Here is a 226,719-nt window from a genome sequence, read left to right as displayed (position 1 = left end):
GCGATGAGGCAATCGGCCTGGTGCAGCGTGATCCCGCGTGACGCGAACTCGCGACGCCACTGACCGGCCCGTTGGCCCTCAGCGGCGCCCAACAGTGCCAAGCGCAGCGCCCCGACCAGGCGGCGTGCCAGCGGCTCCTCCTCAGGCTGGAGACCACGCCAGATCTCCTCGACCGACACCGCAGATACCCACGGCTCCACACCGACTCGCCGAAGGCCTCGGAGGCGCTCAGCGGCGGGGCGACCTCGCAGGGCGTCGATCAGGACGGTCGAGTCCAACAGCAGGCGGGACACGCTCAGCCAGACCGTCGCGCATCGCCCTGCCGTTGGGCGCGCACCCACGCGGCGGGACCGTCGTCCCACTCGTGCCCCGAGTCCGCGATTGAGCCCAGCGATGCCTCGATCTCGTCCCAGCGGTGCTCATCGTCAAGCCCTCGCCGGATGAGCGAGGTAATGAATGCGCTGCGGCGTCTTGGTCCAGCTCGCCGGTCGATATCGGCCACGATTTCGTCCTCGAGCTGTATGTGCAAACGCATGTGTGTAACAATACACACACCACTGACTCGGCTCGAGCGATGACCTCGATGCAAATGAGCCTGCCGTTGAGCGAGGCGCCGACGCCGTCAGAGATGGACGCGCCGCATTCCTAATGGTGAATTTGCCCTAGATCTAATGTAGAACTTGCCAGGCATCCAGTGGTGCGTTTGCGCTTGAGGCAGGCTCAAGGTTGCCCAGAACATCAGCCTGTCACTCGTTCTGCCAATCGGCGGGACAACGCCGGACGCCTTGGCGAGGCGACCTTCCGCCAGTCCGCCAAGTCTGCGAAGCGCTCGCCGCGTTACACGGCCGGGACGACTCGGAAGGCCTCGGCCAGTCGGCCCTCAGCGAGACCGCCGGCGCGGGCAGTCTCCGTGCTCCACTCGCGCAATCGACCGTCGAGGTCGTCCATGTGCTCGGTCTGGCTGCAGTGCTCGCGCAGCGCTGCCACTTTGGCGTCGAACGCGTCGGTGATGTCGATGTAGCGGTTCGGCTCGGTGCCGATCAGCCACAGCTCGTCCACTGTGTGCGGCTGATGACCTTCATCGAGCAGTTCGAGGAACGCACGAGGATTGCGAGAATCGGGGTAGACCGCCGCCAGCGCGGCAGTGGCAGTGGCCAGATGATCAGGATGCGAGATGTAGATGCGGTCCCAGTCAGGGATCGTCGTCTGGCAGACCACGACATCGGGCCGGACCTTGCGAATCACCCGGGCTATGTCGCGTCTCAATTCAAGGCTGGCCACCACCATGCCGTCGGGATACCCCAGCCAGTGCAACTCGCTCACTCCGACCCGGGCAGCAGCAGCGGTTTGCTCGGCTTGTCGCACCGCTCCCAGTTCGTCGGGCGTATGTTCGAGATCGTCACCGCCGGCTTCCCCGCTCGTCGCCAGGCAGTAGGCCACATGGCAGCCGGCTGAGGTCAGCGCGGCAACGGTTCCCGCCATGCCGAAGTCGATGTCGTCGGGATGCGCCACGACGATCATCGCTCGTGCCGGTGCTTCCAACTCGCCTTGATCAGTGAGGATCACGCCCACTCGGACAATCCACGTGTGCAGCGGGCGAATCGCACCGGACTGGTGCCGAGACGGGCGATGTTCGAGACCACGTCGTTTCCTACTCGCCTCGGCGCCACTGATCGAGGCCGCGCAGCAGCGACTCTTCGAGCCAGCCATCGAAGCGGCGTCCCACCGAGGCCGCAGGCTCCTTGTAGTTGAACTGGAAGAGCTCGCCGCAGACCGGTTCCAACTCGATGATCTGGTGCTCGATGTCGTCGCCCTTCTGGCGGCGATACAAACACATCGACGCTCCGACGAGACCCCGATACTCCCGATTTATTCCATGTAGCGAGAAAAGGATCTCTGAACGACCGCTCTCGGTGACCAGCCCGAGTCGCACCCAAGAGTGCAGCTCGCGCGGGTTGGTCCAGTAGTCGAGGACGGCGTGTCGGGCCGTTTCGACGACTTGGTAGCGGTGCCACGAGCGTCGCTCAGCGTCCTCATCGAGGCCGTAGTCCACGAAGACTCGGCGGGCTTGGCCATCGGCGCCAATTGCGTCGGAAATGTCATTGAGGAGCCCAGAGAACTTCGATCTCGCCATCTGGGCCAACGTGGCCGAGGTTTCCTTGGCCTGCTCCATATCGACGCGCGTCTGCACCCGTTGTTCGCGGAACTGATCGCCGATGGCAGCAATGATCTGGTCTGTCCGTTCTGCCGCTTGCCGCACCTGCTCGCCGATGCCGATCGCTTTGCGGAACCAGGTGCGCTGGACTGCTGCGAACTGTGATGCGAGCGGCCGCAGATCGCCCGAGTCAGCAGCCTTCAGGTTGTCGAGATACCTCACCCGATCCGAACTGGCGACCACGAGCGGGAACCAACCCTCACGAATCAAGACCAGCGATGCGAGTGCGCGGGCGACGCGGCCGTTGCCGTCCTGGAATGGGTGGATCTGCGCGAACCGATGATGCAGCCAAGCGGCCTCTAGCTCAGCCGCGACTCCGTCGGTGGCATGTTCGAGGTGCATCTCGACGAGCCGGTCCATCTCGGATGCGACCTGTTCGGGTGGGCAGTACTCGAAGACTCTGCCGTCAGGTTGCGTCGGATTGTTCGGCTGCAGCTTGTACTCGCCGTGCGTCAGCGGCACTTCGACGGGCCGGCCGAACTGGTCGATGCCCGAAGCCGTGGCTTGCTTGCGCGTCATCAAGGCGTGGAGTTCTTTGATGTACGACGACGAAAGGCTCCGCTGCTGCGTGACAAAGTCGAACAGGAAATCAACCGCCTGGGCCTGGTCGGCGATGATGCCGGCCACGACCTGTGGCGCTTTGTCCGTGGCGTCGTGAGGGATCAGCGACGCGTCGATGCCTTGCTCAATCAGCAGCTGGGTGATTCCCGCGTCGAAGGTGTAGACGCGTTCGATGAGGCCCGTCTCAATCGCCCATTCCCGCTTGAGCCTCTCGTTGAAGTCGTCGACCTGATCGGTGGGCAACTCGCTCTTGACGTCGTCCCACACACCCGAGAGCGACAGCAGTTCGGCGCGGTCGAGGTCGAGGTCTGACTCGGCGAGGTCGGTGATCGGCGACCAACGGTGCGCTATCTCAGCTTCCGCCATCGCTGGAGCAGTTCCGCCGATCAGGTGAAGTAGGGGTTCTCGCCCGAAGCGTGGTCGGTGAGGTCGACCACCCGCTCGATCTCGGGAATCAGCTCACGCAACGTGCGCTCGATGCCGGCGGTGACGGTGGCGTTGGCCATGCCGCAGCCCTGGCAACCGCCTCCCAGCTTCACAACCACCGTGTCCCCCTCGACAGACACCAGTTCGGCGAAGCCGCCGTGGGCCGCAATGGAGGGGTTGATGCGCTTCGTCAACACCTCGCGGACATTGTCTTCGACGGTGCCGTCGAGGTCGAGCGCAGCGTTGGGTCCGAGGTCCGGACGGTTCGGGTTGCGCAGCACCAGGCCCGGCTGGTTGGAGTTGGACGGCAGGTCCAGCGAGGCGCCGTCGAGCTTGGCAACGTCGCGATCTGGAATCAGCACCGTCAGACCGTTCCCAACCGCGAATGGCACGTCGGCAGCGTCGGCCTCGGCCAGCAGCTCGAAGGCGAGGTCGTAGGTGTAGTCGACGCCTTGAGCGCCCGTCACCTCGATGCGAAGCGCCAGCTGGTCGCCGTCGACCTCGCTGTTGCGCAGCTCGATCACCTTGGAGAGCGCGTCCGGCGCGACCGCGAAGGTCTCGCGTCGCGTTTCCATCATCGATTCGCGCACGGTGTCGCTCAGGGCCATGCGGTCAGCCTACTGACGGCACCCCTCGAGTCCGAGGGCGGCTTCGAACGGTGGTGCCGAACCCCTGGGCGGTAATGTCCCGCAGGCTCGCTGGGCTTCTCACTCGGAGGATGCCACGTCGACGAGGGGACCTCCATGGCATTCCGCGCATTGATGCTGAAAGAGCAGGATCGCACCGTGTCGGCCGATGCGTCCGGCCAGCTAGAGCACCGAGGCGATTGCTGCGAACCCGGTCAGCAGCATCGCCGCGACGACGAGGACCGCTGTCCACCACACGCCGGGGCTGCGCTGGCGCAGAGGACGCAAGTTGCCTGCGGCGTCGTAGCGATTTCGTGGCATACCGCGGTGACTAGCCCTTCAGTCTCCACTCGATGGCGCCGATCTCATTCTGGACCTCGACCTCGATGTCTTGCGTGGCTCCCGTATCGGTCCGCTCGAGCGTGCACAAGAAGGTATGGCCGACCGAGACCACGAGGTACTGGTCATCGCCGCAGTCCGCTTGAACGCTGAAGCCCAGCGCAGTCGCCGCTTCGGCACCAAGGGCGGTTTCGGTGGCGTTCACCTGCATCACCGCCTGTCTGGGTCGGACTTCACGGCGGCCCTGCTCGTCGATGATGGTCACTTGCGCCTCGTAGAACGCTCCCTCAACCTTGCCGTCGCACAAGAACGTCGAACCAGGCCTGACGGGGGCGTCCGGGGGACAGGAGATGTCGGCAATCGCCGCCGGTGCCACCACGCTCTGCAGGTAGGCCTGAACCTCGCGTTCGACCTGCGTCTGCTCGGGTCCGCCGCCACAAGCCCCGAGAACCTCTGCCATCAGCAGCGCCGTGACGGCGCTCCACGCAAACCGACCGGTACGATGCGTCCTCGCCGTCCGCGCGCGCACGCAGGCTGTCTCCGGCGCGGACGGTCTGGTCAATGTGCCGGCCTCCGGGTAGGACTGACGGGACACTAGCCCACCGCTGCCGAACGGCTTGCACTTCGCACAAGCGGCGAAACCGCAGGTCACCCCCAACATCTGCGATGCCTCTCCCCGCACCCCAGGCAGAGTGCCGATCAGATGAACGGCCGCTCCTGATAGCGACCGAAGACATCGGCAAGGGCATTGGTCACTTCGCCCACCGTGGCCCGCGTCCGCACCGTGTCGATGAGGTGCGGCATGAGGTTTGAGTCAGTCTCAGCGGCCCGGCGCAGCGCCAGCAGGGCCTCGTCGACGGCTGCTTGGTTGCGATCAGCCCGAACTTGCTGCAGCCGTTTGATCTGTCGCTGCTCGTCATCGTTGGTGATCTTCAGCAGGTCGATGTCGTCGTCTTCGCTGCCCTCAGTGAAGGCACTCGCTCCAACGACAACTCGGCGACCCGCGTTCACCTTCTTCTCGAACTCATAGGCGGCGTCCGCAATCCCGGACTGATACCAGCCCTCGTCGATCAGGCGGAATGCTCCCTCAAGCATCGAGCCGTCGCCAACCAAGGAGATATGAGCAAACATCTCCTCTGCCTCGGCTTCGAGCTGGTCGGTGAGCTCCTCGATAAACCAACTCCCGCCAAGAGGGTCGATGACGTTTGCGGCCCCGGTCTCATGGGCAATGATCTGCTGGGTCCGCAAGGCGATACGGGCCGCCTTGTCGGTCGGCAGCGCCATCGCTTCATCCATCGAGTTGGTGTGCAGGCTCTGCGTGCCACCCAGAACCCCTGCAAGCGCCTCGATGGCTGTGCGGGCAATGTTGATCTCCGGCTGCTGGGCCGTGAGCGACACCCCAGCGGTCTGAGTGTGAAAGCGCAGCATCATCGACCGCTCGTGCTGGGCGCCGTAGCGGTCGCGCATCCACCGTGCCCAGATGCGTCGGGCCGCCCGGTACTTGGCGATCTCCTCGAAGAAGTCGATGTGAGCGTTGAAGAAGAAGCTGAGGCGCGGGGCGAACTCGTCGGTGGTCAGGCCCCGCTGGGCGGCCGCTTCCACGTACGCGAACCCGTTGGCCAGCGTGAACGCCAGCTCTTGTGCGGCTGTCGAGCCTGCTTCGCGAATGTGATAGCCGCTGATCGACACAGAGTTCCATCGAGGCATCTCTTCGGTGGCGAATTCGATGGTGTCGGCAACGAGTCGCATGGACGGGCGTGGCGGATACACCCATTCCTTCTGGGCTTGATACTCCTTGAGAATGTCGTTCTGCAGCGTCCCGCCGAGATTGCGGCGGTGCGCGCCGTGTTCTTCGGCGTTGGCCACGAACATCGCCCAGATGGCGGCGGCCGGTGCGTTGATGGTCATCGACGTGGTGGTCGCCTCGAGGTCGATGCCGTCGTAGAGGGTCGCCATGTCTTCGATGGTGTCGACGGCCACGCCGCAGCGGCCCACCTCGCCCAGCGACATCACGTCGTCGGAGTCGAGGCCCATGAGGGTGGGCATGTCGAATGCCGTGGACAGTCCGCCCCCGCCTGCGGCCAGGATTTCGTGGAATCGCTTGTTGGTGTCTTCGGGAGTGCCGAAGCCTGCGAACATGCGCATCGTCCAGAGCCGGCCGCGGTAGCCGCTGGCATGTACGCCGCGCGTGTAGGGGAACTGCCCAGGCCAGCCGACCTCTGAATCGGGTTCGTCGTCAGCAGGCCCGTAGAGCGGCTCGAGTTCGATGCCGCTCATCGTCTCGAAGTCGGCGTCGCGCGCCTGCGTGGCCTCGAACTCCGTTTGCCAGCGCTCGCGTGTCACCGGGTGCCTCCTGGGATGTGCGGCCTCGCCGCCCCTGAGACGAGCTCAAGAACGACGTCACGTACAGCGTTCGCAGTGTACGCAGACGGGTCCGAACCGGTCCGGCCTCACACAGCGAACGGATCGACAGGTCCTTGGCCACCGCCGAGCTGGCGAGTCGCTGAAGCTGCGATAGCGCGTGTTGTCAGGGTGTGCGCGCGATCGATTGCCGAGTCGAGGTCAGTGCCCTTCGCCAGCTCAGCGCAGATTACGGCCGAGAAGATGTCGCCCGACCCACGGACATTGCGGGTCTCGATGCGCGGGGCGGACAGCAGCCGGACGCTGCCGTTGAGGACCACAACGTCGGTGACGGTGGCCCCATCTCGGAGACGGCCGCCGGTGACGATGACGGCCTCGGGACCCGCAGCCGCGAGTTCGTGGGCCGCTTCGATCCACGCCTCGGGCTCGCCGGGAAGATCTCTTCCCACCAACCGCCCCGCCTCGAGATGGTTGGGTGTCACAACGCGCGCGCACGGCAGGAGCCGAGTTGCCACCGATCGTTCAGCATCGAGGGTGAGCATCGGCTCGCCGGCCCCATTGACGAGCACCGGATCCACCACCAATTGGGGTAGACGGCGGGCAGCGATTGATGCCACAAGCGCGATCGTCTCGGCAGTGAGCAAGAGGCCCGTCTTGGACGCCGCTATCGGCATGTCGTCGAGCACTGCGTGGATCTGCGCCGCCACCAACTCGGCGTCGACGGGCTGTGCCGCTCGAAACTCTGTGGTGTTCTGTGCCGAGACCAGCGTCAAGGCGAACGCTCCGTGCACGCCCGAGGCCGCGAACGCCCGCAGATCGGCCGCGAGGCCCGCACCGCCGGAGGAATCTGCACCCGCGATGGTCAGTGCTGCGGGCGACCACGTGCGCGGTCCGGGTGGACTGTGGCTCTCATTCTCGATTCCACCGGCCATGACCCAAGTACAACAGTTCGGAGCGCCGCGCGGCAGTCAGGAGGCGAGGGTGGTTAGCGTCGGCAGGCGATGGTGCCCGAACCCGACCTCGAACGCTTCACCCTGCCGATCCCCTTCGCCACCGGCGCCGACGGGGAGCGGCTCGCTCGCGCGTGGGAGGAAGTAGACCGGACCGGCGACATCACCCCGGTCCTAGAGCACTCTGCCCGCAGGGGCCGAGGCTCGGTTAACGGCACCGTCGGGATCATCGCAAACCCGGTTTCGGGGCGCGATGTTCGCCGCGTGGCGGCGCGCGGGGCCGTGTCGACGACCGAGGACAAGCGCAACCGGATCGCCCGGGCGGTGATCGGCGCAGTGACGGCCGGGGCCACGCGCATCGTGGCCATGGCCGAGCCGTTTGGGATCGCCACAGGAGCGCTCACTGACTTGCGCATCAACGCCGAGATCGAGATCGTCGACGTCGGGGCGACAGTGTCGCCGGCCGACACGGTGCGCGCCGTCGAGGCCATGCGAGCCCGCGATGTCGAGGTGCTGGTGACACTGGGCGGCGACGGGACGAACCGGACCGTCTCGGCGGTGTGGCCCGAGGCGACGCTCGTTCCGATGTCCACAGGTACCAACAATGTGTTCCCCAGCCTCACCGAGCCGACGGTCGCTGGGGCCGCCGCGGGGCTCGTCGCGAGCGGTGTCGTGGATGCCGCCGACTGTGCTCCCCGCTCAAAGCTCATTGCCATCGAACTCTCGGGAAGCTCGACGGACATCGCGCTCATTGACGCTGTGACGCTGGCCGACGACTTCGTCGGCAACCGGATGCCCGCCGACGGAGCGCTGATACGGCAGGTGCTGGTGTCGCGTGCCCACCCTGCGAGCATCGGCCTCAGTTCGCTGGCAGGGCTGTTGCGGCCGTGTTCATTCGAAGAAGACGCCGGGGTGCTGGTGGAGTGCGGTCCCGGAGGACAGCCGATGCGGGTGGCGCTGGCTCCAGGGCTGTACCGCACGGTTTCTGTGCTCGACCATCGTGAGGTCCCCCTGGGAGTTCCGGTGGAGCTTCGGGGTCCGACCGTCCTGTCGCTCGACGGCGATCGGGAGCACACGATCGACGCCGATGACGTTGCATCTGCGGAGGTGCGGCGCTGCGGACCCCGGGTCGTGGACGTGGAACGCGCACTGGAACTGGGTGCAGCCGCCGGGGTCTTCACAACGACGCAAGCGCCGACCGGCAACCGGGCGCTCAACGAACGACCCACAGTCCATTACCACCACGCCGACGGCACCCCGATACGGGACTGCTGCTGAGCGGAGGCACTCGGGTCGACGGCGGACGGCTGATCGCCCGATGAATTCCTGACTAATCAGGTCGGATTTGTCGCCTAAGACAGCTAACCTGTGCCCAACGGTTCGTGCCGTCGGAGGCACGCCTTTTTGCCGGAGGAAAACATGGCACTACGCCTCAATGACACTGCTCCTGATTTCACCGCCAGCACCACCGACGGGGAGATCAAATTCCACGACTGGATCGGCGATGGATGGGCACTGCTCTTTTCCCATCCGAAGGACTTCACCCCGGTGTGCACAACCGAGTTGGGCGCCGTCGCCGGCCTGAACGACGACTTCGCCGCACGCAACTGCAAGATCATCGGCATCAGCGTCGACGGTGTGAGCGATCACCAGGGTTGGAAGGCAGACATCGCATCGGCCACTGGCCACGAGGTCAACTACCCGCTGATCGGCGATCCCGAGCTCAATGTGGTGAAGCTCTATGACATGCTTCCCGCCGATTCCGGCGATACCTCACAGGGCCGCACGGCTGCCGACAACGCCACTGCTCGCACGGTGTTCATCATCGGCCCGGACCGCAAGATCAAGGCGTCGCTCACCTACCCGATGACGACCGGTCGCAACTTCGCTGAGATCCTGCGTCTGCTGGATTCGTGCCAGCTCACTGCTGCCGAGCAGGTCGCAACGCCTGCCAACTGGCAGCAGGGCGAGAACGTGATCATCGTTCCCGCTGTGTCCAACGAAGCCGCCGCCGAGAAGTACCCCGACGGCTGGGAGGCACCGCTTCCGTACCTGCGCCTGGTGCCGCAGCCAGGCACCTGACCTGGGGGACGCTCCTTCTTTGCGCAGATTTGCCGTCTGAGGCGGCATTTCTGCACAAAGAAGCGAGGCCGCCCCGCTCGGTCAGCAGACTCGCTGCCGGCTCGCTTGATCCGTGAGGTCTCGCCTCTAGTTCAGACCTGTCTCGGCGGCGACTTCGGCCTCGAAGGCTGGAGCGCCGTCCAAGCTCCGCATCGATGCGGGCAATTCGGCGCGGACTCGCTGGTGGAAGGGCCGGTCTTGGTTGAGCGAGTACGGGTAGACGGCACGTCCGTCGCGCACGAGCGGCACATGCAGCGGCCGGCTGTCGGGCGGTCCTGGGCGATCACGCTCGACGAGCACCTCAGCCGTCGCGATGCCGTCCTGCAATACCCGATACGGCCTCACCACCCCGCCGCGGGTGGCCTTGCCCTCTGATTCCTTGTGCACCGGCACGACCGGTTCGAACGTGCCCGAGTGCCGAGCAATGGCGACCGCCTTGTACACCATGCCGGCGGTGGCGTGTCCGGAACCCACTACGAGCTGGGTGCCTACGCCGTAGCCGTCAACCGGCAGATCCGCCAGGTCGGCGATGCGGTACTCGTCGAGGTCACCCGAGACCACGATGCGGGTCGCTTCGGCACCTGCGTCGTCAAGCCAGTGCCGGACTCGCGGCACCTCCACGGTCAGGTCGCCCGAGTCGATGCGCACCGCGCCGGGCACCCCGCCGAGTCGTTTTGCCGCAGCCAGACCGCGTTCGAGGCCTGTGCGCAGGTCATAGGTGTCGATGAGCAGCGTTGTCTCGAGTCCGTGAGCGCGCATCTGCGCATCGAATGCGGCTTCCTCGTCGTGGTGCGCAAGAGTGAAAGCGTGCGCCGCCGTGCCAGCGGTCGGGATCCCGTACTGCGCGCCGGCCAACAGGTTGGAGGTGGCGTCGAAGCCGACCAGCCACGAGGCGCGTGCAGCCGCCACCGCCGCCAGCTCGTGCGTGCGTCGGCCACCCATCTCGATGAGGTGACGTCCGACCGCGGCATCGTGCATCCGGGCCGCCGCCGAGGCCACAGCGCAGTCGTGATTCAGCACCGACAGCACCAGCGTCTCCACCAACAGCGCGGCACCGAACGAGGCGTCCACCCTCAGCACCGGGCTGCCGGGCACGTAGAAGTCGCCCTCGCGGTAGCTCCAGGCGTCGCCGTCGAAGCGAAACGTCGCCAGGTGGTCGAGCAGGCCGTCGCTGAAGCGTCCCAGGCCCGCCAGGTAGTCCAGATCGTCAGGCTCGAATCGGTAGTCGGCCAGCAGCTTGGCCAGGCGCCCCGGGCCTGCCACGACGCCGTAGCCACGGCCGGGGGGCAGTCGCCGGGCGAATACTTCGAAGCACGCGCGTCGTGACGCGACCCCCGACTGCAATGCCGCGTCGAGCATGGTCAGCTCGTACAGGTCGGTCATCATCGCGGTGCCCATTCGGTAAGTCTGCCTTCTCGAGCCCCGGCCGCACTCGCTGCCAGTGCGCGGCCGGCTGCGAGGTGCGAGAGCAGGCGGGGTAGCGTCGCGGTGATGGTCGCTGTCGGGCTGGCGCGCCTCGTGGCCTCGTCGCACTTGGCCTACATCGTGTTCTTGCTGGTCGGCGGGTTGGGGGCCAGGCGCTGGCCAAAGCTGATGAAGTGGCACCTGGGGGCAATCGGCGCAGCGAGCGTGGTCAATATCACCGGCTCGGAGTGCCCATTGACCGCGTGGGAGAAATGGTTCCTGCGCCGAGCCGGGAGGGAGCCGTACGAGACTGGCTTCATCTCGCACTATCTCGTGGAGCCGGTGTACCCGTCTGGCATCGACGGCCGTGTCAACTTCGTGATGCTGCTGGCTCTGACGGTCCCGAATGCGTTGAGCTACTGGCGTCTGTCACGCTCGCGAGCGCCGAAGGCACCGAGCCCCTCCCGCTAGTCCGACCCTCAGGTCAGTGCGTCGGCGGGCGCTAGGCTTTCGCCCGGTTGTCGTGAGCGAAGCCGGTGAGATCCCGGCACTGTCCCGCAACGGTGATGCCCCTCCGGGGGACGAGTCCGATCGCCTCTCGACCGCCATCTCGCGAACCGATTCCTCGAGGAAGGAGCGGCTCGTGCGGTGGGTGCTCCCGCTGCTCGGCGCCGAACTCGAGCAGAAGGGAGAACACCTTGAACCGCCCTGTGACCACACGAGCCTCGCTGCCGCGAAGGCTGTTGTGGGCAGTGCTCGCCCTCGCGACCGTTGCGGCCGCGTGCACCGGCAGCGACATGGACTCTGTCGAGGACGACGAATTCCAGCGAATCGTCTCGATCTCGCCCGCGGGCACCGAGATCTTGTTCGCCATCGGCGCCGGCGACCGCGTCGTGGCCGTCGACCAGTTCTCGTACTACCCGCCCGAAGCTCCCGTCACCGACCTGGATGGCTGGAACCCCAATATCGAGGCCATTGCCGCATACGAGCCTGATCTCGTGGTGCTGCAGACCGATGGCGATCTCATCTCCGGCCTCGAAGCGCTGGGCATCGCCGTGCTCGCGCATGACGCGCCGTTCGTATTCGACGACGTGTACGCCCAGATTGCCGAGTTCGGCGAAGTCACCGGTCAGGTCGACGAGGCGGCTCAGCTCACCGCCGACATGGGGGCTCAGATTGCGGACTTGATTGCAGCTGCGCCTGACGCATCGGGTCTGAGCTACTACCTCGAGCTCGACCACACCCTCTACACCGTCACGAGCGGCACGTTCATCGGCCAGGTCTATGGATTGTTCGGGCTTGAGAACGTCGCCGATCGGGCAGACGCCGACGGCACCTCCTACGGCTACCCACAGCTCAGCGACGAGTATCTGGTGGATGCCAACCCCGACGTGATCTTCCTGGCCGACACGCTCTGCTGCGACCAGAACGCTGCGACTGTCGCTGCACGCCCCGGCTGGGACGAACTCACGGCCGTGCAGGCGGGCAGGGTTGTGGAACTCAGCGACGACATCGTCTCGAGGTGGGGTCCCCGCCTGGTGGACTTCATCGCCACCATCTCCGACGTGCTCCGAGATATCGGCGCGGCGAGCTGATTGGCACTGGACATGGCCGGCTCACCCATGTCGCTCACCCCTGAGGTGACCGAGGCAACGCTTCGGCCGTCGGGTCTGCGACCTGCAGCGCTCATCGCGGGGCTTGCGGCGGTTGCGATTGCCGTGACCGCGGGACTGACGATTGGCCCCGCCGGTATCCCTGTTCACCGGGCGGTACTGGAGCTGTTCGACACGCTGCCCGGTCTCACGTTCGACTCTGGGCTGAGCTCGGCACACGCAGCGATCGTGCGGGAGATTCGCCTTCCCCGTGTTGTGCTCGGCCTGCTCGTAGGCGCCACGCTGTCGATGAGCGGCGCGACCTACCAGGCCGCTTTCCGCAATCCGCTCGCTGACCCGTACCTGCTGGGCATCGCTGCAGGCGCTGGCCTCGGCGCGACCATTGCCATCACCAACAGTCTCGGCGACGGCGCTGGCGCCCTGGACCCAGTGCCGCTTGCCGCCTTCGCCGGAGGGCTCATTGCGGTGGCGGTGTCCTACGTCGCAGGACATCTCGGCGGTCGCTCGACGGCGTCGCTGATCCTGGCCGGTATCGCCGTGGCCAGCTTCCTGACGGCATGCCAGACCTACGTCTTGCAGGCCAACAGCGATGCGTTTCGCAAGATCTTCGCTTGGATCCTGGGCCGTATCGCGACTTCAGGATGGTCGGAACCGGCACTGATGCTCCCGTACTTCGTGCTCACCACAGCGGTCGTGCTCCGTTACCGCCGGGCGCTCGACGTGCTCGCGGTCGGCGACGAGGAGGCCGCCGCACTCGGCATCGAGCCCCGAAAGGTGCGCTTGATCGTGGTGCTCGCGGCCTCACTGGGCGCAGCTGCGGCTGTGTCGGTCAGCGGCTTGATCGGATTCGTCGGCATCATCGTGCCCCACACGGTGCGGCTCGCGTTCGGGGCCAGCAACCGCGTCGTACTGCCGCTCTCGGTGCTGTTCGGAGGGGCGTTCATGGTGCTCGCCGACCTGGGGGCACGCACGGTGCTGTCGCCGTCGGAATTGCCGATCGGGGTCGTCACTGCCTTCCTGGGAGCGCCGTTCTTCGTGCTTGTCTTGCGCACGACGCGTCGGGAGGTTTGGTGATGGACGCCGCTGCTCCGCCGGCCACGGCCCCCGCCGCTGCGGCCCCCGTCCAGGGTGCCGTACCCACTGCTGCGTCTGGCCACGCCGTCAGGATCCAGGCGCTGGAAGTCAACCTCGGTGGTGCACAGGTGCTCGACGGTGTCGATCTGACCGTCACTGCAGGCGAATGGGTGAACATCATCGGGCCCAATGGCGCTGGCAAGACCACGATGCTTCGAGCGGTGTTGGGCCTGGTGCCGTTCCGGGGGACGATCCAGATCAACGGATTTCGAGAACGTCGCCGCGCCGCGCGTGCTCGCCATGTGGCTTACGTTCCCCAGACACCGGTGATCCCTCCGGGAATGCTTGTCGCCGACTACGTACAGCTCGGACGCACACCACACCGAGGCGTGTTCTCCGCAGAGACCGCCGGTGACCGCCGGATCGTTGCCGAGGTCCTGGAACGGCTCGATCTTGGCGGCTTCGGCGAGCGCACTGTCCAGTCGCTCTCGGGAGGCGAACGCCAGCGGGCCGTGCTTGCGAGGGCGCTCGCCCAGCAGACCGGCGTTCTGCTGCTGGACGAACCGACCACAGCGTTGGACCTCGGACATCAGCAGGATGTGCTCGAACTCGTCGAGGCGTTGCGGTGCGAGCACGGGCTGACCGTCATTGCAACGCTGCACGACCTCACGCTCGCAGCCCGATACGGCGACCGGGTCGCGATCCTCTCGGACGGCCGGATCGCGCAGTGCGGATCACCGGCCGAGGTGCTTACCGTTGCGAACATCTCCGAGCACTTCCATGCGAAGGTTCGCATCCTCGACGACCCTGACGGCCCCGTGATCGTCCCGAACGCGACCAACTCGAGCCCGAACTCGACGATCGAGGGGGCACCCACCAATGGAGACACCCGATGACCGATTCCCCGACATCCGCCGACACGCCGCCCACCGAGGACCCCCGCCCCGATGGCCTGCGCACCGCTCGCAGTCTCGTTGTGGTGAACACCGGCGACGGCAAGGGCAAGTCCTCAGCCGCATTCGGCACAGCGATGAGAGCTCGGGCCCGTGGCTGGCCAGTCGCGGTGGTGCAGTTCCTCAAGTCCGATGACTGGGTGACCGGAGAGCAGATGATGGCCGAACCGCTCGGCATCGACTTCTGGTCGCTGGGCGAGGGATTCACCTGGGACAGCGACGACCTCACCCGCGATGAGGCTGAGGCTCGCGAGGCGTGGCGGTACGGCAAGACGCTCGTGGCCGCAGGCGATCACCGGCTGGTCGTCTTCGACGAGATCACCTACCCGCTCAACTGGGGCTGGATCGACGCAGCCGACGTGGAGGCCACGTTCCGGAGCCGGCCCACCCACGTGTCCTTGGTGCTGACGGGGCGCGACGCGCCCGCCTGGATGATCGAGTTGGCCGACACGGTGACCGAGATGCGCAAGACCAAGCACGCCTACGACGCGGGGATCCGGGCCAAGAAGGGCATCGACTACTGAACTACGAGTGGTGCCCGCTGCGGCATCTGTACCCATCGTCTCCGGCTCTTGGAGGCTGCGCGGATAGGTGACATCTCGGAAAGCTGCGGCCACGCGTTCTTTGTGCAAATTTGCCGTCTGTGGCGGCATTTCTGCACAAAGTCCGATGCCAAGCAATTCTCTGCTCAAAATTGCCGCCTGCAGCGGCATTTCTGCGCAAAATCCAGGCCGTCGGGGCTGCCGGGCATCTGTGCCCAACCTCTCGGGCTCTTAGCATCTGACGCCATGCGGGGACAGACCCGAGCGTGAGCGGACTCAAGGTTTCCGGGCGCGCAGACATTGCGCCGTTCTTCGTCATGGAGATGATGCGCGCCGCCGCGCAGCGAGAAGCTGCGGGTGGCGAGGTCGTGCACATGGAGGTCGGACAGCCGTCCACGCCCGCGCCCGCGGGTGCGCGTGCGGCCGCAAAGGCCGCAATCGACAACGACGTGCTGGGTTACACCGCCGCGGTCGGGATCGAGCCCTTGCGTGCCCGGCTGGTCCAGCACTACGCCGATTGGTACGGCTACGACGCCGTCCCTGGCCGCATCGTCATCACCCAGGGCGCGAGCGGTGCGTTCACGCTCGCGTTCCTCTCGTGTTTCGAGGCGGGCGACTGCGTGGCAGTGACAGCTCCGGGTTATCCGTGCTACCGCAACACGCTCGAAGCGCTGGACATCGACGTCGTCGAGATCGCAGTCACACCCGAGACGGGATTCCGGCTCACCGCCGAGATGGTTGAAGGTGCCGGCCCGCTCGACGGGCTGGTGGTGGCCAGCCCCGCCAATCCGACCGGCACCATGCTCATCGCCGACGAGCTGGGACGGCTCGCTCGTTGGTGCCACAGCGCTGGCGTGCGACTCATCTCCGATGAGATCTACCACGGCATTTCTTACGGCAGCGAAGCAGCCACTGCGGCGGCGTACAGCCCCAGCGCTGTCGTGGTGAACAGCTTCTCCAAGTACTTCTCGATGACCGGCTGGCGCCTCGGCTGGCTGCTGCTGCCAGCCGAACTGGCTGCGCCCGTCGAGCGCCTCGCCCAGAACGCCACCATCGCCGCTGCCACGGTCTCTCAACACGCAGCGTTGGGGGCCTTCGACAGCATCGGTGAGCTCGAAGCCAACGTGGCCCGCTACGCCGCAAACCGACAGATCCTGCTCGACGGTCTGCCGGGCGCCGGGATTGATCGCATCGCTCCGCCCGACGGGGCGTTCTACATCTACGCCAATGTCGATCACCTCACCGATGACAGCGCCGAGCTTGCTGCGGTTTGGCTTGGGGAACTGGGTATCGCCACCACGCCCGGCATTGACTTCGATCCCGCCGAAGGCCACCGCTACATTCGCTTCTCGTTTGCCGGCAGCAATGACGACATGGAACAGACCGTCGAGCGGCTCACCGCCTGGGCCACACAACGAAGCTGAGCCATCGGGCGCAGCGCGAGACCCACCGCGGCCTCTCGGTGAACTTCGGAGGCACGTGGATGCTGCCTCGGCTCATCGGCCTGCACCGCGCCAAAGAGCTGGCCTTCTTCGCAGACGTCATCGACGCCAAGCAGGCGGAGGACTTCGGCATCGTCAACAAGGTGCTGCCCCACGGCGAGCTCGACGCCTTCGTCGACGACTGGGCCGACCGCCTTGCCGCCGGTCCCCCTATTGCGGTCGCGATGACCAAGCGTCTGCTCACCCTCAACGCCAACGCCGACTTCGCCACTGCGCTCGAGGGCGAGGGCATGGCGCAGTCGCTCAACTTCACCACCGAGGACACCAAAGAAGCCGTCAAGGCATTCCTCGAGAAACGGCCCCCGACGTTCACTAGTCGGTAGCAGCGGTTCCGCCGAGCGGTCGCCGCTGGTTCTCACCCGGAGGCTGCCATTCCCACTCGTGGGTGTCGAATCGGCTCGGCGGCCACGACCCGGCCGCGGTGGCGCCTCGCCTCTGTGCCATCTGGGCCGCCTGGGCCGCCTGGGCCCAACCAGACCGGGCGCGTCGTTCGCGCTCTTCGGTGTCGCTCATGCGAGCGACGCGCGGGACTCCGCCCAGGTCTTGCCGGACTCCACGTCAACGTCGTGAGGGAGGCCCAGTACTCGCTCGGCGATGATGTTTCGCTGCACCTCCGAGGTGCCGCCGCCGATCGTCAGCGCCGGGCTGAAGAGGTAGCCGCCGTGCCAGCCGTTCCAGCCTTCCACGACGGCTTGAGACTTCGGGAACTCCGGCGACGTGCCGAGCGGGCCCGTGTGTGTCAGCAGCCCATGGGCCCCGGCAAGATCCTTTGCCAGCGTCATCACGTGTTGACCGTGATCGTCGGCAAGCGCCTTGCGCACGCTGGCCTCGGGTCCCGGCTGGCGGCCGTGCAGGCGCGCGCTCAGTGTCCGCAGCCGGATGAGACGCAGCACCTCCCCCTCGATGTGCAACTGCGCTGCGCGGTCACGCAGGACCGGGTCGGTGAGGCCACCAGCGGAACGGACGATGTCGAGCAGGTCGGCAGCACTGGGACCGCTGCCCCACAACGCGCCCTCGCCCGAGAGCGACACCCGTTCATTGCCCAGCGTAATCTTCGCTAGGCGCCACCCGTCGTTCTCATCCCCGATGCGGTTCTCGACCGGCAACTCCATGTCGGTGAAGAACGTCTGGTTGAACGAGTACGCCGTCGTCATGTCGATGATCGGGCGCAGCTCGAGACCCAGCGCGTCCATCGGGCAGATGAAATACGACACGCCTCGGTGCTTGGGCACGTCCGGATCGGTGCGGGCAATGAGGATGCCGAACTTGCTGCGGTGCGCTCCTGACGACCAGATCTTCGAGCCGTTCACGATGTAGCGATCGCCGTCACGCACAGCCCGCGTGGCCAGGTTGGCGAGATCCGAGCCGCTGTCTGGCTCGGAGAACAGCTGGCACCACACCTCCTCGCCGGTCAAGATCGGCCACAGGTAGCGCTCCTTTTGCGCATCCGTTCCGCCGTACAGAATCGTCGGGCCGGCCCAGCCCAGACCGATGCCGCCAGCCAGCCGGCGGACACCAGCGCCGGCCAGTTCCTCGTCGATCAGCAGCTGGGTGATTGGGTCGGCTTCGAGGCCGTAGGGCTTGGGCCAGTGCGGTGCCACGTAGCCGGCGTGCGCCAGTGCCTCCTGGCTGGGCGCACCGTCGTGGTCGTCGAGCCAGTCGCGCACCGCAACACGGCGAGGATCAACATCATCCGGCCAGTCGAAATCCATGAGCGGACCCTAGTAGTGGCTCGTCAGACGCGAACAGGCCCCGGCATCGCTACCGGGGCCTGTGCTTACCCGAAGATCGTTGTCGCGCCTCCGCTGCTTGGCGGGGCTGCAGCCGCGCGAGGACCAGCACGCGGATCTTGTGGGGTTCGGTGGTCCGGGTTGGAGTCGCCACCTGATGGAGGCGTCCCCTTCTCGGAAGCGGGTCGCCTCAGCGCCCGGCCACCTCCAGAGTCCTGTTGCGTTTCGCCATTGTGTGGACCACCCCCTTTCTCTGGTGCGCCCAGATTGCCACAGTCGCGCACCCCCTAGGAGGCGATGGCGGCCCTGATGGCTGAAGCCACCGCCCGCGCGCCGAGCATTGCGATCAGGTCGGCTCTGGTCTCGACCTGGCCAGTCGCCAGCAGGAAGAGGGCATCGCCGTCGAAATTGGTGTGCGGCGGCTCGATGGCCCGGGCGATGCCAGTGTGCGCCAAGTCGACCGCTCGGCACGCCTCGGGCTTGGTGAGCCGGGCATTGGTGACCAGGCAGCCGATGGTGGTATTGGATTGCTCGAGCTGCTCGGGCTCTTCGGAGCCGCGACCGGTGAAGCCCGGAATCGCTTCGATGGCGGCATCCGGGTACCGCTCCGCTGACGACGGTGCCGTGCAACCAGCCAGCACGGAGCCATCGTGGTCGATGACATCTCCCAGGGCATTCACAGCCATCACCGCACCGACGATCACGTCGCCGGAGCGTTCGACTGCGGCACCCAGCCCTCCGGGCACGGAATGGTCCCGCCCTGCCGTCTTGCCGATCGTGCAGCCTCGCCCCACACCGATCCGGCCCGTGGCGGGCTCGTCGACGGAGGCAGCCTCGCAGGCAGCCCATCCCGCTTCCGCGGTGGGTCGTGTGCTCTGGGGTGAGGCGATGTCGTACACCACAGCAGCGCCCACGACCGGAACGATGTTGTCTCGGATGTTCAGGCCGCGGCCCTGCTCGGCGCACCACCTCACGACGCCGTCGGCAGCGGCAAGGCCGAACACGCTGTTGCCGCACAGCACGATGCCGTGGCATTCGGTGCCCGCGCCGGTTGGTCCCAGCGCCGCTGCCTCACGAGTGCCCGGCGCGCCGCCGCGCACTGCAATCGCGCCCAAGGTTCCCGCCGGCGGCAACACCACCGTCACGCCAGTGCCGGCGTCATCGTCCGTCCAGGAGCCCACCAGCACCGACGGCAGCCCCAACGCCATAGCCGCGCACCCTACGCGCTGCGTTGCCCACCCGCCGGGTCGCCGGCGGGGGCTTTGCAGCGGTGAGACTGGGTGCTACTCGTCGGCCTGGGCGCCGTTCGAGCCGCCTGCCGACGTGCTGCTCTCGCGGAACATCTCGCCCATGGCTGCCACGGCGCCGAGCACGCCGCTGGTATCGAGCGGCAGAAAGATCTTGGTGGCCTGACCGTTCGCAACGCCTTGCAGTGCTTCCAGGTACTTGATGGCGATCAGGTCATCGGTCGGATCGCCATTGTGAATAGCCAAGAACACGCGCTCGATGGCTTGCCCCTCACCCTCAGCCACGGTGAGCTTCTGGTACTTGTCAGCGTCCGCCACCCGCTTGATGGCCTCAGCCTCGCCCTCGGCACGCAGGATCTGGGATTGCTTGACGCCCTCGGCCTGCAGGATCGCAGAGCGCTTCTCGCCCTCAGCCTCAGTGACAACAGCACGGCGGTCACGTTCCGCCTTCATCTGGCGGTGCATCGCTTGGGTGACGTCAGGGGGCGGCTCAATCCGCTGGATCTCGACGCGCACCACCCGGGTGCCCCACTTGTCGGTGGCGTCGTCGAGGATCTGGCGCAGCTTGGAGTTGATGACCTCGCGCGACACCAGCGCATCGTCGAGTTGCAGGTCACCAATCACGTTGCGGAGATTGGTCTGCGCCAGCTTCGTCACGGCGACGATGAAGCTGCCCACCGCGTACTTCAGCTTCACCGGGTCGGTCGGCTCGTAGTAGATGACAGCGTCGACGGTCACCGCCACGTTGTCCTTGGTGATGACCTCCTGGGGCGGCACGTCCACCACTTGCTCGCGCATATCCACCTTGAGCATGCGCTGGATGAAGGGGATCACGAAGCGCAGACCGGGATCGACCGTTGTGCGGTACTTGCCAAGATTCTCGATGAGACCCTGTTCGAATGGCCGCACGATGCGCAGGCCCTTCGCAGCAATGACGAATATCGCCAGTGCGACAATTGCCAGGAGGATCACTCCTGCGTCGATGTTGTCCATCACTCGCTCCTTGGAGACGGGGTGTCGTCGTCTTGTGTACCTTCGGCGGCGTCTGCATCACTCACGTCGCCTTCCGAAGCTGGCTCGGCAACCGAAGCCGGCTCCGGGGCCGCACCGTGCGGCACATAGCCGGGCGGCGGTGACTCGGCGAATTCGACCAGGAGCTTGGTGCCTCGAACCGCGGCGACTCGCACCAGGGATCCCTCTTTCACCGGACCGGTATCGGTGACCGCTCGCCATTCGTCGGACTCGACTCGGACGCGGCCCGTGTTCTCGACGATGTCGATGTCTTCGATGACCCGAGCCTCCATGCCGACATAGCGGTACGCGCCGACCGGAAGATCGTCAGGGCTGTCCTGGTGGCCCATGAATCGTCGCAGCACCAGCATCGCCACACCGGTGCCACCGAAGAAGAGCACCCACTGAACAGCACCGGGAAGATCGAGCCACGCTGCGGCTGCAGCCAGCATGCCGCCGAACGCGAACGGCAGCAGAAAGAAGCCGGCAGTGAAAATCTCGCCGATGCCCATGACCATCGCCACCGCGACCCAGACCCATCGCCACAGTTCGTTGTCCATGCTGACCCCCGATCACACGATGGGCGTGTCGCCAGTATGCACCTGAAACGCAGCCCTACATGGCGCGTCAGCGGCGCTGGCAGCTGGGGCACCAGGTGCTGGAGCGCTGGTCCAGCACCCTGCGGCGCATTTCGGTGCCGCAGCGCACGCACGGTTCGCCTGCCCGGCCGTAGCAGACGAAGTACTTCTGATTGTCGCCAGCGCCTTCGAGGCTGTAGTAATCGCGCAGCGTGCTGCCGCCCCGTTCGATGCTGGCAACGAGCACGTCCCGCAGTGCCGCCAGCAGCCCTTCTGCTCGCAGCTTCGAAATCGTGCGCGCTGAGGGGTTGATACGGGCCAGAAACAGCGCTTCGTCGGCGTAGATGTTGCCGATGCCGGCGACCAGCCGCTGATTCAGCAGCTGCGTCTTGATGCGCTGGCTGGATCGCCGGCTGGCCCGCCAGAACGACACAGCATCGAAGCGGGGATCGAGCGGTTCGGGACCCATCGCCGCAAGCGTGGGCAGATCGCGGTAGTCACCACGATCGCAGACCGCTATCCGGCCGAATCGCCGGACGTCGTGCAGGCACAGCACCTCGCCGTTGTCGAGGCGCCACCACGCACGGACGTAGGGATCGCTTCGACCGATGGAGTATCGCTCCGCGAGCTCACTGGCTGGCGTGACGTCGCCGATGGCATCGCCCATCACGTCGGCTGCAGGCCCATCGCGGGGGCGTACCGCCAAGGTCTGAGGGGAACTGTCGTGTGGGGCACCCGCAGCGTCGGCGCCACTGGCGAAACAGAGCCGGCCCGTCATGCCGAGATGCACCACCAGGTCGCGCCCGCAGTCCAGCTCTGCGATCAGGTACTTGCCGCGCCGTCGCAGCGCCTCCACCTCGCTGCCGACCGCCTCGGGACCGGAGACGAACTTGGGCGATGGGTGTGCCCAGGCCTCGGCGATCTGACGCCCGAGCAGCGGCCGTTCCAGCTGTCGCCGGACGACCTCGACCTCCGGCAGCTCAGGCATAGGTCTGGAGGCTCAGCGTTCCGGTACTGCTGGGGGCCGGAGATCTGTCAATGTCGGCTCACCGGAACTTGGGCGGGCGCTTCTCGAGGAACGCGGCGACAGCCTCGCGGTGATCGTCAGACGCGCGGGCCACGTTGAGCGCCTCCAGCTCCCGCCGCTGTACCGCGCGCAGATCGGTGTCGGATCCGTTGTCGGAGAGCAGCTGCTTCGTCAGCTGCAGCATGGTGGGCGGATTCTCCGCGTAGCTGCGCGCACGCACAAGCGCTGCGTCGAGCACATCTCCGTCGGTGACTTCGTCGACAAGGCCCATCTCGGCAGCCTCAGCCCCGCTGATAATCCGGCCGGACAACGCGAGGTCTGACGCCGCGCCCCAGCCGCAGCACTGAATGAGGATGTGCGACGACGCCAGCTCAGGGGTGACGCCCATCTTCACGAACCGGCACGACAGCTTTGCCTCGCTGTGAGCAACCAGGAAATCCATCGACAGGACCATGGTGAGGCCGATGCCAATCGAGGCGCCGTTGATGGCCGCCACCATGGGCTTGGATGCGCGCACCAGCTCGACCCAGTCGTCCGCAGCGGCATCGCCATCGGCAGCTGCTTCGCCGACGCTGCTGCCGGCTGCGTCGGCAGTATCGATCCGGGCGGCAAAGACCTCGGCGATGTCGGCGCCTGCGCAGAATCCGCGACCTGCGCCCGTGATGACGAACGCCCCGATGGCGGGATCATCATTGCCCGCTCGGACGGCGTGAGTCATCTCCGCGTGCATGCGCGGCGTCCAGGCGTTCAGCTTCTCGGGCCGATTCAGCGTCAGCACCCGCACGTCGTCGCGGTCGGTGACGGTGATCTGCTCGTAGTTCATCGCGATACTCCCCGGTTCGCACGGTCGGCCTACAGCATGGCCCGAACGAACTGGGCGTTGCTCAAGCAGCCAGCCGTCACGCTGCGGCCTGGCTCAAGCAGCCAGCCGTCACACTGCGGCCTGGCTCAAGCAGCCAGCCGTCACACTGCGGCCTGGCTCAAGCAGCCAGCCGTCACACTGCGGCCTGGCTCAAGCAGCCAGCCCGTGCCTCCGTTGGTGCTCGAGTTGGCCTTCGGGGCAGTCGTCGCGGTAGGGGCACCAACTGCACAGCGGGCCCGGCGTGGGTTCGAAGCGGCTGGTGGCTGTAGCCTCGGCGATCCGATCCCAGGTGCTGCTGTGCTCGTTGACCGCCGCTGAGACTGCATCCGGATCGAATGGACGAGCGATCTCGGTGGGCTTCCGGTCATCGCGGCCCGAGCCTGTCTCACCCAGGTAGAGAAGCCGCACCTCACTGACGTCGTCGCCAACTGTCTCAAGCGCAGCTGCATACAGCCAGACCTGCGACAGCCGGCTGTCGACGAAGCGCTGCCCGGGCGGACGGCCCGTCTTGTAGTCGGTGACGCGCACCCCATCGGGCACCCGGTCAACGAGATCCACGATGCCCCGGAAGGGCACCCCTTCCAGCGACGTCTGGACGTCGCGCTCGCGATCCACCACGTCGACCTGTGTGGGGTCGACCAGCTGGAAGTAGCCCTCGACATCGCGCCACGCATTCCACCGAAAAGCGCGTTCGTTCTCCGCCGGCAGTTCCAGTGCCGCAAAATTGGGGTTGTCCGCCAACTGTGGCCACAGGTCCCGGCAGATGGCACGAGCGCGTTCGAGCGTGCGCTGCGCGGGTGCAATCGCGAGCAACTCCTCAAGCACGTGATGCACGAAGGTGCCGCGCAACGCTGGCTCGCCGGGCGGGTCCGGCAGCTTGTCGATGTAGCGGAGCTTCCAGCGCCTCGCGCACTGCCGAAACGTCGACGCGCCTGAAGGGCTCAAGCTGTGGGGAGCCTCTACGTCACGAGCAACGTCGGCAGTGACGCTGCCGGCGTGGGGTTCCACCTTCACAGCGTGGCCCATCTGATCATTGCGAGCGTGGATGGTTTCTCAGCGCCGACGCCAGCGTCGCCACAGCAACCATGCGACAACCGCTGTGATCAGCCATCCAACTGCCACCGCACCTCCGAATGCCGCAAGCAAGCGGCGGTCGACGGGTTCAGCGTGCCGCGGCAGGAGGTGCGATGCAGGGGCGGGAGCCGGATCAGCATCGGAATCGGTGTCAAGGGGGTGCGCAGACGCAGCCGGCGGCATCTCTTGAGCCTCATCGGGTAGTGCGTCGCCTGGAAGCGCGGCCGACCCGTCAATGCTCGGCCGTGGTCGCTTCGGGTCATAGTTGGCCATGGTGAACCCTCACGCCTGAGCGTACCGCTGGCCCCTCAGCCCAACCGGCGCTGCAGGTCTGCCCACAATTCGTCAAATGCCTGCACCGCCTCGGGCGCACCGGGCCGGCGTCCGAGCGCCCGCAACGGTTGCGATTGCCCGGAGGCCTCGGCAATGGCGGCTCGCTGCGGGATCGGTGGCATGAGCTCGGTGACGAAGCGTTCGGCGAGCTGCTGAGCCCAGTACGCATTGTCGCGTGTGCGCCCCACGCGGTTCAACACGACGCCGGCGACCGTCGGAGTGCCCTGGCGCTGTGCAACCCGATTGATCGTGGACCGCATCAGGTCGACGCCATCGGCCGCCCAGGCTGCCGGCTCGGTGACGACGAGGGCCCGATCGGCTGCGAACAGCCCGTTGATGCACAGCAATCCCAGCGACGGGGGGCAGTCGATGAGCACGAGATCATGGTTCACGCCAGCCAGGGCAATTCGCAGGCGATCCTGAGCACCCACAAGGTCGGCGGCCATCTGAGGCTCGCGGCTTGCGAGCGCATAGCTCCCAGGCACCAGGTGCGGGCACGGGCCATCGGGCGGCCAACCGCTGCTCACGACTGTCGCCAGAGCCGCACCGGGCGTTGCGTCCGCCAGCACGCCGTCAATGTTCGGGAAGGCATTCCACACACCGAGGCCGGCAGATGCGTTGGACTGGGGATCCAGATCGACGACGAGCACGCTGTGGCCCGCAGCGCAAGCGGCTTCAGCGATGCCGAGTGCGACCGTCGTCTTGCCCACGCCGCCTTTTTGGTTGACCACAGCCAGCGTCACCATCGCTACTGCCTTACACCAGATTCGGGGCGCACTGTGTCATGGCGCTGCGGTTGCACCGTGTCACTTCGCTGCAGTTGCAGGCGGCCTGTTGAGGTCGATGCCACACAGCGCCGCAGCAGCCACCAACTCGCCCCGCAGCGCTGCGCCCCCAGCCCCACGTTCGACCGCTGCAGCGGCACCGAGCAGCGCATCGCGGGCCGTCGGGGCATTGAGATCGTCATCGAGCACAGCCTGCACCTCAGCGAGCAGGCCCGATGACCCGCCGGCTGATCCGGTGGCTGTTGCCGCCCCACCCGCCGCACCAACCAATGTGTCGAGGTCGCGCTGAGCAGTGAGGCCTTCCGAATCGAACCACTCCCATTCGGTGCGGTAATGGTGCGCCATCAGCGCCAGCCTGATGGCCCTAGGGTCGATGCGGGCGCGCAGATCCGAGATGAACACGAGGTTGCCGAGCGATTTCGACATCTTGTGGCCCCGGTAGGAGACGAGGCCCGCGTGCACCCAGTAGCGGGAAAGCGGTGCGCTGTGAATCGCCTCGCTCTGGGCGATCTCGCACTCGTGGTGCGGGAAGATGAGGTCATCGCCTCCCCCATGAATGTCGATGGTCTCGCCGAGCGCTGCGTGGCCCATCGCGGAGCACTCGATGTGCCAGCCGGGCCGCCCCGGACCGAACGGAGACGGCCAGGAGGGCTCGCCATCTGCGCTGGCCTGCCACAGCACGAAATCAAGGGGGTTGCGCTGGCGGGGATCGTCGGGAGTGCCCCCACGCTCGGCCGCAAGCGCCTTCATGTGCTCGGCGCTGTAGCCCGATAGCTTCCCGAAACCGGGAAAGGTTGCCACGTCAAAGAGGACTCGATCGGCCGAGACGTAGGCGTGACCAGCGTCAAGCAGCTTGGCGATCATGGTGATCATGGCGTCGATAGATCGAGTGGCCCGAGGCTCGTACGTAGCAGGCCGCGTCCCCAGCGCCGCCATGTCTGCTGCAAAGCGGTCGATCTCGCGCTCGGCCAACGACAGGTAGTGCTCGCCCAGCTCGGCCGCCTTGGGCAGGATGCTGTCGTCCACATCGGTGTAGTTGCGCACCAGCGTGACGGTGTGGCCCATGTCTTCGAGCCGGCGGATGATCAGGTCGTATGCCAGGTAGGTGGCGGCGTGTCCGAGGTGCGTGGCGTCATAGGGCGTGATACCGCACACGTACATGCCGACGTGATCGCCGAGCTCCAGCTCGACGACCGTCTTGCGCGCGGTGTCGTACAGGCGCATTCCCACGGCCCGACACGGTACTGTCGGAGCGGGTGGACGAGCGTCGAGGTGACCGCGCACTACTCGAGCGAATTGCCCTGTACCGGCACCGCCGTGAGCTGCCGCCGATCCAGCCAGTGCTGGTCAACGAGCTTGCCGAGTGGCTGAGAGCCCACGGCACCGACCCGCTCACCTATGTGAGCGATCTCTTCGAACGTCACCAGATCGTGTTCGTGGGTCACCACACCCCGACGCGACGAGCCGGGCTGTTCCTGCAAGACCTCGTTGCCGCTGCGTACCGATCCGGCGTGGGCATCGTGGCAATCGAGTACGCATGCGTCGACGACCAAACGCGGCTTGATGCGGTGGTCACTGGCACGACCTTCGACGAGCCACTCGCACGCGAGGCCTTGCTGCGCTGGGGCATCCGGCACAACTTTGCCTACCGCGAGTATCTGGACGTGCTGAGCGCGGTCTGGGAAGTGAACCGCCGCTTCGTCGGCGGCGGTGCACCGATGCGCGTGCTGGGGCTCGACTACGACTTGGACCTCGATGCCGTCACCGACACGGCAGACCTGCGCACGTCGTACGCATGGCCGCACCTGCGCAGTCGCGGCCCGGTGTCTGCCCACATGTGCGAGGTGCTGCTCGCCGAGGTGATCGAGCCCGGACATCGTGCGCTCGTGCTGACACGCACAGCCCATGCGCTCACGCGAGCGCGACGGCTACCGCACCGGGTATGGGATGCCATCGATGCCGAGGTCGTCGGCGGTTACGTGGTCGGCGCGGCGAACCGCCTATACGAGGTGGTGGCTGACCGTGCGGTCACGGTGCTGATCCACGAGCCGCTCCCCGCCGATGGCGAGCAGTGCGACTACGCGCTGGTTGCCGACGGCGTACTCGACGCGACGTTCGCCATGAACGACGACCTCGCCGTGCCGCTTGCCTTCGACGTCGACCGGGGTCCGCCGGCACGGCTCGGGTGCACCACGAGTCTCGACCGCGAGCCGCTCGGCAGCCTCGCCACCGGCTGGATCTATCTCGAACGGGACTACGAACGTCGGGCGCCCACGCCGCTGCCCGAACCCGTGCCAGCGGTGCACATGGAGCACGCTCGGCGGTACGCCCTCGACCCGGTGTTGCGGGACCGCCAATCGACCGTAGGCGACTTCGCGGCAGCGGTTTCCGAGTCGGCCGCGGCGGCCGAGCTGGCTTGGACACAAGTGCTCTAAGGCGGCCGCACTGTCAGGTTCCGGTCGGGATTCCGGGCAGACTCATTGGCAGTGCCGCCCGATGCCCCCACCGACGACGAGCGGCCGTCGCCCGCGCTCGCATCGCCGGAGGACTACCTCGGCGACATTTGTGGCCGACACCAAGTCGTCCTGCTAGGGGACCAGATCGGTGTTCGCCAGCATCTGCGCTTCTTGGCGGGCACGCTCGGCGAGCTTGCCGACAACGGAGTCTCCAACCTCGCCTGGGAGTTCACCAATTCGCGCCGTCAAGTCGAACTCGATGCCCTGACCGAAGCGTCAGCTTGGGACGACCGCGCCTGCGCCGACCTCTTTGTTGACCTGCTCGGGGCCGGATTCGGCTACCAGGAGTACGCCGACGTACTGCACGCCGTCTGGAAGCACAATCAAGCAGAACGCCGCCGAGACTCGGACCGGCGGCCCATCCGTATGATCGCGCTCGGCCTGCCGACCTACGTGGAAGACCCAGATCTGCTCGACGGTCGCTCAGCCGCCGAGATCGGGCTTCGCAACTGGTCGCTCGGCGGGCACTACCGCGACATGTCGGCGTTCCATGCCGCCAGCGTGCTCACCACCGAGGTGCTCCGTCGGGGAGAGCGAGCGCTCGTGTATATGAACATCGCCGCCACCACTACCGGCCTCGTCGAGTGGGCTGACCGCACGCCCACCACCTCCGCGGGAAACCTCCTGTGGCGCTGGATGAGTGACGGCTGTCGGCGAGTCGTCTTGCACGGCGCGGTGGCCGACACCACTGCGACGGAGCGCGTTGAGGAACTGGTCTCTCGCTCTCCAGAGGGGCGTGGCAGCACCGACATCCGCTTCGGATTGGACCTCGTGGCCTCGTCGCTCGGCAGCGTCGCGATGACTGAGGTACGCGGCTCGGTCGACGGTGCTGAGACCTCGCTGCGGCTGCGCGACGTCGCTGACGGCTACGTATATCTCGGCCCCCGCGCCGACTGGGAGCCGTGCTCGCTGATCGACGACCTGCTCACCGACGCGAACTTTGGGAGCGCTGAGGCTCGCTACCGGGCACTCGATCCCCGGCCGGAGTCCTACAGCCGCGACGAGCTCGAAGAGGTGCGCCGCAACGGCCAGCAGGAGCTGTCGGATGCGTGGCCGCCGTTGCCAGAGCCGCCCGAAGAGCCGAAGCCCCGCTTTGCTCGGTTCCGCAAGAATGACGCGTAACGGGCGCCGTGCTGCACCGCATTGACGAGATCCCGCTCGGAACGCCCGATGGAACCGGCCGGCTCTACGTCACGAACTTCTCCGCCGTCGGGCCGGACCCTCAGGCGGCGCTCGATCGCGTCGGGGCCTCGGTCATAGCGTGCATGCTGACAACTCGCGAGATCGAGCTGCGCTATCCGGAGTACGGCGAGTGGCTTGGGGAACAGGCCAGCACGACAACCAGTCCCCATACGCTGTGGCTCCCGACGCCCGATGGTGGCGTGACAAGCGATGGGCCAGTCCTCGAGCTCGTGGCTGCCATCGTCCGTGCGCTGGATCTCGGCGACAACGTGCTCATGCACTGCGGCGCAGGCATGGCTCGCACAGCGGTCATCGGCATTCTGACGATGGTCGCCTTTGGCGCCGATCCAGCGACAGCCGCTGTCGACTTCCGGGCTGCCCGCCCCGGCGGCGGCCCCGACGGCCCGCCCCAAGAACACCAACTCGCCCGCCTCAGGGGCGCCGCCCGGCAATTGCAAGCAAGCAGCTGAAGCGGCTTCAGCGTGTGACGGTGACGTTGCCGTCGTGTTCTTCCCAGCGCCAGCCGGAACGGACCATGGTGCAGCGACGACGAGGGCCAGGCGTGTCGAGGTCGCCGTCGGGAAAGGCAACGTCGCCGACATAGACCGCGACATGGCCCGGGTCGGACTCGGGTGACTGGATGATCTCGGTGTGGAAGCAGGTGTGTCCGCTCACGGAGGCCAGAACGTCTGCGGTGCGGCTGAAGCCCGACAACCACGTCAAGGTCACAAACGTGGGCGTGACGAACTCGATTTCTCCCGCTGCCCTGCGGGCGAGCGCAGCAGCAGGCGAGACCCAAGCGTGGTCGAGGATCTCGCTGCCGTCGACGGCCACTGCGTCCAGTTCGGCGGGGGCCGCGCAGATGAAGAACTGGGTCGAGAAGCGCTTGGGCCGGATTGGCGGCGGCAGCCAATGGGCGAAATGCACCAAACCGGCAGTTGAGAGGTCGATGCCTGCCTCCTCGTGCGCCTCTCGGATCGCCGCCGTGCAAAAGCCGCTGGCGTCGCCGTCGTGAAGTCCTGCTGCACCATCCATCGTGCGGGGATCGCAGGGACCCACGATGTCGCTGGGACTTTCCCTGTCGGGCGGATCGACCCGGCCCCCGGGAAACACCCACATGCCGCCGAAGAAACCACGTGAGTTTCGGCGCAGCATGAGCACTTCGATGTGCGCGCCGACGTCGCTTGCCGCGAGGTCGAAGCCGTGCCCGGGCGCCGCAGCCGGCTCAGCGTCTCGCAAGACGACCACCGTTGCCGCGTCGATCGGTGGAGACATTGCTGATGCACTCGGAGTGCTGCTCATGTCGTGTCCCGGGTGCGCAACTCGAGCCGGTCCGAGCCCGCATCCATGCCAGGCAGCGGGCGCGCCACAGCACTTCCGGCCGCCGCCATCAGCCCCACAATCATCTCCTCCACTTCGGACCAGTCGCGGGCACGCGGGCCGGCAAGGTGGGCGTTGTACGGTTGGTCGAACGTAATGACATGGCCGCCGGCAGCTCGAATGGCCTCGATGTTGTGCGGCGCGTCCTCGATATGGGCGTCGGCGTTCACCACCGACTTGTCGGCGAGGAAGCAGATGTCCCGGTAGGGAATGCGCTGCCGGTCAAGCCATTCCACCGTGTCGCTCACGGTGACCCGGTGGCCCCAGCTGGTGTAAAGCCGGTGCGTCACGATTCGGATCCAGACCCCGGCATCGGACAGCCGCCACAGCGCCTCCGAGCATCCTGCCATCGGCTCGATGTCACGGAACATGCGGTACTCGAGGACCGCCACCTTGTGCAGCTCTTCGAAGTCGCCCTCAGTGAAGCCCCACTCGGAGAAGCTCCAGCTGCGCACCAGTGGCAAGGTGTCTTCACTGACGTTCCGCTCACGCGCGACAACTCGCCGGAATGCCTCGGTGTGCTGCGCACACACCCCGTCCAGGTCGACTGCCAGCACGAACTCAGGCACCCCCGCAAGCTAACAACCTGACTGACGCAAACTCCGGCGATTACGGCCGGTTGCTGCGAACTGCGGCGACGACCGCCCCCGTGTCGAACTGCCGCGACGACCGCCGTAGGTGCGAAGCTGTTATCGATGCAGCCCAATGCTCATGAGCGCAGCGTTCACGACCTCGGCGGCGCCCCCGGATACGGACGGGTGCCCCACGAACCAGACGAGCCGCCGTTCCACGCCGATTGGGAACGGCGCGTCTTCGGACTGCTCGGCGCCGTGACAGCTTCGACGGCTCGCCGCCCCGGCGAGTTCCGCTACGTCCTCGAACGCCTGAATGCCGGCGATTACTTCGACCATGGCTATTACGGCCGCTGGCTGGCAGGTTTCGAAGTTCTGCTCGCCGAGTACGGCGTGGTCAGCCCTGACGAGATGACCAGCGCGGTTGCCCGAGCAGCGCAACTGACCGAGGCAGAGGCCGCTGGGGTTTCCCCAGCCCTGCGAGCCGCCCCATTTACCGCACGCGACCGTGCGCTGATGCCCTCAGATCGACCCACTCCGGCACCGGAGCGCCGCACCGTTCGGCGTGATCTCGCCGAGCCTCCCCGCTTCAGCGTCGGAGATCGCGTGGTGGCCCCGGCTCCGCCACAGCCGGGCCACACACGGCTGCCGGGCTACGCAGTGGGCAAGCCAGGCACCGTGGTGAAACTGCATCCCGCCGAAGTCCTGCCTGACAGCACTGCGCACGACCTGGGCGAGCGGCCGCAGCACGTGTACTGCATCGGGTACGACGCCCGAACGCTGTGGGGCGACGACGCTGAACCAAACGCAACGGTTCACGTCGACCTCTACGAGTGCTACCTGACCAGAGCAGAGGCCGCCAGCTGAGACGGGTGACGGAGGGACACATGCACGACGACCACGGAAACGGCCACGGCCATCACCACGACGATCACGACGCTTCATCGCCAGAAATCCGCGTGGAAGCGCTTGAGGACTTGCTGGTCGCCAAGGGCCTCGTCGATCCTGAGCGGATCGATGCGACCATCCGGCATTTCGAGCACGACATCGGGCCGATGATCGGAGCGCGGCTGGTGGCGCAAGCGTGGACTGATCCTGCTCTGCGACAGCGTCTGCTGACCGAGGCCGACGCCGTCGTCGCCGACATGGACATCCGAGGTGCCGAGATCGAGCACATTGAGGTGAAGGCCAACGAAGCCGGTGTCCACAACGTGGTGGTCTGCACGCTGTGCTCGTGCTACCCGTGGGCGCTGTTGGGACTGCCGCCGAACTGGTACAAGAGCCCCGAGTACCGGGCCCGCGTGGTGCGTGAGCCGAGAGCCGTGCTGGCCGAGATGGGCCTGGAACTCGAGACCGACACCGAGGTGCGCATCTGGGACTCGAGCTCCGAAACCAGGTTCCTGGTGCTGCCGGAGCGGCCTGCCGGCACCGATGGCTGGCCTGCCGAACGTCTGGCCGAACTCGTGACGCGCGACTCGATGATCGGCGTAGCCCGCGCTGCGCAGCCCGACAACCAATGACGGCCAACAACCTGACGGGACAGCAATGAGCATCGATGTGCTGGAAGGCACCACGGCCGCTCCGCCGCGCGACAACGGCGAACTGGTCTTCTCCGAACCGTGGCAGGCGCGAGCGTTCGGTCTTGCAGCCGATCTCGTAGATGGCGGTCACTTCACCTGGGACGAGTTCCGCGAGCACCTCAGCGAGGCGATCGCCGTCGCCGAAACGACCGCTGCCAGCGGCGACGCACCTGAGGCCTGGGACTACTACCGCTGCTGGCTGATCGCGCTCGAACATGCAGTAGCCGATCACGGGCTGCTGGCCACCGAATCGTTGGCCAACCGCGCTGAGCGGTACGCGGCTCGGCCGTCCGGTCACGACCACTGATCCCCACAGCACGCACGCCTGCGGCGCGGGTGTCAGACTGGACCCATGAGCACCCTCACCTTCCATGATCCGCGGGGCGAGGCCAAGATTGCGCCCGAGCCGTACAGCTTGAGCACACGGCTCGATCAGCCGATCACCATCGGCCTGGTCGCCAATGGCTTCCCGGACAGCGTCCGCTTCCTCGACCATGTCGAGAAGGCGCTTGCCGAGCGGCTTCCGGCTGCATCGTTCTACCGCTACGACAAGGGCGACGCCTCGTCGGTTGTCGGCGAAGGAATGCTCGCCGACATCCGCTCCGAATGCGGTGCGGTGATCGCGGCGTACGGCCATTGAGGCAGCTGCACCTCTGGCACCGTGCGTGACAGCATCTCCGTCGCCCGGCAGGGCATTCCCGCTATCGCACTCGTCACCGATGCGTTCTGGCCCCAAGGCGACTTCGTGGCCGCCGCCACCGGCATGCCGGCTGTTCCCCGCATCCGGCTGCCGCATCCGGTCGCCGGCAGCGGCGAGGACAACATGGCTCGGGTGGCAGCCGACATCGCGCCGCAGATCGTGGCGATCCTGAGCGGCGCCGTCACGAACTGATCATGCCGTGACGCTCTTGGAGGCCCGCAGCGAGGCCGACGCGCTCGAAGAACTGCACGCGCTCGGGCTCACCGACGGTCTGCCGGTCGTCATCCCGACTCCTGAACGAGTGGCAGCGATGGTGATCGCGACGGGGCTCGATCCCGACGTCGAGTTGGGTGTCATGGGTCCCGCGCACGGCGTGGCGAGTGTTGAGAAGGTGGCCACAGCGGCCGTCATGGCGGGCTGCTTGCCTGACCACGTGCCGGTTGTCGTCGCCGCAGTGCGAGCCGTGTGCAAACCCGAGTTCGACCTGACCGAGATGCAGAGCACCACCCACTGCACCGCGCCACTCATCGTGGTGTGCGGACCCGCTCGGCACCAATGCGGGGGCGTCGCCTCGGGCTTCGGGGCGCTGGGTCCGGGTCACCGGGCCAATGCCTCCATAGGTCGGGCGCTGCGACTGGCGATGATGAATATCGGCGGCGCCCGCCCGGGGGTCTCCGATATGGCGCTTCACGGCCATCCGGGCAAGTTCACCTACTGCATTGCAGAGGACACCGAGAACAGCCCGTTCGCGCCGCTGCATACGTCGTTCGGCTACGAACCCGACCAGAGCGCAGTGATCGTGACGGGTGCCGAAGCGCCCCACTCGACGATCTTCACCGGCGACGCCGACGATCCCGAATCGGCGAGCCGGCTGCTGAACGTCATCGCCGCCGTCATGGCAAACCCGGGCAGCAACAATGCCCACCTGCGCCACGGCTCGGTTGTGGTGATCATGAATCCGGACCACACGACCGTGCTTGAGCGGGCGGGACTGACTCGGGAGGATGTGCAGGCTGAGCTCGCCGCGAGGGCAGCCAACTCCGCAGCGATGCTCGCCCATGTCGGATCCGTGTTCCATTTGGCGCGTGACTCTTCGCCCGACGATATGGTGCCGATCTTGAAGGACCCGAGCCGGATCGTCCTCTTCCAAGCGGGTGGAAAGGGCCTGTACACGATGGTGATGCCGTCGTGGTGCGCCGGGCCGCACCAGAACCCGGTGGTCCACGCCGAGATCGAACTCGACCAGGTCTGCGAGGTGCCCTGGGCGGCCGACGCTCTCGGTGTCGGCGCATCAGACACAGCAGCCGACGGACAAGGATCTGCCCGATGAGCGGTGCGCCCCGACCTCACGGCGGCTTGTGGTTCGAGGAACTGACACCGGGGCTGGTGATCCACCATCGGCTGCGGCGATCCATCACCGAAGCCGACAACGTCATCTTCACGACCATGACGATGAACCCGGCGGCCCTCCATCTCGACTTCGAGTACGCCCGCACGGAAACCCAGTTCGGCAAGCCGCTCGTGAACTCGATGTTCACTGCCGCAGTCGTCGTCGGCATCTCGGTGCACGAGACCACGCACGGCACCACTGTCGCCAACTTGGGCTTCGAGCGCATGGACTTCCCGGCACCGGTCTTCCACGGTGACACGCTGCGTGTCGAGAGCGAAGTCGTGTCAGCCCGGGGTTCGAAGAGCAAACCCGATCAGGGCATCGTGCTGTTCGAGCACCGCGCCTACAACCAGGACGACACCCTCGTCGCCATCATGCGGCGCAATGCCCTCATGTGGCGCCAGCCTGCCGAGGGGACAGACGCCTGAGAGCGCTGGTTCGTTGTTCCAATTGACCCGAGGCATGTTGCTGTCGCCCGTGCATCCTTGAGCGACATGGATCCCGAGGCACCGCCTGGCGCCAACGCGTTGCTGCACACAGCACGGCAGCTCGCGGGCGACGTGCTTCTTGGGCGCTCGCTGGATGTGGACGCAGCCGGAACGGTGCCCGAGGACAATCTGGACTTGTTGCGCGACGCCGGCTTCTACGGCCTGTGGACGCCACGTGAGGTCGGCGGCTGCGGCTTCGACGAACTCGAACGGCTCGCGATTCTCGAGGCACTGGCTGGTGGCTGCCTCACCACGGCATTCGTCTGGGCACAGCACGGCGGCGGGTCGGCGGCCGCTGCACGCATGCCTGTGGGCTCGCCGCTGCACGATCGCTGGGCTCGTGCCCTTGCGACCGGCAAGTCCCGCAGCGGCGTGGCGTTCGCGCATGTCCTGCGTCCTGAGCCGTGCCTGTTCGCGGAACGTTCTGGCGACGGCTGGTCACTGCGTGGTGTGGCGCCCTTCGTGACCGGGTGGGGCCATATTGACGCCGTGCTGACCGCTGCCCACACCGCGGACCGTCTGGTCTGGATGCTGATCCCGGCGATCGAGGCGCCCACGTTGCAGTCGCGCCGTCTGTGTCTGGCCGCGGTGGACTCGTCGGTCACCGTCGAGCTGCATTTCGACGGCCACATCGTCGGCGACGACTCTGTCGTCGAGGTCATTAGTTACGACGAGTGGCTGGCTGGCTACCGCCTGGGACTGCGAACCAACGGGGCGCTCATGCTGGGGGTTGCCTCACGAGCGTTGGCATTGCTGGGTCCATCACCGCTTGACGCGGAGCTCGACACGGCACGCCGGGCCCTGCATGCCGCCGAGGTGGACGACATGCCCGAGCGACGTGCACAGGTCGGATACGTGGGCATCCGCGCGACGAGCACGCTCGTGTCATCGGTCGGTGGGCGTGCCATCACGCTCGGCCATCACGCGCAACGCCTCGCCCGCGAGGCCTTGTTCCTGCTCGTCCAAGGCCAGACCGCCGAGATCCGTGCCGGGCACCTGCGCCGCCTCGGCGCTGCAGACGGCTAGAGAACGCCGGCTAGGGCAGGCCGGCGCCGGGAATGTCGACCCGCACGGTCTCGATGCGACCCCGCGGGGGTTGATCTGCGGGTGGCCGCGATGTCGGTGCGGTGACCATGTAGAGGGTGCGCCGGTCGTCGTCGCCGAGCATGCACGCGAAACAGTTCAGCTCCAGCTCGATGACGTCGGTGACCTCGCCGCCATCCACCACCCGGAAGCAGCTGGCGTTCAGGGGATCGGCGACCCAGATGCCGCCGGCCTCGTCCAAGCAGATGCCGTCGGGCACTCGTTCGCCGAGCTCGGCGAACGTGCGCCGGCCGCTGAGCGAGCCATCGGGCTCGATGTCGAATGCGGTCATGCGGCGGCCGTAGCTCTCGGCAACCACCATGTGACGGCCGCTGAGGTCAATCACGGTGCCGTTGGGAAAGTCGAATCCGTCGGGTCCTGGCCGCGCCGTCCCGTCAGGGGCCACGATCGCCAGCGTGGCCTGGGCGAACGTCTCTCCCGCCCCGTCGTCGAAGCCGAAGTTGCCGACGTAGGCCGTTCCGTCGGCCGCGACGACCATGTCGTTGCAGGGCCCGCCGGCGATGTGCGACAGGTCGGCATAAAGCGACTCATTGCCACCGGCGTCGAGTCGCCGGAGCTGCCGATCGAGCATCGACACGAATAGCAGGTCCCCGTTCGGCAGCCAGCCCAGTCCCGATGGCTGGGTCGGCACGCTGTGGATCAGCTCCTCGTGGCCGTCGGACGTCACGGTGAAGATGCCGTGGCGATAGAAGTCGCTGTACCACAGCTTGCCGTCTCGCCAGCGGGGGCCTTCGCCGAACCTGAGCCCGGTCACCACTACGTCGGTCGCCGTCATGCGTGCCGACGCTAGTGGCGTGTCCGAGGGTGCCTGCAATTGCCGCTCTTCTGTGTGCAGAAACGCTCCCTCAGCCAGCATTTCTGCACAGAGAAGCGGCGACCGGCATTCTTTGTGCAAGTTTGCCGCCTGTGGCGGCATTTCTGCACACAGAACGACAGCCGGCCCCTAGCGGCGCGGAACGACCATCTGATGCTTGATCGGACCGACGTGGAGGTGGCCGATGCGCGACTGGCCGCCCTCGAGCTTCAACCCGTCGAGCAGCGGCGCCACCACCCGGAAGAACGCCCGCAGCTCCCAGCGAGCCAGGTGCACGCCTAAGCAGAAGTGGGCGCCATGGCCGAATGCGAGGTGGTCGTTCGGAGTGCGCTGAAGGTCGAAGCGGTACGGATCGGGGAATTGGCGATCGTCACGGTTAGCTGACGGGTACCACACGCCGACGTGCTCGCCCGCTTTGATCTTCTGGCCTCCCAATTCGGTGTCGACCGTGCAGGTGCGTGCGAACTGGATCACCGGCGACGTCCAGCGCAGGATCTCCTCCACCGCTGTCTCGACCGCCCCGCCGGCGTCGCCGGCGTCAGTACGCCGGTCGTCGTCGATCCGCTTGTTGAGCAGGTCGAGCTGGTCGCGGTGCTCCAGCAACGCAATCATCCCGCCGCTGGCGGCGTTCCGGGTTGTCTCATTCCCGGCCGCGATCATCAGGCGCAGGTAGCCGACGAGCTGCTGGGGCGTCAGCGGCCCTGAGTCGATCTCCGAACGCAACAGAATGCTCACCAGATCCCGGCCGTCGGCGCCGTCGCTCCGGCGCTGCCTGATCAGGCCGCCGATCCACGTGTCGAACTCGCGGATCATCCGCGCCCGCATGTCGTCGTGAGCCTCGCCCGGCTCGCAGAACCGATCCAGGTCGGGATCGTCGAACAGCACGGCCGTCCAGGCGTGCACCTGTTCCCAATCGTCGGCCGAGACGCCGACCATCTCGCAAATCGCAGCTAGCGGCAGCTTCACCGCCAGGTCTTCGACCAAGTCCGCTGTGCCCTCGGCCGCGATGCGGCCCATGAACTGGTCGGCGAAGCGTTGGGCGTGCCGCTCCAACGACTCGGACCTGGCGCGCATCGCCTTCGGCGTGAAATCCGGCACCACCAGGCGACGCAGATCCCAGTGGTCGGGGCGGTCCTTGAAGATGAAGTCCGGCGGCTCGTCGGGGTCCCAGCCGATCTCGATCGCCCGTTGGCGGTATCTCGTCCAGAAACGCAGGTCGCGGTCGGCGTCAGCCAGACGCAAGCGCCCGCCTCCATTGATGAACGTGCGGTTCTGACCCGAGACCCACTTCACGTCGGAGTAGCGGGTGATCGCCCAGAACGGGACGATGTTGTCACGCACGTACCAATAGATCGGAGCCTCGTCGCGCAGCATGTCCCACTCGGCCCATGGATAGCCCTCAGCCGCATATCGCTCGGTGTCGTGAATCACCACGTCGTCGACTTGCATGGGGTTCGCCTCACTCAGGTGCGGATGCTCGCCAGCAACAACCGGAACAACGGTAGCGAGCCGCTCAGCGGCGTCGCTGAGTTGGATGGGCCTGCTGCGGCCTGAGGCGCAGCGCAATACTGGCGCCATGGAACACGAGTCGGCCGAGCTGCCGATTGTCTGGTTTGACCGTCCTGCGGGCGGTCTGCTGCGCGAGCTGCTCGACGGGAAGGCCCGCATTGTTGATGTGCGTGACGATGACCCGCTGGAGGGCATCGAACGCGCCCACGGCGCCATAGTCGGCGCCGCGATCCGCTACAACCGCACCGTCTACGAACGTGCGCCGAACCTGCGGGTCGTTGCTCGTGCGGGGATCGGCTACGACAACTTGGACCTCGACGACGCCACCACTTACGGCATCGCAGCGTGCAACACGCCCGACGGTCCGACCGTCTCCACGGCTGAGCACGCAGTGGCGCTGATCTTCGCCGCAACCAAGGGCGTCCGCGAATCGGTCGATCGGCACGAAGCCGGCGACGGCAACTACTGGGCGCGCCACAGCCACTTGGAACTGGACGGTTCGACGCTCGCGCTGCTCGGGCTCGGACGCATCGGCGGCTACGTGGCCCGCGTGATGTCAGCGGTCGGCATGAACATTGTGGCCTACGACCCCTACGCCAGCGACGAGCGCTTCGCCGAGTTCGGTGCACGGCGCGCGACCGCACCCGCCGCCGCAGTCGCCGATGCTCACGTCGTGTCGGTGCACGCTCCGCTGAGCGACGCGACCCGGCATCTGGTGAATGCCAACTTGCTCGCGGCGATGCGCGAAGGCGTCTACGTCGTCAACACCTCACGCGGCGGCTTAGTGGATCAGGATGCGCTCTTGGCGGCTCTGGATTCGGGACGAGTGCGTGCAGCGGCACTCGATGTCAGCGAGCCCGAGCCGCTGCCGCCCGATCACCCCCTGCTGGGTCGCCCCGACGTGGTGGTCACACCACATGTGGCCTCTGCCACCAATGCCGGTCGTCGCCGCATCTTCACTCACGCAGTAACCGAGGTGATGACAGCCCTTGGAGGCGACCAGCCGCCGAACATGCTCAACCCCGAAGCCTGGCCTGGCCGCAGCGCCTGAAGTGCGGTTACGCCCCCGCACACACCGGCACCACAACCCCGGACATAGCCTCCGATACCAATGACAGACGCGGCATCGGCGGCACGACTGCTGGCGACGTTCCTGCCCCGCGAGCCCGATCCCGACTCGCTGCTGGACGCGTTTCTGGCCTACACCGACGAAATCGGCCTGGAGCTGTATCCGGCTCAGGAAGACGCGATCCTCGAGATCTTCGGCGGCAACCACGTCATCATCACCACGCCAACCGGCTCTGGGAAGTCACTGGTCGGACTTGCGGCGCACTTCGAAGCGGTCGCCCGCGGCTATCGCAGCTATTACACAGCGCCGGTCAAGGCGCTGGTATCGGAGAAGTTCTTCGCCCTGTGCGGTGAGTTGGGTACGGCCAGCGTCGGCATGGTGACCGGCGACGGCGCGGTGAATCCCGACGCGCCGGTGGTGTGCTGCACACAAGAGATCCTTGCCAATCTCGCGCTGAGCCACGGTGCCGACGCCCCGGTCGACAGCGTCGTCATGGACGAGTTTCACTTCTATTCCGATCGGGATCGGGGCTGGGCCTGGCAGGTGCCCTTGCTGGAATTGACCCGCACACAGATGGTGCTCATGAGCGCGACGCTGGGGCCGACGACACGTTTCGCCGAGGACCTGCGGCGTCGCTCGGGCCGCGAGGTCGCCACGGTGACGGGGGCAGAGCGTCCGGTGCCGCTCACCTTCACCTACCGCGAGACGACCCTGCACCAGTCACTTGAGGAGCTGCTGGAACTGCGGCGTGTACCCGCCTACATCGTTCACTTCACCCAGAGGGCCGCCAACGAGCGTGCTCAGGCGCTGACCAGCATGAACGTGCTTACGAAGGACGAGAAGGCTGCAGTTGCCGCCGAGATCGTCGGCTTCGGCTTCGATTCGCCTTTCGGCCGCGACATTCAGCGGTTCATCAAGGCCGGCATCGGCGTGCACCACGCGGGGCTCCTTCCCAAGTACCGGCTGCTCGTCGAACGGCTGGCTGGCATGGGCCTGCTCAAGCTGATCTGCGGCACCGACACGCTCGGCGTCGGTGTGAACGTCCCGATCCGAACGGTGGTGTTCACACAGCTCTGCAAGTACGACGGGCGCGATACCCGCGTCCTGACGGTGCGCGACTTCCAGCAGATCGCCGGACGGGCCGGCAGGCGAGGCTTTGACCACGAGGGCTTCGTGTGGTGCCAGGCCCCAGAGCACGAAGTGGAATACGCCATCGCTGTGGAGAAGGCTCGCGAGAAGTTCGGCGACGACCCTGCCAAGCTCCGCAAGGTCCGGCGCCCATCTCCTCCCAAGCGCGGCTATGTGGCGTGGAACGCCGACACCTTCGAAAGGCTGGCATCAGGCCAACCTGAAGCCCTGCAATCCCGCTTTGACGTCTCGCACTCGATGCTCATGCACGTGCTGGACCGGCCCGGTGACGGCCGTGCCGCAATGAAGCGGCTGCTCACCGACAACCACGAGACGCGCAAATCCAATCGCAACCACATCCGTCGTGCGATCTCGATCTACCGGGCGCTGGTGGCCGCAAATGTCGTCGAACAGCTCGACGAGCCCGATGATGAGGACCGGCTTGTGCGCGTCAACGTCGATCTGCAGCTGGAGTTCGACTTGACCCACCCGCTCTCGCCGTTCGCACTCGACGCGATCGAGTTCCTCGACCGGGACGAGCCGACCTACGCGCTGGACGTGCTCAGCGTGCTGGAGTCAACGCTCGAGAATCCGACGATCGTGCTGGAGCGCCAGCGAGACATGGCCCGCACCGACCTGCTGGCTGAGATGAAGGCCGAAGGCATCGAATACGAAGAGCGCATGGAGCGCCTCGAAGAGGTCGAATGGCCCAAGCCGCTGCGCGACTGGCTCTACGACAGCTTCAACGCCTGGTCGACGAACCACCCCTGGCTTGGCAACGAGAACGTCCGCCCCAAATCAGTCGCCCGCGACATGTACGAGCGCGTCATGACGTTCCGCGAGTACGTCAACCACTACGGCATCAAAGGCTCCGAAGGAGTGCTCCTCCGCTACCTCAGCGACGCTTACAAGGCACTCTCGCGAAACGTCCCCGAACATCACCGCAGCGACGACATCGTGGAGCTGACCCGCTGGCTCGGCGACACCGTCCGCAAGACCGACAGCAGCCTCATCGACGAATGGGAACGCCTCGAGCGGCTGAGCCAGGCTGAGAATCAGGTCGGCGCCTGATAGTTCGGCGCCTCTTTGGTGATCAGGATGTCGTGGGGGTGGCTCTCGCGCAGCGCTGCCGCCGTCACGCGAACGAACCGGGTGCGCAATCGCATGTCGCTGATGCTCGCGGCGCCGCAGTAGCCCATCGCCTGGCGCAGCCCGCCGATCAACTGGTGCAGCACTCCCCCAAGCGGTCCCTTGTAGGCCACCCGTCCCTCAATCCCCTCGGGTACGAGCTGGTCGGGATCGCGGCGGTCCTGGAAGTACCGATCCTTCGAGAAGCTGCGTCCGACCATGGCACCGATCGAGCCCATACCCCGGTATTCCTTGAACCGTTCTCCCTGGTAGAGCACCACCTCGCCCGGCGATTCGTCGGTGCCGGCCAGCAAGCTGCCCACCATGGCGCTGTGCGCCCCGGCAGCGATGGCCTTGGCTAGGTCGCCGGAGAACTGCATGCCCCCATCCGCGATTACCGGCACACCAGCCGCAGCAGCCTCGGCCGCGCAGTCGATCACCGCGGAGACTTGCGGCACGCCCACGCCAGCCACTACCCGGGTCGTGCAGATCGAGCCCGGGCCGATCCCGACCTTGATCGCATCGGCGCCGGCTTCGACGAGTGCCCGGGCAGCGTCGGCCGTGGCCACGTTGCCCGCGACTACCTCGACAGGGTGATTCGCCTTGATCTTCGCCACGGTTTCGATGACGTCCCGGCTGTGACCATGCGCCGTATCGACCACGATGGCGTCGACGTCACGCTCGATCAGCGCCGCGGCCCGCTCCAGCGTCTCGGGCCCGGTGCCGACAGCGGCGGCTACCAGCAACCGGCCCAGCTCATCCTTGGAGGCGTTCGGGAACTGGATTCGCTTCTGGATGTCCTTCACCGTGATGAGGCCGACAAGCCGAAAGTCGTCGTCGACGATCGGCAGCTTCTCGATGCGGTGGCGGGCAAGCACGACCTGCGCCTCGTCGAGCGTGATCGGTGCCTGCGCGGTTACCAGTCCCTGCGACGTCATCACCTCGTGGATCGGGCGGCTCCAGTCAGTCTCGAAGCGAAGGTCGCGGTTGGTGAGGATCCCGACGAGGTGCCCCACGGGGTCGGTAATCGGCACCCCGCTGATCTTGAAGCGGGCCATCAGATCCTCGGCTTCGGAGACCAGGTTGTCGGGGCCCAGCGTGAAGGGCTCGTTGATCATCCCCGACTCTGATCGCTTCACCCTGTCGACCTCGGCGGCTTGGTCGGCAATGGCCAGGTTGCGGTGAATCACGCCGATGCCGCCGTGCCGGGCCATCGCGATGGCCAGCCGCGCCTCGGTGACCGTGTCCATCGCGGCACTCACGAGCGGGACTGCGAGCGTGATGCCTCGCGTGAAACGCGTCGACGTGTCGACCGAATCGGGCAGCACGTCGGATGCCTCAGGCACGAGCAGCACGTCGTCGAAGGTCAGCCCATCGGCGGCGAATTTGGCCTCAAGCGACGGGAATCCGACCGGCGGGCGCTGCGGCGTCGAGACCATGGCGCACGATACCGCGCGACCCTCCGCGATCTGGCGACCGGCAACGGCGGGCACGGTAGGTTGCACGCGGTCAACCGACGGGGCGCGATGTGGCCGATTTCCAGCAGCACGAGTCGATCGCGACGCTCCACCGGCTGAGCGATCGCCCCGTCGAGAGCTTCGAAGCCGACTTGTTCGAGCGGTCGCGCCGCAGTCCCATCGCCCTCATCATTCCGGCGCTGTACAGCGAGCTCGGCGGACCAGCGCTCAGCCCCATCGTCGACGAGATCGCCAAGATCACGTACCTCGACGAGATCATCATCGGCATCGATCGAGCGAATGCCGCAGAGTTTGCCGAGGCCAAGCAGTTCTTCTCCCGCTTGCCGCAGCGCACCCGCCTGCTGTGGAATGACGGGCCTCGACTGCGCAACATCGACGAACAGCTGGCCGATCGGGTGCTCGCCCCCTCCGAGCCGGGCAAGGGCCGCAACGTTTGGTACTGCCTCGGCTACTTCCTGGCGTCAGGCCGCTGCGAGAACGTGGCCCTGCACGACGCCGACATTCTCACCTACGACCGCGGGATGCTGGCTCGGCTGCTGTACCCGATCCTGCATCCCACCTTCGGGTACTCGTTCTCGAAGGGCTACTACTACCGAGCCAGTGGCGATGTGTCCGCAGACGGCCTCGGCGCGAACGGGCGGATGAACGGCCGAGTGGTCCGACTACTGGTCACGCCGTTGTTGAGAGCGCTGCGCGCCACCATCGGCGAGCACGACTACCTGCGGTATCTCGATGGCTTCCGCTACCCGCTTGCCGGCGAATTCGCTATGAAGCTCGACATGACGCGCAGCATTCGCATACCGAGCGACTGGGGTCTCGAGATCGGCGTGCTGTCGGAGGTGTACCGCATCTACCAGGGGCGCCGGATCTGCCAGGTCGACATCGCCGATCGTTACGACCACAAACACCAGGAGCTGTCGGTGGCCGATGCGAACGCCGGGCTCCACAAGATGAGCCGCGACATCGCAAAGGCCATCTATCGCAAGCTGGCGATCGACGGCACCGTGCTGGGCACCGAGACCTTCCGCACCGTGAAGGCCGTCTACTACCGCAACGCTCTGGACCTCGTCAGCCACTACCGCAACGACGCCTCGTTCAACGGCTTCGACTTCGATCTCCATGCCGAGGAAACGGCGGTCGAATTGTTCGCGGCGGCGATCATGGAAGCAGGCGACGAGTTCCTGAACGATCCGATGGGAACACCGTTCATCCCCAACTGGTCGAGGGTGCAAAGCGCCGTCGACGGAGTGCTCGAACAGCTCTACGAAGCAGTCGAGCTGGACAACGCCTGAGGGTGCCGGGACAGTCCTGCGTTTCGGGAACAGCGGTCGGGTAACTGCAGATCAGCGACCCGCACATGACGACAAAGGGCGCTTCTCGAGGTTCTGCTCGCGGTACACACTCGTCTTGCATGTCATTTTCCATACCAACATAGAATGCAGTCATGGCAACAGAGCAAATCGCTGTTCGACTCCCAGCGAGCCTGTTGAGCGAACTCGACGAGCTCGTCCACAGCGGTGCGTACCGGAGCCGGGCGGCGGCAGTGCGGGCCGGCATCGAGATCATTGCCGAAATCGAACGCCGACAACTGGTCGACCAAACGATCGTCGACGGCTACGAGCGCTGCCCGCCGACTGAAGCCGAAGATCAGGCGGCGTGGAACTCCTTGAAGGCATCGATCCTCGAAGAGCCGTGGTGACGCCGGTTCGGGGGGAAATCTGGTGGGGCGAAATCGAGTCGATCGGCCAGCGCCCGTACTTGGTGATGACCCGCTCGGCGGCAATTGAGGTGCTGAACAGCGTGGTCGCAGCGCCCGTGACGCGCACGATACGGCGCATCCCAACCGAGCTTCCGCTTGGTCCGCGCGACGGGATGCCGGCGGACTGTGTCGCGACGTTCGACAACCTGACGACGGTGCCGCGCGCGAATCTGGTCGAGCGGATCTGCACGCTCAGAGGGCAGCGGCTTGCCGAGGCCTGCGCCGCCCTCCATCTCGCGCTGGATTGCTAGCAGAGCCCGATGCCCGACATGGGGGACCAGCTCTACGACGCTGTCGAGTTGGACCACTCCTAGCGCTGCGGGGCTGCCGTCCGGTCTGCCAGCGCAGGCGCCCGGCGCTCGGCTTCCAAGCACAGCCAGAGCGTTTGGCCCGCAGTCAGGGATGCGCGCGAACCCGGGCCGTAGACCTGATCGTCGAGCAGATCCACGCAGCCTTCGTGGGCGAACTGCGCCCCCGCACTGCCGGGCGGGCACAGCCCGGACAGCACCTCGATGTCGATGGTGAGCTGACTGTGCGAGACGTTGGTGACCGACACCACCGTCTGGTCCCATTGCGGCCCGCCCCGGATCACGCCGAACGCCCGGGAGCCCAAGTCCAGCGACACCTGCGCGCTGTCGGGATGGAACGCCGGCTGGCCGCGCCGCACCAGCATCCGCCGCACCAGTTCCACCAGCACCCTGCGACGAACGCCGTCCTGTGCGCCGAGCAGGTCGACTGCCTCGTCGAGCGTCAGCTTGCGCCGGTTGATCGTGCGCTTGTTCTGCTCGACAGGCGGCAGTCCGTGATCGGTGACGATGCGCGGCGGCTCGCTGAGCGGTGTCCAGTAGCTGGAGGTGCCCAGCAACGCATGCACGTACACCGCAGGAATGCCGGCGAGGCTCAGCATGATCGTGTGCGCGGCAAGGAACTGCGCGACGCCAAGCGCGTCCCGATCGCCGGCGAACAGATCCCACAGCGAGACGTTCAGCTCGTACGCCTTGGGTCCAGCAGGGGTGTCGAACTCCGAGTGAGTGCCGCCCGCGCTGTGGGCCGCCGCGATGAGCCGGAAGATTTGTGCATCCGTCAACAATCCCTCTACCGGACGCAGCCCGATGCCGTCATGGCTGGCGATGAAGTTGAAGTACGACGTTCCTGCCGGAGGCGGCTCCAGCTGAGCGAGCCACTGCTGCATCGCGACGGCTGACCCCGACAGCATCGTGTGGGCGACCAACGGGGGGAGGCTGAAGTTGTAGACGAGGTGAGCTTCGTCGCCTGCGCCCCAATAGGCCACGTTCTGGTCGTGGGGCACATTGGTCTCGGTGATGATGACCGAGCCGGGACAGCGTGCGTCCAGCAGCGTCCGCAGCAGCTTGACGATCTCGTGGGTCTGCGGCAGGTTCAGGCATGAGGTGCCCAGCTCCTTCCAGAGATAGGCGATGGCGTCGAGGCGGAACCAGCGCACACCGGCGTCGACGAGGCAGGCGACGGTGCGCAACAAGTCCAGCAAGACCTCGGGCTCGGCGAAGTTCAGGTCGATCTGGTCGTGGCTGAACGTGCACCACAGCAGCCGGGGGCCGTCGTGGGTTTCGACCTCGCGCAACAACGGCGTCGTCCGTGGTCGCACCACGCTCGAGGTGTCGTCTTCGGGTTCTGCGGTGAGCAGGTTCCGGCTGCCTGGCATTTCCCCCCGGCAGAACTGATCCATCCAGCGATGATCAGCACTGACATGGTTCACGACGAGGTCAGCCATCACCGTGTAGGTGTCGCTGAGCGCTGCGATGTCCTCCCAGCTGCCGAGCCGGGGGTCGACCGCTCGGTGGTCGGTGACAGCGAAGCCGCCATCGGAGCTCGCCGGATAGAACGGCAGCACGTGCACGACGGTCACGACATCGCCCGTGAGGTCATCGAGCAACTCACCCAAGGTGTGCATCGGAACCCTGCCCGCCTCGGTGATCGAGTCGGCATAGGTGATTACCGCTATGTCTCGCTGATCCCAACGCGGCCCGGCGTCGGGCACCTCATCGGCCGGGTCCCCGCCGATGGCTGCGAGCACATCGTCGACGAACCCGTCTGCGGGCAGCGCGGGGTAGACGAACTCAAGATGGCGCCGGATACGGCTGCGAAGATCCCCATCCGTCACAACCTGAGGACCCCCATCACCAGCCCGTCTGCCTGGCCGTTGAGCCCGGAGCCGTAGCGAGCGACACTACCGATGTCATCTGACGAGGCCGCGTACCTGCCGGCGGCCACGTAGCGTGATCACATGACCGAGACGCTGCTCGAACGGCCCAGCGATGATGCGGCTATGCCGCCGCGTCATCCGCTGTCGATGATGACCGAAACGGAAGCCCATGCCGCCATCGAGGTGCTGCATCGCAGCGGGCGCATCAGCGACAGCGCACGCTTCCACGGCTTCTCCATCTGGGAGCCCCCAAAGGCCGAGGTTGCGGCCTGGACGCCCACCGCCGGCACCGACCGCCGCTTCGAGGTGGTGGTACGCGAGAACGGCGAGGTGTACACCGCCGTGGTCTCGGTGACCCGCGGCGAGGTCGACTCATGGGAGCACCATCCCGGCGTCGTGCCGCGGGTCGGCATGGCGGAGCTGTTCGCCGTGATGGACGCCTGCCGGACCGACCCGGGATTCGCAGCGGCCATCGCCAAGCGCGGCATCACCGATCCGTCGCAAGTCCAGATCGACCCGTGGCCGACCGGCGACTACGGCTTCGACTTCGAGACAGGCCGGCGGGTGCAACGCTGCATCGGCTTCTGGCGCCCGAACCCCGCCGACAACGGCTACGCCTACCCCCTCGACGGGCTGATGGTGCACATCGACGTCGACACGCTGGAGGTGCTGCACATCGAAGACTTCGACCAGTGGCCGGTGAGCTCGGAGCGGGGCAACTACGACGTTGACGCCGTCACTGAGGATTTTGGGCCGATGCGCACCGACCTGCGACCGATCGAGATCACCCAGCCCGACGGCACCAGTTTCACGCTCGACGACAACGAGCTGCGCTGGCAGAAGTGGTCGATGCGCGTCGTCATGGATGACACCGAAGGCCTGGTGCTGCACCGGATCGCCTATGACGACGGCGGCCGGGTCCGCCCGATCATCGACCGGGCGTCGCTGGCCGAGATGGTGGTGCCTTACGGCGACACCAGGCCGTCGCAGTCGTTCAAGCACGCGCTCGACTCCGGAGAATTCGGCCTCGGCCTGATGAACAACTCACTCGAGTTGGGCTGCGACTGTCTCGGCGAGATCACCTATCTCGACTCCGCCCAAGTGTTTGACGATGGTTCAGTTGTCACCACGCCGAACGCGATCTGCATCCACGAGGAGGACTTCGGCATCGGCTGGAAGCACTTCGACTGGAATGCCGACACTACTGAGGTGCGCCGATCTCGCCGGTTGGTGGTGAGCGCCATTCACACGGTGGGGAACTACGAGTACGGGTTCTTCTGGTACTTCTACCTCGACGGCACCATTCGCTACGAGGTGAAGCTGACCGGCGTTCTCACCACCCGTTCGCACCGCGACGGCGACGACATGACCTTCGCCCGGCAAGTTGCCCCGCACGTGTCTGCCCCGATCCACCAGCACATCTTCTGCGTGCGGTTGGACATGGCCGTCGACGGCGACGCGAACACGGTGGTCGAGGTGAACACCGAAGCGCTGCCGCCGGGCCCAGACAATCCGCATGGCACTGCGTTCGCCGCTCGTGAGACAGTGCTCGAGAGCGAGTTGGCCGCCCGCCGCGACACCAACTCGTCGTCCAGCCGCTACTGGCGGATCGAGAGCGCGGATCACATCAACCGGCTCGGTCGCCCGACGGCGTACCGGTTGCTGCCTCCGCCCACCGCGACGATGTTTGCTGCGCACGGCAGCCCGCACTCCGAGCGCGCCACTTTTGCCCGGCACAACCTGTGGGTGTCGCCGACACGCCCCGACGAGCGCTACGGCGCGGGCCGGTTCCCCACACAGCGCAACGCTGGCGACGGGCTGGAGCGCTATACGGCGGGTGACCGGCCGATCGTCGGCACCGACGTCACGGTGTGGCACACGTTCGGCATCACCCACGATGCCCGGCCCGAGGACTTCCCGGTGATGCCTACCGAGTACGTCAGCTTCGGGCTGGTGCCCGACGGTTTCTTCGACCGCAACCCGATGCTCGACGTGCCGCCGTCATCGAACGGCCACTGCGGCTGAGTCACTCGGCGGCGGAGCCCGCCGCGGCCTACTGTGGCCGCATGGCTGGAGGACCGGACCTTGACGAGACGGGCGTGGACCGCCCGTCAGGGATCGGACATGTCATCTCGCTCTTGCCAGCTCCTACCGATGGGCTGCGCATCGCCCCGTTCCTTGACAAGATCGAAGCGCAGGCAGAAACGGCAGACCGGACCCGGTCGGTGTCTTCGGAGGTCATCGAGGCGATTCGCGGCACCGATTTCATGCGGATGTCCGCGACTCGAAACATTGGCGGCATTGAAGAGACGATGCTGCACATGGGGCGCGAACTCGAAGCAGTGGCCGCTCGCTGCCCGAGCTTGGCGTGGTGCCTTTGGAACCACCTGTGCGTGTTCCACCTGTTCGTCGGAGCCATGGGTCCACAGCAGCAGGACTTCCTCACAGACATCGTGACCAAGGGCCATTGGGTGTCGTTCCCCGGCGGCGCGCGCAGTTCGGTGTATGGGCGCATCGAGGGCGACGTGGCCGTGCTGAACGGGACTGGCCGCTGGGGTACCGGCGCCCGCTACGCCGACTACTGCGGCGTGGCGTTCGCCGTCACCGGCCCCGACGGCAAGCCCGTTCGGCCCATGGACATCCGCTTTACGATCGTTTCCAACAAGACTGAGGGCTTGAAGATCGACCCGTCGTGGGATGGCTCGGGTCTGCGGGCATCAGCCACCGACGACGTCCACTTCACCGACGTGCCGGTGCGCCTCGACGACTGTGTTCCGTGGTACGGCGTCAACCGCGCCGAATCGCTGCGGACCATTCCGGTGGTGCACCACCGCTACCGCGAGGACTGGGTGGGCATCTCGGACCTGTGGCTTGCTTGGATGGCCGTGGGTCTGGTTCGGCGGGCACTGCTCGAAGCCGTCGAGCAAGCGGCGGGGCGCAGGGTGATCATCGGCGGCGAGATGGTCGAGCGGCCGACCGTGCAGATCAACTTCGGCCGCGCTGCCTCGCTGGTGGCGGCTGCCGCGGCTGCCACCGAGGCCGGATGCAACGACGTGGACAGCAGGATCGAAGCCGGTATCACCCCCGGCGAGAGCGACTACCTGCGGCAGATGGCCGTGACCACCATGGCAGTGGAGCAACTGGACGAGGCGATGGCCCTGTTGAACCGGGCCCAGGGCGGCACCGCGCTGCGCGAGGGCGGCACGTTCGAGCGCCGCTACCGGGACTTCCGAGCCATGCCGGTGCACATCAACGTGCACTACGACCGCATCACCCACCAAGTAGGCCGGTACGCCCTCGGCCTCGAACTCAACCCATTCTGAGCCGCTTGGTGATGTCTGCGTCCGGTGGCCGCGGGCACAGATGCGCAAGATTAGGCTCGATATCGACCGCCCCGGGGTTGCTTCGCGGGCGCGAACGGAGAGGGAGATCATGCGTTCGAGGACTCTGACACGACTCGCCATTGCTCTGACCGGCGTGGCGCTGCTAGGAGCAGCGTGCGGCGGCGGCGATGGCGATCCCGAGGACGTCACGGCGGCATTCGTGCTGGTGGGACCCGTCGGTGACGCTGGCTGGAACTGGGCACACGACCAAGGTCGCCAGTACGCGGAAGACCAAACCGGTGCGGCGACGCTGTTCGTCGAGAGCGTCCCGGAGAACGCTGAAGACTTCAAGGCGGTCGCCGTCGACTTCATCGAGAACGAGGGCGCAGACGTCATCTTCGGCACCTCGTTCGGCTACATGGACCCGATGCTCGAGCTGTCCGAGGAGTACCCCGACGTCGTGTTCGAGCACGCCTCGGGCTTCAAGATGAACGAGGCCAACTTCGGCAACTTCTTCGGCCGCATGTACCAGCCGCGGTACCTGTCGGGCATGGCGGCAGGTGCGATGACCGAAAGCGGGCAGTTGGGCTACGTGGCTGCGTTCCCCATCCCTGAGGTGATCCGAGGCATCAACGCCTTCACCCTCGGCGTGCTCGAGACCAACCCGTCAGCCGAGGTCCACGTCATCTGGACCTTTACTTGGTTCGACCCGGCGGTTGAGGGCGACTCGGCCAAGGCCTTGCTGGAAGCCGGCGCCGATGTCATCGCCATGCACCAGGACTCCACGGCTGCGGGTGTCGCTGCGCAGGACGCTGGGGCGCGATGGGTCGCCTACAACTCCGACATGCGCGACTTCGCACCCGACGCGTTCATCACCGCACCTGTGTGGAACTGGGGCCCGCGCTACACCGCGATCATCGAGGCAGTCGCTGCGGGCACCTACGAGCCGGGTTCGTACTGGGGCGGCATGGACGACGGCATTGTCGACCTGGCACCGCTGGCTGACGACGTGCCGGGCGATGTCGCCGACCAGATCAGCGATGTTGCCGAGCAGATCCGTGAAGGCGAGTGGGACGTGTTCACCGGCGAGATCCGCGACCAGGAAGGCAACGTCCGCGTCGCCGCCGGCGAGACCCTGGATGACGGCTCGATGCTGGGCATGGACTGGTTCGTCGAAGGCGTCGTGGGTGACGCCAGCCCCTGATCCGACTGATCGAATCGCAGTAGCACCGCCGTTGGATCTGGGGGACGCTGAGGTGTCTCCCACATCCGGCGGCGGTGCCGCGCGCCGCTGCGGCAGCGGGCCGTCGGTTTCTGACACCGGTACGGCGTGAACGCTCAAGATCTCTCGGAGTCCAGCGCCGGCAGCGGCGACGCCGCGCCCTTGGCCGTAGACCTGCGCGGCATCCGCAAGGAATTCCCCGGAGTGGTCGCCTGCGACGGCACCAACTTGTCGGTGCGGGCGGGCACCATCCACGCGCTGCTCGGAGAGAACGGCGCTGGCAAGACCTCACTCGTCAACGTACTCGGGGGCGTGTACCTGCCCGACGGAGGCGAGATCTGGGTGCACGGCACCCAGCAGCAGTTCCACTCGCCCGCCGATGCGATCGCCGCGGGAATCGGCATGGTCCACCAGGAGTTTCGCTTGGTGCCCACGCTGACGGTCGCGGAAAACGTCGTGCTCGGCTCGGCACCGCGCTATCTGAACAGGAGCCAGATCACCGAACGCGTTGCTCACCTGGCCGCGATCTACTCGCTCGACGCAGACCCCACCCGGCCCGTGTGGCAGCTCTCGGTCGGCGAACGGCAGCGCGTGGAAATCCTGAAGGCACTCTGGCGCGACGCAGACGTGCTGGTGCTGGACGAACCGACGGCGGTGCTCACACCTGCCGAGGCTGCCGACCTGGGTCTCACGTTGCGTGCCATGGCTGACCGCGGCCGCTCGGTGATCTACATCAGTCACAAGCTCGACGAGGTGCTGACGGTGTGTGACGAGGCCACCGTGCTGCGCAGCGGCGTCACCGTTGCGCAGCCGGGCAGCCTCGCCGGAGTCGAGCGATCGGACTTGGCCCAGATGATGGTCGGAGAAGCCGCAGCCGAAGTTCGGCGTCCCGCGGGCCAGCCGAGCGGTGACGTCGTGCTCGCGCTGGACGGCATCTCGGCATTGAGCGACCGGGGGTTTCCCGCATTGCACTCCGTCGACCTCGACGTGCACGCCGGCGAGATCGTGGGCGTCGCCGGCGTCTCGGGAAACGGCCAGAAGGAGCTGGCCGAGGCCATCGCCGGATTGCGTCCCGTCACCTCTGGAGGTGTCGGCCTGCTGGGCGCCGACATCACCGGTGCTTCGCCGAGAGCGCGTTCTCGCGGCGGGCTGGCCTACGTGCCCGAGGATCGCCTCGGCGTCGGTCTCGCCCCCCATATGTCCGTCGTCGACAACGCCGTCGTGCGTTCGTACCGGGCCATGCGCCGCGGGGTCATGCTGGACCTGCGGCGTTGCGAGGACTTCTGCAAAGGCCTCGTCGAGAGGTTCGGCGTGCAGGTCGGACGTTTGCACTCAGATGTGAGCGCTCTGTCAGGGGGCAACCTCCAACGCCTGCTGCTCGGCCGCGAGCTGACCGGAGAGCCCAAAGTGCTCGTGGCAGCCCAGCCCACCCGTGGTCTAGACGTGGCGGGCATCGCCGCCATCCAGGAACAGATCGTCGCGCAGCGCACCGCCGGCGTTGGAGTGCTGCTGATCTCTGAAGACCTTGACGAACTGCTCGCGCTGTCAGACCGGTTGATCGTGATGTACGAGGGGCGCATCGCGGCCCGTCTGGATCCGACGACATCCTCGAGAGCCGAGGTAGGAGCCGCGATGGCTGGAGGCGGAGGCACATGAGCGACCCGACGCACGCCCCGCTGCACACCGTCTCGCGCGGGCGAGCTCGCTGGCATCGCGGCCTGGTACGGCCCGTGCTGCAGCGACGTTCGGACGTGGTGCCCGCGGCCCAGGCCTTCGCCTTCGTGATCGGAATTGCAGCGGCTCTGATCGCGGGAGCGCTCCTGCTGCTCGCCGCGGGCAACAACCCGGCCGAGGTGTACGGCCGGATGATCGATTCGTCGCTTGGCGGCATCAATTCGATCTCGCGGACGTTGCTGCGAGCGACACCGCTTGCGCTGGCCGGTCTTGCGATTGCCGTTGCGGGATCGATGGGACTGTGGAACATCGGCGCCGAAGGTCAGATAATGGCGGGCGCGACGGTCGCAGCAGGTTTCGCCATGTCGGCGGGCGACTTGCCGGGTCCCCTCCTCATCATCTCGATGCTGATCGCCGGCGCGATAGGCGGCGTCATCCTCATGCTGGGGCCGGCGCTCGCGCGTGCATACCTGGGTGTCAGCGAGATCATCACGACGCTGATGCTCGTCGAGGTCTCGATCCGGATCGTGGAATGGCTCGAGACCGGTCCGTGGAAGGACCCCGAGTCGCAAGGCTTTGCGTTGATCGAGCCCCTGCCCGAGCATGCGTCGCTGCCGGGACTGTTCGGCCGCGCACACATTGGCGCAGTGCTCGCCGTCGCGCTGCTGGTGGCCTTCTGGCTGGCCGTCTCGCGCACAGCGTGGGGATACGAGCTGCGCATGGCGGGATCGTCGCCGGCCACGGCTCGCTATGCCGGCATCTCGCTGCAACGCAAGGTGCTGACTGCCCTGCTGCTGTCGGGCGGACTGGCTGGCCTCGCCGGCGCCATCGAGCTGACCGGAACTGCGACGCGACTCGATCCCGGCTTGTCGAACGGCTACGGCTTCGCCGGGATCATCGTGGCGGCGCTCGCGCTGATGCGGCCATCGGGCGTGGCGGCGGTGGCGTTCGTGTTCGGCGCGGTGCAGGTGGGCGGCCAGTCCATCCAGACGCTTGGCGTGACAAGCTCGATCGCCACGATCCTGCAGGCCATGATCCTCATCGGTGCCTTGGTGGCCGCGGTGCTGCTCAACTACCGCGTCCGATGGGTGCGACCCGTCGGGTACCCCACAGATGCAGCCCCACAACCAGACGGCGCCGCCACTACGGGAGCTGCGGGTGTCTGAGGCAGCCATCATCGGACTGCTCGTGGCGACCGTGCAGTTCGCCACGCTCGTGTACTTGGCCGGGCTGGGCGAGCTCATCGCCGAACGATCCGGAGTGCTGAACCTCGGTGTCGAGGGAATGATGGCGATGGGGGCCGTGAGCGGATTCATGATGGCGCTCGCCACCGGCCGTCCCTGGATCGGCTTCGCATTCGCTGCGCTCGTCGGCATGGCGGTCGCAGGAGTACACGCTGTGGTGAGCGTGGTGATGGGCGCCGGCCAGGTGGTGTCAGGCTTGGCGATCACCATCGGCGGATTGGGATTCGCCGCCTTCATCGGACAGGACGCAGTACGCGAACGTGCCGATGCCGTGTTCACCGATCTGGGCATCGCCGGACTTGCCGACATCCGCTGGGTCGGTCCGATCCTTTTCGACCAGCCGCCGGTTGTCTACCTCGCGGGTCTTCTGGGCATCGTGGTCTGGTTCGTGCTGAATCGAACCCGGCTCGGCCTCGCACTGCGTGCGGTCGGGGAATCTGCCTCGACGACGGACTCGGTGGGCCACTCGGTGACACTGCTGCGTTCCGGAGCTGTCCTGATCGGCGGTGCCTTCGCCGGCGCTGCCGGCGCCTTCTTGTCGCTGTACATGGCCGCCGGCTGGACCGAGGGCCTCATCGCCGGCCGCGGCTGGATCGCAGTGGCACTGGTCATCTTCGGGGCGTGGCGGCCCGGACGGCTTGCCGCTGGCTCGCTGTTATTCGGGTTCACGCTTGCGCTGCAGCCCCGTGTCCAGACGTTCGACCTGAGCCTCTTCGGCCTCGAGGTCAACACGATCTCGCCGGCGCTGCTCGGCATCCTGCCGTTCCTGCTGACTGTCGTGGTCCTCATTGCCATCAGCTTCCGGGCCCGCCATCGACCGAGCCCAGCACCCGCCGCCCTGACGCTCCCCTATCGACGCGAGGAACGCTGACAGCGCCGCTGAACGCCGCAGATGCCGCCGCCGGCCGCGTGGCAGGGGCGGGCTAGCGTCTTCGCCGATGGCCGAGAGCAACCCGCACGAATCGCTACCCGACGGCACGAAGCTGCAGATTCGCCTCCCACCAGAGCTTGAAGGCGGCGTGTGGTCCAACTTCGCCGTGGTACGCCACTCGCCGTATGAGTTCACCCTCGACTTCATCCGGCTGGACTTCAGCGGCAAGCAGTCACCGCGGCGAGGCGTTGTCGTGCAGCGCGTCAACATGTCGCCGCAATTCGTGGAGCAGCTCATCAGTGCCCTCAGCGACAACATGTCGAAGTTCGCCTCGAACCTGGCGCCGTCCAGCCTCGAATCGCTGGATGAGCCGCAGGACGACGCAGACGATTGATCTTGCTCAGCGCTGCGACGAGCGCTGGTGACCCTTGGACCTGGACCGGTTGTTGTTGCTTCGGCGATGCCGGGATTGATTCTTGGCCGCCGGACGCTCAAGCGTGCGACGCCGTGTCTGCGAGCGTGAGCGCTGCCGGTTGGTGTCGGCGATCGCCTTGCGGGGTTCAGGGCGTGGCTGAGGAAAATCCGCGTTGGCCTTGTGGTTCTTCGAGCTCTTCGGGCTGGAATCGGTGGCAGATCCGCGGGCGTTGGCGCCGATCCTGCGTTGACCGGTTGACCGGATTGCAGCCACGTCGACTTCGGTGATGGGCTGCTGAAGACCCATCTTGCGCTGCATGGTCTTGAGCTCTTTGACTTGCTCGGGCTGGATGAGCGAGACCACCACACCGCCTTGGCCGGCCCGGGCCGTGCGGCCCGATCGGTGAAGGTAGGTCTTGTGGTCGGCCGCGACATCGTAGTGAACGACAGCGCCGACACCTTCGACATGGATGCCACGCGCAGCAACGTCAGTCGCGACCAGCGCCTGGACCTTGCCGGCGGCAAACTCGGCCAGCGCCCTGGTGCGCTGGCCCTGGCTGCGTCCGCCGTGCAGCGCCGCCGTGCGGATGCCTCGACGATCCAGCTGCCGGGCCACGCGATCGCAGCCATGCCGGGTTCGACAGAACACAACCGTCGATCCGGCGGCGTCGATCGCTTCTGCGCAGATGTCAGTGCGGTCAGTCCTGGCCACGCTCCAGAACACGTGGTCGGCAGCGCTGACGTCGGGAGTCTCGTCACCGACTTCGTGACGCACGGGATCGCGCTGGTAGTCGCGTGTCAGTGTCGCGACGTCGCCGTCGAGCGTGGCCGAGAACAGCATGGTCTGGCGCTTTGTGGCGGTCTGGTTGAGCAGGCGCCGCACGGCCGGGATGAATCCCATGTCGGCCATGCGATCGGCTTCGTCGATGACGACCTTGTCGACAGCGGACAGGTCAGCCTCGCCCTGGGAGATCAAGTCTTCAAGGCGACCCGGGCACGCCACGAGAATGTCGACCCCGCGACGCAGCGACCCGATCTGAGGGCCGTAGCCCACGCCGCCATAGGCGACGCCCACGCGGCGCTTGCCTGCGAAGGTGCGTAGCTCGGTCATGATCTGATCGGCGAGTTCGCGGGTCGGCGCGAGCACGAGTGCTCGGGGCTTGTGCGGCTGAGCGTTGCCGACGCTGGCCACGAGCGGAATCCCGAACGCCAGCGTCTTGCCGGACCCGGTGGGCGCGCGGCCGCAGACATCGCGTCCGGCCAAGGCATCTGCGACAGTGGCCGCCTGGATGGCGAACGGCTGGCTGATGCCACGTTGAGCGAGCGCGCTGACGATGAAGTCGGGGGCGCCCAGTTGGGCAAAGGTGGGGGGCATACATCTCCTGGCCCGCGACGCGCGGGCTCCTGAGGGGTTCGGTGGCGCCTCCACAGGGGGTGAAGAGGTCGGCGATAACAGGGGTCTGGTCCACGTTGACAGGAAGAACCAAAGCCGGCCTGCGAACCCGTCGGCCGAACATGCCGGCCAGACGACGGGAGGGTACCGGCGCACGCTGCTCAATACTCACGAAGCAGAACGCGGCCGGGTGACCCGAGATGTGTTGACACAGGTGGCGTGTGACGCCGCCCGCGCCCGAAGCGATTGCCGACGGAGCTCTGAAGGACGAGATGTCTCGCGCCCGAAGCTCCGACCGTCGCCAGCCTGTTGGGCTAGCGACGGTCAATGGCGAGTGCCCTCAAACGGGCTTGACGTTCTGAGCCTCGTCGCCTTTGCGGCCGGGTCCGATATCGAACTCGACCTCCTGCCCTGCCTCCAGCGTTCGGTAGTTCTCACCGACAATGTTGGAGAAGTGGACGAAGACGTCGTCCGCCCCGTCACGGGAGATAAAGCCGAAGCCCTTCTCGCTGTTGAAGAACTTGACTGTTCCGCGCATGTCTTGCCTCTCGAAGCCCGGCCTAGCCGGTCAAAGACCGCAAGGCTACGGCAGAAACTTCGCGTTCAGGCCCGGGTTTGTGAGGAATGTACGAATTCGGCCAGGAAACGGAGGGTTGCCTCGACGAAGATGTCGTTGCGATCACCGGCCACCATGTGCGCCGCGCCGCCCACATTTGCGTAGCGCGCATGCGGCACAGTGTCGAGGAACGACTGGGCTCCCTCCTCGGACAGCACGTCGCTCAGCCCGCCGCGGACGAGCAACGTCGGAAGCGTCAGGTTCTCAGCAGCCGCCTGTTGACGCGGGATTCGCTCGGCGAAACTGCGTGGCCGGTGCATGAACGCGGGGTCCCAGTGCCACCGGTAGCGACCGTCGGGCCAGAGGCGAACGTTCTTGGCGAGACCGTCCAGGTTGCGCGGACGCTTGCGGTGAGGCTGGTAGTTCGCGATGGCCTCGGCGACCTCTTCGAGTGATGCGAACCCGTCCGCGCCTTGAGCCATGAAGTCTCGAATCTTGCGCACGCCAGCCGCTTCGATCTGCGGCGCTGTATCGACGAGGACGAGAGCGAGTGCATCCACAGCGCCTTCCCCGACGGCGGTCAGCGAGGTGCCCCCGCCCATCGAGGCGCCTACCAGCACTGGTCGCTCGCCGAAGTGCTCCGCGATCGCCACCAGATCGGCCACAAACGCCTCGGTCGTGTAGTCGCCGTCAGGCGCCCAGTCCGAATCGCCGTGGCCCCGGGCGTCGAGGCTCACTGCGCGGTAGCCGCCGTCGGCGAGGGCCTGCCCCGCTCCCTTCCAAGCGTGACGGGTCTGGCCGCCGCCGTGCTGAAGCAAGACGAGCGGACCGCTGTCGCCATATACGTCGGCGGCAACCTTCACGCCGCCCGCCGCTTCGATCAGCAGGTCAGGGTCGAGAGCGCCAGCGATGCGCTCCCCGTGCTCGGAGGGATGCGAGTAGACATCCGCACCAGCCGGTTCGGAAGGTACGAAGTCGGGAGCATCGGCGTCGGCTGGGTCGACCAGGGGCCGGCGTTGCTGGCCAGGCGATTGCTGCGTCATGTGCTGCCTTTCGTACGCGCTGGCGCCGACTGCTCCAGCCGCCGATGCCCAGGTTGCTCAGGCGTTCCGTGCGCGGCCGTCGGCCTTGGCGGCGGCCTGATCGCGTCGACGGGCTTCGCCCGCGGCAGCCAGGGCGGCCCGGTTCGAGTCGTCGACACGCATGAAGTGGTCGCGCCAGCCGTCGTTGTCGTCGGCATCCCACACGTAGGGCGTCTGCACGGTCGTGCGCGGCAGCCAGGCGCGCTCGAGCAGGTCGAGTGCGGTGCCCACAATGTCGCGTTGCATCGCCACGTCACCCGGCTTGCCTGTGGGATTGCCGAGCGGGAAGTCGGTGAACACGAAGCGCGCGACGCCACATTCTTCGACGATGTCACGGGCGCTGCCAGCAACCACTGTCGGCATGCCGGCCTCTTCGAGATGTCGTGCGACCAGACCCACGGTCTGGTGGCAGACGGGTCAGAGGGGGACCAGCAGCGCCACGTCGACGTCGTCTTGGCGCATCCACTCTTCGATGCGGGGAGAGTCGTTGCGCTGCGTGCGGCGCTGGCTGTAGTCGGTGGGGATGCCGTAGAAGCGTTCTGACACCGCACCGATGCGGCCTTCGGCGGCGAATTCGCGCAGCCGGTTGATCGGCAAGTAGGTGTCGAGATCTTCGGTGTGGGTGTTGTCTTTGTCCCAGAACAGGTCACTGTTGTAGAGGCCCTCGAGGGCATCGTCGCAGCGCGCGGCGTAGGGCTGCTTCGGCCGGGCCGTGGGCACGCCGGCAGGCTCGCTGCCTGTCCGGAAGAACGATGTCGTGACCAAGCCGACTGTGCCCTGCGACAGCGGCTTGGACAGTGGCGTGAATGCCACCTCGTGGTTGTATGCCCATTGGTACGGCTGCGGATAGCCGTTCGCCGCGTAGTACCCGCGCGATTTGTCGATGTAGCTCAGATACGACCGGTGTGCTCGCCGTCCGTTCGTCCGCCGCTGCGAACGTTGCGTCAACACCATCGTCTCTCCCCTGCCTGCCGCTGGGTTCTTCCCAGCCTCACCACCGTGCGCCAACCCTGCGAGCCGGCGCACCAAGACTGTACGCGCCTCGCCCTGCGGAATGCCCGGTGCCGCCTCAGGCCGTCTCGCGCTGAACGGTCGGAATGACCTCTTCGAGATAGGCGTCAAGCGCGTCGTGGAGGATCGGCGCCCTCAACGCCACGTTGAGTCCCTGTGCGCCGGCCGACCGGTATTCCAAGATCCGCTCGACCGCCATCTCGGGCGTGCCGACGAGCGCGCCTTCGTCGAACCGATCCGCTAGATCGCCCCACGGAGCGCGCCCGCGCTCGCGCTCGGGCTCCACTTCCGCGGGGTCGGTCACAAGATGAAACATCACGTTGATCGTTCGCTCGATTTCGGCCGGGTCGCGCCCGGCTGCGGTGGCATGGGAGTCCAGGAGCGCCGAGAGACGGGCGAACCGCTCCGGCGTGATGTACGCCGCATTCCAGCCATCGGCGAGCCGTGCGGCCATCGGGATCGTGCGCCGCTCGCCGATCCCGCCGAGCCAGATCGGCAGCCGCTCCTGCACGGGAGCGGGCAGGCACGAGGCGTCTTCAGCGCGAACCCAGCGGCCGTCGTAGCTCGTGCGCTCCTGGGTGAGCAGCGAGCGGATGAGCTCGAACGACTCCTCCAGCATGTCGAAGCGCTCACCCAGCGACGGGAAGTCGTAGCCGAACGCGGCGGCTTCGGTTTCATGCCAGCCGGAACCGAGACCCAGCGTGAAACGTCCTCCGCTGAAGTGATCCAGCGTGGTGGCGGCCTTGGCCAGCAAACCCGCGTTGCGATAACCGACGTAGAAAACAAGGCAGCTGATGCGGGCGTTGCGAGTGTCGGCCACAAGCGTTCCCAAGGTGGAAAGCGCCTCAAAGTGAGGCACCGTTCCGCCCTGCGGCGGTGCCTCGTATAGGTGGTCCCAGATGGAGATCCAGTCGACCCCTCCGGCATCGAGTCGCTTCCACAGGTCACGCATCTCGGAGGCGGTCATGTTCTGTTGCCCGATGTGCGCGCCGAGCTGCATCGGCCCATCGCCGAGGGGGTGTTGTGTCGTAGTCACCCGCGCAAGCTAACCCGCTGGCGCTCTTAGCCTGATTGCCGTGACCGAAGCTGACGCCATCCCACCGAGCGAGACCGACGGGTCCACATGGGGAGCGGGCGGACTGACGCTGGGCGGCAAGCTGGCCGATGCGGTCGAACAGCCGCCCACCGTCTATGCCGCGGTTGGCGGGCAACGGTTCTTTGACGAATTGGTGGACCGGTTCTACGACGCCGTCGAGTCGGACCCGCTGTTGCGGCCGCTGTATCCAAATGACCTCACGCCGTCCCGGCACCGACTGGCGGGATTCCTGGCTCAGTACTGGGGCGGTCCCGCGGACTACAGCGCCGAACGCGGTCACCCGCGGCTGCGAATGCGACACATGCCGTTCGCAATCGGCCAAGCCGAACGGGATGCCTGGATGGCCCACATGCTGGCGTCGCTCGAAGTCGCTGCGCTGCCCGACGGGTCGAAGCTGCCCGCAGACATCGCGAACGCCATGTTCGCCCACTTCGACAACGCCGCCACCCACCTCATCAATCAGCCGAGCTAGACGCGACAGGAATCGTCACCCATGCAACGAGCACGGCAGATGTGGGCGTGCGTGGAGCGATATCACCAGCTCTGCTACTGGGCTCCCGAAGTGCGTGAGACGGGCTCGGCGGTTGGGTTGCGGGGGTTCTGGATGAGCTACTTCGCTACGCGGGCCGCTCCGCTGGGGCCGGTGCCCGCGAGCGTCGTGGAGGCGCTGTTCTTCTACTACGCGCCGGCGCGAGTTCGGCGCGCAATCCCTGATGCCTGGATGTACTCGTCACCTGCAGCAGTGCTGGCGGCGCGCTACGAGGGCATGGACGCTGCACTGAGACGTGAGCTGGGTGAACTGGTCGACGGCGAGAAGGTGCGTCGCTGTGTCGATGTTGTGCGCGCAGCCTGCGATGCAACCGATCCGGTCGGGCGCGTGCTGTTCGCCGGCTGGGCGTCGCTCGAATGGCCCGAAGATCCTCACCTGGCGCTGTGGCACGGATGCACGCTGCTGCGCGAGTACCGCAGCGGGTGCCACCTGATCGCGCTGGCGGCGGCTGGTCTGGGCGGCTGTGAGTCGGTGGTTTCCCAGGTCGCCGTCGACGAGGCGCCGCAGGCATGGATCGAAGAGGAAGCCGGTTGGACCGAATCGGAAGCTGCCGAGGCCTACGAGAGCCTGCAAGCCCGCGGCTGGGTGGGCGCGGACGGCTGGGCGACACAGGCCGGACGCGCCGGCCGCGCTGAGGTCGAGGCCATGACCGACCGGCTCGACGGCGCTCATTGGGCGGCGATCGGCGACGCAGCTGCCGACGCCCTGCTCGCTGACATGGCGCCCATCAACGCGCTGTTGCCTAAAGACGACCAGATCGACTGGCGAGAGCTGTACCCCGCCAACGACGCTTGAGCCAGCGACGGCGGAGTCATGGCCGGCAGTAACGACCTGCTGAACCGCGACCACCCGGGCCGTATCGACACAGAGCAGGCGAGTGACGGCATCTGCAAGGCTGCGACTCATGAGCAAACAACTGCCCGGACACGTTGACAACCCCGTGATGGAGCACAGGGATTCCATCGACATCGATGCTCCCCCGTCGAAGGTGTGGGGAATGGTGACTGCGCTGGATCGCTACGGCGAGTGGAGCAGCGAGAACACCGGCGGCTACTGGCGCAAGGGTCCCGACGGCGAGCCCGGGACCGGCCAGGTCGGCGACATGTTCGTCGGCATCAACAGGCGCGACGGCGAGGAATGGAAGGCACCCGTCGAGATCATTCGCCGGGTCGACAACGAAGACTTCGCATTCGTCACGGGCGGCCTCGAATACAACATCGTCCTGTGGCGCTACCAGCTGGCCCCCAAAGGCGGCGGCACGACGCTGACCGAGACCTGGACGCTCCGCAAGCACTCACCCCGCATGGTCGAGCACGGTCAAGGCGAGGTCGATCAGCGAGCCCACAATGCGCGCACCAGCATCCGAGCGACGCTCGAAGCGATGAAGGCAGCCGCAGAGGCCTAGCCGGGAATGCCGATCATCTGTGCAGTCGCGTGCATGTTCACGAGACGACCCAAGTCAACGAATTCGCTGAAGCCGTCTTCGGTGATCGTCGACTTGTACGACTCCCAGCCACCCGGGTCGCTGAAGTACAGCTCCGCCATGCCCATGTAGGCCTCGTCGGCGGGGGCTTGGCTGTGATTCACCACATAGCGCAGCCCGCCAATCTCGTTCATGACACCCCGCACGTTGGGCGCATGCACCTCCAGCCAGTGCCGGAACGCTGCGTCGTAGTCGACCCCCTCGCGGCCAGGGACCAGGAACGTCACTTTGAAGAAGCCTGACCGAGTCGCCGGGAACGGCTCGTTCAGCGTGTTCGGCACGACGGGCAGCTCTCCGTCAATCACCACGTACTCAGTGGTCGCCCACCCCACGTATGGCTCGGCCTTCTGCTGGAACGTGTCGGCGGGCACGGTGCCGTGCGGCTCGGGTGGGTTCGGGATCGTGCGATCGAACCACAGCTGCGCCATGCCATCCCACGGCACGTCTCGGCCGGGCCGTTGATCGAACAGGGTCGCGATGTATTTCGTGGCGTGGATCTTGCCCTCGGCGGCCTGACGCTCCTGTCCGGCGATCACTGCGGGCATGTGGTTCTTGAACCAATTCGTGACCAGTTCGTCGCGGGTGGCCTCCGGTCGGCGCTTGATGAGGAAGATCATCTTGGCGCCGGGTGTTGCTGCGATTTCGTCTGACATGGATGTCTCCTTGACGGCCACGACGTGCCTGCGTGGGCTGCCTGTTCCCGCCAAAAATCCGCTTGGCGGGAATGCTGCCCAAATCTAGGTTGGCGCTCGGTGCGACGGTCCGCATCCTTCAACACTTCACACTCGGCGTGCGGGCCGTCGCACTCGTGAGCGCTCAGCAGCAACTTATAGGGAGACCGCAGAAGCTGTCAACGGAGTTCGGCTGCGAGGGCTTCGGCCAGACGGTCGTAGTCGGACGGCCGGTTGTAGAGGTGGGCCGAGATTCGCAGGACCCGGTCCGGCGGCGCAGGCCAGGTGAACACCGGCACCTCGATGCCATGCCGCTCCCGCAGCGCAGCCATGAGCGGGTCGAAGATCGCCGAGCCCGAATTGTCGGCAGGCGGCAGCGGCACGCTCGCAATAGCGCCGATCATGTCCGCCGGCGCCGGCGGAGCGATGCCGAGCGCCTCGATGAGCACGTCGCGGCCCCCGAGACACATTTCGCGGATCGCAGCTTTCACACCGGGCCAGCCGCCGGGATGCATCGCCTCGACTGCGGCCAGGGCATGGGGGACGGTCAACCACGCGCTCGGGTCGTGCGTTCCCGTCCAGTCGAATTGGGCGTGCAGGTGGCCTCCTTCGGACGGCCAGCCGCCGTTGTACCCATGGCTGATGACCGCTGGGTACAGGCCGTCGCGCCGATCGGGCCGTACCCACAAGAACGCGGCGCCCTTGGCCGAGCACATCCACTTGTGGCAGTTGGCGGTGACATAGGACGCGCCCGACTGGGCCACATCGAAGTCGATCATGCCGGGGGCATGTGCAGCATCGACAAGAACCTGCACGTCGGGCTCGAGTTCTGCTGCGAGTTCGACGACCGGCAGCACGAGGCCTGTCGCAGAGGTCACTGCGTCGATCAACAGGATGCGGGTGCGGTCGGTCACGGCAGCAAGCACCGCATCGACCACGTCGCGCTGGTGCTCCAGCGGGAACGGCACCTGCGCCGTCGTGACGACCGCACTCGCTCGGGATGCCGACACGACGGCCGCGTTGGCACAGGCGTTGTACTCGTGGTCGGTCACCAGGATTTCATCACCAGGCAACAAGGCCGGCTCCAAGGAACGCAGCACCGAGTTCACGCCCGCCGTCGCATTCGTAACGAACACCGTGCCGCCCTCGTCCGCGCCGACAAACTGCGCCACGGCGCGCCGTGCCTCGTCGAGCGCCTCCTGGTACTCGCCTTCGAGGAAGAACCGCGTCGGGTTGGCTTCAATGCGCTCCCGAATGCTGTTCTGGGCGTCAAGAACGGCCGCCGGCGTTGCGCCGAACGAACCGTGATTGAGGTGCAGCACTTCGGGGTCCAATAGCCACGCTGTCACGCAGCGCACGCTAGGTCAGCGAATACAGAGGCGGCGCGGAGAACTGCTGCCACGCTTTCTGTGTGCAAACTTGCCGCCTGAAGCGGCATTTCTGCGCAGAGTCGAGGCAAGCGGGGCTGACGGGCACCGCCACCTCTTCGCCGACGCTCATAGTCTCTGAGCACCGGAGGTCGTCATGAAGAAGCTCCTGGTGGCTAACCGAGGCGAGATCGCCATCCGTGCCTTCCGGGCGGCAACTCAACTCGGCATCCGCACGGTCGCGATCCTCCCCGTCGAGGAAGAACGCAGCGGCGCGTTGCATCGCATCAAGGCAGACGAGGCGTACGTCATCGGCGAAGAGGGCCGGCCAGTCCGGGCCTACCTCGACCACTCCGCCATCGTGGCCAAAGCCGTCGAAGTCGGTGCCGATGCGATCTATCCCGGGTACGGATTCCTGTCCGAGAGCCCAGATCTCGCAGACGCGTGCGCAGCGGCAGGTGTCACGTTCGTCGGGCCGAGCGCAGAGGTGCTGCGCCTGACCGGCAACAAGATGCGAGCGCGACAAGCCGCCGACGAGGCCGGCCTGCCGGTGCTGCGCCAGGCCGCACCCATCGAAGACGACGCCACAAACGCCGACATCGTCGCCGCTGCAGCGGATATCGGCTTTCCGCTGTTCGTCAAAGCGGCCTCGGGCGGAGGCGGTCGCGGCATGCGGCGTGTGGAGCGCCCCGGGGATCTGGCCGAAGCGGTCGAGGCGGCCCGCCGCGAGGCGCACAGCGCCTTTGGCGACGGCACGGTCTTCTGCGAGGAAGCCATGACCGACGTGCGCCACATCGAGGCGCAAGTCCTGGCCGACACCGAAGGCAATGTCGTGCACCTCTTCGAGCGGGACTGCTCGGTGCAACGACGCTTCCAGAAGGTCGTCGAGATGGCCCCGGCGCGGGATCTCGACGAGGCAGTACGGCAGCAATTGCTTGCCGATGCCGTGCATTTCGCCGAGTCCATCGGCTACGCCAACGCGGGCACCGTGGAGTTTCTCGTCGAAGCTGGCGACCGCCACGTCTTCATCGAGATGAATCCCCGCATCCAGGTCGAGCACACCGTGACTGAGGAAGCGACCGACGTCGATCTGGTGGAATCGCAGCTGCGCATTGCGTCGGGCGCCACGCTGGCGGACCTCGGACTCGCCCAGGAACGCATCAGCCTGCGTGGCTTCGCAATGCAGTGCCGGGTCACCGCCGAAGATCCGGCGCATGACTTCCGGCCCGACACCGGCCGGATCGTCGCGTACCGGCCCGCCAGCGGCGCCGGGGTGCGTCTCGACGGTTGCGTCTATCAAGGCGTGGAGATCACACCGCACTTCGACTCGATGATCGAGAAGATCACCTGCCGGGGTCCCGATTTCGACACCGTGGTCCGCCGGATGCAGCGCACCCTGGCTGAGTACCGGGTCCGGGGTGTGTCGACCAACCAGCCGTACCTGCAGGCGGTCCTCGCGGACCCCGAATTCCGAGCCGGGCCAGTCACGACGACGTTTATCGATGATCGACCCGAGCTGACCGCAGCATCCGTCGGGGCCGACCGTGCCACCCGCTTGCTGCGGTACCTGGCCGATATGACCATCCACCAGCCGAACGGCCCGGCGCCGACCGACATCGATCCAGCTTCCAAGCTGCGGCCAGTGCAGGGCGCGCCGCCCGTTGGATCGCGGCAGCGTCTCGCCGAGCTCGGACCGGCTCGCTTTGCCGCTGAGCTGCGTGCTGCGACTGCGGTTGCCGTCACCGACACCACGCTGCGCGATGCCCACCAGTCGATCCTTGCCACGCGACTGCGCACCATCGACCTCGTGGCCGGTGCCCGCCAGATGGCTCACTTCATGCCGCAACTACTCAGCATGGAGTGCTGGGGCGGTGCCACCTTCGACGTGGCACTGCGGTTCCTGCACGAGGACCCCTGGGAGCGCCTGCGACGCATCCGGGCGGCGGCGCCCAACATCTGCACTCAGATGCTGTTGCGGGGACGCAACACAGTGGGCTACTCGCCGTATCCCGACACGGTTGCGCACCAATTCGTGGCTGAGGCTGCCGAGTGCGGGATGGACATCTTCCGCGTCTTCGACGCGTTCAATTCGATCGACCAGATGCGACCCGCCATCGAAGCGGTGATCGAGGCTGGCGCAATTGCCGAGGGCACGATCTGCTACTCCGGCAACCTGTCCAGCCCCCACGAGGACCTCTACACGCTCGACTACTACCTGGGTGTCGCCTCGGGGCTCGATGACGCAGGGGTGCACATCCTGTGCATCAAGGACATGGCCGGGCTGCTGCGGCCGTCTGCCGCGTCGACGCTGGTCAGCGCGCTGCGTGAGCGCTTCGCCCAGCCCGTGCACCTGCATACGCACGACACCGGCGGCGGGCAGCTCGCGACCTACCTGGCGGCGGTGGAGGCAGGTGTGGACGCCATTGACGCGGCCGCGCCACCGCTGTCGGGGATGACATCGCAGCCGTCGATCGCCTCCGTCGTGGCGATGACCGACGACACCGAGCGGGAGACCGGCCTCGATCTCGACGCGATCGGCGACATGGAGCCCTACTGGGAGGCAGTGCGCCGTGTATATGCGCCGTTCGAAGCCGGGCTTCCGTCGCCCACCGGCACCATCTATCGCCACGAGATTCCAGGCGGACAGCTGTCAAACCTGCGGGCACAGGCTCGGGCGCTCGGCATCGGGCATCGTTTCGAGGAGGTGGAACGGCTCTACGCGGCGTGCAATGAACTGCTCGGTCGCCCCATCAAGGTCACGCCGTCATCCAAGGTTGTCGGCGACCTCGCCCTGCACCTCGTGGCCTCGGGCGTCACTCCCGACGAGCTGGCGGCTGATCCCGCTGGCGCCGACTTGCCCGACAGCGTCATCGGATTCCTTCACGGCGAACTCGGAACCCCGCCCGGCGGGTTCGCTGAGCCGTTCCGCTCTCAGGCAACCGAGGACCGCGATTGGACACCCAAGACCAAAGACCTCACCGACGACGACAAGGCGGGTTTGGCCACTGATCGGCGCGCCACGCTCAACCGGCTGCTCTTCCCGACACCATCGTCCGCGCAAGCAGAGAACACCGAGCGCTATGGCGACCTGTCAGTGCTGCCATCACTGCTGTTCTGGTACGGGCTGGATCCTCACGCTTGGGACACTGCAGTGGTGCTCGGCCCCGGCGTGCGTCTGCTGCTCGGTCTGCGATCGATCAGCGAGCCCAACGACGAGGGCATCCGCATGGTCAACTTCCGGGTCAACGGTCAGCCCCGCGACATCGACACGCTGGATCGCACCGTTGCAGCGGACCGTCCCACCCATGCCCGCGCCGACCCAAGCGTGCCCGGGCACGTGGCAGCACCCTTCCGGGGCTCGGTCAACGTCGCGGTGGCCGAGGGCGATCAGGTCGCCGTTGGCGACACGATCGCGGTGATCGAGGCCATGAAGATGGAGTCGTCGATCTCGGCTCCGGTTGCTGGAACTGTCGTATCGATCGCAGCAGCACCGGGCGCCCTGCTCGAGCCCGGCGATCTCATCGCCGAGATACGTCCGGCAGGGCGCTCGGGCAGCCCCGAGAGCGAACACGACGGATAGCCCGCGCCGTGGTCCGCGCACTGCTGTTCGGAGAGTTGGCGAGAACGGGCTAGAACTACGAAATGACGACTCCACTGGCACGACCGAAGGCCCAATGGACACAACCGGGGTCTGAATTCTGGGCTCCGAATCGCAATCCGGTCGAAGCCGCGTTCGCGATGCAGCCCGCGGTCTACGCCGACGAGGAGTTCTTTGCTGCTGAACAGGAGCGTCTGTTCGGCCGGGCGTGGGTTGGGGTGGCCCTGGCTTTCGAGGTGGCGCGGCCAGGTCGGCTGCTGGTGCGTTCGGTCGGCGGACGCTCCGTTCTGCTGACCCGAACCGAAACGGGTCTGCACGGCTTCTTGAATTCCTGCCGCCACCGTGGCACCGAGCTCGCCGAGGCCGATTGCGACATCGCGAACACGATCCGCTGCCCCTATCACCGTTGGCACTACAGCGCGGACGGCCAGCTCGTGTCCGCACCGATGTTCGACACGGTGCCGCGAGATGGCTTCGACTTGGCGGACTACGGACTGATCCGGGTGAGAGTGGATACCTGGGGTCCGCTCGTGTTTGCCTGTCTCGACAACGACTCCCCGCCGTTGAGCGCGTGGCTCGGCGATCTGGGTGACCGCATGGCCGCCTACGGCTTCGAGAAGTGGCATCCCGTCGAGCTCGAAGAAGCGGCATGCACCTTCGACGTGGCCGCCAACTGGAAGCTCATCGTCGAGAACTTTGCCGAGTACTACCACCTGCCCTGGGTGCATCCGGAGCTGGCCAAGGTGTCGCGTGTCGCCGACCACTATCGGTACCAGGGGCCAGGCATGTACTGCGGGCAGACCACCACGCCTGTGTCGGGGGACGAGCGTGACGATTGGCTGAAACTGCCTGCAGCGGCCAGCCTCGACAACTCTGATGCCGCCAGCGGCAGATTCGTTGCGCTCTTTCCCAACGTGTTGCTGGCCGTGCTGCCGAGCCACATGTTCCTGATGACGCTGCAGCCGCTGGGCGCAGGCCGCACCCTTGAACACTGCACGTTCCTGTTCCCACCCGGTCCGATGACTGGACCCGAGCCGCCGGCCGCATTGTGCGAGTCGTTCGAGATCACGCGCCGCTTCTGGATCGAAGTGAACGACGAGGACATCGACATCTGCGAGCGGGCCCAGCGCGGCATCTCGTTGGGCGGTGCGCCTCCGGGACCACTGGCCCCTCGGTTCGAGGAACCGCTGAACCGCTTCCACAAGATGACGGCGGACCTGATGACGCTCCCCTGTGTGGCCGACTTGGCAGTGCCTGCGGGCGACGGTGCCGAGAACGCCGACCGCCACGGCAGTGAGCCGAACCCCTTGCCGCCAGCCATGGAACTCGACGCAACGGCCTCATCGGTGCAAACTTCGTCGTCGTGACCGACCGGGTACAGGCCGTCGTGATCGGCGGCGGCGTCGTTGGCGCTTCGGTGCTCTTTCACCTGACTCGCGCTGGCTGGACCGACGTGGTGCTGCTCGAGCGTTCTGAGCTGACGGCGGGTTCCACGTGGCACGCCGCCGGCGGAATGCATCCGATCAATTCTGACCCGACTGTGGCGAAGCTGCAGAAGTACACGATCGAGCTGTACCGCGAAATCGAAGCACTCTCGGGTCAGGACTGCGGCATTCATGTGACTGGCGCGATCTCGCTGGCCGACACGCCTGAGCGTCTCGACTGGCTTCGGATGACCGACGCACGCGGACGATATCTCGGCATTGCCTCCGAGATGATCTCGGCGGACGAGGCCGCGGCGCTTGTGCCCATCATCGATCCGAGCCAATTCGTCGGAGCGATGTTCGATGCCGACCACGGCCATGTCGATCCGACGGGCGTGACCTACGCCTATGCCAGGGCGGCGATGGCGGCCGGGGCACAGGTGCGCCGCCATAGGTGGGCTCGCCGCATCGAGCGCACACCCGACGGCGCCTGGCGGATCGGGCTCTACGACACAGCCCGCGGCGATCTCGCAGGCGCATCAAGCACAGCCGACTGCGACGACTGGATCGAAGCGTTGCATGTCGTCAACGCTGGTGGCCTGTGGGCTCGCGAGGTCGGACGCATGGTGGGACTCGAGATGCCCGTGCTCGCCATGGAGCACACATATGTGATCACTGAGCCCGTCTCCGAGATCGTCGCCCACAATGAGCGCACCGGCGAAGAGCTCATGGGCGCGATCGATTTTGGCGGTGAGATCTACACGCGCCAAGAGGGTCAGGGCCTGCTGGTCGGCACATATGAGCAGGCAGCTGTGGCTTGGCAGCGCCAGCAGACGCCGTGGGACTTCGACAAGCGCCTGCTGACACCCGACCTCGAACGCATCGCCCCGTCGCTGGAGACCGCGTTCAGGCATTTTCCGGTACTTGCCGATGTCGGCATCGCACGGGTGGTCAACGGTCCGTTCACCTTTGCGCCTGACGGGAATCCCCTCGTCGGTCCGATCCGCGGTTTGCCGGGCTACTGGTCGGCTTGCGCGGTGATGGCTGGTCTCTCACAGGCGGGAGGCGTCGGGCTCGCGCTCGCCAACTGGATGACGACCGGGGATCCCGGTTTCGACGTGTGGGCCATGGACGTCGCCAGGTTCGGCGACTGGGCGACTCGCTCCTACACCGCCGCCAAGGTGCGCGAGAACTACCAACGACGTTTCAGCATCCGCTTCCCGAACGAATTCTTCGGTGAGGGTCGTCCGCTTGCGACAACCTCGATTTACGAGGACCAACGCCAGGCCGGGGCAGTCTTCGGCGACGCCTTCGGCTTGGAGGTGCCTCTGTGGTTCGCGCCCGAGGCGGGGACCGTCGAGGACGTCACCTTCGGACGCTCCAACGCATGGCCCCATGTGAGAGCCGAAGTTCACGCCGTTCGCAACGACGTCGGACTCATGGAGACGTCGGGATTCGCCAAGTTCCTCGTCGAAGGGCCCGGTGCGCGAGCGTGGCTCACGCACCTCACCGCGGGCAGGTTGCCGCGACCGGGACGAATCGCTCTCGCACCGATGTGCAACGAGCAGGGGAACCTCACTGGCGACCTCACCATCGCCTGCCTGCCTCCAGCGATCGGGAGCGCCGATGGACCTGCACAGACGGTGACAGCAGGCGCCACGGCGAATACATCGAGCAGCGAGCGCTTCATGATCTTCGGTTCGGGCGTTGCCGAGCGTTACTACGAGCGCTGGTTCGACGAGGATCTCGCCCGCTGGAAGGGCACAGCGCCGGATGGACCGGCGTCAAAAGGCACAGCGCCGGATGGACCGGCGTCGCGGGAACCCGTGTGGTACCGCACGCTTGGTATGGAAATGTGCGGCGTGGCCATCGCAGGACCGAAATCGAGGACGCTGCTGGCCGAAGTCACTGACGCTGATGTCTCGCGCGAAGCCATGGGCTTCGGCAGCTTCACGGCTATCGACGTCGGCTGGGCGCGAGTCTGGTGCGGTCGCCTGAGCTACACGGGCGATCTCGGATACGAGCTGTGGATGGATGCAGGCCTCCTGCAGCATGTGTTCAGCCTGCTGTTGTCGCATGGCGCAGCGCACGGGCTGCGCCTGTTTGGCCTCCATGCCCTCAACTCGCTCCGACTGGACAAGAGCTTCGGCAACTGGGCACGCGAGTACCGACCCACCTACGACCCCCTCGAGGCTGGTCTGGGCCGCTTCATCCGGTTCACGAGATCCAACGACGACGGCACAGACTTCGTCGGCCGGTCAGCACTCATTGCCAAGAACGGACCTCGGCGACCTAGGGCTGGTGTCAACCCAGCGCCGCAGGGTTCGATGGCGCTGCGCACGTGGACCATCCCGGGCGTGAGGGATCGCTCCGGTTTCGATGCCGTGGCCGATGAACCCATCTTCTGCAATGGCGACCCGGTCGGCTGGGTTACTTCAGGTGGCTATGCCCACTACAGCGATGCATCGGTCGCCATGGGCTATGTGCCGGTCGAGTTTGCCAACAACGATGTCGAATTCAAAATAGTGATCGTGGGCGAGCGGCGAGTGGCGCATCTTGTCAACGGATGCCTCTGGGATCCAGACGGCACCGCAATGCGTCGCTAAGCGCCCTCCAGGGTCATTTGTCGACAACGGCGCCTAGCAGATGCTTGCCACAGAATTTACGTGGCCTGACGGTGGCGCGATATATCGATCACCTTCTCGGTGTCAAGACATACATCCCATTTTCTCTGGTATTCCGATAGTCCCTGATGCATCGTGCGCTTGGCGTTCATGCATGTCACAATGGAATTCCCCCGGCGTTACAGACAGTCATGTACGGAAACCAGCGTGAATAAAGTGCAACACTCTTACGAGATGCGGGCGAAGTTGTACAATTTACGCACTTCAGGTCGTCATGACCAATCCCACTGGGGTGGTCCCGTTTAGTATTGAACTACACTTCTCTAGTTTCCTGTATTCGGCAGAGGAATAACAGCCGTTTCATCCTTATGGTCATACCAATGACAAGCCAGATACCAACACAAAACGTATGTGAACGGTGCTTCAGCGCGAGAATCACCGGTCGATGCGACCATGTTCAGGCGAAACAAATGCATGACTTTAATAGCAATCATTATATTTATTCACATATCTCGTCCAGGCTGGTGATTTTGTAGCTATGTCATCACGTTTGGAAATGCACCATTACGAAACCATCGTGGCGGTTTCGGACACCGGATCAGTCACCGCGGCAGCTGGCCGACTTCATGTCAGCCAGTCGGCTGTCAGCCATCGATTGGCGGAGGCCGAACGACGGCTCGGCGGACGCTTATTCGAACGCCGCCCGTCGCGTGGCATGCAGCCGACGCCCGCTGCGCTCGCTCTGTGCCAAGCCGCGCATCGCGCGATGCCGGACTTGGGCCGCGCCGAACGGGATTTCATGCGCAGTGTCGGCGGGACGACCGCCACCGTTCGCATCGGAGTCGGCTCTTACGACTGTTACCACTGGCTGGCGCCATTCGCCGCGGCAGCGAGCGAGCGATTGGAAGGACTGCTGCTGGAACTCGTCGTCATTGGTGACGCGCCAGCACATCGACTCGCTGACGGTACGGCTGACCTGGTACTTGCTCCTGGTCCCGCTCAGGGAACGAATGAAACACTGCACGTGTTCACAGACGAACTCGTGCTCGTCACCCACCCGGGGCATCGCCTTGCGAGCCGTTCATGGATCGGGTCCGAGGCGTTAGCCGAAGAGGACTACTTCACCTACAACCGTCAACCATCGCCGGGCTTCGAGTACGAACGCTTTCTCCGACCCTCCGGTGTTTCACCTCGCACGATTACGGTGCTTGAGCAAACAGGTGCGATCGCCGAAATGATCGCAGCCGATTTTGGAGTATCGATTCTCAGCCGGTGGGCGATGTCGCCGTGGATGGACACAGGACGACTCGCAGCCGTGCGTTGCGGACGCTCCGGCCTCGACTTGGAGTGGTCGGCACTCATGCGTCCAGAGACCGCCGACGACGCGCCGGAGCGTCAAGTCGCCGATGCCATCGTCGCGTGGCTCGGCGATCCAAAGAACAGCTGAAGCCGAGCGCGGCCAGTTGGCCGTCAGGAGAAATCGACGCGGGTGTGGGCGCTCGTGCGCAACACAGACTCCTGGTCGAACCGCTGGCGATACTCTGGGGCGATCTCGCCAGTCAGCTCAGCAGGGCCTCACAAAACGGCGACTTCGACAGCAATTCAGGACCTGTCGGGGTGACAACCACCTGTTCCTCGAGCTTGACAGCCTCGGGGCGCCCGACAGGGGCCACCAAGCTCTCGACGCACAGCACCATCCCGGCCTCGAGCACGCCGTCATAGCCATCTTTCCCGAAGAGCTCGCGGTTGAGCACCAGTGGGAATTCGTTGCACAGGCCCATGCCATGGACAACGCACGCATTCGCCTCCGAGTGCAGCTCGCCGAGTGGCAGGTAGGCGCGCTCGGAGAGCTCTGCGAAGGTCACCCCTGGCTGCAGCAGCTCGATATTGCGCTGCACCTGCTCGCATGCGGCGGCATACATGGTGCGCTGCTCGGGCGTGCGCTTGGCGTCGCCCGCGAGCCAAGTGCGTGACACGTCCACGGTGTATCCGCCCAGGCCCACGTGATCAGTGTCGAAAGCGACGAGGTCGCCGTCGCGGATCACCCGATCCGAGCACTCCTGGTACCACGGGTTCGTACGAGGCCCAGATGTGAGCAAACGGGTCTCGAACCACTCTCCGCCGCCAGCGATGGCGACTTGATGCATCACCGACCAGAGTTCCTGCTCGGTGATGCCAGGCCGGCACGAGGCCTCCATTGCCGCGATGGCCCGCTCGCAGACCTGGATGGCCGCCCGGATAGCTGCAATTTCTCCCGGGCACTTGACTGCTCGGGCCCCGCTGACGATGTCACCGCCATCTGTCACCGTCACGCCGTGACGACCGAGGGCCCACAGGCCCAGCGGGTCCAGCCGATCCACGGCAAGCCTGGGCTGGGTGCCCCGCCGCCGGAACGGACTCGAACCGAGCAGTGAAGCGATTTCTGCGGCCCAGCGATCGGCGAATTCACCAGTACGCGGCCCGGTGATGAAGTGGTACCAACTCACCGCATTTCGCACCTCACCCACGGCGGGATGCCCCTCGGAGAGGTGTTCACACGTCTTGAACTCGAACAGAGTGACCGGACCCTCCGCAGGCACGAGTGCGTACCGGCAGGGGTGGTGCAGCGAGTACACCGCCATGTTCGTCGTGCCGGTGGCGTACCTGACGTTGAGCGGGTCATAGAGCAGCAGCGCGTCGCAGTCCGTGGCGACGAGGTGCTGCTGCAGCCTTGCGAGACGTTCTCGAAGTCGCCGCCGGAATCAGGTTCGGCCACCATGAGCGTGACGACAAACTCGTTGGTGTCGTAGTGCCAGTGGAGCTCGCCGCCCGGGGGCGTCACCGTGACAACAAGCCCCGCCAGCGGGTCGGCGTATTCGAACGCCCGGACTTCGCCGACGCACGCCGCCACGAATTGCTTGACGCCAGGTGCGGCATACACGCGCGCCAGCACCACGTCGGGCGGGATCTGGTCGCGGGTGAGGTGACCGATCAGGCGTGACATCTGGATCTGGCGAGGATCGTCCGGCGCGAGACCCACTTCGAGATCGGAGCGCGCGTAGACGCTCGAGGTCTCATGACGCAGCGGTGCCTTCGGCATCAGTGAGGAGATTTCGCTGCGTGCTCGCCGTAACCCCTCGTCGGTCAAGAATCCCGGCAGCGTTGCGCACCCGTCGGCTGCCAGGGCCCGCCTCGTCGTGGCCACCATGTCCGCCCAACTCTCGTTGACTGAACCTCCGGCGTTCTGGACGTTGCCAACCGGATATTGGCTGACGTTCACAATGTCCTCGAGGGCGTCGCCCTCGGGGTTCGCATACAGCAGAGCCGAACCCACTCTTACCCCCTCTCGAAATGTTGTGTTCGAGGTGGTCCCCGGGACAGTCCGAGCGAGCTGTGGACCGAGTTGTGATCACCTTTGAAGACAGTTAACACCCGTGGGGTACATGAACCACGCTCAGTGTTCACACGTCATCCGTGAGCAATGTGCATCGACCGTCGCGGCCTGTCGCCGGCCCGATATCCGGCCAGCAGGTGTGTTCAGTCGAGCAGCGTCCTGCTGATCACGACATCTTGGATTTCGGTCGCACCGTCGACGTAGTGCGTCAGCCGCGAAGCTGCCAGGTGGCGGGGCAGCGGGTGATCCCGACGTGCGCCGACGGCGCCCATCACCTGCATGCAGTCCGCCAGCCGTCGCTCTGCTGCGCGAGTCGCGAACTTCTTGGCATGCGCGGCCATCACGGCCGCCGGGCGGCCCTCCGCCACTGCGAGTGCTGCCCGGTACGCCAGCAGGCGCGACGCTTCGAGGTCTGTGGCCACGTCGGCCAGCCGGAACCGCACCCCTTGCAGGTCGGCGATGCGGCCGCCGAAGGCCTGACGTTGGCGCACGTATTCGATGGCCGTCGCCAATCCGGTGCGCATCATGCCGCAGCACATCGCCGCGACCAGGACGCGGGCGATGTCGATGCCCTCCATTGCCGCAACGAAGCCCTCGCCCACGGGCACCATCACATCGCCATCGGACACTCGGCAATTCTCGAAGCTGATGCCGTTGGTTCCGAGGCCGTGTGCGCCGCTCAATTCGTACCCCTCGGAGCGTTCGACGCCGTCGGTACTGCCATCGATGAGAAAGGTCACAATGCCTCGATGGCCGGCTGCGGGATCGGTCTGCGCGTACACCGACAGCAGCTCCGCAGAGGTGCCGTTACTGACCCAAGCCTTCTCGCCGTCGAGAACCCATTCGTCGCCGTCACGGCGTGCCGAGGTGGTGATCTTGGCGGCGTCGCTGCCCACGCCGGGCTCGGTGAGCAGGAAAGCGCCAAGCCGTTCACCCGAAACGAGCGGCGGCAGCGCTCGGGCACGAAGCTCCGCAGGGGCTCGCCGGCTCACTGCCCCCGCCAGGTTGTTGTGACACACCAGCGAGAAGGCGATGGCAAAGTCCGCAGCGGCGATCTCCTCAAGCACGCGTGCGAGACCGATCTGGCTCATGCCGGACCCGCTGTCGGCCACGGGCACCAACAGCCCGCAGAGATCTTCGCCGGCGGCACTCGCAAATGCCTCGGTCGCGAAGCGGCGATCTCGCTCCCACGACTCGGCCCGCGGCGCGACATAGTCGCGAGCCCACGACGCGGCACGTTCGATGACTGCTTGATCTCCCGAGCCCACCGCGGCGTCGGCGACATCTGGCGTGAGTTCGGATACCAGATCCGGTGCGGGCATGGCGTTGAGGTCGGTCGCTTGAGAGCTCATGACCGGGAATATTGCCATTGCGGGTCCCGTACAGTTCGCCCGGACGTGCAGGCGACCCGTCGGCACCTCCGGTAGCTGGACCCTCAACACGAGGAGCACCGCATCGATGAGTCCCGACGGCCGCATACCTCACAACGGCAACCGTGCCGGAACCCAGGTGAGCCTCGACACTGCCGTCGAGCGCATCGGACGCCGGGCACGCGTCTATGCAGCGCAGGGCTCAGCAACCCCATACGGCTTGCTGAGCGGGATTGACGCTGCACACGATCGCTTCGAGCAACTCGAGTTCGTGAGCGCATTCCTGCTCAGCAGGCCTGCACCGCTCGACCATCTCGGCAACCCATTCCGCTGGACCTCGCTGCAGCCCAGCGGCGCATTGCGCGATGCGCACGGCAGCCCGCACTTCGACGTCGTACCCGCCCGCTACTCAGACATCACCGGCCTCGTGGGCCCCAACGGCGGGCTCGAAGCCGATGTCGTGGCGTGCCAGGCCAGCCCGCCCGATGCGCAGGGGCGCATGAGCCTCGGCACTGGCGTCGGTGGCCATGTCCAGCTGTTGCGATCGACGCCGCTGGTGATCGCGCAGGTGAACCCGCAGATGCCCTACGTGGGTGGGGAAGGCGAATGCCACCGGACCGACTTTGATGCGCTGGTCGAGATCGATGAGCCGCTGGCCGAGCTGGCGCCGGCCGTCGTCGATGACACCGCCCGGGCCATCGCAACTCACGTCGGCCAGTACATCGGCGATGGGACCACGCTGCAGTTCGGGATCGGGTCGATTCCCGACGCCGTGCTGTCCAGCCTCGGAGACCGTCGCCACCTCGGACTCCACGGCGGCATGATCAACGACGCTTGCATCGACCTCATCGCCAGCGGTGCGGTGGACAACCGCCACAAGGGGCCGTTGGGCGATGGCGTGAGCGTCGCCGCAGAAGTGATGGGCACACGCCGGCTCTACGACTGGGTCGACCGCAATCCGGCAGTGCAGTTGGTGCGTGGCTCGCTGAGCCACGGCATCGAGGGCATCGCCCAGGTACGCAACTTCGTCGCGCTGCAGTCCACCGTGCAGATGGCGCTCGACGGCTCGGCGAACTCCGAGGTCGTCGGCGGCCGCTATATCTCCGGACCCGGCGGCGCCCCCGACTTCGCGTTCGGCGCCTGCGTGGCAACCGGAGGCCGAGCCATCGTCGCGATGCCGTCGACGGCTGCGGGCGGGCGCATCTCGCGCATCGTTCCAACCCTCGAAGAGGGCGCCCCCACGACGCTGCCGGCGTATGTGGCGGACATCGTCGCAACTGAGTTCGGAGCGGTGGAACTGCGGGGCCGCACGCTCGCCGAGCGTGCTGAGCTGCTCACCTCGATTGCACACCCCGATCACCGGGACGCGCTGAGTCACGAGCGTCGCGGCTAGAGGCGGCGAACCGAAGCGGCCTTGCCGGTCGTGCCGTACGCCATGCCGGCCATGCGATGCAGATTGCGCGTGTTGTGCATCTTTCCGTGGATGCGGGGACCCGCCGCCAGCATGGCGCCGTCCACCACGAGCTGCTGACCGCTCACGAATCTGCTGTCATCGCTGGCCAAGAACAGCGCCGTTGATGCAATATCGCTGCCCTCGCCTCGTTGCGGCCATGGCTGCAGCTCCGCCATCACCTCCTCGGCTTGGGCCTCATTGCCGCTGTGCATCAGCGGGGTGAAGATCAGCCCTGGGCAGATCGCATTCACCCGGATGCGGTGGGGTGCCAACTCCAGCGCCGTTGTCTGAGCCAGGCTGATGACGGCTGCTTTGGCTGCCGAATACGCCTGCGGGCCGGCCCCACCGCCAACGCCGGCAATCGATGCGGTGTTGATGATCGAGCCGCCGGTGCCCTGAGGGATCATGACCCGGGCAGCGTGCTTGGTGCCCAGCATCACTGAGCGCACCAGGATGGCGAACGTCTCGTCCCAGGCATCGGTGTCCAGTTCGGTGATCGGGCCGAAGGCCCCGCCGATGCCGGCGTTGTTGAAGACCACGTCCAGCCGGCCGAAGGCCTCGACAGCCAGCTCGGTCATGGCAGCCACGTCGTCCTCTACCGATACGTCCGTGCGGGTGAAGCGAGCACGCTCGCTGTGGCCAGACGCGGTCAGTTGCTCCACGAATGCGTGTCCTGCGTCGGCGTTGAGGTCGCCGATCACGACTGAGGCGCCTTCGGCCAGGAACCGCTCGACAGTGGACCGTCCCATGCCGCTCGCGCCGCCAGTGATCACCGCTGCCTTGCCAGCCAGACGACCTGTTGTATTTCCGTTGCCCTCGCTCATGTCATCGTCCTCTGCAGCGGTATTCGGTCAGGGTCAGATTGTCGCCCATGGCGCGTGTTCGTGCGCCGGTACCGCTCTGCAGACACTTCGGCGGGACGCTTCCGCTGACATCGGATGTACACCGTGCGAGAATGCTGGCGGGATCATTGGGGCGAATCGGGCACATTGGGGGAATCATGAGCACGACCATCCAGAGAGATCTGTCCGCTCACGGCGGTCAGCGCCACATGCACGAGGTGCACAAGATCGCACACGCCGGCGCCGTGGATGCCGACGGGCACATCCTCGAGCCACCCGACCTGTGGGAGGAATACCTCGAGGAGCGCTACAGGGACCGGGCACTGCGCATCGAGATCGAACCTGAACGCGGTCTCGAAGTGCTCATGATCGACAACCAACTGAGCAAACTGGCGCGCCCTGGCATGGTCTCCACGCTGGGTGCAATGGGCGCAGCCGACTTGCCTGACATCATGTTCAACCCCGAGCGCACATATCTGGGCGAGATCCCCTTCGGCGCCATGGATCCCCATCAACGGATCGAGTTGCTCGACGCTGAAGGCCTCGACATCGCGGTCCTCTTGCCGACGATGGGGCTGTTGTGGGAAGCCGAACTCACCGACCCTGAGCTCAGCCAGGCCTACACCCGCGCTTACAACCGATGGATCTGCGAATTCTGCCGCGATCATTCGGACCGGCTCGTTCCTATCGCGCACTTGTCGCTCACCGATCCCGTCGCTGCGGCGGCTGAGCTGCGGCGCGCTGTCGCCGACGGAGCGCGAGGAGCCTTCGTCGCACCGTTCACACACAGTTCGCGCCCGCTCGGTCATCCCGATCACGACCCGGTGTTCGAAGCAGCGCAGGATCTGGGCGTCCCGTTTGCGATTCACCCCACCTTCGAACCGCAATGGACCAAGGGCACTCGCATGGGCACCTGGGAACACGTGCGCGACCTGCGGCTCACAGCGTCTATGACCGCGTCGGACGGCGTGCGTCATCAATTCGTGTCGCTGTTCGACTACGGGGTCTTCGACCGATTCCCCGAACTCAAGGTGCTAGTGCTCGAATCGGGCGGCGGATGGCTCGGCTATTGCCTGGACCGCATCGACGCGGTCTTCGCCCACACCTACACCGGCACCCGGGTGCCGCTGGAACTGAAGCCGAGCGAGTACTTCATGCGTCAGGTCTGGATCTCCTGCGATCCCGACGAGCGCACGATTCCTGCACTCGCGAAGCGCTTCGGGCACGACCGGTTCATGTGGGCCAGCGACTTCCCCCACGCCGACCACACCCCGGAATATGTGCTCGACCTCGACGAACTCGTCGACATGTTCCCCGCCGAGGCGCAGCGTGACTTCATCGGCGACAACGCTCGCCGGCTGTTCGAGCTGTAGCTGGGGCTATCGCCGTGACCGCCAGTGAGGGCGATCAGCATTGCGGAGGCGGCCTCAGCAGCGGACGAGCAGCACTCCGGAGCGGGCCTTCGGCAAGAAGTAGGTGGTCTTCGGTGGCATCACACCGCCGAAATCGGCCACCTCGAAGACCGCTCCGAGCGGTACCGGCGCCAGCAGGATCGTTACCGGCACTTGGGATCCGGCGACGGTCGTCGGGCGGTATGTCAGCCTGGGGTCGGAGTCGCTCGTGACGCCGAAGACCTCGCTGAGCACAAATTCGTGCACGAAAGCGGCGTCCAACCGGTTCGCAGGGTTGTGGACCGGCGACGCATCGTCGGATGGCCCGGTGTGATGGCGGCGTGCGCGGAACCAATGGCCCGCCACGCCGACGCCGATCCACCCGGGTGAGGAGGGGCGCGCAGCGGCGATGTCGGACACCTCGGTTACCTCGCAGCGAGCCCTCATCAGATCCAGGACGCGCCGGGGCATCATGTCGAGTTCGCTCAGCTCGCGGTCGAAGCTGCCGAGGTGCAGCTCATCTGTGGGAGCGCACGCCACGAGCACGTGCGAGAAGCCGGCTTGCCTGGCGGCAGCGACACGGTGGTGCCCGTCCACGATGTACAGCGGGCCGTCGAGACCGACGCTGGCGCCCTCGCCGCCTGGGACGACGGCGGGCCACAGCGTGACCAGCGCGCCGTCGGCGGTCTTGGTGTCGAGCAGCGGCTCGAGCGGAGTGGACGACCTAGCTGCAGCAAGGGTGGCCTCGATGACTTCGGCGACGACTGACAGCCGCGGCGCTGTGACAACGACGGGACTCGACATTCGGCCGACTTCGGTGAAGTGCATTGCCAAGCCGTGGACCCGGCCAGGCTGAGTGTCCTCGTGCGGGCGCAGCTCGTGAGAGCCGAGGCGCACTCCCCCAAGCAACGCATGCTGAGTGTGACCGTCTGCCTCGACGCACTGCACGTACAGGCTCGGTGCGCGGGTGGAGCCGAACGCGCCCAGCCCGATGAGCCGATCAAGTGCCTGGGTGCTGCGCGTGGCGTGCTGCAAGTGCTCGCTCGGGTGACCGAAGCTCTCCGGCGGCGATCCGGCGACATGGGCAAATGAATCGGGATTCTCAGCGAGGTGCTGCGCCTGCTCCGCAGGCGTGAGCGAGTCGTATGGCGCGGGTATCACCGTCGGCGCCCATTCGGGCGTCAGAATACGCGCGCTGACCGGCTCGATCATCCGCTCTCCTTCCCCGCCGCCCCATCTCGTTCGCCCGTGTTGTTGAGCTCGGGACGCACTGCGACGCGGCGGATCGAAGTTATCTCACGGTCGGCAGTTGTTTCGACGCGCGGCGCCTGTCAGGGAATGACACCGGCCTGTTTCAACTGCTCGATTGCATCCCAGTCGTAGCCGTGCTCAGCCAGGATCAACTCGGTGTGCTGACCCAGCTCGGGCGATGGTCCGCTGGGATCCCAAGCAGTCGCGGAGAAGTCGACGGGCGTCGCGACCATCTCGGTCGTACCGCCATCAGGTGCTGGCACCTCGACCCAGCAACCGGCGGCCTGAGCCTGCGGGTCGGATCGAAACTCCAGGGTGGACTGCACCGGCGCCCACCACACATCGTTTGCATCGAAGATCTCACCCCAGGCGGCTCGCGTGCGGGTGGCCATGACCGCATCCATCTCCGCCGTGAGAGCTGCGGTGTTCTCCCAGCGGAGCACGATGTCGCCAAAGCGTGGATCGTCGCTCCAGTCGGGCCGATCCATCGCGCGAACGACGTTGGGCCAGTGCCGATCGCCTTCGAGGCCCAGCATCCAGAGCCACTCGCCGTCGCCGCACCGGTAGCAGTTGATGAGCGGGTTGGGCGGATTGTCGCGACCCCTGGCCACGGTCTCGGCACCGGTCATCGCGGTGATGTTGTGATCCCAGCCCAGCATGTAGGCGCCCAGGCGCATCAGGGAGGACTCGACGAGCTGGCCCTTGCCGCTGCTGGTGCGGTGATAGAGCGCTGCGGCCACCCCGGCTGCCGCCGCCAGTCCTGTCATGTGGTCGCCCATGCCGCCACGCTGGTAAGGGAGGTCGGCACCTTCTGGGGTGAGTGAGCGGGCGATGCCGGCACGCGACCAGAACGTGCCGACGTCATAGGTGTGGCGATCTCGTTCATCGCCCTGCAGCGATAGCCCCGTCACGCTCGCGTAGATCAGCTGCGGGTAGCGCTCCGACAGCGACGGGTAATCGAGGCCCATCCGTTCGAGCCCGCCGGGCCGGATGTTCGACAAGAAGACGTCGGCGATTGCCAGCAGTGAGTGCAGAGCGTCGAGGCCCTCCGGTTGTCGCAGGTCCAAGGCGATACTGCGCTTGCCCCGATTGTCCAGATCGAAGGGGGGGTTGCCGACTCCCGGGAACAGCCATTCCAATGAACGGAACGGGTCGCCGTCCGGTGTTTCAACCTTGATGACGTCGGCACCCCAATCGGCGAGTATCCCGCCGCAGGCTGGTCCGGCGACCCACACGCCCAGCTCGACGACACGGACACCTTCCATCGGCCCGGCCATCTGTCCTCCCCTGGCTCAACGAGCCAATCGCGATGCGCCAGCCAACCCGGTCATGCGGCCGACGCAGCGGCAACGCGGCAGGGTACTCAACCCCACCTCTCAAGGAGAGCGAGGTCGTCGTCGGTGGGAATTCGGCTCTGCTGGCGTAGATCGTGTTTGCGCGCCGTGTCGTCCCATTCCAAGCACTGCCTTCCTAGGGAGGCTCACAAGTACGCTGATGGCATGGGCATTTCGGTCGAAGTGCAGAACCTCGGCCCGCTGGAGTCGGCCCAGATTGATCTTGGCGACCTCAACGTCCTGGTCGGCGAGAACAACACCGGCAAGAGCTTCTTCGCCACGGTGCTGCACTGCGCGGCGGCGTCCACAAGCGCGGCGCGGGTTCCGGGCCGGCGTGATTTTGACGAGATTCCGGGCCAGTTTCGTGACTTCGTCACCCAACTCCTTCGCCTCGTGAATTCAGAGGGCCAAGCCAGCCAGGCGTTGGAATATCGGCCAGATGAGAACACGACTGAATGGCTCAGGGCCATTTCGACGGACTTGCTACAGACCTTCGGGCGCGAACTGCGACGCGGGCTTGCGTACGCCTACGGCACCACGCCGAGCGAATTGCGGCGCAAGATCCGAGCCGGCGTTGCGCCGGGCTCGCTCATACGGGTCTCCAATAGATCAAGCGATACGGATCTGATGTGGTCGGTCATGGTCGGGTTCGATTCTGACAACAGCGACAGCGAAGACATCGATTCCGATGGCGTCGTCGTTGAGCCGCCGAATCCGATCACCTGGCTCGGCGAAATCCTCGACGGCGACAACGTGGCATTCGCGACGAGATTCCTGCCTGCCGAGCGCCTCGGAAGCGAGCCTGTGGCGGACGACATCACCCACACCTGCTGGCGTCTTGCGATCGCGGTGGGCCGCGCTGTCCTGTTCAATGGCTGGCCCACCGAAGCAATCCACTTGCCGGCCCAGCGAAGCGGCATCGTGGAGAACTCCGGAGTTCTGGCCGGGGTGGCGTTGCGGCAGCTCGCAGGCGTCGAGCGGCTCGGTGCGGCAGAAGTGCGCATGACCGGCACGACGGCCGATCTCCTTGCACTCTGGCTGCAGATGGACGGCGGACCGTCTCAGCCGATGCCCGAATCTGAGTTTCCCCGCCTCGTGGAATCCTTTGAGCAACGGCTCGGTGCGTCCATTGAGCTCGACACCGACGGTGGCGGTGGCCCGAACTTCGTGGCTGTGACCCCCGAGGGACGATTCCCGCTGCCCCGTGCATCGGCGATGCTGTCCGAGCTGGCGCCGCTGCTGCTGGCCGCCAAGCACCGGCTTGAGTGGGGACACTGCCTGACCATCGACGAGCCCGAGGCACATCTGCACCCAGAAGTGCAGCGGCAGATTGCTTCTTTCTTGGTGCAGCTCGCCACCGCTGGCGCTGTCGTCGTTTTGACGACGCACTCGTCGTCCTTCGTCGGTCAGCTCAACAACCACGTCCGGGCCCACGCGTTGAAAAAACTGCCGTCGCTGCCCAAAGGCGTGCCGACGCCAGACATCGACCCAGCGACAGTGCGGGCGTTGTGGTTTTCTCGAACCCAGCGAGGATGCGCGGCTGAGCCAATTGCGGTCGACCGCATCGACGGCATCGACCAAGGCGTCTTCACCGGCACGATGCGAGCGTTGCACCACGAGACGGCAAGCACCGTCAATCCGCTGCTGGAATCCCCGGTCGACTAGATGCCCGACAGAGTCGGAGTGCCGCCCTGCGGCCAAGCCGATTGCCTTGCCTGTTCCGTTCGGGACCGGTTGCTCGAAGCGGGGGCACGTGGACTCGACAGCGCAACACTCCTCGACGACGACACTCCGGGAAATGTCCACTGCGAAGTGACCATCTGCGATGACGGCGACTGCTCGTGCCAGTCACGTCTGAAGCTTGACATCACAGGTTCGACGTACCGAGAAACCGGTCGACGATCCGAGGAGACACCAATGTGCGACTTCTCCGTTGTCGCTGCGTTGCCCGAACGGAACGTTGCGGCAGCGGTCGAACTCAAGCTCGGTGCCGCCGCGTGGCCTGATTCCGGGGAACAGCTTCGGGAGGGTCTTCGAGTGCTGCATGATGCATTCAGCGGCGTCGGTGCGCAAAGCACCCCGAGGGCCTACCTCGCCGTCGGTAAACAACGGGAACAGTTACAGGAGTTCCTGGATGCCGAGGGATTGAGGCTCAACTACGGATCGCGCACGGTTCCTGTCGAAGTGATCGACTGCGGTTCCTGCATCAACATCTCGGCTGCCTAGCTCGTCTTGATGCCCCACAGTGTTGGCCCGCCACCGCAACTCGCAGGGTGGGCATCGCCGTCACAAGACTTGGCACAGTCGCAGGGCGGTCTGGGAGTCGATGCGCTCGGCCGGGGCGAGGGTGCGGCTGGTTGCGGCTTCGATCCACTCAGAGGGATCCGGGGGCACGGTTGGGGCATCGGAAGACAATGTGACCCTGATCCCACGGCGCAGCAGGCTGGCGAGCGGCCACAGCCAGCTCTGCTCCGTGACCGAGAGCTGATCGCGGTACTTCTGCTCACGACGGGTCACGAAGCTGGGTTGCGTAACCACGGCGACGCCAAGCCGTGCGATGCGGTCGAGCTGCTCTGGCAGCGCAAGCGCACAGTGTTCGATGCGATCGGGCTCAATCCGATCTGGCTCAATCCGCTCAGATCCGGCGGACCGGGCCGTGTCGAGGATCGGCGGATGCGCTTCGAGGGCATCGAGAGATGCTTGCAACGTGTCGATGTCCATTGCGTGGATGGCGACGGGAAATCGGCAGGCGCGAGCAGTCGCGACCATTTCGGCGATCGCGCTTTCGTCGTCGTGGGGCGGCATCACCTTGGCGTGACCGATTCGCACGCCAACCTCATCGGACACAGCCGACGGGCCCGGCACGGTCATGCCAAAGGTCAGATCCCCGAGCGAGTCGAGCCGGTCGGCACCCACCATCGCCGTGACGTCCACAGACGGCGCGCCCGCTGCCGCTTCAGCCAGCAGTTCCAACGCGGCGAGGTCGTTCGTGTGCGTCGCATCGGTGCATGCGCTGATGCCCGCGGTGGCCAGTTCGGTCAGCACATCTGTGACAGATGCCACCGTCGCAGCGCGGTCGGGCCGCGGCACCGCCGCTAGCACATCGTGGCGCTCGACGAGCACATCGCCGGACGCGAGGCCGAGTGCCCGACCCGCGGCGGTGTTGACGACGGCCACATGACCGGTGATGTGATGAAGCACGGCGGGATAGCCGGCGGCGACTGAGTCCAGCTCGGCAACCGTGGGATGGCGCCGCTCATCGAGCAGCGCATCGTCGTAGCCCCAGACCCGCAGCCACGAGTGCGAGGCATCACCCGCCGACACGGCGCCGCCTTGGCGGCGCGCAGCCAACGCAGCGGCGCTGCGGCGCCGTACGGCTTGCCGCACTGTGGCCAGCAACTCTTCTATGGACGTAGCGGCACTTACGTCCACTGATCGGCGTGCTGCGGCGCACCCCAGCAGGTGCAAGTGATCGTCGCGATACCCCAGAGCCGAGGTGGTGCTCACGGACCGAGCGAGCCCGGCGCGTTCACGCCCAGCCTCAGATCGAGCCTCAGATTCCCAGCTCTTCAAGCATCGGTATGAGGTCGCGGCGCAGCAGCTTGCCGGTGGAGGTCCGCGGAAGCTCGTCCATCAGGTACACGAACTCGGGACGCTTGAAAGGCGCCAGGCGCTCGCGCGCATGGGCCACGAGATCGTCGCCGGTCGTGCCGCTGCCGGGCCGCACGACCGCCGCGGCCGTGACGCGTTCGCCCCATTCCTCGCTGGGCAGACCCACCACCGCGGCTTCGAGCACCGACCGATGGTCGTACAGCACAGCCTCGACCTCATCAGGCAGCACGTTCTCGCCACCCCGGATGATCATGTCGCCCGTACGGCCGGCAAGGAACAGGTAATCGTCGTCGTCGAGGTAGCCGAGGTCGCCCGTGTGCACCCAGCCCTCTTCGTCGATCGTCACGCGGGTCTTCTCGTCATTGCCCCAGTAGCCGTCCATCGCGCGAAACGTCTGCAGCTGCACTTCGCCGATCCGGCCCGGTGCGACTGGCTCGCCGCTGTCGGCATCGACGATGCGGACCTGCACGTCCTCGAGCACCTGCCCGACCGAGGACAGCCGGTGCAGCTTGCGCTCGGTCTCCTCGGAGGTTCCGGAGATGCGGTGATCGTCGGGATCGAGGACCGCCACCGTGGAGGTTGTCTCGGTCTGACCGTATGCCCCGGCGAACGCGACGTTCGGCGGGAACAGATCAATGGCTCGCCGGATCACCGACGGCGGCATCGGCGCCGCGCCATAGGTGATCGCCTCGAGGCCGCCAAATGCCTCGTGAGCAAAATTGGGCGCCTCAAGCACCCGAGCGAGCATGGTGGGCACCAGGAAGGCGTGGGTCACCGAGTGTGCCTGCACGCAGTCAATCCACGACGAGGCCTCGAATTGGGGCAGCAGCACCACAACGCGCCCGCTGTACAGCGCGTTGAGCATCGAGGTCAGCCCCGCGATGTGGTAAAGCGGCGCGGCTACCGCCATGCGACCCATGTCTTCGCCCGTGGCGGCGTCGTTGGTGCCCATCACATAGCCGGTGATGGCGCCGTTGGTGAGCTTCACGCCCTTGGGCATGGCCGTGGTGCCGCTGGTGTACAGCAACGCGCACAGCCCGTCGGAGTCGACATCTTCGGGAACGGGCAGCTCGAATGCCTCGTCTCGTGCAGATGCATAGGAATCGGGGTCGTCAAGCACGTAGAGGTGCTCGAGGTCGGCGGGCTTGTTCTGCTCGATCAGGTCGCTGTAGCGAGACTCGGTGAACAGCACGCTGATGCCGCTGTCGCTCAGCAGGTGAGCCGTCTCCTCGGCGCCGGCGCGGAAGTTCATCGGCACGACGGTGGCTCCGACGAATGCACCGCCGAAGATGGCTTCCACGCACTCGACGCTGTTGGTGGCGAAGATGCCGACACGGTCGCCGACACCGACGCCGAGCATCGTCAACATTCCCGCGGTGCGTGACACGTTGTCGAGCAGATCCTGGTAGGTGACTTCGCGTGCGCTGCCGCCGCCGGCCTCCGTCGAGGTGTCGATCAAGATGACCTGTTCGCCAGCAATGGTTGCTGGCATAAAGAGCAGCATTCCCAGATTCACAACAGCCCCCTGTGGCCCGCACGGGCAGAGATCACCGCAGATACTCGCAGGTGTCGTTGCGACGCGCCAGAAAGAGCGCAAGCAGCGACACAATCTGCCTACCGCTGGCGCCGATGACTCGCCCACTCTCCGCTGGGGTCCCTACGCTTCGCGCATGAAGCGGCTCGCATGTGTCCTGCTGGGTCTCGGCTTGCTGGCAGCCGCGTGCAGCAGCACCGATGACACCTCGCCGGACACGGCGAGCGACGGAACAGCCCAGGCACCGGCCACCGAAGCAGCGGCTCCAACCACTACGGCCGCTCCGGCGACAACGGCCGCGTCGGAGACCACCGCGGCGCCGGCACCCACCACGCAAGCCCCGGCACCGGCGACAACGGCCGCGTCGACGCCTAAAACCACCAAGGCCGCCGAGCCTGCAGCGGAGCCCATCGACCGGCTCAGCGCTGCCGTCCTGGCGTGGATGGATGAGACCGGCGCCCCCGGCGTAGTGCTCGCCGTCACCCGGGGAGGTGCTGAGCCACTCACGTTCGCCTGGGGTGTCAGCGATCTCGCCACTGACACGCCGATGACCCCTGATCACCACGTCCGCATCGGGTCAGTAACCAAGGCCGTCACCGCCGCGGTCGTCTTGCAGCTCGTCGCCGAAGGACGGGTCGAGTTCGACGCGCCCGTCGCGCACTACCTGGGCGACGACTGGGCACCCGGATACGAGCACGCCGCGACGGTCACCGTGCGGGACCTGCTCGGGCATACCTCAGGCTTCGTGGAGTTCGCCGTCGACCCGAGGTTCTTCCAACTTGCGGCGCCACGGCTGAATGAGCCGATGACGCCCGAGGAGATCCTGGAGTTCGCTGCGGCCTACGGACCAGTGGCCGACTTGGGCACTGAACGCCACTACAACACGACCGGCTACGTCGCTGCGGGCTTGCTCATCGAAGCCGTCACCGACAACCCGGCGGCAGATGAGATGCGTGCCCGGGTGTTCGATCCGCTTGGCCTGTCGCACACCTATCTGACACCCAGCGAGTTCCCGCCCGAGCCCAACGCGAACGGGTACGTCGGCGGCACATTCGCCTACGTCTTGGGCCCGATCCTCGGGCTCACCGGCGACAACAAGATCTCCCTCCAAGGCGCCATCTACGTCGACATCGGCACGATGCCCCAAGAGCTCGCCCGTTCCGCCGGGTGGACCGGCGGCGGCATCGAAGCACGCATCGGCGACGTGGCGCTGCTGATCCGAGGCCTTTTTGCAGGCGACATCCTCGATGCGAGCCAGATCGCCCTCATGACGACTGGGCATCCGGATCCCGCCGACAACAACGGCTTGGGCATCAACACCGACGAAGTCATGGGGCTGACGGTCCACTCTCACGGCGGTGGCGTGCCGGGCTTTCGCACGATCGCTGCATACGTGCCCGCGTTCGACCTCGGCATCGCCATCAATGCCAACCTGCTCGGCATCGACGCCGACAATGACGTGGACGACCTGCTCGTCACGCTTGCCCCGATCCTGGTCACGATGGGCTGACGGGCCACCGGGCGATTCTGGGCCATCGGCCATACTTGCCCCGTCGGAACTGACCTTCGGGGCCGGACAAGGGGGCAGCAGTGAGCCAGTTGTTGGCCGGCATTCGAGTGCTGGAACTGGCGACGGGAATCTCGGGTCCGTACCTGGGCAAGCTCTTCGCCGACCACGGCGCCGACGTCATCAAGGTGGAGCCGCCGGGTGGTGATCCGGCGCGTCGCCACGGTCCGTGGGGCCCTTCGGGAACGCCATCAGGGGCCGGCAGCCTGGAGCGCTCGCCGCTCTTCCTGCACCTGAACACCAACAAACAGAGCGTGATCGCCGACCTCGACGTGCCGTCGCCGAGCACTGACGACGTCGATTTCGTCCGGGCGCTCGTGGCGGAATCCGACATCGTGATCGAGTCGTTCGCACCAGGACATCTCGATGCCATCGGGCTCGGCTACGACACGATGTGCCTCCTGAGCCCTGGCATCGTGCTGACCTCGATCACACCGTTCGGCCAGTCCGGTCCGTACGCGGAGGCCGGCTACCGGGGCAGCGACATCGTCACGTACGCAATGGGCGGGCCGATGTGGGGCACCGGCATCGACGAGCGCGAGCCGGTGAAGCTGAGCGGTGATGTCACCTCGTATCAAGTCGGCAATCTGGCGGCCGTGCCGACGCTGGCGGCGTTCCAGATCAGCCAGCGCAGCGGTCGCCCAGCCCATGTCGACGTATCAGCGTTCGAGGCCCAGGCCGGCACCATCGACCGTCGCAGCTCGTACCTCATCTACCAGGCGTACACCGGCACCGATGTGGCACGTGAGCCCCGCCAGCCCCAGCGGGCGTCGCCCGTCGGCTTCTACCCCGTGACCGATGGCTGGGCGCTCGTCTTCACCCTCCCCACATGGGCGCCCCGGATGGTGCAGACGCTGGCTGCGGCCGGACTGGGCCTGGGCGATGGCGAAGACGGCAGTTCGCTGGCCGAACGATTCGCGAGTCCCCGGTGGGTGTTCGATCCCGACCTGCCCGACATGGTCGAGACTGCCTTGTACCCGTGGCTGTTCAGCCATTCCAAGGCGAGCGTGGCGGCAGCGGCGCAAGTCCACAAGTGGGCGGTGACGCCACTGAACGCACCGGTCGATGTGCTCGACGACGAGCACTTCGTCTCCCGCGGTGTCTTCGTCGAGGTCACCCATCCTGTCGCTGGGACCGTGACCCAGCTCACAGCGCCATTTCGCTTGCACGCTGGCGCGGATGCTCAGCCAGATGTGCCGGCGCCGGCACCGTTGCTCGGCGAGCACGACGCTGCGACGCGTGCCCGCGCCGCTGAACGCTCCCGCAGCGACGCTTCGGCCAGCGATGCTGCAGCGAGCAATGCATCGGCCAGCTCAGTCGGCACGCACGCGCGGATCGATCATGAGCCTCCGCGGCTGCCGCTCGACGGCATCCGAGTTCTGGACCTCACTGTGGTGTGGGCAGGCCCCGGCTGCACGATGTACCTGTCCGACCTCGGCGCGGAGGTGATCCGGGTCGACAACCCGTTCGTCTTCCCGACCGCCACGCGGGGCCTGATGGCGCGCCCGCCTGCCGAAGTCGTGCGCGAGCTGGGGCCGCTGTCGGGCTACCCCGACAACGATCCGGGACCGCGGCCGTGGAACCGTCAGAACATGTTCAGCTCACACGGCCGGGGCAAGCTGAGCTGCACGCTGGACCCGCGCACCGAGTTGGGCCGCGAGACGCTGCGGCGGCTGCTGGATCACGTCGACGTGATCGTGGAGAACAACTCCATCGGGGTGCTGGCGAAGCTGGGCATCGACTGGGAGACGGTCCACGCAGCGAACCCGCGGGTGATCATGCTGCGGATGCCGCCCATGGGTCTCGACGGGCCCTCGGCCGATTGGCTGGGATTCGGCGCCAATTTCGAGGCGATGTGCGGGCTGACCGGGCTGCGCGGCTACGCCGACGACGACCCCACGAGCCTGACGTCGGTCTTCCACATGGATCCCGCCAGCGCTGCAACGGCCGCTTTCGCTGTGCTGGCAGTGCTGGCCCGACGGGACGGCGCCGACGGGGAAGGCGGAACAGGCGTCGGCGAACTCATCGAGTTCTCCCAATCGGAAAACGTGATGCAGCACATCGGCGAGTACTTCATCGACGCTGCGGCCAACGGAACCCGCCATCATCCGCTGGGAAATCGGTCCGTCGCACGTGCACCCCAGGGTTGCTACCGCTGCGCTGTGGACCCCGCCCGTCCGGACCAGGACGATGAGTGGGTAGTCATCGCGTGCGAGAACGACGACGACTGGCGGGCGCTCGCCATTCTGTTGGATCGGACGGCCGGCGAGCGTGCGCCGCCCCTCGCATCAGATGAACGGCTGTCTAGACACGAAGGCCGCATGGCTCACCATGACGAGATCGACGCTCGCGTCAGCGCCTGGACGCAGCAGCGCACCTCGGCCGAGGCCTTCCATCAGTGCCAAGTGGCCGGTGTACCGGCTGGTCAAGTGCTGCGCGAGTCACAGCTTCGGACCGATCCGCAGATGGCGGATCGCTGCTGGTTTCGAGAAAACGGCTCGACCGAGCAGGGCTGGCACAGCTTCCCAGGTCGCCAGTGGCGCTGGGATGGCCCCGAGATGCCGTGGAGGCCGATCGGCATCCTGGGCGACGCCAACGAGTACGTGTTCCGAGGACTCCTCGGCATGGACGACGACCAGTGGCAGGCGCTCTGCGACGAAGGCCACATCAGCCGCGACTACCTGCACCCCGACGGCACCCCGCTGTAGAGCAGCGCCAACATTTGTGCCCCGCTTACCCCAGCCAGCCCAGGAGGTTGCTTGTCAGACGGGTTGGCGTGCAGTCGGCAGAGCTCTCACTGTCTCGCCGATCTCCTGGCCAGCAACCGCCAGATCGAACTGCGTTTGCAGATTCATCCAAAACTGAGACTCCACGCCGAACCAGTGCCCAAGGCGCAATGCGGTGTCCCCGGTGATCGACCTCTTGCCAGCGATGATCTGAGACACGCGATTGGGCGGCACAGAAATCTGGCGAGCGAACTCAGTGGGCGTGATCCCAAACTCCTCCAACTCGCCCTTGAGCACCTCTCCTGGGTGAACGACTCGTCGCAACATCTCCGAACCTCTCTTTTGCTAGTGATAGTCCACGATCTCGACATCGCCGGGCCCCTGCCCTTCCGCCCAAACGAAGCAGACTCGCCACCGCCGGTTGACCCGGATGGAGTGCCGACCCCTTCTGTCGCCCTTGAGGGCTTCGAGTCGGTTGCTCGGCAACGCTCTCAGAGTTTCCAGCGAGGGTGCCGCATTCAGAATCGCCAGCCTCTTCGCTGCCTGCTGTTCGAATCCCTGAAACGCTGGAACAAACACCCCATTGGCAAACATCTCAGTCCTCTTGTCCTTGTAGCCGAGGATCACTGTTCCGCATCCTGCCAGTATTGACGGCGTACGTCAATCGTACACCTCGCGAACGGCGCCAGAGTGAAAGTCGGCCTTGAGGTGCGCTTTCCGATTCTTCAGACGCTGTGGTCGACCACAATGACCAGCGACCGATGCTGAGCTGGACAGCCAGGGACGCGAGTCGCACGCCACGGGTAGATTGCGCCCATGGCAACTGACACGGGCACTGAGGCGCAGGCCGCGGCCAACGACGTCGAGTTCTGGGTAGACCCCATCTGACCTTGGTGCTGGGTGACGGCCAGGTGGGTCGTCGACGAAGTCGCCTCCAAGCGCAACCTGAACGTGAAATGGCAGCCGATCAGCCTGCTCTTCAAGAACAATCCGCCCACTGACAGTCCGTACTACGACGCGGTCGTGGGCACCCACGGGCATCTGCGGGTGATGGAGTCGATCCGCGCCGCGGAGGGCGACGACGCCGTGTTCGGCGTCTACTGGGATTTTGCGAGCCGCATCCACCACGACGGTGACCGCGATTTCGACATCGCGAAGGCACTCGAAGAACTGGGGATCGATCCGGAGCACGCCAAAGCAGCGACGGACGAGTCATGGGACGCCGAGATCCGCTCACGCATGGACGAGGGCTTGGCGCTCGTCGGCACCGACGTCGGCACGCCGATCATCGCTCTGGACCGCAGCGACGGCGAGCGCGTCGGGATCTTCGGCCCGGTGATCACCCGGGCGCCCAAGGGCGAAGACGCCCTGAAGCTGTGGGACGGCATGATCGCCATGATGGACGTGGACGGCTTCTGGGAGCTGAAGAAGACGCGCACCGAGCGCCCCGAATTCGGCGAGCGTCCGGTGACCGTCGCGCCGGTCGGCTGACCGGCCCCGAACAACGGCTTCTGGAGCGATGAGCGGCACCATCCTCGACGGTCTCAAGATCATCGACACCGACAGCCACTGGTCCGAGCCCTATGACCTGTGGACGTCGCGCGCTCCGGCGAAGTACCGCGACCGCGTGCCCAGGATGACCGAGCGCGAGGGCAAGCGCCGCTGGTGGTTCGATGACTCGATCCCGATCGGCCTGCCGATCGCGTCGTCAGTCGTCGGCCCGGACGGCGAGAAGGTCACCGGCACGGTGTTCTTCGACTTCGACAACGACATGGTGCACCGCGCCAGCTACGACGCCGAAGCCCGGGTTGCGATGCTTGATGAACTCGGCATCGAAGCGCAGATCATGTACCCCAACGTCGCCGGCTTCGGGAACCAGAACTTCCTGAAGTCGCCCGACGATGCGCTGCGCATCATTTCGGTCGAGATCTACAACGACGCATTGGCTGAGTTCCAGGAGGCCACTGGCCAGCGAGTGTTCGGCATGGCGCTGCTGCCCTGGTGGGATCTTGACGCTTCGGTGCGCGAGATCGAGCGCTGTCACGCAAACGGCTTGCGGGGCATCGTGACGTGCTCCAATCCCGAAGAGGCCGGCCTTCCCGACATGGCGATGCCGCACTGGGATCCCGTGTGGCAGGCGTGCTCGGACCTGGCGATGCCGGTGAACTTCCACATCGGGTCGTCGAAGGGCAACCTCGACTACTACGGCAAGGCGCCGTGGCCGTCGTTCGGGCCCGAACGCCGCCTGGCGGTCGGCTCGGCGAATCTCTTCATGGGCAACGCTCGGGTCGTGGGCAACATGATCTACTCCGGCGTGCCAGAGCGGTTCCCCAATGTGAAGTTCGTCTCGGTCGAGAGCGGGGTGGGCTGGCTGCCGTTTTTCCTCGAAGTGCTCGACCATCAGATGCATGAGACGGCGCCCAACGAGCTTGCCGAGCTGTCGATGCTGCCCTCGGACTACTTCAGGCGCCAGTTCTACGGCTGCTTCTGGTTCGAGCGCTCCACGGTCCGGCCCACCCTCGAATACGTCGGCGCCCAATCGCTGATGTTCGAAACCGACTTCCCCCACCCCACCTGCCTCTACCCCCGCGACGACCACGACCTGGCCAGGGCGCTCGAAGGGATCCCTCGCGACGACGTCGAGCGAATCATGTCCCTCAACGCCGCCGAGCTCTACCGCATCGACATCTGACACAGACGCTTTCTCAGCTTCTGCGTTGACCGCTGTGCTGCGCTCAGCTGCGCAAGGACATCCGCCAATGCCAAGTCAGACCCGTCGCCACATCTCAATCGACTGACTCAGGTCGGCGCGCGGCCTGCTTCAACGCGCTACGTGAAGTCCTCGTCAAACACCTCCGAATGGAGACTGTCGGACGCTCCCCGCTCGCGAAGCCTCATTCAATTCTGTCTTGGGTGCGATACGCATAACCTCATTCACGGGCATCCTCGGCACCCACTCGTTGTCGCATAGTCAAAGCGGGCGAATGTGAGGGTTGCCCCGCGCAAGTCAGCGCCATTGAGATTTGCACTGAAGAAGTTTGCCCTTGTCAAGTCTGCGTTACGTAGATCCGCACCCTCGAGGTTCGCATGCGTGAAATCCGCGTTATCGAGCGATGATTCACGTAAGTCGGCGTTGGAGAAGTCCACGTGATTGAAGTCGGTATTGACGAGACTCGCGCGTCGTAGGTTTGCATCAGCAAAGTTGGGTGCAGGAAAGGTGATCTTGAATATACACGGTCGCCACAGCAGACCCGGCAGCACGGCGTCTTGAAGATTCGCGCCAGAGAAATCAGCACATGTAATGTCCGCGCCCGCGAGAATCGACTTGCGGAGATCAGCTCTCCGCAGATCGGCACCCAACAAGGATGCGCCAAAGAACTGTACGCTATCAAGATCGGCGTTCCGCAGATCGGCACCTGACAAGGATGCATCGTGGAGGTTCACGCCCTCAAGCTTGGCGTCACGGAGATCTGCCTGATACAGATTAATGCGTCGCATGTTCAACCCTGTCATATCCGCAGCTCGCAAGTCCGCGCACCGTAGATCCAGCGCCGGATTCACTTTGCCACTCCTATGCCGATAAGGTCTGGCTGGGCAGCTTCCGGCCGCCTCTCCTACGATCTGCCCGCCCTCGGCGGGCATGTCTCCAACTAGCAGTGCCACCTCAGTGCCGACGGCGCGCGCTGTCTCCCAGCGGTCGGCACCACCGATTCTTTTCATTGTGCGGCCTGCCAGCTTGCTGGTTGGGACTGCTGACGTGCCACCGACGACATAGCCGCCAGAAGCAGCGCGGTCCAACCGAGCACGTTGCTCAGGAGGCATAGGTCCAGTTCGCTCCCCTGCGAGCACGAGGCATTCAGTCCCCAGTGCTCCGGCCAGTGTGACGGCCGAGTAAACGTCTGACTGCGCATCGGCATCAGACGCCACGACAACTGCAATCTTACCCGGGCAATCGCCTCTAGTCGCATCGGGAGGCAAATGCATCGCTGGCGCTGCATGAGCGGGAGACGGCAGCGCGACGGCAGTCAGCGTCAGGGCGCATAGCAGCACGATGAACGGACAAATTCGGGCCAACAGGACAAACACAGAGCTGGAGGCTAACCGATTCGGGTCTGTCGAATGATCGACTCTGGTGCCATTTGCTGGTGTGCCGCGCATTCGTCCCGGGCACAGCACAAGCTGCTCCCCTCCTTACACCACTACATGGGACTCATCGCACCGATCACGCCGCCGACAGATACCCGCACACCGCCGCTGTGTCCGATAGTTCCCAACCCTCGCCCGTGACAGAGATCTCCGTCCAGGCCCGCCGGGCGTGTACCCCACGCCGCGGCGTGCCGCCGCTACACACCGCCACGGCCCCGACCGCGGTCCAACTCCCGAGAAGATCGCCGGACACCGGGGATATGTCCTCGGCGCTCGCACACATAGCCACGTGCGGATCGACACGAGCGCATTCCAACGCGCTCAGCCCTGCTGCCACACTGGCACCGCCACCGGTGGCAACTACATCGCAAGATCGGTCACCGTGATTGATCAAACGCGACCACGATCGGAACTCGTCACCCGTCATGGGGCAGATACACTCATCCCCATCCGGTAAACAAGAAAACGACTGCAATAGTCGGCAATAGCCACTCTCGCGAACCTCAAGACGGACGGTCGCTACAAACTCATGTGAATCATGAAACGAAAATCACAAGGACCTGCAATCGCGACTGCCGAAGGAGAATAGACCACATGACCCTAGGCAACGAACTCTCATCGACTTATCCGATTTTTGTTTCCTCCATTCCGAGTTCCTCCCTCGGTGAAAAACTGGTGTGGACGCATATAGACAAGCCAATTGGGTATGTCGAGACCTTGATGCTGCTCCACAAGTACAACCAGATTCCTGTCTTCGATCACGATGAACCTTGGAGCAAATATCTAAGGGGTATCGTGACTTGGCGGAGCATCGCGCGCGCCCGACTTGGCCGGCGCGAACCCTCGCTTGCTGAGGCACTAGTAGAAAATCAGCACGTCGTCGACAAAGATCTAGATCTATTTACCGCAATTCCCAGGATACTGGATACAGAAATCGTTCTTGTACGAGATAAAGGCCGGATTGATGGTCTCGTTACCCTCTACGACCTTACCGAGTATCTTGCAGAGAGTTCAGAACCCTTCTTTCTGTTAAGCGAGATTGAAGTTCTCCTCCGAAGACTCGTCGAAAGGTGTACTGACAAGTACACACCCGGTCAGCGCGGAGAAGCCGATATTTCGATCAAGACGCTTGATGATCTCGGGATGGGTGATTGCCGGACGATACTTGAACAACAGAATAACTGGGAGCTGCTCGGCACCAATCAAGACCGAGCTACAGTTACCGGCGAAATCGAGTGTGCGCGCAAACTGCGCAATCAACTGATGCATGGACGCCCATTCGAAATGGACGACATCGGAAGGCATAGAAATCTACTCGACTATCTGAGGATTCTCGCCCAACCACCACGAAATTGGCAGGTAACTGCCAAGAATGAGTAGCCTCTGATTGATCCTCGTGGCCGAGTCGGCTGGTAGCGCCTGTGATATTTGGGAATGCTCTGTAACGGGTTGTGGTGGTGTTCATCGGGTGTGGTCGGCGCAGCGGTATCAGTGCTCATAGGCCAGATTGTTGCGGATGGTCCCCGCGGCGATGCCGGGTGGCTAGCGCAACTCAGGGACGACGGCCCTAATCTCTTTGTGTCTGCACAGGCCACCCAACCCGTGACGAACCACAAGATCTGGCAATCCCTGTGCAGCGCCTCGGTGCGGTTGCAATTCGCTGGTCGAGTCGAGGGTGGGCGAACTCCATCGGTGGTTGCAAGTGAACGGTCATGATGATCGTTGCCGACACATGCAACCGACCGATGGAGTTCGCCGTGGTTCGGCGGGCCGCGCGCGTCGATTCAGGGGACGCGTGACGTGCATGCCACTCAAGCTGACGGGGCTGGCTAGGGAGCTTCCAGTGGCACAGCCGTACGTCCGGTCAACTCGGTGAATCTCTGTGGGGTAGCGAACTCGCTGACGAGGAGGTCGATCCACGCTTGGCTGTAGAGGTGTCTCTTGAGGCTGCTGATGTACTCGGCGTAACGGAAGTCGAGCGTCGTCTCCGGCTCGCCGACTGGCGGGCGCACACCGAGATTGCGGCACGCCTGAATGTGGTCGTGGACACTGAATTTGAAGCCGGCCCGGCGTTGGACCTCGTTGATCACGTCGGTTGCGGTGAAGTTCGGACGAGCCGTCGGCTTGGCCAGCACGACGTACCGTTCGAGAGTTTCGGCCAGTTCGGAGGGCACCTCACCGGGCGGCACGAAGTAAGCGACCGAATCAGGACTGCGGCCCGAGCCGTGTACAACCGGGACGAACGCCACTCGCAGCATGTACGTCGGATCGGACAACAATTCCGCCGGTGCGGCATCGGCAGCGGCGAGGACTGCCTGCACATCAGGCGGCAACGACGACTGCAGCCTCTTCAGCGATGACAGAACCCCCGGGTCGCGGAACCCTGAGAGCTGCAGCGGCACCGAGAGCTTCTCGCCGACCTGGTACTCAGGGCCGAACTCTTCGACGAGGACGTTCTCGAAATTCAGCAGCCCTGACTGCGCAAGGGGAATCACTAGGGCGTCCAATGCCGGCAGATGCCGATGGGCCACTGCATTGCGCAACTCGATCCACTTGCCGACGTTCTCTCGAACTCCTCGGCACTGGTCGCCCTCTAGGAGACTGCTGAGCAAGTGGTTTGTGGTGTCGCTGTTTTGGGGCGTGGGGGCGGCGGCGCGGTGGCGGGCGGGCTGGTTGGGGCGTTGTCGGTGTGGGCGTGCTGGCTGGTTGTTCAGGCGGTGGCCCAGTTGGTGCCGTTGTGGTGGAGTCCGAGGTTGGCGAGGCGTCCCAGGTTGACGGCTGCGGCGCGCAGTCTCAGCCAGTGCCGGTTGTTGTCGGCGCCGCGGTAGGGGCATCTTCGGGCTCGGCGGACGATCCACGCGATGGTTCTTTCGGCCATGGGCCGATGCGTGCGGTAGGCGTGCTGGAACGCTTCGGTGCGAGCCTGGGCGCGTGCTGCTTTGAGCAGGTCGTGGTGGGGGTTGACCTTGAGGGTGCGCCCGTGCTTGGCGGTGGTGCAGCGGTCCCTGTGGGGGCAGGCTCGGCAGTGTCGGCCGAAGCTGGCGTTGCCTTTGGGAGTGATGTTCACGGTGACGGCGGCGGGGCAGGTCACGGTGCCGCAGAAGCGGCCGCTGTGGGGGTCGATGCTGTAGCCGATGTCGAAGTCGTCGATGCTGTAGCCGCCTTCGACAGCAGTGTTCAGCGGCGGCGGCTTGATCACCGCGTCCATCTCGGCTGCTCGCAGGTCGGCTCTCAGCGTGCCGGTGCCATAGGCGCTGTCGGCGAGCACCGTGATGCCGGCGGGCTCGTCGGCGAGCAGTCCCATCGCGGCGTCGGCGTCGCCGGTGTCGCCGGCAGACAGATCAGCCGCGGTGACCAGACCAGTGTCGGGCTCGGCGGCGATGTGGGCCTTGTAGCCGTCGCGGTAGCTGTGGGCGGTCTTGTGAGTGTGACGCGACTGGGGATCCACAACCGAGATCACCCGGCCGGTCGCGGTTCTGCGGGCGATCCGCCACCGGCCCGGCTCCCCGGCGGGCTCCACGTCCTGGCCCGCGACCAGCCCCAACAGGCCCACCGCGTCGCCCTGGGCCGCGTCGAGGTCGAGGTCCCCCGCTGCGCCGATCAGATCCAACGCGTCGTCGACCAGCTCAGACACCAGCCGCTCCATGTCGGCGGGATCGGACCAGTCCACCTCGGGCCCCGCGGGGTCGAGATTGCGTTCGCGCACCGGGACCTCGCCCAGGTCGGGCGCCAGCTTGCGGACCCGACGGATCTGCACCCTCAGCATCGTGACGGTGTCCTGGCGGGCCACCGCGTCGTCGAGCACCGTCGAGTCCAAAACACGTCTGGACCTGCCAGCAACAGCGCCGCTGAGAGCGATCAGCTCGCGCACCGCGTCGAAGATCCGGTCCGCGCGGTCGCTTGCGCGCAGCTTGTTGCGCCACAGCGTCAGCACCGTGTGATGGAACCCCTCATCGGTCAACGCCAGCCCCGCCGCGGCCTTCCACGCCACATCAGTCCGCAACCGCCGACACGCTTCACGGTCCGACAGGCCCTCCAAAGCCTGCAGCACCATCACCGCAGCGATCACCTCGCCCGGCACCGACGGACGGCCCCGCCCCGACGCGAACAGATCCTCGAACAACTCGTCGCCGAACAGCCGGCCACGATGCTCGGCCAACAACGCATGCACCGACCCCGGCGGCACAAGATGCCCGCACACCGCCGCCGCGTCCAACAACACCCGATCCTGATCCGCTGAGCCCTGCACCCCGACATTGTCCCGCGCTCCCCCACCCCGCACGCGGAAATCGCGCCCAATAAATCAGCAGTCTCCTAGGGCAAGGCCGACAAGCTCGCCGGTGCTGAGCGACTGCTCCTGTCCCCTGCTCAGGATCGGCTGCCCCAATTCGTCGACATGTCTCCATTCCTTGCCTTCGCGTTGCAGCAGCGCCAACGCGAGGCTATTCCACGCCGTCACGAACAGCAGCGCGAACGCCCCTGTGCGGAATGCGCTGGAGGGATCGTTCCAGACCCGGAGCGCTTCCAGGCACGAAGCTCTGGCCTGCTGAAGGTGGACCTGCCACTCGATCTCGGCAGTGCCGACCGGCTGGACGCCCAAGGCACGGACTTGGGCTTCGAGATCGGCGATGCGATCCGACTGCCTCGAAGGCCGAGAAGTCTCGACGCCCAAGTACGTTCGAACGAAACGGTCAAAGCGCCGTCCATGAGACGAGCCGTCGCCCCATGTCTGCCTTTCCAACTCGCTCTTGGACGTCCCGCTGCCGTTGTCCCACTTGTCGAATAGTTCACGAGCAAGCGCAATGTCTGCTTCGCTCGGCACCGAGGCCATGCGCCGCACCGTATCCGGCGCCGTATCGGAGCCGCGTGGGGACAGTTCGCGCCGATGGCTGCGCTGTGAGTCGATGTGAACTGCTGACGAGGGTGTTCGATTTTGCGGGGCGACGGCTACGCGACGAAACGCCCTCTACTCGCGGAGTGCACCCCTGATCAGCATCGGGTACGAGTCTCCCCGCGTACCCGAATCTCCGCTGCATGGGTCCACCCCACACTCCCTAGGTTGTCGAGGTGAATTCGGTAAATGTCGATCTCGCGAAGGAGCAGGTCACGACATTCCTTCGACTCCTGAGGGAAAACCTCGCCGCCTATAAGACTGCGTTCGGGAAATCACAAAGTCCCGCAGGTCGGCAGGCCAGTCTCAACCGGGCACGTAGTGCCGCCGTACAAGACGCTTCTCAGATATCGCTGCTGCGCTTGCACCCGTTGATCGAGGAGACCGCTGAAACCATCGATCCGCGCGGAGGCCGAGACAGGTTCAAGCCTCTCGGCCGCCAATGGCAGTGGGACGGTGTGATCGCACATGCGGAACGTCTAGCGGGAATCCTGGACCAGCAAGAGACACGAGAGGCACTGTTCGAGCCGAGCGGTCCGCGACTGCGAGCGGATCGTCTTCACCGGTGGGTCTGGGACGCCGCCAGAAACCTTTGGGACGACGGCCACTACGGGCATGCCGTTCACGACGCGACGAAGGCCGTCGAGCGCCAGACGCAGATCAAGGCCCGCCGCCAAGACGTCTACGGCAAGGACATGTATTCGCAGGCGTTCTCCACCAAGGACCCTGAAGTTGACGCACCCCGCCTTCGCTTCACTGAGATCGACAAGGACGAGCAGCCTCAGAGGTGGACGTCTGCGCACGAGGGGGCACAGTTTCTCGGCATGGGCTGTGCGCAAGGCATCCGGAACCCGCAGGCGCATGGCACAGACGGTCTGGACGAGCAAGAGGCTCTCGAACAGCTTGCGGCGCTCAGCGTCCTCGCCCGCTGGGTGGAATCGAGCGAATTGGTGGAGCACGTATCGGCGTGAGTCTGCTCGCTGGGCAGACGCATCGGGTCGGCGTGCCTGGTCCGCCTCGCGGCCGAACGAACCACGCCGGTCCAGAATGTCCCTTGGGTGTCGGTCCGTTCAGGCCGGCTTCGTCTCGGTGAACAAGCCCCAAGTCATCTTCTGTCCCGGCGTCCCGGCGTCGCCGGCGCGGAGAGTCCTCGGGTTGATCTCGTTAGGGTCGGGAAGCGCCAATTGAAGGTCATCGACGCCTGACTCGGACCAGCGTGCGACCGCCACAGACCACAGGCAGTCGATCAGCATGCAGGACACAGCGATCAGATTGCTTGCGTGGCCGAAATTGATCCAGTGCGTCTCGACGGTCCAGTGCCGTATCTTCTCGCTGGCGTCGCCGGGTGGGTGGCGTTCCCAGTCGGTGTGGTTCAAGAACTTGATGCTCGGGCCGTCGGCGATGCTCACCAAGTCGTCTGCGGTCCGTCCGAGGCTGAACGATGCGTCGGTCTGGGAGACGCGCAGTCCGTGCTTGATGGCGTTGTAGGGACGGCGGGCGTCGAGCCATTCACGTGCGAGCACGTGCAGGATTCCTGACAGGTTGTCGATGGCCGCCAAGCGCTCGGCGTCGTCATCTGGCACCGACTCTTGGCCGAGCAGCAGGTAGCTGACGTCGGATCGCATTTCATGCTTGTGCTTGCCGGTGATGTGCTGCGCGACGAGCTTGGGCAGCCTGCGGTCTCGGTCGGCGAGAGCCGCCAGCGGGTCCCACCAGTCCGAAGCATCGACCAAGCCTGTGTAGAGCTGCAGCAGAGTCTCCAGCGCGTGATGCAGCAGCGAGAGCGTCTCGGCCTGGATGTACCACTGCAAGGGATCGTCGTACGCCGACGGCGGGTCCGGCAGATCATCGTCGACCTCGACGCTGGGAATCGTGATGTGCACACCATGGAAGCTGAGGCCCTGATCAGCCCACGAAATGAACTGCTCCCGGTGCTCGTTGACGGCGGCGAGAATCGCCAGACGAGTGTTGAAATAGGCGCTGACCGACATCTCGCGGTAGAAAGAATCGCAATGGCCGCGCACCTGCTCCAGAACGTCCTCGTTTCGATCTGACGAGTCAGCCGCCATCCGTTACCCCTCCCCCAAGATCGGTGTCATTGCCGCCGCTGCCGCCACCGGGTCCGGCTCACTGCACAGTGCCGCCATGCGACTCTCAGAGCCAAACCGTCGAACTCGCATGTCCGCCACTCCAAACTGACCAAGCCGTCGCCGAGTCACACGGGACTGACCCGCACACGGCTCCCAAGCCCAACCCGGCAACACCGACACTGCGCCTCGCCGAACAGATCAGCCGACACGCAACGAATCAATGTTCGCGCGCCAGGCCACCGCGATCGCGGATGCCTACGGCCGTCGTCTTTAGCGAGAAGACGCCAACCGGGGCACTGTTTCTCGCTGCTACATCGCCTTACGTCCCTGTGTGATCTGAGATGTGTCGCAGGAGGGCCTAGGACTACGCTTGTCGGGTCCAAGCAGGGCAAGGAGCCTGGATGTCGGTCGGAGAAGAGCGCTGCTACGACGCTCCTCATCCACGCGGTGCCCGCATCATTTGGTCGGTGTCAGCATGAGCCTTCGGAAGATAAGCAGCGGCCGTGTTGAGGAGCGGGGCTTCTTCTTTCGAAAGTGGCTCTTCTACACGACGAAGACCAACTATTTCGTTCTCAACCAAACCGCCTATGAGGAGGTGACCGCGCAGCGTAAGCGAGACGGCGCAGCACGCATTGGCCGCGACGCGGATCGTGTCCTGTGGTGGACGGATTCGGGCTTGTACTGGTCAGACCCGGAGTTGAAGGGCAAGGATGTCGCGCTCCTCATCTGGGACCGCCAGCGGCGGCAAGACTCGAAACTGGAACGGCTGCGCAAGATTCGAACCAAGAGTGAGGACATCACCGCCGCCCGACGCGAACGGATCCCAGACGAAGTACGGGCAATCGTGTTCGAGCGTGACTCGGGACGTTGTCAGAAGTGCGGCAGCCAAGACGACCTCGAATACGACCACATCATCCCCGTCGCGAAGGGCGGCGGGAACTCGGTCAACAACATCCAGATTCTCTGCGCCGACTGCAATCGCCGCAAAGGCAGTTCGATCATCTGAGACCGCTGCCGCTAGCCGCGAACCTGCACGAGGACCGGGTGTACAGCCCGGATGGGATTCGGTAGGCGGGCAGCAATCTTTGGCCGGTTGGATCGGCGGCGACAAGCGCTCTCGCACCCATTCCGAACCGCACAGCCGGGCCGCCTCTCAGCGTGCTCCTCCCATTGGCGGTCTCAGGAGGCTGCCGCGGGCTTGGTTTCCAATGTGGAGATTGCGGCGAGGGCCAAAATCCACCCCGTCTAACCTGCGGAAACAAGACTGGCCAACATCCCACCATCCAGCAAGCCCCGGGAGCCCAGCTCCGGGGCTTGTTTCGCGCTGCTCAGTGCTCGCGTCGTACGCCCTTGAACGGGCCGCCAGTTCTCTTCATCGCCATGAATCGGCCCGAGGACGCGTCGCGCTTGGTCCAGTTGCCGTTTTTCGGATTCTGGAACTGACTGCGGCCTTTTGCGGCACCGTTCCGGCCACCGCCATTGTCGCCGTTCTTGGCTATCGTGCCTCCCTCTGCGGTGAACGCAGGGTATTCCTCATGGCAATCAGACAACTGAGCAATGAACAATGCTGGAGACACGCGGCTCCAGCACTCGAATTTGCGACAACCACAGCGGTACCGACATAGCATCATTCGCCTTCGGGGCCCGCCAGGGTTCGGCGTCCGCATACATCGATCCCAGTACGGCCTCGACCCGCACAAACGGAGCCTCAACCCCCCGTCATCCCACAGAATTACGAAGGGCCAACTGATGGAACCCCCGAAACCGCTGGGCACTTCGATCCGGATTTTCTTGGCTGATAGCGAGGCCGATGGGGTGTGGGTCGTCGAGAAGAGCAACTGGACCGGCAAGGCGCTCATGGCTCCGCGTACCCGCTACGGCGAGATGCGTGCCCGGCCCGATCTCGACGGTCCGGGCGTCTATCTGCTGGTTGGGCCGACTGAATCGGGTCTGCTCCCGAGCCGGGTGTACATCGGTGAGACCGACGACCTCCCCGGCCGACTCGACAGCCACAACAAGAACAAGGACTTCTGGAACCGGGTCATTGTCTTCACCAGCAAGGACTCCAACCTCAACAAGGCACATAACCGTCACTTGGAGGCGCGCCTCATTGGGCTGGCCAGCACAGCGAAACGAGCGGAGCTCGACAACGGCAATGCCGGTTCACTCCCGCCGCTGTCCGAGCCCGACACCGCCGAGGCCGAAGCCTTCCTGGCGGAGATGCTTCTCATCTACCCGGTGCTGGGTGTTCAAGTGTTTCAGAAAGCCGAGAAGCAGCCATCCAGCTCGGTCCGTCTCCATCTGATCGGCAAGGACACCAAGGCCGAAGGGACCGAGACTGCTGACGGGTTCGTCGTCTATGCAGGATCGCTCGCCCGGGCTGACGCGGTGCGTTCGATCCACTCCTACGGCGCCCAGCTTCGAGCGGCCTTGGCCGATAAGGGTCTCTTCGTCGAGGATGGCAAGCACTTGCGTCTCACCGAGGACTACGTATTTTCCGCGCCTTCGACGGCAGCGATGGTCATGCTCGGCCGGCCATCGAACGGCAGGCTTGAGTGGAGAACGGCCGAAGGTCAGACGCTCAAGGACCTCCAAACGTTTGACATGACGAGCGAGACGTAGGTGCGGATGGTGCGCCTAGCACTGGTCCAGCGAGCGTTGCGTCCCATGCGGGGTCGATGATGTCTTCTGCAGAGCTAGTTGACGGCGTCCCGTATTGGACGGAGAAGATGTACAAGCCCGGTGGCGGTCAGGACCACCTCGGGCTCGGCTCCGTCGTGACCGATCGAATCCTTCCGCGACTGTCGCCGGGCATCAATGTGCTGACTATCCACCCGCGCTACTGGTCGTTCTACGCCTTCTTGTTGAGCGAGTTCTGGAAGCGCGACCTGCCGAGGACGAAGGCCGCGCTTCGGGATTGGTACCGGCCGATGGAGTGCATCTACTCGGTCGCGTGCTCTCTTTGCGAGAGCCCCGACCACTACGGCACGCCGATCGGCACGCGACGAATAGCGGGGGTTGTCGCAGACGAGCCGAACGGGTTCGATCCGCAGTTCGACTACATGGAGTCCGTGATGGGCGGCTACGGGCTCTACTACGCGACCGTCATGCAGGCCGTTGGCCTGGTCGCGCTCGCCGACCCGCGACTCGGGCTGCCCGTCGACGCCGTCACACCCGAGGGCCAGGTCGTCGCGGATGCTTTCCGGGCTGTGATTGCCGACACCGAGTACTACCGCAACTGGATTGACCGCCACGATGAGGAGCTTCCGTATGCGGTCGCAGCCGAGTACGGCGAGCTGGCCTGCTTCTGCCGCCTCCGTGACGATTCCGCACTCGACCGTCCACTCCTAGTTGACGCCTTCCTCCATCACGGCAGCCCGGTCGAGACCGAGGCGCGTCGCCAAACGCTGCGCATGTTCTGCGAGCTGGCGGACCAGAGCGATTCCAGTCCGGTGGATGCGGACTCGTTCCGGCGCCTCGTCTACTACGGCGTCGACCGCACAGAAGAGCCGAACGCTCCCGGCGCCACGTTTGTCCCACCGCTGCTGCTCGTCCGTACTGCGCGTAGGTGGCGTCTCTATCAGGCACGTGAGTACTTCAACGCGGCCATCAACGAGATGTGGCGACGATTGTCCTTCTGGGGGCTCGCGCGTGATGGGGACATCTACCCGGTCCCGACGACTGACCTGATCGCTTCGATCGACGCGATCGACTTCGAGAGCTTCGCCGAGTCGGTCGGTGTCGACCTGCCATCCAGCGGACTTACAGCAGAATCGCCGTACCGCGAACTGCTCGCGTGGGTAATGGCGGTTGGCGGCGTCACCGACCATCTCGATGATCGTTGGGACCTCGACTGTGACCTCACAGAGGACCGAGTCATCGAATGGCTCGGCTACGGGCGACAGGCGACCGACCACAGCTCAGACATGCTCGCTGCTGCTCTCACGCTCGCGACGTTCGTTGCTGCCCGCCTGTGGCCGCCCGAGCTCGCCCTCATCGAACCGGCCGATTGGTTCCCTGTCCTAGAGGGGGGACAAGATCGACTCGGCCTGCAGCGATTCATCAATGCGCTCCGAACACGGGTCGACGCCAACGCAACGATTGGGGAAGTCGCCCACTGGTTGACGCTCGACTACGTGATCGCCCAGCACGAACGTGTCGCCACCGCCAAGCTTGCGACGACGGGTGACACTTTCCGGTTCCGACGAGAGGCCGGGCGACTCCGCTTCTTCCCGAAGGACGCCCAAGTGGGCATGAACGACTCCAGGTTCAACGCGCTCGCAACCTTCGTCTACGAGCTCGGCTGGAGTGGCTACTTGTACGTCGAGCATCACGGCCTGACCGAGGAAGGTGAGCTTCTACGGACTGACGGTGATCTGCCGGCATCTGGGGCGTTCGAATCGCTCGCCGCTGCGGAGGGCGTGTGACGGCACCTCGAATCCGCGTGCCAACGCTGTTCGACGAGGCATGGGACAGCGTCATCATCACCACGTACGGCGCTGACCTTGCCTTCTACGAACGAGACCTGTGGCGACAGATCGACCGGGCGAAGAACCGCCTGATCTTCGCAGACGGTCGACAAGTAGATCGTCGACTCCTTGCGGTCGAGAACAGCAGCCCGCTCCGCCATGTCAATCGCACCTACGTTCTCGCACCTATGCGGTTGCCGGGCGTCGCTCACGCCAAGCTGATTCTCCTCCTCGCGGAGAATCGAGGACTCCTTGCAGTCGGGTCGGGCAATCTCGGTATGGGTGGTCTTGCGTCGCAGGGGGAGTGCTTTACCACCTATAGCTGGTCGGAGGAAGACCCCCAGCACTTCCATGCCTTCGTTGCGGTGAAGGACTTCCTGGAGCAGGTGATCGCTCGCGGACTCGTCGACGAAACCGTGAGACCCCGGCTCCAACAGGCCTGGCAGGACGCACCATGGATCTTCGGTGCGGCCGACGAGGCGACCTCCACTGTGCGCCACAACCTGGAGCTGCCGCTGCTCGACCAGTTCATCGATGTCATCGACGGCCGTCCGGTACGCGAACTCGTCATCCACGCGCCCTTCTACGACCATCGTTGTTCGGCGCTGTCCGAGCTCATCGGTCAGACGCAGCCTCAGTCCTTGCAAATCCTCCTGCAAGAGCGGATCACTTCTGTCGATCCGCGGCGATTGTCCGAGGTCCTGTCCACAGCCCCCAATCAGGTCGAGGTTCGAGCGGTTCAGGCACACGACAAAGGCACGTTCCTCCACGCCAAGTTCGTCGTCGCTCGCTTGAACTCGTCGGACGTCTGCCTGCAGGGCTCTCCGAACGTGTCGACACCTGCACTGCTTCAGGCTGGACTGACGGGCAACATCGAGTTCACAAACCTGCTCGAAGCAACCCCGGGTGCCTTCGACCATCTGGTCTCCGACCTTGTCGTCAGCCCTGATCCCGTAGACGTCTCATCGCTCGGCTTGTCCCTCGCTGAAGGTGACGACGAACCCGACGACAATGACTACGCGCCACAGGTCCGGGAACTGTCTTGGATACCACTTCGGCTCACCGGCGTCTTTCCGGGCGAAGTCGACACCCCTCCCGGCCTCATTGTCGGTGAGTCGACAGCCGACGACGTCGAGTGGCACCTCGATGCTCCACGAGATGGCAAGACACCGTTCTCCGCAATTCTCGGCGAGTCCGCTGCCGCCGAGCTCAGCCGCGTCGCTGCTGTCACCTTCGTCTTTGACTCCGATCGACGGACCGTCCCCGCGTACCCCTACCACCTCAACGCTTTGATCGCTCTGTCGTCCGGACAGGGGCGAACCGATCTATTGAAGCAGGCAGGCGATTTCGATCTCGACGACGAAGAACTCGAGAAACTCCTCGTCCAGCTCGACGAAGTGCTCATTGTCGACGGCCGGAGCCTGTGGCGAATGCTCAAGCGCAAGGTGCCCGAACCCGCCGATGACGAGGAGTCTGTGGCGCTTCGCTACGACGACCTCGACTGGGACGCGATCCGTTCCCATCCGAAGCTGGCGCAGTATCGAGCATGGGACCAACGTGGGCACGCTGATTCGACTGGGCTCGGGATCCTGCTCGGGTCAATCAGCGATCGCTTTCGTGCCGAAGTCAGCCAGCGTCGTGGCGACGGAGCGACCGGGGAGATCGAAACCGAGACGGCCAGCGATTCCCTGAACGATCTCGCCAAGACCATCGAAGCCGAAGATGAGGAGACTGCGGAAGCCGAGCAGGCCGAAGTGGAACGTCGCCGGATGAGCGCACGGGCGCGAGCACGACGACAGTTCCGGAGCTTCGTCAAGCGCTTCGTGGCAGGGCTGACCGATATCGAGTTCACGCGGCTTGTCGGACCAAGCGTGATCGTGCCGAGCTACGTCGTGTTCAACCACCTGTGTTGGAAGCTCGCCCAGCTCGATCTCATCGACCGACCCTTCGTCGTCGACGCCCAAGTCGAGCTCTGGAGGTTCTTCTGGGGTGACGAAGACGGATCGGGCTACGTGGCGACGATGAGCGAGGCAGAGCAGCTCGCCTCGATCGACATCCTCGATGCTCACTGTGCCGAGGCTGTGCTTCTCGCATCCATGCACCAGGCGTATGACATCGCTTGGGAACTTGAGGATGAGGATGTTGTGCGCGTGCGCGACGAGTGGCGCGTGATCCTCACTCACGACCTCGGTGGCGTTGGCAGAACATCGGTTCAGGATGCTGCGGCAGTCAGTGGAATTGGCCCTAACCCTTTGCCTCTTGCCGACTTCGTTGCCCAGCTCACTGGCCTCGCGGCGTACACGCCTGACCACGAGATCCTCACCGCGGTCGCCGAGATCGTGGGCTGCCGCGCCAGCGCCGTGAGTCGAACAAGGCAGAAGGTCCACCGCGGCGACCTCGGAGACGAGATCGTGAAGGTGTTCGAGATCTCTGATCCACTCGTCGAGCTGGACTCGTCAACGGCGCTACAGCTTTTCTCTGACCTCGTTCGCCTGCTTCCCGAGGAGCAGTACCTGCGCGTGAGTCACTCAAAGACGGGAACGGTTGCCTTCGCTGATTACGAACGTGGCGTCGGGCTCCGGTACGACCCGCGAACCCACGATGAGTTCGAGTTCGATCCGCCGGACGCAAGTACACAACCTTGGGATGCCGCAGTTGAACGGCTACAGACCCTCGCTGCGTGACTCACCTCGTAGGGCTTCGCGACTGCCTCGGTGTCGCTTCGCGTGAGGTTGTGTGCGCGTGATCCGAGAGTCGCTGGCAGCGAGGACGTTGCTGATACGTCTCGCCTCCGCGACGCACGCCCCTTTGGCCTCCCGCAAAGTCCGATGCCGAACGCCCCGGTGGGGCAACGTGCGAACCTCCCCCGGTGAACGGTCGTCGTAGGGAGCTGTGTACGCATGCCACTTGCCGACTCGCATCCACCACACCACAAAGCCGTAGCGGCGCAGCGGACTCTCAGCAACCCAATGACCGCGACGAACCTGTGTCCATCTGAGGCCATCAAACACAATGCAGCCAGCCCGTCATCAGGCACGAACGTAGCGGCTCAGTCGACGTCAGGTTCGTCTGCGATACAGAGCCACGCGCTCTAGATCGGTTCGACGGCATTTGCGAACCTAACCGCCCACACACCTACCGCGCCCCGCCCACTGTGTCAAAAGCCCCTCGTAGGGCGGACATCCAAAGCCTGCGCAATAGCCGGTGAGATTCATCATGTCCAAACCAAACACACCCACGACGCCCTACGAGCAGCTGGAACTGCAGTTACCTGGACTGACCTGCGTGTATGTCGACGTGGAGGAAATCGAGACCTCCCCGTATCGGGACCTCGTGAACGTGACCATCGGACTCAGGTTCGTCGATCTGATCAATGCGGTCGCCGACCGCCTCACCTGGCCAGTGACACGAGCACAAACGGAGAAGCTGACTCGCGAAGAGCCGGTCAGACGACGACACTTGAAGAAGAAATCCGATTCCTACATGATCGTTGAAGGCCCAACGCCCGACGGCGACGACCCGCAGCTGCACTTCATGCTGTCGAGCAGAGAAGTTGTCGACCGGCTGCGCATGTTGGTCGGAGCAGGCGTCGCCAGCCAAACACCGCAACAGGAGCTGATCGCCTTAGTCTCTGGCGGACTGAATCCGTTCGCCAACACCTGCGCCATGATCGCCCTGAGACACCGCGAAGCAGCCTGATCTCGCATGCAGCAAGTGCCCGTCCCGTTGACGGCGCCCGGCTCCGACCTGCGGAACACGGCAGAGAGCGGCGAGCGGCGACCGTTCAGGGTCCTGCGAACTCGACAGGGACCGTCAGAGCGGCAATGCATGCACACGCTGGGCGCATCGAGCAAATTGAGGCGTCGCCGTTGGTCGTGCGGATACGGTGCCCGCTGTGGACGTCGACCTCCGCGTCTTAGACACGGTGATGAGGGCGTCCAGACGCGCTCGCCTCACGCGCTCACAGCTTCATGCGAATCGACAACCCGAAAGGAACTAGGAATGCGCATAGAGGGCATGCAGATTGATGGGCCTTTCAAGCGTTTCGGCTCGTTGAGAATGTCATCCATTAGTGCGACTACTGAGCTGGTTGTGATGTTGGGGCCGAATGGCTCGGGCAAGTCCTCGGTATTCGACGCGTTTCTGTCATGGGCCAGGGATCATGGTCGTGCGGCGCGTGGCAGGATCTCCGACACTTACTTCAATGCCGAAGCGACAGCGGTTGGAAGGCCTCAACTCAAATTCCACGAATCGGAAGCTGATGCCGATGGAACACCAGTGGGACGACGCATTCACTTGAGGACTGCACATCGCAATACGCCGGAGGTCGTGACCAACGAGGTGCAGAAGGTCAACAAGCTTGGAGAGTCCAATCGACTCGATCGGATGATTGAGACAGACAGTGCGTTGCGTGAGCACTACCAGCGCATCGTCTCAAGATTCCTGCCCATTCTTTCGAGGCTTGATGGCGACGCGAGTGATGACCTGCAAGAGATCCGTGAATGGCTTGCGCCTGTACAGGAGGCGCTGATTCGCGTCCTGCCGCATTTGGAGTTCACCAACCTCGGCGACCCAACGAGCGAAGGCTCATATCATTTTGAACGCGATGGAATTCGGGCCTTTCGGTACGAGAATCTCTCGGGCGGTGAGAAAGCAGTCTTCGATCTGCTCCTTGACGTACATGTGGCCGTATCGGAACTAGCCAGCCCCGTGGTGTGCCTTGACGAGCCCGAACTACACCTGAATCCAGCCGTTCAAGCAAGCGTCCTGTCGGAGCTACTCGGCCTGATGCCTGACGGAGCGCAATTGTGGATCGCAACGCACTCGGTCGGAATGATCCGCCGGGCCTTCGATGTCGCCGCAAAGGACCCCGGTACCGTTGCTTTCTTGGACTTCGGAAATGTTGCGGGACCGCTGCCCGAAGTTGATATTGAACCCGTGGTGCCGTCACGACAACTCCTGCGGGGCGCCCTGGAAGTAGCGCTCGACGACCTTGCAGGACTGATCGCCCCAGAAATCGTCGTGCTGTGCGAAGGACAGCCTGGCTCCACTGGAAACGCTGCTTGGGACCAGCGGTGCTACCGACAGATATTCCGCAACCTGTACCAGCGTGTCGATTTTGTTCCGTGCGGCGGAAAGGGCCAGCTCAACGCGGCATCAGAGATCGCAGCTGTGATTGCCCCCGGCACGCGTGTACTGCGGCTCAGGGACCGAGACGACCTTCCGGATGACGACCGCAAGCGACTTCTCTCCCAAGACAGCCATCTCAGAATTCTCCAGCGCAACTCGCTCGAATCGTATCTCTTGGACGACGAAGTACTTGCCAAGCTGGTAACCGAGCGCGGTGACCGAGTGGGAACGGCGCTGATGAAACTGCAATCAGCCCGCGATCATTCGGTAACGGCGAGAGGAAGCGCGAAAGCCGCGCTAGGCGAAGTCTTCCAAGCTGCTCAAACGGTATTGTGCGATATGGAAAACCTCGGTGAAAACAAGCACCAATTCGGCTCAGGCATATTGGCGCCGCTCATTTCACCGGATATGTCGACATATCAAGAACTCGAAGGCATTCTTGCTCTTGACGCAGTTACCTAACACCTATTTCAGGGACAATTGCGGCTCGAAAGACCGCACACGGCATCACGACCGTGATCGCCGACAGCGCCTATGCGAACAGGACCAACTCGGAAGCCGCGTACCGGCGAAGCGTCGCAGCACGCCTTCAGACCGAATACGCAATCACAAGCCTGAAGGCCCGCCGCGGCCTCGAAGCAAACGCCTGCCGCAAACACGGCCTGACAGCGCACCACATGGCAGCGCTGCTCAGAGCCGTCGCACACAACCGCAGAATTGGACGCGACATGACGTGAACCGTGCGGAAGTGGGTGGGGATGTAGCTGTGCTGTTTCGTCGCTACCGGCGTCATGCGACGCTGGCGCGGGGGTCAGCCGTGCCCAGGACCCTCCAGCGGCTCAAAGAGGTCGAGTCCGCCTCCCTCTGGGGCAACCACGCCGACCCAATCGTCCAGAAAGAGCGGGCCGTCGTAACCATCAGGGTGTTGCGCTCGAATTTGGGCTGCTTGCTGACGGAGGCTCTCAGCGATGTGTGTTAGGGCGTCCTGGTAGAACGCTCGGCCACTGTCGGCAGGCCGCTGGCCGTCTTCCGTGGCCACACGCTCCAGTTCATCGGCGTGTGTCCCAAGCTCGTCGAGACTCATGTACGCGAGTGCCTGCAGATAAGCACGACGCGCGGCAGCAAGCTCGCCCGCCAATTCGTTCGATGTGGGTGGTTGCGGAAGTGACATCAGTCGAACGCTATTGCTGCGCCGCCTTCGCGGCGACCTTTTTCCCGACTGCTTGCCGTCGCGAAGCAGAGTCGGCGATTCTTGGACTGCTAGCGCTGTCGTTGTAGCACTATCAGCGACACCACGAACGTGGTCAGGTACATCCAACCGTGGAACTCGGGGGAATGCAGCATCGCGTTGCCGAACACGGTCACCCAGAGTCTTGTCTGTGGGATGACTTGTTCGGGATTGGCGATGTGCGCCGACAGCAGCAGGCCAGCGAGCGCGACCAGGCATGCGAGCAGCACCACAAGCGGATCGGTGGCGTCGGAGTCGTCGTCGGCAGGAGCAAGCTCAGTGTCGTGAACCTGTGTCGGCATCGACAATGGCTCGTCCAGCACGGCGTCTGGATTCCTAGACCAAGCAGCCGATGCGCTCGGAACGGCTCGTGCCGCAGTAAGGCCGAGGCTCTCGACGGTGTTGTATCGGTTCGTGTCGAATGCGCCGATGTAGTCGGCGGCTCGTTTGATGTCGGCCCCAATGTCATACGCGCGGTTCGCGGTGGTGAGGCTGAGGCTTTCGACGGTGTTGTATCGGTTCGTGTCGAATGCGCCGATGTAGTCGGCGGCTCGTTTGATGTCGGCCCCAATGTCATACGCGCGGTTCGCGGTGGTGAGGCTGAGGCTTTCGACGGTGTTGTATCGGTTCGTGTCGAATGCGCCGATGTAGTCGGCGGCTCGTTTGATGTCGGCCCCAATGTCATACGCGCGGTTCGCGGTGGTGAGGCTGAGGCTTTCGACGGTGTTGTATCGGTTCGTGTCGATCGCGCCGATGATGTCGACGGCTCGTTCGATGCCGGTCTGCACGGTTTCGGCGAGTGTGGACTGCGCGAAAGCGACAGCGGTGCCGATGTCGCCGATCAGGTCCGCGACATGGGTCGGCTCAGCGAACATCTCTCTGGCTTGGCGTTCGGCCTCGTACATCTTCGATGCTGCGCTGCATGCTTGAGCGATGTCGGCCTGTTCGGCGATCATTTGCCTGGCTTGGCGTTCGGCCCGGTACATCTCCGAGACTGCGCTGCTTGCTTGGTCAAGGGCGCTGGTCCGCAGGGACTCGCCGAGCGTGATCTGGGCGCGAGCGTACGCACGGTCGACGCCGCCGAGCACATCGGTTGCTCGGCGCTGCTCGTCGAACTGTCGTGATGGCATCTCGCTCCTTGCCGCGAGCGTAACGGTCGTTCGACCTCGGTCGGGGGCAGTTTCGAACCAGCACCAGCTATAGAGGCTGCACCTGTCCGATCTGCTGTGGAACCCCGACCCTCACTGGACCGCCGGATACTCCGCAGGCACACGCTGTCGGCATGCCCGCTGCGTCTCGACGGGGCGACCCGGAAACTGAATCGCCGAATGCAGAGGCTTAGGCGGGCTAGCACCCAGGCGCGTTCGTCGAGCTTGATGAGATCAGCGGAAGAATCCCTAGTTGGTCGGCGTGAACTTGAAGAGCCTTCGCGGTTTTGTGGGATCGGGCTGCTGGGCTCGGTGTTGTCAGGCTGTGTGATGAGGATGCCGCGGGCTTCGAAGTCGGCGTAGTTGGTGAATCGGTGGGCTTTGCGGCGCAGGACCTGCGGCAGGTTGTCGGTCCGGTCGATTCGGCCGTTGGGGGGCCGTGGGGCTCGGTGCCAGTCGAGGATTTCCTCGTGCCAGGCGAGGAACGTGTCGACGATGTCGCTGAACTCGGGTATCTGGCCGGTGCGGTAGATGTCCGCGAACCGGTCGAGCGCTTCGAGGGCGCCTTTTCGGTCCTTGGCGAGGTAGAGGCCGTGCAGCTCGCCGAGCGCTGCCCATGCAGCCTTGAGCCTCGGGTGGGCGGCGAAGAGGCCGTCGAGGCGTGCTCGCTCGGTGGCGTCGAGCGTGTCGGGGCGGCCCATGAGCAAGAACCGTGCCCGGAACACTTCGGGGTCGAACGCCGGGGTGGAGCCCTCGGGGCGGCGCTGGACGTCGCGGCGCACCGCGGTCAGCCCCGCTGCGAACCATCTGATGACCCGGTACCGGTCCAGCACGTGGCGGGCGCGGCCGAGCCGCCGTTCGATTGCTGCCTTGTACGCCTTGGAGCCGTCGGACACCACGACCTTCACGCCCTTGCACCATCTGTGCCCCTGGGAGGCCAGGAACCCCCACAGCGCCTGGGCGTTGCGGTGGGGCACCATCGCGAGCACCTCGCCGGTGTCGCCGTTCACGAGCACCGTCACGTACCGGTGCCCACGGCGGATCGAGGTCCCCTCCACCAAAAGCAGCCGGCATCTCCGCCGCCGCCGGCGGTCCGCGACCAGCCCCGCATAGACGACCACCAGCGCATTGACCAGACCCCAGCCCAGCCGGCGGCGGCGGGCCGCCGCGTTGACCGTCATCGCCCGCGCGTCCTGGACCACACGACGGGCCAGCCGGGCCGTGAGACGGCCCTCGAACGCCGGGCGGTCCTCGCAGAACCGACCGCCGCACGGCCCCCACACCAGCCGCCGCCGCCGCCACACCAGCGTCACCGGCCGACCCGACACCTCCAGATCGCGCACCTTGTTGTCGCGGCGGCCATGCACCCGCCCGCTCGGCGTCGCGCAGCGCGGCCACTTCGCACCCAGCACTGTCGAGACGACCCCCACCGCCAGCCGCTCGGGCAAGTCGACCAACACCCCCAGCACCCCCACCTGCGCCAGCCACAGCCGCACCCACACAACATCTCTCGCCATCGAGACCCTCCAGGGCTCGGCGCCTGCAAACACCGAACCCAGCAGGGCCTCGACCCCTACCCAAGGACCCCCAACCCACCGTCATCCCAAAAAATCGCGAAGAGCCACAAAACAGCAATAGACCGGCGGCTCGGCCACGCCCGCCACGTCCTGGACCGGTTCCACGTCATCAGATGGTTCGCGGCGGGGCTCACCGCGGTGCGCCGAGACGTGCAGCGCCGCCCCGAAGGGTCCAAGCCCGCGTTCGACCCTGACGTGTTCCGATCCAGGTTCTTGCTCATGCGCCGGCCCGACAAGCTCGACGCCGCCGAGCAGAAACGGCTCGACGCGCTGTTCGAGACCCATCCGCGGCTCAAGGCAGCCTGGGAGGCGCTCGGCGGGCTGCACCAGCTCTATCTCGCCAAAGACCGCAAAGGCGCCCTCGAAGCGCTCGACCGGTTCGCGGACATCTACGACACCGGGCTGATCCCCGAGTTCAGCGACACCGTCGACACGTTCCTCGCGTGGCACAACCAGATCCTCGACTGGCACCGAGCAGGGCGGCCCAGCAACGGCCGCATCGAAGGGACCAACAACCTGCTCCAGGTCCTGCGCCGCAAAGCCCACGGCTTCACCAACTACGCCAACTTCGAAGCCCGCGGCCTTCTCCTAACATGAACCTCGCCGATCCCAGCAGCCCGAATCCCAAAAAAAGACGAAGGCTCGGGTATTCATAGGATGTGGTCTACGATTCGTCACCGGTGCTGGTTGGCATACTTGTCGCCAATGGTCTCCACGGCGATGCCGATTCGCTAACCCAAGTCAGAGGCAACCAGCAAGTCTCATTGTGTTGGGACGGGTCACCTAACCCGCGACGGACCCCAAGATCTGGCGATCTCAGTGAGGTGCCCCTGTGGGATTGCTATGCGCTCGTCGAGTGGAGGGCGCATCTCACCGGACCATTGGGCAGCGCTGGACAGGGCGGTACCGGGCCCTTAACGGCTCGCGATCACTTGATCGATGACCCCGTACTTCTTTGCGGCCTCGGCATCCATGATGAAGTCCCGCTCCGTATCGGCGCGGATGCGCTCGGGGTGCTGGCCGGTGTGGTACGCAGTGATTCGCTCGATCCGTTGGCGCAGCTGGTCGATCTCCCGGGCCCGCAGTTCGATGTCGGCCGCTTGGCCCATCGCCGAACCGTAGGGCTGACTCAATAGCACTCGCGCGTTGGGTAGCGCCATCCGCTTGCCCGGCGTGCCAGCGGCCAGCAGCACTGCAGCCGCTCCCGAGGCCTCTTCCAGGCAGACCGTCATGATGTCGTTGCGGACGGACTGGCTGGTGTCGTAGATGGTGAACAGCGAGCTGACGTCACCGCCCGGCGAGTTGATGTAGATGTTGATGTCCTTGTCCGGGTTCTCCCACTCGAGGTGAATCATCTGCGCGCACACCCGGTTGGCTATGACGTCGTCGATATACGTGCCCAGGAAGATGATGTTCTCCTTAATCAGCCGGGAGTCCAACTCGTGCGAGCGCTCACTCGCGAGCTGGTCAAGTCGTCGACGTGGCTTGCCCAAGGTGATGGAATCATCCGCGAACAGCCAAGAGGGGTCTTCCTCGGATGGCCAAAGGTACGGGCCGTGCGCACGCTCCCGCTGATTTGCCTGCCCCGAGAAGGCGAATGCACGACTGCGACCGGAATGCTGCGATTCGCTGGCGTGGAAACTCACAGCGCGCACAGTACAAGCCGCATGCGGGACACCAGTCCACAACGGGGACGGCTCATGACCCCAACACGGAGAGTGATTCACTTTGGCAAGTCGGCCTCGGCGAGCGGGCGCAGTCGGATGTCTGTCACACGGCTCGGCCGAACGCTTGGGCGCGGAGTTCGTCGACGACCTTGGGCGTCAGCGGGCGCCCTTCGCCTGACTCGAGCCCGTCAGCGATCAGCATTCGGAAGCGGCGTGCTGCCTCGGCCTGCTGATCGCGCCGGATCAGATCGCACAGGTGTTCATTGGTGTTGCCGTACTCGCCGCCTCGCACGCGCTGGTCAATGTAGTTGCGCATCGAATGGCCCATTCGCGGTGCGTGGGGTTTGGGCCGATGGGATCAGGCTGTGACTGTGTCGGTGACAGTCTCCGGCAAGATGACGATCTCGGGTTCCGCGCCGGCCAGGTCGGCGGCTGCTCGAATCATGTCCTCGAGTTCAGCGAGCGTGGCGACGTTGGCGAAGTAGGCGCACTCGCCGATGTCGCCCTCGAACACTGTCGGCTCACGCGGAGACGACGGCGAGTCCTTCGCGTTCGGCTGCTTCGGTGAGGCGTTGGCCCAGGCTCACGAACTGCAACGGAGCACCGAGTTGGTCGTGAACATGCAATGCGGCGCCGAGCTGAGCGGCGTCGGCAGCGCTAAGCGGATGCCGTGCCAGCACCGACGTCGCACGCGACCGCACGGCCAGCACCTCGACCACTTCGTGCCATGTAGCGCTGAACCCGTCCAAGCGGCTCATAAGGGCGCGGCGCTGCTCCCGCGAGAGGTCGCCCTCACGCGCTCGCCGCTCCACGGCGCTTGCGATCTCGACACGCGTCCATGCCCACGTTGCGATGACACCGTCCTCGCCCAGCCACGACCGCACCACCTCAGACGTCGCCTCGGCAACCAAGAGCGGCACCAGCGCCGAGGTGTCCCAATACCTCACACACGATCCTCTCTTTCGGCGGCCAACGCTTCGGTGAGGCTGATCGGGACCTGCAAGGGAGGCTCGTCGAGCACGTCCGCGGCATCTCCGTGCCCCGCCCGAAGCACACCCGAGGTGATCAAACGGCTCAGGTGCTCGTCCTCGGGCTCAGCGCCCATCTCGCGCTCCATGACCCCGCGCAGCCCCTTTGCTCAGGCGAATGTGATCCGCTCGCGGAGCCACCCTGCGAGGGAGTCCTCGTCGATGTCCCCGGCTGCCACGGCGAGCATTGTGTGTTCTGCGTCGTCTACATCTGGTGGATCGGGATCCCAGCGTCCACCATTGAGGTCGATGAACACGACGAGTGCTGCCCAAGCTGCTCGCTTGTTGCCATCTGGCAGCGGATGGTTGCGCGCCAAGCGCCAGCAGAGCACCGCTGCCTTGTCCATCAAGTCCGAGTAGAAGTCCGTCCCGCCATAGCTTGCTTGCGGGGCGTGCAGCGCCGAATCCGCCAATTCGACACGAGCAGACCTAGATAGCTCTTCAGCCCGAATTCCAGTGACCTGCTCGGCAAGCCAGAAGTACTCAGCGATGCTCAGATACCGCGTCACCGCGCGAGCCGCTCAAGCAGCTCGCGATCTCTCTCAAGCAGACGTTTCGCCGTGGACGTGAAGTCGTCGTCTGCGCGTACCCGCCCGATCTCGGCGCGCAACGAGTCGACAATGAGCTGATTCATGCTCGAACCCTGGACCCGGGCGACAACCTCAGCCTCCTGCGCCAGATCGTCCGGCAGCCGGACCGTCGTCTGTCTTGTCATGAGATCATGATATCGCGATACCACTCATGAGCACGCGCACGCGCCTGGAAGCGGGCATCCACGCAGAAAGGCGTGTAGGCCGCTACGTGCTTTGGTGTCTCTGCAACGACCGTGATCCTTCCGTGCCCGACGAGACCCTCATGGATATGTACCTCGATGGCACCCCGAGACTCGAAGCAGACGGGTTGATGACTGGCCGCACCAGGTCGTTATGTCGAAACCGTGCGGCGGATGTCTTTCATCATCAGGAGCAGATGCAGGGGGTCAGTCCGGGAGGGCTCGAACTCCGGGATCAGATGCAGGTAGAAGGCTCGGGCCTCATCGGATTCGGCGTGAATCAGCAGGCCTCTGCAGCCGACAGTCCGTCCCGCAGCCGACGCTCGCCGCATGACGTCTGCCAAGAGTCCTGCGCCCAGTCCCTGCCCCTCGTGGCTGGTCGACACGCCTAGCCGCGCGAGCAAGGCGACCGGCTGCGGATACTTGCCGGCGCCAACGCGCAGCCTGTCGGGCGCGTCGCTGGGGGAAATGCTCGCCATGCACCAGGCGTAATAGGCGACCACCTCGGCGCTGTCGGCGGGCGTGACCACGAACACCCGTGTCGTGCCGGTCGCATGGGCCTGACGGCCAAACCGCCGAAGCCAGCGCGTCTGCGCAGCGGATCGGCAGACGAAGCCCGAAACGTCGTCCGCAGATTCCAGCAGGCGAGGCGACCGGTACCCGGTCGTCACTCTTCGACGAACGGCGACGCGCGGGACATGAGCGACCGCAAGCCGACGAGCTCGCGGGCGGGCCGCCGATTCAGCTCGTCCCACACACGACGACCGTCGTCATCGAGCGCGAACTCCGTCCGGTCCGCCAGCGCGTCATGAGCCGCGATGCGCAGGCTGCTCAACACGAAATCGCTCAGCAGCACACCCGTGGCGGCCACTGCGTCGTCGATGAGCCGACGCTCCTCGGGCGTCATGCGCACCTCGAGGCGTGCGCTGCGCACCCGGTTCGCTGTGTCTGCCATGGCGCCTGCTCCCGTTCCGCTCCACCGTGCTCGACAGTGTACGGCCATCATCCGGCCACGCTGAGGACGACGATACCGCCACTGATCGGGGCCAGTGGCTTGATTTTCGTGGCATCGCTGACGTGAGCACGCTCACGGTGCTGTCCGGCGGCGACAACTTGCGTCTCATCGCCCTTGACTCAGGTCGCCCAGCATCGATTCGAGATCTTGAGCGTCTGCCTAGAGACGGCCACATCGACATAGTCGCCTCATTCGAAGTAGAACCAGCCGAACGGAAAACGTGCCAGCCGCCGGGACCGCAGGCCGTCGATGCCGCCTTCGGCCAGCCAGTTCCCGCTGCCGCAGTCCTGCCCGGCGATTACGACCTGTGCCACGTCATGCGCTCCGTCGGGAGCGCAACCGGCCGTGAGAGTTACGCAAGCGCGTGATCTGTCGGCGCGGCGGGTATGGCGTCCATGCCGTCGCGGACATCAACAACCCGCAATCCTGAGACCGTGCTCACGTCTCGAATTGCCTGCCGGATGGCGTCCCAGCGAGTCGGGGCTTCGCGGTCAAACTCGACGGTGCGATGGCCGATGCTGGCATCGGTGCAACCCGCCTCGTAGAGCGTTTCGAGATTGTCGTCGTCAAGCAGGTCAAGCCCGTCGGTGACCAGCACGAAGTGATGGACGGGGCTGCGTTCCGTCGAAGGTTGCTGAGTCATGGCCCCTCGCCGATTCTCTGGCACCGCCGGATGCGCCCTTGCAGTCTACGCGCCTCATTGCCACCGCTTCGAGGCGTGCCAGACACCGACACGGCGCAATCCAAGTGCGCACGCTGCTCGGAGTACGGGCAGAACGCCTTTCCCCAAGCGTGCGCCGAGCGGCTTCGGGCGCGTTCGATCCGCCAACCCGCCTCGCTCATCGCCTCAAGCGCAGCGTTGACGTCCTTGTCGGGATGACGTTCCGATCCAGCGGGCATCGGGCGAGAGTAGGGAGACGGACTTTGCCAGCCCGAACCATTTTCCGGGACCGGCGGTGCTGGGCTAGAACAGCGCAATAAGTTCGGCATCTTCTACGAGTTGTCGGTGCCGCGGCCGTTCAGCCGGGCCAACGAGTGGCTGACATACCACAACGCGCTCGAACAGTGCCGGGTGGCCGACGAGCTGGTGTTCGACCTCGTCTGGGCCGTGGAACTCCACTTCCTTGAGGAATACTCGCACTGCACTGCGAGTGCTTGGGCTTCATTGGTGTGCTACCTGCCACTTTATTGGCCTATGAACTGCCACTTTGTTGGCATATCATCGAGGTGTGGCAGTTCGGAGGCACGTATGAGCGTTGTCGGGGATGCCGTCGGGTTGGCACCGGACGGTTACCGGCCTCGCGTGGTGGACGAGGAACTGCGTAAGGCGCTGCGGGTGATGCCTGCTGTAGTGGTGGAGGGGCCGCGTGCGTGCGGCAAGACGTGGACAGGCCGGCGGTTCGCCGGCAGCGCCGTGTTCGTCGATGAGAGCGTCGACTCGTCGCTCGCGGCAGGGATGAGCGCAGCGGCGCTGCTCGACGGGCCGACGCCGCGTCTGGTGGATGAGTGGCAGCTCGCCCCGGGGATCTGGAACGCTATGCGCAGAGCATGCGACGCGCGGGGACAGCCCGGCCAGTTCATCCTGACCGGTTCGGCTGACCCGCCAGATGACCTCACCCGCCATTCGGGGGCGGGTCGGGTGATGCGGGTACGGATGCGCCCGATGAGCCTGCACGAAAGCGGCGACTCGGCCGGTGCAGTGTCGCTGCACGGGCTGCTGGAAGGCGAGCCGTGCCGCGCCGCCGACGCCGGGCATGAACTCACCGACGTGCTCGCGCTGGGGTGTCGGGGCGGCTGGCCGCAGATGCTCGACGCAGACCTCGACCTCGCCGTCCGGGCGCACAGCGCCTACCTGGGCGAGATCAGCCGCACCGACGTGTCGCGTGTGGACGGGGTTCAGCGCGACCCGGTGCGCGTCGGCCGGCTGCTGAATTCGGTCGCCCGCAACGTGGCCACCGAGGTCCGCCACACAGTGCTCGCTGCCGACACCGCGGCGCCTGGCGAGCCGCCGGTCGAGCGTCGCACCGTGGCCGGCTACCTGGCCGCGCTCGCCCGCCTGTTCGTGGCGGAGGAGATACCTGCATGGCGGCCCCACATCGCCTCGCGGGCCCAAGCGCGCCGCTCGCCCAAGCTCATGCTGTGCGATCCCTCGCTCACCGCCGCCGCGCTCGGCATCGGCACTGATCATCTGCTGGCCGATCTCGCCTTCGCGGGACGGTTCTTCGAGTCGCTGGTGCTGCGGGACCTGCTGGTGTACGCCCAAGCCAACCGCTGCGCGCTGTCGCACTACCGCGACAGCCACCACCTCGAAGCCGACGCCATCGTCGAGCACCCCGACGGACGCTGGGCTGCACTCGAGATCAAGCTCGGCGGCGCGCAGGCCATCGACCACGCCGCCAAGAGCCTGCTGAGGCTCCGAGACAGGATCGACCAGTCCCGCACCGGACCCCTCGCCCGGCTCGCCGTCATCACCGCCACCGGCTACGCCTACGAACGCCCCGACGGCATCGCCGTGGCCCCCATCACCGCTCTCGCCCCCTGACCTGGAAGTGCTCGATCACCAGATGGCTGAAACGGCGCCGAACGAGCTTGCGGAGCGCTCCATGCTGCCCTCGGAGTACTTCCGGCGACAGTTCTACGGCTGCTTCTGGTTCGAGCGATCCACCGTGAAGCCGACCGTGGGCTACGTCGGCGCGCAGTCGTTGATGTTCGAGACCGACTTCCCGCACCCCACCTGCCTGTACCCCAGCGACGACCACGACTTGGCCAGAGCCCTCGAAGGAATCCCCCTCGGCGACGTCGAGCGAATCATGTCCCTCAACGCCGCAGAGCTCTACCGCATCGACATCTGACCCGCGCTCGCTCCTATCAACCTCCTGATCAGCACCGCTTGCAAGAAGCCCAGGTCAGATGAACTCAAGTCGGCAGCGCCCATCCCAGAAGAACACGAAGGCTCCGAGAACGACGATGATGCGCACCGATCCGACGGTGGACGGTGTTGAAGCGGAGTTGGACGAAATTCTGACGGAACGGTTGACGGAAGCAGATTTGCCTTCCATTCAGAAGCAGCCTGTGGCAGGCGAGATGGCGATGATGGACTTGGCCTGGATCATTGAGCTGGTCAGCACGGTCCGCAAGAGTCTGATCCAGGCGGTGACTCAGGCGAACAGGGAAGCGCAGGAACGGGAGGCGACTGCGGCTCCGCAGGGGGCACCGGAGACGCAGCCCGGTCTATCGATGCCGGACATCGGAGCGGAGCAGCCGGAAGGCGGGCAGCTTCCAGGGCCGATGCCTCCGATGCGTGAAGTGCTCGCAGGGCTTGGACGGAGACAAGCGCGATGAATATCCATTGGGAGCCGCTTGAGCGTGTCAGTTTGAGGGAGGCCGGGAAGACGCGCTGCGACTGCGGGAAGCCGGGCTTATGGCGTGCTCACGGTTTCGGGCTGAAAGCGAAGCGTCTGTGCTACGACTGTGAGCGAGTCTGGGAGCCGGAGGAAGGGTTCGGCGGGATGCCGCGTTATGAGACCGGGGAGGAGTGGCATGGCTAAACGCATGACAAAACCTGTCAGAACTGGTCCTGCGTACGAGCACGCGGCGAACGCGCTCAGCAGGCTGTCTTGTCGCCGACCGTTGCGGGACCGGGGCCGGTGCTGAACTCGTCACCGGTTCCGGGGTGGAATCAGGTGCGTCATTACTGATACGGGGGCCACTGCGCGCTATGAGGTCGTCAAGACCTTCCCGCAGCGCGGGCCGATGCGACAATACCGATTGACCTCAGCCACGTCGTTTAGGTGCTTTCGCTGTGGTCAGGCCAAGACCTCGAAGCTCATGACGGTCTTCCGGCAAGACTGGAATCGCTTGCTGTGCAACGGGTGCTACGGGCGCCTGCTCTCGCTTCACGACACTCGCGCCGGAGCGACTGACGATTCAGAACTTGCTGACCGTCTCGCTGAAGAACTGCTGGCGCTTGTATCTGAGGAAGAACTGCGCAAAGCCGTTCAGTTGCTTCGAACCCGGATCAGCGGGATCGACCAGCTCACCGAACGGTCCCAACGATTGCTCGCGACTTCGGAATTCGTAGCACGGCATCTCGCCAATGCCACGGGCCTTGACTGGTCAGCGGCGGTTGTCGGCATGTGCAAGGCAGTGGAGGTCGAACTCGTGGAGCGTTTGGTCGCACCCTTGGCAGCCGAATGTCGTGGCCTTGACCTCGACGATGATGCGCACGACAAGGATCTCGGGCGAATCGCCCGCTTCTGTATAGGGCGGTCACGCACGCCGCCTGAATTGGGCACGATTCGCCACTGTCTCCAAACGGCGAGCTACTCCCGATCGCGACGGGACACGAGCAATCTCCTGCGGGCATTGCGTCGGACGATGAGCCGGTGGCCCGATTCGCCATGGCTGCTCCAACCAGACGGGGCTCTCGCCGTCTTGGAGCAGGTGACGACGCAGTACCGGAACCGTGCAGTGCATACCGACGAACTGCAACAAGCGGATTTCGATGCCTGCTTTGACTTGGTGCTCGGTGACCGCGGCTTGATGTGGGAACTCGTACGCGCTACCGAGACGAGATGACGAACCCACTTGACAAGGGGGCATCTAACCGTCCCGGCATTCCGCATGCAAGTAGGCGGCGTGCCGGGATGTCCAGGTGAATCCTCATCAGGCCGCATGGCAGCGTATGTACTTCCTGCCTGATCGGCATGGACAAGGATCGTCCGCTTGCAGGCTCTCCGTCGGGCGAATGCCGCCGGACGTGAGCATCCCATGGCGTTCGAGAATCGACCATCGCTCATCGCTGGGCAGTTGTAGCTCGGCGGCGTCTCCGTCGATCAGCGCAAATTTCCGGAAGACGTAACCACTCTTGGTGCTCAACCGAGCCAACAAGAGTGATACCCCCGGACCGTAGAGGTCATCCAGCTCTTCATGGCGGGTAGCGGTGTAGGCGAAGACATAGGCCGAAAAGTGCTCGGAACTGCTCCAGTTGGCAGCCTGATCAAAGAAGAACAGCAACCGGTGATGTGATGGAGGAATCTGACAAACACCCGAGACGGCATGGCCGACGACGTCTGCCTTGCAGACCTTGTGCAGCAAAGTCCGGGCCGTTTCGACCCTCACCGTGACTGGAATCGCATCGATCACCTCGATCGCACGACGCGTGGCATCCGGATCGAGGTCGCCGTTTGGTCCCGCCGCCACGGCAATATCCGAGTCGATCCAGTCGTCCAGAGTGGCAATGACCTGCTCTTCCCGAGGCGAGAGGCCCATGGATGGCAGCACGGGATAACCACCTTCCTGCCGTACCAACTCATTGTCGGCCGCAGCGAGATTGGCGTAGCGAACCGCCTCCTTCGCGAGCTCGATCTGGAGGGTCTGCGCGTCGATGGCTCGATGCACGTAATCGATGACACCGGAAGTCGAACGGACGAGGCTGTTGAGCGTGTACCAATCGTCGAGGGTCATCACAATCGTCCTTGAGTCCTCACATGTGGCATCGATCCCCAGAGGGCAATCTGGCATGTCGAGCAGGACAACACCCGGCCACGTACGCTCGCTATCGGCGGAGAGTGTGAGTGGACGGCCGCGTCGTGAGGTCAACTGAAGTTCCGGCACCGAAGCAAGTGTGCGCCGAGTGCCACGAACTTGGCTGGCCGCCTTGCCGATGTGCTTCCGTGCCCATGCAGACTGACGATCCAAGTCGGGAGGAGTGCGGGGGCTTCGCGCCTTCGTCTGGAGAATCACGCCTCGTCCCTGCGAGATGAGGAGGCCGTCCGAGACCTCGCGCCTAGCTTTGCCCTTCGGCAGAATCACCGGTTCGTAGACGAAGTCTGGTACGCCCAAGTCGGCCACGTACCGGCGGGCTGCCTCTTCGCTCGCCGCTCCCCAGCTTGCTGTCATCGCGTCCCGGAGCTCAGCAGTTCAGATAGCGGCGACATCGCTTGGCCGGGACTTCCCAGCTGCGAGCGCCGGCTTATGAGAGAGAGCCCCTCGCAATTTTGGGCGACTATCGGGCTGATTCCCCATAGGGCCGATGATAAGGGCCGAAAGCCCGCCGACTCCGCTAGCCGCCGCATTGTCGGCCTGTGCTCGCTGAGCTCCTAGCTTGACATCAACGCCGAACAGCAGCATGAATCCAATAGTCCGCCTCCTCCAAGTCAGCGACCCCACAGCCTGCGCAAAACCCGAGATGAATCAACTCCCACAACCCAAGTCCAACAACGAGGGACCAGGCCACCAGCATCTCGACCACTTCAAGCCGTGTAGCGCTGAACGCGTCCGAGCGTCTTGAGATGCTGCGGCGTCGGTTCGCTGCCCCGGTTCCGCCGTCAGGCGAGCGGCCCAAGCGGACGTCTATGTCACAGATCGACAATGTCCACCAGGTCGATGAGGCCCTGCGGCTCGTACACCCGGAAGAACACCACAGCCGGGCCGACAACATCCCATGGGTCCATCGGGCCCTTGCCCAGCACCCGTGCTCCGGGCAGCACAGCCATTGGGGAATCGGCGAAGTCGGCCAGGTCCTCCAGCATCCCTGTGCGCTCAGCGATCCCCCGGCCAGCCGCCCAGGCGTCAAGACAACCGTTGCTGCTCGAGACCCGCCATGACACAGCTCAGGACACGCGAAGGGTGACAGGCTCACCATCGGCGACCCGGGCCGCGAGCTCGCGCAGCCCCTCCGCATCCAGCGAGTCCCTCGCGGCCCGCTCCGCGAAGTGCGGCTCTGCTGCCCTCGCCTCGGCATCGGACAGCCGCCTGTACGCCTCCGACAGCCTCTCCCCGCCGACCAAGCCCTCAAGCTCCATCCACGACTTGGCCAGCCGCCGCTCCGGAGCGCTAAGAGGCCGCGCCAATAGGCAACCATCCACCAGTCGTCGTGTTGGACCCGCTGTGATGCGGGGTGCTTTCCCGACCGACGACATGGTGGAGGTGCCTTGTCATCATGCGCGCTGTGACCAAGGCTGTGGTGGATGTCATGTGGGCGGCGGTAGAGCCGCTGATCTCGCGAGCCCCGGATCGGCACCCGTTGGGCTGTCACCGGCCCCGTGTTGGGCTTCCCCCGGAATCTAGGAGGCATGCTCTTAGATGAAAGGGGAGCTGTGCCTGAGACGAGAAGAAGGTTCGATCCGGAGTTCCGTGCTGGTGCGGTGAGGATCGTGATCGAGACCGGCAAGCCGATAGCGCAGGTCGCTCGGGATCTCGGCATTCATGCTGGGACGCTGGGCAACTGGGTCAATGCGCAGCGCCAGGATGCCGGCGAGGGAGCGTTGGACGTTGACGAGCGCGCCGAGCTGGTGCGGCTGCGGCGGCGCTGCGCCGAGCTGGAGATGGAGCGCGATGTGCTCAAACGATCCGTGGTCCTGTGGGTGAACGAGGCGACAAAGTGAGCGTGGCAGCCTTTGTCGCTTCCCAGAGGACCGGTCACGGCATCCCCCACGCGGTCGCATGCCGGGCCTTGGGGATCAGCGAGTCGTGGTTCTACCGGTGGCGCAACGGGCCGCCGTCAGGCATCGAGGCCCGCCGCGCCGCGCTGGACGCCGCAGTGCTGGCCTGCTTCGAGGGGTCCGACCGCACCTACGGGTCGCCTCGGATCTGGGTGCAGCTGCGCCGGGCAGGCCGGGCCGTGTCCCGCAAGTCGGTCGAGGCGTCGATGGCCCGCCAGGGCCTGCAAGCCCGCCCCAAGAAACGGCGACGCCCCGGCGGCGCCGTCGGCAACGCAGCTGCTGAGGACCTTCTCGGGCGCGATTTCACCGCCCCGGCGCCCGACCGGCGCTGGGTGGGGGACTTCAAGGAGATCCCCACCACGGAGGGCAAGGCGCACCTCGCCGCGGTCATGGACCTGTTCAGCCGGCGCATCGTGGGGTTCGCCACCTCGAACTCCTATCCCACCGCGAAGCTCGCCCAGGCCGCCATCGAGATGGCCGTGGCCACCAGAGGCGGCGACGTCGCAGGAGTCGTCTTCCACACCGACAAGGGATCCCAAGCCGGATTCAACCGGTCGTTGCAACACCGGGTTGTTGGAGGGATCGTAGGTGTTCGTCGAGGGCTTCGGCGGGTGTGCGCCAGCCGAGGGTCTTGCGTGGCCGGGTGTTGAGCGTGTGGGCGACGGCGTTGATCTCTTGTGCGGTCCATCGGGACAGGTCGGTGCCTTTGGGGAAGTAGTGGCGCAACAGTCCGTTGGTGTTCTCGTTGGTTCCTCGCTGCCAGGGGCTCTTGGGGTCGGCGAAGTAGACCGCGATGTTGGTCTCGACGGTGAACGCGGCGTGGGCTGAGAGCTCCTTGCCGCGGTCCCAGGTCAGTGACCGGCGCAGCTGTTCGGGCAGCGTGGTCATCGACGCTGCGAGCGCGTCCTTCATGGTGAGGGCGCCGTAGCCGGCGAGGGCCGGCCCGTTCTTGGTGCGGGGGATGACGCCGTAGCCCTCGGCGCGTGGCAGGTGGATCAGCATCGTGAACCGGGTAGTGCGCTCGACGAGGGTGCCGACCGCTGAGCGTTTCAGTCCGATGATCAGGTCGCCTTCCCAGTGTCCGGGGACGGCTCGGTCCTCGACTTCTGGGGGCCGTTGGCTGATCATCACCTCGGGTGTGACGTGAGCCCACGCGGTCTGGCGGGCCCGGGCCCGCGGCACCCGCAAGGCGCGCCCGCTGCGCAGGCAGGCGACCAGCTCGCGCTGCAGCGCTCCGCGGCCTTGCACATAGAGGGCCTGGTAGATCGCTTCATGGGAGATCCGCATGGACTCATCATCGGGGAAATCGACCCGCAGACGGTTCGAGATCTGCTCTGGGCTCCAGGCTTGCACCCAGCCGCGGTCGCCACGATGCGGCTTGTTCTTGCCGTTCCACTGCGGACCCTCGGGGCCCAGCACCCGGCCATCGGATGCCCTGACCCGCCCCGACAGGCGGTCCTGGACATAGCTGCGGAGCCGGTCGTTGGAGGCGAGCTTGGCCGCCTTGGGCCGCCGAGCGCGGCGCTCGGCATGCCACTGGGCGATCGTCGCTTTGTACTCGACACGCCAGGTCCTCGTCGACGCGTTCCGACGCAGCTCCCGCGAGATCGTCGACGGGCTCCGGCCCAGCCGGCGGGCGATCTCGCGCACGCCGACACCCTGGGCCCGATACAGCGCAATCTCTTCGCGCTCGCCGAATGACAGATATCGGCCCGACACCGTCGGGGCAAGGCATGGGTTCACACCGCCAGCGTGGCGGAACCACCGGAACCCAACCGGCGATGACACCCCCGCGACAGCCGCCGCGACGCCGGTCTTGTCCCCACGAGCGATCGCCGCCCAGAACCTCACCCGGTCCTGCCGCCACGCAACCGTCGGCCGCCCTGGCGACGGCACCTGGCCTCGATACAGCTGAACCTCCCGCTGCCTTTCCCGCATGGTCCCCACCTGACACCTCCATCATCGAGGTGTTGCGACGACCACTTGAATCCGGCCAATACACCGCCGCGGACTTCGCCCAAGCCTGCGACAAGCTCGGCGTCACCCGCTCAACGGGTCGGGTCGGCTGCGCCCTGGACAACGCAGCAGCCGAGTCGTTCTTCTCCACCCTCACCCACGAACTGATCCGCCGCCGCAGATGGATCACACGCCGCCAGGCACGCAGAGACATCGCCAGATGGATCACCGACTGGTACAACACCCGACGGCTCCACAGCACACTCGACATGACCAGCCCGACCGACTACGAAATAGCCAACACAGACTGACCAACCCTCCACGATTTGGGGGGAAGCCCATGTGTCGGATCGGCTGTGTTTGCGGGGGATGATCATCCGGCTGGTGACGGGCTGCTCGTGGGTGACCGCGGAGGCGTTGTTGGACTGTGAGGTGTCTGACACCACGCTGCGCCGCCGTCGTGATGAATGGGTCGCCTTGGGGGTCTTCGACAAGATCGCCGCGGAGGCGATCGCCGCGTGGGATCGCATCATGGGCCTGCGGCTGGCTGATGTGTGCATCGACGGGTCGACCCACAAAGCCCCCTGCGGCGGCCCCGGGACCGGCAAAAGCCCTGTCGACCGGCGAAAACTCGGCTGGAAGTGGTCGCTGGCGGTCGATGGGGCCGGCATCCCAGTCGCATGGGCCGCTGACGGCGCGAACCGCAACGACATCATGCTGTTCGAGCCCACCGCGGCACAGATCGCTCACCAAGGGCTGCATCACGACATCGACACCTTCCACCTCGACCGCGGCTACCACGGCACCCGCGTCGACACCGCCGCAGCGCAGATGGCCATCACCAGCATCGAGCGACCCGCCAAACGCAAACCCCGCAACGGCCCCAGCGAACCCGCCCCAGCGCCGCTGGGGCTGCGCTGGACCGTCGAGCGCTCCAACTCATGGCTGTCCAACTACGGACAGCTCCGCCGCAACACCGACCGCCGCACCGAGCACCGACTCGCCCAACTCGCCCTCACCGTCGCCCTCATCATCACCATCAAACTCATCGACCACCGCAACCGATGGCAACCCCACTGACCGCCTATTGGCGCATCCTCTTAGTCGCAGCGCCGGATGCTCCCAGTCGACGAAACGCCAGTCGACATCAGCAGCCATCACGAGCAGCCAGAACACCTCCGTCTGCACAGCAGGCGAAGAGAACCTGTTCACCGCCGCAGCGATGTCAGGCAGCACTGCGAGCATCTGCTCGAGCTGTCTGGCGGGCACTGCTCCCTCCCCGCGGCCATGGATGCATCTCCACCATACCGACACACGGATTGTGCCCTCAGCGTCCGAAGCCCGGACATCCCTGCGTCGGCTCGGGCGCTGCTCGGAGGTCCGGGCGTCGCAGTGGTCCGGCCCCGATACCGCCGCTGACCAGCGGATGATCCCGAGAGCTCAGACCGCTACGTGCTGCATTGCCTCGGAGACCAGGCACCGTGCCAACGAGACTTCCCTCCGGCGGGCCTCGATGATGTGCCGCCGGACGCATTGGAACGAGACCTCTCGATGGGGCCGGTGCTCGAACGAATCCGATCCCACCCCGACGCAGAACCCGTCCACCTCCTCGTCGCCAGCGAGCCAGCGTTGGCGAAGTAGGCGCACTCACCGATATCGCCCTCAACCAGCCAGTCCCTGTTGCCGCCGTCCTCCCTAGCGATAACGACCTGTGCGATGTCATTCCCTCCGTCGGGAAACTCAGAGCAATGCCGCAACCTCATCGTCGGTCAGACGCCGGCCAGCGATTGCACGGCTGGTTGCGGGGTGACAGTCATGCGCACTGCGGATCTGGGTCTCGTGGGCCTTCGGGCTACAGTGCTCGCGGTGCCGAACGAGATCGACCGGCTACTCAACGACGACCTGCTGCTCAAGATGCACAAGGCCTGCATGAGCACCCGCGACCTCGTGGCCAGGAACCCGATCGAGGCTGATCTCTGGGACGGTTATCTCGTCGCGCAGGCATGGCCGTTCGTCACTGCCCTGTACAGCGGCGTGGAGCAGGCACTCAAGATGTTGCTGATGACCACCGATCCACCCCACACGCTTGATGAGTTGAAGAATCCGCCCTACGGCCACGATCTGAGTCGGCTCTATTCCGCGTTGTCGCCCGAGGACGCAGAACACATCGAACTGCACTTCCGCGAGCACCGGAGCCTGTTCGAGTACCTGCAACAGCACGACAAGTGCGCGACGGCGGAGCCGTTCATCGCACACATCAATGGCGATGACACGGCGAGCGGGCATATCTGGTGGAGATACACGCTGATCGACCCGGAGTTGCATCCGCCTCCCACGGACCTGTGGACTATGTGCGAGGTGTGGCAGGCGATCTGCTGCTGTCTTTGGACCCGGCGATCTGACCAAGGTCGCCCCTGCGAGCGACGACTGAGCCAACGTCTGTTGTCGCCGCTGAGGGACATCGCGAACAGGGCCACCGCCTCCTACAGCGATTTCGGGCCCGATCTCGCCAGTTGGATGTCGCACCTCGATGGTGACGATCTTGCCGCCTGGGTAGACCTCCTAGTCAAGTCAAGTCGTGGTTCGATGGATCAGGTGCATGCACCGGAAGCTCTCCGTGGCGACCTCGACAAGATGGCACAGCGAGCCATTGAACACCTGTCGGGCCGAAGCACCATCCCGGACGAGCAGCTGCTTCTGCTACCTGCAAGTCAGCGAGATCGGATTCAAGCAAACCGCCAAATCGCCAACCCGGACGAGCAGATGCTCCTGCGACGAGTCCAGCGAACCGACCGCGACCTCACTTGGGACCCGCACACCCGAGAATTCTTTTGGGCAGGCGAATCTTCGACCGGCTACTCGGAAGCGGGACTGTCCCGATCCGCGGAGTGAGTGCTGCTATGCGATTGAAGCGTCGAATTGCGGTAGCGGTGCTGTCGCTGAGCTTGCTGGCAGCCTGCTCGGAAGATGCATCCGCTCCGCGGCTCGCCGATGAGTCCTCTTCCGGTAGCAGCCCCGATGTCGTAGCCACAGGTGCCGACGATGCCCCAATGCTCGCCGATGGGCCCTCTTCGGGCGGCGGCTTCATTTCGGTTACAGCTGGGGCAGGCCATTGGTGCGGGCTGCGTCTTGACGGCTCGATTCGCTGCTGGGGGTACAACGACAAGGGGCAAGCGTCGCCGCCGGACGACGAATTCGTTGCCGTTGACGCGGGGAGAAATCACACCTGCGGGCTGCGCATCGACGGAGCTGTTGAATGCTGGGGCAGCGATAACGGCGGACAAGCGTCGCCGCCCAGCGACCGATTCGCATCACTCGACGTCGGGTTGGGGTTGTTGGCTCACGGATGCGGGTTGCGTGGCAACGGCACAGCACGCTGTTGGGGAGACAACAGCGCTGGACAGGCATCCCCACCCGACGGCGTGTTCGCCGCGGTCGCGGCTGGACTCGATCACTCGTGCGGGCTGCGCGTCGGTGGTCAAGTCGAGTGCTGGGGCCAAGACGACTACGGGCAAACGTCGCCGCCGGACGGAGTGTTCGCATCTGTCTCGCTCGCATTTGGCTATTCGTGCGGGCTGCGCATCAGCGGTGCCATCGAGTGCTGGGGCCGCGAGGAATTCGGATTGACGTCTCCGCCTGGCGGCGAGTTCGCCGCGGTCGCGGCTGCATGGTCTCACTCGTGCGGGCTGCGCACTGACGGCACACTCCAGTGTTGGGGAGACAACACAGCTGGACAGGCATCCCCACCCGACGGCGAGTTCGTCGCTGTCTCTGTCGGCTTGGGACTTTCGTGCGGGCTGCGCCCTGATAGTGGGGTTGAGTGCTGGGGCGACAACCGCGGCGGCTCGGCGTCGCCAGCCAGTCGCGACAAGTTCACTTCGATTGATGCCGGAGGGCATCACTCGTGCGGGCTGCGCGCCGACGGTGCCGTCGTGTGCTGGGGTTCGGACTGGGACGGGCAGGCGTCGCCACCAGGTGGCGAGTTTGCCGCGGTCGCGACGGGAGGGACTCTTTCAGAGGCTCGCTCGTGCGGGCTGCGCGTCGACGGCGCTGTCGAATGCTGGGGTAGCGACGACTTTGGGGAAGCGTCGCCGAGGCCTCCCTTCCGGTTTGAATCATTCGCCTCGCTTGACGTCGGGGCATCATTCGACTTCTCGGCTGGTCACGTATGCGGGTTGCTTATCAACGGCACAGCCCATTGTTGGGGGGAGAACCGCGACGGGCAGGCGTCGCCGCCCGACGGCGAGTTTGCCACGATCGCGACTGGAGGGAGTCGCTCGTGCGGGCTGCGTGTCGACGGCGCCGTCGAATGCTGGGGCCAAGACCACTACGGGCAGGCGTCGCCACCGGACGGCGAATTCGCATCTGTCTCGCTCGGCGATGACTACTCGTGTGGGCTGCGCACTGACGGCACCATTGAGTGCTGGGGCCAAGACTACTACGGGCAGGGGTCGCCGCCAGACGGCGCGTTCGCGGCCATTGCTATTGGTTATGAACATTCGTGCGGGCTGCGCACCGGCGGCACCATCGAGTGCTGGGGCAGCGACGACCTCGGGCAAGCGTCGCCGCCAGACGGCGTGTTCGCGGCGGTTGCTGCCGGCGGTAGACATTCGTGCGGCATGCGCCTTGATGGCACGGTCCAGTGTTGGGGCTGGGACAGGTTCGGACAGGCCACGCCACCCAGCGACGAGCCGAGTCCCACCAACTGGGCCGAACCGGCTCCACCACCTGGGCCGGATGATTCGAGTTCGTGAATCGCAGCAGTTGCCGACGGCAGGCAAGATCCGGTGCCCGCCCCGTTGACAGGGCTACCTCCTAGTCAAGGTGACCGGTCAGCAGGGGAAGGCACCCGTTGCTGCTCGAGACCCGCCATGACACAGCTCAGGACACGCGAAGGGTGACAGGCTCACCATCGGCGACCCGGGCCGCGAGCTCGCGCAGCCCCTCCGCATCCAGCGAGTCCCGTGAGGCCCGCTCCGCGAAGTGCGGCTCTGCTGCCCTCGCCTCGGCATCGGACAGCCGCCTGTACGCCTCCGACAGCCTCTCCCCGCCGACCAAGCCCTCAAGCTCCATCCACGACTTGGCCAGCCAGCGCTCCGGAGCGCTCGGTCGCAGCGCCGGATGCTCCCAGTCGACGAAACGCCAGTCGACATCAGCAGCCATCACGAGCAGCCAGAACACCTCCGTCTGCACAGCAGGCGAAGAGAACCTGTTCACCGCCGCAGCGATGTCAGGCAGCACTGCGAGCATCTGCTCGAGCTGTCTGGCGGGCACTGCTCCCTCCCCGCGGCCATGGATGCATCTCCACCATACCGACACACGGATTGTGCCCTCAGCGTCCGAAGCCCGGACATCCCTGCGTCGGCTCGGGCGCTGCTCGGAGGTCCGGGCGTCGCAGTGGTCCGGCCCCGATACCGCCGCTGACCAGCGGATGATCCCGAGAGCTCAGACCGCTACGTGCTGCATTGCCTCGGAGACCAGGCACCGTGCCAACGAGACTTCCCTCCGGCGGGCCTCGATGATGTGCCGCCGGACGCATTGGAACGAGACCTCTCGATGGGGCCGGTGCTCGAACGAATCCGATCCCACCCCGACGCAGAACCCGTCCACCTCCTCGTCGCCAGCGAGCCAGCCGCTCCGACATCAGCCACCAGTTGATCGGCCGGGAGGGCATCACCCGTCACACCGGCCGCCAGATCAGCTCATCCCAAGTACGGCGGGGCAGCAAGAGTCGCGCTCGCCCTTGGCGTCGTCGCCTTCTGGGCCTTCCCGCATCCGCAAGCTTGTGGCTGTTGGGCTCGGTGGGGTCAGGCCAGCCTTCCTTGCAGGTGCTCGCGGCGCGGATGTGTAACACACTTGGTTACACTTTTGGTTATCGCAGACCATCGCGCCGGTAGCACGCCGCCGTTCCGGAACCCGCCGCTCGTCTTGACCGTGCTGGAGATTCGGTACCCCGAAATTGCGGGTGGCCTGACCGATGCTGCCGTGGCGGCGATGAAGGAGGCCGTGCGCGACAGCTTGCCGGTCATGGCGCCGCAGGTCGAGCACCAGATCGGTGTGCCCATCGATGCTGTGATGCCGCCGCAGGTGGAGCAGCGCTCGTCGCCGAGGTTTTGTGCCCGTGACCAGGCGACCGCGTTGGTGGTGAGGCGCGACGCACTGGTCTTGGAGACCACCGTCTACGGGGGGTGGGCTGAGCACTTTCGGCCGCTGGCGAAGCAGGTCGCCGAGGCACTGGAGCGCATCTGCGCGCCTGACGGCCTGCTGCGGATCGGCCTGCGGTACATCGACGAGATTCGGGCGCCGGGCGCCGGCGGTGGGCCCGACGACTGGGACGGTTACATCAACCCCCGCCTGCTGGCAGCGGCCGCCGCGGACCTGAGGCCAGACGGGATGAATCCGACGACATGGCAGGGCCTCATCCAGTATCAGACAGAAGCTTCTTGCGCGTTGACTGTGCGCTACGGGCCCCAGGAGGGCTACGCCGTGGACCCGCAGGGACCGACCCGTCGCAAGTCGGTCGCACCCGCCGGGCCGTATTTCCTGCTTGACTCCGATGCGTTCTGGAGTGGCGACGATGAGATCCCCGAGTTTGCGGCGGACTGCATCCTCGAACTTTGCGATCAAGTGCATCAGGCGGCGAGCGACTTCTTCAAGATTGCCGTCACCGACAGACTCCGCGCGGAAGTGTTCGATCAGCACACGAAGGACCCGACATGAGCACTATCCGCCGCATTGATGACGCACCCACGGGCGCGTCGGTCGGCCATGCCCCGCCCCGCTTGGAACGGACCAGAACAATTCAGGATGTCGTGGACGACATCGGCTACTTGCGCAACCGCAGCGAGTTGTTGGTCCACGATTCTCGGGACCTTCACGAGTCCATCGGGCAGCTGCATTCGGACAGCCTCGACGAGGAACTGCGCTCGCTGGCGGTGCGTCACGCTCGGGAACACCTGCCGGCGCTGCTGGACTGGCTGAGCACGCTGGGCTTGTCGTGGCGGGATATCGCCAAGATCGCCGGTGTGTCGGTCCCTGCCGTGCGGAAGTGGCGGCGAGGCGAGTCAGCCACCGGCGACAATCGTCAGCGCGTCGCCCGGATCGTCGCGCTCTGTGAGATAGCAGCGGAGCGCTACATCATCGCTGATGTCGCAGGATGGCTCGAAACGCCATTGCACCCCGATGCGCCGCTCACCGGACTCGACTTGATGGCGTCTGAGCGATTCGATCTCGTTCTCGCACTGGCCCGCGAGCAGCCTGGCGACCCTGAGCGGGTCTTGGACGAGTTCGAACCCGACTGGCGCGCCCGGTACCGCTCCGATGTGGAGGTGTTCACCGCTCCAGACGGTCTGCCGGGCCTGCGACTCACCGGTTCGGACAGCTAGGCCGCCTCGCTTGTCAGCCGAAGCGCTCGAAGCCCCTGACTCACCGTCTGACCTGTACCTCGCGTCCTCGCCTGCGGAAGTGGAGCAGGCGCGGCCGTTCATGACCGGTGACGTCTTCGATGGGATCACCATTCCCGGGCTATCGCCAGAATCCGAGGGACTTGGCATCGTGCTGACCCATCCCTGCTCGATGCGCGCTGACGGTGTCCGGCTGATTCCGCGGCTGCATGTCGCACGTGTCGCCGCGAGCCAGCAGATCTCGCTGCGGAAATGGCAAGACGGTCACTTCAAGGTGATGCCTCTGCCCGAACTCGACGGTGAGCACCACACTGCTCGCTTCGATGACATGGGTCTCGTGGAATCGGCGTCGCTGCTGCCCGCCAAGCGCATCGCCTGTCTGTCGCCGTACGGCATCCACCTGCTGCAGCAGCGCTTTATCTGGTACCTCACGCGATTTCTCGTGCCTACTCATCGACTCGCCGAAGCCACCGCGCCAGTCTTCGAAGAAGCCGAGCTGGAAGAAGAGTGGGTGACTCGGGCGATCCAGCGCGGTGCCGGGCGAGAGGAATCTATGGCGGCGTTCCACGAATGGGTCCGGTCCCCGGATGAGTCAGGCACCTCACCGCAGGAACAACTTGCCGATGCGCAGCGCCGTGCCGGAGTCCGCCGAGCCATGAGACACTACCTCGCGCCCGGCTGACGCTCCGACGAGCAGGAAGTGTGTGCGGTCGCGACTGGACCAACTATCGGGTCCCCGTCAAGAGCGCTTCATTTAGTGTGCCCACGATGGGTAAAGGACCGCAAAAGCAGCACTACATCAGCAGGTCGCTGATCAAACGATGGGCCGACGAGAACCATCAGGTCGGCGTGGTTTGCACGTACCACCGTCGCAGCGCCACTGTGCACTACAGAACGCTCCATAGTGCGTGCGATCTGTCGTCGCCAGAATTGGAAGACGCATGGGATGCTGACATCGAGAACCCAGCGGCGCTCGCCGTCGATGGGCTGGTGCACTCGCTCGGCACCCAACTGACGGAACGTGAGGCAGCACACGGGTTCCTGTCCGAACCGGAGAACCTTGGGCCGCTCATAGACCTAGCTCGACTCCACTATGCACGCTCGTTGGCGGCGCCGATTCAACAGTTCGTCAACTCGCAGGGGCTGGCTGACGGTGCCGAAACGGAAGCCATGATCCAACAGCGCTGGGACAGTGCGCAGGATTACCACGACCACGGCGTGGTGATCACGGTGTTTCCAGCAGGATCGCCCCAACCCTTGGGTGCCGTGCCTGTGTTCGACACCACGACCTGGGGTCGCCGCGAGTCCGTCGATCTTCGGTTCATGATGCCTCTGACGCCTCGTGTGATGATCAGCGGCGTTGCGGGGCTGCCTCCGAGACAGGTCGAGGTTGTGGCCGAAGACATCGAACCCGGCCGCATGCAGCTAATGCCGCTGGCGGGTGAACCCGGCCTGTTCCCCACCCTGTGGATGATCTGCCAACCCTCGGCGCTAGAAGCCACCGAACAAGATGTGCTGAGACGCAGCGAAGGCGGCGGCACGCACTGGTTCGCGCTAGGCGAACGCATCGCAAGGTGCGACGACGCCCCCGATCAGCAAGCCGAATGGGAGCGGCGCAGCGAACGTCGCAAACTGAACCAAGCAGCGCTTGAGACTCGTGCGCTACGCGAATCCGTACAGCGCGGTATCTACGACAGAATGCGAGACGACGCCCGCGAAACCCAGCACGAACTCGACGCGCTCGACGCACCAATCTGCACCTGCAGCGCACTTCGCGACGGCGACAACGGTCAACTGTGGCAGCTCTTCATGCCGAAGACCGTCTGCGACAGGATGCGGTAACGCACCGATTCAGCCAACAGGTCGCGTCTCGTGTCGCGCGATGCCATCAGCATCCGAGTCTCTACCGGACCGCAAACGGTCACTGTCGGTCGCGGATGGCGAGTGTCAGACGCTCCCTTACATGAGAAGCCGACACTGTCGGCTCACGCGGAGACGATGGCGAGTCCTTCGCGTTCGGCTGCTTCGGTGAGGCGTTGATCCAGGCTCACGAACTGCAACGGAGCACCGAGTTGGTCTTGAACATGCAATGCGGCGCCGAGCTGGGCGGCGTCGGCAGCGCGAAGCGGATGCCGTGCCAGCACCGACGTCGCACGCGACCGCACGGCCAGCACCTCGACCACTTCGTGCCATGTAGCGCTGAACCCGTCCAAGCGGCTCATGACGGCGCGGCGCTGCTCCCGCGACAGATCGCCCTCACGCGTTCGCCGCTCCACGGCGCTTGCGATCTCGACACGCGTCCATGCCCACGTTGCGATGACACTGTCCTCGCCCAGCCACGACCGCACCACCTCAGACGTCGCTTCGGCAACCAAGAGCGGCACCAGCGCCGAGGTGTCCCAGTACCTCACACACGATCCTCTCTTTCGGCGGCCAACGCTTCGGTGAGGCTGGTCGGGACCTGCAAGGGAGGCTCGTCGAGCATGTCCGCGGCATCTCCGTGTCCCGCCCGCAGCACACCCGACGTGATCAAACGGCTCAGGTGCTCGTCCTCGGGCTCAGCGGGCGGCACGAGCCTTGCGACCGGCGTGCCGCGATCAGTCACCTGTATCTCGCCGCCTCGTCGCACTTCGCGCAGATAGCGCGACAGATTCGCCTTCAACTCCGAAACGGACACTGCGCCAGCACTCATATGACCACACTAGTCGGCGCAATACAACCTGAAAGGTCAGCAACGGTTCCCGCTCTGGGTCGTTATGTCGAGATCGAGCGGCGGATGTCTTTCATCATCATGAGCAGATGCAGGGGGTCAGTCGGGGACGGCTCGAACTCCGGGATCAGATGCAGGTAGAAGGCTCGGGCGTCGTCGGATTCGGTGTGAACCAGCAGGCCCCGGCAGCCGATAGTTCGTCCCGCAGCCGACGCTCGCCTCATGACGTCTGCCAAGAGTCCTGCCCCCAGCCCCTGCCCTTCGTGGCTGGTCGACACTCCGAGCCGCGCGAGCAAGGCGACCGGCTGCGGATACTTGCCGGCGCCAACGCGCAGCCTGTCGGGCGCGTCGCCGAGGGAAATGCTCGCCATGCACCAGGCGTAGTAGGCGACCACTTCGGCGCTGTCGGCGGGCGTGACCACGAACACCCGTGTCGTGCCGGTCGCATGGGCCTGACGGCCAAACCGCCGAAGCCAGCGCGTCTGCGCGGCGGATCGGCAGGCGAAGCCCGAGACGTCGTCCGCAGATTCCAGCAGGCGAGGCGACCGGTACCCGGTCGTCACTCTTCGACGAACGGCGACGGGCGGGACATGAGCGACCGCAAGCCGACGAGCTCGCGGGCGGGCCGCCGGTTCAGCTCGTCCCACGCACGACGACCGTCGTCATCGAGCGCGAACTCAGTCCGGTCCACCAGCGCGTCATGTGCCGCGATGCGCAGGCTGCTCAACACGAAATCGCTCAGCAGCACACCCGTGGCGGCCACTGCGTCGTCGATGAGCCGACGCTCGTCGGGCGTCATGCGCACCTCGAGGCGTGCGCTGCGCACCCGGTTCACTGTGTCTGCCATGGCGCCTGCTCCCATTCCGCTCCACCGTGCTCGACAGTGTACGGCCATCATCCGGCCACACTGAGGACGACGATACCGCCTTCGCTCGACCAGGTCGACCTCGGCCATCGGGGGCAGCCGGACATCTGTCACACGGCTCGGTCGAGCGCCCGCGCACGCAATTCGTCGACGACCTCGGACGTCAGCGGGCGACCCTCGCCCGACTCGAGCCCGTCAGCGATCAGCATGCGGAAGCGGCGTGCTTCCTCGGCCTGCTGGTCGCGCCGGATGAGGTCACGCAGGTACTCGCTGGTGTTGCCGTACTCGCCGCCCCGCACGCGCTCGTCGATGTAGCTCCGCATCGAGGGGGGAAGCGCAAAGCTCATGGTGTTCCGGCTCACACAGCCAGTCTGCCTATGTTGACAACTGTTGTCTACACACGGCGACCACAGCATGGCCAGCGGCAATGCGGCGCGCCAATCCTCCGCGGCGACGCTCGTCAGCGACAATTTCGGCAGCTATCCTGCATTCACTCGACGGATTTCTACCTGAGAGTGCAGCGATCGGCAAGGAGAGTGGCGTGCTCATCAGCGTTGAGGTCTCCAACCACCGTTCCATCCTGGAGCCGGTCGAACTCTCGATGATCGCCATTGACGAGGATCGGCCTGGGGCGCGCTGGCACGAGCGGCTCGGCAGGCACGTCTTGACGACCGCAGGGATCTACGGCGCCAACGCGTCCGGGAAGTCGAACGTTCTGTCTGCCATTGCGTGGCTCGTCGACTCAATCGAGCGTGTTTGGTGGGACTGGGGCCCGGGCGTGCCGCGCGATGCGCACCGATACGGGCAAGGCCCCGATTTGCCCTCAGAGTTCCGTATCGATGTGCTGGCACAAGGTGTGCGCTACCAGTACCACCTGGCCGTTGGCGACGACCAGGTGGAGTTCGAAGCCCTATACAGCTATCCGGAACGACGACGCCGCCGCATCTTCGAACGCGAGGGCATCGCGACGACGTTTCGGCGTGGCACCGAGCGTGTGCGCGGCATCCGCGAACTGCTGACGCCAACCACGCTCGTGCTCTCGGCCGGCTGGAGGCTGGGTGCCGCTGACATCCGCATCGCCTGCAATGCGATTCGCAGGATCAATGCCGGGACTCTGGCCGCTGATGTCAAGGGTCGCCAACATGCCTTGTTGGGATACTCCGTGACAGACCTCTTCGGCGACGACTACGAGCTCGGAGTCCAAGCCGACCAGCGGGAGGTCATATGGCCGTCTGAGGCGGGCCAGCCTGATCGTGAGCCACCGCAACGTGATCCGAACCTCCAGGCGACCGCGTTGCACCTGATGCAACTGGCTGACCCATCCATCTGCGGGGCGACGTGGCATCAGTCATGGCACGACACAGCTGAGGGTGCCAGCGGACGCCAGTTGCGCTTTCGGCATCGCTCAGGCGACAGCACCGCCGAGTTCAGTCTCGGCGAAGAATCGCAGGGCACGCAGCGCTGGTTCGAAAGTCTCGGTGCCGTTCTGTGGCAGCTGCGCTTCGGCGGAACCCTCCTCATCGACGAATTGGACGCCAGCCTGCACCCGCGGATCACCAAGCGGGTACTGGAAGCCTTCCGAGACCCAGTGACCAACCCGTTGGGCGCGCAGCTCATCTTCACCACGCACGACACTTCGCTGCTCGGCACGCTCAACCGCGACGAGGTCTGGCTGACCGACAAGGACGCCACCGGGGCAACCACGTTGTATGCGCTCGCAGACTTTGAGGGTGAACGGGTCCGCAAGTCGCTCAATCTCGAGCGTGCCTACCTTCAGGGTCGCTTCGGCGCTGTGCCGAGCGCCGACCAGGCAGCGCTCTATCGGATGCTCGACGTGCCAGAGATCGACGATGACCCCGAGGGCACGCCCGCAGACGAGCGCATGGCCTCGTGACAGCGCAGCCCCTCAGGTCCGCGGGACGAACCGGCGGTCTCGATCGCCCCAAGCGCACTACACGACGGCCGAAGTCATCGGTACTCATCATGACCGAAGGACGTCGCACCGAGCCCGACTACCTCGCCGCGATCGCCGAACTGCCGCATGTGCGTCAGCGCTTTGACATTGAGATCGACCCGTCCCTGAGCGGGCGAACACCTATCAAGATCGTCACCGGTGCCGCACGAGCACCGAGGCGGAACCAGCGCGGCGGCGAGGGCTTCGACTCCGTCTGGTGCGTCTTCGACGTAGAGCAACCGCAACCTCACCCCTCGCTGATGCGCGCGGTGAGCTTCGCCAGAAACAGCGACATCGACGTGGCCATCTCGAATCCGTGCTTCGAAGCGTGGCTCATCTTCCACTGGCAGCGAATGTCCCAGCCCATGACCACCTCCCAAGCCGTCAATCAGCGGCAGCAGCTTGATGGGACAAACGACAAGCGGGTGGACGGCAGCCTCTACCTGCCAATGCGCCAAGATGCAGCAGACCATGCTCGTCGCCTCGCCGAGCGTCACAGCGACAACGGGCGCTTCCTTCCCGACGACAACCCGTCCTCCGGCATGTTCACGCTGCTGGATGCTCTGAACGCCTGAGGAGGCCAGCAGCCACAAGGGGGCGTGGCGCCATTCCGGACCGGACCCTGTTCGTGGGGAATGACCTCGACCGTCATCGCCCGCGCGTCGGTCGCCAACCGCCGCGCCAGACGCGCCGTGACGCTGCCCTCGAACGCCTAATTGCCCATGAAGCCGCCTGGTCACGCGGAGACGATGGCGAGTCCTTCGCGTTCGGCTGCTTCGGTGAGGCGTTGATCCAGGCTCACGAACTGCAACGGAGCACCGAGTTGGTCTTGAACATGCAATGCGGCGCCGAGCTGGGCGGCGTCGCCAGCGCGAAGCGGATGCCGTGCCAGCACCGACGTCGCACGCGACCGCACGGCCAGCACCTCGACCACTTCGTGCCATGTAGCGCTGAACCCGTCCAAGCGGCTCATGACGGCGCGGCGCTGCTCCCGCGACAGATCGCCCTCACGCGTTCGCCGCTCGATGGCGCTTGCGATCTCGACACGCGTCCATGCCCACGTTGCGATGACACTGTCCTCGCCCAGCCACGACCGCACCACCTCAGACGTCGCTTCGCCAACCAACAGCGGCACCAGCGCCGAGGTGTCCCAGTACCTCACACACGATCCTCTCTCTCGGCGGCCAACGCTTCGGTGAGGCTGGTCGGGACCTGCAAGGGAGGCTCGTCGAGCATGTCCGCGGCATCTCCGTGTCCCGCCCGCAGCACACCCGACGTGATCAAACGGCTCAGGTGCTCGTCCTCGGGCTCAGCGGGCGGCACGAGCCTTGCGACCGGCGTGCCGCGATCAGTCACCTGTATCTCGCCGCCTCGTCGCACTTCGCGCAGATAGCGCGACAGATTCGCCTTCAACTCCGAAACCGACACTGCGCCAGCACTCATATGACCACACTAGTCAGCGCAATACAACCTGATAGGTCAGCAACGGTTCCCGCTCTGGGTCGTTATGTCGAGATCGAGCGGCGGATGTCTTTCATCATCATGAGCAGATGCAGGGGGTCGGTCGGGGAGGGCTCGAACTCCGGGATCAGATGCAGGTAGAAGGCTCGAGCGTCGTCGGATTCGGCGTGAATCAGCAGGCCCCTGCAGCCGATAGTCCGTCCCGCAGCCGACGCTCGCCTCATGACGTCTGCCAAGAGTCCTGCGCCCAGTCCCTGCCCCTCGTGTCTGGTCGACACTCCGAGCCGCGCGAGCAAGGCGACCGGCTGCGGATACTTGCCGACGCCAACGCGCAGCCTGTCGGGCGCGTCGCCGAGGGAAATGCTCGCCATGCACCAGGCGTAGTAGGCGACCACTTCGGCGCTGTCGGCGGGCGTGACCACGAACACCCGTGTCGTGCCGGTCGCATGGGCCTGGCGGCCAAGACGTCGAAGCCAGCGCGTCTGCGCAGCGGATCGGCAGGCGAAGCCCGAGACGTCGTCCGCAGATTCCAGCAGGCGAGGCAACCGGTACCCGGTCGTCACTCTTCGACGAACGGCGACGGGCGGGACATGAGCGACCGCAAGCCGACGAGCTCGCGGGCGGGCCGCCGGTTCAGCTCGTCCCACGCACGACGACCGTCGTCATCGAGCGCGAACTCAGTCCGGTCCGCCAGCGCATCATGAGCCGCGATGCAAAGGCTGCTCAACACGAAATCGCTCAGCAGCACACCCGTGGCGGCCACCGCGTCGTCGATGAGCCGACGCTCGTCGGGCGTCATGCGCACCTCGAGGCGTGCGCTCCGCACCCGGTTCACCGTGTCTGCCATGGCGCCTGCTCCCGTCCCGCTCCACCGTGCTCGACAGCGTACGGCCATCATCCGGCCACACTGAGGACGACGATACCGCCACTGATCGGGGCCAGTGGCTTGATTCTCGTGGCATCGCTGACGTGAGCACGCTCACGGTGCTGTCCGACGGTGACAACTTGCGTCTCATCGGTCTTGGTTCAGGTCGCCCAGGATCGTTTCGAGGCCTTGCGCGTAGGCGAGGAGACTGACCACATCGACCCAGTCACCCCGCTCGAAGTAGAACCAGCCGCACGGAAAACGTGCCAGCCGACGGGACGGCAGGCTGTCGATGCCGCATATCTCGCCGATGCGCGGTGAGCCGGCGCGAGGCATGCGTTCGATATCTCGCAACGCCTCGATCGCAGCATCCAAGAAGCGTTCACCGAGGCTGTCGCCGCCCTCCGACCTGTAGCACTCGCTTCGCTCGACCAAATCAGCCTCGGCCAGCGGGCGCAGCCGGACGTCTGTCACACGGCTCGGCCGAGCGCCCGCGCACGCAATTCGTCGACGACCTCGGACGTCAACGGGCGACCCTCGCCCGACTCGAGCCCGTCAGCGATCAGCATGCGGAAGCGACGTGCTTCCTCGGCCTGCTGGTCGCGCCGGATGAGGTCACGCAGGTACTCGCTGGTGTTGCCGTATTCTCCGCCCCGCACGCGCTCGTCGATGTAGCTCCGCATCGAGGGGGGAAGCGCAAAGCTCATGGTGTTCCGGCTCACCTCGCCAGTCTGCCTGTGTTGACAACAGTTGTCAACATGCCGTCGCCAAAGCAATCCTGATGTCGAGCGCATCATGTCGCTCAACGCCGCAGAGCTCTACCGCATCGACATCTGAGAACTCGACCCATCGAGTCCGATCCGCGGCAGCGGGCGTGCACGGGGTTTGGCCGAGGGAATCAGGCGGTGACTGTGTCGGCGACAGCCTCCAGCAACATGACGATCTCGGGTCTTGCGCCGGCCAGGTCGGCGGCCTCTCGAATCATGGCCTCGAGTTCGGCGAGCGTGGCAGCGTTGGCGAAGTAGGCGCACTCACCGATGCCGCCCTCGGCCAGCCAGTCCCTGCTGCCGCCGTCCTCCCTGGCGATTACGACCTTTGCCATGCCATGCCCTCCATCGAGAGCGCAACCGGCCGTGAGTGTTACGCAAGCGCGTGATCTGTCGGCGCAGCGGGTATGGCGTCCATGCTGTCGCGGACGTCGACGACCCGCAATCCGGAGACCGCGCCCACGTCTCGTATTGCCTGCTGGATGGCATCCCAGCGAGTCGGAGCTTCGCGGTCGAACTCGACGGTGCGGTGGCCGATGCTGGCATCGGTGCAACCCGCCTCGTAGAGCGTTTCGAGATTGTCGTCGTCAAGCAGGTCAAGCCCGTCGGTGACCATCACGAAGTGATGGACCGGGCTGCGTTCCGTCGAAGGTCGCTGAGTCATGGCCCCTCGCCGATTCTCTGGCACCGCCGGATACGCCCTCGCACCCTACGCGCCTCGTTACCACCGCAGCTCCGCAGGCCCGTATCGACCTCTGACAGCTCGAAGTCGCTCTGCAATGCCGGAGCACATGCCTCGCGCCTCCTGCGGTGATCTCGCGGCACTCATGAAGCATCGCGACCCCGACTCATGGCGGTGACCTGTCGCAAGTACGATATGTTGAATACAGGTAGTCATTCGTTGTCGAGATCGGAGGTGCCCGACATGCCGACGTCCATCCGGCTTGAACCTCAGGTCGAGCAACGGCTCAATCGCTTAGCGTCGCTCACCGGACGAACGAAGGCTTTCTACCTTCGGGAGATCATTGATCGTGGCCTAGAAGACATCGAGGACTACTACTTGGCGGCAGACGTGCTCGAACGTCTTCGCAAGGGCCAAGAGCGGACTCATGCGGCCGATGCCGTAAGGAAGTCACTTGGCCTGGACGGTTGAGTACACCGACACGGCCAAGGGTCAGCTGCGCAAGCTCGACAGGACTGCGGCGCGTCGGGTCATGGACTACATGGACGGACGTGTCGGACCAGGAGGCCCGCGACGTACCGGCCGCATGCTCACCGGGCACCTGGGCAAGCTGTGGCGCTACCGCGTGGGCGACTACCGGGTCATATGCGATCTCCAGGACGAATCTCTGCGCGTGCTGGTAGTGACGGTGGCCAAGCGAGACAAGGCCTACCGATAGCCCCGCAACTTGAGTCAGACCCTGTTGGCTGCCGAGGTTGCGTCGGCATTCGCCGTCGCGGGGCACCGCATCGAGCTCTGACGCAGATCAGCCTGTCTCGCCGAGCCGGGTCATCATGGCGCTTTCCGCAAGTCGGCTGACCGTCGTCAAGTAGATGTCCCACGGCAGCGTGCCGATGCCTTCGGACGATTCGGTGGGATGGGTGACCGGCAGATCCCGTCCGACGAGATACGCATTGCCCGCAAAGCGACCATGTCGACGAATCAGCGCCCGCAGGCCGGATAGGTCGTGCAACGCTGACGACGTGATCTCGAACGCCAAGGGTGCTCGCAGATCGTCGTAGACCAGATCCGCCTCGTCCCGTCCTTCGCGCCAGTGATACAACCGCGCTCCCGCCTGCGTCGCCAGTGCGTGCAGTGTCGCCGCGGCCATGTTCTCGATGAGATGTCCGGCTTCGCCGGGGTGCTGCAACGGCGCGAGTCCACGTTGCAACACCGCGCTGCGCACGGCGCTGTCCACGAAGTAGATCTTGCGGCCGCGGCGCTGCACTTTCGCTTCGCTACCCGCATAGTTGGGCAACGTGAACACGATGAACGCGGCTTCCAGATACGCCAGATACCGCTCGATCGTGGCTTCGGCCAAACGCAGATCGGCGGCAATGTTCGACGGCGATAGCAATTGCGCGACCTGGCCTGCGAGAACATAGAGCAGCCGTTCGAGCATCATCGGATTGTCGATCTGGAACGCCTGCGGGATGTCCTTGTAGACCGCGCGTTCGACCGAATCCTCTCGCAGGCTGAGCTGAGCAGCGACCAGTGCGTCGATGAAGGGCGGGTTGTCTGCAGCCAGGCCCTGCCCCTTGGGGAGCCGGACCTGAGCGGCATGCAGCAGGAGTTCGGGAAAGCCGCCGACGAGCATCAGCATGCGGGCCGCTTCGGAAGAGGCGAAGTCGGACGTTGTCCCCTCATCCAGTCGACGCAACTCGTCCGCGAGGGACGTTTCAGGGGGTATCTCATGGCGGCTTTGCTCCGTTAGTGGCGCAACGAACTGCATCGCCTCGGTGACCAAGCATGGGGCCAATGAGATCTCCCTCCAGCGCCCCACCCCGCTGTCCTGCCGTCGTCGACGAAGCGCGGCACTGGCACTCGACGTCGCGGCGATGCGGATGGGCCAGCGCTCGTCATGGAATGTCTTGAGCCACAGATCCCAGTCGTCGGCGTAGGTGACTTCGTCGAGGAACACGAAGATCGGCCGCTCCGGCGACACCTCTTGCGCGCTCGACGAACGAGCGAACGCGATCATGCTCTGGACGATCTCGCCGAGCGGCACATCCATGAAGAGGGGGTGATCGAGACGCAGCCACCAGATGCGGTGGCGTTCGATTCCGGCCGCAAGCAATCGAGCAACCGTCTGGTACAGCACTGTGGTCTTGCCGACGCGACGCGGACCCAGGATGACGTTCCATCGCAGCAAGCCGTCGTCGAGCATCTTCGTCCACAGCACGCGCGCCAGCGGACGCTCGGTCGACGGCGCGAGCGTGGCGGGCACCGCGCCGGAATTGTGCCAAGGGTTCTGATCGCTCAACAGGCGCAGCCGTTGACCCCCCGTGTCGGGACCGTTGATGATCTCGTTGACATAGTTCTCATCGCCAAATAGCAGGTCCAGGTCAGCTTCATCACGGTCGTTCCCATCGTCGTCTCGGATCGACATCGCAACCTCAACCACCACGTTTATCTCAATCTGATTGTTATGAGTATATCAACCCCCACAGTCAAATGGTTATCGGTCTTTCAAGCCTCCTGATCACGTCGAAGTGTGCCATTTCGCGCACACAGAGTCACAGGATCAGAAGACTGGGGAAGGGACTGAAGCCACGCCGGCCCGACGGCGAACGACACGGCTGGGCTAGAACAGCGCAATGAAGTTCGGGATCTTCTACGAGCTGTCGGTGCCGCGGCCGTTCAGCCGGGCCAACGAGTGGCTGACGTACCACAACGCGCTCGAACAGTGCCGGGTGGCCGACGAGCTGGGGTTCGACCACGTCTGGGCGGTGGAGCACCACTTCTTGGAGGAGTACTCGCACTGTCCCGCGCCCGAAGTTTTCCTGACGGCGGTCGCCGCGCAGACCCAGCGCATCCGTGTGGGCCATGGCGCGGTGGTGTGCGTGCCCGAGATGAACAACCCGATCCGGATCGCCGAGCGGGCCGCCGCGCTCGACATCATCTCCAACGGTCGCCTGGAGCTGGGCACGGCTCGGTCGAGCACATGGACCGAGCTGGGCGGATTCTGCGCCGACCCCGACGACACCAAGAAGACGTGGGACGAGTTCGTGCGGGTGATCCCCCAGATGTGGACCAGCGACGACTTCGGCTGGGAGGGTGCCCGCTTCGAGATGCCGGCACGCAATGTCATCCCCAAGCCGTTCCAGGAGCCGCATCCACCGATGTGGGTGACGGTCACCACGCCGGGCACCGAGCTGGATGCTGCCGAGCGGGGACTGGGCTGCCTGGGCGTGAGCGCAGCCCCGTTCGCCGAGCAGGAACGGCGCACTGCCGAGTACCACCGCCGGATTGCCAATTGCGATCCGGTCGGCAACTTCGTGAACGACCAGGTCCACACGCTCAACTTCTTGTACTGCCACGAGGACTACCGGCAGGCGGCGGCGCTGGGCCTGCCGATGGTGGGAGCGTTCAGCATGTCGAACGCGCACCTCTACTTCACCCGTGAGGCGTACCCGACACGGGCGTACCAGACGCTGGGCAACGCAGGCGCAGCGTTGCGCAGCCGCGGCACCCCGAATGGCAACGCGGCGGCCGACGACCCGAGCGCGGCCAAGGGCCTGCCCGAAGGCGTCGGCATCGGCGATCCCGACCATCTCGTGCGGACGATCCGCAAGTGGGAGGACGTCGGGGTCAGCGGCATCAATTTCCTGCTCAACGCCATGGAGATGATCCCCCAAGAGCAAGTGCTCGACAGCCTGCGACTGTTCGCGACCGAGGTCATCCCGCAGTTCCAAACCCGGGCCGAACGGGCACAGCCAGTGTTGACGCCGACCACCGTTCCCGTCGTCGGCCAATCGAATGCGGCCACCTCGTCAACGACCTCCACCGGGGCGAGCCGATGATCTCGGGAACTGCGTCGGTCGACGAGTTGGCTGCAGACGCAGCGGAAATCGAGTCGTTCGGCAGCGAACCCATCACGCTGAGCGGTGTCACCGGTCTCTCGCTGGTCGCCGAGTTGCGGCGCGGCGCCCGCGAGGAAGTCCTGCCGCCAGCACTGCACCCCATCGTGCCGCCCGCAATGTCACTGCTCGCCTGGGATGTGGGCGACTCACCATGGGGGGCGTTCAGTGCCGTGTCCGTTCGGGTCGTGTGCCGCAGCGGTGCCCGCGCCCGAACGTTCTGTATCGGTGCAGCAGCTACCACGGACGACGCCGTCGCAGGCTTGCGGTCTCAACTCGGATTCCCCGCACAGCGCGCCGAAGTGGCGTTGCGGCGCCACTACGACGGAGTCGACCTGACGGTGGCCTCGAGCGGCGGAGCGGGTGACGGCGCAGCACGTCGAAACGGCGCTGGGCCGATGCTCGCGGTGAGCGCCCTCGATCCCGATCCGCTGTCGGTTGGCGACCTTCAGCACGTCGGTTCGATGAACTTGGCGCACACCCCGCTGGGGCTACGGCTCGTCCAGGTCGAGACACATCACGTGCCGTCCCGCGTCGAGCGACTGGCCGCCCGTATCGATGCATTCGATGCCGAGGCATGGGGTCAGCGGCTGCTCGATCCGTACTGGGTCGTGAGCTGTTCGGTGTCGCTTGAGGACATCGAGATTCCCGCGATCCGATTCGTCTGCGACCCCGCAAAGCCGGCCGCGGACGGCACCGAACGCGTCCAGTAGCGTCCGCGGCCATGAGTGAAGCGGCCCCCGGTACCACCGACAACGCCACTGAAACGGGCTCGCAGCTGCGGGCCGTGGGCGTGACGATTGACTGCGCCGATCCAGAGCGAATCGCCGACTTCTGGCAGGCCGCCCTTGGATTCGCGCAACGCGTCGGCAACGGCCGTCCCTACATCACCCTGTCTGAGGGCGGCGGGGGCAGTCGCATGCTCAACCACCTGACCATCCAGCGCGTGCCCGAAGCCAAGACGGCAAAGCTGCGCGCACATCTCGACCTGTTCACCCGCGACATCGACACCGAGGTCGCTCGCCTAGTGGCACTCGGCGCAACAGTGCTGGTTCCGACCAGCACCGAAACCGAACCTGAGGATCACCTCGGCTTCCGCGCCACCGTCATGGCCGATCCCGAAGGCTCCGAGTTCTGCATCGTCTCCCGCTGAGCGCAGCGCCCATCTCGCACTCCGTGACCCCCGCGCAGCCCCTTAGGAGAATGTGACTCGCTCGCGGAGCCATGCAGCGAGGGAGTCTTCGTCGATGTCCCCAGCTGCCACGGCGAGCATTGTCTGTTCTGCGTCGTCGACATCGGGTGGATCGGGATCCCAGCGACCGCCATTGAAATCGATGAACATGACAAGTGCTGCCCAAGCTGCTCGCTTGTTGCCATCTGGCAGCGGATGGTTGCGTGCCAAGCGCCAGCAGAGCACCGCTGCTTTGTTCATCAAGTCCGGGTAGAAATCCGTCCCGCCGAAGCTCGCTTGCGGGGCGTGCAGCGCCGAATCCGCCAATTCGATGCGGGCAGACCTGGATAGCTCTTCAGCCTGAATTCCAGTGACCTGCTCGGCGAGCCAGAGGTACTCAGCGATGCTGAGATACCGGGTCACCTTGCGAGCCGCTCAAGCAGCTCGCGATCTCTCTCAAGCAGACGTTTCGCCGTGGAAGTGAAATCGTCGTCTGCGCGTACGCGGCCAATCTCGGCGCGCAACGAGTCGACAATGAGCTGATTCATGCTCGAACCCTGGACGCGGGCGACGACCTCAGCTTCCTGCGCCAGATCGTCCGGCAGCCGGACCGTCGTCTGTCTTGTCATGAGATCATGATATCGCGATACTACTCATGAGCCCTCGCACGCGCCTGGAAGCAGGCATCCATGCAGGCTGCCTCGCGCGCTCAGGTGGCGTGACGATGAGCGGCAGTCAAGAGCACTAGAAGGGTTATTGTCCCTTAGGCGTCTGTGCCAGCGGCAACGAGGCGGACCCAGCGGCGCTCGGTGGCGAGGCCGTGATCGAGCGGAAGATCGTTGGCTGCGCGTAGGCAGCGACGGAGTGCCCGTGCAGTGAGAGGGTCGAGGCGCGCAAGCTCGCTCGCCAGTTCAGCGGTCCGACCATTGAGATCGTCGGGCGGCACGACCTCGCAGACGATGCCGAGACGATGAGCCTCGACGGCGTCGATGTTTCGGCCGCTGAGCACCAGCGGCAGTGCTGCAGCCGGTCCGATCGCGGTGGTCAGGCTTTGGGTGCCCCCCGCCGCGGGGAGCATGCCGAGCTTCACCTCCGGCAAGCCCAAGACCGTGTCGGCGCTAGCAATGCGAAGGTCGCAGAGCAGCGACATCTCCAAGCCCGAGCCGAGCGCGTAGCCATGCAGAGCACACAGCGTCGGCACCGGCAGATGCAGCAGCAGCAGCCACGGATCGCGGTCCCAACGGATTCTTCTTGCGTCAAGGATGGACTCTGCCGTGCCGAACTCAGACAGGTCGGCACCGACGCTGAAGTGCTTGCCCTCGGCGGCGAGCACCACGCAGCGCACATCTGGCACGTCGCGAACGGCCGAGATCGCCTCGATCAGCCCGTCTCGCATCTCGAGGTCGTAAATGTTGAGCGGCGGATGGCACAGCGTGATCGTGGCCACACCGTCATGGCCGAAGACCAGCCGGACCCCTTCAGCCATGACTGTTCCCATCGGTCCGGGCGTCCCTGGTCAGGGCGCACGCTGCCCGGGCCGCCAGCGGTGCCACCGCACCTGCGAGCGACACCCGCTGGTGCGGTGGTGCGGTGCCGGCTAGCTGATCCACCGCGCGTGCTGCGGCGTGAAGTCCGGCGAGCGGATCGGGATAGGAGTACGCGGGCGCCCGCGGCTCGTCGTCCAGCCAGCCCAGACCCGCCGAGGCATGCACACCTGTGCCGTACGCAATCCAGTCACATTCAGGCGCGTCCGGCTCGAATGCGGTGATTGCCATGGTGCGCAAGCGGGAGTGCCGGGCACAGAGCTGCTCGGGCAGCAGGTCGAGATTGGCAAGCGCCCGCGGCGACAGCGAGGTAACCAGCAGCTCGGCGGACGCCAGCAACTGGTCGAGGGAGCGTCGGTCTGCTGCGAGCCGCAGATCCAGGTCAACCACGGTCTTGTGGGCGTTCAGCTCTGCGTGCATCGGTGTGCCTGCCAAGCCGTCGGGTCGGGCTGCGGAAGTGACCTTGTGGACCTCAGCACCCGCACGACCCAGAAGCTCGGTGCACAGCGGGCCAGCCCACATCGAGGTCAGATCCACCACCTTCGCTCCGTCGATGCTGGTCGTGCCAATTGGCTCGTTGACAGCGGGGGCGCCGAGCCGGCCGCTAGATGCTGCGGGCAACCGGCGATAGGGCGTGACCGGCAGGCGCCATTCCTGCGCAGCAACGGCTACAGCTTCGGGGTCAGGCTCGTCCCGGTGCACCTCGGCAAAGCCTTCCCACGTCTCGACGTCGTCGGGACCGAGGTCGACGCAGAGCGCGCCATTGCCCCACGGCACGGGGACGCTCGGCACATCGGCAGTACCGAGCCGGCGGGGCATGTCGATCCACGCTTGCCCGTCTCCCACCAGCCTGCGACCCAGCCGGCCGCCAATGGCCGCAGCCAACTCAGATCCGTAGACGAACAGACCCGGTGGCAGCCAATCGCTCATCGCCCTGCACTGAGTCTGATGCTTCGCATGGCTAACGCCCTGCGCTGAATCTGATGCTTCGCATGGCTAACGCCCTGCGAAGTCGGGCGGGCGTTTGTCGAAGAAGGCGGCGAGGCCCTCGGCCCGGTCTTCGGTAGCGGCCAGTTGGTGATTCAGGTCGCCTTCGAGACGGAGGCCGTCGGCGAGGGGAAGCTCCGAACCCCGGTGGACAGCTTCCTTGGCGAATTCGAGCGCCAGTGGGCCTGCACCCGCCAGCTCGTCGAGCCAGCGCTCGACGGCTGCGTCCAGATCTTCTTCCACCGCATGCGTCAGGCCCCACGCCAGCGCCGTCGGTGCGTCAATCTCGTTTCCCAGCAACAACATCGCACTGGCCCGGGATCCCCCGACTGCGCGAGGCAGGCGCTGCGTGCCTCCCCAGGCCGGGAGCCGGCCATCGACGGCGTCGCGCATCGCAAAGCGAGCGGTCTGATCGCACAGACGGATATCGCTGGCGAGCGCAATCTCGAGTCCGGGTCCGCAGCAAGCGCCGCTGATGGTGCAGATCACCGGGCTCCTCACTGCTGCTAGCGCTGCTGCCGGATCGGGCTGGAGTTCGAGCGGATCGAAGCTGATGCCCGAACAGAAGTCGGTGCCGGGTTCGTTGCGCAGGACCAGCACGGCCGGTTCGCGTGCCTCGCGCACAGACGCACAGAGGTCGGCAAGCGCACGCGCTGCGGCGCGGTCGAGATCGCCGCCGCTCAGGGTGTGTTCGATGTAGTTCAGGGTGCCACCACCCCCTTGGGTGGCCGGCGCAGGTTGCCCCGATTCGGCCTCAGTCGGCGCCGAGTCCAATTATCGGCCTCAATCGGCCGACTTGGTCTTCTTCGGCTCCTGCAGCGCCATGTCCTTGCCGTCGCACTGCAAGGTCACCGCGCCCGGCTTGGTGACGAGCACCTCGATACCGGAATCTTCGTCCTGGTAGCGCTTGCCGACCTTCAGTCCCTCGCCGCCGGCAGACGCGGAAATGTGAGCCTCGCCACCCTTGGTGACGATGACCTGCACACCACCGTCGAAGTCCAGACGCTCTCCAGCCTTGGTCGCCACAACATCCCCCTGGTCTCATCGTGTCAATGCGGAATGTGGTCGCTACGAAGCTACACGTCGCGCAGCAGCATTACCTCACCGAGAGGCTGAGCCGAGTGGCGGCGAAGCCGTGGCCCGAGCGGCCCGTGAGCGCAGCGAACAAGAGCGGGCAACAAGAGATTGAGCCAGTCGCTGCGTTGCCGCTCCACGTCGCTGCTGAGAACAGACACAATGACCCGGTGACCTCACCCCAGACAGCACTCGTTGTGGGCGGCACCGGGCCCACCGGCCCGCTCGTCGTGAACGGGCTCATCGAACGCGGCTTCGAGGTGACCATCCTGCACACGGGCAGGCACGAGACCCCCTTGATCGGCCCCGAAGTCCGTCACATCCATACCGACCCGTTCGATGGAGAGGCCGTCCGCGATGCGCTGGACGGCGAGGATTTCGGCCTGACTGTCGTCATGTACGGGCGTCTGCGGGTGCTCGCATCGTTGCTTGCGGGCCGCTGCGGCCACTTCGTGTCGATCGGCGGTGTGGGTGTGTACCGGGGCTTCGGCAGTCCGGACGACCTGTTCCCTCTCGGCATGACGGTGCCGTTGGCACATGATGCACCGCTGGTCGGCGATGAGGAGGAGTTCCGCAAGCTGCGGATGATTCGGGTCACTGAGGAGGCCGTCTTCGAGCACCATCCGCACGCCATTCACCTGCGCTACCCGCAGCTGTACGGGCCACGCCAGCCGCTGCCGCGCGAGTGGCCGCTGGTGCGGCGGGCGCTCGACCGGCGACCGTACCTGGTCGTGGCCGATGGCGGCCTGACGGTCAAAAGCCAGGGTTGGATCGGCAACGCCGCCCACGCCACGCTGCTGGCCTGCGACGCGCCTGCGGCCGCTCGCGGCGGCACCTACAACGTGGCTGATTCCTCTGCGTTGTCGATTGCACAGATCGCCGAGGTCGTCGCGGACGAACTCGGTCACAGCTGGGAGCTGGTGTCGCTGCCGTACGACCTCGCAGCGCCGACACGGCCGCTGGTGGGCAGTTGGTCTACAACCCACCGTGTGCTCGACATCGGGCCGACCGTGCGGGATCTCGGCTACCGGGACGTGCTGGCACCGGTGGAGGCTTGGCGGGCAGCGGCACGGTGGCTGGCCGAGAACCCGCTCGAACGCGGCGGGACTCTCGAGCAGCGGTTGGGCGATCCGTTCGACTACGAGGCCGAGGACCGGCTCGTCGCCGCCTGGAAGGAGGCCCAGCAGGACCTCGTCGGCATCTTTGCCGGAATCGATTGGCTCAGCGAGCCCAACTATGGCAGCGCGTACGTCGGCAAACGTCCCAACCCCGGTGTCTTGGAGAAGCGAGAGAGCCTGAACTCGGCCGACTCGCCACCGAAACCGGCCGGCTGAGCTGCTAGCGGGACGGCTCAGCGAGCCAGTGGACCGCGCAGCAGGCGACCCGGCACGGCGCCCGTCACCTTGCCGTGCTCGGTGATGATCTCGCCGTTGACGATGGTCGCAGCGAAGCCCGTGGCGGTCTGACGAAGGCGGGGCGCTCCTGCGGGCAGATCGTGCACCAGCTCGGGCATGTCCGGCGAGACCGTTTCGGGGTCGAACACGTTCACATCTGCCGCCTTGCCGACGGCCAGCACGCCACGGTCATCGAAGCCCCAGGCCGTCGCTGGCAACTGGGTGATGCGGTGCACTGCGTCGGCCAGCGTGAACTCCTGGCGGTCGCGAACCCAGTATCCCAGCAAGTGGGTCTGCAGCGACGAGTCCATGATCTGGGTGACGTGCGCTCCGCTGTCGGAGAAGGTCGGGATGGCGCGGGGGTGCTTCATCAGGCGCAGCACCAGGTCCTGGTCATAGTTGGCAGCAACCTGAATAAAGAAGAGCTCGAGGTCGCTGTCGAGCGCCAAGTCCACGAAGGCTTCCATCGGGGCGACGCCACGCTCAGCGGCGATCTCGCCCATTGACAGGAACGGCGGCAATGGCTGTGTCAGCGGATACACGTGTTCCCATTGCGGCTTGCGAGCCTCCGCGCCGATGGCCTGCCCATAGTTGCCATGTTCGGCGTCAGCCACCAGTCGCGCGCGGGTGGCAGGGTTCTCCAACGCGGCCCGCTGCTCTGTCAATGACGCCTTGCGGAGGTCACGCCACGCCGGCAACTCATCAAACGGCAGCCGGGTACTGAACGAGAGCAAGACGCCGAAGTAGCGGGTGTGCACCTGCGCCCATGAAGTGCCGCCGGCTGCGTTGAGCCGATCCAGCAAGTCCATCACGGGCTTCCAGTGATGCTCCTCGTCGGACAGAGCCAACATCCCGTAGGTGATCGGGACGCCGGTTCGGACCCCGAGTTCGACCATCTTGGCGATATATGCCTCGCGCCGCTCGGCGTCACGTGCGCGCAGGTCGGGATGGTTGGCCAGCTCGAAGATGCCAGCACCCATGACGCCCATCTCGCTGACCAGCGCATCGATCTCACTCCATTCCGCCATGCGTGAGGCAACCGGGCGGTCATCGGCAGTCTCGTGGTTGTACGAACTCGACGTGGTGAATCCCAGAGCGCCCGCCTGCAGCGAGTCGCGCAGTTGCTGGATCATCAACGCCAGCTCGTCGGCATTGGCACCACGTTCGAATGCCGCATCGCCCATCGCCCACGTGCGCAGCGCAGAGTGGCCTAGATAGCCAGCGTAGTTGATGCCCTTCGGGGTTGCCTCGACAAAGTCCAGGTACTCCGGGAACGTCTCCCACGACCAGTCGATGCCGGCCGCCATTGCCGCCGCAGAGATGTCCTCAGCACGCTCGAGATTGCGCACCACCAAGTGCCGAGCGTCAGGCCGTGCTGGAGCGAGCGTGAAGCCGCAGTTTCCCATGACTGCCGTGGTGACGCCGTGAAAGCACGAGCTCTCGCCCATCGGATCCCAGGCGATCTGTGCATCCATGTGGGTGTGCACGTCGATGAACCCGGGCGTCACGGCGTGGCCTTCGGCGTCAATGGTCCGATCGACTCGACGGCCGGCCAGCTGCCCCGGGCTCTCGGCGATCTCGGCCACGATCCCGTCGGTGATCAATACGTCAGCTCGGCGCGGTTCGGCGCCGGTGCCGTCCACCACCGTGCCGCCTCGAATCAGCAGATCCCCCATCGCTGTCTCCCTTCGTCGCGCTGTTACATGCCGACCGCTCGTGCTGTGATCGCCGTCACTCATGCGGTTCGAACTGGCGGCTTGAACAGGACTAGCGCGATCCGCTCACCTGGACAGTAACGACATCGAGGCCGTGATACTTCTGGTGCTGCACCGAAGAGGTGTAGTGCCGAAGCAAGCGCAGCGTCATGGCGCTTGCGTCCACCGAGCCTGGGGCAGCTTCGGCTTCCTCGCCCAGGTAAGCCAGTCGATCTTCGAGGTTCTCGTCATCGAAGACGGCCATGAACTCCAGTTCCACCACGGCGTCGGCCGGACGCGCTACGACGATCAAGCGAGGCACTGCGCCGTTTGGAGCGGTCTCGTCCAAGTCCACAAGACTCATCAGCGTCTCCTCGCCCGCGGAACGCAGCCGCTGGGTCGACACGTCGTTCCAGCGGAGCCGAGCGGCGAGACCCGAGAGGAATTCATCGAGCTCCGGCAGGCAGGCAGTACTCAACGTGGCGTCGAGACGGCTGCGGTCACGGCCACCGATGAAGTTGGACAACATGACCATCACCACCGCGGAGAACGCTCCGACCATGACGCCGTTGTTGGCCAGCGGGCCCCACACGTCGCCGAGCAGGTCTGCGATGAGCGTGTCCTGTTCGATGCCTGCGCCGAGGGCGAATGCCACGCCCAAGATGACAGCATCGCGGGCGCCGAGCCCCCCATGAAGCGCTGTTCGAATACCGCCCACGAAGAGCAGCCCCGCGATGCTCAACAGGTAGGACCCGGCAACCGGTCCGGGGACAGCGAGCAGCACCGCGCTCAACTTGGGAAGCAGCGCCACTGCCACGAGGCCGGCCCCGATGTACACGCCGACGCGTCGCGCCGCGACCTGCGTGAAACTTGTGAGCGCCACGCTATAGGTCCCGTAGCTGCACAGTGGTGGCGACCCGACCGCGCCGGCCAGCACGAGGCCGGCCCCGGTGACGTTGATCGAGCCCTGCACACGACGGAAGTCCGTCACGCGCCGTGTACGCCATGAATGCTGCTGCACGAGAACGTTGTCACCTATGTTCTTGATGCCGTCCACCAGAGCGACCAGCGCAAACACGGGCAGCAATGACCAGAAGCTCACACCGAAGTTCGGCTCGAAGTCGGGGAATCCCGCACCGGGAAGGCCGATCCATGGCGCTTCGACGATCACGCCAGCGTCGTACATGCCGAACAGCAGCGCGACCCCGCAACCCGCTCCGATCGTGATGAGCGGCGCCCAAATCCTCCACGCCCCTCGGGCACGCAGGGCGAGCCCCGTGGCGGCGATCAGCGTCACCAGACCGACGATGGGACCCCCAGCCGCCAGCGTTCCATCGGGCACGTTGCGAATCCCGTTGAAGCACACCGGCAACAGCGTGACGGCGATGAGCATGAGCACTGTGCCTGAAACCAGCGGTGTGATGATCTTGCGTAGCTTGGGAAGCCAGAACGACAACAAGACATAGGAGATCGCAGCGGCCGCGGTCAGGCTCGACAGCATGGTCGGCCCGCCTTCTGAGAGCGCCAAGATCGAGATCGCCACGTACGACGGCGACGCACTCACCATGAACACGAGCCCAGCGCCGAATCTTCCGACACGGCTGGCCTGCCACGCAGTAAGGATCCCGCTGGCCAGCAGCGCCGCAAAGACAGCCCAGGAGACATAGCTGTCGTCCTGGTCGCTCGCCTGGGCCGCAAACGACGCCAACAGCACGGTCGGCGCCACGACCAACAGGACACCCTGCAGGGCAACACTGATGCTCACCCGTTCCGGGCACCGATCATCAGGCTCGTAGCGGACAGCAGCGTCTGCTTCGTCAGCTGACATCTGCGTTGGACCCTAGTCGTGGGCCCTTGCCACCATCGCTGAAGAAGCAGGCAGCGGCTCACATCCGGTTGCCGACTACCGTTTGGACGCGATCTCAGCCGAAACCGAGGGCTGACAGGGTTCGCGACCACTGGGGCAGCGATGTTCGAGACGCATGTGGCGTTGGACACCGGCGACGGCGAGATGAGCACCTTCATCGTTCATCCCGAGATCACCGTGGGCCGGCCGGGGCCGTTTCCCACGGTGCTCTTCCTGATGGACGCACCGGGAAAACGCGACGAGCTGCTCGACATGGCACGTCGCATCGCCGCAGTCGGGTACTACGTGATGCTGCCGAACCTGTACTACCGCGAAACCCCGGGCTTCACCGTGCTACGGGATGATCCCGCCAGCGTCGAGTTCATGTTCGCGATGATGTCCAGGCTGACCAACGCCATGGTCGCCAGTGACGCCCAGGCAATGTTGGATCACGCCGAGGCTGAAAGCGCTGCCAGCACCGAACGGGTCGGCACGACCGGCTACTGCATGACCGGCCCCATGGCCATCTGGCTCGCAGCCGAGTTCCCCGAGACCATCGCAGCAGCCATCTCCGTTCACGGCGTGCGGCTGGCAGTCGACTCCGACGACTCGCCGCACCGCCGCGCCGCGGACATCAAGGGCGAAGTGCTGATCTTGGCCGCAGAGTTCGACGACTACGTCGACCGCGCCCACTACGACCGGCTTTGCGCCGCCTTCGACGAGGCCGGCACGAACGCGCAGACGCATTGGCTCGTCGGGACCCATCACGGATTCGTGTTCCCGCAGCGATTCGCGTACGACAAGCACGCTGCCGAACGCCACTGGGAACTCCTGCACGACTTGTTCGACCGTCAGCTCAGCTGACGTCGACGGCGCGCGTTGCACAATGATCCCGGTGCCTTGATCCATCTGACGGGAACCGACGGGCAACACGCAGTGCTCCACGACTTGGGTGGCAGCGGACCGCCTCTGCTGCTGACCCACGGCAACAGCCTCAATACCGGCATGTGGGCCACCGTGGTACCACATCTGCAGAATGGCTTTCACTGCTGGGGCCTCGATTTTCGCGGCCACGGTTCAGCGCGGACCCAACACGACGACATGTCTGTCGAGCGCAGCCATTTCGTCGACGAGGTACTGGCCGCGACGGACGCACTCGGCGGCGGTCCGCTGCTGGCTGCCGGTCACTCGTTGGGCGCGTCGAGCCTGGTGCTCGCCGAATTGGCGCAGCCCGGCACGTACCAGGGGCTGTGGCTCTACGAACCCCTGCTGGCTCCCGCTGGCTCTCCCCGGCCCGACATCGACCACCCGCTCGTACAGGCATCGCGACGGCGGCGCATCGACTTCTCGACTGTCGACGAGGCGTACGAGCGGTTCGTGTCCAAGCTTCCTTTCTCGGCCTGCGAGCCCGCGGCGGTGCGCGCGTATGTCGAATTGGGCACGTACTCGTTGGGTGACGGTGCCGTTCGACTCTCGTGCTCGGGAGACACAGAAGCACGCATCTACGTGACCGGTCGACCGATCGAATACACCAAGCTCAGCACCGTCAGATGCCCTGCGGTGGTGGCGCGCGGTGGCTCCCTCGCCGCCAAGAGGAACGACATACCGCCCAAACTCGCACAGCCCATCGCCGAGGCCCTCGGCAACGGTCGACTCAAGACATTCACGGAATTGGGACACTTCGGCCCGATGGAAAACGGCGAAGCAATTGCGCAGGACATCCGAGCCCACCTTGAACCGCTGATCGCCGCTTGACCGCGGCAACGACGCTCGCACCAGACCCATCTGTCGTGGCCGCACGGGCGGTCGACTCGGTTGCCGGGCACACTGCGCCCGCATCGACACGGCGAAATATGCTCCCGGCCGTGACTCTCGAACTCGAAGCATCCCGTGTCATCGCCCAGCTCAACGCTCTGGACCGACCGACGTTTCAAGACGTCGGGCCCGAGCGTGCTCGCAAGGGCTTCGAGGAGCTGCCGCCCGGCGGCGAGCTGGTCGACGTCGCCTCCACGGAGGACCGGACGATCCCCGGGCCTGACGGCAACGACATTGCGGTGCGCATCTACCGACCTGGCGACGGCGCCGACACAGCTGACGAGGACGGCACGCTCGGCTGCCTCGTGTACTTCCACGGGGGCGGCTGGGTAGTCGGCAGCATCGAGACCCATGACCTGACGTGCCGCTCCCTGACCATGCTGGCTGGGGTCGTGACCGTGTCGGTGGACTACCGCCTAGCTCCTGAGGATCCATTCCCGGCGGGTCCGAATGACTGCTGCGCCGCCACGCAGTGGGTGATCGACAACGCCGACGATCTGGGCGTCGACCCGCAGCGCGTCGCGATCGGGGGCGACAGCGCCGGGGGCAACCTGGCGGCAGCGGTGGCACTGATGTGCTGCGACGCCGCTGCGAACGGCGACGCCTTTGGCCAGCCTGCACTGCAGGTGCTCATCTACCCCGTCACCGATTTCGACCGCGACACCCATTCGATGATCGCCAACGCCGAGGGCTACCTGCTGACCCGTGAAACGATGGCGTGGTTCGACGACCTCTATTGTCCATCGACGGAACGCCAGAATCCCTATGCGGCCCCGCTCGCGGTCGGCGACCCGTCTGGAGCAGCGCCGGCATTCGTCATCGTGGCCGGCCACGACCCGCTGCGCGACGAAGGGGTCAAATATGCCCAGAGGCTCGCTGAGGCGCAGGTGCCCACCACGCTCATCGAGTACCCGGGTCAGTTTCACGGTTTCTTCGGCATGACCCGCTTCCTAGAACAAGCCACCGAAGCCCAAGAACTCACGGCCCTCGCCATGCGCCGGGCACTTAGGCCGATTGCCGCAGGGGAGTAGCGACATGTCATTGCGAGACAGCCATCCGCTCGGGACGCCCTCGTGGGTTGATCTGGCCACGACCGATGTCGAGGGCGCGCTCGACTTTTACCGAGCGGTGCTCGGCTGGGAATACGAGCGAGATCCCACTGGCGAGATCAACTACGTCATGGCGGTCGTCGACGGGCATCCCGCCGCCGGTGTGTTCGACATGCCTCCCGAGATGCGCAACGAAGGCGTGCCGCCCTGCTGGAACGTCTACATCACCGTGGCCGATGCTGACGAGTTCGCTCAGCAAGTCACGGCCGCTGGCGGGGCGGTCATGGGACCGGCCGTCGACGTGCCAGAGCCCGGGCCGGACGCCGCTGGACGCATGGTGATCGCCGCCGACCCGACCGGTGCGGTGTTCTGCACCTGGAAGCCGCTAGCTGCCATCGGGGCCGGGATAGTGAACGCGCCCGGAGCGTTCACCTGGGCAGAGACGTTCACCACCGACGTCGATGCAGCGGCAGCCTTCTATTGCGAGCTGTTCGGCTGGGAGGCGTCATCGTGGGACGAGCTTGGTCCCTCGGGCCGGATTTTCACACTGGGAGGCGAACCGATCGCCAGCATCTCAGGCGAACCGCCCCCGGGCGTGCCGCCTCACTGGAAAGTGAGCTTCGGCACAGCTGACGTCGACGCCGCCTGCAAGGCCGCCACTGCGAATGGCGGCATTGTGCTCATGCCCCCGAACGACTGGGGGCCGGGCCGCGTCGCCACCGTGGCCGATCCTGCAGGCGCGGTCTTCGATCTCGTCGCGCTCACCAACTGGCCCGCATAGCGCGGCTAGCGCAGAGCGCCTGCTTGTTCCAGCGCCGCGATCTCAGTTGCGCTGAGCCCGAGCACGTCGCTCAACATCTCGTGCGTGTGCTGACCCAGTGTTGGTGCCGGTGCTCGCACGCCGTTCGTGCCCTCGGTCAGAAGCCACGGGATACCTACGTGGCTCATCTGGCCGACAGCGGGATGATCCAGGCGTTCAATGAGGCGACGTGCCGCTAGGTGCGGGTTCTCTTCGAGCGATCGGACGCTGAGTGACGGGAACGCGGGTACGCCAGCGGCCTGCAAGAGCTCGGTGACGTCCCACTGGTCACGCTCGCGAGTCCAAGCGCCGATGAGCTTGTCCAGCTCGGACTCATTGGCCTTGCGATCGACAGCTGTCGTGAAACGTTCGTCGGCGGGGTCGATGCCCGTGCGGGCCGTCAAAGCCGCCCACTCGGTCTCGTCGACACAGCAGATGGCGACCCAGTCATCGTCGCCGGCGCAGCGGTACAGGTTGTGCGGCGACCACAACGGATCCAGGTTGCCCATCGGTTCGGGCTGGGAGCCCCGCAGCACCCATTCCATCCAGCCCTCAGCGGTGCACGCCGTGGTGGCCTCCCACATGGAGGTGTCGATGAACTGCCCCTCGCCGGTGCGGCGCCGCGCCACCAGCGCTGCCACGAGCGCGTACGCGGTGGCGATGCCTGCTGCGGGGTCGCCGAGCGACACACCGAGCTCGTCTGCGTCACCGCCGGGATAACCGGTCATGGATGCCAGGCCTGACAGCGGTCCGGTCGTCGGCCCGTAGCCCATGTACGACTTGTACGGCCCGTGGTGGCCGTACCCGCTGACGGCGCCCACGATCACATCCGGACGCTCCGCTGCAAGCGATTCGTAGCCGAGACCCCACTCGTCCATAACGCCGGTCGCGTAGTTCGACACCACGAGGTCACAGCTCAGCGCCAGACGCTTTGCCAACGCACGCCCCTGCGCCGTGCCCATGTCGATGGTGATGCTCTTCTTGCCCTGCCCGTACTGGTTGAAGTACCCGTTGGTGTCGAGCGTCGGATCGTGATGCACCGAATAGGTCGGGAGTCTGCGGCCCAAGTCCGGCCGAGCCGACGATTCGATCTTGATGACGGTCGCGCCCAGATGCGCCAGGTGCAGCGTGCAATATGGCCCCGCCCAAACCCAGCTGAAATCCGCGACCGTGACGCCCTCGAGCGGACGGCCGGTCACCAAGGTGCCAGCCGCCGGGGAGCCATCGGCTCGAACCGCTGCTGCGGTCGTCTCGTCACGCCCGTTCGCAGCGAACTCGATGCCGTCGTGCTCGCCGAGCGCTGGAGCCGGTCGGCGGATCGACCACCACAGATTGGTGAGCCGCGATGGCGGGCCGGGCACCGTGATCGTCCCGAGACCGGGCTGGACGTACGTCACGAGGAAATCGCGGGCCGCCAGGTGCGGATCGGCGGCCATCTGCGCAACCGTGTTCACGGGCGCGAACGCCAGGCGCTCTCGCTGGCCCCGGTGGAACAGCTCCATCACCGACTGGTCGGCGATCCACTCGCCGAGCCACATGCGCAGCAGGTCTTCGTTCTCGAAGCGGCCCTCGACGGTGTCGAAGATGTCCATATCGGCCCACTCCGGCCGACCCATCAGATCCTTCAGCCGCTCCCACTGGTCGGATTCGACGCACACGAGGAAGATGTGCCCGTCGGTGGCCGGGAATATCCCCCAGGGATTGAGGATGCGGGCACCCAGACGGCTGGGGATCTCGCCCGTGTAGGACCAGATGATGAATGCCGCTTCCAACATGCCGACGACGTAGGACATCTGGGCGAAGTCGATGTGCTCGCCCCCTCCGGTGCGCTGTGCCCGGTCGACGGCGGCAAGCGAGGCGCATGCCGCGGCGAAACCGGATTGGAACGCTGCCTGGTGGCCGTGCGGTTTCAGCGGGGGCAACTCAGGATCCTGCACGCAGCCGGGAGCGAGCCAGCCCCAGCCGCCGCCGTGGACGACCTGCAGTTCTTCGGCCCGCCAGTCGGCATACGGCCCGGTCTGCCCGAATGGCGTTATCGACGTCGTCACCAGCGACGGATGCTGTGCCCGCAGCGACTCTGGCATCAGGTCGAGCTCTGCTGCTGCGCGCGGGGCTAGGTCGTGGATGAACAGGTCTGCGTCCCCAAGCAATCTGTCGAGCGTCGAGCGGCCGTCGGGATGCGAGAGGTTGGCAACCACGCTGCGCTTGTTCGTGTTGATTGCTGCGAACAACCCACCGATGTCACCTTGGTCGCCCGCGTCGGGGCGGTACGGCCCACGGCGGCGAGCGGGGTCGCCGTCCGGCGGCTCGACCTTGATGACATCGGCTCCGAGATCGGCGAGCAGCTTCGCAGTCCAGGGTGCCGCGACCATCTGCCCCAACTCGACGACTCGGATGCCGTCGAGGCAGCGCGCGGTCATCGAACGATCAGGCGCTCGCTCGGCAATCGCACGGGCGCGCCCGGTCCGCGCGCTCCCCTCGGGCTGCGCGGGGGGTTCGTCGTGATGGAGGTGTTGTGGCTCAAGGCGACTCGTGCTTGAACGACAGCCGGACCTTGGTACGGAACGCTGCGATTGCGCCGCCCTCAATCACCACGTCTTGCTCGACGACCTCTGCGACCCGGAGATCTCGCAGGGTTTTGGAGGCCTCGGTAATCGCGTTCTGCGTGGCTTTCTCCCACGACTCGTCGCTCGTCCCGATCAGCTCGATCACGTTGTAGACGCTGCTCATTGGTTTCTCCTTGATGTCCGACATCGCGACCCAACCTGTTGCCAGGCCGTCGGACCTGACGCCCGAGGTCGCGACTGCCACTTCAGCACACCCGCATGTGCGCGTTGTGCCGCACGAACGCGGTGTGCCCTACAGTCTGCCCCACCGAAGCGCATCGCTTCCCGCTCGCAGGAACGAGACGCACACCGAACAGGTCCGCATCTTGAACGAATCACCTCAGCGCAATCACAACGCTGTCGAGAAAGTCATCACGCTGGTCGCGGCAAGCCGGATCTCTTGGGAAGACGCGGCGCGTCGGGGAGTCGCCGAGGCCACCAAGACGATCCGCGATCTGTCGGTGGCACATGTGAAAGAACGCGACGTGATGATCGTGGAGGGCGAGATCGCCCTCTACCGGATCAAGCTCAGCATGGCGTTCCAAGTCGACCGCATGCGGCCGGGTCTGACGCCGGGCGCTCCCGATGTGGAAGTGACGCGGTGGCTCATCGTGGCCAACCAAACGTTGGGCACCGGCGAAGTCGTGGCTGAGATCGACCGTCTGAACTCGCACGGTACCTGCGAGTTCCACCTGCTCGTGCCGATGACGCATTCGAAGAGCTACGCCCGGGCACGACGGCTGTCGATGCTCGCGGCCGATCCGGTCACCGGCATCCCCTCCGAGCATGTGCCGGCAGCCGATTTCCTGGGACCGGACACGCTCGGCATGGAGCAGGCACAGAAGCGGCTCGACGCGCAGCTGGCGAAGATCGCGGCAGCGTCGTACGCAGCATCCGGCGAGCTCGGCGACCCTGACCCGCTGCGGGCGATCCAAGCAGTGCTGTCGCGCTCCAGCTTCGACGGCATCATCCTGTCGACGCTGCCCGCTGGGGCCTCGCGCTTGGTGGGAGCCGACCTGCCGTCGCGTGTGCGCCGCATCACGAACCTGCCGGTCACCTACCTGCCCGGCAAGGAGCCCGGCGAGCTATAGCCCGTCCAGTCGATGCAGCACCAAGTTCTTGATGGGACGTAGCGCCTCAGCGTGGCACGACCCAGCCGATCGCGGCGATGATGGCAAGCGCCGAAACGCGGACGAACCGGCACAGGGAGGCCAGGATGACCACGACCGGGGCAGAGACGGGATCACGTACGCACGCCGAACGGCGGGCGGCGGCACTCGAGGTGTTCGAGCGATTCACGAACGGCGAGTTCGACGCCGAGCGTGCACGGCGTGCGATGACCCGGCGCCATGGCGCACTGGGAACATTTGCGTTCGATGTCGTCATGGGCGACGTGTGGTCGCGGCCGCAGCTGTCGCGACGGGATCGCAGCCTCATCGTCATCACTGTGCTCGCCACCATCGGCTCCAACGAAGAGTTGTCGCTGCATACCGACGTCGGGCTGAACCACGGCCTTGAGCGCACCGAGATCGAGGAGATCCTGATCCAGGTGGCCGCCTATGCCGGTTTCCCGATGGCCATGGCGGCATCGCGGGTCGTAGACGACCGGTTTCGCACCCTCGACGGCGTCGAACGGCTGCCGGAGCGGTCCCCCGGACCTGAGCTCGACGACGACGAACGGGAGCGACGGGCGGTCGAGGTGCGCCAGACGCTCACGGCTGGGCGTGCTTCCAGCGATCCAGCCGAGGACATGGCGCGTCTCGTCGAACATCTCGGCGAGGTGGGACGCATCGCCTACCACTGGGCCTTTGGGGACCTCTGGGCACGGGATGAACTGTCGCGGCGCGATCGCAGCATTGTCGTCATCTCAATCCTGACGGTGCTACGCGGCACCGATGAGCTGGCATTCCACGTTCCAGCCGGCCTCAACCACGGCCTGTCGCGCACCGAGATCGAGGAGATCATGGTGCAGATGACCATCTACGGCGGCATCCCGCGTGCGGTCGAGGGCTATCAGGCCATGAAGAAGGCGTTCGCGAAGATCGATGCTCGCAGCTGACGCTGCGACGAGATCGACGCCCGCCGCCTGCACAGCGCCCTCGACAGCATCAGCCCGACCGACTACGAATTAGCCAACACCAACTGGCCAGCCCTCTACGATTTGGGGGGAAGCCGATACCGGTGCATCTGGGCTAAGGAGCAATGATGAAGTTCAGTTTCGTAACACTGCCCGACTACCCGCTACAGGAGTCTATAGAACACATCAAGTTGGCTGACGAACTCGGCTTCTACGGGTGCTACGCAGCAGACGAGACCTGGCACAAGGACCTCTATGTGCTGTTCGCAGCCGCGGCGTCTTCGACCGAGCAAATCCGTCTGGGTCCGAGCTTGGCCCCGATCGCCTTGCGCGAGCCGACCCAAGTTGCCCAGGCGGTCGCGACGCTCGACGAGTTGACCGGTGGTCGTGCCGAATGCGTCATCTCCATTGGGAACTTCAGCCTGCTCGCCCAGTACGGGTTGGACTGGACTGGCATCAAGACGCTGTCTCGGGTCAAGGAGGCGCACGAAGTAATGCGCACCTTCCTCGACACCGGAGCGCTGACCTTCGAGGGTGAGTTCTACAACTACGACGGGCTGTTCACATTCGCCCGTCCAGTGCAGGAGAAACTTCCGCTGCTGATCGGTGCCTTGCGCGGTCCAAGGTCCTTCGAGGCGGCGGGTGAGCTCTCCGACGGCACCCACGCTTTCGCCCAATACTCCAAAGAGGCGTGCGACTACATGGTGGAGCACCTGAGAATTGGCGCGGAGCGGGCTGGGCGCAACTGGCGGAACCTGGACATTGCGGTCTGGAACGTGTTCGCCATCGGGCCTGACTCGGAGAAGGCCAAGGCCGCCGCCCAAACCATCGGAGCGTTCTACATCCCGGCCATGGCGGTCGAACAGATGGAGCGGCACGGCGTCTCGCAGGCCGACGTTCAGCCCATTCTCGACGCCTTCGGAGACGGAGACGTCCAGGGAGCGATCGACGCCATGACGCCCGACATCGCCGAGAAGCTCTCGGTGGCGGGCACCCCCGAGGAAGTGGTCGACAAGATCAAGTCGGAGATCGAGCCGAGCGGGGTCAACCACTTCGTCGCCTGCATCACGGACTCGTTCCTGCTGAACGCCTTCACCGAACGAGACATCGAGGTCCCCGATGTCACGGGCCAACTGCAGCTCATCCACGACCAGGTGATGCCGGCCTTCAACTGAGTGAGATCGAATCTCTTGGTCGATTGCGTCGGAGCGGCTGTCCCGACCGGCGAAGTCACGCTCCGAACGTGCCAAAGCGGGCTTGAGCGTCCTCGCTGGTGATCGACTTGGCCGATGCGTCGCCGTCGAATTCCGACAGATCGCCGAGTCTCGTGACCTGGGCGTAGCCGCGCAGTTGGTGCTTGGCCATCTGCACGGACAGCGCAGGCAGGTCAAGCAGGCGGGCCACCCAGCGTTCGACGGCCGCATCGAGCGCTTGTTCGTTGTCACACACTTCATGAGCCAAGCCCCACTCGGCGGCCTTATGCCCGTCGATGCGTTCGCTGGTCATGACGAATTGGCGGGCCCGGGACATCCCGAGCTCGGCGATCAGCCGGGGCGTGGCACCCCACGGCAACGGCACCCCTAGCTCCACCTCCGGCACGTACCAAAGTGCGCTGGCCTCGCTGATACGAAAGTCACAGCTCGTGGCGAAGCAGCAGCCACCGCCGATGGCATGACCGTGTACCCGAGCGATCGTGACTACCTCGCAGTCCTCTATCGCCCGTGCCGCCCGCCTGCCCAACTGGTTGATGTAGCGGGCCTCGCGATCGTTCGCAGCAACCGGTGGCTGCTCCTTGCGGTCAGCACCGGCGCAGAACGACTTCCCGCGACCAGCGAACACCACCACCCGGAACTGCGTCTGCCCGTTCAGAGCACCGAATAGGTCCCCGACCTCGCGGATCATCAACTGGTTGTGCGCATTGCGAAACTCCGGCCGATTCAGCCAAACCCGCAGCGTCTCGCCGTCAGGCGCCAACTCGACGGTCTCCAATGACGGCAACTCAAAGGGCAGCAAACTCATGCCGCCCATCCTTGCCCAGGGGGACGATCGCCGCAGGACTTGGCTCAGGCTCGGTTCGCCCCTATTTCGATGGCACGATCTCGAACCGCTCTGACCTGGCGGGCAGCATCCTCGACGACGTCTTCGAGAAAGGCTGCTGCCTTGAGCAAGATCGGCACCCATAGCCACTCTCCTGGCCGCCACTCCTCAGACAGGCCAAGCTGCTGGTTAAGCGAAGCGAGATCCACCGGTGCCGGATTCCCCAGACGTAGCCAAATCGGCGTCTCGCCGCTGCGCGCCCATTTGCTGTAGCTGATGCGGATCGACAGCTCAAAGGTCTGCCTCTCGCCAAAATCGCCGAGAAACTTGATGAATCTGCCATAACCATCGGCCACGGCAGCCGCAGCCAAGCCTTTGGTGGAGAGCCATTTCTGATCGACACCTTGACGGACCACGTTGTCGACTATGCGGTTGAAGTCCAGAATCCTGCGGGGGATCGATGCATCAAGGTCTTCAGCGTGCAGCGGCTTGAATCTCCGGTCGCCCTGACTGGTCACCAAACCCACAAGCTGTTCGATTTCCGAAACCAGCGCGAGTTCGGATGCTGCCCCCTTCAGCTGCTCAAGGACACATATCCAGCTGGTGAGCGCCAGATACTTGCCTGTCTCCCCAACGCGGCTCATCAGCAGTCGTTCGTCGTCGCGGAATGGCACCAGAGATGGGTGATTGCTGGCGTCCATCTGCGCACAGATCTCATTCCAAAGTGCAGCCCGCCGGACTTCAGGAGCTACGAAGAGCAGAAGGCTTGGCTTGTCACAATCGAGATGCCGCACGTAGCCGCTCGCTTGTCCATCGAGGAGAGCTGCCCAGAACTTGGACTCGATGATGAGCCGTTCCGAACCGTCGCTGTCATAACCAACGAGATCGAGTCGTGACTTGTCTTCACGAACTACCTGGGTCCTGACGCTGTCCACGGGATCAAGAAGGAACTCGTTGCCGGTGACCAAGTCGACGAGGGCACTAAGGCACGGCTTGGACTTGTTGAGGATGTAGGCGAGGGCGTCAGTAGCGGCGTCCTCGACTTGGGGCGTCAGTTTCGGCACGAGATGGGCGAGGAGCGTGTCGCCAGTGGGCATCGCTTGATCGTCGGGCATCAGGAGGTCTCCGTTCAGTTGGTCCAGTCGCGCGCGGGTGATGTTGGGTAGTCGTCGTGGCGGCCGGTGTCTCCGGGCTGGATCACGAAGTCTCGCCTGTCGCGGTACAGCAGTGCCCGGTTGATGACGTAGTTGTCCTCGCCGGCGAGCGGATTGATCTCGCGGTAGTCGGTCATCAGCCAGTACTTGAAGTCGCCGACGAACAGGTACGTGTTAGTCATGCGAAAGAAGCGGCCCGTGACGCCCTCGCCGGCGTGGAACCGGGCGCAGATCGCCGCGAGCAGCTCCCGCTGATCGTCCTTCTCGCTCAGCACGTACTCGTGCGGCCACGTGTCCCGGTAGGTCACGGCCTCGCGCCACGGCGCATTCTCGATGAGTTCAGTCAATTGTGTGTTCACAGCCGCCAGCATCGCGGAGGGGTGCGACAAGTTCGCCAGCCGGCTCTGTGCCTACCGGTTCCGTGGGATGCGATCTAGGCGAGTCGGTAGACGTCGCGGCGGTGTTGGACCCGGTGGATGACGACGATCTCGGCATCTTCATCCACTTCGTAGACGATGCGGTAGTCCCCACGACGAGCGGATCGGTAACCGCTCAGAATCCCGCCAAGAGGCTTTCCAGCCCGGAACGGATTCTCGCTGATGGGTCCGCTCATGGTTGCCAATGCGGCAGCGCGCACACCTTCGGGCAGGCGGTCGATGTGCCGTCTGCTGGCAGCGGTGAGCGCAACGGCATACACCGATTCGAATCGGGTCGACCTAGATGATTTCTTGCAGCGGGATCAGCTTGCCCTCGGCAGCTTCTTGCTGAGACAACCGCAATGACGCCATGAGTTCCTCGTCCCCGAGTATGTCCAGCGTCTCTTCGAGCGATTCCAGTTCGTCGGGGCTCATGAGCACGAACGACGGCCGACCATGTCGGGTCACCACAATGCGTTCGTGCTGATTTTCGATGCGGTCTGCCAACTCCGACAACCGGGCCTTTGCCTCGGAGAACGGCAGAACTTCAGTCATGGTCGACGATTTTAGACCAGAATTCTGACCAATAGTGTCGTATCCGTTCATGAGCCGCCCAACATCCATAACAACATATTATAGTAATTTTTAATTAGTTTTGATCAACAGCTTTTTTGGAGGACGAAGCGGAATCGCGGCGTGCGGGCCAGAATGTCGGCCATGAGCGAATCGAACGGCACCACCACCCTCGACCTGTCCGGTGTGAAGCACCACGACGTGGATGCGCTGGGCACCCGGATCCATGTGGCCGAGCTGGGCGAGGGGCCGATGGTGCTGTTCGTGCACGGCTTTCCCGAATCGTGGTACTCGTGGCGCCACCAGCTCCCCGCCGTTGCCGCAGCCGGGTACCGGGCCGTAGCCATCGACGTCCGGGGCTACGGCCGCTCCTCCGCGCCCACAGCCGTGGAGGACTACCGCATGGTTCGCCATGTCGCCGACAACGTCGGTGTCGTGCGAGGACTCGGCGAGGACTCGGCGGTCATCGTGGGACACGACTGGGGAGCGCCGATCGCCTGGAGCTCGGCGCTGCTGCGGCCCGACATCTTCACCGCCCTCGGGCTGGTGAGCGTGCCCTACAACGCCCGCAGCGACTTCAAGCCGAGCGCAGCGTTCCGGATGATGGGCGGCGACGAGGAGTTCTACATCGAGTACTTCCAGAAGCCGGGACGTGCAGAAGCAGAAATGGAAGTCGACCTGCCCCACTGGTTGCTGGGCATGTACTACGCCGCCTCGGGCGACGGTGTCCGGGCACGCGTGGCCTCAGCGGACTCGTCGGGCGGACGCTTCACAGTGGCGCCGGGCGGCAAGCTGTCGGACCGCTTCATCTGGCCCGAACCCGGCACCTGGCCGCACTGGATGTCCGAAGCGGACTTCGCCTACTACGCCTCGGAGTTCATCCGCACCGGCATGTCGGGCGGGCTCAACCGCTACCGCAACGTCGACCGCGACTGGGAGGACATGGCTGCATTCGACAGCGCGCCCATCACCCAGCCGAGCCTGTTCGTCGGAGGCGAAGTGGACGGACCGACGGTCTGGGGCGCCGGATCGATCGCAAAGTTCCCCGAAACCATGCCCAACCTGCACAAGTCAGTAATCCTCGACGGCATCGGCCACTGGGTCCAGCAGGAAGCCGCCGACGAACTCAACGCCGAGTTGCTCGACTTCCTCGCCGCGCTCTAGCTCGCTCTCGCTCGGTGCCGATCCGGAATCAGCCGCGGGAGGAAAGAGCGCGGCGGGAAGCAAACAGCGGCGTTATGAAACCGAACGCCGCGACAATGGCTCCGAAGATGAAGGTGGCTTGGGTGCGCCCCAGCGTCGGGTCTTCGCCTGAGAACGCAAGCATCGACTGGATGCCGAAGATGATGCCGATCCACATGACGGTCTGGTTCATGCCGTTGGCGATGCCGAGATCCTTGTCATCAACGGAGTTGGCAACGAGCATCTGATAGGCCGGCGAGCCGAAGCCAGCTGACACACCCGACAGCACAAGCCCGACCATGACCAGCGTGAGCCCCCAATCCCCGGGACTGCTGCCGGCGGCGAAAGCCAGCATCGAGCCGATCATGGCGGTCGACGCAAAGATCATCGGAACCCGTGCGCCGATCTTGGTCACCAGCGTTCCGCCGAACGGCGATGCGAGCGCAAATGCGCCAGGCCGCGGCACCATCAGCAAGGCAGCAACCCCGACGGAGTACAGATATCGCTCCTGCAGCACGATGGGCACGATCACGAACGCGCCCATGTAGGCGAACTGGTTGCAGGCCGCAGAGATCAGCGGCATGGAGAAGTTGGGTCGGCGGAACAAGCGGACGTCAAGCAGCGGAAACGTGGAGCGCAGCTCCCACAGCACGAACACCACGAACGCCGCGATCGCCCCGCCCAGCATCAGCATGAGCGTCTGATCCGACAGCACCGGTGCGCCTGTGCGCGTCAGCGTCGGCACCCGCGTGATAGCCAGCAGAACGAGCAGCGTCCCGGTCGCCAGCAGCAGCGCTCCGAGCACGTCGATCGACACTCGCTGACCCTTCGGGATCGGTTTCACGACGAATGCGGCAAGCAAGGTGCCGCCCAGCCCGATCAGGCCGAACATCATGAAGATCGCTCGCCAGCCGACGACATCCAGCAGCGGTCCGCCGGCGACCACACCTATGGAGGGTGCGCCGGTCATGGCGAACTGGAACCAGCCCACCGCTTGAGCACGGCGCTCGGGACCGAATGCATGCATCAGCAGCGCCATCGCTGCGGGCATGAGCAGGCCGCCGCACAGGCCGAACACCACCCGCACGGCAACAAACGAGCCGAGGTTCCAGACCCAATAGTTGGCGATCATCATGGCGGTCATGCCTGCCATTCCGATCATGAACATGCGGCGATGCCCATAGATGTCGGCAAGCTTCCCGCCCGCCGGAGTCGACACCGCCATCGCCAGCATGAGGCCCGTCATCACCCAGCCGGCGTTGGACGCAGTGGTGCCAAACTCGTCAGCGATCGGCACCAAGGCAGCATTGACGAGCGTCATCAACGAGCCGAAGCCCAGCACCGCAACGCCGATCACGATCAGCAGTCGCCACCGGTAGCTGTCCGATTCGGGTGCCTCGACGACCGGTGGCCGATCGCCTGAGCGCGACGGCGACGGAGCGACAGACGGCGGCAGCGGGCGGCCCGCGACGTCGAGCACTTGCGGGACGACCGTGAAGACTGACGGGCGAGCCGCCGGAATCTGCGTTGGCGCGCGCCAGATCGAACCGGCGGGCTTCATCAGGGCATCAGCCGCAAGTGCGTGCGTCGTCGCCCGAACGGGCCGCTCAACGAGTGAGATGCCCGTCGTCGAGCATCGCCTCCACCTGGTACCGGGCGATCTTGCCCATGTCCGGATGCGTCAGCACCCAGAAGCGGTCGGTGCGGACAGCGTCGAGCACCATCGGGCCGACCTCGGACGGGTCCATGCCTTCCGCCAGGAAACCCCGGAGCATGTCCCAGAATTTGTCGCCCTGCTCGGTGCGGACGTGATGGGAGGCATCCTCAGGGTCGCGATTGCGCTGGCTGTAGACGATGTTGGTGTTGATCGGCCCGGGGCACAGCACCGACGCACGGACCGGCGAGTTGCGCAGCCGCAGATCGCGCTCAAGGGTGGCCATGAGAGCAACGACACCGTGCTTGGCCACGTTGTACGCACCCAGTGAGGCGCCTGCATACAGGCCGGCAACCGATGCGGTCGAGTTGATGTGACCCTCGCCCGCTGCCTCGATGATCGGCAGGAAGACATGGGTGCCGCAGATCGGTCCCCACAGGTCGATGTCGAGGGTCCAGCGCCAGTCCTCGAGCGACATGTCCCCCACCGGGCCGGGAATGCCGACTCCTGCGTTGTTGCACAGGACATGGACTGCGCCGAATTGCTCTACCGCCGCCTCCGCGAGCGCTTCGATGTCGGCCAGCTTGGACACATCGGTGCGTACCGCAATGGCTTCTGCACCAGTCGCGCTGATATCAGCAGCGGCATCGGACAGCGGTGTTTCTTCGATGTCGGCCAGCACCACCTTCATGCCCGCCGCCGCGAACGTGACTGCCATGGCGCGACCCATGCCGCTTGCCGCGCCGGTCACGACGGCAACTTTGCCCTCGACGTCCATTGTCCCTCGCTCGCTCCTCGAGTTGTGTGCGTTGCTGTGAGTGTGTACCGATACGGGGCCCGCTAGTCGAAATCGATGACGGTGCGAGTGCCGACGCGCTGGCGCATCTGCTCGTAGCCGGTGTTGATGTCTTCGAGCGGCATGTGCGCCGAGATCATCTCGTCGAGCATCAGCCGTCCATCGAGGTACATGTCGACGTAACGGGGCATGTCCACCCGGAAGGCGTTCGAGCCCATCATCGAGCCCTGCAGCCGCTTCTCGAGCATGAACACCTCGTAGCCGGCAATCTCGATCTTCTCGCCGAGCGGCATCATCCCGACGATGACGGTCGTGCCGCCCTGTCGCGATGACGACCACGCTTGTTCGCAGGTCCGCTTCAGCCCGATGCACTCGAAGGCGTAGTCCACCCCGCCGCCGGTCAGCTCCCTGATGGCTTCCACGGCATCGACCTCGGCGCCGTTGACCGTGTCGGTGGCGCCTACCTGGCGAGCCGTCTCGAGCTTGGCGTTCTCGACATCGACCGAGATCACCCGACCAGCCCCGGCGATGCGTGCACCCTGGACTGCAGAGAGGCCGATGCCGCCTGCGCCGTATACCGCAACCGTGGAACCGGGCTCGATGCGGGCCGTCTTGAACACCGCACCCAGACCGGTGGTGACGCCACAGCCGATGAGAGAAGCACGGTCGAGCGGCATGTCGTCGCGGATCTTCACCACGGCGTTCTGGTGAACGAGCATCTCCTCGGCAAACCCACCGAGTCGGGCGAACTGCGAGACCGCGGTGCCGTCAGGCTTGGACAGCCGCGGCGCAGCGCCATCGGCGCGGGCCACTGCAGCGTGGTTCTGGCAAATGTTGGGGCGCCCGGTCAGGCAGCGCTCGCAGTGACCACAGAAAACAGAGAGGCAGGTGATGACGTGATCACCTGGCTTCACGTACGAGACGTTGTCGCCGACGGCGGCAACGAGGCCAGCGCTCTCGTGGCCCATCACGGCAGGCAGCTCATAGGGCCAGTGGGCGTCCATGAAGTGCAGGTCGCTGTGACACAGCCCAGCATGGCGAACCTCGATCACGACCTCGTTCGGACCGGGTGCATCCATCGAGATGTCTTCGATCTCAAGTTCGCCCGGAATCTCGTTGAGCACTGCTGCTTTCATCGTCGGCTTCCCCTCCCGTCACGCACGGCTACGGCGCAACTTGGCCACGCCGCAGCGTAGTCACCTGCGGGCTAGCGCATGAAAGCTTGGCGTCCAGCGCGGCACCCGGTTGTGCCCCGGGGCTCAGGGCGTGGGGCCGGTACGGCGAATGACCTCGGGACGGATCATCAGCCACAGCGTCATGCCCGCCAGACCCCCGCAGGCCATCAAGATGACCGCTGTGCGAGCACCGAGCTGCTGGGCCACTTCGCCGAGCACGTAGGTGCCCACCGGCAGAGCGCCGATGGCCATGCTCAGCAGGCCCATCGCACGGCCCCGCATCTCCTCAGAGACGGTGGTGAGCACCAAGGTCGACTGTGTGGCGGCAAAGAGTCCACTGCCGCAGCTCGCCACATACAACGTGATTGCCGCGATCAGGAAGTTCGGCGACAGCGCCCACACGATCAGCATCGCCATGGCCACGAAAACGCCGAACGTGTAGGCGAGCCCCCAGCGGCCACTGCCCCACTTGGCGGTGACCAGCGATCCAGTGATCATGCCGAAGCCGGTCATCGAGCCGATGATCCCGATCTGTGACGCCGTGGCATCGACCTCGTCGCCGATGAGCTGCACCGCGGGGAAGTAGGCAAACATGAAGAAGTTCGCCATCACGGTGACGCCCAGGATGCTGAGCAGGCCCCGGTTGGTGCGGGCCAGTCGCAAGCCCGCACGAAGCTCAGCAAGCGTCGAGTTTCGCGCAGGCTCCGGACGATGAGATGCCCCGCCGAGGGGCACGACTTCAAAGATCCGGTCCGCCAGAGCATCGGACCATCGATCTGTTGCTGCGGGCTCTGGTCGGGCTGGGGGCACCCGCGGCACCCACATGAGCAGGAACAGGCCCACACCGAGCATGGCAGCCACTCCGAGGAAGGCCGCCCCTACACCGGCACGGTCGGCGACGGCACCGCCGAGCAGCTGCCCAGCGGCCACGCCGGATGCGAGCGCCATCGTCTCCCACGCCATTGCCTTGTGCAGCCGGTGCGGACCGACGATGTCGAGCACCAGGGCGCGCCGGCTTGTCATGTCGACGACCCAGCCGATGCCCGCGAAGAGCAGGAACGGGAACAGCAGCAAGATGCCCAGCTGGTCGGACCGTTCGGCGAACCCGATGACGGCGACGAAGGGCACCAGCAACGCGGTCTGGAGCCGCACGGTGCGGCGGCGGTCGAACCGGTCCGAGATCACCCCGCCGATGGCACCTCCAAGCAGCAGCGGCGCCCACATGACCGCACCGGTGAGCTGCACCATGCGGGGCGAGTCGGTGATCTGATTGACGTGGTAGCTCGCCAGAAAGGCGATCGCCCAGCGTCCCCAGTGCCAGCACAACCCGCTGAACCACAGCGGGGCGAACCCGCGTGCGGAGAACGCCCCGCCGCCGCTGAACTCGGACTCGAGGCGCGGCGCCTCAGTGACGGCCGCACCCCTGCGCATCAGCGCGGCATCCTACGAGCGAGCGCGGCGAGGTGCCCGTTCCTGCCGGCGGATCAAACCGGCACGACCGACACCGGCACGCCATTGACAGCAGCGTTGCCAGACGGGACGTCCACAAAATCCGGGGGGACGAGCACGTTGTAGTTGACGCCTGCGTACCTGCTGGCCACCGACTGGCGGGTTCCCGGCTTGTCGTGGCCCCAGCCGTGAGGCAGCGACACCACGCCGGGGTACATCTCGTCGCTGACCTCCACGCGCACCTCGACGGCACCGCTGGACGACGAGACTCGGGCAACCTCGCCGTCCACCACGCCGGCGTCCGCGGCATCTGCGGGATGGATGAGCAGCGTGCAGCGATCCTTGCCCCGCACCAGGACCTCCACGTTGTGCATCCAGGAATTGTTGGAGCGAACGTGGCGTCGGCTCGTGAGCACCAGCGAACCGGCTGGTCGGTCGAGGCGCCCGGCAAGGCGCTCGATGTCGGCGGTGATGCGTTCGGGGGCCAGATCGACCTTTCCGTCGGGATGAATCACGATGTTGTCGACTTGGGGGACCATCGGGCCCATGTCCAGCCTGTCGGGCAGATCCCGCAGTTTGTCGAGGCTCAGCCCGTCGGGATTCTCGCCGTAACGGTCTCCCCATGGACCGGTGCGCACGGCCAAGTCGTTGATCCTCTCGGGACCAGGGTCAGGCGATGCGGCCAGCGCCACCGCCGGATCCGCGCCCGTCAACTCAACGAGCGCGGAGAAGTACAGGTCGTCGAACTCGGCGGCGTTGACGTCACCCATCCCAGCGCACATCGCTCCGAGCCGGGTCAGGATCTCCCACTCATCGGGTCGACCATCAGCAGATGGGAACAACGGGGGCGCATACTTTGCCGCTGAGCGTGTGGCCCAGCCCCACAGCATTTCGGAGTAGAAGGGCTGCTCCAGCGCCGCGAGCCCCGGCAGGACGACATCGGCATGGCGGGACGTCTCGTTGAGTGCATTGTCCACCGAGATCATCGCCTCGAGCTGAGGCAGTGCGGTGTCGAGCCGAGTGGACTCGGGGGCTGAGAGCACCGGGTTGCCGCCCACCACGACCAGCGCCTTGATCTGGCCCTCGCCGGGCGTGTCGATCTCCTCTGCGAGACATCCCATCGGGAACTGCCCGAGCACTTCTGGGGCGTTGCGGACCCTGCTTGACCAGCGCCCGAAACCCGACTCGAAGCCCCAGTCCTGCTGGAGCATCGACCACGCCACGGGTTTCGACCACATCAGCCCGCCGACTGCGTCCAGGTTGGCTGTGAGCGCGCAGATCACATCGGGCAGCCACGACGCCAGCGTGCCGAAGTCCTGATTGCAGGTGCCGATGCGGGCGTACCAGACCGCTCGTTCAGCGGCAGCGAACTCGCGAACCAAGGTGCGGATCGTCGAGGCGTCGGTGCCGCACGCCTCCGCGACCCTCTCTGGCGGGAACTCAGCGGCTATGGCACGGACCTTGTCCACTCCCTTGAGGCGATCAGCCAGATGTCCCAGCCGCACGAGACCCTCATCGAAGAGCACGTTCACCACCGAGAGCTGCAGCAGTGCATCGGTCCCAGGTCGCACCGGCAACCACTGGTCGGCATGGGCGCAGGTCTCGCTGCGGCGAGGATCGATCACCACCACCTTGCCCCGCTCGCGCACCTCGTCCAAGGCAGCGGGAGCCCCTGGGCGAGCCATGAAACTGCCTTGGCTGGCAGCGGGGTTCGCGCCTTGCACCACCATGAAGTCGGTGCGATCGATGTCGGGTACAGGGATGCGCCAGGCGTGCCCGTACATCAGCTGGCAGCTCACGTTCTTGGGCCACGTGTCGACCGTGGCAGAGGAGTAGACGGTGGGCAGACCGGCCAGTTGCAAGAACATGCCTGCGTACCGGCTGATCGAGTAGTTGAAGCCCGCGGCGTTGCCGATGTAGCCCTTTGACCAGACGTCGTTGTGATTCGTCCTGATCAGCTTCACGTCGCCGTCGGCGTGGTGCACCTCGAGTCCGCACATCGCTTCGCACAACGAGCAACTCCGGATGTGAATCTGGCGATCGGTCATGCGAGCCTTTCCCGAACGGAGGCGAGGTGTCTGAGATTATGACCCGGTCTGGGTCGCAGCCCGCTTTGAGGGTGCAGCGGTCCTCGAACGAGCGAGACGGATGGCTGCAGCGGCCGTGCGGAAACCGCTAGCTGGCCCGCCGCACTCTGCGCTCGACGACCTACTTGACGCCGCGGCAGCAGCCTGGACTGCTCGTCAATTCGTCGCCGGACACGCAGCCCACCTCGGTACTGCCGCTGGTCACGTCCGTATCGACGACGCCGGCTATCCGATGACCATCGTCGTGTGAGCAACGGAGGAGCTTGGCGCGACTAGGTGTGACAACCGGGGACGTTGCCGGGCCAGAGGCGGAGAGTGCCCGCCGGACCATCCCACTCAATCTGGAACTGCCGTAGGACATCGAGTCCGATCACCATGTCCTCGCGCAAGTTTGGGGCCCGGGCCACGACGAGGCGCAGCGGTGGCATCCGGATGCCACCGGAACCAACGAACTGGAACTCAGCGGCGTAGCAAGGTGCCATGCTTGAACTGAGTGCTGTGTGTAGCTCCACGGAGTGAAGAGTGTCGAGCGAAAGCGCATCTGCCGTCGCTTCGCTGATGAGAGACATAGAGGTGCCGGTGTCGATGAGGCCATTTCCGCGTACCCGCGGTGGCAAGGGCCGGCTATCCATCAGATGTGCTTGACGGCCTGCAGGTGTCACCGTGAGCTCGTATCCGATACGCGCCCCACTCGCGGTTACCTCCGCTTCAATCGGCGTCGGAGACGCGATCAAGTCGATGTCAGAAGCCGGCTGGCCGGATGACGAGCGGTTCGTCGACCTTCACGATTTGCTTGACGCAGAAGCGACGATGCTCGGAATCGAGGTAGCCCGCATCAATCGCGTCCCACTGTCCGTCAAAGACCTGGAGTTCGGGCACCAAGCGAGAACCGCGATCGAGCAAGAGCGCCCACCGGTCCTCGTGTTCCGCCACAAGCTTGGCACGGAGCCAGTTGAACCGTCCTTCGAGCCGCACCACAACCGAATCAAGCAAGGGATCTGGCGACATGCCTCCGAGGTGCAGTTGCAACGAAGGACCCTCGGGCACGGGACTCATGTGTGCATCTTCGCATAGGAGTCTGGGCGGTCAATCGCAATTATCGCGTTCGCTGAGGTCGCTGCTCAAACTGACGGACCGCACTCCTCGAGCGTGCCGGAGGCCCAGGGGCGGCGAAGCTGTGCCGTTCCTGTTTGGAGGCGCGGAGGCAGCTCGCCCTGCAATCATTGTGAACTGTGATCGGCGAGCCGAGCTGGACGATTGGTATCGAGGAGGAGTACCTCCTGGTCGACCAACGCACCGCTGCGCTGGTGCAGACACAGCCTTCCGGCTTGATCGAGCGGGTCGCAGGGCTTCGCCATGGTCTGGTGAGTCCCGAACTCTTCAGCTCCCAACTCGAGATCGGCACCGGCGTGTGCGAGGACATGAGACACCTGCGCGCCGATGTCGGCCTGTTGCGCCTCGCGGTGACCGAAGCCGCACATGAGCACGGGCTGGCGCCGATCGCCGCTTCCACGCATCCGTTCGCTCATGCGGATCAACTGCGCATCACCGACAAGGAGCGCTACCAGGCGCTCGCGGCCGACCTGCAGGGCGTGTCACGCCGGCTCATTATTTCGGGACTGCACGTCCATGTCGGCATCGAAGACCCCGACCTGCGCATCGACCTGATGGGTCAGGTGGCCCACTTCTTGCCCTACCTGCTGGCGCTGTCGACGTCGTCGCCGTTCTGGCAAGGATCCGACACGGGCCTGCGGAGCTACCGAACCGCGGTCTGCCGAACACTGCCCCGAACTGGCCTGCCGCCGAGATTTGACTCGTGGGCCGAATTCAGGCAGCACGTCGACGTACTCGTGCGAGCCGGTGTCATCGAGGACTCCTCCAAGGTGTGGTGGGACATCCGGCCCTCAGAGCGATACCCCACCTTGGAGATGCGGGTCACCGACCTCCCGACCAAGATGGAGGACACGGTCGCCATCGCTGCTGCCTACGCCTGCCTGTTGCGCATGCTGTGGCGTCGGCAGGAGGAGAACCAGCCCTGGCCCGACTTCGGCAACTTCCTGATCGGCGAGAACCTGTGGCGCGCACAGCGCTACGGCATCTCCGACCATCTCATCGATCTTGCCAGCGGCACGCTGGTGCCCTGTGAGCAGGCCGTGGAGCAGATCGTCGAGCTGACACGCCCCGACGCGGAGGCGCTCGATTGCGTGACTGAATTGGAGCACCTGCGGACCATCTGCTCCCGCGGAACCTCGGCAGACCGCCAGCTCGCGACCTATCGCGGAGCGTTGGACAACGGTGCCTCCGATGACGAAGCCTTGGCCGCGGTTGTCCAGATGCTCATTGCGGACACTCTGGCGCCGCCGGAGATCGAGGCCTGAAGCAGGGCAAGCCCAACGACGCCTTGGCTGCCGCAGCGCCAAGTACGTTTGCGCCGTGTACGGCATCGCGGTGAGCGTCACGGCCTGCCTGCGCGGGCGAACCCGGGTTGACGTGGCCTGGAACCTGGATACCGCCGTCACGCCGCGATTCGACCCCGCGGATGCCGTCGGCATCACCCCCGGCGGCGGCAAGCTCGGCACGCTCCTGGGCGGGGCCCTCGACAGTCGACTCATCGAGCTGGCCTCAGCGAAGCCGACGAGCGGGCGAGTCGTCGAGATTGAGCTGGACGCCATCGAGAGCCTCGCAGTCGGCGTCGAGGCGGGCACGGTCGTCCGCATCCTGATGGCGCCGGCCGACACGCTCCCCGAAGAGCTGTGGGATCAGCTGCTCGAACGCCGACGTGTCACCCTCGTGGCCGAACTCGACGGCGACATGGTCACCGCGACCACGATCTCGGGTGACGGCACCGCAGAGAGCGCAGATAGCTCTGTCGTGTTCGAGACCGGCTCAGTGTTGACGACCTGGTGTCCGCGGCCGACCCTGGTGGTGATGGGATCGGGTCCCATGGCCGCTGCGGTGGCGGCGGCCGGCGACTTCGTGGGCTGCAACGTCCAGCAGTGCACCGGGCCCGACGCCGCGATCGGTCTGGCCGGTGCCCTGTCCCCGCTCGACGGCATCGTCGTGATCGGCCATGACATCGAGGCAACGGGCCGAGTGCTGCTGGCGGCGGTGAACTCGCGGGCCGGCTACATCGGCTCCGTGGGTCCGCAATCGATCCAGGCGGCGAGGCTCGACTGGCTTGCCTACCGGGGTGTCACCGACACCAATCGGATCAGCGCGCCGGCCGGCATTGACATCGGCGCTCGAACGCCGAATGAAGTCGCTGTCTCGGTGCTCGCCGAGATGATCGCCGTACGGCAGCATCCAGCGTCGTGACGGGCTCGAAGATCGAGTTCTGCCGCCCGCGGCTACCATCGACGCAGTGACATCGACGGATCCGATCCTGACGAATACAGACCCGAACGCCGAGCCGCTGCCTGTCCCCGAAGACATGTGGCAGGGTGCCGACGACGTCGATCTGGATGCTGACTGCAGTCCCACCAAGGTGTGCCGTAACGCGCGTGACTTCACATTCGACGGCATCGCTGAAGACGACGAGGACCTCGCCACGTCATGGCGGAAACTGCTCGAGCGCGAGGGCAAGTCATCCCCTGACGGCACCACAGTGCGCGATCTGGTCCTCGGTCCGAAATCAGGAGACTGAGGCCGGCGACATCCCGGCCTCCAACGGTGAGCGACCAACCCCGCGACGACGCGCCGGCGACTGTTGCCGACCTGCAGGCACAGCTTCGCTCGTCTGGCTACTTGGCCAGCCGCGGCCTGGCCACGGCCACCCTGATCGGGCTGCGGCTCGGTCGACCCATCCTGCTTGAGGGCGAGGTCGGCGTCGGCAAGACCGAAATGGCCAAGTGCCTCGCCCACATCGGCGGGCGGCAGCTCATCCGGCTCCAGTGCTACGAGGGCATCGACACCCACCAGGCCCTGTACGAGTGGGACTACGCACGGCAGATGCTCCACGTCCGGGCGCTATCGGAGAGCGAGCTCTCAGATGCCTCGACGGTCAGCGGCCTCTACAGCCCTGAGTTCCTGATCGAACGCCCGCTCCTCGCGGCGGTCCGGGCCGGAAGCAAAGCCGTGCTCTTGATCGACGAAATCGACCGTGCAGACGACGAATTCGAGGCGTTCCTCCTGGAGCTGCTGTCAGACTTCCAGATCACGATTCCCGAGGTCGGCACGATCGCCGCCGACGACCGACCGGCCGTGGTGCTGACATCGAATCGCACACGGGAATTGCACGACGCCCTGAAGCGAAGGTGCCTGTATCACTGGATCGGCTATCCCACCTTCGAAGAAGAAATCGAGATCGTGGGTTTGCGTGCGCCTGATGCGGTCGAGGCGCTCGTGCGCAAAGTTGTCGCGGCGGTCCAGCGACTGCGGGACATGGACTTGGTCAAGCTTCCCGGCGTCGCGGAGACACTGGACTGGGTGGACGCGCTCGGCGTGCTGGGCACCTCCGAACTCGACGCGGCGTCGGCAGCCGACACGCTCGGCGCGGTCATCAAGGATCGCGACGACCTCGAACTTGTCGAAGCCGACCTCGACCGTGTTGTGGCCGATGCTTGACATCGGTGTCGTTGCCGATGCCTGACATCGGTGCCGTGGCCGATGCCTGAGACGGGTCCCGGGGCCGTACACGAGGCTGGCTCACCGTCGCTGGAGATCGTGGCGCGGCTCGTCGGTTTTGGCCACGCGCTGAGAGACGAGGGCCTGCCGGTGGGCTCCGACGACGTTCTCATGTTCTGCTCAGGGGTCGCCGAGCTCACACCTTCTGACCTCACCGACGTCTATTGGAGCGGCCGAGCGACGCTCGTGCATCGCCGCGAGCACCTGCCGGTCTTTGACGAGGTATTCCGCCGCTATTTCATGGGCCTGCGGTCGCCCCGCTCCCCCGAACCCGAACCGCACGAACCGGTGACGCAAGGACTGAGCGGCACGCTGCAGGTTCCTGACAGCGAACCTGGCGAGCAGGCCGGCGATGACCGACCGATGGTGCTCGGACTGCAGGCATCGGGGGTCGAGATCCAGCGTGACAAACGATTCGCCGAGTGCACGCCCGACGAATTGGCAGTGCTGCGGCGGATCATGACACGGATCGGGCTGGAGCCGCCTCGACGCCGTACACGACGGCGGCAGCCGGACCCGTCGGGCTCGCGGCTCGACATCCGGCGCATGGCCCGCGAAGCCATGCGAATCAGCCACACCGCACCCGATCTGCGCCACCTGTCTCGATCACTGCGACCCCGGCCACTCGTGCTCATCTGTGACGTCTCGGGTTCCATGGCCGACTACTCGCGCAACCTGTTGCAGTTCGCGTACTCGATGCGCCGGGCAGCCCAGAAAGTCGAGGTCTTTTGTTTCGGCACCCGGCTGACGCGCATCACGCCGGCGCTGGACCGACGCAACCCGGACGACGCGATGAAGCTCGCTGCCGCCCGTGTGCTCGACTGGGACGGCGGCACGCAGATCGGCAAGTCGCTGGACACCTTCGTCCGCAAGTGGGGTCGCAAAGGCCTCAGCCGGGGCGCCACCGTCGTTGTCTGCTCCGACGGGCTTGACCGCGGAGACCCAGCCGTGCTCGCCGACGCAATGGAACGCCTCAGTCGGCTCTGCCACCGGATCATCTGGATGAACCCGCTCGTCGGCGACGACATCGATGTCCCACCGAGCACGCTCGCCATGTTGGTCGCGGGCCCGTTCATCGACACCCTCGTATCCGGACACGACCTGGCCAGCCTCGAGTCCTTCGCCGCCAAGCTGCCTCATATCGGCTGATCGGTATGAGCAAGTGGAGCGTCTCCATCCAGGCAGAGGGCGACCGGCCCGTCGAACTCAGCGAGGTTGTGGCGCTTGCCGACGCGGTCGCGCCGCTCGGCGGCATCGCATCGGGCGTCGGCGCGATGGCGTACGGCGGGCAGATCGTGATCGAGGCCGAAAACGCCGACATCGCCGTCGAAGCGGCAATGGAGGCCTTCGCCGCAGCCGTCGAGACAGCGAACCTTCCGGCTTGGCCGATGACACGTGCTGAAGTGATCGGCGAGGACGAGTTTGAGGCAGGCGAGTACGGACTCGACGAATGATCCGACCCAAGTGATCCGGCCCAGATGATCTGCCCCCGATGATCCGACTGGGTTCGCTCGCCGGGTACCCCTTCGAGGGACCACGGGTGCTCGGCGGCTGGACGCCGCCTGCAACAGCGGCCGTGTTCGCGATCCTGTACCGAGCCGATCCCGACGGCCAGCCATACGACTACGCCGTGCTCGACGTTGACCACGCGGACAACCTGGCTGTGGCCGGGCTGCCGTTCGGCCACCCGCGCGCCAAGTGCTGGGAGCGGCGCGCCGGCAACAAGTGGAACCTCCACATCTGCACCTACGAAGTTCCGGGCGGGTTGCCATCGCATCGCGAACAGATCGTCCACGAGTTGATCGCCATTTACCGACCCGGCTGCGCGCCCGACCAGTTCGACCAGGTGTGGGAGGACGAGTGGATCGGCAGTTACCGGGCTCCCACCGCTGGCCCACTCACGACCACGCGCGATCCTGCTGGTTCGAAGGGGCGAACCCCTGAGCCGGACGCGAGCTGACCGCTGACGGCTATCCGGTGCCGTAGCCGACGGCGTCGTGAAGCCGACTGCGAGCTGATCGCTGACGGCTACTCGGGGTGGTAACCGACGGCGTCGTGGAGCCGGCTGCGGCGCGTGCCCATCGCGGGCCGGGCCGGCGCAGGCTCGCGAGGCTCGGGGTCAGGTTCATACGTGGCCCCAGCCACGATGCCTTCGGCCATGCCGTACAGCAGCGGCAACGCTCCCGCGATGACGCCGCTGGTGTTGTTGATGCGCTCGACACCAGGCTCGACGGCTTCGGCGTCTGCCTTGATCTTCCACACGATCTGCGAGCACTCTTCCAGCAACCCGGCAATCCGGGTCAGCTGGCTTCCCACGATGAACAGGTAGAAGGCCAACCCGGCGATCAGCAGGCCGATCAGGATGACGGAGAGAACTACAAGTGTCGTCATGTGCGCACCTTGTCGAGAACGCGGCCAAGGAACAGGTGGTGTTCGAGGCCTTCGGTCAGAACCGCATCGACCCCCTCGGCGGTCTCTGCGATGAGGGCGGTGTCGCCGGTGTTAGCGGCGGCACGCTCGAGCGTGCCCTTGATGATCCTCACCCGCCGCTCGATCGTGCGCACGAGCAGCACCAGCATGGTGAGCAGGGCAACGACAGCCACGATCACGACGAAGCCGCCGATGATGACTCCCCACCACAGGTTCTCCTGGGTGTCGGTCAACCCCAGTAGGTCCATCTCAGCCTCCTAACCGGGCCCGACCACGCTTCAGGCCGGCGACGATTGTCGATGCCGACTCGATCGTGGTGTTCAACTCCGCCAGCGACGCCGTGTTGGTGACCGCGTCTTCCAGCGCTGCGTTGATCTCCGATGCCCGATTGCCGATCGAACGAGCCAGCATCAGGATCGGCACGACGAGCGCGACCACCGCGATGACCGCGACGATGCCGATGACGTAGCCGATTATCCACCCGGTTGTCGACTCTTGAGCGAGTAGCAGTATCACGGCATTCCCTCCCTCAGATCGATTCGCAGAAGTCCCGCACGGGCTTGAGCGTCGAATTCACCGACGGCAGCACGGTCGGGACTGTCGAGGTCTGGTCGGCGATGACACCAACACCGCCCGCGACCGCGACGAGCGTGCTGTGGACCGCCCGCAAGTGGAGCGCCACTCGCAGCAGCCCGACAGCGGCAGCCACGATGATCAGGCCGCCGATGATGACAGTGACCCAGGCAACAGCAGGCATCAGAACTCCCTTCAGCCCAAGAGCTTCCCGACCGAACCGGCGTAGCGCACCGCACCGTCTGCTACCTCTTCGATCGTCTCGTCAGTCGTTGCAAGCAGATCCCGCGTGGTGTCGAGTTCTCCGATGACCGCCACACCCCCAGTCAGGATCTCGTCGCTGGCTTTGCGGATCCGCTCGATGGCAGCCAGTACCCGGTTCAGCAGTGCGACTGCCACCGGCACTACCACAAGCAGCAGAATCAGGTTTCCAATCCACCAGAGCACAACAGCCTCCTCAGACGGCCTCGGGGCGGTAAGGCAGGGCGAATCGACGTAGAACGCGCGCGAGCCCCATTCGCGCGGCGCGCACACCGATGGCAACGCCGCCGGCGGCTTGGGCTTGGCTGAGGGGATCGGGGTCACGGCCCGCCGCGATCGCAGCCAGTCGGTTCTGCACGTTGGCGGCAAAATCGTTCAGCAGCACTGCGGTGATGTCGCTCACCAAGCCACGCCCATACTGCGCGGCCGGCCCGGAGAGCTGCAGATCCATGGCGACGTCGACGGTGGTGCCGTCCGCAGCCGGGGCAAGGCTTACGTCGAGTGCGAGCGTCGCTTCGCCCCGGCCCTTGCGATCGGCGCCGCTGGCAGCGACGGAGATCGTGCGGGCCTCAACGTCGCGGTGGGTGATCTCAGCGCCGCCGTCGAAATCCATCTTGATCGGACCGAGACCGATGGACACCGTGCCGCCGAAGCGATCGTCTCCCAGCTCGGTGGTCAGCTCCGTGCCGGGCAGGCACGCGGCAACCTGCGGGACGTCACCGAAGAAGTCCCACACAGCCTCCAGGGGCTGAGCGACCCCGAACTGATTGGTGATCTCCATCAGGCGACTCCCTGTTCACGCGCATAGGCCGTCCGGCACCCTGCACAGCAGAAGTAGAAGACCTCGTCTCCCACCTCCAGTGAGACAGCAGCCGGATCGATCTGGACCGTCATGCCGCAGACAGGATCGATAGCCGTGGCTGTCGTGGGCGCTTGGGGGGTGACCGGGGCAGCGAACGCACCCTGTGCTCGCAATTGCACCAGCTCGGCCAGGATCGACACAGCGACCTCTTTGTGAGAAGTGCTGCCGAGATCCAGTCCTGCCGGGACCCGTAAGGTGCTGAGTTGGGCTTGGTCGGCCCCCTGAGCAACGAGCAGCGCACGCACGCTCTCTCCCCTGCGGCTGGACGCGACGAGGCCCACATAAGCCGGAGCCGCCTTGAGCGCGCCCCCCAGCACGTCTTCGTCGCCGTGTCCTTGGGTGGCGACGACGACGATCGACTGCGGTGTGAGCAATCCCTCGCTGAACTCGGAGCCGGTGACCAGCTCGACACGCCAGTCGAGTTGACTGGCGAGCGCCGACAGGGTCGTCGCCATCGGCGAGCTTCCGACGATCACCAGGTGCGGTACGGCCACGACGGGCTCCAGATAGATCTGCAAGGCGCCTTCGCTCTGGCACGACATGGCCACCGCGGTCGTGCCTTGGGGGAGATCGCCGAAACGATCGCTCGCGCCGAGCGCCAGCAACCGCGGCGTCCCGGCTTCAAGCGTTGCGATGGCCTCCCGGATGAACACCGGCTCAGCGCATGCGCCGCCGATCCAGCCGTAGATCTCGCCCGAGGCCGTGTAGATGGCACGAGATCCCTGCTGCCCCGAGGTCGGGGCTTCGCGCCAGACAACCGTTGCCAGCACGAATGCCTCACCGCTGCGTGCGAGTTCGATGGCCTGTTCCAGGACGCCCCAGCCTGCGACGGCCCCGCCCTCGACGGCCCTGTGCTCGGCAAGAACGGGTTCGCTCACGGCTCTGTCTTCACCGGCGGTGCGCCGGAGATGTCGTGACGCAGGGTGATGGCCTCATAGACCCGATCAGGCAGCAGCGGCATGTCGATATTGCGCACGCCGGTGTCGGAGATTGCGTCCATGACGGCGTTGACGAACGCTGCGGGACCGCCGACGGTGGCGCATTCCCCGATGCCCTTGGCCCCGATGGGATGGTGCGGGCACGGGGTCACCACCTCGTGCAGCTCGAAGCCCGGTGTCTCCCAAGCCGTCGGCAACAAGTAGTCCATGTAGTTCGAGCCGATGCAGTTGCCGTCCTCGTCGAAGGTGATGAATTGCATGTTGGCCATGGCATATGCCTCGGTGAGGCCGCCCATGATCTGGCCCTCGACAATCATCGGGTTGATGCGCACACCGCAGTCGTCCACGGCCACCACCCGCAAGACGTCCCACACGCCGGTCTCGGGATCGACCTCGACGGTCGCGATGTAGCAGGCGAACGGCCACGTCAGGTTGGGAGGGTCGTAGTAGGCGTTGTTCTCAAGGCCCGGCTCCATGCCGTCAGGCATGTTGCTGTAGGCGGCAAATGCGCAATCCTGGATAGTCACGCCTCGGTCAGGGGCGCCGCGAATCGAGAACCGCCCGAGTTCCCACTCGATGTCCTCTTCGGACACCTCCAGCAGGTGAGCGGCAATCTTGCGGGCCTTGGCGCGGATCTTGCGCGACACCATCGCAACGGCCGCCCCGGCCACGGGGGTGCTGCGCGATGCGTAGGTCCCCATGCCGAACGGGGCCGTGTCGGTATCGCCCTCCTCGACGAGCACATCTTCGGCCGGGATACCGAGTTCGTGGGCGACGATCTGTGCCCAGGTGGTCTCGTGGCCTTGACCCTGGGTCTTGGCACCGGTGCGCAGCAGCGCCTTGCCGGTCATGTGCACCTTCAGCTCGGCGGAGTCGAACATCTTGATTCCCAAGATGTCGTATTCCCGGCTGTTGCCGGCCCCGAGGGGCTCGGTCATCGTCGAGATGCCGATTCCCAAGAGCCGGCCCCGCTTGCGGGCATCTTCCTTCTGCCGCAGGAAGTCGTCGTAGCCGATCGCCTCGAGGCCGAGGTCGAGGCACTTCTGATACTGGCCGGAGTCGGTCAGGAACCCGTAGGGAGTGCGATGCGGGAAGTCGTCGTCTCGAACCAGATTGATCCGGCGGAACTCGGCCTGGTCCATGCCGAGGTCGTCGGCGGCCGCTTGCACCATGCGCTCCTGGAAGTACATGGCTTCGGTGACCCGGAAGGAGCACCGATACGCGACGCCTCCCGGTGCCTTGTTGGTGTAGACGCCCTGAGCGGTGAGGTGGGCAGCCGGGATGTCGTAGCAGGCAAACGCCGAGTGCATCAGGCCGATCTTGAACTTGCTCGGCTGGGCATCGGAAAAGAACGCTCCATGGTCGGAGTCGGTGTGCATGCGCACGCCCAGAATGCGGCCGTCGTTGCGGAGCGCCATCTCGCCCTTGAGGTAGATGTCGCGGCCGAATCCGGTGGAGATGAGGTTCCCGCTCTTGTCCTCGATCCACTTGACGGGGCTTTCGAGCAGGATCGAAGCCAGGATCGACACCACGTAGCCCGGATACACCGGCACCTTGTTCCCGAAACCGCCGCCGAGGTCGGGAGAGACGATGCGGATCATGTGCTCGGGCAGCTCGGCCACCAGTGCCACTGCGGCCCGGATGATGTGCGGCGCCTGGGTGGTCATGTACACGGTGAGCTTCGAGGTCGCCCGGTCGAAGTCCGCGATCGAACCGCAGGTCTCGATGGGCGACGGGTGAGAGCGCGGGTAGTGCATCTCGATGGTCGAGACCACGGCGGCCTCGGCGAAGGCCCGATTGGTGCCCTCCCGGTCGCCGACCTCCCAATCGAACACCACGTTGTCGTTCTGGCCGGTCTTGTCGTCGCGGATCAGCGGCGCGTCGGGGGCCAGCGCTTGGGTCGGGTTGACGATGGGCTGCAACGGTTCGTAGTCGACGATGATGGCTTCGCAGCCGTCCTTCGCGATGTAGGGGTCGTCGGCGACGACACACGCGACCTCCTGCCCCTGGAATCTGACCTTGTCCGTGGCGAGGACCGCCTGGGTGTCGTACGACAGCGTCGGCATCCACGCCAGATTCCGTGCAGCCAGCATGTCGCCTGTGAGCACGAGGCGAACGCCGGGGATCGCCCAGGCGCCGCTGACATCGATGGACCTGATTCGAGCGTGCGCCAAGGGGCTGCGGAGGATCTCCATGTGCAGCATCCCGGGCAGGGCGATGTCGTCGATGTAGTTGCCCTTGCCGCGGATGAAGCGGTTGTCCTCGACCCGGCGCCGGCTGGCGCCGAGGCCGCCGATCTTGATCTCGTCGAGCGCCATCTCAGCCCTCCTCTCCGGCCCCGTCGCCGGCGGCACTGCCACCAGCATCCGGGTCGTCGCTGTCGGGTGCGGCGCCGCCTAGCTTGGTGGCGGCCCACATCACCGCCTTGACGATGTTCTGGTAGCCGGTGCAGCGGCACAGGTTCCCGGACAGTGCCCAGCGGATCTCGTCCTCGCTCGGGTTCGGGTTCTCCTCCAGCAGGGCCTTGGCGCTGAGCATCATCCCGGGGGTGCAGAAGCCGCACTGCAGACCGTGCTCGTCCTTGAAGCCTTCCTGGATCGGATGGAGCTCGCTCGCGGTCGCAAGGCCTTCGACGGTGAGGATCTCATGACCGTCGGCTTGGACTGCGAACATGGTGCAGCTCTTGACGGGCACACCGTCGTACAGCACCGTGCATGCACCGCAGTTCGTCGTGTCGCAGCCGGTGTGGGTCCCCGTCATTCGGAAGCCGTTGCGCAGCAGGTGCGCCAGCAGCAGCCGCGGCTCGACGTCGGCAGCGCGCCGTTCGCCATTCACGGTCAATTCCACCCGGCGAACCGGCACGTCGTCACCAAAGCTCGGCGGGACCTCTTCGAACAACGTGCTCATGTCAGGCCGCCTTCTGTCCAGACCGCTGAATTTGCGCCCCGAGGCGTCTCACGAATGTCGCGACGACGTGGCGCTTGTAGTCGGCGCTTCCCCGGTGGTCGGAGCGGGGCTGGGCCGCTTCGGCGGCGAGCTGAGCCGCCGCATCGACGGCGTCGCTATCGAGCGACGTGCCGACCAAAGCCGCCGCTGCGCCCGAAGCGTTGATGGTGGCAGGCCCGACACCGGTCAGCCCGATGCCCGCCCGGGCAACACTGTCGCCCGACATCTCCACCGAGACCGCCACGCCGACGGTGGCGAAGTCGCCGACACGGCGTTCAAGCTTGAGGTAACCGCCGGCCCGGGTCCCACGCGCTGGCGGAACCACCGCCTCGACGGCGACCTCGTCGTTGGCGAGCACCGTCTGGAACGGACCGTCGATGAAGTCGTTGACCGGGATGGTCCGTTGACCGTTCGGGCCTTGGGCCACGATGGCTCCCTCCAGCGAGACCATCACCGAGGCCCAGTCGCCCTGCGGGTCGGCGTGGCACACCGAGCCGACCAGCGTCCCTCGTGTGCGCACGAGCGGGTCGGCCACAATGGGGGCCGCCGCAGCGATTGTGGGTTGATGATCGCCGAGCGTTGCCGATTTCTCGAGATCGGCGTGACGGCACAGCGCACCGATGCGATAGGTGCCATCGGCATCGGCCCGGTGGTAGTCGAGACCACTGACGCCGTTGATGTCGACGAGCATCGCCGGGGCGGCGAAACGCAGCTTCATCATCGGGATGAGGCTCTGGCCCCCCGCAAGGATCTTCGCCTCGCCATCAGCAGCGGCGAGCAGGGCTATGGCCTCGGCGAGTGTCGAGGGGGCTTCGTAGCGGAAGCGGGATGGATACATACCTCAGCCCCCCGTCGACTGCCCACCAGGTCCCTGCGGATCCGGCACAGCTCGCGGCATCGCCTCGGCATCGGGATCGGGACGTCGCTCCTGGTGGGGCGGCCAAGGCCCTTGGACCGGCTGTCCGGCGACCTTGAGATAATCGACAATTTGCGGCCACGCCCAGATCGTCGGGCCGGGGGCCTCGCGGGGCGTGCCCTCGATGACCTCGTACAGCCTCGGGTTTCCAGCACTATGGCCTGATGACTCGATCGGCATGGACTCCCCTTCCCCCGGAGATCCGGCCGTGTCTCTGCGGCACTGTGAACCTACCACTGACGGTGCTGGTGGCAAGAACGAAGCCCGATCGGCGGGCTTCACGTCTCGCTCGGCTACCCGCGCACCCATCGACCCGTGGGCACGGAATACTCATGTCATGGATCACAACGCTGTGAGTTCGCTGCTGGCCGCCGGATTCAACTCAGGGCCATATCAAGTGCTGCTGGTGATTCATTTGCTCACCGCCGGTTTCGGATTCGGCGGCGCAACGATGACTGCATTTGCAACACGCCGAACTATCAATGACGCGCTTGAGGATTCCCCCGAGTCGAACGAGCCCGTGCACCCAGCCGCAGCGGCGGTGGCGCAGCGATCCAACCGCTACGTCCTGACTCGCTTCGCGGACGTGTCGGTCTACGTTGCCGGTCTGGCGGGCTTCGCTGCGGTGTTGCTCGACGATCGCTGGGACTTCCGCCAAGGCTGGGTCACGATTGGCTTGGTCCTCTATTTCGCCTGGTTGGCCCTCGCGCACGGGGCCGTGCGGCCCACGACGCAGAAGCTGCTCGCAGCACTCGACGCCGGCAACAGCGAGCCAGCGGTGATCAGTGGCCTGCTTCGTCGCTGGCGCACGCTCGACGCAATGGCGAGCCTGGTCGTCGTGGCGGCAATCGCGGTGATGGTGACCAAGCCCGGCCTCTGAGCCCGCGGTCTCACAGCGACGCCGTGATCGCCTCGCGCAGGCGACGCCGAGCAATACGACAACTGGGCCGCGTAGCGTCGGCGCATGACCTCTGTTCGGCGGCACAAGGTGTGCGTGATTCCTGGCGACGACGCTGCGCCCGAGGCGATGTCGGCCTCGCTGCGCGTCTTGGACGCCCTCGACCTGCCGATCGAGTGGGACCACGTCCCAGTCGGCGACGAATTGGCCGCCCGCACACCCGAAGAGCGAGAAGCACTGGTCGGCGAGCACATCGACGCCGCCGACACGGTGCTGTTCGGCTCGTCAAATGGCACGACGCCAGGCGCAGGCTTCATGCGCTGGGGCAAGCGCACGTACGCCAACGTGCGTCCGGTCCGCTGGCGGCCGGGCTACGCCTCGCCGCTGGCTCGGCCCGAGGGCATCGATTACGTGATCGTGCGCGAGAACCTCGAGGACATGTACGTCGGCGTGATGGGTCCCGCCAAGTTGCTGCTGGATGCAGGGCTGACCGAAGGCCGCTCCCGTGTCCCGCCCGACGCCGCAAATGGCCGCTTCGCGGCAAAGATCATCACCCGGCCCGGCACGGAACAGGTCACCCGCTTTGCGTGCGAACTGGCATTGCAGCGAGGCGGGAAGCTGACCGTGTCTGCCAAGACGAACATGCTGCCCGCCACCGATCGCTGGTTCTGCGACATCGCTCGTGAGGTCGCCTCGGAGTATCCGGGCCTGGAATACGAGCAGTTCATCATCGACGACATGGCACACCGACTGGTCATGCGCCCGCACGATCTCGATGTGCTGCTGCTGCCCAACCTGTACGGCGACATCCTCTCCGACGAGGGTGCAGGCACCATCGGCGGGATGGGCCTCGCACCATCTGGCTGCTACGGCGACGACTGGGCCTACTTCGAATCGGCGCACGGCACGGCTCCCGATATCGCCGGGCTGGGCATCATCAACCCGACCGCCACGCTCGAATCCGCCGAGATGATGCTGCGCCACCTCGGGCTTGAGGCTCCAGCGGACCGGTTGGACCGGGCGCTGGAAGAGGTCTACGAACAAGGCGAGCGCCTGACGCCTGACCAGGGCGGCACAGCAGGCACCGAGGACTTCGCCTCCGCCGTCATCGACGTTCTCTAGTGCTGTGTCCGGCAACGTCTGCGTGGATGAGGGCGACTGTGTGCTGAGGCGCTGAGTCAGCCGCTCGATGTCCGTCCTCCCGCCGGAGGCACCGAGTCGTAGTCAGTTCTCGGTGGACGTTGTGTCGTGGCTGGCTCCGTCGTGGTCGGTTCTCGGTGGTCGCTCCGTCGTGGTCGGTGCTCGGTGGTCGCTCCGTCGTGGTCGGTTCTCGGTGGTCGCTCCGTCGTGGCTGACTCGTCCTGGTTGGCTCTCGGCGCTCGTTGTGTCGTGGCTGGCCCCGTGTCGCTGGGGGGGGGGGCTGTGGCTTAGGAGCCGAGCGAGTAGGCGGGCGACACGTCGGGCAGGCGTCGTTCTGACGGCGCCCGCGTGCTTGACCAGTCGCCTGCCCGCTCAAGTCCCTATTCGCGTGGTGTGTGCAGCGGGCCGGCTGCTCGTGCAGTAGCGGTAGCGGCGGTGGCGTGGTTGGCGGTGCGGGTGCGGGGCTTGGCGGTCCATTCGCCGGTGGCTCGGTGTCGGTGGAGTTGCTGGTTGTTGTTGTGGAGCTCGTGGTGGCATTTCTTGCACAGAGCAGCGAGATTGGGCACGTCGGTGGTGCCGTTGTCGGCGGCCCATTCCTCGATGTGGTGGTCGTCGCAGCGGTGCATGGGTGCGCGGCACAGCACGCAGCCGCGGTCGCGGATCGCGACGGCGAGATGTTGGGCGACGCTGGCGTCTCGGCGGCTGCGTCCGAGCCACAGGATTTCTCCGTTGGTGTCGAACAGTGCGCCCCTGATGTGAGTGTCGGGTGAGAGGTTGTCGAGGATTGCCGGCGGGACGGGTCCGGTGCCGAGGAGTTCGCAGGTTCCGTGGGGTTTGGTGCCGTCGATGACGCCGATCTCGGCGATGATGATGAGCTGGTTGGGTGCTTGCGCGGGCCGCCACCGATCAATCGAGCGACCCGCCGGGCTGTCGGAGGCGTCATCGCCGTCGGCATCGCTGTTGCGGCCCCGGTCGCCATCGCTGTGTCCGCCCCGGTCGCCATCGCGGTGTCCGCCCCGGTCGCCATCGCGGTGTCCGTCGTGGCCGGTATCGCTGTGTCCGTCGTGGCCGGTATCGCTGTTGCGGCCTTGGTCGGCATCGCTGCGCCAGCCGTGGCCGTCATCGGTTCGTGGGCGGCGGACGGTGTCGTGGCCGTGTGCGGCGGTGTGGTCGATGGTGGCCAGGGCGTTGCGGTCGGTCACCATCTCGAACAGGCTGTCCGCGAGGCGCTGGCGGTTGTCGCGAATCTGGTTGGGTGTGGTGTCGCGTCCGCCGTCGAGACGCCACAAGGCGTCGTTGTAGTTCTCGAGTGCTTGGCGCACCATTGCGAAGCTGACCGAGTCGAACTGGGCGTGCAGCACACCCATCCCGGTGGAATCGTCAACGAACAACGATGCGCAGCGATCGCGGCGCTGACGGCCCAACTCGGTCTGCGCAGCGGCAGGGTCATGACGGGCCGCGAACTTCTTGGCTTGCTCGCGCAGAGTCTCAGGCGACACCACCGCGGCGGCTTCGAGCAGCTCTGCTGCGGAATCGACCGCGCCGGGGCTGGTGCGCCGCGCAGCGTCGGCAAGTACCTGGGCATGCTCGACGTTCAGCTCGCCCACCGCGAGGCCCCGAGCCACATTCGGCATCTGAGCGACCTGCTCGCTGGACTCGACGGTGCGCTTGGCGTTGCGCTTGCTCAGCCGCGCCCGGCCCACCAGCGCACTGCGGCCCGACCCAGGACGGACGACCTCGAGCGCAGCAGTCGCTGAGAGCACCAGCGCGTCCGCGGCTGAGCGCAGCCGAGACGCCACGTCGATGACATCGGCGAGCGTGTCGCAGCCGGCATCACCCAACGGCACCCGCGACGCCCGCGCGACGACGTCACGCGCCCCGCACAGCACCGACAACACACCCTCAACCGGCCCGGCCCGAAGCGGCACCGCAATCGATACCGGCTCAACCGGCTCAACCCGAAGCGATGCCGGTTCGACCGGTGACGCCAGCGCGGGCGGAGCGGCCACGGCCGCGTCGCTCGCCGGCATCAAGCCGGTCGGCATTCCCGTCGAATCGCTGCGAACGTCTGAGCGCTTCATGACAATGACTGTAAATGTGGGGTGTGATACGAAAGCCCCCGAACGACCCCCCAACGGCATCACCACACCCAAACCGACGCCAGCGCAACCCCCAGACACCGCAACGCAGCGCACTCGTGGCGTGCTCGCGCCCCTGCCCGATGACCGAGCCCGGACGAGCAGGTCGCGTCGCGCGATCAATCGTGCTGTGCGCACGCATGCACCCTCGCTCCCAGCCGACGCAGCCTGCCAGGACTGCGGAATGCCAGCACCGGGCTCGCCGACTACTGCGCAAACGCTTGCGGACACAGCTCTAGCAGGTGCCCGAACCGCATGACCAGCTGGCTTCCTCCGGCCACACGTCGCGAACTCATCAGCCGTTCATCGGGGCGATTGCCAAAGCGTGTCGAGGGAGGCTGACAGCACGCGATCGTCGTGGGGCAAGGTGTTGGCACCTGAGTGGAGCAGCACACCCGCGCGAAATGCTCCCGGTTCAACGGCATCGAGGCGGTCTCGGAAGTAGACCAGATTGCGCAGATCATCTGGCCTGGGCGACGATGTCGCCTTGATCTCCACCGCCACGACAGCACCGTCGGATCGTTCGAGTAGCAGATCAACCTCGCGTTGAGCATTGTCGCGGTAGTGATGCAGTGACACCGGCATCTCCGCTGCTGAGCAGAGCCGCACGATCTCATTGACGGCAAACGTCTCGAAGAGCGGACCAGTCATCGGGTGATTCAGCGCTGCCAAAGCGTCAGCGCTCAGCCCGAGCAGCCCTGCGGCGAGTCCGCTGTCGGTGACGTGCAGCTTTGGGCGCTGTACGACTCTAGAAGTTCGGTTGCGCCGCCACGAGGACAGTTCATGAACCAAGAAAGCTGTGCGCAGCCAGCCAAGGTAGGACTGCACCGTTGCGCGATCCGCCCCGAGTTGATCAGCCCACCGAGACACGTTGAGCTCCGACGAGGTCTGAGCGGCTGCGAGGCGCAGCATCTGCGGCAACATCGCAGCGCGACGGATGTCGCCGAGCTGCGCTATATCGCGGCTCACCACCGTTTCGGCGTAGCCCAAGAACCATCGGTTGCGTCTGTGCGCGCTGAGCTGCTGTACCTCCGGGAAGCCACCGATGCACACCTTGTGCAGGTAATCGCTGCGACTGGTGGAGGAACGCGCTGCTCGCCGTAGGGAGCTGTCTTGGTCGAACCACCGCTCGACGGCGTTGGTGGAGCGGGATGCGCCGACGGCGGATGACGTCAGCTTCGATTGCTGCGTTGGGTGTGCACTGACGGGGGGCATGGCGCCGGTTGCGCTGTGAGTGCCGAGGAAGACCCCCACAGTTCGGCTTGGCTGAAAGGCCACAGCGTCAAGATCGTCGCGCGCCCGGCCAGCGATTCGCTGATCGTCGGCACCGTGAGGAAATTCGTGGAAACGGTCAGCAGGAAGCGTCCTGCGGCATTGCTTCCGTCGTCCACAGCGATCTTCACGGCTCGCACCAATCGATCTCCGGCCCGCTGAACTTCGTCGATGATCACAGGCGGGCGGAATGCACGAACGAAGGCGTGTGGGTCGTCGAGGGCTAGAGCAAGAACGTCGTCGTCGAGGCTGACGTAGTCGCCACCGCGTGCGGTGGCGATTCGTCGTGCCAGCGTGGTTTTGCCGCTTTGGCGCGGCCCATGGAGCACGACCACCCGTGGTGCGTCAAGCGCGTCCGTGAGGTTCGCGCCCAGATGCCGCCGGTGCTCTTCCACGCGTCCAAACCTAGGCCCCATCGACAATCTTCCTGCCTTCCAATCAACAATTAGTCAGGGAACTCGTCAGTAATCTGTCTGACTCATAATCGACGATTTGTCTAGGTGCTCATCAGCAATCTGTGTGGCTTGCAATCGACCATTTGATCGATGACATGGCACACCGGCTCGTACTGCGGCCGAAGGTGAAGCGTGGCGGCAGGGCCATTCCATTCGAGGTGGCTGTGGCGGAGCACGTCGAGACCGAGCAGCATGTCTTCTTGCAGAATGTCGGCACGTCCGACGATCAAATCCTGTGGGCTGCCGATGGGGGTACCTCGCGACACGAACGAGAAGGAAACGGCGTAGCAGACGGTGGCGGTCCGGCCGGTGGCGGTGCGCAGCACGGTGGAGCGGGTGGGGTCGAGACCCAGGGTTTGGGCAATGCGACCGCTGATCAACGACATCTGGGTACCGGCGTCGATGAGTGCCCTGCCGCGCACAGGCAGGGGCAGGGGGCGTGCAACCATCCTGTGTTCCTGCACGTCGACGGGTGTCGCGTTCAGCTCGAAGTCGATGCGCGCACCACTAGCGCTGATACGCGCCGTCAGCGGCCAAGAACCCGCCAAAGCCTCAATGCCAAGCTCCCAGCGAGTTCACAAACACGTCTTCGTCGGTTTCGATGATTTGCTTCACGCAGAAACGGCGAGCCTGCGGATCGGCATAGCCAGCGGGGATGGCGTCCCACTCGTCGGCCCATACGTCAAGCAGCGGCACCCGTTTCGAGCCGCGGTAGATGAGAAGTGCCCACTGGTTGGGGTGTTCGCGCACCAGCGCAGGGCGGAGCTTCTCAAAACGGGCCTCCAACCGGGTGAGCACGGTGTCAGGCAGCATCATCGGCGGGTTGACGCCGACATCGTCTATGCCTTCCACCTGCGACATCTTGCGCACGTCGGCGGCATTGCACACCTGCGGACGCAGGTCACGCCATTTTCCACCGCTCGCACCATCGGCCGTCGGCCAACAAACTATGCATCATCAACCCGACTGCCACGCTCGAACCCGCCGGGATGATGCTTCGCTGCCTGGGACTCGAAGCTCCGGCCGATCGGCTGGATCGGACCCTCGCAGAGGCCTCGAAGCAAGTGAACACCTGACACCGAACCAAGACGGCACAGCGGGAACTGAAGACTTCGCCTCTGCCGTCATCGAAGTGTTGTAGCGGGCGATTGAGAGCACAGAATTACGCTTGGAGCCATGGCGCAGGCCCCGACGCAGCTGCCGCTGGAGAGTTGGCTTGACGCTGCGCTCGCCGGTGCCGCTGTCGAAGAGATCCGCGAGGGCGAAATCGCCGTTGCTGCATGACCAGTCGGCTTCCTCCCGCCACACGTCGCAACTCATCAGATTCCTGAGTGAGCGAGGCTGGGATGGGCCTGGACCCGGCGGCAGTCACGAATTCATGATCAAGGGGACTCACAGGCAGGTCATATCAAGTGACCGCGAGATCCCCGCGCCGTTTCTGCTCCGCCTTCTCAAGCAGGCGGGCTACACACGCCAAGACTGGCTGAACCGCTAGCGGGGGTAACGGCGGTCACACACCGGCAGCGAGTTGCCCATGGGTGTACAAACTTGCTGCAGATCGAGCCGAGGGCGAGCGACCAGACATGAGTGAGAAGTCCACGAACCCCGGTGCACTGCCGCGGGGAATACCTGACGACCGTCCCGCAGCGGGCGATGACCCTGCTCCGCTGTCGTTCCGGCTGGACGAGCTGCGACCGTGGGGCATCGCGGCGTATGCGGCCGCCGGCATGGCGCCCGCCGATGCGGTAACAGTCGTCGACAATCAGCTGTGGTCGGACCGGCGCGGTGTCGACACGCACGGTTTCCAGCGGGTCAGCTGGTACGTGAACTGGTTCCGCGACGGCACCACCGATCCGACAGCGCAGTGTGAAATCGTGACCCGCACGCCGTCGGTGCTGGTGGCCGACGGGCACCACGGACTCGGTCAGCTCGTCATCACCCGCTTCATGGAGCAATTGATCGACGCTGCTCGCGAGAGCGGACTGGTCGTGGGCGTGATCCGTAACTCCAACGACTGGGGCTGCGGTGCGAACTACCCGTATCGCGCAGCTGAGGAGGGCTTCGTCTGCTACGGCACGACGACGTCGGTGCCGAATCTGGCGCCGTTCGGCAGCCGCCGCAAGCTGTTCGGCAACAACCCGATCGTGTGGACGTTCCCCCGCCGCAACGATCCGCCGATCGTGCTCGACATGGCGATCACCCCGGTCGCGCTCGGCAAGGTGCTGCGGGCCCGTTCTGAGGGCAAGGAGATTCCCGAGGCCTGGGGCTTCCTGGATCGCGACGGCAATCCCACCGTCGATCCCGATGTGGCAATGCGCGGCATCGTGCCGGCCATCGGCGGCTACAAGGGCATCGGCATGGTGACCGCTTCGAACATCGCGGCGGGCATCCTCGCAGGCTCTGCCCACACTGGCGACGTGGCCGTCGGGCATCGGGGACAGTTCTTCCTCCTCATGAACCCCGGCGTGTTCCGCGACCTCGACGGCTACCACGACGACATCGAATCGATGGTCGACCAGATCCGCGCCGCGGGCGCCGAAGACGCCCTACCGGGCCAGACGGTGTACCTACCGGGCGAACTGGAACAGCTAGAGATGGACCGTCGTACCGCCATCGGCACAGTCAGCTATCCCGCGTCGGTGGTCCGCTCGCTGCGCCGTATCGGCGACGAGCTTGGGGTGCGATTCGATTGCGAAGCCTGCTGACGACTGCGCCGAACCGGGGCGAGCAGGACACCCGGCAAGCATGAGGGGCGGCTACGCGGACGCTGTTACCGTGCCGCGATGACGCCCGCCGCTACGTCCGACGTCGTCGATGGTGAGACGATGCTGGCTGCCGCGGCGGGCTTCCTAGGTGAACTGCGCGAACGCAGCGTTGAGATCGACCGTCTGCGAAAGCTGCCCCAAGACCTGGCGGACTCGCTCGCCGAAGCCGGCTTCTATCGGACGCTGGTGCCGCCGACCCTTGGCGGCCTCGGACTGTCCCCGACCACCGTGGCACAGGTGAGCGAGACACTCGCGACGGGCAATGCGTCGGCTGCGTGGTGCACGTTCATCGGCGCCACGTCGCAGATCATGTTCGCCGCGCTGACGCCGGAACAGCTGGCCGAGGTTCTCAGAAACCCTGACGTCATCACTGCGGGCGTGTTCGCCTCTTCGGGCCGTGCCACACCCGCCCCCGGTCCCGACGGCACTGACGGCTACGTCGTGGGCGGGCGCTGGGCGTGGGCGTCGGGCTGCCAAAACTCCGAGTGGATCTCAGGAGGCGTGCAGATCGACGGTCAGGACTCGGGCGATTCCGGACTGCCAGCACTGGGCCGTGCTTTCTTCCGACCTGACGAGATCGTGATTCACGACGACTGGCACACCAGCGGGCTGCGGGGCTCGGGTTCGAGCACCTTCGAGTGCCACGACGTGTGGCTCCCCGCCCCTCGCATCGCCAACGGTGCCGACATCCTGCGATCGCCGTACGCCGCGGAGCCGTTGTACCGCTTTCCGCTCTTCGGACTGCTTGCACTGCCGATAGGTGCGATCGCGCTCGGCATGGCTCGTGCCTGCGTCGACGAGGTCATCGAGGTTGCCAAGGCCAAAGTGCCTCAGGGTTCCCGTCGCACCTTGGCGCAACGGCCGGCACTGCACAGCGCAGTGGCAGTGGCCGACACCGAAGTCCGCGCCGCCCGCACGCTGCTCTACACGACCATCGATGCAGCGTGGGATCGTGCACAACACACGCTGCCCGACATTGCGACCCGGCGCGACCTGCGCATGAGGTGTTTCTGACTCTTCGCGACGGGTTGGGGTTGGGTTCAGACTGCGTCGGTGGGTTGCTGGCGGGTTGTGGTTGGTGAGAGTAGTGGTCTGGGTCATCGTTGGCTCCGGTGCCAGGCTCGGCGTTGTTGGTCGGCGGTGTGCATCCCGTGCTGGCGGGCGGCGCGGATGGTGTCGCCGCGGCCGTCGTGTTCGTCGTTGGGGGTGACGTAGCCGATGGCTTCGTGCAGCCGGACGCTGTTGTGGTGGGCTCGGATCCGTTCGAGTTCGGCGGTGAGCACGGTCGGGTCGGTGATCGTGGTCAGGTGGGGGTGCTCGCGTTTGGCGTGGCCCCACAGCGACTCGATCCAGGCCTGGTCGGTCGGTGTGGAGGGGCGGCCGAAGTGTTGAGCGATCGAGCACAGGGCCATGAACCGGCGGGTCTCGTTGGCGCGCATCTCGGTGCCGTTGTCCGAGATCGCCAGCAGCAACGGGATCGTGGTGTCGTCGGGCGGTTCGGCGTCGGGGTCGTCGAGGCGTGCCCGCAGCTCGTTGGTGAGCAGCCCTTCGTTGTCGAGACCGCGGCTGAACAGGACCCGGGCGGCGACCGAGTCGGGGTTGGCTGTGAGGTGGGTGGAGATCCATTTGCGGCTGACGAGGTCGACGATCGCGTACGCGTGCTTGGCGGCAGCGCAGCGTTCGAACTGGGAGCCGTCCCAGCACCACAGCTGGTTCGGGCGCCATTCATGCCAGGCCGGCCACGGCGTCTTCACGCTGCGCGCGGGCCGCGGATCTCCTTGCAGGGCAAGGCCGTGACGGGCCAGGACCCGATCCACTGTCGATGGCGATACCCACACTCGCTGTTCGTAGGAGCCGCGGTGGGCGAGCTTGCGGTGCGAGCGGTCGATGTCGCCCCAGTCATCGAACAGCGCCAAGATCTCGGCCTCTTCGCACTCGAGGAGCCCATGGATCGGGTTCCCGCCCGCAGCGAGATCCTCGAGGCGGCCGGCGGCTCGGCGTTGTCGCCAGCGCCACACCCTGGCCCGGTCGACCTCGAGGGCCGCGCAGGCCCGGGTGAGACTCCAGCCGGCGCGCACAGCGTCGTCGATCAAGCCGAGCAGCGCTGCTTTGGCGGCCCCGTCGACGCGGGCGGGGATCGGGCCGCTCATCCCCAGTGCGATTTTCCCCGCAGCACCGCCAACTCGACCGCCTGCTCGATCACCGTGGACTGGAGCCGTTCGACTTCGGCGCGCAACGCGGCCGCCTCCGACGCCTCGGCGCGGGACTGGCGCGGCCGGCCCGGCCTGGAGGCCTGCAAAGCGGCGATCGCCCCGTCGCGAGCCACAGCGCGCAGCCGAGCGACCACCGAGCGATCCACCCCCGCCTCGGCCGCGGCGTCCGCTTGGGAAATCTGCCCCGACAGCATCCGCACCCACAAGTCGTACTTCTGCTCCGCTGTCAGCATCCGCTTCGGCTCTCGCTGCATCGACGTCATCGTTGACGGCCTCCATGATCAAGGCCAGCCACCATCTCAGATGCAACCTGAAAGAACCAGAATCCCGTCGCGTTAAGTCAGACGCAACACACGCACCGCAACCGTCCATGCGATGCAGACCAGTGTGCGGGTGATCGAGTCCATGAACACCGCCGTTGGCGGCACGGCCATCTTCGAATCGTCGCCACTGCAGCGCCACTTGCGCGACATACAGACAGCGTCAGCTCACTTCATGGTCGCGATGCCAGTCATGGAAGTGGCCGGCCGCACCTTCTTCGATCCCGACATGGATACCTCCGGCCTCTAGCCGGAGCGAAACGCGGGCGGCTCAATCCTCCCGGCGGCGCTGGTGCGCGGGCAGCGGGAACGTGATGGGGATGAGAGCGGTGAGGTCGATGTCGAGCAGGGTTGGACCCACCGGACCTGAGGCGCCGCTGGCACGGTCGACGGCGCGGCCGAATGCAGCCTCGAACTCGGCAACGCTGGCGACCCGCTCGGCTGGCACGCCCATCGCCTGGGCGACGCCGACGAAGTCGATGCCGCCGATCTCGGTGCCGTGGTGTTGATCCCACAGCGCGTCCTGGATGATGCGCAGCACGCCGTAGCCGCCGTCGTTGAACACGCAGACAATGACCGGCAGGCTGTGCTCGGCCAGCGACGAGATCTCACCAATCGACAGCATCAGCCCGCCGTCGCCTTGGATGACGACCGTCGGCTTCCCAGTGCCGAGCGCGGCGCCCACAGCCATCGGCACACCGGGGCCGATGGCGGCGTTGGCAGCCCGGATTGATGTTCGAGGCGCAACGATCGGCAGTAGACGGTTCCCCCACATGTAGCCGGGAACCGTCGTGTCGCGCACGATGCGCGCATCGTGGGGCAAGAGCTGCCGCATCAGGTCGCAGATGGCGGCGTGATCGGCGCCGATCTCGTCACGCAACGCCTCCATGTCGGCGGCGCGGTGCTTGCGAGAGCGCTCCACGAATCCGTCATCGATCGTCGGCGCACCGTCGCCCAGTCGTTCGACCAGGCCCGCCAAGCTGAGTTTGGCGTCGCCGACCACCGCCAGCGACGGCTTGTAGTTGAGCCCGATCACGCCGGGGTCGACATCGAGGTGGATCAGCTCTGCTGGCAGCTCCAGCGCCCACACTCGCGTGGCGTAGTTCTGGAATCGAGTGCCGACGGCCAGCAGCAGATCGGCTTCTGCGAACACATCGGCCATCTGGGGGCGATCCGAACGGAACCCCAGCGACAGCGGATGCTCTTCGCTGATCGAACCTCGGCCTTCGATGGTGGTAAAAACCGGCGCGCCGAGCCGCTGCGTCAACGCCGCCAGCTCACCGGATGCATCCGCGATGTTGACGCCACCGCCCGCCCAGATGACGGGACGCTCCGCGGTCGCAAGACGTTCTGCGGCGTCGTCCAGCAATGCTCCATTGGGCGCAAGGCGAGCCACTCGCGGCGAACCAGCTTCGGCGGCGTTTCCCACGCGTGCGTACTGGAAGTCGATGGGGATCTCGACGGCACCGGGCTGGGGCCGACCGGTGCGGACATCGTCGGCAACCCTGGCAATCTCGGTCGAGATCTCTCCCGGATGACGAACCGAGGCGACACTGCGGCACACCGAACGCAGCATGGCCAGCTGGCCCTCGTTCTCGTGCAGGAATCCCTTGCCTTTGCCGTAGAACCGCGATTCGGTCTGCCCCGTCACCATCAGCACAGCCGAGCTGGAGAAACCTGCTTCGTACAGCCCCGCCACGGCGTTCGCTGCGCCCGGGCCAGTCGACGTCAGCAATACGCCCATCTCACCCGTGGCCCGGAAGTAGGCATCTGCCGCGTGTGCGGCCGCCTGCTCGTGCCGGACCTTCACCACCTCGATGTCGTCGCGTACCGACAGCGCCTCGTACATGGGCAGGTTGTGGACGCTGACGATCCCGAACACGTGCCGCACGCCCAGACGCGCCAACGTCGCTGCGACGGCCTCGCCGCCGGTCATCTCACTCATCGCTGTTACACACCTTGGGCCTCGCTCATCGCCCGCACGGTAGCCCCGTCACCGGGTCGACCGCCGGGAGCTGGATTGCGGTCTGAGTGCCGCCTAGGCGTCGAGGCTGAACGGCGGGTACTGGTCGGTCAGCAGGTGCAGGTAGGCGTTGAAGCGGAGGCTGACGCCATGCCAGGAGACGACCCAACCTCGCATGCCAGCGGGCCAGCGGCCCGTGAACAGCACCGCGAAGAATCCGAGCACAACCAGCACCGTCGTGATGAGACCAGTGACCACCACAAAGACCGCAGCCGGGATCGCCAAGATCAGCCGAAACGCCACGGTGAGGCGATTGCGATTAGTCAGCTGGGGCTCGAGGCCGGCCGAGACTGGTGTTCCGCCTGGATCTGCGGACGTCATGTCGAACGCGAACGGTGGGTACTGCTCATGCAAGAAGTCGAAGTAGGCGTACAGGCGAATGCTGTAGCGGAGATACATGGATTGGAAGTCCGCCAGGCCCTTGGGCAGCTTGCCCGTGAAGACGATCGCGACCCAGCCGACCACGTTGAGCAACCACGCGACGTTTTGCAACACCTCGAAGATGATGAGGTGCGGAATGAGCAGGAGCCAGTGGACGAGGGGTCGCCAATTGGCGACCCGATCGGGTGTCTCGACGCTGACTGATGCTGGGTAGGCCATGCCGCCGACGCTACTGCGCCCCCGCGAAACCGCCCGGCAGCTAGGAGACTGCTGATTTATTGGGCGCGATTTCCGCGTGCGGGGTGGGGGCGCGCGGGACAATGTCGGGGTGCAGGGCTCAGCGGATCAGGATCGGGTGTTGTTGGACGCGGCGGCGGTGTGCGGGCATCTTGTGCCGCCGGGGTCGGTGCATGCGTTGTTGGCCGAGCATCGTGGCCGGCTGTTCGGCGACGAGTTGTTCGAGGATCTGTTCGCGTCGGGGCGGGGCCGTCCGTCGGTGCCGGGCGAGGTGATCGCTGCGGTGATGGTGCTGCAGGCTTTGGAGGGCCTGTCGGACCGTGAAGCGTGTCGGCGGTTGCGGACTGATGTGGCGTGGAAGGCCGCGGCGGGGCTGGCGTTGACCGATGAGGGGTTCCATCACACGGTGCTGACGCTGTGGCGCAACAAGCTGCGCGCAAGCGACCGCGCGGACCGGATCTTCGACGCGGTGCGCGAGCTGATCGCTCTCAGCGGCGCTGTTGCTGGCAGGTCCAGACGTGTTTTGGACTCGACGGTGCTCGACGACGCGGTGGCCCGCCAGGACACCGTCACGATGCTGAGGGTGCAGATCCGTCGGGTCCGCAAGCTGGCGCCCGACCTGGGCGAGGTCCCGGTGCGCGAACGCAATCTCGACCCCGCGGGGCCCGAGGTGGACTGGTCCGATCCCGCCGACATGGAGCGGCTGGTGTCTGAGCTGGTCGACGACGCGTTGGATCTGATCGGCGCAGCGGGGGACCTCGACCTCGACGCGGCCCAGGGCGACGCGGTGGGCCTGTTGGGGCTGGTCGCGGGCCAGGACGTGGAGCCCGCCGGGGAGCCGGGCCGGTGGCGGATCGCCCGCAGAACCGCGACCGGCCGGGTGATCTCGGTTGTGGATCCCCAGTCGCGTCACACTCACAAGACCGCCCACAGCTACCGCGACGGCTACAAGGCCCACATCGCCGCCGAGCCCGACACTGGTCTGGTCACCGCGGCTGATCTGTCTGCCGGCGACACCGGCGACGCCGACGCCGCGATGGGACTGCTCGCCGACGAGCCCGCCGGCATCACGGTGCTCGCCGACAGCGCCTATGGCACCGGCACGCTGAGAGCCGACCTGCGAGCAGCCGAGATGGACGCGGTGATCAAGCCGCCGCCGCTGAACACTGCTGTCGAAGGCGGCTACAGCATCGACGACTTCGACATCGGCTACAGCATCGACCCCCACAGCGGCCGCTTCTGCGGCACCGTGACCTGCCCCGCCGCCGTCACCGTGAACATCACTCCCAAAGGCAACGCCAGCTTCGGCCGACACTGCCGAGCCTGCCCCCACAGGGACCGCTGCACCACCGCCAAGCACGGGCGCACCCTCAAGGTCAACCCCCACCACGACCTGCTCAAAGCAGCACGCGCCCAGGCTCGCACCGAAGCGTTCCAGCACGCCTACCGCACGCATCGGCCCATGGCCGAAAGAACCATCGCGTGGATCGTCCGCCGAGCCCGAAGATGCCCCTACCGCGGCGCCGACAACAACCGGCACTGGCTGAGACTGCGCGCCGCAGCCGTCAACCTGGGACGCCTCGCCAACCTCGGACTCCACCACAACGGCACCAACTGGGCCACCGCCTGAACAACCAGCCAGCACGCCCACACCGACAACGCCCCAACCAGCCCGCCCGCCACCGCGCCGCCGCCCCCACGCCCCAAAACAGCGACACCACAAACCACTTGCTCAGCAGTCTCCTAGGCAGCGACGAGAGGGAACCGGTTGTCGTCGGCCGGATACTCGCCTGCCACGGCGATCGTGTCGTCGTCAGAGACGATGGGGTCGCAGCCCGGATGCGGGTACCACACCGCATCGTCGCCCAGCCAGCGGGTGGACAACGCCACACGCCGGTGGTCGCCGGCATTGCCAGGCGAGCCGTGAATGATCCACGACGAGAAGAACAATGCGTCGCCGGGCTCGACGTCGAAGCCGACGATGTCGTAGCTGGCACGATCAGCCTCGACGTCGGGCATCTTCTCGCCTTCAAAGTCGGCCATGAAGCCCTTCGAGCCGTCGAACGACTCGGGCGCGTAGTACGCATCCCAGCTGTGCGAGCCGCGCACGAATTCCAGCGAGCTCTCTGCGACGGTCACCGGCGTCATCGCCACCCACGAAGAGCAGATCTGCTTGCCCATGAAGGGCCAGTACGGGATGTCCTGATGCCATGGTGTGGGGTTCGCGGTCCGCGGTTCCTTGATGAGCAGATGATCGAAATAGAACCGTGCTGACGACGATCCCATGAGTTCGGCTGCCATCTGCGCCATGCCCGAGTCGAAGACGAAGCCGCCGATCACAGGATCTTCCTGCCAGCGGTATCGCGTGGTGAACAGCCGGTTCGAGCTCGCGCCGGGGTTGGTGTCGGACACCCACTTGCCGGGATCGCGCAACTGCTTGTCGGCAACCTCGAGCACCCGCTCGATCCAGTCGTCGCCCACAGCACCGCTGACCTTGACAACTCCCTCGGCTTCGAACGTTGCCTTGTGCTCTGCGGTAATGCGGGCCCTGGCTGCTTCAAGCACCTGCTGTCGACTCATCGTTGTCTCCCGTCACGAGCTATCCCGCGGGGTCCGGCTCCGGCCGATTCCGCAGGCGACGTCGATGAGACAGATTCTGCCAGCGAATCAGGCTCTGCTGAGAGTCTGAGCAGATAGGCGGCGATGCCGGGCAGCCCCGCCGTTCTCGACTTTGCGCAGAAATGCCGCCGCAGGCGGCAAATTTGCACAAAGAACGCTCGACAGCAGCTTTCCGAGACGTCACCTATCCGCGCGGCCTCTTATGCGCGCTCGTCGATTCCGGGCTCGCCGTCGGCGCAAACTGCCCGCCGCAGCCCCGCGATGCGAGCCGGGCTGTGGGTCCGCTCCTGGTGAACGCCGAACGCATGGTGCGCCGGAACGAGATCGCCGAAGGGGCTCACCACGTTCACATTGTCGGCACCGATCAATCCTGGATGCTCCACCCCGCACGCATCAGCGAGACGGAAGAGCTCCTTGCGAAGCCCGATGATGTAGTTCGCCAACCGGACGCTCTTGTTCGTCGGATCGAGCCCCCGCGAGAGCCACTTGTTCTGCGTCGCCACGCCCGTCGGGCAGTGGTCGGTGTGACACCGCTGAGCCTGAATGCACCCGATCGCCATCATCGGCTCACGTGCGACGCCGATCATGTCGACGCCGATGTTGAAGGCAAGCGCCGCCTGGGCGGGAAAGCCGAGCTTGGCCGAGCCAATCATGACGATCTCGTCGGTCAGCCCAGCTTCGCCGAACGCCCGATGCACGACTCCGAACGCCCGCCAGAACGGCAGTGCTACGTGATCGGTAAACACCAAGGGTCCTGCACCAGTGCCGCCCTCGGCGCCATCGACCGTCACAAAATCCGGACCGCGGCGGGTCTGGGCCATGTGCTGGGCCAACTCGGTCCAAAAGGCCTCCTGGCCGATGGCCGACTTGATGCCCACAGGGAGGCCGGTTGCCCCTGCCACTTCCTCCACGAAGTTCACAAGCTCGACGACCGAGCCGAATGCGGAGTGCCGGCTGGGACTCACCACGTCCTCGCCGATCGGGACACCGCGGGCCGCTGCGATCTCGGGGCTCACCTTTGCCGCAGGCAGCAGGCCGCCGACGCCGGGCTTGGCTCCCTGGGACAGCTTCACCTCGATGGCACGCACCGGTGCTGATTCGACCGTTTCCAGCAGACGGTCCATCGAGAACGTGCCGTCAGGGTTGCGACACCCGAAATAGCCGGTACCCATCTGATAGACGAGGTCGCCACCGTTGCGGTGGTGCTTCGACACGCCTCCCTCGCCGGTGTTGTGCGTGCAGCCAGCCATCTGGGCCCCGCGGTTGAGCGCCGCGATCGCCGGACCCGACAGCGAACCGAAGCTCATGGCGGAGATGTTGACCACCGAAGCCGGCCGGTATGCCTTGGCCCGATCCCGCCAGCCGCCCATGACCTTGCCGCAGGGGATCGGCGCGTCCGGGGGCACATCCCGGCCGAGCGGGAAGGGGCTGTGGCGAAACGTGATGTGGCCGGGCTTGTCGATCTCATCATCGGTGCCGAACCCGAAGTAGGTGTTTTGCTGCTTGGCGGTTGAGTAGACCCAGCGGCGTTCGTCCCGGTTGAACGGCCGCTCCTCTTCGTTGTGGGCGACGATGTACTGGCGCAATTCCGGGCCGATCTTCTCCAGAAAGAAACGGAGATGACCGATGACGGGATAGGTGCGCAGAATCGAGTGGCGCTTCTGAAAGCTGTCGTGAATGAACACGAACACCAGAAAAGCCCCGACGATGATCAGCCCCCACAGCCACCACGGCATGAACCTGAACCTACCGCGGGCCTGCCTTATGCCGTAGCCGCGACCCGGTGATGCGTCATCGACATCTTGGGACGGACCCCTGCGGGGGCGAGCCGTCATCCGACCCGGTGCGAAGCGGCTTCCTATGCTGGCCCGATGTCATCGGTACCGGCAGCCGGAATGCCTCAGCAGGGCATGCCGATGGCCGTGCCGCCCCTGGCCCCAGAGGTCTTGGCGCTCTTGCCGGCAGATGACGAGGCGCCACGCTGTGCCGCCCACGCTTCGGCCATCGGCAGCGATCCCGGCGGCACTTCCATTTCGGCGGATGCTGTGGCGCTAGTGGAGATGCCACTGCCATGGCCGAAGCCTGTGTTCGCAAGCGGGCTGCTCGAGGGCTTCAGGCCGATGACGGATCTGGCGATGGGCCCGACACGGGTGCTCGCTGTTGTGCCACCGGATGAACGCAGTCGGGCGGACAGGATCCCTGTTGTGCTGCATTGGCGCGTGGGTGCGGGAACGCAAACGGCGTACTGCGAAGCTGACGGCGCCGCCGGTCTGCGCCAGCTGTTCGAGCACCTGGCAAGCCGAATGCCATCGGAGCCGATCCCGGACGGGGAGGGGTTCGTCTCGTTCGGACACACCGAGGGCGAGCGGGCCGTGCTCGTGTGCACCCAAGGAAGTCACGACGTGTGCTGCGGCAGTGAAGGCACCCGCCTTGCGGCCGATTTTGAAGCAGTGTTGCGTGCGTACCGCGACTCCGACGTCGATGAACCGTACGCCGGCGCGCCGACCGCCGGCGGACGAGTCTCCGTTTATCGCGTCAGCCACACCGGAGGTCACCGCTTCGCACCGACGGCGATGACGCTGCCCGACGGCCGGATGTGGGCCAGCATCGAGGCGGGCGAAATCGCTGCCATCCTCGACCGAACCGCTGACGCCTCGGCGTTGGCGCCCCGCTGCAGGGGATGGTGGGGGGCAGCTACTGGGCCCGCGCAAGTCGCTGAGCGCGCCGTGTTCACCCAAGTCGGCTGGCCGCTCGAAGACATGGCCCGCACTGTCAGCTTCAGACCCGCAGCAAACGGTTGGGACGTCGATGTCATCGCAGCGGAGGCGGAACGCGCGTGGACGGTGTCGGTGGTGGCCGGGCGGACCGTGCCGACGATCACCTGCCGCGCGCTCGGAGGCCGTCCGGCCAAGCCAGCGACGGAGTTCATGGTCACCGGCGTTCGGGAGCACTAAGGGCTTCAGCGGATCGTCCGTCGGGACAGCTGCGAGTCGGGCGATCTAGCCTTGCCGAGTCGCGATCGGGCAAACCGGGACTCTCCGGATCACGACTCACAAGGGGCAATTGCGATGACATCACCGCTCGAAGGAATCCGGGTCACCGAGTTCGCGAACTTTGCCGCTGCGCCCTCGGCCGTCGCGATCATGGCCGATCTCGGGGCCGAAGTGATCAAAGTCGAAGCCATCGGCGGCGACCCGATCCGCGGCCTGATGAAGCAGGCGAAGGTGCCCGAGGGCGTTCACAACCCTGATGTGGCCTTCCAGTTCATCAACCGCGGCAAGCAGTCGATCCAGCTGAATCTGGACGATCCCGACGGCTCAGCCATTGCCCGTCGCCTCGTGGCGGTGTCCGATGTCGTGGTCATGAACCTGCTGCCCGAGCGTCGAGATCGTTTCGGCCTCAATACCGACGATTTGCTGGCCATGAAGCCCGACCTGGTGATCGGCCTGCTGTCGGGCTACGGCGAAGTGGGCGACGAGATTGACCGGCCTGGCTATGACGTCACGGCGTTTTTCTCACGCTCTGGGTTGTACGGAGCTTCTACCCCGCCCGGTGGAATGCCTCCTCACGCCCGCCCGGGCCAAGGCGACCACACCACCAGCTTGGCCTTCTTCGGCGCGATCATGGCGGGTCTACGCGCCCGCGACGTCTCCGGCGAAGGACAAGTCGTGGAGTCGTCGCTGCTTCGTACCGCTGCTTGGACGATTGCAATCGACCTCTCGACCTCGCTGGTGGACGGGCGCCCCAACACCGAGCGCCCGCGGGATCGAGGGCTCTCCCCGATGCTCGAGGCATTCGAGTGCGGTGATGGCCGGTGGATTCACTTCACGATGCCCGATACGGGCAACGCCTGGCCACGCTTCTGCCGGGCCATCGAGCGCGAAGACCTGCTGGAGAACCCCGACTACGAGACTGGGCGGCAGCGGTTCCGGGCAATGGGTGCCCTTGTGGCCGACATCGAAGACACCCTGAAGTCGAAGCCGTCCGAGTACTGGATGCCCCGTCTCGACGAGCACCACTGCATCTGGGCGCCGATCAACGACACCGCATCGGCGGTGCAGGATCCGCAGGTACGAGCGACAGGCGCCTTCGAGACCATTCACCACCCAAAAGCTGGCGACTTCGAGACCATCGCCGCCCCGTTCCGCATGCACAATGCCCCCGACGTGGGTGTGCGCGGCCCTGCGCCGCGAGCCGGCGAGCACACCGTCGAGGTGTTGTCGGACGTGCTGGGTCTCGACGCCGAGGAGATCGCCGACCTGACCGAGCGCGGGGTCGTCGCCTCCGACTGAGCGGTCCGGGCATCGTGCCAGCCTGAACAACCTCTGACACCGTGCTGACGTGAGTCAGACCTCGAGGCGCCCGATGATGTCCGCGGCGATGTCCTGCGGCTCGCGCCCGTCTGTCGGCACCTGTTCGAACTGCCCATAGCCAACTGCTCGTTCAGCCAGCAACTGCGCCACTTGTACAGAAAGGTCACCACCAGCGAGGAGAGGTCGCGGGCGGCTCTGCAAGTCAGGTCGAAGTCTGCTGACTATCTCCTCCGCTGACGCTGCGAGGCAGAAAATCTGACCAGTCGCCTGCAAGGTCTGGGCATTGCTTGGATCAAGCAGCATTCGGCCGCCGGTTGCGATGACGTGTTGCTCTCGCTTGGCGAATTCAACGGCGACCTCATGCTCGAGCTTCCGAAAGGCAACCTCGCTCCGTTCCATGAAGATCTTCGGTATCGGTCCGTGTCGTTCTTCGATCACGTCGTCAGTGTCAACGAAGGCCCAGCCGAGCTCGCGAGCGATGAGCCGTCCGACCGTGGATTTGCCGGTCCCCATGAAACCGGTCAGCACCACGTTGGGAACCGCATCTCGCGCCACGGGCTCAAGCTAGGCGCGGCCCTGGGGTGAAAGGCTGATCGGGAAGGCGTCGCGTATGACGGCGTCGACAGTGGGACTGATGTGTGAGGGCCAGTGGTCAGCCAACGTGGCGGTCACCCGATCATGCGCGACATCGTGTGCAGCCCGGCTGCCTGCATCAGCCCAGTCTTCGGGAGTATCCCGGTTGCTCACCAGCGGGTACAGGTACTCGGTCTCCATGAGCTCGAGCGTCTGCGTTGAGCCGAGGAAGTGCCCTGGACCGGCGATGACTTCGGCGATGAGATCGGCCGACAGGGTGTCAGCGTTCACCTCGATGCCTCGAACGGTGCGGTTGATGGCGCCCAACATGTCGTTGTCAATCACCAGTGCTTCGTGCGAACACGCCAGCAGGCTGGCCAGCATCCCTGCCGACTCGTAGACGATGTTCGCTCCGGCGTGTGCGGCCAGCCCCACGTTCAGACCCTTCTCGTAGCCAGCCTGGGCGTCATTCACCTTGGAGTCCGTCATGCCCGCCGCCACGCCGGTGGGCAGTCCGAGCCAGTGGCCGACTTGGGCCGCGGCGGCGTTGAGGATGCCTTCCTCGCCCGATCCCCCGCTCATGGCTCCCGTGCGCAGGTCGGACACGAACGGCCACAAGCCCAGCAAGCATGGATGCCCGGGCGACAGCAGGTTCACGAAGGTCAGCCCGCCAAGGCACTCTGCCAGCGCCTGTGCCAGTGCGCCTCCGAGCGCCGCGGGCGCGGTAGCGCCGGCTTGTAGGGCCGAGAGCAGGTTGATCGGCATGCCTGTGCGCACCTGTGCGACCAGGCACCTCGCCGAATCGTGTGCGAAGCGCAGCGGGGGCACGACGAAGGTGTTGTTCGCAGCCATGAACGGACGCTTCGCAAACTCGCCCGGGCCACCAAGCACGAGGTCGAACATCTCGACCGATTCGTACACCCAACGTGGGTCGAACCACGAGGATCCGCCCGGTTTCGTGGTGCTGCACATCACTGCGTATGCCGTGGTGATGTCAAGGTCACGGGTTTCGGGCAGGTCGCGGGCCACGACTGTGCGCACGTAGAAGTGCAGGTTGTCGAGCGTGTCGACGAGACGGCCGCAGTCGTACACGTCCTGCGCCACCGAGTGCCGGAACGTGCGGGTGACGTGGTCGTATATGAGCACCGCCGCGCCCGAGGTGCCGAAGTAGACGTGCTCGCCGCCCACGTGCACCGACTGGTCGTCGTCGAAGCCGTGCCAGATCCACTCTTTGGCCGCTGTGGAAATGGCCCGCTCGACGATGCCACGGGGCAGTCGCAGGCGACCGTTGTCGTCCACCCAGCCGCCGAGGGGCGTCGCCGCTTCAACGAACTCGTCGAGCGGCTCGCCCATGCCGATGTCTTCGAGCAGGGACAGGGCCGTCTCGAACACCTGCTGCATATCGGCATCGGTGAGCGGCTTGAAGCGGCCGGCGGGCAAGCCGGGCCGAACTGGACGGCGATCAGCTTCGGGAACGGCCTCGCGTATGGCGATGCGTCCCGCTCGGCCACCGCCGCGGCGTCTCCGCGGCGCCTCAGCGGCATCCGATGGTGCATCTGTGTCAGCCATCTTCAGGAGCACCTCCTGCGGCACGTTGTGTTGCGAGTGGAGCTGGACGCCAGGTCCTTGAGATTCAGGGAAAGCGATGCGGTCGCGCTGCCATGACGGCTCAGGCGCGTAACGCCGTGTTGCGGGGGTCGTAGGCGGCCTCAGCGAGCACGGTGGCGGTGCGGCGCTCGCCGAGCAGGTCGAGTTCGAAGGTGCTGCCGGATGCTTCGAATCGGGGATCCACATACACGAAAGCGAGGCTGCGGCCCACGGTGTGACCCCAGGCGCCGCTCGTGCCAATGCCCATGGGCTCGTCGCTGCCCGGCGCGAACGCCGGCTCGTTGCCGCGCACCTCGTTGTCGGTGGCGTCCACCTCGCAATACACGAGCACCATCGACAGCGACTCGCCGCGATCTTCGGATTCGCGGCGCGCCGCGGCGGCGTCGCGACCGACAAACGGCCGTTGGTAATCAACGAAACGTCCGAGGCGCGCCTCCACCGGAGTGATCTCGGTGGTCAACTCGCTCCCCCACGCCTTGTACGCCTTCTCGATGCGCATGACGTTCATGGCGTAGCTGCCGAAATGCACTAGGCCGTGCGGGCTGCCGGCTTCTGCGACGGCGTCGTAGAGCCGGCCCAAGTCACCCATCGGGCAATGCAGTTCCCAGCCCAATTCGCCGACGTAGGACACCCGCAGCGCGATGACGGGCACTCCCGCCACGGTGATCTGTTGGGCTGTGAGCCAGCTAAACGCGTCGTTGCTGAGGTCGGCGTCGGTCAGCGGCGCAAGCACGTCGCGCGCTCGCGGACCGGTGACACCCAAGATGGCGGTGTCGTCGGTTGCGTCACGCACGCTGACCTGCTCATCGGAACCAATGTGGTCACGCAGCCAGTCGAAGTCATGGCTCTGGCCCATGATCGCGGACGCCAGCCAGAACCGGTCCGGCGCCAGGCGTGCGATGGTCATCTCGCTTTCGATGCCGCCCAGCGTCGTGAGCATGTGTGTCAGGCGGATTCCGCCGTCACGCCCCGGCAGTCGATTGGCCGACAGCCGATCCAGCAGGGCGGCGGCGTCGGGTCCGCACACTTCGAACTTGGCGAACGCGCTGAGGTCAGCAACGCCGACACGCTCACGCACACCTCGCACCTCGGCGCCCACCACGTCGTGCGCGTTGGAACGGCGGAACGAGTGGGCCTCCGGGCTGCCGTCGGGCGAGAAATACTGCGGGCGCTCCCAGCCATAGATCTCCTGCCATTGCGCACCCAAGGCATCGAAGCGCTCCCACAGCGGAGTGCTCTTCACCGGTCGGCCGGCGGCGCGTTGCTCGCCAGGCAGCCGCACTTGGTACATCTCGTGGTACTCGTCGATGGCCTTCTCAAACGCGAACTGCGACTTGGGGCCGGTGTGGTCGCCGAAGCGGCGCGGGTCCATGGCGCGCACATTGATGTCGGTCTGGCCGTGGACTATCCACTGCGCCAGGAACCTCCCGGCGCCGGGGCCCTGGGTGATGCCGATGGACGCACCGTTGCAGTGCCAGTAGTTGCGCACTCCCGGTGCCGGCCCCATCAGGTATCCCGAGTCAGGCGTGTGGGTGATCGGCCCTGACACCACCTGCTTGATGCCGGCTTCGGACAGGGCGCCGATGCGCTGCTGCGCGAAGTCCAAGCACTCCTCCAAGACGTCGAGATCCTGACCGGGCAGGTGGAAGTGCAGGTCCCAGTCGATGCCGTCAATGCCGTACGAGCGTGCGCCGGACATCTCATACGGCCCGATCAGCAGGCCGTCGATTTCCTGGCGGTAGTAGCAGGACGCGCGGGGATCGCGCACAACCGGCAGCTCGGCCTCGAGCGCAGCCACGGCCGGGACGGATTCGGTGACCAGGTACTGGTGGATGACCGACACGATCGGCACGTCAAGCCCGACCATCGCCCCCAGCTGCGGTGCGTAGTGCCCCGCGGCATTGACGACGTGCTCGCAATGAATGGTGTCCTGCTCGTCGTCGCCGTTCGACCCGTTGCGGCGCCGCCCCGGATCCGCGCCGCCGCGAACGATGGTCACATCCCAGGTGCCGTCTGCACGCTGGGACATGCCAGTTACGAGCGTGTGCCGCATGATCCGGCAGCCGAGATCGCGGGCGCCCTTGGCCATGGCGTTGGTACAACTCGACGGGTCGGTCCAGCCGTCGTTGGGGGTGTAGAAGCCGAGACGGACGTCGCTGAGGTCGGTCAGCAGCGGGTGCCGCTCGGCGATCTCATCGGGCCCGATGATGTGCGACTCGACGCCGATCTGGGTGAGCATGGCGTGGACGTAGTGGTGCCAGTCGGCCTCATCGGACGTGCGTGCCAACCGGATGGCACCGCAGCCGTGCCAGCCGGCGGAGAGCCCCGTCTCGGCTTCCAGCCGCGGGTAGAGCGCGATCGCTTCCTGGTGGCACTTCGCCATGTTCAGATCGCCGATGAAGTTCGGGATCAGCCCAGCGGCGTGCCAGGTCGATCCGGAGGTCAGCTCCCCCTTCTCGACCAGGATCGTGTCGGTCCAGCCCTCGTGCGCGAGGGCATACAGCAGACCGGCGCCCATTGCCCCGCCGCCGATAATGACGCATCGCGCTTGTTCACGCATGCTCAGTGATGCCGGGCCTGCTTAGCCATACACAGGTTCCCAATGATCCGGGCCAGACGAGAGCCGTACCTCCCGGTACCGGCCCCGTGGCATGCCGACGTGGTGCGCGCAAATTATCACCCCACCGCGCGCTGCTGCGCGCATTCTCGTCAGCTGGATTCAGGCGGCGAGTGATACTCCAACAACGAGGATTGACAGCGCATGGCAACGAACCGCACGTCGCAGACGCTGCCGTCGGCATCTTCGAGGCGAAGGGTCTCTTCGCCGACGGTGAAGTGGACCGCACCGGAGCTGAGGTCGCCGTTCACGGCGACGTTCGTCGTGTAGAGGTACGTCATCCCATCCCCGTCGAGAATCGGGTTGAGTCGGCCCTCGATGTTTGGCAGGTAGCCGGTCTGATCTTCGAAGATGACCGAGCCGCCACTGCTCAGCGGTGTCAACTCGACACTCAGCTCACCTTCTGCCGGAACCCAGCCCGTCGAGACATGGGCGCTCACACTCGGCCCGGCGACAAACACCGTCATCGGCAGGTCCGCAGTGTGCAGGTCCAAGCGAGCGACACCTTTGGCGTCGGTCGTCGCGGTGCGCCGTGTGCCGTTGGGAAAGAGCGCCAAGACATGTGCAGCGACGACCGGGTTGCCAGCACAGCCGACGAGGACTGCTGTCTCGGTGTCGAATCGCTCGAGTGCTGATGGAAACTCTCCGAGCGGCACTACGTCGACACCGGGTCGTGACTGTGCTGCCTCGCCGCCGAAGACGATCATTTGGGCCGTGATGTCAGGAACCGTTTGAGCAACACGGTCCAGCGGTCGGAACCAGTCCTGGGCGACGGTTGCACCCGACTTGACCTCAATGGCGCTGATGCCGCGGCCCGTCTCATACAGCAGGTCACACTCAAGGCCGCCCGACTCTCGGTAGAAGCTGAGCCGGGGATGATGTCCGCGGTTGTAGCCGTGCTTGAGGGCTTCAGCGACGACGATGTTCTCGAAGAGCTGGCCACGCAAAGGATGCGTCGCCACCTGATTGGCATCTCGAATCCCCAGCAAGTGGCTGGCGAGGCCGACATCGTAGAAATAGATCTTCGGCGACTTCACCAGCCGCTTTCGGATGTTGGCGAAGTGGGGTTCAAGCCGGAACGCGATGTAACTCCGCTCCAGAACGGTGAGCCAGTGCCGGACGGTCGTGTGTGTCACCCCGAGGTCTCCCCCGAGCGATGACAGGTTCACAAGCTGGCCGATCCGTCCCGCGCACAGCGCTGCGAAATGGCGGAACGTCGAGAGATCGCCAACACCGCCCATCCGGCGTACATCCCGCTCAACGTAGGTGTCGAAGTAGTCGGCCAGCACCTGTCGGGGCTCGAGACGCTGGTCGATGATGCGCGGATAGAAGCCGCTGTACACCAGCTCGTTGAGCGAATCGTCCCCGCCCGCGCGGCGACGCTCCTCGAAGGAGAACGGAAGCAGGCGCAGCTGCGCTATCCGGCCGGCCAGAGACTCGCTGACTGCCTCGTTGAGTTTGAAATTCTCGCTGCCGGTGAGCACGTACTGGCCGTTCGCCCCGCTGGCGTCCGCTGTCTCTTTGAGGTACGAGAACAAGGACGGCACATGCTGAACCTCGTCGATCACGGCAGGCCTGCCGAGATCACGGAGAAACCCTCGCGGATCGCGCTCGGCCCGTCCACGAATATCCAGTGCATCCAAGCTGATGTACTTGACATCTGAGGAGTCGAACACGGATTGGCAGAGCGTCGTCTTGCCGGATTGACGCGGCCCGGTCACCGACACGAACGGGTACTGCCCGAACAGGCGCAGTAGGCGATCAGTGATTTCTCGACGAATCATGGCTGCATCATACCTGCCGGGTTGTGCAATCTGAAAGCTCAGGTTTCAGATTGCACAACCCATGGAACAACTCCATCGGCGGCTCCGACCCACCTGTCGTGGCGATCGCCTAGGCTCGTCAAACTCATGAACACGGACCACGAAGCCGCGATGGCAGGTGTCGCGACAGTCGGGTGTCTGCTGCAGCTCGCTCTGGTGCCACTGGCTCTCGCCGCACGAGCAGCGAGACTTCTTGTACGGACAGTCCTTGGGCTGTTCACAAATCCAATCGGATGGGCGCTGCTGGCATTTATTGGAATCGGAATCGCCTTAGTCGCCAGCGGCGCTGCCAAGACGCTTGGAGTCCTTCTAATCATAGTGTGTTTCGGGTTGGCGCTGCTATTCAGTCTCGTTGTCGACTCTCGTCAGCGACGGGCAATGTACCTCGCCGTGGATGCATCAATTGCGGCCGAATACGGTGCTGACAGCCTCGCAGTTTTATTACTGAAGAGAGCCGAACAACTCAGTGGCAGGCAACTCATCGGCAGCTTCCCACATGGACGAAACGACAGCGGAAGTGTAGATCTTCTAGCGGATTCAGTCGGCTACCAGAGTTTCGCCGAAATGATCGGATTCGGTACACAGTCGAGGTCGACGAGTCAATGGGATATCGAGCTGCGCCTGAGCGAGGGCTCGATCGCCGGCTACCAACTGGAAACCCGCCCAGTCGTGGCAGGTGATGAATTGGCGGCGCTGCTGCGGGGCGTTGCGGAGCACTGGCCCGAATTGGAGATCACCGGTATCGCCGTAGGAACAGGAATCACGCTCTTTGTGTCAGCGAACGGGCCAAGCGGCGATGCGAGCGGCAGTGTGAGCGTGATAACAAGCACGCTGCAGGAGGACTCCCTGACACTGTCCTACAAGGACACGCAATCGAGTTTCAGGTATCCCGACTGCTTCATCTCGCTTGAGAGACCTTGGCACCCAGCACGGGATGCATCTCGAGCACCGGCATACAAGCGCAGGGGGTCCCTCACCGCGAGACCGCCGCCGTGGCTCTGACGACAATGGAGTTCTAGGCTCTTCGCGATTTTTTGGGATGACGGTGGGTTGGGGGTCCTTGGGTAGGGGTCGAGGCCCTGCTGGGTTCGGTGTTTGCAGGCGCCGAGCCCTGGAGGGCCTCGATGGCGAGAGATGTTGTGTCGGTGCGGCTGTGGCTGGCGCAGGTGCGGGTGCTGGGGGTGTTGGTCGACTTGCCCGAGCGGCTGGCGGTGGGGGTCGTCTCGACAGTGCTGGGTCCGAAGTGGCCGCGCTGCGCGACGCCGAGCGGGCGGGTGCATGACCGCCGCGACAACAAGGTGCGCGATCTGGAGGTGTCGGGTCGGCCGGTGACGCTGGTGTGGCAGCGGCGGCGGCTGGTGTGGGGGCCGTGCGGCGGTCGGTTCTGCGAGGACCGCCCGGCGTTCGAGGGCCGTCTCACGGCCCGGCTGGCCCGTCGTGTGGTCCAGGACGCGCGGGCGATGACGGTCAACGCGGCGGCCCGCCGCCGCCGGCTGGGCTGGGATCTGGTCAATGCGCTGGTGGTCGCCTATGCGGGGCTGGTCGCGGACCGCCGCCGGCGGCGAAGATGCCGGCTGCTTTTGGTGGAGGGGACCTCGATCCGCCGTGGGCACCGGTACGTGACGGTGCTCGTGAACGGCGACACCGGCGAGGTGCTCGCGATGGTGCCCCACCGCAACGCCCAGGCGCTGTCGGGGTTCCTGGCCTCCCAGGGGCACAGATGGTGCAAGGGCGTGAAGGTCGTGGTGTCCGACGGCTCGAAGCCATACAAGGCAGCAATCGAACGGCGGCTCGGCCGCGCCCGCCACGTGCTGGACCGGTACCGGGTCATCAGATGGTTCGCAGCGGGGCTGACCGCGGTGCGCCTCGACGGCCTCTTCGCCGCCCACCCGAGGCTCAAGGCTGCATGGGCAGCGCTCGGCGAGCTGCACGGCCTCTACCTCGCCAAGGACCGAAAAGGCGCCCTCGAAGCGCTCGACCGGTTCGCGGACATCTACCGCACCGGCCAGATACCCGAGTTCAGCGACATCGTCGACACGTTCCTCGCCTGGCACGAGGAAATCCTCGACTGGCACCGAGCCCGACGGCCCCCCAACGGCCGAATCGACCGGACCAACAACCTGCCGCAGGTCCTGCGCCGCAAAGCCCACCGATTCACCAACTACGCCAACTTCGAAGCCCGCGGCATCCTCATCACACAGCCTGACAACACCGAGCCCAGCAGCCCGATCCCACAAAACCGCGAAGGCTCGAGTTCTATGTATCCGCTGTCGAGTAGGGCTGGGGATCATCAACCCACACCCTGCGAAGTATCGTTCCCATCGACTCAAAGGGACCGATCCGCAAGCCCCAAGCCTGGAACAGCGTGCACAATGCTCGAAGGCCCGCCGAAGCGGGCCTTCGCCCAGCCACCGGAAGCGACTGGGGGGATATGGCCGCAGCGTACATCAGCCGCGTGACATCCGCTACATCTCTGGCTCGGCGCTGATCCCGACTCCGGCACGGCCATCCATTCAGTCGCGCCACTATGGCGTGGGTGCTCGGACCCGCATTTGCGTGCAATCTGAAACTTGAACTTTCGGATTGTGCAGTTACATGCGGACGCGCTGGTTGGTGGGGTCGTAGAAGCTGCGGATCGAGGGCGTGGCGGCGATGCGAC

At 65.5% G+C, this 226,719-nt stretch carries 233 protein-coding genes, 2 pseudogenes and 1 riboswitch (2 of these 236 cut by a window edge); of the genes and pseudogenes, 103 read left to right on the top strand and 132 right to left on the bottom strand.

Translation table 11 applies throughout. The features are described from left to right. From ACOCMM_RS05145 to thiD, 9 genes are all read right to left on the bottom strand, one after another. On the bottom strand, positions 1–293 hold the 5' portion of the coding sequence (locus tag ACOCMM_RS05145; protein ID WP_419552118.1) for a PIN domain-containing protein. Its footprint begins 97 nt before the window's first position; only the first 293 of its 390 coding nucleotides appear in the window; its start codon is at positions 291–293; the stop codon falls past the left edge of the window. 2 nt (positions 294–295) lie between these two features. After that, entirely contained in the window at positions 296–535 is a 240-nt protein-coding gene (locus ACOCMM_RS05140) for a hypothetical protein (protein WP_419552117.1), read from the bottom strand. A 302-nt stretch (positions 536–837) separates the two neighbouring features. Next, entirely contained in the window at positions 838–1,566 is a 729-nt protein-coding gene (locus tag ACOCMM_RS05135) for a PIG-L deacetylase family protein (RefSeq protein WP_419552116.1), read from the bottom strand. Positions 1,567–1,651: 85 nt separating this feature from the next. Next, on the bottom strand, positions 1,652–3,142 hold the full coding sequence (locus tag ACOCMM_RS05130; protein ID WP_419552115.1) for a Fic family protein: 1,491 nt from the start codon (positions 3,140–3,142) through the stop codon (positions 1,652–1,654). A gap of 20 nt (positions 3,143–3,162) precedes the next feature. Further along, on the bottom strand, positions 3,163–3,810 hold the full coding sequence (locus ACOCMM_RS05125) for a NifU family protein (RefSeq protein WP_419552114.1): 648 nt from the start codon (positions 3,808–3,810) through the stop codon (positions 3,163–3,165). A gap of 201 nt (positions 3,811–4,011) precedes the next feature. Continuing rightward, the gene (locus ACOCMM_RS05120; RefSeq protein WP_419552113.1) at positions 4,012–4,149 is read right to left on the bottom strand and encodes a hypothetical protein; all 138 of its coding nucleotides are present in this window, start codon (positions 4,147–4,149) and stop codon (positions 4,012–4,014) included. A 10-nt stretch (positions 4,150–4,159) separates the two neighbouring features. Further along, a complete protein-coding gene (locus ACOCMM_RS05115; protein WP_419552112.1) occupies positions 4,160–4,627 on the bottom strand; it encodes a DUF4333 domain-containing protein in 468 nt (155 codons plus the stop codon). A gap of 239 nt (positions 4,628–4,866) precedes the next feature. Then, positions 4,867–6,510 carry an acyl-CoA mutase large subunit family protein gene (locus ACOCMM_RS05110; protein ID WP_419552111.1) on the bottom strand — a complete coding sequence of 548 codons (1,644 nt, stop codon included), beginning with the start codon at positions 6,508–6,510 and terminating at the stop codon, positions 4,867–4,869. Positions 6,511–6,617: 107 nt separating this feature from the next. After that, entirely contained in the window at positions 6,618–7,460 is an 843-nt protein-coding gene (thiD, locus tag ACOCMM_RS05105; RefSeq protein ID WP_419552110.1) for a bifunctional hydroxymethylpyrimidine kinase/phosphomethylpyrimidine kinase, read from the bottom strand. 69 nt (positions 7,461–7,529) lie between these two features. Between thiD and ACOCMM_RS05100 the strand changes: the two genes are divergently transcribed. Both ACOCMM_RS05100 and ACOCMM_RS05095 read left to right on the top strand, forming a co-directional pair. After that, positions 7,530–8,756 carry an NAD(+)/NADH kinase gene (locus ACOCMM_RS05100; RefSeq protein ID WP_419552109.1) on the top strand — a complete coding sequence of 409 codons (1,227 nt, stop codon included), beginning with the start codon at positions 7,530–7,532 and terminating at the stop codon, positions 8,754–8,756. Between the two features lie 141 nt (positions 8,757–8,897). Continuing rightward, a complete protein-coding gene (locus tag ACOCMM_RS05095) occupies positions 8,898–9,560 on the top strand; it encodes a peroxiredoxin (RefSeq protein WP_419552108.1) in 663 nt (220 codons plus the stop codon). A gap of 126 nt (positions 9,561–9,686) precedes the next feature. Here the strand turns inward: ACOCMM_RS05095 and pncB are convergent, their stop codons facing one another. Further along, the gene (gene pncB, locus ACOCMM_RS05090; protein ID WP_419552107.1) at positions 9,687–10,997 is read right to left on the bottom strand and encodes a nicotinate phosphoribosyltransferase; all 1,311 of its coding nucleotides are present in this window, start codon (positions 10,995–10,997) and stop codon (positions 9,687–9,689) included. A 93-nt stretch (positions 10,998–11,090) separates the two neighbouring features. Here pncB and ACOCMM_RS05085 point away from each other — a divergent pair, with 93 nt between their 5' ends. From ACOCMM_RS05085 to ACOCMM_RS05055, 7 genes are all read left to right on the top strand, one after another. Further along, complete coding sequence (locus ACOCMM_RS05085) at positions 11,091–11,474, top strand: DUF2784 domain-containing protein (RefSeq protein ID WP_419552106.1); 384 nt, start codon at positions 11,091–11,093, stop codon at positions 11,472–11,474. Between the two features lie 31 nt (positions 11,475–11,505). Then, positions 11,506–11,649, top strand: a riboswitch (adenosylcobalamin (AdoCbl) riboswitch). 52 nt (positions 11,650–11,701) lie between these two features. Then, positions 11,702–12,598, top strand: coding sequence for an ABC transporter substrate-binding protein (locus tag ACOCMM_RS05080; RefSeq protein ID WP_419552105.1), 897 nt, complete (start codon positions 11,702–11,704; stop codon positions 12,596–12,598). Between the two features lie 12 nt (positions 12,599–12,610). After that, a complete protein-coding gene (locus tag ACOCMM_RS05075) occupies positions 12,611–13,690 on the top strand; it encodes a FecCD family ABC transporter permease (protein WP_419552104.1) in 1,080 nt (359 codons plus the stop codon). Beyond that, positions 13,690–14,586: an ABC transporter ATP-binding protein gene (locus ACOCMM_RS05070; protein ID WP_419552103.1), complete on the top strand. Its 897-nt coding sequence runs from the start codon at positions 13,690–13,692 to the stop codon at positions 14,584–14,586. The genes ACOCMM_RS05075 and ACOCMM_RS05070 overlap by 1 nt, the downstream gene beginning before the upstream one ends. Then, the gene (gene cobO, locus ACOCMM_RS05065; RefSeq protein WP_419552102.1) at positions 14,583–15,167 is read left to right on the top strand and encodes a cob(I)yrinic acid a,c-diamide adenosyltransferase; all 585 of its coding nucleotides are present in this window, start codon (positions 14,583–14,585) and stop codon (positions 15,165–15,167) included. Before ACOCMM_RS05070 ends, cobO begins: the two co-directional genes overlap by 4 nt. Before the next feature lie 284 nt (positions 15,168–15,451). Continuing rightward, entirely contained in the window at positions 15,452–16,609 is a 1,158-nt protein-coding gene (locus ACOCMM_RS05060; protein ID WP_419552101.1) for a pyridoxal phosphate-dependent aminotransferase, read from the top strand. Positions 16,610–16,647: 38 nt separating this feature from the next. Further along, positions 16,648–17,010 carry an enoyl-CoA hydratase/isomerase family protein gene (locus ACOCMM_RS05055; RefSeq protein ID WP_419552100.1) on the top strand — a complete coding sequence of 121 codons (363 nt, stop codon included), beginning with the start codon at positions 16,648–16,650 and terminating at the stop codon, positions 17,008–17,010. Here ACOCMM_RS05055 and ACOCMM_RS05050 read toward each other — a convergent pair. From ACOCMM_RS05050 to cysS, 10 genes are all read right to left on the bottom strand, one after another. Next, on the bottom strand, positions 17,000–17,200 hold the full coding sequence (locus ACOCMM_RS05050) for a hypothetical protein (RefSeq protein WP_419552099.1): 201 nt from the start codon (positions 17,198–17,200) through the stop codon (positions 17,000–17,002). The genes ACOCMM_RS05055 and ACOCMM_RS05050 overlap by 11 nt on opposite strands. Next, entirely contained in the window at positions 17,197–18,399 is a 1,203-nt protein-coding gene (locus ACOCMM_RS05045; RefSeq protein WP_419552098.1) for an acyl-CoA dehydrogenase family protein, read from the bottom strand. Before ACOCMM_RS05045 ends, ACOCMM_RS05050 begins: the two co-directional genes overlap by 4 nt. A gap of 305 nt (positions 18,400–18,704) precedes the next feature. Next, complete coding sequence (locus ACOCMM_RS05040; RefSeq protein ID WP_419552097.1) at positions 18,705–19,625, bottom strand: P1 family peptidase; 921 nt, start codon at positions 19,623–19,625, stop codon at positions 18,705–18,707. Positions 19,626–19,700: 75 nt separating this feature from the next. Next, positions 19,701–20,657 (bottom strand): SPFH domain-containing protein, encoded by a 957-nt coding sequence (locus tag ACOCMM_RS05035; protein WP_419552096.1) that lies wholly within the window; start codon positions 20,655–20,657, stop codon positions 19,701–19,703. Next, on the bottom strand, positions 20,657–21,235 hold the full coding sequence (locus ACOCMM_RS05030; protein ID WP_419552095.1) for an NfeD family protein: 579 nt from the start codon (positions 21,233–21,235) through the stop codon (positions 20,657–20,659). Before ACOCMM_RS05030 ends, ACOCMM_RS05035 begins: the two co-directional genes overlap by 1 nt. 67 nt (positions 21,236–21,302) lie before the next feature. Beyond that, the gene (gene mutM, locus ACOCMM_RS05025) at positions 21,303–22,241 is read right to left on the bottom strand and encodes a bifunctional DNA-formamidopyrimidine glycosylase/DNA-(apurinic or apyrimidinic site) lyase (RefSeq protein ID WP_419552094.1); all 939 of its coding nucleotides are present in this window, start codon (positions 22,239–22,241) and stop codon (positions 21,303–21,305) included. Between the two features lie 58 nt (positions 22,242–22,299). Further along, positions 22,300–23,103, bottom strand: a complete 804-nt coding sequence (locus tag ACOCMM_RS05020) for an enoyl-CoA hydratase/isomerase family protein (protein ID WP_419552093.1) — start codon at positions 23,101–23,103, stop codon at positions 22,300–22,302. A 189-nt stretch (positions 23,104–23,292) separates the two neighbouring features. After that, on the bottom strand, positions 23,293–24,150 hold the full coding sequence (locus ACOCMM_RS05015; protein WP_419552092.1) for a RecB family exonuclease: 858 nt from the start codon (positions 24,148–24,150) through the stop codon (positions 23,293–23,295). Positions 24,151–24,524: 374 nt separating this feature from the next. Then, positions 24,525–25,295, bottom strand: coding sequence for a ParA family protein (locus ACOCMM_RS05010; protein WP_419552091.1), 771 nt, complete (start codon positions 25,293–25,295; stop codon positions 24,525–24,527). A 60-nt stretch (positions 25,296–25,355) separates the two neighbouring features. Continuing rightward, positions 25,356–26,558 (bottom strand): cysteine--tRNA ligase, encoded by a 1,203-nt coding sequence (cysS, locus tag ACOCMM_RS05005; protein ID WP_419554823.1) that lies wholly within the window; start codon positions 26,556–26,558, stop codon positions 25,356–25,358. 32 nt (positions 26,559–26,590) lie between these two features. Here cysS and ACOCMM_RS05000 point away from each other — a divergent pair, with 32 nt between their 5' ends. From ACOCMM_RS05000 to ACOCMM_RS04990, 3 genes are read left to right on the top strand one after another with little or no spacing between them, the layout of a single operon-like run. After that, positions 26,591–27,769 carry a hypothetical protein gene (locus ACOCMM_RS05000; RefSeq protein WP_419552090.1) on the top strand — a complete coding sequence of 393 codons (1,179 nt, stop codon included), beginning with the start codon at positions 26,591–26,593 and terminating at the stop codon, positions 27,767–27,769. A gap of 51 nt (positions 27,770–27,820) precedes the next feature. After that, a complete protein-coding gene (locus ACOCMM_RS04995) occupies positions 27,821–28,972 on the top strand; it encodes a hypothetical protein (protein WP_419552089.1) in 1,152 nt (383 codons plus the stop codon). An 8-nt stretch (positions 28,973–28,980) separates the two neighbouring features. Then, a complete protein-coding gene (locus ACOCMM_RS04990; protein WP_419552088.1) occupies positions 28,981–29,502 on the top strand; it encodes a hypothetical protein in 522 nt (173 codons plus the stop codon). A 7-nt stretch (positions 29,503–29,509) separates the two neighbouring features. Here the strand turns inward: ACOCMM_RS04990 and ACOCMM_RS04985 are convergent, their stop codons facing one another. Both ACOCMM_RS04985 and ACOCMM_RS04980 read right to left on the bottom strand, forming a co-directional pair. Further along, complete coding sequence (locus tag ACOCMM_RS04985) at positions 29,510–30,334, bottom strand: NUDIX hydrolase (protein ID WP_419552087.1); 825 nt, start codon at positions 30,332–30,334, stop codon at positions 29,510–29,512. Beyond that, positions 30,331–30,981, bottom strand: a complete 651-nt coding sequence (locus tag ACOCMM_RS04980; protein ID WP_419552086.1) for a 5' nucleotidase, NT5C type — start codon at positions 30,979–30,981, stop codon at positions 30,331–30,333. Before ACOCMM_RS04980 ends, ACOCMM_RS04985 begins: the two co-directional genes overlap by 4 nt. Positions 30,982–31,107: 126 nt before the next feature. Between ACOCMM_RS04980 and nthB the strand changes: the two genes are divergently transcribed. The 7 genes from nthB to ACOCMM_RS04945 all read left to right on the top strand — a co-directional run bounded on the left by nthB (position 31,108) and on the right by ACOCMM_RS04945 (position 36,168). Next, positions 31,108–31,851 (top strand): nitrile hydratase subunit beta, encoded by a 744-nt coding sequence (gene nthB / locus ACOCMM_RS04975; RefSeq protein WP_419552085.1) that lies wholly within the window; start codon positions 31,108–31,110, stop codon positions 31,849–31,851. Positions 31,852–31,871: 20 nt separating this feature from the next. After that, entirely contained in the window at positions 31,872–32,504 is a 633-nt protein-coding gene (nthA, locus tag ACOCMM_RS04970) for a nitrile hydratase subunit alpha (protein WP_419552084.1), read from the top strand. 25 nt (positions 32,505–32,529) lie between these two features. Further along, complete coding sequence (locus ACOCMM_RS04965; protein ID WP_419552083.1) at positions 32,530–32,871, top strand: nitrile hydratase accessory protein; 342 nt, start codon at positions 32,530–32,532, stop codon at positions 32,869–32,871. A gap of 45 nt (positions 32,872–32,916) precedes the next feature. Then, positions 32,917–33,456 carry a UGSC family (seleno)protein gene (locus ACOCMM_RS04960; protein ID WP_419552082.1) on the top strand — a complete coding sequence of 180 codons (540 nt, stop codon included), beginning with the start codon at positions 32,917–32,919 and terminating at the stop codon, positions 33,454–33,456. A gap of 7 nt (positions 33,457–33,463) precedes the next feature. Beyond that, positions 33,464–34,594 (top strand): hypothetical protein, encoded by a 1,131-nt coding sequence (locus tag ACOCMM_RS04955; protein WP_419552081.1) that lies wholly within the window; start codon positions 33,464–33,466, stop codon positions 34,592–34,594. Further along, positions 34,591–35,082, top strand: a complete 492-nt coding sequence (locus ACOCMM_RS04950; protein ID WP_419552080.1) for a MaoC family dehydratase — start codon at positions 34,591–34,593, stop codon at positions 35,080–35,082. Before ACOCMM_RS04955 ends, ACOCMM_RS04950 begins: the two co-directional genes overlap by 4 nt. A gap of 66 nt (positions 35,083–35,148) precedes the next feature. Further along, entirely contained in the window at positions 35,149–36,168 is a 1,020-nt protein-coding gene (locus tag ACOCMM_RS04945) for an acyl-CoA dehydrogenase family protein (protein ID WP_419552079.1), read from the top strand. A 10-nt stretch (positions 36,169–36,178) separates the two neighbouring features. Here the strand turns inward: ACOCMM_RS04945 and ACOCMM_RS04940 are convergent, their stop codons facing one another. After that, a complete protein-coding gene (locus ACOCMM_RS04940; RefSeq protein WP_419552078.1) occupies positions 36,179–37,021 on the bottom strand; it encodes an SMP-30/gluconolactonase/LRE family protein in 843 nt (280 codons plus the stop codon). A gap of 168 nt (positions 37,022–37,189) precedes the next feature. Beyond that, on the bottom strand, positions 37,190–38,509 hold the full coding sequence (locus tag ACOCMM_RS04935) for a cytochrome P450 (protein WP_419552077.1): 1,320 nt from the start codon (positions 38,507–38,509) through the stop codon (positions 37,190–37,192). A 127-nt stretch (positions 38,510–38,636) separates the two neighbouring features. On the opposite strand from ACOCMM_RS04935, the gene ACOCMM_RS04930 reads away from it, so the two are divergent. Together ACOCMM_RS04930 and ACOCMM_RS04925 are read left to right on the top strand one after the other, a co-directional pair. Then, positions 38,637–39,620 (top strand): NAD(P)-dependent oxidoreductase, encoded by a 984-nt coding sequence (locus tag ACOCMM_RS04930; protein WP_419552076.1) that lies wholly within the window; start codon positions 38,637–38,639, stop codon positions 39,618–39,620. A 60-nt stretch (positions 39,621–39,680) separates the two neighbouring features. After that, positions 39,681–41,837, top strand: a complete 2,157-nt coding sequence (locus tag ACOCMM_RS04925) for a DEAD/DEAH box helicase (protein WP_419552075.1) — start codon at positions 39,681–39,683, stop codon at positions 41,835–41,837. On the opposite strand, the gene guaB is transcribed toward ACOCMM_RS04925, so the two are convergent. Then, positions 41,822–43,333: an IMP dehydrogenase gene (guaB, locus tag ACOCMM_RS04920; protein WP_419554822.1), complete on the bottom strand. Its 1,512-nt coding sequence runs from the start codon at positions 43,331–43,333 to the stop codon at positions 41,822–41,824. The two genes, ACOCMM_RS04925 and guaB, sit on opposite strands and share 16 nt — an antisense overlap. Positions 43,334–43,422: 89 nt before the next feature. Here guaB and ACOCMM_RS04915 point away from each other — a divergent pair, with 89 nt between their 5' ends. The 3 genes from ACOCMM_RS04915 to ACOCMM_RS04905 all read left to right on the top strand — a co-directional run bounded on the left by ACOCMM_RS04915 (position 43,423) and on the right by ACOCMM_RS04905 (position 45,382). After that, positions 43,423–44,664, top strand: a complete 1,242-nt coding sequence (locus ACOCMM_RS04915; RefSeq protein WP_419552074.1) for a glycosyl transferase — start codon at positions 43,423–43,425, stop codon at positions 44,662–44,664. A gap of 152 nt (positions 44,665–44,816) precedes the next feature. Further along, complete coding sequence (locus tag ACOCMM_RS04910) at positions 44,817–45,071, top strand: hypothetical protein (protein ID WP_419552073.1); 255 nt, start codon at positions 44,817–44,819, stop codon at positions 45,069–45,071. Further along, positions 45,065–45,382, top strand: a complete 318-nt coding sequence (locus tag ACOCMM_RS04905) for a type II toxin-antitoxin system PemK/MazF family toxin (RefSeq protein ID WP_419552072.1) — start codon at positions 45,065–45,067, stop codon at positions 45,380–45,382. The genes ACOCMM_RS04910 and ACOCMM_RS04905 overlap by 7 nt, the downstream gene beginning before the upstream one ends. Positions 45,383–45,441: 59 nt before the next feature. Here ACOCMM_RS04905 and ACOCMM_RS04900 read toward each other — a convergent pair whose 3' ends face one another. Continuing rightward, positions 45,442–47,271: an alpha-amylase family glycosyl hydrolase gene (locus ACOCMM_RS04900; RefSeq protein WP_419552071.1), complete on the bottom strand. Its 1,830-nt coding sequence runs from the start codon at positions 47,269–47,271 to the stop codon at positions 45,442–45,444. A gap of 123 nt (positions 47,272–47,394) precedes the next feature. Between ACOCMM_RS04900 and ACOCMM_RS04895 the strand changes: the two genes are divergently transcribed. From ACOCMM_RS04895 to ACOCMM_RS04865, 7 genes are all read left to right on the top strand, one after another. Next, positions 47,395–49,338, top strand: a complete 1,944-nt coding sequence (locus ACOCMM_RS04895; RefSeq protein ID WP_419552070.1) for a primary-amine oxidase — start codon at positions 47,395–47,397, stop codon at positions 49,336–49,338. Positions 49,339–49,379: 41 nt separating this feature from the next. Further along, the gene (locus ACOCMM_RS04890; RefSeq protein ID WP_419552069.1) at positions 49,380–50,636 is read left to right on the top strand and encodes an acyl-CoA dehydrogenase family protein; all 1,257 of its coding nucleotides are present in this window, start codon (positions 49,380–49,382) and stop codon (positions 50,634–50,636) included. A 109-nt stretch (positions 50,637–50,745) separates the two neighbouring features. After that, entirely contained in the window at positions 50,746–51,840 is a 1,095-nt protein-coding gene (locus tag ACOCMM_RS04885; protein ID WP_419552068.1) for a BMP family ABC transporter substrate-binding protein, read from the top strand. Between the two features lie 126 nt (positions 51,841–51,966). Further along, positions 51,967–53,514 carry an ABC transporter ATP-binding protein gene (locus ACOCMM_RS04880; protein WP_419552067.1) on the top strand — a complete coding sequence of 516 codons (1,548 nt, stop codon included), beginning with the start codon at positions 51,967–51,969 and terminating at the stop codon, positions 53,512–53,514. After that, positions 53,511–54,698, top strand: a complete 1,188-nt coding sequence (locus ACOCMM_RS04875; RefSeq protein ID WP_419552066.1) for an ABC transporter permease — start codon at positions 53,511–53,513, stop codon at positions 54,696–54,698. Before ACOCMM_RS04880 ends, ACOCMM_RS04875 begins: the two co-directional genes overlap by 4 nt. Further along, positions 54,691–55,647: an ABC transporter permease gene (locus ACOCMM_RS04870; protein ID WP_419552065.1), complete on the top strand. Its 957-nt coding sequence runs from the start codon at positions 54,691–54,693 to the stop codon at positions 55,645–55,647. Before ACOCMM_RS04875 ends, ACOCMM_RS04870 begins: the two co-directional genes overlap by 8 nt. Before the next feature lie 67 nt (positions 55,648–55,714). Continuing rightward, positions 55,715–56,041, top strand: a complete 327-nt coding sequence (locus tag ACOCMM_RS04865) for a DUF3467 domain-containing protein (RefSeq protein ID WP_419552064.1) — start codon at positions 55,715–55,717, stop codon at positions 56,039–56,041. Positions 56,042–56,047: 6 nt separating this feature from the next. Here the strand turns inward: ACOCMM_RS04865 and ACOCMM_RS04860 are convergent, their stop codons facing one another. The 6 genes from ACOCMM_RS04860 to ACOCMM_RS04835 all read right to left on the bottom strand — a co-directional run bounded on the left by ACOCMM_RS04860 (position 56,048) and on the right by ACOCMM_RS04835 (position 61,139). Further along, positions 56,048–57,436 (bottom strand): DEAD/DEAH box helicase, encoded by a 1,389-nt coding sequence (locus tag ACOCMM_RS04860; RefSeq protein WP_419552063.1) that lies wholly within the window; start codon positions 57,434–57,436, stop codon positions 56,048–56,050. A gap of 358 nt (positions 57,437–57,794) precedes the next feature. Continuing rightward, complete coding sequence (locus ACOCMM_RS04855; RefSeq protein ID WP_419552062.1) at positions 57,795–57,992, bottom strand: cold shock domain-containing protein; 198 nt, start codon at positions 57,990–57,992, stop codon at positions 57,795–57,797. A 65-nt stretch (positions 57,993–58,057) separates the two neighbouring features. Then, positions 58,058–59,053, bottom strand: a complete 996-nt coding sequence (locus ACOCMM_RS04850) for an alpha/beta fold hydrolase (protein WP_419552061.1) — start codon at positions 59,051–59,053, stop codon at positions 58,058–58,060. Between the two features lie 57 nt (positions 59,054–59,110). After that, positions 59,111–59,455, bottom strand: a complete 345-nt coding sequence (locus ACOCMM_RS04845; protein ID WP_419552060.1) for a hypothetical protein — start codon at positions 59,453–59,455, stop codon at positions 59,111–59,113. Positions 59,456–59,509: 54 nt separating this feature from the next. After that, the gene (locus ACOCMM_RS04840) at positions 59,510–60,046 is read right to left on the bottom strand and encodes a hypothetical protein (RefSeq protein ID WP_419552059.1); all 537 of its coding nucleotides are present in this window, start codon (positions 60,044–60,046) and stop codon (positions 59,510–59,512) included. Positions 60,047–60,161: 115 nt separating this feature from the next. Beyond that, complete coding sequence (locus tag ACOCMM_RS04835; protein WP_419552058.1) at positions 60,162–61,139, bottom strand: LLM class flavin-dependent oxidoreductase; 978 nt, start codon at positions 61,137–61,139, stop codon at positions 60,162–60,164. Between the two features lie 40 nt (positions 61,140–61,179). Here ACOCMM_RS04835 and ACOCMM_RS04830 point away from each other — a divergent pair, with 40 nt between their 5' ends. The 3 genes from ACOCMM_RS04830 (at position 61,180) to ACOCMM_RS04820 (ending at position 63,154) form a co-directional block, all read left to right on the top strand. Beyond that, positions 61,180–61,671 (top strand): globin, encoded by a 492-nt coding sequence (locus tag ACOCMM_RS04830; protein ID WP_419552057.1) that lies wholly within the window; start codon positions 61,180–61,182, stop codon positions 61,669–61,671. Between the two features lie 21 nt (positions 61,672–61,692). Continuing rightward, positions 61,693–62,544, top strand: a complete 852-nt coding sequence (locus ACOCMM_RS04825; RefSeq protein ID WP_419552056.1) for an SCO6745 family protein — start codon at positions 61,693–61,695, stop codon at positions 62,542–62,544. Between the two features lie 109 nt (positions 62,545–62,653). Next, the gene (locus ACOCMM_RS04820) at positions 62,654–63,154 is read left to right on the top strand and encodes an SRPBCC family protein (protein WP_419552055.1); all 501 of its coding nucleotides are present in this window, start codon (positions 62,654–62,656) and stop codon (positions 63,152–63,154) included. Here the strand turns inward: ACOCMM_RS04820 and ACOCMM_RS04815 are convergent. Both ACOCMM_RS04815 and ACOCMM_RS04810 read right to left on the bottom strand, forming a co-directional pair. Then, on the bottom strand, positions 63,151–63,885 hold the full coding sequence (locus tag ACOCMM_RS04815) for an EthD domain-containing protein (protein ID WP_419552054.1): 735 nt from the start codon (positions 63,883–63,885) through the stop codon (positions 63,151–63,153). The two genes, ACOCMM_RS04820 and ACOCMM_RS04815, sit on opposite strands and share 4 nt — an antisense overlap. Before the next feature lie 197 nt (positions 63,886–64,082). Then, a complete protein-coding gene (locus ACOCMM_RS04810) occupies positions 64,083–65,252 on the bottom strand; it encodes an aminotransferase class V-fold PLP-dependent enzyme (RefSeq protein ID WP_419552053.1) in 1,170 nt (389 codons plus the stop codon). Between the two features lie 175 nt (positions 65,253–65,427). Here ACOCMM_RS04810 and ACOCMM_RS04805 point away from each other — a divergent pair, with 175 nt between their 5' ends. The 4 genes from ACOCMM_RS04805 (at position 65,428) to ACOCMM_RS04790 (ending at position 74,363) form a co-directional block, all read left to right on the top strand. Further along, positions 65,428–68,850, top strand: a complete 3,423-nt coding sequence (locus ACOCMM_RS04805; protein WP_419552052.1) for a pyruvate carboxylase — start codon at positions 65,428–65,430, stop codon at positions 68,848–68,850. A 62-nt stretch (positions 68,851–68,912) separates the two neighbouring features. Then, positions 68,913–70,235, top strand: coding sequence for an aromatic ring-hydroxylating oxygenase subunit alpha (locus ACOCMM_RS04800; protein WP_419552051.1), 1,323 nt, complete (start codon positions 68,913–68,915; stop codon positions 70,233–70,235). Then, positions 70,232–72,898 carry a GcvT family protein gene (locus ACOCMM_RS04795; RefSeq protein ID WP_419552050.1) on the top strand — a complete coding sequence of 889 codons (2,667 nt, stop codon included), beginning with the start codon at positions 70,232–70,234 and terminating at the stop codon, positions 72,896–72,898. Before ACOCMM_RS04800 ends, ACOCMM_RS04795 begins: the two co-directional genes overlap by 4 nt. A gap of 574 nt (positions 72,899–73,472) precedes the next feature. Continuing rightward, on the top strand, positions 73,473–74,363 hold the full coding sequence (locus ACOCMM_RS04790) for a LysR family transcriptional regulator (RefSeq protein WP_419552049.1): 891 nt from the start codon (positions 73,473–73,475) through the stop codon (positions 74,361–74,363). Positions 74,364–74,475: 112 nt separating this feature from the next. Here the strand turns inward: ACOCMM_RS04790 and ACOCMM_RS04785 are convergent, their stop codons facing one another. Next, positions 74,476–75,423, bottom strand: a complete 948-nt coding sequence (locus ACOCMM_RS04785) for a M24 family metallopeptidase (RefSeq protein ID WP_419552048.1) — start codon at positions 75,421–75,423, stop codon at positions 74,476–74,478. Positions 75,424–76,432: 1,009 nt separating this feature from the next. Next, positions 76,433–77,641, bottom strand: coding sequence for an acyl-CoA dehydrogenase family protein (locus tag ACOCMM_RS04780; RefSeq protein WP_419552047.1), 1,209 nt, complete (start codon positions 77,639–77,641; stop codon positions 76,433–76,435). A 106-nt stretch (positions 77,642–77,747) separates the two neighbouring features. Between ACOCMM_RS04780 and ACOCMM_RS04775 the strand changes: the two genes are divergently transcribed. Continuing rightward, positions 77,748–79,052, top strand: coding sequence for an acetyl-CoA hydrolase/transferase family protein (locus ACOCMM_RS04775; protein ID WP_419552046.1), 1,305 nt, complete (start codon positions 77,748–77,750; stop codon positions 79,050–79,052). Here ACOCMM_RS04775 and ACOCMM_RS04770 read toward each other — a convergent pair. Next, complete coding sequence (locus ACOCMM_RS04770) at positions 79,049–79,936, bottom strand: SDR family NAD(P)-dependent oxidoreductase (RefSeq protein ID WP_419552045.1); 888 nt, start codon at positions 79,934–79,936, stop codon at positions 79,049–79,051. The two genes, ACOCMM_RS04775 and ACOCMM_RS04770, sit on opposite strands and share 4 nt — an antisense overlap. A 176-nt stretch (positions 79,937–80,112) precedes the next feature. Here ACOCMM_RS04770 and ACOCMM_RS04765 point away from each other — a divergent pair, with 176 nt between their 5' ends. Further along, positions 80,113–81,327 carry an amidohydrolase family protein gene (locus tag ACOCMM_RS04765; protein WP_419552044.1) on the top strand — a complete coding sequence of 405 codons (1,215 nt, stop codon included), beginning with the start codon at positions 80,113–80,115 and terminating at the stop codon, positions 81,325–81,327. Positions 81,328–81,381: 54 nt separating this feature from the next. Here ACOCMM_RS04765 and ACOCMM_RS04760 read toward each other — a convergent pair whose 3' ends face one another. Next, positions 81,382–82,557 carry a DUF1015 family protein gene (locus tag ACOCMM_RS04760; protein ID WP_419552043.1) on the bottom strand — a complete coding sequence of 392 codons (1,176 nt, stop codon included), beginning with the start codon at positions 82,555–82,557 and terminating at the stop codon, positions 81,382–81,384. Positions 82,558–82,676: 119 nt separating this feature from the next. Beyond that, the gene (locus ACOCMM_RS04755) at positions 82,677–83,873 is read right to left on the bottom strand and encodes a CaiB/BaiF CoA transferase family protein (RefSeq protein WP_419552042.1); all 1,197 of its coding nucleotides are present in this window, start codon (positions 83,871–83,873) and stop codon (positions 82,677–82,679) included. A gap of 222 nt (positions 83,874–84,095) precedes the next feature. Between ACOCMM_RS04755 and ACOCMM_RS04750 the strand changes: the two genes are divergently transcribed. Both ACOCMM_RS04750 and ACOCMM_RS04745 read left to right on the top strand, forming a co-directional pair. After that, positions 84,096–85,595, top strand: a complete 1,500-nt coding sequence (locus ACOCMM_RS04750; protein WP_419552041.1) for an AAA family ATPase — start codon at positions 84,096–84,098, stop codon at positions 85,593–85,595. A gap of 252 nt (positions 85,596–85,847) precedes the next feature. After that, on the top strand, positions 85,848–86,156 hold the full coding sequence (locus ACOCMM_RS04745; protein WP_419552040.1) for a hypothetical protein: 309 nt from the start codon (positions 85,848–85,850) through the stop codon (positions 86,154–86,156). Positions 86,157–86,216: 60 nt separating this feature from the next. On the opposite strand, the gene ACOCMM_RS04740 is transcribed toward ACOCMM_RS04745, so the two are convergent. After that, positions 86,217–87,437, bottom strand: a complete 1,221-nt coding sequence (locus ACOCMM_RS04740) for an amidohydrolase family protein (protein WP_419552039.1) — start codon at positions 87,435–87,437, stop codon at positions 86,217–86,219. A gap of 46 nt (positions 87,438–87,483) precedes the next feature. Then, a complete protein-coding gene (locus ACOCMM_RS04735) occupies positions 87,484–89,034 on the bottom strand; it encodes a class I adenylate-forming enzyme family protein (protein WP_419552038.1) in 1,551 nt (516 codons plus the stop codon). 178 nt (positions 89,035–89,212) lie between these two features. Between ACOCMM_RS04735 and ACOCMM_RS04730 the strand changes: the two genes are divergently transcribed. Together ACOCMM_RS04730 and ACOCMM_RS04725 are read left to right on the top strand one after the other, a co-directional pair. Continuing rightward, entirely contained in the window at positions 89,213–90,586 is a 1,374-nt protein-coding gene (locus tag ACOCMM_RS04730) for a serine hydrolase domain-containing protein (RefSeq protein WP_419552037.1), read from the top strand. Positions 90,587–90,666: 80 nt separating this feature from the next. Further along, entirely contained in the window at positions 90,667–93,351 is a 2,685-nt protein-coding gene (locus ACOCMM_RS04725) for a CaiB/BaiF CoA transferase family protein (protein ID WP_419552036.1), read from the top strand. 54 nt (positions 93,352–93,405) lie between these two features. Here the strand turns inward: ACOCMM_RS04725 and ACOCMM_RS04720 are convergent, their stop codons facing one another. Beyond that, a complete protein-coding gene (locus ACOCMM_RS04720; RefSeq protein ID WP_419552035.1) occupies positions 93,406–93,696 on the bottom strand; it encodes a HigA family addiction module antitoxin in 291 nt (96 codons plus the stop codon). An 18-nt stretch (positions 93,697–93,714) separates the two neighbouring features. Beyond that, complete coding sequence (locus ACOCMM_RS04715; RefSeq protein ID WP_419552034.1) at positions 93,715–93,996, bottom strand: type II toxin-antitoxin system RelE/ParE family toxin; 282 nt, start codon at positions 93,994–93,996, stop codon at positions 93,715–93,717. Between the two features lie 273 nt (positions 93,997–94,269). Between ACOCMM_RS04715 and ACOCMM_RS04710 the strand changes: the two genes are divergently transcribed. Both ACOCMM_RS04710 and ACOCMM_RS04705 read left to right on the top strand, forming a co-directional pair. Further along, positions 94,270–94,860, top strand: coding sequence for a disulfide bond formation protein DsbA (locus tag ACOCMM_RS04710; RefSeq protein ID WP_419552033.1), 591 nt, complete (start codon positions 94,270–94,272; stop codon positions 94,858–94,860). A 28-nt stretch (positions 94,861–94,888) separates the two neighbouring features. Continuing rightward, positions 94,889–96,061: an amidohydrolase family protein gene (locus ACOCMM_RS04705; RefSeq protein WP_419552032.1), complete on the top strand. Its 1,173-nt coding sequence runs from the start codon at positions 94,889–94,891 to the stop codon at positions 96,059–96,061. 242 nt (positions 96,062–96,303) lie between these two features. Here the strand turns inward: ACOCMM_RS04705 and ACOCMM_RS04700 are convergent, their stop codons facing one another. Continuing rightward, positions 96,304–96,930, bottom strand: coding sequence for a pentapeptide repeat-containing protein (locus ACOCMM_RS04700; RefSeq protein WP_419552031.1), 627 nt, complete (start codon positions 96,928–96,930; stop codon positions 96,304–96,306). Positions 96,931–98,109: 1,179 nt separating this feature from the next. Between ACOCMM_RS04700 and ACOCMM_RS04695 the strand changes: the two genes are divergently transcribed. Beyond that, entirely contained in the window at positions 98,110–98,895 is a 786-nt protein-coding gene (locus ACOCMM_RS04695; RefSeq protein WP_419552030.1) for a CBS domain-containing protein, read from the top strand. 449 nt (positions 98,896–99,344) lie between these two features. Here the strand turns inward: ACOCMM_RS04695 and ACOCMM_RS04690 are convergent, their stop codons facing one another. From ACOCMM_RS04690 to ACOCMM_RS04680, 3 genes are all read right to left on the bottom strand, one after another. Continuing rightward, on the bottom strand, positions 99,345–100,127 hold the full coding sequence (locus ACOCMM_RS04690) for a DUF3644 domain-containing protein (protein ID WP_419552029.1): 783 nt from the start codon (positions 100,125–100,127) through the stop codon (positions 99,345–99,347). Positions 100,128–100,225: 98 nt separating this feature from the next. Then, positions 100,226–101,764, bottom strand: coding sequence for an IS1182 family transposase (locus ACOCMM_RS04685; RefSeq protein ID WP_419551906.1), 1,539 nt, complete (start codon positions 101,762–101,764; stop codon positions 100,226–100,228). Between the two features lie 54 nt (positions 101,765–101,818). Then, complete coding sequence (locus ACOCMM_RS04680; protein WP_419552028.1) at positions 101,819–102,346, bottom strand: DUF3644 domain-containing protein; 528 nt, start codon at positions 102,344–102,346, stop codon at positions 101,819–101,821. Between the two features lie 236 nt (positions 102,347–102,582). Between ACOCMM_RS04680 and ACOCMM_RS04675 the strand changes: the two genes are divergently transcribed. After that, on the top strand, positions 102,583–103,377 hold the full coding sequence (locus tag ACOCMM_RS04675) for a TIGR02391 family protein (RefSeq protein WP_419552027.1): 795 nt from the start codon (positions 102,583–102,585) through the stop codon (positions 103,375–103,377). A 99-nt stretch (positions 103,378–103,476) separates the two neighbouring features. On the opposite strand, the gene ACOCMM_RS04670 is transcribed toward ACOCMM_RS04675, so the two are convergent. After that, entirely contained in the window at positions 103,477–104,475 is a 999-nt protein-coding gene (locus ACOCMM_RS04670) for a hypothetical protein (RefSeq protein ID WP_419552026.1), read from the bottom strand. A 496-nt stretch (positions 104,476–104,971) separates the two neighbouring features. Between ACOCMM_RS04670 and ACOCMM_RS04665 the strand changes: the two genes are divergently transcribed. Continuing rightward, a complete protein-coding gene (locus tag ACOCMM_RS04665; protein WP_419552025.1) occupies positions 104,972–105,502 on the top strand; it encodes an HNH endonuclease in 531 nt (176 codons plus the stop codon). Between the two features lie 322 nt (positions 105,503–105,824). Here ACOCMM_RS04665 and ACOCMM_RS04660 read toward each other — a convergent pair whose 3' ends face one another. Then, positions 105,825–106,073, bottom strand: coding sequence for a hypothetical protein (locus tag ACOCMM_RS04660; protein WP_419552024.1), 249 nt, complete (start codon positions 106,071–106,073; stop codon positions 105,825–105,827). Positions 106,074–106,245: 172 nt separating this feature from the next. Here ACOCMM_RS04660 and ACOCMM_RS04655 point away from each other — a divergent pair, with 172 nt between their 5' ends. The 5 genes from ACOCMM_RS04655 to ACOCMM_RS04635 all read left to right on the top strand — a co-directional run bounded on the left by ACOCMM_RS04655 (position 106,246) and on the right by ACOCMM_RS04635 (position 114,557). Beyond that, a complete protein-coding gene (locus ACOCMM_RS04655) occupies positions 106,246–107,118 on the top strand; it encodes a GIY-YIG nuclease family protein (protein WP_419552023.1) in 873 nt (290 codons plus the stop codon). A gap of 56 nt (positions 107,119–107,174) precedes the next feature. Next, entirely contained in the window at positions 107,175–108,923 is a 1,749-nt protein-coding gene (locus tag ACOCMM_RS04650; RefSeq protein WP_419552022.1) for a hypothetical protein, read from the top strand. Next, complete coding sequence (locus ACOCMM_RS04645; RefSeq protein WP_419552021.1) at positions 108,920–111,649, top strand: hypothetical protein; 2,730 nt, start codon at positions 108,920–108,922, stop codon at positions 111,647–111,649. The genes ACOCMM_RS04650 and ACOCMM_RS04645 overlap by 4 nt, the downstream gene beginning before the upstream one ends. 532 nt (positions 111,650–112,181) lie before the next feature. Beyond that, positions 112,182–112,664 (top strand): hypothetical protein, encoded by a 483-nt coding sequence (locus ACOCMM_RS04640; RefSeq protein ID WP_419552020.1) that lies wholly within the window; start codon positions 112,182–112,184, stop codon positions 112,662–112,664. 303 nt (positions 112,665–112,967) lie between these two features. Next, on the top strand, positions 112,968–114,557 hold the full coding sequence (locus tag ACOCMM_RS04635) for an AAA family ATPase (RefSeq protein WP_419552019.1): 1,590 nt from the start codon (positions 112,968–112,970) through the stop codon (positions 114,555–114,557). A gap of 349 nt (positions 114,558–114,906) precedes the next feature. On the opposite strand, the gene ACOCMM_RS04630 is transcribed toward ACOCMM_RS04635, so the two are convergent. The 3 genes from ACOCMM_RS04630 to ACOCMM_RS04620 all read right to left on the bottom strand — a co-directional run bounded on the left by ACOCMM_RS04630 (position 114,907) and on the right by ACOCMM_RS04620 (position 117,988). Next, the gene (locus ACOCMM_RS04630) at positions 114,907–115,266 is read right to left on the bottom strand and encodes a hypothetical protein (protein ID WP_419552018.1); all 360 of its coding nucleotides are present in this window, start codon (positions 115,264–115,266) and stop codon (positions 114,907–114,909) included. 89 nt (positions 115,267–115,355) lie between these two features. Further along, positions 115,356–116,279, bottom strand: coding sequence for a hypothetical protein (locus ACOCMM_RS04625; protein ID WP_419552017.1), 924 nt, complete (start codon positions 116,277–116,279; stop codon positions 115,356–115,358). Continuing rightward, the gene (locus ACOCMM_RS04620; RefSeq protein WP_419552016.1) at positions 116,276–117,988 is read right to left on the bottom strand and encodes an ISL3 family transposase; all 1,713 of its coding nucleotides are present in this window, start codon (positions 117,986–117,988) and stop codon (positions 116,276–116,278) included. Before ACOCMM_RS04620 ends, ACOCMM_RS04625 begins: the two co-directional genes overlap by 4 nt. On the opposite strand from ACOCMM_RS04620, the gene ACOCMM_RS04615 reads away from it, so the two are divergent. After that, entirely contained in the window at positions 117,947–118,645 is a 699-nt protein-coding gene (locus tag ACOCMM_RS04615) for an ISL3 family transposase (protein WP_419554821.1), read from the top strand. The genes ACOCMM_RS04620 and ACOCMM_RS04615 overlap by 42 nt on opposite strands. A 317-nt stretch (positions 118,646–118,962) precedes the next feature. Here the strand turns inward: ACOCMM_RS04615 and ACOCMM_RS04610 are convergent, their stop codons facing one another. The 12 genes from ACOCMM_RS04610 to ACOCMM_RS04555 all read right to left on the bottom strand — a co-directional run bounded on the left by ACOCMM_RS04610 (position 118,963) and on the right by ACOCMM_RS04555 (position 123,430). Beyond that, positions 118,963–119,694, bottom strand: a complete 732-nt coding sequence (locus ACOCMM_RS04610; protein ID WP_419552015.1) for a ClpP family protease — start codon at positions 119,692–119,694, stop codon at positions 118,963–118,965. A gap of 124 nt (positions 119,695–119,818) precedes the next feature. Continuing rightward, entirely contained in the window at positions 119,819–120,031 is a 213-nt protein-coding gene (locus tag ACOCMM_RS04605; protein ID WP_419552014.1) for a ribbon-helix-helix domain-containing protein, read from the bottom strand. Between the two features lie 42 nt (positions 120,032–120,073). Further along, positions 120,074–120,229, bottom strand: coding sequence for a hypothetical protein (locus ACOCMM_RS04600; protein WP_419552013.1), 156 nt, complete (start codon positions 120,227–120,229; stop codon positions 120,074–120,076). A 7-nt stretch (positions 120,230–120,236) separates the two neighbouring features. Next, on the bottom strand, positions 120,237–120,662 hold the full coding sequence (locus tag ACOCMM_RS04595; RefSeq protein WP_419552012.1) for a type II toxin-antitoxin system VapC family toxin: 426 nt from the start codon (positions 120,660–120,662) through the stop codon (positions 120,237–120,239). Then, positions 120,659–120,820, bottom strand: a complete 162-nt coding sequence (locus ACOCMM_RS04590; protein WP_419552011.1) for a hypothetical protein — start codon at positions 120,818–120,820, stop codon at positions 120,659–120,661. The genes ACOCMM_RS04595 and ACOCMM_RS04590 overlap by 4 nt, the downstream gene beginning before the upstream one ends. Before the next feature lie 33 nt (positions 120,821–120,853). Next, complete coding sequence (locus ACOCMM_RS04585; protein ID WP_419552010.1) at positions 120,854–121,252, bottom strand: type II toxin-antitoxin system death-on-curing family toxin; 399 nt, start codon at positions 121,250–121,252, stop codon at positions 120,854–120,856. Next, positions 121,249–121,458 (bottom strand): hypothetical protein, encoded by a 210-nt coding sequence (locus ACOCMM_RS04580; RefSeq protein ID WP_419551964.1) that lies wholly within the window; start codon positions 121,456–121,458, stop codon positions 121,249–121,251. The genes ACOCMM_RS04585 and ACOCMM_RS04580 overlap by 4 nt, the downstream gene beginning before the upstream one ends. Positions 121,459–121,667: 209 nt before the next feature. Then, positions 121,668–122,186, bottom strand: coding sequence for a GNAT family N-acetyltransferase (locus tag ACOCMM_RS04575; RefSeq protein ID WP_419552009.1), 519 nt, complete (start codon positions 122,184–122,186; stop codon positions 121,668–121,670). Further along, the gene (locus ACOCMM_RS04570; RefSeq protein ID WP_419552008.1) at positions 122,183–122,470 is read right to left on the bottom strand and encodes a DUF1778 domain-containing protein; all 288 of its coding nucleotides are present in this window, start codon (positions 122,468–122,470) and stop codon (positions 122,183–122,185) included. The genes ACOCMM_RS04575 and ACOCMM_RS04570 overlap by 4 nt, the downstream gene beginning before the upstream one ends. 248 nt (positions 122,471–122,718) lie before the next feature. After that, the gene (locus tag ACOCMM_RS04565) at positions 122,719–122,844 is read right to left on the bottom strand and encodes a hypothetical protein (protein ID WP_419552007.1); all 126 of its coding nucleotides are present in this window, start codon (positions 122,842–122,844) and stop codon (positions 122,719–122,721) included. Positions 122,845–122,882: 38 nt separating this feature from the next. Next, positions 122,883–123,173 (bottom strand): hypothetical protein, encoded by a 291-nt coding sequence (locus ACOCMM_RS04560; protein WP_419552006.1) that lies wholly within the window; start codon positions 123,171–123,173, stop codon positions 122,883–122,885. Then, on the bottom strand, positions 123,170–123,430 hold the full coding sequence (locus ACOCMM_RS04555; RefSeq protein ID WP_419552005.1) for a hypothetical protein: 261 nt from the start codon (positions 123,428–123,430) through the stop codon (positions 123,170–123,172). The genes ACOCMM_RS04560 and ACOCMM_RS04555 overlap by 4 nt, the downstream gene beginning before the upstream one ends. Before the next feature lie 349 nt (positions 123,431–123,779). Between ACOCMM_RS04555 and ACOCMM_RS04550 the strand changes: the two genes are divergently transcribed. The 4 genes from ACOCMM_RS04550 (at position 123,780) to ACOCMM_RS04535 (ending at position 127,108) form a co-directional block, all read left to right on the top strand. Then, positions 123,780–125,072 carry an ATP-binding protein gene (locus tag ACOCMM_RS04550; protein ID WP_419552004.1) on the top strand — a complete coding sequence of 431 codons (1,293 nt, stop codon included), beginning with the start codon at positions 123,780–123,782 and terminating at the stop codon, positions 125,070–125,072. A gap of 22 nt (positions 125,073–125,094) precedes the next feature. After that, positions 125,095–125,382, top strand: coding sequence for an amidohydrolase family protein (locus ACOCMM_RS04545; RefSeq protein WP_419552003.1), 288 nt, complete (start codon positions 125,095–125,097; stop codon positions 125,380–125,382). A gap of 115 nt (positions 125,383–125,497) precedes the next feature. Then, positions 125,498–125,872 (top strand): hypothetical protein, encoded by a 375-nt coding sequence (locus ACOCMM_RS04540; protein WP_419552002.1) that lies wholly within the window; start codon positions 125,498–125,500, stop codon positions 125,870–125,872. Between the two features lie 486 nt (positions 125,873–126,358). Then, positions 126,359–127,108: a hypothetical protein gene (locus tag ACOCMM_RS04535; protein WP_419552001.1), complete on the top strand. Its 750-nt coding sequence runs from the start codon at positions 126,359–126,361 to the stop codon at positions 127,106–127,108. 87 nt (positions 127,109–127,195) lie between these two features. Here ACOCMM_RS04535 and ACOCMM_RS04530 read toward each other — a convergent pair whose 3' ends face one another. The 3 genes from ACOCMM_RS04530 to ACOCMM_RS04520 all read right to left on the bottom strand — a co-directional run bounded on the left by ACOCMM_RS04530 (position 127,196) and on the right by ACOCMM_RS04520 (position 129,384). Continuing rightward, positions 127,196–127,996, bottom strand: coding sequence for an SEC-C metal-binding domain-containing protein (locus tag ACOCMM_RS04530; RefSeq protein WP_419552000.1), 801 nt, complete (start codon positions 127,994–127,996; stop codon positions 127,196–127,198). Positions 127,997–128,889: 893 nt separating this feature from the next. Further along, positions 128,890–129,063, bottom strand: coding sequence for a hypothetical protein (locus ACOCMM_RS04525; protein ID WP_419551999.1), 174 nt, complete (start codon positions 129,061–129,063; stop codon positions 128,890–128,892). A gap of 81 nt (positions 129,064–129,144) precedes the next feature. Beyond that, on the bottom strand, positions 129,145–129,384 hold the full coding sequence (locus tag ACOCMM_RS04520; protein ID WP_419551998.1) for a hypothetical protein: 240 nt from the start codon (positions 129,382–129,384) through the stop codon (positions 129,145–129,147). Between the two features lie 246 nt (positions 129,385–129,630). Here ACOCMM_RS04520 and ACOCMM_RS04515 point away from each other — a divergent pair, with 246 nt between their 5' ends. Together ACOCMM_RS04515 and ACOCMM_RS04510 are read left to right on the top strand one after the other, a co-directional pair. Next, entirely contained in the window at positions 129,631–129,918 is a 288-nt protein-coding gene (locus ACOCMM_RS04515; protein ID WP_419551997.1) for a transposase, read from the top strand. Beyond that, the gene (locus ACOCMM_RS04510; RefSeq protein WP_419551996.1) at positions 129,915–130,625 is read left to right on the top strand and encodes an IS3 family transposase; all 711 of its coding nucleotides are present in this window, start codon (positions 129,915–129,917) and stop codon (positions 130,623–130,625) included. The genes ACOCMM_RS04515 and ACOCMM_RS04510 overlap by 4 nt, the downstream gene beginning before the upstream one ends. Here the strand turns inward: ACOCMM_RS04510 and ACOCMM_RS04505 are convergent. Continuing rightward, positions 130,522–131,913 (bottom strand): IS30 family transposase, encoded by a 1,392-nt coding sequence (locus ACOCMM_RS04505; protein WP_419551995.1) that lies wholly within the window; start codon positions 131,911–131,913, stop codon positions 130,522–130,524. The genes ACOCMM_RS04510 and ACOCMM_RS04505 overlap by 104 nt on opposite strands. 32 nt (positions 131,914–131,945) lie before the next feature. On the opposite strand from ACOCMM_RS04505, the gene ACOCMM_RS04500 reads away from it, so the two are divergent. From ACOCMM_RS04500 to ACOCMM_RS04485, 4 genes are all read left to right on the top strand, one after another. Then, the gene (locus ACOCMM_RS04500; protein WP_419551994.1) at positions 131,946–132,242 is read left to right on the top strand and encodes an integrase core domain-containing protein; all 297 of its coding nucleotides are present in this window, start codon (positions 131,946–131,948) and stop codon (positions 132,240–132,242) included. A gap of 31 nt (positions 132,243–132,273) precedes the next feature. Next, positions 132,274–133,011 carry a transposase gene (locus ACOCMM_RS04495; protein ID WP_419551993.1) on the top strand — a complete coding sequence of 246 codons (738 nt, stop codon included), beginning with the start codon at positions 132,274–132,276 and terminating at the stop codon, positions 133,009–133,011. Positions 133,012–133,746: 735 nt separating this feature from the next. After that, entirely contained in the window at positions 133,747–134,823 is a 1,077-nt protein-coding gene (locus ACOCMM_RS04490) for a hypothetical protein (protein ID WP_419551992.1), read from the top strand. Between the two features lie 8 nt (positions 134,824–134,831). Next, entirely contained in the window at positions 134,832–136,685 is a 1,854-nt protein-coding gene (locus ACOCMM_RS04485; RefSeq protein WP_419551991.1) for an RCC1 domain-containing protein, read from the top strand. Positions 136,686–136,812: 127 nt separating this feature from the next. On the opposite strand, the gene ACOCMM_RS04480 is transcribed toward ACOCMM_RS04485, so the two are convergent. Continuing rightward, positions 136,813–137,205 carry a hypothetical protein gene (locus ACOCMM_RS04480; RefSeq protein WP_419551990.1) on the bottom strand — a complete coding sequence of 131 codons (393 nt, stop codon included), beginning with the start codon at positions 137,203–137,205 and terminating at the stop codon, positions 136,813–136,815. A gap of 594 nt (positions 137,206–137,799) precedes the next feature. On the opposite strand from ACOCMM_RS04480, the gene ACOCMM_RS04475 reads away from it, so the two are divergent. From ACOCMM_RS04475 to ACOCMM_RS04460, 4 genes are all read left to right on the top strand, one after another. Next, positions 137,800–138,651 carry a TIGR04255 family protein gene (locus ACOCMM_RS04475; RefSeq protein ID WP_419551989.1) on the top strand — a complete coding sequence of 284 codons (852 nt, stop codon included), beginning with the start codon at positions 137,800–137,802 and terminating at the stop codon, positions 138,649–138,651. Beyond that, positions 138,648–139,316 (top strand): hypothetical protein, encoded by a 669-nt coding sequence (locus tag ACOCMM_RS04470; RefSeq protein ID WP_419551988.1) that lies wholly within the window; start codon positions 138,648–138,650, stop codon positions 139,314–139,316. The genes ACOCMM_RS04475 and ACOCMM_RS04470 overlap by 4 nt, the downstream gene beginning before the upstream one ends. A 10-nt stretch (positions 139,317–139,326) precedes the next feature. Continuing rightward, on the top strand, positions 139,327–140,016 hold the full coding sequence (locus ACOCMM_RS04465; protein ID WP_419551987.1) for a hypothetical protein: 690 nt from the start codon (positions 139,327–139,329) through the stop codon (positions 140,014–140,016). A gap of 86 nt (positions 140,017–140,102) precedes the next feature. After that, on the top strand, positions 140,103–141,176 hold the full coding sequence (locus ACOCMM_RS04460; protein ID WP_419551986.1) for a hypothetical protein: 1,074 nt from the start codon (positions 140,103–140,105) through the stop codon (positions 141,174–141,176). 143 nt (positions 141,177–141,319) lie between these two features. On the opposite strand, the gene ACOCMM_RS04455 is transcribed toward ACOCMM_RS04460, so the two are convergent. From ACOCMM_RS04455 to ACOCMM_RS04435, 5 genes are all read right to left on the bottom strand, one after another. Then, positions 141,320–141,745 carry a type II toxin-antitoxin system VapC family toxin gene (locus ACOCMM_RS04455; RefSeq protein WP_419551985.1) on the bottom strand — a complete coding sequence of 142 codons (426 nt, stop codon included), beginning with the start codon at positions 141,743–141,745 and terminating at the stop codon, positions 141,320–141,322. After that, the gene (locus ACOCMM_RS04450) at positions 141,742–142,026 is read right to left on the bottom strand and encodes a type II toxin-antitoxin system Phd/YefM family antitoxin (protein WP_419551978.1); all 285 of its coding nucleotides are present in this window, start codon (positions 142,024–142,026) and stop codon (positions 141,742–141,744) included. Before ACOCMM_RS04450 ends, ACOCMM_RS04455 begins: the two co-directional genes overlap by 4 nt. Positions 142,027–142,088: 62 nt before the next feature. After that, positions 142,089–142,607, bottom strand: coding sequence for a GNAT family N-acetyltransferase (locus tag ACOCMM_RS04445; RefSeq protein WP_419551984.1), 519 nt, complete (start codon positions 142,605–142,607; stop codon positions 142,089–142,091). Next, positions 142,604–142,891, bottom strand: a complete 288-nt coding sequence (locus ACOCMM_RS04440) for a DUF1778 domain-containing protein (RefSeq protein WP_419551983.1) — start codon at positions 142,889–142,891, stop codon at positions 142,604–142,606. The genes ACOCMM_RS04445 and ACOCMM_RS04440 overlap by 4 nt, the downstream gene beginning before the upstream one ends. A gap of 128 nt (positions 142,892–143,019) precedes the next feature. Then, positions 143,020–143,271, bottom strand: a complete 252-nt coding sequence (locus ACOCMM_RS04435; protein WP_419551982.1) for a type II toxin-antitoxin system ParD family antitoxin — start codon at positions 143,269–143,271, stop codon at positions 143,020–143,022. A 179-nt stretch (positions 143,272–143,450) separates the two neighbouring features. Between ACOCMM_RS04435 and ACOCMM_RS04430 the strand changes: the two genes are divergently transcribed. Both ACOCMM_RS04430 and ACOCMM_RS04425 read left to right on the top strand, forming a co-directional pair. Next, positions 143,451–144,803 (top strand): AAA family ATPase, encoded by a 1,353-nt coding sequence (locus tag ACOCMM_RS04430; RefSeq protein WP_419551981.1) that lies wholly within the window; start codon positions 143,451–143,453, stop codon positions 144,801–144,803. 89 nt (positions 144,804–144,892) lie between these two features. After that, positions 144,893–145,438, top strand: coding sequence for an RloB family protein (locus ACOCMM_RS04425; RefSeq protein ID WP_419551980.1), 546 nt, complete (start codon positions 144,893–144,895; stop codon positions 145,436–145,438). A 161-nt stretch (positions 145,439–145,599) separates the two neighbouring features. Here the strand turns inward: ACOCMM_RS04425 and ACOCMM_RS04420 are convergent, their stop codons facing one another. The 8 genes from ACOCMM_RS04420 to ACOCMM_RS04385 all read right to left on the bottom strand — a co-directional run bounded on the left by ACOCMM_RS04420 (position 145,600) and on the right by ACOCMM_RS04385 (position 148,620). Then, positions 145,600–146,025 carry a type II toxin-antitoxin system VapC family toxin gene (locus ACOCMM_RS04420; RefSeq protein ID WP_419551979.1) on the bottom strand — a complete coding sequence of 142 codons (426 nt, stop codon included), beginning with the start codon at positions 146,023–146,025 and terminating at the stop codon, positions 145,600–145,602. After that, positions 146,022–146,306: a type II toxin-antitoxin system Phd/YefM family antitoxin gene (locus ACOCMM_RS04415; protein ID WP_419551978.1), complete on the bottom strand. Its 285-nt coding sequence runs from the start codon at positions 146,304–146,306 to the stop codon at positions 146,022–146,024. The genes ACOCMM_RS04420 and ACOCMM_RS04415 overlap by 4 nt, the downstream gene beginning before the upstream one ends. 62 nt (positions 146,307–146,368) lie before the next feature. Beyond that, entirely contained in the window at positions 146,369–146,887 is a 519-nt protein-coding gene (locus tag ACOCMM_RS04410; RefSeq protein ID WP_419551977.1) for a GNAT family N-acetyltransferase, read from the bottom strand. Further along, on the bottom strand, positions 146,884–147,171 hold the full coding sequence (locus tag ACOCMM_RS04405; protein WP_419551976.1) for a DUF1778 domain-containing protein: 288 nt from the start codon (positions 147,169–147,171) through the stop codon (positions 146,884–146,886). Before ACOCMM_RS04405 ends, ACOCMM_RS04410 begins: the two co-directional genes overlap by 4 nt. A 165-nt stretch (positions 147,172–147,336) precedes the next feature. Then, on the bottom strand, positions 147,337–147,663 hold the full coding sequence (locus ACOCMM_RS04400) for a type II toxin-antitoxin system RelE/ParE family toxin (protein WP_419551975.1): 327 nt from the start codon (positions 147,661–147,663) through the stop codon (positions 147,337–147,339). Continuing rightward, a complete protein-coding gene (locus tag ACOCMM_RS04395; RefSeq protein WP_419551974.1) occupies positions 147,660–147,911 on the bottom strand; it encodes a type II toxin-antitoxin system ParD family antitoxin in 252 nt (83 codons plus the stop codon). The genes ACOCMM_RS04400 and ACOCMM_RS04395 overlap by 4 nt, the downstream gene beginning before the upstream one ends. A 176-nt stretch (positions 147,912–148,087) precedes the next feature. Beyond that, entirely contained in the window at positions 148,088–148,291 is a 204-nt protein-coding gene (locus tag ACOCMM_RS04390) for a hypothetical protein (RefSeq protein ID WP_419551973.1), read from the bottom strand. A 38-nt stretch (positions 148,292–148,329) separates the two neighbouring features. Further along, a complete protein-coding gene (locus ACOCMM_RS04385) occupies positions 148,330–148,620 on the bottom strand; it encodes a hypothetical protein (protein WP_419551972.1) in 291 nt (96 codons plus the stop codon). Positions 148,621–148,881: 261 nt separating this feature from the next. Between ACOCMM_RS04385 and ACOCMM_RS04380 the strand changes: the two genes are divergently transcribed. After that, positions 148,882–149,109: a CopG family transcriptional regulator gene (locus ACOCMM_RS04380; protein WP_419551971.1), complete on the top strand. Its 228-nt coding sequence runs from the start codon at positions 148,882–148,884 to the stop codon at positions 149,107–149,109. Further along, positions 149,093–149,356, top strand: a complete 264-nt coding sequence (locus ACOCMM_RS04375; protein WP_419551970.1) for a type II toxin-antitoxin system RelE family toxin — start codon at positions 149,093–149,095, stop codon at positions 149,354–149,356. Before ACOCMM_RS04380 ends, ACOCMM_RS04375 begins: the two co-directional genes overlap by 17 nt. An 87-nt stretch (positions 149,357–149,443) precedes the next feature. Here the strand turns inward: ACOCMM_RS04375 and ACOCMM_RS04370 are convergent, their stop codons facing one another. After that, positions 149,444–151,066, bottom strand: coding sequence for an ATP-binding protein (locus tag ACOCMM_RS04370; RefSeq protein WP_419551969.1), 1,623 nt, complete (start codon positions 151,064–151,066; stop codon positions 149,444–149,446). Between the two features lie 208 nt (positions 151,067–151,274). Between ACOCMM_RS04370 and ACOCMM_RS04365 the strand changes: the two genes are divergently transcribed. Genes ACOCMM_RS04365 through ACOCMM_RS04355 form a run of 3 tightly spaced genes read left to right on the top strand, consistent with a single transcriptional unit; the run spans position 151,275 to position 153,690 of the window. Beyond that, positions 151,275–152,480 carry an LLM class flavin-dependent oxidoreductase gene (locus ACOCMM_RS04365; RefSeq protein ID WP_419551968.1) on the top strand — a complete coding sequence of 402 codons (1,206 nt, stop codon included), beginning with the start codon at positions 151,275–151,277 and terminating at the stop codon, positions 152,478–152,480. Beyond that, positions 152,477–153,250, top strand: coding sequence for a hypothetical protein (locus tag ACOCMM_RS04360; protein WP_419551967.1), 774 nt, complete (start codon positions 152,477–152,479; stop codon positions 153,248–153,250). Before ACOCMM_RS04365 ends, ACOCMM_RS04360 begins: the two co-directional genes overlap by 4 nt. Positions 153,251–153,261: 11 nt before the next feature. Continuing rightward, positions 153,262–153,690, top strand: coding sequence for a VOC family protein (locus ACOCMM_RS04355; RefSeq protein WP_419551966.1), 429 nt, complete (start codon positions 153,262–153,264; stop codon positions 153,688–153,690). 42 nt (positions 153,691–153,732) lie between these two features. Here ACOCMM_RS04355 and ACOCMM_RS04350 read toward each other — a convergent pair whose 3' ends face one another. The 6 genes from ACOCMM_RS04350 to ACOCMM_RS04325 form a co-directional block, all read right to left on the bottom strand. After that, entirely contained in the window at positions 153,733–154,131 is a 399-nt protein-coding gene (locus tag ACOCMM_RS04350; RefSeq protein ID WP_419551965.1) for a type II toxin-antitoxin system death-on-curing family toxin, read from the bottom strand. Further along, positions 154,128–154,337 (bottom strand): hypothetical protein, encoded by a 210-nt coding sequence (locus ACOCMM_RS04345; protein WP_419551964.1) that lies wholly within the window; start codon positions 154,335–154,337, stop codon positions 154,128–154,130. Before ACOCMM_RS04345 ends, ACOCMM_RS04350 begins: the two co-directional genes overlap by 4 nt. Before the next feature lie 134 nt (positions 154,338–154,471). Further along, the gene (locus ACOCMM_RS04340) at positions 154,472–155,194 is read right to left on the bottom strand and encodes an enoyl-CoA hydratase/isomerase family protein (RefSeq protein ID WP_419551963.1); all 723 of its coding nucleotides are present in this window, start codon (positions 155,192–155,194) and stop codon (positions 154,472–154,474) included. Further along, positions 155,187–156,182 carry a CoA transferase gene (locus tag ACOCMM_RS04335; protein ID WP_419551962.1) on the bottom strand — a complete coding sequence of 332 codons (996 nt, stop codon included), beginning with the start codon at positions 156,180–156,182 and terminating at the stop codon, positions 155,187–155,189. Before ACOCMM_RS04335 ends, ACOCMM_RS04340 begins: the two co-directional genes overlap by 8 nt. 66 nt (positions 156,183–156,248) lie before the next feature. Continuing rightward, positions 156,249–157,013: an enoyl-CoA hydratase/isomerase family protein gene (locus tag ACOCMM_RS04330; protein ID WP_419551961.1), complete on the bottom strand. Its 765-nt coding sequence runs from the start codon at positions 157,011–157,013 to the stop codon at positions 156,249–156,251. Between the two features lie 9 nt (positions 157,014–157,022). Continuing rightward, complete coding sequence (locus ACOCMM_RS04325; RefSeq protein ID WP_419551960.1) at positions 157,023–157,265, bottom strand: hypothetical protein; 243 nt, start codon at positions 157,263–157,265, stop codon at positions 157,023–157,025. A gap of 218 nt (positions 157,266–157,483) precedes the next feature. Here ACOCMM_RS04325 and ACOCMM_RS04320 point away from each other — a divergent pair, with 218 nt between their 5' ends. Next, entirely contained in the window at positions 157,484–158,647 is a 1,164-nt protein-coding gene (locus ACOCMM_RS04320) for a hypothetical protein (RefSeq protein WP_419551959.1), read from the top strand. Positions 158,648–158,664: 17 nt separating this feature from the next. Here the strand turns inward: ACOCMM_RS04320 and ACOCMM_RS04315 are convergent, their stop codons facing one another. Together ACOCMM_RS04315 and ACOCMM_RS04310 are read right to left on the bottom strand one after the other, a co-directional pair. Then, entirely contained in the window at positions 158,665–160,383 is a 1,719-nt protein-coding gene (locus tag ACOCMM_RS04315; protein WP_419551958.1) for an N-acyl-D-amino-acid deacylase family protein, read from the bottom strand. A gap of 91 nt (positions 160,384–160,474) precedes the next feature. Next, on the bottom strand, positions 160,475–162,229 hold the full coding sequence (locus tag ACOCMM_RS04310; RefSeq protein WP_419551957.1) for a uracil-xanthine permease family protein: 1,755 nt from the start codon (positions 162,227–162,229) through the stop codon (positions 160,475–160,477). Positions 162,230–162,370: 141 nt separating this feature from the next. On the opposite strand from ACOCMM_RS04310, the gene ACOCMM_RS04305 reads away from it, so the two are divergent. The 4 genes from ACOCMM_RS04305 to ACOCMM_RS04290 all read left to right on the top strand — a co-directional run bounded on the left by ACOCMM_RS04305 (position 162,371) and on the right by ACOCMM_RS04290 (position 165,892). Further along, a complete protein-coding gene (locus ACOCMM_RS04305) occupies positions 162,371–163,111 on the top strand; it encodes a dienelactone hydrolase family protein (protein ID WP_419551956.1) in 741 nt (246 codons plus the stop codon). A 36-nt stretch (positions 163,112–163,147) separates the two neighbouring features. Further along, entirely contained in the window at positions 163,148–164,002 is an 855-nt protein-coding gene (locus tag ACOCMM_RS04300; protein WP_419551955.1) for an alpha/beta fold hydrolase, read from the top strand. Between the two features lie 110 nt (positions 164,003–164,112). Beyond that, entirely contained in the window at positions 164,113–165,093 is a 981-nt protein-coding gene (locus ACOCMM_RS04295; RefSeq protein WP_419551954.1) for an alpha/beta hydrolase, read from the top strand. Between the two features lie 4 nt (positions 165,094–165,097). Further along, positions 165,098–165,892 (top strand): VOC family protein, encoded by a 795-nt coding sequence (locus ACOCMM_RS04290; protein ID WP_419551953.1) that lies wholly within the window; start codon positions 165,098–165,100, stop codon positions 165,890–165,892. A 5-nt stretch (positions 165,893–165,897) separates the two neighbouring features. Here ACOCMM_RS04290 and ACOCMM_RS04285 read toward each other — a convergent pair whose 3' ends face one another. Both ACOCMM_RS04285 and ACOCMM_RS04280 read right to left on the bottom strand, forming a co-directional pair. Continuing rightward, positions 165,898–168,330 carry a CaiB/BaiF CoA transferase family protein gene (locus ACOCMM_RS04285; protein ID WP_419551952.1) on the bottom strand — a complete coding sequence of 811 codons (2,433 nt, stop codon included), beginning with the start codon at positions 168,328–168,330 and terminating at the stop codon, positions 165,898–165,900. Positions 168,331–168,430: 100 nt separating this feature from the next. Then, entirely contained in the window at positions 168,431–168,640 is a 210-nt protein-coding gene (locus ACOCMM_RS04280) for a dodecin family protein (protein WP_419551951.1), read from the bottom strand. A 202-nt stretch (positions 168,641–168,842) separates the two neighbouring features. Here ACOCMM_RS04280 and ACOCMM_RS04275 point away from each other — a divergent pair, with 202 nt between their 5' ends. From ACOCMM_RS04275 to ACOCMM_RS04265, 3 genes are all read left to right on the top strand, one after another. Next, positions 168,843–169,607 carry a dodecin family protein gene (locus ACOCMM_RS04275; protein ID WP_419551950.1) on the top strand — a complete coding sequence of 255 codons (765 nt, stop codon included), beginning with the start codon at positions 168,843–168,845 and terminating at the stop codon, positions 169,605–169,607. A gap of 125 nt (positions 169,608–169,732) precedes the next feature. After that, complete coding sequence (locus tag ACOCMM_RS04270) at positions 169,733–170,575, top strand: carboxymuconolactone decarboxylase family protein (RefSeq protein WP_419551949.1); 843 nt, start codon at positions 169,733–169,735, stop codon at positions 170,573–170,575. A 146-nt stretch (positions 170,576–170,721) separates the two neighbouring features. Further along, positions 170,722–171,768 (top strand): LLM class flavin-dependent oxidoreductase, encoded by a 1,047-nt coding sequence (locus tag ACOCMM_RS04265; protein WP_419551948.1) that lies wholly within the window; start codon positions 170,722–170,724, stop codon positions 171,766–171,768. A gap of 55 nt (positions 171,769–171,823) precedes the next feature. Here ACOCMM_RS04265 and ACOCMM_RS04260 read toward each other — a convergent pair whose 3' ends face one another. The 5 genes from ACOCMM_RS04260 to ACOCMM_RS04240 form a co-directional block, all read right to left on the bottom strand. Next, entirely contained in the window at positions 171,824–172,612 is a 789-nt protein-coding gene (locus ACOCMM_RS04260; RefSeq protein WP_419551947.1) for an enoyl-CoA hydratase/isomerase family protein, read from the bottom strand. Between the two features lie 44 nt (positions 172,613–172,656). Further along, the gene (locus ACOCMM_RS04255; RefSeq protein ID WP_419551946.1) at positions 172,657–173,745 is read right to left on the bottom strand and encodes a hypothetical protein; all 1,089 of its coding nucleotides are present in this window, start codon (positions 173,743–173,745) and stop codon (positions 172,657–172,659) included. Between the two features lie 14 nt (positions 173,746–173,759). Further along, entirely contained in the window at positions 173,760–174,143 is a 384-nt protein-coding gene (locus ACOCMM_RS04250; protein WP_419551945.1) for a hypothetical protein, read from the bottom strand. Between the two features lie 74 nt (positions 174,144–174,217). Further along, a complete protein-coding gene (locus ACOCMM_RS04245) occupies positions 174,218–174,481 on the bottom strand; it encodes a type II toxin-antitoxin system RelE family toxin (protein WP_419551944.1) in 264 nt (87 codons plus the stop codon). Positions 174,482–174,500: 19 nt separating this feature from the next. Continuing rightward, entirely contained in the window at positions 174,501–174,755 is a 255-nt protein-coding gene (locus tag ACOCMM_RS04240) for a type II toxin-antitoxin system Phd/YefM family antitoxin (protein ID WP_419551943.1), read from the bottom strand. Between the two features lie 162 nt (positions 174,756–174,917). Between ACOCMM_RS04240 and ACOCMM_RS04235 the strand changes: the two genes are divergently transcribed. Next, a complete protein-coding gene (locus ACOCMM_RS04235) occupies positions 174,918–175,937 on the top strand; it encodes an alpha/beta fold hydrolase (RefSeq protein WP_419551942.1) in 1,020 nt (339 codons plus the stop codon). A gap of 28 nt (positions 175,938–175,965) precedes the next feature. Here the strand turns inward: ACOCMM_RS04235 and ACOCMM_RS04230 are convergent, their stop codons facing one another. The 5 genes from ACOCMM_RS04230 to ACOCMM_RS04210 form a co-directional block, all read right to left on the bottom strand. Continuing rightward, positions 175,966–177,516 (bottom strand): MFS transporter, encoded by a 1,551-nt coding sequence (locus ACOCMM_RS04230; protein WP_419551941.1) that lies wholly within the window; start codon positions 177,514–177,516, stop codon positions 175,966–175,968. Positions 177,517–177,562: 46 nt separating this feature from the next. Continuing rightward, positions 177,563–178,387, bottom strand: coding sequence for an SDR family NAD(P)-dependent oxidoreductase (locus ACOCMM_RS04225; protein WP_419551940.1), 825 nt, complete (start codon positions 178,385–178,387; stop codon positions 177,563–177,565). Between the two features lie 62 nt (positions 178,388–178,449). After that, entirely contained in the window at positions 178,450–179,541 is a 1,092-nt protein-coding gene (locus ACOCMM_RS04220; protein WP_419551939.1) for a Zn-dependent alcohol dehydrogenase, read from the bottom strand. A 123-nt stretch (positions 179,542–179,664) separates the two neighbouring features. After that, positions 179,665–181,011 (bottom strand): MFS transporter, encoded by a 1,347-nt coding sequence (locus tag ACOCMM_RS04215; RefSeq protein WP_419551938.1) that lies wholly within the window; start codon positions 181,009–181,011, stop codon positions 179,665–179,667. A 53-nt stretch (positions 181,012–181,064) separates the two neighbouring features. Further along, positions 181,065–183,077: a molybdopterin dinucleotide binding domain-containing protein gene (locus tag ACOCMM_RS04210; RefSeq protein WP_419551937.1), complete on the bottom strand. Its 2,013-nt coding sequence runs from the start codon at positions 183,075–183,077 to the stop codon at positions 181,065–181,067. Between the two features lie 94 nt (positions 183,078–183,171). Between ACOCMM_RS04210 and ACOCMM_RS04205 the strand changes: the two are divergent. Beyond that, a pseudogene (locus ACOCMM_RS04205) lies at positions 183,172–183,366 on the top strand (DUF429 domain-containing protein); the annotation flags it as partial. A 22-nt stretch (positions 183,367–183,388) separates the two neighbouring features. Here the strand turns inward: ACOCMM_RS04205 and ACOCMM_RS04200 are convergent. Continuing rightward, positions 183,389–183,748 (bottom strand): retropepsin-like aspartic protease, encoded by a 360-nt coding sequence (locus tag ACOCMM_RS04200; protein ID WP_419551936.1) that lies wholly within the window; start codon positions 183,746–183,748, stop codon positions 183,389–183,391. 109 nt (positions 183,749–183,857) lie between these two features. After that, a complete protein-coding gene (locus ACOCMM_RS04195; protein ID WP_419551935.1) occupies positions 183,858–184,172 on the bottom strand; it encodes a hypothetical protein in 315 nt (104 codons plus the stop codon). Between the two features lie 179 nt (positions 184,173–184,351). On the opposite strand from ACOCMM_RS04195, the gene ACOCMM_RS04190 reads away from it, so the two are divergent. From ACOCMM_RS04190 to ACOCMM_RS04160, 7 genes are read left to right on the top strand one after another with little or no spacing between them, the layout of a single operon-like run. Beyond that, on the top strand, positions 184,352–185,494 hold the full coding sequence (locus tag ACOCMM_RS04190; protein ID WP_419554820.1) for a carboxylate-amine ligase: 1,143 nt from the start codon (positions 184,352–184,354) through the stop codon (positions 185,492–185,494). Between the two features lie 55 nt (positions 185,495–185,549). After that, positions 185,550–186,431, top strand: a complete 882-nt coding sequence (locus tag ACOCMM_RS04185; protein ID WP_419551934.1) for an XdhC family protein — start codon at positions 185,550–185,552, stop codon at positions 186,429–186,431. A gap of 46 nt (positions 186,432–186,477) precedes the next feature. Continuing rightward, on the top strand, positions 186,478–186,759 hold the full coding sequence (locus tag ACOCMM_RS04180) for a hypothetical protein (protein WP_419551933.1): 282 nt from the start codon (positions 186,478–186,480) through the stop codon (positions 186,757–186,759). A 26-nt stretch (positions 186,760–186,785) separates the two neighbouring features. Next, the gene (locus tag ACOCMM_RS04175) at positions 186,786–187,679 is read left to right on the top strand and encodes an AAA family ATPase (RefSeq protein ID WP_419551932.1); all 894 of its coding nucleotides are present in this window, start codon (positions 186,786–186,788) and stop codon (positions 187,677–187,679) included. Positions 187,680–187,721: 42 nt separating this feature from the next. Continuing rightward, positions 187,722–188,888, top strand: a complete 1,167-nt coding sequence (locus ACOCMM_RS04170; protein WP_419551931.1) for a vWA domain-containing protein — start codon at positions 187,722–187,724, stop codon at positions 188,886–188,888. A 5-nt stretch (positions 188,889–188,893) separates the two neighbouring features. Further along, positions 188,894–189,193 (top strand): hypothetical protein, encoded by a 300-nt coding sequence (locus tag ACOCMM_RS04165; protein WP_419551930.1) that lies wholly within the window; start codon positions 188,894–188,896, stop codon positions 189,191–189,193. A 38-nt stretch (positions 189,194–189,231) separates the two neighbouring features. Further along, positions 189,232–189,699 carry a hypothetical protein gene (locus tag ACOCMM_RS04160; RefSeq protein ID WP_419551929.1) on the top strand — a complete coding sequence of 156 codons (468 nt, stop codon included), beginning with the start codon at positions 189,232–189,234 and terminating at the stop codon, positions 189,697–189,699. A gap of 68 nt (positions 189,700–189,767) precedes the next feature. Here ACOCMM_RS04160 and ACOCMM_RS04155 read toward each other — a convergent pair whose 3' ends face one another. Genes ACOCMM_RS04155 through ACOCMM_RS04105 form a run of 11 tightly spaced genes read right to left on the bottom strand, consistent with a single transcriptional unit; the run spans position 189,768 to position 196,845 of the window. After that, positions 189,768–190,130 (bottom strand): hypothetical protein, encoded by a 363-nt coding sequence (locus ACOCMM_RS04155; protein WP_419551928.1) that lies wholly within the window; start codon positions 190,128–190,130, stop codon positions 189,768–189,770. Next, the gene (locus ACOCMM_RS04150) at positions 190,127–190,417 is read right to left on the bottom strand and encodes a hypothetical protein (protein ID WP_419551927.1); all 291 of its coding nucleotides are present in this window, start codon (positions 190,415–190,417) and stop codon (positions 190,127–190,129) included. The genes ACOCMM_RS04155 and ACOCMM_RS04150 overlap by 4 nt, the downstream gene beginning before the upstream one ends. Before the next feature lies 1 nt (position 190,418). Next, positions 190,419–190,685 (bottom strand): hypothetical protein, encoded by a 267-nt coding sequence (locus tag ACOCMM_RS04145; protein WP_419551926.1) that lies wholly within the window; start codon positions 190,683–190,685, stop codon positions 190,419–190,421. 13 nt (positions 190,686–190,698) lie between these two features. Next, a complete protein-coding gene (locus ACOCMM_RS04140; protein ID WP_419551925.1) occupies positions 190,699–190,926 on the bottom strand; it encodes a hypothetical protein in 228 nt (75 codons plus the stop codon). A gap of 11 nt (positions 190,927–190,937) precedes the next feature. Next, the gene (locus ACOCMM_RS04135; RefSeq protein WP_419551924.1) at positions 190,938–191,189 is read right to left on the bottom strand and encodes a hypothetical protein; all 252 of its coding nucleotides are present in this window, start codon (positions 191,187–191,189) and stop codon (positions 190,938–190,940) included. Positions 191,190–191,199: 10 nt separating this feature from the next. Then, positions 191,200–191,784: an SRPBCC family protein gene (locus ACOCMM_RS04130; protein WP_419551923.1), complete on the bottom strand. Its 585-nt coding sequence runs from the start codon at positions 191,782–191,784 to the stop codon at positions 191,200–191,202. Then, a complete protein-coding gene (locus tag ACOCMM_RS04125; protein WP_419551922.1) occupies positions 191,784–192,743 on the bottom strand; it encodes an XdhC family protein in 960 nt (319 codons plus the stop codon). The genes ACOCMM_RS04130 and ACOCMM_RS04125 overlap by 1 nt, the downstream gene beginning before the upstream one ends. Beyond that, entirely contained in the window at positions 192,740–195,121 is a 2,382-nt protein-coding gene (locus tag ACOCMM_RS04120; protein ID WP_419551921.1) for an aerobic carbon-monoxide dehydrogenase large subunit, read from the bottom strand. Before ACOCMM_RS04120 ends, ACOCMM_RS04125 begins: the two co-directional genes overlap by 4 nt. Before the next feature lies 1 nt (position 195,122). Then, positions 195,123–195,710 (bottom strand): (2Fe-2S)-binding protein, encoded by a 588-nt coding sequence (locus tag ACOCMM_RS04115; RefSeq protein ID WP_419551920.1) that lies wholly within the window; start codon positions 195,708–195,710, stop codon positions 195,123–195,125. Between the two features lies 1 nt (position 195,711). Beyond that, positions 195,712–196,587 carry an FAD binding domain-containing protein gene (locus tag ACOCMM_RS04110; RefSeq protein WP_419551919.1) on the bottom strand — a complete coding sequence of 292 codons (876 nt, stop codon included), beginning with the start codon at positions 196,585–196,587 and terminating at the stop codon, positions 195,712–195,714. 3 nt (positions 196,588–196,590) lie between these two features. Beyond that, on the bottom strand, positions 196,591–196,845 hold the full coding sequence (locus tag ACOCMM_RS04105; protein ID WP_419551918.1) for a hypothetical protein: 255 nt from the start codon (positions 196,843–196,845) through the stop codon (positions 196,591–196,593). Between the two features lie 157 nt (positions 196,846–197,002). On the opposite strand from ACOCMM_RS04105, the gene ACOCMM_RS04100 reads away from it, so the two are divergent. Together ACOCMM_RS04100 and ACOCMM_RS04095 are read left to right on the top strand one after the other, a co-directional pair. Next, positions 197,003–197,545 (top strand): DUF2269 family protein, encoded by a 543-nt coding sequence (locus ACOCMM_RS04100; protein ID WP_419551917.1) that lies wholly within the window; start codon positions 197,003–197,005, stop codon positions 197,543–197,545. A gap of 84 nt (positions 197,546–197,629) precedes the next feature. Continuing rightward, positions 197,630–198,685: an isocitrate/isopropylmalate dehydrogenase family protein gene (locus tag ACOCMM_RS04095; RefSeq protein WP_419551916.1), complete on the top strand. Its 1,056-nt coding sequence runs from the start codon at positions 197,630–197,632 to the stop codon at positions 198,683–198,685. A 398-nt stretch (positions 198,686–199,083) separates the two neighbouring features. Here the strand turns inward: ACOCMM_RS04095 and ACOCMM_RS04090 are convergent, their stop codons facing one another. From ACOCMM_RS04090 to ACOCMM_RS04070, 5 genes are all read right to left on the bottom strand, one after another. After that, entirely contained in the window at positions 199,084–200,784 is a 1,701-nt protein-coding gene (locus ACOCMM_RS04090) for an HNH endonuclease signature motif containing protein (RefSeq protein WP_419551915.1), read from the bottom strand. A 360-nt stretch (positions 200,785–201,144) separates the two neighbouring features. Further along, positions 201,145–202,056 (bottom strand): ATP-binding protein, encoded by a 912-nt coding sequence (locus ACOCMM_RS04085; RefSeq protein WP_419551914.1) that lies wholly within the window; start codon positions 202,054–202,056, stop codon positions 201,145–201,147. Continuing rightward, positions 202,014–202,508, bottom strand: a complete 495-nt coding sequence (locus ACOCMM_RS04080; RefSeq protein ID WP_419551913.1) for an ATP-binding protein — start codon at positions 202,506–202,508, stop codon at positions 202,014–202,016. Before ACOCMM_RS04080 ends, ACOCMM_RS04085 begins: the two co-directional genes overlap by 43 nt. Positions 202,509–202,609: 101 nt before the next feature. Continuing rightward, the gene (locus tag ACOCMM_RS04075; protein WP_419551912.1) at positions 202,610–203,017 is read right to left on the bottom strand and encodes a retroviral-like aspartic protease family protein; all 408 of its coding nucleotides are present in this window, start codon (positions 203,015–203,017) and stop codon (positions 202,610–202,612) included. Positions 203,018–203,120: 103 nt separating this feature from the next. Continuing rightward, positions 203,121–203,429, bottom strand: coding sequence for a hypothetical protein (locus ACOCMM_RS04070; protein ID WP_419551911.1), 309 nt, complete (start codon positions 203,427–203,429; stop codon positions 203,121–203,123). A 722-nt stretch (positions 203,430–204,151) separates the two neighbouring features. On the opposite strand from ACOCMM_RS04070, the gene ACOCMM_RS04065 reads away from it, so the two are divergent. Then, positions 204,152–205,273, top strand: coding sequence for an Ldh family oxidoreductase (locus ACOCMM_RS04065; RefSeq protein WP_419551910.1), 1,122 nt, complete (start codon positions 204,152–204,154; stop codon positions 205,271–205,273). A 78-nt stretch (positions 205,274–205,351) separates the two neighbouring features. Then, complete coding sequence (locus ACOCMM_RS04060) at positions 205,352–206,347, top strand: acyl-CoA dehydrogenase family protein (protein WP_419551909.1); 996 nt, start codon at positions 205,352–205,354, stop codon at positions 206,345–206,347. Positions 206,348–206,430: 83 nt separating this feature from the next. Here ACOCMM_RS04060 and ACOCMM_RS04055 read toward each other — a convergent pair whose 3' ends face one another. Both ACOCMM_RS04055 and ACOCMM_RS04050 read right to left on the bottom strand, forming a co-directional pair. Further along, the gene (locus ACOCMM_RS04055) at positions 206,431–207,483 is read right to left on the bottom strand and encodes an integrase core domain-containing protein (protein ID WP_419551538.1); all 1,053 of its coding nucleotides are present in this window, start codon (positions 207,481–207,483) and stop codon (positions 206,431–206,433) included. Then, positions 207,480–207,800, bottom strand: coding sequence for a helix-turn-helix domain-containing protein (locus tag ACOCMM_RS04050; protein ID WP_419551537.1), 321 nt, complete (start codon positions 207,798–207,800; stop codon positions 207,480–207,482). The genes ACOCMM_RS04055 and ACOCMM_RS04050 overlap by 4 nt, the downstream gene beginning before the upstream one ends. 100 nt (positions 207,801–207,900) lie before the next feature. Between ACOCMM_RS04050 and ACOCMM_RS04045 the strand changes: the two are divergent. Next, positions 207,901–208,116: pseudogene (locus ACOCMM_RS04045) on the top strand (hydroxylase); the annotation flags it as partial. Between the two features lie 21 nt (positions 208,117–208,137). Here ACOCMM_RS04045 and ACOCMM_RS04040 read toward each other — a convergent pair. Both ACOCMM_RS04040 and ACOCMM_RS04035 read right to left on the bottom strand, forming a co-directional pair. After that, a complete protein-coding gene (locus ACOCMM_RS04040) occupies positions 208,138–209,811 on the bottom strand; it encodes a thiamine pyrophosphate-binding protein (RefSeq protein ID WP_419551908.1) in 1,674 nt (557 codons plus the stop codon). A gap of 93 nt (positions 209,812–209,904) precedes the next feature. Continuing rightward, on the bottom strand, positions 209,905–210,489 hold the full coding sequence (locus tag ACOCMM_RS04035) for a DUF4389 domain-containing protein (RefSeq protein WP_419551907.1): 585 nt from the start codon (positions 210,487–210,489) through the stop codon (positions 209,905–209,907). 109 nt (positions 210,490–210,598) lie between these two features. Here ACOCMM_RS04035 and ACOCMM_RS04030 point away from each other — a divergent pair, with 109 nt between their 5' ends. After that, a complete protein-coding gene (locus tag ACOCMM_RS04030) occupies positions 210,599–212,137 on the top strand; it encodes an IS1182 family transposase (RefSeq protein WP_419551906.1) in 1,539 nt (512 codons plus the stop codon). 113 nt (positions 212,138–212,250) lie between these two features. Here the strand turns inward: ACOCMM_RS04030 and ACOCMM_RS04025 are convergent, their stop codons facing one another. Next, on the bottom strand, positions 212,251–213,087 hold the full coding sequence (locus ACOCMM_RS04025) for a phytanoyl-CoA dioxygenase family protein (protein WP_419551905.1): 837 nt from the start codon (positions 213,085–213,087) through the stop codon (positions 212,251–212,253). A gap of 239 nt (positions 213,088–213,326) precedes the next feature. Next, positions 213,327–214,862, bottom strand: a complete 1,536-nt coding sequence (locus tag ACOCMM_RS04020) for an FMN-binding glutamate synthase family protein (RefSeq protein ID WP_419551904.1) — start codon at positions 214,860–214,862, stop codon at positions 213,327–213,329. Positions 214,863–214,997: 135 nt separating this feature from the next. Between ACOCMM_RS04020 and ACOCMM_RS04015 the strand changes: the two genes are divergently transcribed. Further along, positions 214,998–216,080 carry a sucrase ferredoxin gene (locus ACOCMM_RS04015; protein WP_419551903.1) on the top strand — a complete coding sequence of 361 codons (1,083 nt, stop codon included), beginning with the start codon at positions 214,998–215,000 and terminating at the stop codon, positions 216,078–216,080. Between the two features lie 114 nt (positions 216,081–216,194). Further along, a complete protein-coding gene (locus ACOCMM_RS04010) occupies positions 216,195–217,418 on the top strand; it encodes a CaiB/BaiF CoA transferase family protein (protein ID WP_419551902.1) in 1,224 nt (407 codons plus the stop codon). 54 nt (positions 217,419–217,472) lie between these two features. Here the strand turns inward: ACOCMM_RS04010 and ACOCMM_RS04005 are convergent, their stop codons facing one another. From ACOCMM_RS04005 to ACOCMM_RS03990, 4 genes are all read right to left on the bottom strand, one after another. Then, positions 217,473–217,994, bottom strand: a complete 522-nt coding sequence (locus tag ACOCMM_RS04005; protein WP_419551901.1) for a shikimate kinase — start codon at positions 217,992–217,994, stop codon at positions 217,473–217,475. Between the two features lie 9 nt (positions 217,995–218,003). After that, positions 218,004–219,581, bottom strand: coding sequence for a trimethylamine methyltransferase family protein (locus tag ACOCMM_RS04000; protein ID WP_419551900.1), 1,578 nt, complete (start codon positions 219,579–219,581; stop codon positions 218,004–218,006). 100 nt (positions 219,582–219,681) lie between these two features. Next, positions 219,682–222,180, bottom strand: coding sequence for an FAD-dependent oxidoreductase (locus ACOCMM_RS03995; RefSeq protein ID WP_419551899.1), 2,499 nt, complete (start codon positions 222,178–222,180; stop codon positions 219,682–219,684). Positions 222,181–222,329: 149 nt separating this feature from the next. Then, positions 222,330–224,021 carry an ATP-binding protein gene (locus ACOCMM_RS03990; RefSeq protein ID WP_419551898.1) on the bottom strand — a complete coding sequence of 564 codons (1,692 nt, stop codon included), beginning with the start codon at positions 224,019–224,021 and terminating at the stop codon, positions 222,330–222,332. Between the two features lie 126 nt (positions 224,022–224,147). On the opposite strand from ACOCMM_RS03990, the gene ACOCMM_RS03985 reads away from it, so the two are divergent. Both ACOCMM_RS03985 and ACOCMM_RS03980 read left to right on the top strand, forming a co-directional pair. After that, the gene (locus tag ACOCMM_RS03985; RefSeq protein ID WP_419551897.1) at positions 224,148–225,062 is read left to right on the top strand and encodes a hypothetical protein; all 915 of its coding nucleotides are present in this window, start codon (positions 224,148–224,150) and stop codon (positions 225,060–225,062) included. 122 nt (positions 225,063–225,184) lie between these two features. Then, complete coding sequence (locus tag ACOCMM_RS03980) at positions 225,185–226,519, top strand: transposase (protein WP_419551896.1); 1,335 nt, start codon at positions 225,185–225,187, stop codon at positions 226,517–226,519. Between the two features lie 132 nt (positions 226,520–226,651). Here ACOCMM_RS03980 and ACOCMM_RS03975 read toward each other — a convergent pair whose 3' ends face one another. Next, on the bottom strand, positions 226,652–226,719 hold the 3' end of the coding sequence (locus tag ACOCMM_RS03975; RefSeq protein ID WP_419551895.1) for a GcvT family protein. 2,470 nt of this gene lie beyond the right edge of the window; only the last 68 of its 2,538 coding nucleotides appear in the window; its start codon lies beyond the right edge, outside the window — the gene reads right to left on this strand; it ends in the stop codon at positions 226,652–226,654.

Origin of the sequence: Candidatus Poriferisodalis sp. (assembly GCF_965198245.1) — a bacterium.
GTDB lineage: Bacteria > Actinomycetota > Acidimicrobiia > Acidimicrobiales > Poriferisodalaceae > Poriferisodalis.
This window is presented reverse-complemented; position numbering and strand designations above follow the sequence as displayed.

Coding starts and splice junctions, on each gene's coding strand:
- ACOCMM_RS05140 (WP_419552117.1), bottom strand. CDS start 535: ATGCGTTTGCACATACAGCTCGAGGACGAAATCGTGGCCGATATCGAC.
- ACOCMM_RS05130 (WP_419552115.1), bottom strand. CDS start 3,142: ATGGCGGAAGCTGAGATAGCGCACCGTTGGTCGCCGATCACCGACCTC.
- ACOCMM_RS05125 (WP_419552114.1), bottom strand. CDS start 3,810: ATGGCCCTGAGCGACACCGTGCGCGAATCGATGATGGAAACGCGACGC.
- ACOCMM_RS05120 (WP_419552113.1), bottom strand. CDS start 4,149: ATGCCACGAAATCGCTACGACGCCGCAGGCAACTTGCGTCCTCTGCGC.
- ACOCMM_RS05115 (WP_419552112.1), bottom strand. CDS start 4,627: ATGGCAGAGGTTCTCGGGGCTTGTGGCGGCGGACCCGAGCAGACGCAG.
- thiD (WP_419552110.1), bottom strand. CDS start 7,460: ATGGCCGGTGGAATCGAGAATGAGAGCCACAGTCCACCCGGACCGCGC.
- ACOCMM_RS05100 (WP_419552109.1), top strand. CDS start 7,530: ATGGTGCCCGAACCCGACCTCGAACGCTTCACCCTGCCGATCCCCTTC.
- ACOCMM_RS05095 (WP_419552108.1), top strand. CDS start 8,898: ATGGCACTACGCCTCAATGACACTGCTCCTGATTTCACCGCCAGCACC.
- pncB (WP_419552107.1), bottom strand. CDS start 10,997: ATGGGCACCGCGATGATGACCGACCTGTACGAGCTGACCATGCTCGAC.
- ACOCMM_RS05085 (WP_419552106.1), top strand. CDS start 11,091: ATGGTCGCTGTCGGGCTGGCGCGCCTCGTGGCCTCGTCGCACTTGGCC.
- ACOCMM_RS05075 (WP_419552104.1), top strand. CDS start 12,611: ATGGCCGGCTCACCCATGTCGCTCACCCCTGAGGTGACCGAGGCAACG.
- ACOCMM_RS05070 (WP_419552103.1), top strand. CDS start 13,690: ATGGACGCCGCTGCTCCGCCGGCCACGGCCCCCGCCGCTGCGGCCCCC.
- cobO (WP_419552102.1), top strand. CDS start 14,583: ATGACCGATTCCCCGACATCCGCCGACACGCCGCCCACCGAGGACCCC.
- ACOCMM_RS05050 (WP_419552099.1), bottom strand. CDS start 17,200: ATGAGCGACACCGAAGAGCGCGAACGACGCGCCCGGTCTGGTTGGGCC.
- ACOCMM_RS05045 (WP_419552098.1), bottom strand. CDS start 18,399: ATGGATTTCGACTGGCCGGATGATGTTGATCCTCGCCGTGTTGCGGTG.
- ACOCMM_RS05040 (WP_419552097.1), bottom strand. CDS start 19,625: ATGGCGTTGGGGCTGCCGTCGGTGCTGGTGGGCTCCTGGACGGACGAT.
- ACOCMM_RS05035 (WP_419552096.1), bottom strand. CDS start 20,657: ATGGACAACATCGACGCAGGAGTGATCCTCCTGGCAATTGTCGCACTG.
- ACOCMM_RS05030 (WP_419552095.1), bottom strand. CDS start 21,235: ATGGACAACGAACTGTGGCGATGGGTCTGGGTCGCGGTGGCGATGGTC.
- mutM (WP_419552094.1), bottom strand. CDS start 22,241: ATGCCTGAGCTGCCGGAGGTCGAGGTCGTCCGGCGACAGCTGGAACGG.
- ACOCMM_RS05020 (WP_419552093.1), bottom strand. CDS start 23,103: ATGAACTACGAGCAGATCACCGTCACCGACCGCGACGACGTGCGGGTG.
- ACOCMM_RS05010 (WP_419552091.1), bottom strand. CDS start 25,295: ATGGTGACGCTGGCTGTGGTCAACCAAAAAGGCGGCGTGGGCAAGACG.
- cysS (WP_419554823.1), bottom strand. CDS start 26,558: ATGCGCCTGTACGACACCGCGCGCAAGACGGTCGTCGAGCTGGAGCTC.
- ACOCMM_RS04985 (WP_419552087.1), bottom strand. CDS start 30,334: ATGAGCAGCACTCCGAGTGCATCAGCAATGTCTCCACCGATCGACGCG.
- nthB (WP_419552085.1), top strand. CDS start 31,108: ATGCAGCCCAATGCTCATGAGCGCAGCGTTCACGACCTCGGCGGCGCC.
- nthA (WP_419552084.1), top strand. CDS start 31,872: ATGCACGACGACCACGGAAACGGCCACGGCCATCACCACGACGATCAC.
- ACOCMM_RS04965 (WP_419552083.1), top strand. CDS start 32,530: ATGAGCATCGATGTGCTGGAAGGCACCACGGCCGCTCCGCCGCGCGAC.
- ACOCMM_RS04950 (WP_419552080.1), top strand. CDS start 34,591: ATGAGCGGTGCGCCCCGACCTCACGGCGGCTTGTGGTTCGAGGAACTG.
- ACOCMM_RS04945 (WP_419552079.1), top strand. CDS start 35,149: ATGGATCCCGAGGCACCGCCTGGCGCCAACGCGTTGCTGCACACAGCA.
- ACOCMM_RS04940 (WP_419552078.1), bottom strand. CDS start 37,021: ATGACGGCGACCGACGTAGTGGTGACCGGGCTCAGGTTCGGCGAAGGC.
- ACOCMM_RS04935 (WP_419552077.1), bottom strand. CDS start 38,509: ATGCAAGTCGACGACGTGGTGATTCACGACACCGAGCGATATGCGGCT.
- ACOCMM_RS04930 (WP_419552076.1), top strand. CDS start 38,637: ATGGAACACGAGTCGGCCGAGCTGCCGATTGTCTGGTTTGACCGTCCT.
- ACOCMM_RS04925 (WP_419552075.1), top strand. CDS start 39,681: ATGACAGACGCGGCATCGGCGGCACGACTGCTGGCGACGTTCCTGCCC.
- guaB (WP_419554822.1), bottom strand. CDS start 43,333: ATGGTCTCGACGCCGCAGCGCCCGCCGGTCGGATTCCCGTCGCTTGAG.
- ACOCMM_RS04910 (WP_419552073.1), top strand. CDS start 44,817: ATGGCAACAGAGCAAATCGCTGTTCGACTCCCAGCGAGCCTGTTGAGC.
- ACOCMM_RS04895 (WP_419552070.1), top strand. CDS start 47,395: ATGACCGAGACGCTGCTCGAACGGCCCAGCGATGATGCGGCTATGCCG.
- ACOCMM_RS04890 (WP_419552069.1), top strand. CDS start 49,380: ATGGCTGGAGGACCGGACCTTGACGAGACGGGCGTGGACCGCCCGTCA.
- ACOCMM_RS04885 (WP_419552068.1), top strand. CDS start 50,746: ATGCGTTCGAGGACTCTGACACGACTCGCCATTGCTCTGACCGGCGTG.
- ACOCMM_RS04875 (WP_419552066.1), top strand. CDS start 53,511: ATGAGCGACCCGACGCACGCCCCGCTGCACACCGTCTCGCGCGGGCGA.
- ACOCMM_RS04865 (WP_419552064.1), top strand. CDS start 55,715: ATGGCCGAGAGCAACCCGCACGAATCGCTACCCGACGGCACGAAGCTG.
- ACOCMM_RS04860 (WP_419552063.1), bottom strand. CDS start 57,436: ATGCCCCCCACCTTTGCCCAACTGGGCGCCCCCGACTTCATCGTCAGC.
- ACOCMM_RS04855 (WP_419552062.1), bottom strand. CDS start 57,992: ATGCGCGGAACAGTCAAGTTCTTCAACAGCGAGAAGGGCTTCGGCTTT.
- ACOCMM_RS04850 (WP_419552061.1), bottom strand. CDS start 59,053: ATGACGCAGCAATCGCCTGGCCAGCAACGCCGGCCCCTGGTCGACCCA.
- ACOCMM_RS04845 (WP_419552060.1), bottom strand. CDS start 59,455: ATGCCGACAGTGGTTGCTGGCAGCGCCCGTGACATCGTCGAAGAATGT.
- ACOCMM_RS04840 (WP_419552059.1), bottom strand. CDS start 60,046: ATGGTGTTGACGCAACGTTCGCAGCGGCGGACGAACGGACGGCGAGCA.
- ACOCMM_RS04825 (WP_419552056.1), top strand. CDS start 61,693: ATGCAACGAGCACGGCAGATGTGGGCGTGCGTGGAGCGATATCACCAG.
- ACOCMM_RS04820 (WP_419552055.1), top strand. CDS start 62,654: ATGAGCAAACAACTGCCCGGACACGTTGACAACCCCGTGATGGAGCAC.
- ACOCMM_RS04815 (WP_419552054.1), bottom strand. CDS start 63,885: ATGTCAGACGAAATCGCAGCAACACCCGGCGCCAAGATGATCTTCCTC.
- ACOCMM_RS04805 (WP_419552052.1), top strand. CDS start 65,428: ATGAAGAAGCTCCTGGTGGCTAACCGAGGCGAGATCGCCATCCGTGCC.
- ACOCMM_RS04800 (WP_419552051.1), top strand. CDS start 68,913: ATGACGACTCCACTGGCACGACCGAAGGCCCAATGGACACAACCGGGG.
- ACOCMM_RS04790 (WP_419552049.1), top strand. CDS start 73,473: ATGCACCATTACGAAACCATCGTGGCGGTTTCGGACACCGGATCAGTC.
- ACOCMM_RS04780 (WP_419552047.1), bottom strand. CDS start 77,641: ATGAGCTCTCAAGCGACCGACCTCAACGCCATGCCCGCACCGGATCTG.
- ACOCMM_RS04775 (WP_419552046.1), top strand. CDS start 77,748: ATGAGTCCCGACGGCCGCATACCTCACAACGGCAACCGTGCCGGAACC.
- ACOCMM_RS04770 (WP_419552045.1), bottom strand. CDS start 79,936: ATGAGCGAGGGCAACGGAAATACAACAGGTCGTCTGGCTGGCAAGGCA.
- ACOCMM_RS04765 (WP_419552044.1), top strand. CDS start 80,113: ATGAGCACGACCATCCAGAGAGATCTGTCCGCTCACGGCGGTCAGCGC.
- ACOCMM_RS04760 (WP_419552043.1), bottom strand. CDS start 82,557: ATGATCGAGCCGGTCAGCGCGCGTATTCTGACGCCCGAATGGGCGCCG.
- ACOCMM_RS04755 (WP_419552042.1), bottom strand. CDS start 83,873: ATGGCCGGGCCGATGGAAGGTGTCCGTGTCGTCGAGCTGGGCGTGTGG.
- ACOCMM_RS04750 (WP_419552041.1), top strand. CDS start 84,096: ATGGGCATTTCGGTCGAAGTGCAGAACCTCGGCCCGCTGGAGTCGGCC.
- ACOCMM_RS04745 (WP_419552040.1), top strand. CDS start 85,848: ATGTGCGACTTCTCCGTTGTCGCTGCGTTGCCCGAACGGAACGTTGCG.
- ACOCMM_RS04735 (WP_419552038.1), bottom strand. CDS start 89,034: ATGCCAGCAACCATTGCTGGCGAACAGGTCATCTTGATCGACACCTCG.
- ACOCMM_RS04730 (WP_419552037.1), top strand. CDS start 89,213: ATGAAGCGGCTCGCATGTGTCCTGCTGGGTCTCGGCTTGCTGGCAGCC.
- ACOCMM_RS04720 (WP_419552035.1), bottom strand. CDS start 93,696: ATGTTGCGACGAGTCGTTCACCCAGGAGAGGTGCTCAAGGGCGAGTTG.
- ACOCMM_RS04705 (WP_419552032.1), top strand. CDS start 94,889: ATGAGCGGCACCATCCTCGACGGTCTCAAGATCATCGACACCGACAGC.
- ACOCMM_RS04695 (WP_419552030.1), top strand. CDS start 98,110: ATGACCCTAGGCAACGAACTCTCATCGACTTATCCGATTTTTGTTTCC.
- ACOCMM_RS04680 (WP_419552028.1), bottom strand. CDS start 102,346: ATGGCCTCGGTGCCGAGCGAAGCAGACATTGCGCTTGCTCGTGAACTA.
- ACOCMM_RS04670 (WP_419552026.1), bottom strand. CDS start 104,475: ATGGCGGCTGACTCGTCAGATCGAAACGAGGACGTTCTGGAGCAGGTG.
- ACOCMM_RS04665 (WP_419552025.1), top strand. CDS start 104,972: ATGAGCCTTCGGAAGATAAGCAGCGGCCGTGTTGAGGAGCGGGGCTTC.
- ACOCMM_RS04655 (WP_419552023.1), top strand. CDS start 106,246: ATGGAACCCCCGAAACCGCTGGGCACTTCGATCCGGATTTTCTTGGCT.
- ACOCMM_RS04650 (WP_419552022.1), top strand. CDS start 107,175: ATGATGTCTTCTGCAGAGCTAGTTGACGGCGTCCCGTATTGGACGGAG.
- ACOCMM_RS04640 (WP_419552020.1), top strand. CDS start 112,182: ATGTCCAAACCAAACACACCCACGACGCCCTACGAGCAGCTGGAACTG.
- ACOCMM_RS04635 (WP_419552019.1), top strand. CDS start 112,968: ATGCGCATAGAGGGCATGCAGATTGATGGGCCTTTCAAGCGTTTCGGC.
- ACOCMM_RS04630 (WP_419552018.1), bottom strand. CDS start 115,266: ATGTCACTTCCGCAACCACCCACATCGAACGAATTGGCGGGCGAGCTT.
- ACOCMM_RS04625 (WP_419552017.1), bottom strand. CDS start 116,279: ATGATCGCCGAACAGGCCGACATCGCTCAAGCATGCAGCGCAGCATCG.
- ACOCMM_RS04620 (WP_419552016.1), bottom strand. CDS start 117,988: ATGGCGAGAGATGTTGTGTGGGTGCGGCTGTGGCTGGCGCAGGTGGGG.
- ACOCMM_RS04605 (WP_419552014.1), bottom strand. CDS start 120,031: ATGCGCAACTACATTGACCAGCGCGTGCGAGGCGGCGAGTACGGCAAC.
- ACOCMM_RS04590 (WP_419552011.1), bottom strand. CDS start 120,820: ATGGGCGCTGAGCCCGAGGACGAGCACCTGAGCCGTTTGATCACCTCG.
- ACOCMM_RS04580 (WP_419551964.1), bottom strand. CDS start 121,458: ATGACAAGACAGACGACGGTCCGGCTGCCGGACGATCTGGCGCAGGAG.
- ACOCMM_RS04570 (WP_419552008.1), bottom strand. CDS start 122,470: ATGGCAGACACAGCGAACCGGGTGCGCAGCGCACGCCTCGAGGTGCGC.
- ACOCMM_RS04560 (WP_419552006.1), bottom strand. CDS start 123,173: ATGACTCAGCAACCTTCGACGGAACGCAGCCCCGTCCATCACTTCGTG.
- ACOCMM_RS04555 (WP_419552005.1), bottom strand. CDS start 123,430: ATGCCCGCTGGATCGGAACGTCATCCCGACAAGGACGTCAACGCTGCG.
- ACOCMM_RS04550 (WP_419552004.1), top strand. CDS start 123,780: ATGAGCGTTGTCGGGGATGCCGTCGGGTTGGCACCGGACGGTTACCGG.
- ACOCMM_RS04545 (WP_419552003.1), top strand. CDS start 125,095: ATGGCTGAAACGGCGCCGAACGAGCTTGCGGAGCGCTCCATGCTGCCC.
- ACOCMM_RS04540 (WP_419552002.1), top strand. CDS start 125,498: ATGATGCGCACCGATCCGACGGTGGACGGTGTTGAAGCGGAGTTGGAC.
- ACOCMM_RS04535 (WP_419552001.1), top strand. CDS start 126,359: ATGACGGTCTTCCGGCAAGACTGGAATCGCTTGCTGTGCAACGGGTGC.
- ACOCMM_RS04530 (WP_419552000.1), bottom strand. CDS start 127,996: ATGACCCTCGACGATTGGTACACGCTCAACAGCCTCGTCCGTTCGACT.
- ACOCMM_RS04525 (WP_419551999.1), bottom strand. CDS start 129,063: ATGCTGGAGGACCTGGCCGACTTCGCCGATTCCCCAATGGCTGTGCTG.
- ACOCMM_RS04505 (WP_419551995.1), bottom strand. CDS start 131,913: ATGCGGGAAAGGCAGCGGGAGGTTCAGCTGTATCGAGGCCAGGTGCCG.
- ACOCMM_RS04490 (WP_419551992.1), top strand. CDS start 133,747: ATGCGCACTGCGGATCTGGGTCTCGTGGGCCTTCGGGCTACAGTGCTC.
- ACOCMM_RS04485 (WP_419551991.1), top strand. CDS start 134,832: ATGCGATTGAAGCGTCGAATTGCGGTAGCGGTGCTGTCGCTGAGCTTG.
- ACOCMM_RS04470 (WP_419551988.1), top strand. CDS start 138,648: ATGAGCACTATCCGCCGCATTGATGACGCACCCACGGGCGCGTCGGTC.
- ACOCMM_RS04460 (WP_419551986.1), top strand. CDS start 140,103: ATGGGTAAAGGACCGCAAAAGCAGCACTACATCAGCAGGTCGCTGATC.
- ACOCMM_RS04450 (WP_419551978.1), bottom strand. CDS start 142,026: ATGAGTGCTGGCGCAGTGTCCGTTTCGGAGTTGAAGGCGAATCTGTCG.
- ACOCMM_RS04440 (WP_419551983.1), bottom strand. CDS start 142,891: ATGGCAGACACAGTGAACCGGGTGCGCAGCGCACGCCTCGAGGTGCGC.
- ACOCMM_RS04425 (WP_419551980.1), top strand. CDS start 144,893: ATGACCGAAGGACGTCGCACCGAGCCCGACTACCTCGCCGCGATCGCC.
- ACOCMM_RS04415 (WP_419551978.1), bottom strand. CDS start 146,306: ATGAGTGCTGGCGCAGTGTCGGTTTCGGAGTTGAAGGCGAATCTGTCG.
- ACOCMM_RS04405 (WP_419551976.1), bottom strand. CDS start 147,171: ATGGCAGACACGGTGAACCGGGTGCGGAGCGCACGCCTCGAGGTGCGC.
- ACOCMM_RS04390 (WP_419551973.1), bottom strand. CDS start 148,291: ATGGCAAAGGTCGTAATCGCCAGGGAGGACGGCGGCAGCAGGGACTGG.
- ACOCMM_RS04385 (WP_419551972.1), bottom strand. CDS start 148,620: ATGACTCAGCGACCTTCGACGGAACGCAGCCCGGTCCATCACTTCGTG.
- ACOCMM_RS04380 (WP_419551971.1), top strand. CDS start 148,882: ATGCCGACGTCCATCCGGCTTGAACCTCAGGTCGAGCAACGGCTCAAT.
- ACOCMM_RS04370 (WP_419551969.1), bottom strand. CDS start 151,066: ATGTCGATCCGAGACGACGATGGGAACGACCGTGATGAAGCTGACCTG.
- ACOCMM_RS04365 (WP_419551968.1), top strand. CDS start 151,275: ATGAAGTTCGGGATCTTCTACGAGCTGTCGGTGCCGCGGCCGTTCAGC.
- ACOCMM_RS04360 (WP_419551967.1), top strand. CDS start 152,477: ATGATCTCGGGAACTGCGTCGGTCGACGAGTTGGCTGCAGACGCAGCG.
- ACOCMM_RS04355 (WP_419551966.1), top strand. CDS start 153,262: ATGAGTGAAGCGGCCCCCGGTACCACCGACAACGCCACTGAAACGGGC.
- ACOCMM_RS04345 (WP_419551964.1), bottom strand. CDS start 154,337: ATGACAAGACAGACGACGGTCCGGCTGCCGGACGATCTGGCGCAGGAA.
- ACOCMM_RS04340 (WP_419551963.1), bottom strand. CDS start 155,194: ATGGCTGAAGGGGTCCGGCTGGTCTTCGGCCATGACGGTGTGGCCACG.
- ACOCMM_RS04335 (WP_419551962.1), bottom strand. CDS start 156,182: ATGAGCGATTGGCTGCCACCGGGTCTGTTCGTCTACGGATCTGAGTTG.
- ACOCMM_RS04315 (WP_419551958.1), bottom strand. CDS start 160,383: ATGGGGGATCTGCTGATTCGAGGCGGCACGGTGGTGGACGGCACCGGC.
- ACOCMM_RS04310 (WP_419551957.1), bottom strand. CDS start 162,229: ATGTCAGCTGACGAAGCAGACGCTGCTGTCCGCTACGAGCCTGATGAT.
- ACOCMM_RS04305 (WP_419551956.1), top strand. CDS start 162,371: ATGTTCGAGACGCATGTGGCGTTGGACACCGGCGACGGCGAGATGAGC.
- ACOCMM_RS04290 (WP_419551953.1), top strand. CDS start 165,098: ATGTCATTGCGAGACAGCCATCCGCTCGGGACGCCCTCGTGGGTTGAT.
- ACOCMM_RS04285 (WP_419551952.1), bottom strand. CDS start 168,330: ATGACCGCGCGCTGCCTCGACGGCATCCGAGTCGTCGAGTTGGGGCAG.
- ACOCMM_RS04280 (WP_419551951.1), bottom strand. CDS start 168,640: ATGAGCAGCGTCTACAACGTGATCGAGCTGATCGGGACGAGCGACGAG.
- ACOCMM_RS04270 (WP_419551949.1), top strand. CDS start 169,733: ATGACCACGACCGGGGCAGAGACGGGATCACGTACGCACGCCGAACGG.
- ACOCMM_RS04265 (WP_419551948.1), top strand. CDS start 170,722: ATGAAGTTCAGTTTCGTAACACTGCCCGACTACCCGCTACAGGAGTCT.
- ACOCMM_RS04260 (WP_419551947.1), bottom strand. CDS start 172,612: ATGAGTTTGCTGCCCTTTGAGTTGCCGTCATTGGAGACCGTCGAGTTG.
- ACOCMM_RS04255 (WP_419551946.1), bottom strand. CDS start 173,745: ATGCCCGACGATCAAGCGATGCCCACTGGCGACACGCTCCTCGCCCAT.
- ACOCMM_RS04240 (WP_419551943.1), bottom strand. CDS start 174,755: ATGACTGAAGTTCTGCCGTTCTCCGAGGCAAAGGCCCGGTTGTCGGAG.
- ACOCMM_RS04235 (WP_419551942.1), top strand. CDS start 174,918: ATGAGCGAATCGAACGGCACCACCACCCTCGACCTGTCCGGTGTGAAG.
- ACOCMM_RS04230 (WP_419551941.1), bottom strand. CDS start 177,516: ATGAAGCCCGCCGGTTCGATCTGGCGCGCGCCAACGCAGATTCCGGCG.
- ACOCMM_RS04225 (WP_419551940.1), bottom strand. CDS start 178,387: ATGGACGTCGAGGGCAAAGTTGCCGTCGTGACCGGCGCGGCAAGCGGC.
- ACOCMM_RS04220 (WP_419551939.1), bottom strand. CDS start 179,541: ATGAAAGCAGCAGTGCTCAACGAGATTCCGGGCGAACTTGAGATCGAA.
- ACOCMM_RS04215 (WP_419551938.1), bottom strand. CDS start 181,011: ATGCGCAGGGGTGCGGCCGTCACTGAGGCGCCGCGCCTCGAGTCCGAG.
- ACOCMM_RS04210 (WP_419551937.1), bottom strand. CDS start 183,077: ATGACCGATCGCCAGATTCACATCCGGAGTTGCTCGTTGTGCGAAGCG.
- ACOCMM_RS04200 (WP_419551936.1), bottom strand. CDS start 183,748: ATGGATAGCCGGCCCTTGCCACCGCGGGTACGCGGAAATGGCCTCATC.
- ACOCMM_RS04195 (WP_419551935.1), bottom strand. CDS start 184,172: ATGAGTCCCGTGCCCGAGGGTCCTTCGTTGCAACTGCACCTCGGAGGC.
- ACOCMM_RS04170 (WP_419551931.1), top strand. CDS start 187,722: ATGCCTGAGACGGGTCCCGGGGCCGTACACGAGGCTGGCTCACCGTCG.
- ACOCMM_RS04165 (WP_419551930.1), top strand. CDS start 188,894: ATGAGCAAGTGGAGCGTCTCCATCCAGGCAGAGGGCGACCGGCCCGTC.
- ACOCMM_RS04160 (WP_419551929.1), top strand. CDS start 189,232: ATGATCCGACTGGGTTCGCTCGCCGGGTACCCCTTCGAGGGACCACGG.
- ACOCMM_RS04155 (WP_419551928.1), bottom strand. CDS start 190,130: ATGACGACACTTGTAGTTCTCTCCGTCATCCTGATCGGCCTGCTGATC.
- ACOCMM_RS04150 (WP_419551927.1), bottom strand. CDS start 190,417: ATGGACCTACTGGGGTTGACCGACACCCAGGAGAACCTGTGGTGGGGA.
- ACOCMM_RS04140 (WP_419551925.1), bottom strand. CDS start 190,926: ATGCCTGCTGTTGCCTGGGTCACTGTCATCATCGGCGGCCTGATCATC.
- ACOCMM_RS04130 (WP_419551923.1), bottom strand. CDS start 191,784: ATGGAGATCACCAATCAGTTCGGGGTCGCTCAGCCCCTGGAGGCTGTG.
- ACOCMM_RS04120 (WP_419551921.1), bottom strand. CDS start 195,121: ATGGCGCTCGACGAGATCAAGATCGGCGGCCTCGGCGCCAGCCGGCGC.
- ACOCMM_RS04115 (WP_419551920.1), bottom strand. CDS start 195,710: ATGAGCACGTTGTTCGAAGAGGTCCCGCCGAGCTTTGGTGACGACGTG.
- ACOCMM_RS04110 (WP_419551919.1), bottom strand. CDS start 196,587: ATGTATCCATCCCGCTTCCGCTACGAAGCCCCCTCGACACTCGCCGAG.
- ACOCMM_RS04105 (WP_419551918.1), bottom strand. CDS start 196,845: ATGCCGATCGAGTCATCAGGCCATAGTGCTGGAAACCCGAGGCTGTAC.
- ACOCMM_RS04100 (WP_419551917.1), top strand. CDS start 197,003: ATGGATCACAACGCTGTGAGTTCGCTGCTGGCCGCCGGATTCAACTCA.
- ACOCMM_RS04095 (WP_419551916.1), top strand. CDS start 197,630: ATGACCTCTGTTCGGCGGCACAAGGTGTGCGTGATTCCTGGCGACGAC.
- ACOCMM_RS04090 (WP_419551915.1), bottom strand. CDS start 200,784: ATGAAGCGCTCAGACGTTCGCAGCGATTCGACGGGAATGCCGACCGGC.
- ACOCMM_RS04085 (WP_419551914.1), bottom strand. CDS start 202,056: ATGCCCCCCGTCAGTGCACACCCAACGCAGCAATCGAAGCTGACGTCA.
- ACOCMM_RS04075 (WP_419551912.1), bottom strand. CDS start 203,017: ATGGTTGCACGCCCCCTGCCCCTGCCTGTGCGCGGCAGGGCACTCATC.
- ACOCMM_RS04070 (WP_419551911.1), bottom strand. CDS start 203,429: ATGTCGCAGGTGGAAGGCATAGACGATGTCGGCGTCAACCCGCCGATG.
- ACOCMM_RS04065 (WP_419551910.1), top strand. CDS start 204,152: ATGAGTGAGAAGTCCACGAACCCCGGTGCACTGCCGCGGGGAATACCT.
- ACOCMM_RS04060 (WP_419551909.1), top strand. CDS start 205,352: ATGACGCCCGCCGCTACGTCCGACGTCGTCGATGGTGAGACGATGCTG.
- ACOCMM_RS04055 (WP_419551538.1), bottom strand. CDS start 207,483: ATGAGCGGCCCGATCCCCGCCCGCGTCGACGGGGCCGCCAAAGCAGCG.
- ACOCMM_RS04050 (WP_419551537.1), bottom strand. CDS start 207,800: ATGCAGCGAGAGCCGAAGCGGATGCTGACAGCGGAGCAGAAGTACGAC.
- ACOCMM_RS04040 (WP_419551908.1), bottom strand. CDS start 209,811: ATGAGTGAGATGACCGGCGGCGAGGCCGTCGCAGCGACGTTGGCGCGT.
- ACOCMM_RS04035 (WP_419551907.1), bottom strand. CDS start 210,489: ATGGCCTACCCAGCATCAGTCAGCGTCGAGACACCCGATCGGGTCGCC.
- ACOCMM_RS04025 (WP_419551905.1), bottom strand. CDS start 213,087: ATGAGTCGACAGCAGGTGCTTGAAGCAGCCAGGGCCCGCATTACCGCA.
- ACOCMM_RS04020 (WP_419551904.1), bottom strand. CDS start 214,862: ATGCCGTGGTGGCTGTGGGGGCTGATCATCGTCGGGGCTTTTCTGGTG.
- ACOCMM_RS04015 (WP_419551903.1), top strand. CDS start 214,998: ATGTCATCGGTACCGGCAGCCGGAATGCCTCAGCAGGGCATGCCGATG.
- ACOCMM_RS04010 (WP_419551902.1), top strand. CDS start 216,195: ATGACATCACCGCTCGAAGGAATCCGGGTCACCGAGTTCGCGAACTTT.
- ACOCMM_RS04000 (WP_419551900.1), bottom strand. CDS start 219,581: ATGGCTGACACAGATGCACCATCGGATGCCGCTGAGGCGCCGCGGAGA.
- ACOCMM_RS03995 (WP_419551899.1), bottom strand. CDS start 222,180: ATGCGTGAACAAGCGCGATGCGTCATTATCGGCGGCGGGGCAATGGGC.
- ACOCMM_RS03990 (WP_419551898.1), bottom strand. CDS start 224,021: ATGATTCGTCGAGAAATCACTGATCGCCTACTGCGCCTGTTCGGGCAG.
- ACOCMM_RS03985 (WP_419551897.1), top strand. CDS start 224,148: ATGAACACGGACCACGAAGCCGCGATGGCAGGTGTCGCGACAGTCGGG.
- ACOCMM_RS03980 (WP_419551896.1), top strand. CDS start 225,185: ATGGCGAGAGATGTTGTGTCGGTGCGGCTGTGGCTGGCGCAGGTGCGG.